At 63.3% G+C, this 225392-nt stretch carries 199 protein-coding genes, 5 tRNA genes, 1 pseudogene and 1 riboswitch (2 of these 206 only partly in view); of the genes and pseudogenes, 118 read left to right on the plus strand and 87 right to left on the minus strand.

Going from position 1 to position 225392, the window contains the following annotated elements; translation table 11 throughout:
- From rfaP to WMW70_RS02025, 11 genes are all read left to right on the plus strand, one after another.
- Positions 1-185: the 3' end of a lipopolysaccharide core heptose(I) kinase RfaP gene (gene rfaP / locus WMW70_RS01975; protein ID WP_341435840.1), read on the plus strand. 646 nt of this gene lie to the left of the window's left edge; only the last 185 of its 831 coding nucleotides appear in the window; its start codon lies beyond the left edge, outside the window; its stop codon occupies positions 183-185.
- The gene (locus tag WMW70_RS01980; protein WP_341435841.1) at positions 182-919 is read left to right on the plus strand and encodes a lipopolysaccharide kinase InaA family protein; all 738 of its coding nucleotides are present in this window, start codon (positions 182-184) and stop codon (positions 917-919) included. The genes rfaP and WMW70_RS01980 overlap by 4 nt, the downstream gene beginning before the upstream one ends.
- Positions 916-1659, plus strand: coding sequence for a lipopolysaccharide kinase InaA family protein (locus WMW70_RS01985; protein ID WP_341435842.1), 744 nt, complete (start codon positions 916-918; stop codon positions 1657-1659). Before WMW70_RS01980 ends, WMW70_RS01985 begins: the two co-directional genes overlap by 4 nt.
- Entirely contained in the window at positions 1659-3125 is a 1467-nt protein-coding gene (locus tag WMW70_RS01990; RefSeq protein ID WP_341435843.1) for a lipopolysaccharide kinase InaA family protein, read from the plus strand. Before WMW70_RS01985 ends, WMW70_RS01990 begins: the two co-directional genes overlap by 1 nt.
- 14 nt (positions 3126-3139) lie before the next feature.
- Positions 3140-4894 carry a carbamoyltransferase family protein gene (locus WMW70_RS01995; RefSeq protein ID WP_341435844.1) on the plus strand — a complete coding sequence of 585 codons (1755 nt, stop codon included), beginning with the start codon at positions 3140-3142 and terminating at the stop codon, positions 4892-4894.
- Positions 4881-6041: a glycosyltransferase gene (locus WMW70_RS02000; RefSeq protein ID WP_341435845.1), complete on the plus strand. Its 1161-nt coding sequence runs from the start codon at positions 4881-4883 to the stop codon at positions 6039-6041. Before WMW70_RS01995 ends, WMW70_RS02000 begins: the two co-directional genes overlap by 14 nt.
- Positions 6028-7314: a capsule biosynthesis protein gene (locus WMW70_RS02005; protein WP_341435846.1), complete on the plus strand. Its 1287-nt coding sequence runs from the start codon at positions 6028-6030 to the stop codon at positions 7312-7314. The genes WMW70_RS02000 and WMW70_RS02005 overlap by 14 nt, the downstream gene beginning before the upstream one ends.
- Positions 7314-8372 (plus strand): polysaccharide pyruvyl transferase family protein, encoded by a 1059-nt coding sequence (locus tag WMW70_RS02010; RefSeq protein WP_341435847.1) that lies wholly within the window; start codon positions 7314-7316, stop codon positions 8370-8372. The genes WMW70_RS02005 and WMW70_RS02010 overlap by 1 nt, the downstream gene beginning before the upstream one ends.
- Before the next feature lie 117 nt (positions 8373-8489).
- On the plus strand, positions 8490-9236 hold the full coding sequence (locus tag WMW70_RS02015) for a glycosyltransferase family 25 protein (RefSeq protein ID WP_341435848.1): 747 nt from the start codon (positions 8490-8492) through the stop codon (positions 9234-9236).
- A 16-nt stretch (positions 9237-9252) separates the two neighbouring features.
- Complete coding sequence (locus WMW70_RS02020) at positions 9253-10431, plus strand: O-antigen ligase family protein (protein ID WP_341435849.1); 1179 nt, start codon at positions 9253-9255, stop codon at positions 10429-10431.
- The gene (locus WMW70_RS02025) at positions 10424-11272 is read left to right on the plus strand and encodes a lipopolysaccharide core biosynthesis protein (protein WP_341435850.1); all 849 of its coding nucleotides are present in this window, start codon (positions 10424-10426) and stop codon (positions 11270-11272) included. The genes WMW70_RS02020 and WMW70_RS02025 overlap by 8 nt, the downstream gene beginning before the upstream one ends.
- Here the strand turns inward: WMW70_RS02025 and WMW70_RS02030 are convergent.
- The gene (locus WMW70_RS02030) at positions 11242-11856 is read right to left on the minus strand and encodes a lipopolysaccharide kinase InaA family protein (RefSeq protein ID WP_341435851.1); all 615 of its coding nucleotides are present in this window, start codon (positions 11854-11856) and stop codon (positions 11242-11244) included. The genes WMW70_RS02025 and WMW70_RS02030 overlap by 31 nt on opposite strands.
- A 36-nt stretch (positions 11857-11892) precedes the next feature.
- On the opposite strand from WMW70_RS02030, the gene msbA reads away from it, so the two are divergent.
- The 4 genes from msbA (at position 11893) to WMW70_RS02050 (ending at position 17851) form a co-directional block, all read left to right on the plus strand.
- Positions 11893-13716 carry a lipid A export permease/ATP-binding protein MsbA gene (gene msbA, locus WMW70_RS02035; RefSeq protein ID WP_341435852.1) on the plus strand — a complete coding sequence of 608 codons (1824 nt, stop codon included), beginning with the start codon at positions 11893-11895 and terminating at the stop codon, positions 13714-13716.
- A gap of 97 nt (positions 13717-13813) precedes the next feature.
- Positions 13814-15235 (plus strand): bifunctional D-glycero-beta-D-manno-heptose-7-phosphate kinase/D-glycero-beta-D-manno-heptose 1-phosphate adenylyltransferase HldE, encoded by a 1422-nt coding sequence (gene hldE / locus WMW70_RS02040; RefSeq protein ID WP_341435853.1) that lies wholly within the window; start codon positions 13814-13816, stop codon positions 15233-15235.
- Between the two features lie 110 nt (positions 15236-15345).
- A complete protein-coding gene (locus WMW70_RS02045) occupies positions 15346-16629 on the plus strand; it encodes an acyl-CoA dehydrogenase family protein (protein ID WP_341435854.1) in 1284 nt (427 codons plus the stop codon).
- Positions 16630-16642: 13 nt separating this feature from the next.
- Entirely contained in the window at positions 16643-17851 is a 1209-nt protein-coding gene (locus WMW70_RS02050; RefSeq protein ID WP_341435855.1) for an acyl-CoA dehydrogenase family protein, read from the plus strand.
- A 219-nt stretch (positions 17852-18070) separates the two neighbouring features.
- On the opposite strand, the gene WMW70_RS02055 is transcribed toward WMW70_RS02050, so the two are convergent.
- The 4 genes from WMW70_RS02055 to WMW70_RS02070 form a co-directional block, all read right to left on the minus strand.
- Positions 18071-18973 (minus strand): metal ABC transporter ATPase, encoded by a 903-nt coding sequence (locus WMW70_RS02055; protein WP_341435856.1) that lies wholly within the window; start codon positions 18971-18973, stop codon positions 18071-18073.
- Positions 18974-19036: 63 nt separating this feature from the next.
- Positions 19037-19852: an aldo/keto reductase gene (locus WMW70_RS02060; protein ID WP_341435857.1), complete on the minus strand. Its 816-nt coding sequence runs from the start codon at positions 19850-19852 to the stop codon at positions 19037-19039.
- The gene (locus tag WMW70_RS02065; RefSeq protein WP_341435858.1) at positions 19852-21024 is read right to left on the minus strand and encodes an FAD-dependent oxidoreductase; all 1173 of its coding nucleotides are present in this window, start codon (positions 21022-21024) and stop codon (positions 19852-19854) included. The genes WMW70_RS02060 and WMW70_RS02065 overlap by 1 nt, the downstream gene beginning before the upstream one ends.
- A 120-nt stretch (positions 21025-21144) precedes the next feature.
- The gene (locus tag WMW70_RS02070; protein WP_325505828.1) at positions 21145-21477 is read right to left on the minus strand and encodes a DMT family transporter; all 333 of its coding nucleotides are present in this window, start codon (positions 21475-21477) and stop codon (positions 21145-21147) included.
- An 87-nt stretch (positions 21478-21564) separates the two neighbouring features.
- On the opposite strand from WMW70_RS02070, the gene WMW70_RS02075 reads away from it, so the two are divergent.
- Positions 21565-22440, plus strand: a complete 876-nt coding sequence (locus WMW70_RS02075; protein WP_341435859.1) for a LysR family transcriptional regulator — start codon at positions 21565-21567, stop codon at positions 22438-22440.
- Positions 22441-22494: 54 nt separating this feature from the next.
- Positions 22495-23787: a lipid IV(A) 3-deoxy-D-manno-octulosonic acid transferase gene (gene waaA, locus WMW70_RS02080; protein ID WP_341435860.1), complete on the plus strand. Its 1293-nt coding sequence runs from the start codon at positions 22495-22497 to the stop codon at positions 23785-23787.
- 156 nt (positions 23788-23943) lie between these two features.
- Here waaA and WMW70_RS02085 read toward each other — a convergent pair whose 3' ends face one another.
- Complete coding sequence (locus tag WMW70_RS02085; RefSeq protein ID WP_341435861.1) at positions 23944-25386, minus strand: TolC family outer membrane protein; 1443 nt, start codon at positions 25384-25386, stop codon at positions 23944-23946.
- A 219-nt stretch (positions 25387-25605) separates the two neighbouring features.
- Positions 25606-25712, plus strand: a riboswitch (TPP riboswitch).
- Between the two features lie 96 nt (positions 25713-25808).
- On the opposite strand from WMW70_RS02085, the gene thiC reads away from it, so the two are divergent.
- The 10 genes from thiC to WMW70_RS02135 all read left to right on the plus strand — a co-directional run bounded on the left by thiC (position 25809) and on the right by WMW70_RS02135 (position 37189).
- Positions 25809-27701: a phosphomethylpyrimidine synthase ThiC gene (gene thiC, locus WMW70_RS02090; RefSeq protein ID WP_341435862.1), complete on the plus strand. Its 1893-nt coding sequence runs from the start codon at positions 25809-25811 to the stop codon at positions 27699-27701.
- A gap of 225 nt (positions 27702-27926) precedes the next feature.
- A complete protein-coding gene (locus WMW70_RS02095) occupies positions 27927-28526 on the plus strand; it encodes an NUDIX domain-containing protein (protein ID WP_341435863.1) in 600 nt (199 codons plus the stop codon).
- Positions 28517-28969 (plus strand): DUF1249 domain-containing protein, encoded by a 453-nt coding sequence (locus WMW70_RS02100; RefSeq protein ID WP_341435864.1) that lies wholly within the window; start codon positions 28517-28519, stop codon positions 28967-28969. Before WMW70_RS02095 ends, WMW70_RS02100 begins: the two co-directional genes overlap by 10 nt.
- 178 nt (positions 28970-29147) lie before the next feature.
- Complete coding sequence (gene cpdA, locus WMW70_RS02105; RefSeq protein ID WP_341435865.1) at positions 29148-29951, plus strand: 3',5'-cyclic-AMP phosphodiesterase; 804 nt, start codon at positions 29148-29150, stop codon at positions 29949-29951.
- A gap of 55 nt (positions 29952-30006) precedes the next feature.
- Positions 30007-30618 carry a YqiA/YcfP family alpha/beta fold hydrolase gene (locus WMW70_RS02110; protein ID WP_341435866.1) on the plus strand — a complete coding sequence of 204 codons (612 nt, stop codon included), beginning with the start codon at positions 30007-30009 and terminating at the stop codon, positions 30616-30618.
- Positions 30619-30633: 15 nt separating this feature from the next.
- Positions 30634-32538, plus strand: coding sequence for a DNA topoisomerase IV subunit B (gene parE / locus WMW70_RS02115; protein WP_341435867.1), 1905 nt, complete (start codon positions 30634-30636; stop codon positions 32536-32538).
- A complete protein-coding gene (locus WMW70_RS02120) occupies positions 32538-33524 on the plus strand; it encodes an esterase-like activity of phytase family protein (RefSeq protein ID WP_341435868.1) in 987 nt (328 codons plus the stop codon). Before parE ends, WMW70_RS02120 begins: the two co-directional genes overlap by 1 nt.
- Positions 33521-34045, plus strand: a complete 525-nt coding sequence (locus WMW70_RS02125) for a retropepsin-like aspartic protease family protein (RefSeq protein WP_341435869.1) — start codon at positions 33521-33523, stop codon at positions 34043-34045. The genes WMW70_RS02120 and WMW70_RS02125 overlap by 4 nt, the downstream gene beginning before the upstream one ends.
- Positions 34046-34052: 7 nt before the next feature.
- Complete coding sequence (parC, locus tag WMW70_RS02130; protein WP_341435870.1) at positions 34053-36311, plus strand: DNA topoisomerase IV subunit A; 2259 nt, start codon at positions 34053-34055, stop codon at positions 36309-36311.
- 170 nt (positions 36312-36481) lie between these two features.
- Positions 36482-37189 (plus strand): PqiC family protein, encoded by a 708-nt coding sequence (locus WMW70_RS02135; RefSeq protein WP_341435871.1) that lies wholly within the window; start codon positions 36482-36484, stop codon positions 37187-37189.
- 44 nt (positions 37190-37233) lie between these two features.
- On the opposite strand, the gene WMW70_RS02140 is transcribed toward WMW70_RS02135, so the two are convergent.
- Entirely contained in the window at positions 37234-38763 is a 1530-nt protein-coding gene (locus WMW70_RS02140; protein WP_341435872.1) for an AhpA/YtjB family protein, read from the minus strand.
- Positions 38764-38938: 175 nt separating this feature from the next.
- On the opposite strand from WMW70_RS02140, the gene serB reads away from it, so the two are divergent.
- Positions 38939-40153, plus strand: a complete 1215-nt coding sequence (gene serB / locus WMW70_RS02145) for a phosphoserine phosphatase SerB (RefSeq protein WP_341435873.1) — start codon at positions 38939-38941, stop codon at positions 40151-40153.
- Positions 40154-40222: 69 nt separating this feature from the next.
- Here the strand turns inward: serB and WMW70_RS02150 are convergent, their stop codons facing one another.
- The 5 genes from WMW70_RS02150 to WMW70_RS02170 form a co-directional block, all read right to left on the minus strand.
- Positions 40223-42292 (minus strand): EAL domain-containing response regulator, encoded by a 2070-nt coding sequence (locus WMW70_RS02150; protein WP_341435874.1) that lies wholly within the window; start codon positions 42290-42292, stop codon positions 40223-40225.
- A gap of 63 nt (positions 42293-42355) precedes the next feature.
- Entirely contained in the window at positions 42356-44161 is a 1806-nt protein-coding gene (locus WMW70_RS02155) for a molecular chaperone (RefSeq protein WP_341435875.1), read from the minus strand.
- A gap of 197 nt (positions 44162-44358) precedes the next feature.
- A complete protein-coding gene (asd, locus tag WMW70_RS02160; RefSeq protein ID WP_341435876.1) occupies positions 44359-45222 on the minus strand; it encodes an archaetidylserine decarboxylase in 864 nt (287 codons plus the stop codon).
- A gap of 34 nt (positions 45223-45256) precedes the next feature.
- Positions 45257-46072, minus strand: coding sequence for a rhodanese-like domain-containing protein (locus tag WMW70_RS02165; RefSeq protein WP_341435877.1), 816 nt, complete (start codon positions 46070-46072; stop codon positions 45257-45259).
- Positions 46073-46117: 45 nt separating this feature from the next.
- Positions 46118-47632, minus strand: coding sequence for an HDOD domain-containing protein (locus WMW70_RS02170; protein WP_341435878.1), 1515 nt, complete (start codon positions 47630-47632; stop codon positions 46118-46120).
- Between the two features lie 120 nt (positions 47633-47752).
- On the opposite strand from WMW70_RS02170, the gene motA reads away from it, so the two are divergent.
- Positions 47753-48604, plus strand: a complete 852-nt coding sequence (gene motA / locus WMW70_RS02175; RefSeq protein ID WP_341435879.1) for a flagellar motor stator protein MotA — start codon at positions 47753-47755, stop codon at positions 48602-48604.
- A gap of 8 nt (positions 48605-48612) precedes the next feature.
- Positions 48613-49611 carry a flagellar motor protein MotB gene (gene motB, locus WMW70_RS02180; protein ID WP_341435880.1) on the plus strand — a complete coding sequence of 333 codons (999 nt, stop codon included), beginning with the start codon at positions 48613-48615 and terminating at the stop codon, positions 49609-49611.
- 127 nt (positions 49612-49738) lie between these two features.
- Here motB and rsgA read toward each other — a convergent pair whose 3' ends face one another.
- A complete protein-coding gene (rsgA, locus tag WMW70_RS02185) occupies positions 49739-50770 on the minus strand; it encodes a small ribosomal subunit biogenesis GTPase RsgA (protein WP_341435881.1) in 1032 nt (343 codons plus the stop codon).
- 129 nt (positions 50771-50899) lie between these two features.
- On the opposite strand from rsgA, the gene WMW70_RS02190 reads away from it, so the two are divergent.
- Both WMW70_RS02190 and orn read left to right on the plus strand, forming a co-directional pair.
- Positions 50900-51679 carry a class I SAM-dependent methyltransferase gene (locus tag WMW70_RS02190; RefSeq protein ID WP_341435882.1) on the plus strand — a complete coding sequence of 260 codons (780 nt, stop codon included), beginning with the start codon at positions 50900-50902 and terminating at the stop codon, positions 51677-51679.
- A 28-nt stretch (positions 51680-51707) separates the two neighbouring features.
- Entirely contained in the window at positions 51708-52250 is a 543-nt protein-coding gene (gene orn / locus WMW70_RS02195) for an oligoribonuclease (RefSeq protein ID WP_341435883.1), read from the plus strand.
- Between the two features lie 124 nt (positions 52251-52374).
- Here orn and queG read toward each other — a convergent pair whose 3' ends face one another.
- On the minus strand, positions 52375-53436 hold the full coding sequence (queG, locus tag WMW70_RS02200) for a tRNA epoxyqueuosine(34) reductase QueG (protein WP_341435884.1): 1062 nt from the start codon (positions 53434-53436) through the stop codon (positions 52375-52377).
- Between the two features lie 59 nt (positions 53437-53495).
- Here queG and WMW70_RS02205 point away from each other — a divergent pair, with 59 nt between their 5' ends.
- The 14 genes and pseudogenes from WMW70_RS02205 (at position 53496) to WMW70_RS22010 (ending at position 68514) form a co-directional block, all read left to right on the plus strand.
- Positions 53496-54995: an NAD(P)H-hydrate dehydratase gene (locus WMW70_RS02205; protein ID WP_341435885.1), complete on the plus strand. Its 1500-nt coding sequence runs from the start codon at positions 53496-53498 to the stop codon at positions 54993-54995.
- A complete protein-coding gene (gene tsaE / locus WMW70_RS02210; protein WP_341435886.1) occupies positions 54983-55450 on the plus strand; it encodes a tRNA (adenosine(37)-N6)-threonylcarbamoyltransferase complex ATPase subunit type 1 TsaE in 468 nt (155 codons plus the stop codon). The genes WMW70_RS02205 and tsaE overlap by 13 nt, the downstream gene beginning before the upstream one ends.
- A gap of 19 nt (positions 55451-55469) precedes the next feature.
- Positions 55470-56888: an N-acetylmuramoyl-L-alanine amidase gene (locus tag WMW70_RS02215; RefSeq protein WP_341435887.1), complete on the plus strand. Its 1419-nt coding sequence runs from the start codon at positions 55470-55472 to the stop codon at positions 56886-56888.
- Positions 56885-58765, plus strand: coding sequence for a DNA mismatch repair endonuclease MutL (gene mutL / locus WMW70_RS02220; RefSeq protein WP_341435888.1), 1881 nt, complete (start codon positions 56885-56887; stop codon positions 58763-58765). The genes WMW70_RS02215 and mutL overlap by 4 nt, the downstream gene beginning before the upstream one ends.
- Positions 58766-58798: 33 nt before the next feature.
- A complete protein-coding gene (gene miaA / locus WMW70_RS02225; RefSeq protein ID WP_341436535.1) occupies positions 58799-59740 on the plus strand; it encodes a tRNA (adenosine(37)-N6)-dimethylallyltransferase MiaA in 942 nt (313 codons plus the stop codon).
- A 102-nt stretch (positions 59741-59842) separates the two neighbouring features.
- On the plus strand, positions 59843-60103 hold the full coding sequence (gene hfq / locus WMW70_RS02230) for an RNA chaperone Hfq (RefSeq protein ID WP_339458998.1): 261 nt from the start codon (positions 59843-59845) through the stop codon (positions 60101-60103).
- 14 nt (positions 60104-60117) lie between these two features.
- Positions 60118-61419: a ribosome rescue GTPase HflX gene (hflX, locus tag WMW70_RS02235; protein WP_341435889.1), complete on the plus strand. Its 1302-nt coding sequence runs from the start codon at positions 60118-60120 to the stop codon at positions 61417-61419.
- 96 nt (positions 61420-61515) lie between these two features.
- Positions 61516-62670 carry an FtsH protease activity modulator HflK gene (gene hflK / locus WMW70_RS02240; RefSeq protein ID WP_341435890.1) on the plus strand — a complete coding sequence of 385 codons (1155 nt, stop codon included), beginning with the start codon at positions 61516-61518 and terminating at the stop codon, positions 62668-62670.
- Positions 62670-63539 carry a protease modulator HflC gene (gene hflC, locus WMW70_RS02245; protein WP_341435891.1) on the plus strand — a complete coding sequence of 290 codons (870 nt, stop codon included), beginning with the start codon at positions 62670-62672 and terminating at the stop codon, positions 63537-63539. The genes hflK and hflC overlap by 1 nt, the downstream gene beginning before the upstream one ends.
- A 141-nt stretch (positions 63540-63680) precedes the next feature.
- A complete protein-coding gene (locus WMW70_RS02250; RefSeq protein ID WP_325505895.1) occupies positions 63681-63866 on the plus strand; it encodes a DUF2065 domain-containing protein in 186 nt (61 codons plus the stop codon).
- Between the two features lie 37 nt (positions 63867-63903).
- Entirely contained in the window at positions 63904-65091 is a 1188-nt protein-coding gene (locus tag WMW70_RS02255) for an ATP phosphoribosyltransferase regulatory subunit (protein ID WP_341435892.1), read from the plus strand.
- A gap of 79 nt (positions 65092-65170) precedes the next feature.
- Complete coding sequence (locus WMW70_RS02260) at positions 65171-66466, plus strand: adenylosuccinate synthase (RefSeq protein ID WP_341435893.1); 1296 nt, start codon at positions 65171-65173, stop codon at positions 66464-66466.
- Positions 66467-67395: 929 nt separating this feature from the next.
- Positions 67396-67656, plus strand: a pseudogene (locus WMW70_RS22005) (HAMP domain-containing protein); the annotation flags it as partial.
- Positions 67630-68514, plus strand: coding sequence for a methyl-accepting chemotaxis protein (locus tag WMW70_RS22010; RefSeq protein WP_445942103.1), 885 nt, complete (start codon positions 67630-67632; stop codon positions 68512-68514). The pseudogene WMW70_RS22005 and the gene WMW70_RS22010, both read left to right, overlap by 27 nt.
- 164 nt (positions 68515-68678) lie before the next feature.
- Here the strand turns inward: WMW70_RS22010 and WMW70_RS02270 are convergent.
- Together WMW70_RS02270 and WMW70_RS02275 are read right to left on the minus strand one after the other, a co-directional pair.
- Positions 68679-68765: transfer RNA gene (locus WMW70_RS02270), tRNA-Leu, on the minus strand.
- Between the two features lie 84 nt (positions 68766-68849).
- Positions 68850-68936, minus strand: a tRNA-Leu gene (locus tag WMW70_RS02275).
- Positions 68937-69142: 206 nt separating this feature from the next.
- On the opposite strand from WMW70_RS02275, the gene rnr reads away from it, so the two are divergent.
- From rnr to dnaB, 7 genes are all read left to right on the plus strand, one after another.
- Positions 69143-71656 (plus strand): ribonuclease R, encoded by a 2514-nt coding sequence (rnr, locus tag WMW70_RS02280; RefSeq protein ID WP_341435895.1) that lies wholly within the window; start codon positions 69143-69145, stop codon positions 71654-71656.
- On the plus strand, positions 71653-72405 hold the full coding sequence (gene rlmB / locus WMW70_RS02285; protein WP_341435896.1) for a 23S rRNA (guanosine(2251)-2'-O)-methyltransferase RlmB: 753 nt from the start codon (positions 71653-71655) through the stop codon (positions 72403-72405). Before rnr ends, rlmB begins: the two co-directional genes overlap by 4 nt.
- A gap of 254 nt (positions 72406-72659) precedes the next feature.
- Positions 72660-73082 (plus strand): 30S ribosomal protein S6, encoded by a 423-nt coding sequence (rpsF, locus tag WMW70_RS02290; protein ID WP_069519638.1) that lies wholly within the window; start codon positions 72660-72662, stop codon positions 73080-73082.
- Between the two features lie 28 nt (positions 73083-73110).
- The gene (rpsR, locus tag WMW70_RS02295) at positions 73111-73341 is read left to right on the plus strand and encodes a 30S ribosomal protein S18 (RefSeq protein WP_069519637.1); all 231 of its coding nucleotides are present in this window, start codon (positions 73111-73113) and stop codon (positions 73339-73341) included.
- A 36-nt stretch (positions 73342-73377) separates the two neighbouring features.
- Entirely contained in the window at positions 73378-74271 is an 894-nt protein-coding gene (locus WMW70_RS02300) for a hypothetical protein (RefSeq protein WP_341435897.1), read from the plus strand.
- Positions 74272-74292: 21 nt separating this feature from the next.
- Entirely contained in the window at positions 74293-74739 is a 447-nt protein-coding gene (gene rplI / locus WMW70_RS02305) for a 50S ribosomal protein L9 (protein ID WP_325505910.1), read from the plus strand.
- Between the two features lie 115 nt (positions 74740-74854).
- Positions 74855-76249 (plus strand): replicative DNA helicase, encoded by a 1395-nt coding sequence (dnaB, locus tag WMW70_RS02310; protein ID WP_341435898.1) that lies wholly within the window; start codon positions 74855-74857, stop codon positions 76247-76249.
- A gap of 33 nt (positions 76250-76282) precedes the next feature.
- On the opposite strand, the gene WMW70_RS02315 is transcribed toward dnaB, so the two are convergent.
- Together WMW70_RS02315 and WMW70_RS02320 are read right to left on the minus strand one after the other, a co-directional pair.
- Entirely contained in the window at positions 76283-76984 is a 702-nt protein-coding gene (locus WMW70_RS02315; RefSeq protein ID WP_341435899.1) for a helix-turn-helix transcriptional regulator, read from the minus strand.
- A gap of 63 nt (positions 76985-77047) precedes the next feature.
- Entirely contained in the window at positions 77048-77413 is a 366-nt protein-coding gene (locus tag WMW70_RS02320) for a VOC family protein (RefSeq protein ID WP_341435900.1), read from the minus strand.
- A 235-nt stretch (positions 77414-77648) separates the two neighbouring features.
- On the opposite strand from WMW70_RS02320, the gene alr reads away from it, so the two are divergent.
- Positions 77649-78725: an alanine racemase gene (alr, locus tag WMW70_RS02325; protein WP_341435901.1), complete on the plus strand. Its 1077-nt coding sequence runs from the start codon at positions 77649-77651 to the stop codon at positions 78723-78725.
- Between the two features lies 1 nt (position 78726).
- On the opposite strand, the gene WMW70_RS02330 is transcribed toward alr, so the two are convergent.
- The 6 genes from WMW70_RS02330 to WMW70_RS02355 form a co-directional block, all read right to left on the minus strand.
- Complete coding sequence (locus tag WMW70_RS02330) at positions 78727-80628, minus strand: diguanylate cyclase domain-containing protein (protein ID WP_445942089.1); 1902 nt, start codon at positions 80626-80628, stop codon at positions 78727-78729.
- Positions 80629-80781: 153 nt separating this feature from the next.
- Positions 80782-82326: a DHA2 family efflux MFS transporter permease subunit gene (locus tag WMW70_RS02335; protein ID WP_341435903.1), complete on the minus strand. Its 1545-nt coding sequence runs from the start codon at positions 82324-82326 to the stop codon at positions 80782-80784.
- Positions 82319-83449: an HlyD family secretion protein gene (locus WMW70_RS02340; RefSeq protein ID WP_341435904.1), complete on the minus strand. Its 1131-nt coding sequence runs from the start codon at positions 83447-83449 to the stop codon at positions 82319-82321. Before WMW70_RS02340 ends, WMW70_RS02335 begins: the two co-directional genes overlap by 8 nt.
- Positions 83427-84533 (minus strand): hypothetical protein, encoded by a 1107-nt coding sequence (locus WMW70_RS02345; protein ID WP_341435905.1) that lies wholly within the window; start codon positions 84531-84533, stop codon positions 83427-83429. Before WMW70_RS02345 ends, WMW70_RS02340 begins: the two co-directional genes overlap by 23 nt.
- Positions 84533-86164 carry a GH3 family domain-containing protein gene (locus WMW70_RS02350; RefSeq protein WP_341435906.1) on the minus strand — a complete coding sequence of 544 codons (1632 nt, stop codon included), beginning with the start codon at positions 86162-86164 and terminating at the stop codon, positions 84533-84535. Before WMW70_RS02350 ends, WMW70_RS02345 begins: the two co-directional genes overlap by 1 nt.
- A complete protein-coding gene (locus WMW70_RS02355) occupies positions 86161-86985 on the minus strand; it encodes a hypothetical protein (RefSeq protein WP_341435907.1) in 825 nt (274 codons plus the stop codon). The genes WMW70_RS02350 and WMW70_RS02355 overlap by 4 nt, the downstream gene beginning before the upstream one ends.
- A gap of 419 nt (positions 86986-87404) precedes the next feature.
- On the opposite strand from WMW70_RS02355, the gene WMW70_RS02360 reads away from it, so the two are divergent.
- Complete coding sequence (locus WMW70_RS02360; protein ID WP_341435908.1) at positions 87405-89738, plus strand: YgiQ family radical SAM protein; 2334 nt, start codon at positions 87405-87407, stop codon at positions 89736-89738.
- 106 nt (positions 89739-89844) lie between these two features.
- Here WMW70_RS02360 and WMW70_RS02365 read toward each other — a convergent pair whose 3' ends face one another.
- The 3 genes from WMW70_RS02365 to WMW70_RS02375 form a co-directional block, all read right to left on the minus strand.
- Positions 89845-91110 (minus strand): Hsp70 family protein, encoded by a 1266-nt coding sequence (locus tag WMW70_RS02365; RefSeq protein ID WP_341435909.1) that lies wholly within the window; start codon positions 91108-91110, stop codon positions 89845-89847.
- Positions 91111-91257: 147 nt separating this feature from the next.
- On the minus strand, positions 91258-91710 hold the full coding sequence (locus tag WMW70_RS02370; RefSeq protein WP_341435910.1) for a YqaA family protein: 453 nt from the start codon (positions 91708-91710) through the stop codon (positions 91258-91260).
- A 24-nt stretch (positions 91711-91734) separates the two neighbouring features.
- Positions 91735-92463 (minus strand): VC0807 family protein, encoded by a 729-nt coding sequence (locus WMW70_RS02375; RefSeq protein ID WP_341435911.1) that lies wholly within the window; start codon positions 92461-92463, stop codon positions 91735-91737.
- Between the two features lie 314 nt (positions 92464-92777).
- On the opposite strand from WMW70_RS02375, the gene WMW70_RS02380 reads away from it, so the two are divergent.
- From WMW70_RS02380 to WMW70_RS02395, 4 genes are all read left to right on the plus strand, one after another.
- Positions 92778-93689, plus strand: coding sequence for a substrate-binding domain-containing protein (locus tag WMW70_RS02380; protein WP_341435912.1), 912 nt, complete (start codon positions 92778-92780; stop codon positions 93687-93689).
- Positions 93690-93795: 106 nt separating this feature from the next.
- Positions 93796-94560, plus strand: coding sequence for a substrate-binding periplasmic protein (locus WMW70_RS02385; RefSeq protein ID WP_341435913.1), 765 nt, complete (start codon positions 93796-93798; stop codon positions 94558-94560).
- 237 nt (positions 94561-94797) lie between these two features.
- Positions 94798-95661 (plus strand): isocitrate lyase/PEP mutase family protein, encoded by an 864-nt coding sequence (locus WMW70_RS02390; protein WP_341436536.1) that lies wholly within the window; start codon positions 94798-94800, stop codon positions 95659-95661.
- Between the two features lie 82 nt (positions 95662-95743).
- Positions 95744-96010: a DksA/TraR family C4-type zinc finger protein gene (locus WMW70_RS02395; protein WP_341435914.1), complete on the plus strand. Its 267-nt coding sequence runs from the start codon at positions 95744-95746 to the stop codon at positions 96008-96010.
- A gap of 13 nt (positions 96011-96023) precedes the next feature.
- Here WMW70_RS02395 and WMW70_RS02400 read toward each other — a convergent pair whose 3' ends face one another.
- Positions 96024-96776, minus strand: coding sequence for a transporter substrate-binding domain-containing protein (locus WMW70_RS02400; protein ID WP_341435915.1), 753 nt, complete (start codon positions 96774-96776; stop codon positions 96024-96026).
- A gap of 185 nt (positions 96777-96961) precedes the next feature.
- On the opposite strand from WMW70_RS02400, the gene WMW70_RS02405 reads away from it, so the two are divergent.
- A complete protein-coding gene (locus WMW70_RS02405) occupies positions 96962-97795 on the plus strand; it encodes a substrate-binding periplasmic protein (RefSeq protein WP_341435916.1) in 834 nt (277 codons plus the stop codon).
- Position 97796: 1 nt separating this feature from the next.
- Here WMW70_RS02405 and ureC read toward each other — a convergent pair whose 3' ends face one another.
- From ureC to WMW70_RS02530, 25 genes are all read right to left on the minus strand, one after another.
- Complete coding sequence (gene ureC, locus WMW70_RS02410; RefSeq protein ID WP_341435917.1) at positions 97797-99497, minus strand: urease subunit alpha; 1701 nt, start codon at positions 99495-99497, stop codon at positions 97797-97799.
- Positions 99498-99600: 103 nt separating this feature from the next.
- Entirely contained in the window at positions 99601-99906 is a 306-nt protein-coding gene (locus tag WMW70_RS02415; protein ID WP_341435918.1) for an urease subunit beta, read from the minus strand.
- A 7-nt stretch (positions 99907-99913) separates the two neighbouring features.
- A complete protein-coding gene (locus WMW70_RS02420) occupies positions 99914-100414 on the minus strand; it encodes a GNAT family N-acetyltransferase (RefSeq protein ID WP_341435919.1) in 501 nt (166 codons plus the stop codon).
- A 4-nt stretch (positions 100415-100418) separates the two neighbouring features.
- Positions 100419-100721, minus strand: a complete 303-nt coding sequence (ureA, locus tag WMW70_RS02425; protein WP_341435920.1) for an urease subunit gamma — start codon at positions 100719-100721, stop codon at positions 100419-100421.
- A gap of 3 nt (positions 100722-100724) precedes the next feature.
- Positions 100725-101558, minus strand: a complete 834-nt coding sequence (locus WMW70_RS02430) for an urease accessory protein UreD (RefSeq protein ID WP_341435921.1) — start codon at positions 101556-101558, stop codon at positions 100725-100727.
- Positions 101555-101971, minus strand: coding sequence for a hypothetical protein (locus WMW70_RS02435; RefSeq protein WP_341435922.1), 417 nt, complete (start codon positions 101969-101971; stop codon positions 101555-101557). Before WMW70_RS02435 ends, WMW70_RS02430 begins: the two co-directional genes overlap by 4 nt.
- Before the next feature lie 63 nt (positions 101972-102034).
- On the minus strand, positions 102035-102733 hold the full coding sequence (urtE, locus tag WMW70_RS02440; protein WP_341435923.1) for an urea ABC transporter ATP-binding subunit UrtE: 699 nt from the start codon (positions 102731-102733) through the stop codon (positions 102035-102037).
- 88 nt (positions 102734-102821) lie between these two features.
- Positions 102822-103673 (minus strand): urea ABC transporter ATP-binding protein UrtD, encoded by an 852-nt coding sequence (gene urtD, locus WMW70_RS02445; protein ID WP_341435924.1) that lies wholly within the window; start codon positions 103671-103673, stop codon positions 102822-102824.
- The gene (urtC, locus tag WMW70_RS02450; protein WP_341435925.1) at positions 103673-104764 is read right to left on the minus strand and encodes an urea ABC transporter permease subunit UrtC; all 1092 of its coding nucleotides are present in this window, start codon (positions 104762-104764) and stop codon (positions 103673-103675) included. Before urtC ends, urtD begins: the two co-directional genes overlap by 1 nt.
- A complete protein-coding gene (gene urtB, locus WMW70_RS02455; protein ID WP_341435926.1) occupies positions 104764-106335 on the minus strand; it encodes an urea ABC transporter permease subunit UrtB in 1572 nt (523 codons plus the stop codon). The genes urtC and urtB overlap by 1 nt, the downstream gene beginning before the upstream one ends.
- 145 nt (positions 106336-106480) lie before the next feature.
- Complete coding sequence (urtA, locus tag WMW70_RS02460; RefSeq protein ID WP_341435927.1) at positions 106481-107749, minus strand: urea ABC transporter substrate-binding protein; 1269 nt, start codon at positions 107747-107749, stop codon at positions 106481-106483.
- A 198-nt stretch (positions 107750-107947) separates the two neighbouring features.
- The gene (locus WMW70_RS02465) at positions 107948-108544 is read right to left on the minus strand and encodes a MarC family protein (RefSeq protein ID WP_341435928.1); all 597 of its coding nucleotides are present in this window, start codon (positions 108542-108544) and stop codon (positions 107948-107950) included.
- A gap of 56 nt (positions 108545-108600) precedes the next feature.
- On the minus strand, positions 108601-111384 hold the full coding sequence (locus WMW70_RS02470; RefSeq protein WP_445942090.1) for a response regulator: 2784 nt from the start codon (positions 111382-111384) through the stop codon (positions 108601-108603).
- 114 nt (positions 111385-111498) lie between these two features.
- Positions 111499-112788, minus strand: a complete 1290-nt coding sequence (gene purD / locus WMW70_RS02475; protein ID WP_341435929.1) for a phosphoribosylamine--glycine ligase — start codon at positions 112786-112788, stop codon at positions 111499-111501.
- Positions 112789-113044: 256 nt separating this feature from the next.
- Positions 113045-114652, minus strand: a complete 1608-nt coding sequence (gene purH / locus WMW70_RS02480) for a bifunctional phosphoribosylaminoimidazolecarboxamide formyltransferase/IMP cyclohydrolase (protein WP_341435930.1) — start codon at positions 114650-114652, stop codon at positions 113045-113047.
- 74 nt (positions 114653-114726) lie between these two features.
- Positions 114727-115047, minus strand: a complete 321-nt coding sequence (gene fis, locus WMW70_RS02485) for a DNA-binding transcriptional regulator Fis (RefSeq protein ID WP_325505981.1) — start codon at positions 115045-115047, stop codon at positions 114727-114729.
- Complete coding sequence (dusB, locus tag WMW70_RS02490; protein WP_325505983.1) at positions 115044-116042, minus strand: tRNA dihydrouridine synthase DusB; 999 nt, start codon at positions 116040-116042, stop codon at positions 115044-115046. Before dusB ends, fis begins: the two co-directional genes overlap by 4 nt.
- A gap of 193 nt (positions 116043-116235) precedes the next feature.
- Positions 116236-117504, minus strand: coding sequence for a DUF3426 domain-containing protein (locus WMW70_RS02495; protein ID WP_341435931.1), 1269 nt, complete (start codon positions 117502-117504; stop codon positions 116236-116238).
- Between the two features lie 58 nt (positions 117505-117562).
- Positions 117563-118441 carry a 50S ribosomal protein L11 methyltransferase gene (gene prmA / locus WMW70_RS02500; protein ID WP_341435932.1) on the minus strand — a complete coding sequence of 293 codons (879 nt, stop codon included), beginning with the start codon at positions 118439-118441 and terminating at the stop codon, positions 117563-117565.
- Between the two features lie 262 nt (positions 118442-118703).
- Positions 118704-120053, minus strand: coding sequence for an acetyl-CoA carboxylase biotin carboxylase subunit (gene accC / locus WMW70_RS02505; RefSeq protein ID WP_341435933.1), 1350 nt, complete (start codon positions 120051-120053; stop codon positions 118704-118706).
- Between the two features lie 17 nt (positions 120054-120070).
- Positions 120071-120532 (minus strand): acetyl-CoA carboxylase biotin carboxyl carrier protein, encoded by a 462-nt coding sequence (gene accB, locus WMW70_RS02510; protein ID WP_341435934.1) that lies wholly within the window; start codon positions 120530-120532, stop codon positions 120071-120073.
- 22 nt (positions 120533-120554) lie between these two features.
- Positions 120555-121004, minus strand: a complete 450-nt coding sequence (aroQ, locus tag WMW70_RS02515; RefSeq protein WP_325505993.1) for a type II 3-dehydroquinate dehydratase — start codon at positions 121002-121004, stop codon at positions 120555-120557.
- A 120-nt stretch (positions 121005-121124) separates the two neighbouring features.
- The gene (locus WMW70_RS02520; RefSeq protein WP_341435935.1) at positions 121125-122891 is read right to left on the minus strand and encodes a protein-disulfide reductase DsbD; all 1767 of its coding nucleotides are present in this window, start codon (positions 122889-122891) and stop codon (positions 121125-121127) included.
- A gap of 147 nt (positions 122892-123038) precedes the next feature.
- Positions 123039-125003 carry a methyl-accepting chemotaxis protein gene (locus tag WMW70_RS02525; RefSeq protein ID WP_341435936.1) on the minus strand — a complete coding sequence of 655 codons (1965 nt, stop codon included), beginning with the start codon at positions 125001-125003 and terminating at the stop codon, positions 123039-123041.
- Between the two features lie 145 nt (positions 125004-125148).
- Positions 125149-126768, minus strand: a complete 1620-nt coding sequence (locus tag WMW70_RS02530; protein ID WP_341435937.1) for a PleD family two-component system response regulator — start codon at positions 126766-126768, stop codon at positions 125149-125151.
- A gap of 309 nt (positions 126769-127077) precedes the next feature.
- On the opposite strand from WMW70_RS02530, the gene WMW70_RS02535 reads away from it, so the two are divergent.
- From WMW70_RS02535 to speA, 5 genes are all read left to right on the plus strand, one after another.
- Entirely contained in the window at positions 127078-128151 is a 1074-nt protein-coding gene (locus tag WMW70_RS02535; RefSeq protein WP_341435938.1) for a DUF2333 family protein, read from the plus strand.
- 3 nt (positions 128152-128154) lie between these two features.
- Complete coding sequence (locus WMW70_RS02540; RefSeq protein ID WP_341435939.1) at positions 128155-128691, plus strand: NUDIX hydrolase; 537 nt, start codon at positions 128155-128157, stop codon at positions 128689-128691.
- Positions 128692-128752: 61 nt separating this feature from the next.
- On the plus strand, positions 128753-129082 hold the full coding sequence (locus WMW70_RS02545; protein ID WP_341435940.1) for a hypothetical protein: 330 nt from the start codon (positions 128753-128755) through the stop codon (positions 129080-129082).
- A gap of 19 nt (positions 129083-129101) precedes the next feature.
- A complete protein-coding gene (locus WMW70_RS02550; RefSeq protein ID WP_341435941.1) occupies positions 129102-129473 on the plus strand; it encodes a translation initiation factor Sui1 in 372 nt (123 codons plus the stop codon).
- A gap of 125 nt (positions 129474-129598) precedes the next feature.
- A complete protein-coding gene (gene speA / locus WMW70_RS02555) occupies positions 129599-131512 on the plus strand; it encodes an arginine decarboxylase (RefSeq protein WP_341435942.1) in 1914 nt (637 codons plus the stop codon).
- Between the two features lie 285 nt (positions 131513-131797).
- Here speA and WMW70_RS02560 read toward each other — a convergent pair whose 3' ends face one another.
- Positions 131798-133153, minus strand: coding sequence for a 3-oxoacyl-ACP reductase (locus WMW70_RS02560; protein ID WP_341435943.1), 1356 nt, complete (start codon positions 133151-133153; stop codon positions 131798-131800).
- 167 nt (positions 133154-133320) lie between these two features.
- On the opposite strand from WMW70_RS02560, the gene WMW70_RS02565 reads away from it, so the two are divergent.
- Complete coding sequence (locus tag WMW70_RS02565) at positions 133321-134598, plus strand: acetyl-CoA C-acetyltransferase (protein ID WP_341435944.1); 1278 nt, start codon at positions 133321-133323, stop codon at positions 134596-134598.
- A 248-nt stretch (positions 134599-134846) separates the two neighbouring features.
- On the opposite strand, the gene ada is transcribed toward WMW70_RS02565, so the two are convergent.
- The 3 genes from ada to WMW70_RS02580 form a co-directional block, all read right to left on the minus strand.
- Positions 134847-135881, minus strand: a complete 1035-nt coding sequence (ada, locus tag WMW70_RS02570; RefSeq protein ID WP_341435945.1) for a bifunctional DNA-binding transcriptional regulator/O6-methylguanine-DNA methyltransferase Ada — start codon at positions 135879-135881, stop codon at positions 134847-134849.
- Between the two features lie 88 nt (positions 135882-135969).
- Positions 135970-136251 (minus strand): DUF2218 domain-containing protein, encoded by a 282-nt coding sequence (locus WMW70_RS02575; protein WP_341435946.1) that lies wholly within the window; start codon positions 136249-136251, stop codon positions 135970-135972.
- Positions 136252-136276: 25 nt separating this feature from the next.
- A complete protein-coding gene (locus WMW70_RS02580; protein WP_341435947.1) occupies positions 136277-136918 on the minus strand; it encodes an NAD(P)-dependent oxidoreductase in 642 nt (213 codons plus the stop codon).
- Positions 136919-137017: 99 nt separating this feature from the next.
- Between WMW70_RS02580 and WMW70_RS02585 the strand changes: the two genes are divergently transcribed.
- Positions 137018-137905, plus strand: coding sequence for a LysR family transcriptional regulator (locus WMW70_RS02585; protein WP_341435948.1), 888 nt, complete (start codon positions 137018-137020; stop codon positions 137903-137905).
- A gap of 14 nt (positions 137906-137919) precedes the next feature.
- Here the strand turns inward: WMW70_RS02585 and WMW70_RS02590 are convergent, their stop codons facing one another.
- The gene (locus WMW70_RS02590; protein ID WP_341435949.1) at positions 137920-138333 is read right to left on the minus strand and encodes a DUF2218 domain-containing protein; all 414 of its coding nucleotides are present in this window, start codon (positions 138331-138333) and stop codon (positions 137920-137922) included.
- Between the two features lie 356 nt (positions 138334-138689).
- Between WMW70_RS02590 and WMW70_RS02595 the strand changes: the two genes are divergently transcribed.
- Entirely contained in the window at positions 138690-139577 is an 888-nt protein-coding gene (locus WMW70_RS02595) for a PA4780 family RIO1-like protein kinase (RefSeq protein WP_341435950.1), read from the plus strand.
- Positions 139578-139749: 172 nt separating this feature from the next.
- Here the strand turns inward: WMW70_RS02595 and ypfJ are convergent, their stop codons facing one another.
- The gene (gene ypfJ / locus WMW70_RS02600; protein WP_341435951.1) at positions 139750-140619 is read right to left on the minus strand and encodes a KPN_02809 family neutral zinc metallopeptidase; all 870 of its coding nucleotides are present in this window, start codon (positions 140617-140619) and stop codon (positions 139750-139752) included.
- Positions 140620-140673: 54 nt separating this feature from the next.
- On the minus strand, positions 140674-141108 hold the full coding sequence (locus tag WMW70_RS02605; RefSeq protein WP_341435952.1) for a DUF411 domain-containing protein: 435 nt from the start codon (positions 141106-141108) through the stop codon (positions 140674-140676).
- A 121-nt stretch (positions 141109-141229) separates the two neighbouring features.
- Between WMW70_RS02605 and WMW70_RS02610 the strand changes: the two genes are divergently transcribed.
- Positions 141230-141616 (plus strand): DUF4345 domain-containing protein, encoded by a 387-nt coding sequence (locus WMW70_RS02610; protein ID WP_341435953.1) that lies wholly within the window; start codon positions 141230-141232, stop codon positions 141614-141616.
- Between the two features lie 42 nt (positions 141617-141658).
- On the opposite strand, the gene trmA is transcribed toward WMW70_RS02610, so the two are convergent.
- Positions 141659-142747 carry a tRNA (uridine(54)-C5)-methyltransferase TrmA gene (trmA, locus tag WMW70_RS02615; protein WP_341435954.1) on the minus strand — a complete coding sequence of 363 codons (1089 nt, stop codon included), beginning with the start codon at positions 142745-142747 and terminating at the stop codon, positions 141659-141661.
- Positions 142748-142863: 116 nt separating this feature from the next.
- The gene (locus tag WMW70_RS02620; RefSeq protein ID WP_341435955.1) at positions 142864-144156 is read right to left on the minus strand and encodes an NCS2 family permease; all 1293 of its coding nucleotides are present in this window, start codon (positions 144154-144156) and stop codon (positions 142864-142866) included.
- A gap of 176 nt (positions 144157-144332) precedes the next feature.
- On the opposite strand from WMW70_RS02620, the gene WMW70_RS02625 reads away from it, so the two are divergent.
- Complete coding sequence (locus WMW70_RS02625) at positions 144333-144887, plus strand: DJ-1 family glyoxalase III (protein ID WP_341435956.1); 555 nt, start codon at positions 144333-144335, stop codon at positions 144885-144887.
- Positions 144888-144894: 7 nt separating this feature from the next.
- On the opposite strand, the gene WMW70_RS02630 is transcribed toward WMW70_RS02625, so the two are convergent.
- A complete protein-coding gene (locus WMW70_RS02630) occupies positions 144895-146130 on the minus strand; it encodes an MFS transporter (protein WP_341435957.1) in 1236 nt (411 codons plus the stop codon).
- A gap of 455 nt (positions 146131-146585) precedes the next feature.
- Here WMW70_RS02630 and WMW70_RS02635 point away from each other — a divergent pair, with 455 nt between their 5' ends.
- The 3 genes from WMW70_RS02635 to WMW70_RS02645 are packed head-to-tail and all read left to right on the plus strand — an operon-like array spanning position 146586 to position 149195.
- Positions 146586-148025, plus strand: coding sequence for a cytochrome ubiquinol oxidase subunit I (locus WMW70_RS02635; protein ID WP_341435958.1), 1440 nt, complete (start codon positions 146586-146588; stop codon positions 148023-148025).
- Between the two features lie 2 nt (positions 148026-148027).
- Complete coding sequence (cydB, locus tag WMW70_RS02640) at positions 148028-149035, plus strand: cytochrome d ubiquinol oxidase subunit II (RefSeq protein WP_341435959.1); 1008 nt, start codon at positions 148028-148030, stop codon at positions 149033-149035.
- Positions 149036-149045: 10 nt separating this feature from the next.
- Entirely contained in the window at positions 149046-149195 is a 150-nt protein-coding gene (locus WMW70_RS02645) for a DUF2474 domain-containing protein (protein ID WP_341435960.1), read from the plus strand.
- Between the two features lie 211 nt (positions 149196-149406).
- Here the strand turns inward: WMW70_RS02645 and WMW70_RS02650 are convergent, their stop codons facing one another.
- Entirely contained in the window at positions 149407-150531 is a 1125-nt protein-coding gene (locus WMW70_RS02650) for a class I SAM-dependent methyltransferase (protein ID WP_341435961.1), read from the minus strand.
- Between the two features lie 124 nt (positions 150532-150655).
- On the opposite strand from WMW70_RS02650, the gene WMW70_RS02655 reads away from it, so the two are divergent.
- A complete protein-coding gene (locus tag WMW70_RS02655) occupies positions 150656-151432 on the plus strand; it encodes a ferredoxin--NADP reductase (RefSeq protein ID WP_341435962.1) in 777 nt (258 codons plus the stop codon).
- A 9-nt stretch (positions 151433-151441) separates the two neighbouring features.
- Here the strand turns inward: WMW70_RS02655 and WMW70_RS02660 are convergent, their stop codons facing one another.
- From WMW70_RS02660 to WMW70_RS02680, 5 genes are all read right to left on the minus strand, one after another.
- Positions 151442-153841, minus strand: a complete 2400-nt coding sequence (locus tag WMW70_RS02660; protein WP_341435963.1) for an ATP-binding protein — start codon at positions 153839-153841, stop codon at positions 151442-151444.
- On the minus strand, positions 153816-154958 hold the full coding sequence (locus tag WMW70_RS02665; RefSeq protein ID WP_341435964.1) for an ABC transporter substrate-binding protein: 1143 nt from the start codon (positions 154956-154958) through the stop codon (positions 153816-153818). Before WMW70_RS02665 ends, WMW70_RS02660 begins: the two co-directional genes overlap by 26 nt.
- A 130-nt stretch (positions 154959-155088) precedes the next feature.
- Positions 155089-157308: a GGDEF/EAL domain-containing response regulator gene (locus WMW70_RS02670; RefSeq protein ID WP_341435965.1), complete on the minus strand. Its 2220-nt coding sequence runs from the start codon at positions 157306-157308 to the stop codon at positions 155089-155091.
- A gap of 199 nt (positions 157309-157507) precedes the next feature.
- A complete protein-coding gene (mscL, locus tag WMW70_RS02675; RefSeq protein WP_341435966.1) occupies positions 157508-157921 on the minus strand; it encodes a large-conductance mechanosensitive channel protein MscL in 414 nt (137 codons plus the stop codon).
- Between the two features lie 67 nt (positions 157922-157988).
- Positions 157989-158735: an EAL domain-containing protein gene (locus tag WMW70_RS02680; protein WP_341435967.1), complete on the minus strand. Its 747-nt coding sequence runs from the start codon at positions 158733-158735 to the stop codon at positions 157989-157991.
- A 139-nt stretch (positions 158736-158874) separates the two neighbouring features.
- Here WMW70_RS02680 and WMW70_RS02685 point away from each other — a divergent pair, with 139 nt between their 5' ends.
- The 3 genes from WMW70_RS02685 to radA all read left to right on the plus strand — a co-directional run bounded on the left by WMW70_RS02685 (position 158875) and on the right by radA (position 160935).
- Positions 158875-159117: a YdcH family protein gene (locus WMW70_RS02685; RefSeq protein WP_341435968.1), complete on the plus strand. Its 243-nt coding sequence runs from the start codon at positions 158875-158877 to the stop codon at positions 159115-159117.
- 86 nt (positions 159118-159203) lie between these two features.
- Positions 159204-159473, plus strand: a complete 270-nt coding sequence (locus WMW70_RS02690; RefSeq protein WP_341435969.1) for a YdcH family protein — start codon at positions 159204-159206, stop codon at positions 159471-159473.
- A gap of 97 nt (positions 159474-159570) precedes the next feature.
- Positions 159571-160935, plus strand: a complete 1365-nt coding sequence (gene radA, locus WMW70_RS02695) for a DNA repair protein RadA (RefSeq protein ID WP_341435970.1) — start codon at positions 159571-159573, stop codon at positions 160933-160935.
- Positions 160936-161049: 114 nt separating this feature from the next.
- On the opposite strand, the gene WMW70_RS02700 is transcribed toward radA, so the two are convergent.
- The 3 genes from WMW70_RS02700 to WMW70_RS02710 form a co-directional block, all read right to left on the minus strand.
- On the minus strand, positions 161050-161421 hold the full coding sequence (locus WMW70_RS02700) for a PilZ domain-containing protein (protein ID WP_341435971.1): 372 nt from the start codon (positions 161419-161421) through the stop codon (positions 161050-161052).
- A gap of 128 nt (positions 161422-161549) precedes the next feature.
- Positions 161550-162803, minus strand: coding sequence for a serine hydroxymethyltransferase (gene glyA / locus WMW70_RS02705; protein WP_341435972.1), 1254 nt, complete (start codon positions 162801-162803; stop codon positions 161550-161552).
- Positions 162804-163136: 333 nt separating this feature from the next.
- The gene (locus WMW70_RS02710; RefSeq protein WP_445942091.1) at positions 163137-167426 is read right to left on the minus strand and encodes a sensor domain-containing protein; all 4290 of its coding nucleotides are present in this window, start codon (positions 167424-167426) and stop codon (positions 163137-163139) included.
- Positions 167427-167828: 402 nt separating this feature from the next.
- Here WMW70_RS02710 and ettA point away from each other — a divergent pair, with 402 nt between their 5' ends.
- The 3 genes from ettA (at position 167829) to WMW70_RS02725 (ending at position 171556) form a co-directional block, all read left to right on the plus strand.
- Positions 167829-169496: an energy-dependent translational throttle protein EttA gene (ettA, locus tag WMW70_RS02715; RefSeq protein ID WP_341435973.1), complete on the plus strand. Its 1668-nt coding sequence runs from the start codon at positions 167829-167831 to the stop codon at positions 169494-169496.
- 238 nt (positions 169497-169734) lie between these two features.
- Positions 169735-171072: an NADP-specific glutamate dehydrogenase gene (gene gdhA, locus WMW70_RS02720; protein WP_341435974.1), complete on the plus strand. Its 1338-nt coding sequence runs from the start codon at positions 169735-169737 to the stop codon at positions 171070-171072.
- A 154-nt stretch (positions 171073-171226) separates the two neighbouring features.
- Complete coding sequence (locus WMW70_RS02725) at positions 171227-171556, plus strand: TraR/DksA family transcriptional regulator (protein ID WP_341435975.1); 330 nt, start codon at positions 171227-171229, stop codon at positions 171554-171556.
- A 72-nt stretch (positions 171557-171628) separates the two neighbouring features.
- Here the strand turns inward: WMW70_RS02725 and WMW70_RS02730 are convergent, their stop codons facing one another.
- Together WMW70_RS02730 and WMW70_RS02735 are read right to left on the minus strand one after the other, a co-directional pair.
- Positions 171629-173263, minus strand: coding sequence for a cation:proton antiporter (locus WMW70_RS02730; protein WP_341435976.1), 1635 nt, complete (start codon positions 173261-173263; stop codon positions 171629-171631).
- A gap of 72 nt (positions 173264-173335) precedes the next feature.
- Positions 173336-173557 carry a hypothetical protein gene (locus WMW70_RS02735; protein WP_341435977.1) on the minus strand — a complete coding sequence of 74 codons (222 nt, stop codon included), beginning with the start codon at positions 173555-173557 and terminating at the stop codon, positions 173336-173338.
- A 105-nt stretch (positions 173558-173662) separates the two neighbouring features.
- Between WMW70_RS02735 and WMW70_RS02740 the strand changes: the two genes are divergently transcribed.
- The 7 genes from WMW70_RS02740 to WMW70_RS02770 all read left to right on the plus strand — a co-directional run bounded on the left by WMW70_RS02740 (position 173663) and on the right by WMW70_RS02770 (position 180165).
- Complete coding sequence (locus tag WMW70_RS02740) at positions 173663-176110, plus strand: Lon protease family protein (RefSeq protein WP_341435978.1); 2448 nt, start codon at positions 173663-173665, stop codon at positions 176108-176110.
- Between the two features lie 198 nt (positions 176111-176308).
- The gene (locus WMW70_RS02745) at positions 176309-176650 is read left to right on the plus strand and encodes a PA4575 family protein (RefSeq protein ID WP_341435979.1); all 342 of its coding nucleotides are present in this window, start codon (positions 176309-176311) and stop codon (positions 176648-176650) included.
- A gap of 202 nt (positions 176651-176852) precedes the next feature.
- Positions 176853-177350 (plus strand): TIGR00645 family protein, encoded by a 498-nt coding sequence (locus tag WMW70_RS02750; RefSeq protein WP_341435980.1) that lies wholly within the window; start codon positions 176853-176855, stop codon positions 177348-177350.
- Between the two features lie 140 nt (positions 177351-177490).
- Entirely contained in the window at positions 177491-177796 is a 306-nt protein-coding gene (locus tag WMW70_RS02755; protein WP_341435981.1) for a DUF6482 family protein, read from the plus strand.
- Positions 177797-177807: 11 nt separating this feature from the next.
- Positions 177808-179343: a cryptochrome/photolyase family protein gene (locus tag WMW70_RS02760; protein ID WP_341435982.1), complete on the plus strand. Its 1536-nt coding sequence runs from the start codon at positions 177808-177810 to the stop codon at positions 179341-179343.
- Complete coding sequence (locus WMW70_RS02765) at positions 179340-179486, plus strand: DUF2256 domain-containing protein (RefSeq protein WP_341435983.1); 147 nt, start codon at positions 179340-179342, stop codon at positions 179484-179486. The genes WMW70_RS02760 and WMW70_RS02765 overlap by 4 nt, the downstream gene beginning before the upstream one ends.
- Before the next feature lie 61 nt (positions 179487-179547).
- Entirely contained in the window at positions 179548-180165 is a 618-nt protein-coding gene (locus tag WMW70_RS02770) for an FKBP-type peptidyl-prolyl cis-trans isomerase (protein ID WP_341435984.1), read from the plus strand.
- A gap of 89 nt (positions 180166-180254) precedes the next feature.
- On the opposite strand, the gene WMW70_RS02775 is transcribed toward WMW70_RS02770, so the two are convergent.
- Positions 180255-180482, minus strand: coding sequence for a PA4570 family protein (locus tag WMW70_RS02775; RefSeq protein WP_339459176.1), 228 nt, complete (start codon positions 180480-180482; stop codon positions 180255-180257).
- A 503-nt stretch (positions 180483-180985) separates the two neighbouring features.
- Positions 180986-181954 (minus strand): polyprenyl synthetase family protein, encoded by a 969-nt coding sequence (locus WMW70_RS02780; RefSeq protein ID WP_341435985.1) that lies wholly within the window; start codon positions 181952-181954, stop codon positions 180986-180988.
- A 245-nt stretch (positions 181955-182199) separates the two neighbouring features.
- Here WMW70_RS02780 and rplU point away from each other — a divergent pair, with 245 nt between their 5' ends.
- The 5 genes from rplU (at position 182200) to WMW70_RS02805 (ending at position 185861) form a co-directional block, all read left to right on the plus strand.
- Positions 182200-182511, plus strand: coding sequence for a 50S ribosomal protein L21 (gene rplU, locus WMW70_RS02785; protein WP_304866209.1), 312 nt, complete (start codon positions 182200-182202; stop codon positions 182509-182511).
- A 39-nt stretch (positions 182512-182550) separates the two neighbouring features.
- Positions 182551-182808 (plus strand): 50S ribosomal protein L27, encoded by a 258-nt coding sequence (gene rpmA / locus WMW70_RS02790; RefSeq protein ID WP_085584170.1) that lies wholly within the window; start codon positions 182551-182553, stop codon positions 182806-182808.
- Between the two features lie 167 nt (positions 182809-182975).
- Positions 182976-184199: an Obg family GTPase CgtA gene (gene cgtA / locus WMW70_RS02795; RefSeq protein ID WP_341435986.1), complete on the plus strand. Its 1224-nt coding sequence runs from the start codon at positions 182976-182978 to the stop codon at positions 184197-184199.
- A 68-nt stretch (positions 184200-184267) separates the two neighbouring features.
- Positions 184268-185386: a glutamate 5-kinase gene (gene proB / locus WMW70_RS02800; protein WP_341435987.1), complete on the plus strand. Its 1119-nt coding sequence runs from the start codon at positions 184268-184270 to the stop codon at positions 185384-185386.
- Positions 185387-185396: 10 nt separating this feature from the next.
- Entirely contained in the window at positions 185397-185861 is a 465-nt protein-coding gene (locus WMW70_RS02805; protein WP_341435988.1) for a CreA family protein, read from the plus strand.
- A 111-nt stretch (positions 185862-185972) separates the two neighbouring features.
- On the opposite strand, the gene rpsT is transcribed toward WMW70_RS02805, so the two are convergent.
- Complete coding sequence (gene rpsT, locus WMW70_RS02810; RefSeq protein ID WP_341436539.1) at positions 185973-186251, minus strand: 30S ribosomal protein S20; 279 nt, start codon at positions 186249-186251, stop codon at positions 185973-185975.
- Positions 186252-186428: 177 nt separating this feature from the next.
- Between rpsT and murJ the strand changes: the two genes are divergently transcribed.
- The 6 genes from murJ (at position 186429) to ispH (ending at position 193902) form a co-directional block, all read left to right on the plus strand.
- Positions 186429-187973: a murein biosynthesis integral membrane protein MurJ gene (gene murJ / locus WMW70_RS02815; protein WP_341435989.1), complete on the plus strand. Its 1545-nt coding sequence runs from the start codon at positions 186429-186431 to the stop codon at positions 187971-187973.
- A gap of 76 nt (positions 187974-188049) precedes the next feature.
- Positions 188050-188976: a bifunctional riboflavin kinase/FAD synthetase gene (ribF, locus tag WMW70_RS02820; protein ID WP_341435990.1), complete on the plus strand. Its 927-nt coding sequence runs from the start codon at positions 188050-188052 to the stop codon at positions 188974-188976.
- 48 nt (positions 188977-189024) lie between these two features.
- Entirely contained in the window at positions 189025-191856 is a 2832-nt protein-coding gene (ileS, locus tag WMW70_RS02825) for an isoleucine--tRNA ligase (RefSeq protein ID WP_341435991.1), read from the plus strand.
- 36 nt (positions 191857-191892) lie between these two features.
- Positions 191893-192396, plus strand: a complete 504-nt coding sequence (lspA, locus tag WMW70_RS02830) for a signal peptidase II (RefSeq protein WP_341435992.1) — start codon at positions 191893-191895, stop codon at positions 192394-192396.
- Complete coding sequence (fkpB, locus tag WMW70_RS02835) at positions 192389-192826, plus strand: FKBP-type peptidyl-prolyl cis-trans isomerase (RefSeq protein ID WP_341435993.1); 438 nt, start codon at positions 192389-192391, stop codon at positions 192824-192826. Before lspA ends, fkpB begins: the two co-directional genes overlap by 8 nt.
- Positions 192827-192957: 131 nt before the next feature.
- Positions 192958-193902, plus strand: coding sequence for a 4-hydroxy-3-methylbut-2-enyl diphosphate reductase (gene ispH / locus WMW70_RS02840; RefSeq protein ID WP_341435994.1), 945 nt, complete (start codon positions 192958-192960; stop codon positions 193900-193902).
- Positions 193903-193915: 13 nt separating this feature from the next.
- On the opposite strand, the gene WMW70_RS02845 is transcribed toward ispH, so the two are convergent.
- Positions 193916-194674: a GspH/FimT family pseudopilin gene (locus WMW70_RS02845; RefSeq protein WP_341435995.1), complete on the minus strand. Its 759-nt coding sequence runs from the start codon at positions 194672-194674 to the stop codon at positions 193916-193918.
- A gap of 68 nt (positions 194675-194742) precedes the next feature.
- Between WMW70_RS02845 and WMW70_RS02850 the strand changes: the two genes are divergently transcribed.
- The 13 genes from WMW70_RS02850 (at position 194743) to thiO (ending at position 209006) form a co-directional block, all read left to right on the plus strand.
- Positions 194743-195099, plus strand: a complete 357-nt coding sequence (locus WMW70_RS02850) for a type IV pilin protein (RefSeq protein ID WP_445942092.1) — start codon at positions 194743-194745, stop codon at positions 195097-195099.
- The gene (locus WMW70_RS02855) at positions 195099-195560 is read left to right on the plus strand and encodes a GspH/FimT family pseudopilin (protein WP_341436540.1); all 462 of its coding nucleotides are present in this window, start codon (positions 195099-195101) and stop codon (positions 195558-195560) included. Before WMW70_RS02850 ends, WMW70_RS02855 begins: the two co-directional genes overlap by 1 nt.
- Positions 195561-196127 (plus strand): type IV pilus modification protein PilV, encoded by a 567-nt coding sequence (gene pilV / locus WMW70_RS02860; RefSeq protein WP_341435997.1) that lies wholly within the window; start codon positions 195561-195563, stop codon positions 196125-196127. It abuts the gene before it with no gap.
- A gap of 5 nt (positions 196128-196132) precedes the next feature.
- Positions 196133-197104: a PilW family protein gene (locus tag WMW70_RS02865; protein ID WP_341435998.1), complete on the plus strand. Its 972-nt coding sequence runs from the start codon at positions 196133-196135 to the stop codon at positions 197102-197104.
- Entirely contained in the window at positions 197101-197766 is a 666-nt protein-coding gene (locus WMW70_RS02870; RefSeq protein ID WP_341435999.1) for a pilus assembly PilX family protein, read from the plus strand. Before WMW70_RS02865 ends, WMW70_RS02870 begins: the two co-directional genes overlap by 4 nt.
- Before the next feature lie 15 nt (positions 197767-197781).
- Entirely contained in the window at positions 197782-201210 is a 3429-nt protein-coding gene (locus WMW70_RS02875; protein ID WP_341436000.1) for a pilus assembly protein, read from the plus strand.
- 387 nt (positions 201211-201597) lie between these two features.
- Positions 201598-202062, plus strand: a complete 465-nt coding sequence (locus WMW70_RS02880; RefSeq protein WP_325507544.1) for a GspH/FimT family pseudopilin — start codon at positions 201598-201600, stop codon at positions 202060-202062.
- A complete protein-coding gene (gene pilV / locus WMW70_RS02885; RefSeq protein ID WP_341436001.1) occupies positions 202062-202499 on the plus strand; it encodes a type IV pilus modification protein PilV in 438 nt (145 codons plus the stop codon). The genes WMW70_RS02880 and pilV (WMW70_RS02885) overlap by 1 nt, the downstream gene beginning before the upstream one ends.
- Before the next feature lie 10 nt (positions 202500-202509).
- Complete coding sequence (locus tag WMW70_RS02890) at positions 202510-203541, plus strand: PilW family protein (RefSeq protein ID WP_341436002.1); 1032 nt, start codon at positions 202510-202512, stop codon at positions 203539-203541.
- Between the two features lie 11 nt (positions 203542-203552).
- The gene (locus tag WMW70_RS02895; protein ID WP_341436003.1) at positions 203553-204071 is read left to right on the plus strand and encodes a pilus assembly PilX family protein; all 519 of its coding nucleotides are present in this window, start codon (positions 203553-203555) and stop codon (positions 204069-204071) included.
- Between the two features lie 16 nt (positions 204072-204087).
- On the plus strand, positions 204088-207429 hold the full coding sequence (locus WMW70_RS02900; RefSeq protein WP_341436004.1) for a pilus assembly protein: 3342 nt from the start codon (positions 204088-204090) through the stop codon (positions 207427-207429).
- A complete protein-coding gene (locus WMW70_RS02905; RefSeq protein WP_341436005.1) occupies positions 207426-207842 on the plus strand; it encodes a type IV pilin protein in 417 nt (138 codons plus the stop codon). The genes WMW70_RS02900 and WMW70_RS02905 overlap by 4 nt, the downstream gene beginning before the upstream one ends.
- 63 nt (positions 207843-207905) lie before the next feature.
- A complete protein-coding gene (gene thiO, locus WMW70_RS02910; RefSeq protein WP_341436006.1) occupies positions 207906-209006 on the plus strand; it encodes a glycine oxidase ThiO in 1101 nt (366 codons plus the stop codon).
- An 88-nt stretch (positions 209007-209094) separates the two neighbouring features.
- Here the strand turns inward: thiO and WMW70_RS02915 are convergent, their stop codons facing one another.
- The 3 genes from WMW70_RS02915 to WMW70_RS02925 are packed head-to-tail and all read right to left on the minus strand — an operon-like array spanning position 209095 to position 212256.
- The gene (locus WMW70_RS02915) at positions 209095-210432 is read right to left on the minus strand and encodes a sigma-54-dependent transcriptional regulator (protein ID WP_341436007.1); all 1338 of its coding nucleotides are present in this window, start codon (positions 210430-210432) and stop codon (positions 209095-209097) included.
- Positions 210433-210434: 2 nt separating this feature from the next.
- Positions 210435-212027: a sensor histidine kinase gene (locus tag WMW70_RS02920; RefSeq protein ID WP_341436008.1), complete on the minus strand. Its 1593-nt coding sequence runs from the start codon at positions 212025-212027 to the stop codon at positions 210435-210437.
- Positions 212017-212256: a PP0621 family protein gene (locus WMW70_RS02925; RefSeq protein ID WP_341436009.1), complete on the minus strand. Its 240-nt coding sequence runs from the start codon at positions 212254-212256 to the stop codon at positions 212017-212019. The genes WMW70_RS02920 and WMW70_RS02925 overlap by 11 nt, the downstream gene beginning before the upstream one ends.
- Before the next feature lie 176 nt (positions 212257-212432).
- Here WMW70_RS02925 and WMW70_RS02930 point away from each other — a divergent pair, with 176 nt between their 5' ends.
- Positions 212433-214064 (plus strand): NAD+ synthase, encoded by a 1632-nt coding sequence (locus tag WMW70_RS02930; protein ID WP_341436010.1) that lies wholly within the window; start codon positions 212433-212435, stop codon positions 214062-214064.
- Positions 214065-214320: 256 nt separating this feature from the next.
- Here WMW70_RS02930 and WMW70_RS02935 read toward each other — a convergent pair whose 3' ends face one another.
- Positions 214321-215304 (minus strand): outer membrane protein assembly factor BamD, encoded by a 984-nt coding sequence (locus WMW70_RS02935; RefSeq protein WP_341436011.1) that lies wholly within the window; start codon positions 215302-215304, stop codon positions 214321-214323.
- Between the two features lie 147 nt (positions 215305-215451).
- Between WMW70_RS02935 and rluD the strand changes: the two genes are divergently transcribed.
- From rluD to clpB, 3 genes are all read left to right on the plus strand, one after another.
- Positions 215452-216426 carry a 23S rRNA pseudouridine(1911/1915/1917) synthase RluD gene (gene rluD / locus WMW70_RS02940; RefSeq protein WP_341436012.1) on the plus strand — a complete coding sequence of 325 codons (975 nt, stop codon included), beginning with the start codon at positions 215452-215454 and terminating at the stop codon, positions 216424-216426.
- 8 nt (positions 216427-216434) lie between these two features.
- Positions 216435-217163, plus strand: coding sequence for a peptidoglycan editing factor PgeF (pgeF, locus tag WMW70_RS02945; protein WP_341436013.1), 729 nt, complete (start codon positions 216435-216437; stop codon positions 217161-217163).
- A 232-nt stretch (positions 217164-217395) separates the two neighbouring features.
- Entirely contained in the window at positions 217396-219960 is a 2565-nt protein-coding gene (gene clpB / locus WMW70_RS02950) for an ATP-dependent chaperone ClpB (protein WP_341436014.1), read from the plus strand.
- Between the two features lie 309 nt (positions 219961-220269).
- Here the strand turns inward: clpB and WMW70_RS02955 are convergent, their stop codons facing one another.
- Together WMW70_RS02955 and WMW70_RS02960 are read right to left on the minus strand one after the other, a co-directional pair.
- Positions 220270-220605: a PilZ domain-containing protein gene (locus WMW70_RS02955; RefSeq protein ID WP_341436015.1), complete on the minus strand. Its 336-nt coding sequence runs from the start codon at positions 220603-220605 to the stop codon at positions 220270-220272.
- Positions 220606-220614: 9 nt separating this feature from the next.
- Entirely contained in the window at positions 220615-222954 is a 2340-nt protein-coding gene (locus tag WMW70_RS02960) for a DUF1631 domain-containing protein (protein ID WP_341436016.1), read from the minus strand.
- 211 nt (positions 222955-223165) lie between these two features.
- Here WMW70_RS02960 and WMW70_RS02965 point away from each other — a divergent pair.
- The 3 genes from WMW70_RS02965 to WMW70_RS02975 all read left to right on the plus strand — a co-directional run bounded on the left by WMW70_RS02965 (position 223166) and on the right by WMW70_RS02975 (position 223408).
- A tRNA-Asn gene (locus tag WMW70_RS02965) sits at positions 223166-223241 on the plus strand.
- Between the two features lie 9 nt (positions 223242-223250).
- Positions 223251-223327: transfer RNA gene (locus WMW70_RS02970), tRNA-Pro, on the plus strand.
- A 5-nt stretch (positions 223328-223332) separates the two neighbouring features.
- Positions 223333-223408 (plus strand) — tRNA-Lys (locus WMW70_RS02975).
- A 336-nt stretch (positions 223409-223744) separates the two neighbouring features.
- Here the strand turns inward: WMW70_RS02975 and WMW70_RS02980 are convergent.
- The 3 genes from WMW70_RS02980 to WMW70_RS02990 all read right to left on the minus strand — a co-directional run.
- Entirely contained in the window at positions 223745-225046 is a 1302-nt protein-coding gene (locus WMW70_RS02980; protein ID WP_341436017.1) for an NAD(P)/FAD-dependent oxidoreductase, read from the minus strand.
- A 63-nt stretch (positions 225047-225109) separates the two neighbouring features.
- Positions 225110-225283 carry a DUF3094 family protein gene (locus WMW70_RS02985; RefSeq protein ID WP_325507511.1) on the minus strand — a complete coding sequence of 58 codons (174 nt, stop codon included), beginning with the start codon at positions 225281-225283 and terminating at the stop codon, positions 225110-225112.
- A gap of 70 nt (positions 225284-225353) precedes the next feature.
- A protein-coding gene (locus tag WMW70_RS02990; RefSeq protein WP_341436018.1) for an MOSC domain-containing protein crosses the window boundary here: on the minus strand, positions 225354-225392 show its final stretch. Its footprint extends 456 nt past the window's final position; the window shows 39 of its 495 coding nt (coding positions 457-495); its start codon lies beyond the right edge, outside the window; the stop codon is at positions 225354-225356.

Raw genomic sequence — 225392 nt, forward strand, 5'->3', positions numbered from 1 at the left:
ATATCGGCCTGACCCGGCGCGACCGGCTGCGTTTTCTGCATGGCTATTTCGCCGCGCTCAAGGGCCGGCAGCCGTTGCGTCAGATCCTGAGTGAAGAGGCGCAGCTGCTGGCCTGGCTGGAGCGCAAGGCGCAGCGCCTGCTAGAGCGCTACGCCCGCAAATATGCGCCGGGTGCCGGGCAATGAGTGAGTGGCGGGTTACCGATATCTGTCCCCCTGAACTGGTCGATGAGCTGGCGGATCTGCAGCGGGTGTTTGCCCTCGAGGGGCAGCGCCTGACCCGCGACCCGCTGTCGGAGGTGGTGCGTATTGAGCGCAATGGCGTGTGCTATTACGTCAAGCGCTACTGGGGTGCGGGCAAGGGGCTGCGCCGCTATATCGGCCGGCCACGGGTCAAGGCTGAGTGGCAGAACCTCAAGCATTTTGCCAAGTGGGGGATTCCCACCGCACCCATCGTCGCCTACGGCCTGGAGCGCAAGGGCGGGGCCTTTGTGCGTGGTGCGCTGATCACCCGCGAGCTGCCGCGTACCGAAGACATGGCCCTGCTGGCGCGGCGCAAGGACGAGCGTCTGGCCGACCGCAGCTGGGTCGCGCGGGTCAGTGTGCAGTTGGCCCACGCCACCCGCACCCTGCATGACCACCACTTCACCCACAACGATTTGAAGTGGCGCAATCTGCTGGTCAACGACCAGGCCGAGCTTTTTCTGATCGATTGCCCGACCGGGGCATTCTGGTGGGGGCCATTGCTGCGTTACCGCATGGTCAAGGACCTGGCCTGTCTGGACAAGGTGGCCAAGTACCACCTGAGCCGTACCCAGCGCCTGCGTTTCTACCTGCAGTACCGTGGTCGCGAGCGCCTGAGTGCGGCGGATAAGCGCCGGGTGCGCGGCATCGTCAAATTCTTCGAGGGGCGGGAATGAGTGATTTTGTCGCGGCCGCGGATCGGGCCGTTCTCGAAAGCCAGGGGCTGGCCAGCTTCGAGGCGCTATGGGCCTTGCAGCTGGAGGCGGTCGACGAACCCAATACCGAACGCGGCGGCTGGAGCAGTGTGTATCGTCTGGAGCTGGGCGGGGCGGCCTTCTACCTCAAGCGCCAGAGCAACCACCTGACCCGCAGCCTGCTGCACCCTTGGGGCGAGCCGACCTTTGCCCGCGAATTTCGTAATATCCAGGTCTATCGTCGGCTGGGCATTCCCGCCCTGCAGGCGGCCTTTTTCGCCGAGCGCCGCGTGCCCGGCGAGCGCCGCGCCATTCTGCTGACCCGCGCCCTGGACGGCTGGCGCGACCTCGAATACTGGCTGCAGGGCTGGAGTGCTACCCCCGCAGCGACTCGTCAGGCCATCCTGCGCGCCTGCGGCGAGCTGGCGCGGCAGCTGCACGGTGCCGGGCAGATGCACGGCTGTTTCTACCCCAAGCATATTTTCCTCAAGGCCGACGGCGCGGGTTTTGCCGCCCAGCTGATCGACCTGGAAAAAACCCGCCCTCTGCTGTTCGGGCGGCGCGACCGGATCAAGGATCTGGAGCCGTTGCTGCGCCGGGCCAGCATCTGGAGTGAGGCCGACGTGCGTGAGCTGCTGCTGGCCTACCTGGGCGCTACGGGTGATCTGGAAGGCTGGTGGCAGCAGCTGGGCGCGCGCCGGCGGCACAAGGAGACGCGCTGATGGAGCTTGTCCAACTGGCCCAGGCCGGCCGCGCGCCGACGCTGCCGCTGCGCCTCGAACTGGTGGGCGAGGTGCTGGAGTTGCAGCGCCTGCTGCGGGTGCTGCCGGGACAGCGCTACGTTGCCCTGGCGCAGTGGCGCGGTCGTCCGGTGCTGGCCAAGCTGCTGGTCGGCGACAAGGCCGAGCGGCATTTCCAGCGTGAATTGCAGGGTGCGCACCTGCTCGCCGAGCAAGGCCTGCCGACCCCGGCGCTGCTGGCGCAGGGCTGGCAGGCGGGGCAGGGCGGCTGGTTGCTGTTCGACTATCTTGACGGTGCGCAAAGTCTGTGGGATGCCTGGCAGGCGGTGGCCAAACGGCCACTTCTGGATGCGGCGCAGGAGGCAGTGCTCGGCGAGGCCCTGAGCGCGATTGCACAGATGCACGCCAGGGGCCTGTGGCAGGCCGACCTGCATCTGGACAACCTGCTGCGCCATGCCGGCGGGGTGTCGATTATCGATGGCGGCGCGGTGTGCGTCGAAGTCGCCGGCAAGCCGCTGTCACGGGCGCGGGTGCTGGAAAACCTCGGCATGTTCTTCGCCCAGCTGCCTGCCGAGGTACAGCCCTTTATCGAAGAGCTGCTGGTGCACTACCTGCTGGCCAATGGCGAGCACGCATTGCCGCTGGAAGCGCTGCTGGCCGAGGTGGCCAAGGTGCGGCGCTGGCGTCTGCGCGACTATATGCGCAAGATCGCCCGCGATTGCAGCCTGTTCAGCGCAAGGATCGGTGCATTCGGCTTGCGCGTGATACGCCGCGACTGTCTCGATGAACTCGCGCCGCTGCTGAACCAGCCCGATGCGCTGCTGGCCCAGGGGCGGGCCCTGAAGCTGGGCGGCTCTGCCACGGTGGCCCAGGTTCGCCAGGGCGAGCGTGAGCTGGTGGTCAAGCGCTACAACGTGAAAAACCTCGGCCACTGGCTGAAACGCTTCTGGCGGCCCAGTCGTGCCTGGCACAGCTGGGTCGAGGGCAACCGCCTGCAATTGCTGGGGATCGCCACCCCGCAGCCGCTGGCCGTGCTGGAGCGGCGCTGGTGCTGGCTGCGCGGGCGCGCCTACCTGATTACCGAATACTGCGGCGGGCAGGATATAATCGCGCGTTTTCAGCCCTATCTGGATAAAGATGGGGACGGATCGCCCCCCGAAGCCGACCTGTTGGCGCTGGATCGCCTGTTCGCCGCCTTGCTGCGCGAACGCATCAGCCACGGTGATTTCAAGGGGAGCAACCTGCTTTGGATTAACGCGCAGGACGAAGGCCGTTGGTCGTTGATCGACCTCGACGCCATGCAGCAGCACCGCAGCGCACGAAGTTTCGCCCGGGCCTATGCCCGCGACCGTGCTCGTTTTTTGCGCAACTGGCCGGCTGATTCACAGCTGTTCAAGCTGCTTGACCAACGTATACCGCTGACGCCCGCCGTCGGCTCAGCAGACTAAAAGAGGCAAAACCAGTGGCACTGACGATTCTTGGCCTTTCCGGCGCCCTCAGTCATGATCCATCCGCCGCCCTGTATATCGACGGCAAGCTGATCGCGGCCGTCGAAGAAGAGCGCTTCGTGCGCGACAAGCACGCGAAGAACCGCATGCCCTACGAGTCGGCCAAGTTCTGCCTGGAGCAGGCCGGGATCAAACCCTCCGACGTCGACGTGGTGGCCATTCCGTTTGCGCCCATCAGCATCTTCGAGAAGGCCCGCTGGCAGTACGCCAAGCGCTACTGGTATGCGCCGGACCGTGCGCTCGACGCGATCCTGATGGGCAATCGCCGCTACAAACGCTACTACAAGCACATCCAGTGGTGCCTGCAGCAGCTCGGTTTCGACCTGAAGAAGATCAAGATCGAACCGGTCGAGCACCACCTGGCCCACGCAGCCAGCGCCTACCACTGCTCGGGCTTTACCGAGAAGACCGCGATCCTCGGCATCGACGGGAAGGGTGAGTACGCCACCACCTTCTTCGGCTACGGCGAGAACGGCAAGATCCACAAGATCAAGGAATTCTTCGATCCGGATTCCCTCGGCGGCCTGTACGGTGCGATCACCGAATTCCTCGGCTTCGAGATGCTCGACGGCGAGTTCAAGGTGATGGGCATGGCCCCCTACGGCGATGCCAGCAAGTACGATTTCTCCCGTTTGGCCAAGTTCGAGAACGGTGAGCTGATCATCAACACCGACTACGCCAACGTGATTGGCCTGCGCCGCTACAAGGAAAACGGCAAGGGTTTCTACTTCTCCAAGAAGCTGATCGAGTGGCTGGGGCCCAAGCGTCAGGGCGATATCGCCGATGACCCCTATATCCATTACGCCGCCAGCATGCAGGCGCTGTTCGAGAAGCTGGCGCTGCAGATGATGGAACACTATCTGGGCGACATCATCCGCGAAACCGGCAAGATCGCCTTCGCCGGCGGCTGCGCGCTGAACGTCAAACTGAACCAGAAGATCATCGCCCGCGACGATGTGAAGGAGCTGTTCGTTCAGCCCGCTTCCGGTGACGCCGGCACTGCAGTTGGCGCTGCCGCTTATATCTCGCACCAGCGCGGCGTGCCGGTGGAGAAGATGGAGCACGTCTACCTCGGCCCGTCCTACTCCAACGAAGATGTCATCGCCGCCTGCGTTCGTCACCCGAGCAAGCCGGTATTCAAGCGCATCGACAACATGCCACAGCGCATCGCCAAGATCATGGTCGACGCCAACCCGGTGGCCTGGTTCCAGGGCCGCATGGAGTTCGGCCCGCGCGCCCTCGGCGGTCGCTCGATCATCGGCTGCCCGAGCGTGCCGGGTGTGGCTGACCGGATCAACGAGCAGATCAAGTTCCGCGAGCGCTGGCGCCCCTTCTGCCCGTCGATGCTCGATACCGTCGGCCCGCAGATGCTCAAGGTCGATCATCCGAGCCCATTCATGACCTTCACCTTCGAAGTCAACGAAGAGTGGAAGACCCGCGTTGGCGAAGTGGTGCACGAAGACGGCACCTCGCGTGCCCAGGTGCTCAAGCGCGAGTACAACCCGCGCTACTACGACATGATGCTGGAGCTGGAGAAACTCACCGGCAACGGCGTGTCGCTCAACACCTCCCTCAACCGTCGCGGTGAGCCGATGATCTGCTCGCCCACCGACGCGCTGAACATGTTCTACGGCTCCGATCTGCAGTACCTGATCATGGAAGACATCCTCGTGGTTAAGGACGGCAAGGACTGGTATGACAACATCTGAGACCGGTAACGCTCAGCCCCAGTGGGTGCTGCAGTTTTGCCATGGCTATGATGGGCCGTTTCTGGACTGTGCCCGGCAGTACGCCAGTCTGTTTGCCGGGACGCGTTACAAGGTGTGCACGGTGTTTCTCACCGGCGCGCCGGACCCTGCGGTCGTGGCGGGCTGCGCCTCCGATGAGGTGCTGTTTCTCGATTACAGCTCCAAGGCCGTGCGTGGTCTCAAGTTGCGCGCGATGCAGGACCTGCGTGCGCTCGTGCGCACCCGGGATTTCCGTCTGTGCATCGCCCACCGCTTCAAGCCGGCCTATATCGTCTGTCTGGCAACGGGCTTGCCGGTTATCGGGGTAAACCACGCCTTCGGCGTGTATCAGCGCTGGCCGCGGCGGTTGTTCGCCCAGGTCTTTCGTCGCCGCTTGAGCCTTCTGGCGGTATCCGAGTCGGTGCGCGACGATATTCGCCGCTGCTTGCCGGCCTGGCCGGCGGCGCGCATCGAGGCCCTCTACAACCGCATCGACGTCGAGCAGCTGCAGGCGCAGCAGCTGGACCGCGCACAGGCGCGCGAGGCGCTGGGTTTGCCCGCGCAGGCCTGGGTGGTGGGTAATGTCGGGCGCCTGCATCCGGACAAGGATCAGGCCACGCTGATTCGTGGTTTCGCCCGCGCGCTGCCGCAGCTGCCAGCCGGCAGCCTGCTGGCGATACTCGGCAGCGGCCGCCTGGAAGATGCCCTCAAGGGGTTGGCCAGAGAGCTTGGCGTGGCGGGTCAGGTCGTGTTTCTCGGTCAGGTCGCAGAGGCCAAGCGCTACTTCAAGGCCTTTGATGTATTTGCCCTGAGCTCCGACCACGAGCCGTTTGGCATGGTGCTGCTGGAGGCCATGGCCGCTGGTGTACCCTTGCTCGCCACCGCCTGTGGCGGGGCCCGTGAAGTGGTTGAGGGCTTGGGCATTCTGTTCCCCCTGGCGGACGCGGATGCGTTGGCCCAGGGCATGTGCCATCTGGCGCAGCTCGATGAAGCCCAGCGCCTGGCGTGCGAGGCGGCGATGCAGCAGGCGCTGCTCGAACGCTTCTCCGACGCGGCGATAACGCGCCGGTTCTGGAGCCTGCCGCTGGTCACTGCTGCCCTCGGGGAGGGCGTGTATGGGCGAGAGTAAACCAGCCGTGCCAGGCCCGGGAGCCTGGGCCGCCAAGGCGCGAGCGCTGGATCGCTACCGCTGGCTGCTACTGCGCGAACAGCATGGTCGTCTCGGTGCTGCCGTGCGCTATGGCCGCGATGCGCTGCTGGATCTGCTCTTTGGTATCCGTGCCCGGCTGGTCCTGCCCGCAGGCGATGTGGTGGCCGAACCCTGCGATTTCCTGCTGCTGCAAGGCGCGCCCAAGGTCATTGCGCTGCAGCGGAAAAAACGCCTGATCGAGACCCTGCGCAGCCAGGGCTACCACCTGGTCGAAGTCGGCCAGGAGGACCCGCGCCATGTCATCGCCGGGCGCATGCTGGCACGCCCGGTACAGCCCGTGCCGCTGCGTTACTTCGGTTATGCGGCCTATGCCGAATGGCTGGTGCAGCGCCATGATCCGCAGCTGCTGATAAATGATCGCAACGGCAGTATCTGTTCACCCTTCTTGCGTCTGGCCCTCAATACCCGTGGGCGTCTGCTGGTGCATCTGGCCCATGCCAGCACGGTAGAAAGCTCGCGGCGGCTGGGGATGAACGACTACGACTATTACCTTCTGTTCGGTCAGAGTTCGCTGCAGGCCCTGCAGGCCCGGGCACTGCGTTTTGGCTCCTCGCGGGTGATTCTGGCCGGCTCGCATATGATCGACCGTACCTTCGAGCTGCCCCCGGCCGCGGTCGAGCAGCGCAGCGTGCTGCTGCTCGGCGTGGGGCCGGACAAGGAAAAACAGGCAGACTACCTGGCCACCTATGCCCTGCTGGTGAGCTGGGCCAGGCAGAATCCGAGCTATCGCGTGCTGGTCAAGCGTCACCCACGCAGCCGCGCGCAGTTCTGGCAGGAGGCGGTCGAGGCCAGCCCCAATATTGTCCTGCTGCCCGGCGACTGCTCTCTGGCGGCGGCACTGGAACAGGCGTCGATAGTCGTCAACATCATGTCCAATGCGGTTATCGAAGCCGGTCTGGCGGCGCGCCCGGTGATTTATATGAATTGCACCAATGACCAGGATGTCCTGGCCCAGGCGCGCTACTTCGGCCCCGCCGTGCGTAGCGTCGACGAGCTGGCACGGCGGCTGGCCGAGGTCGAGGGCGCTTACGCGGCGTCCATTGCCCGAGCGCAGGACTTCTCGAGATTTCATCTGGAAAATGCCTTTTCCGGCCTCGAGGCGAGTGCCCAGATCCTCTGTGCCCTGCATGGGCAACGTGTGGATGGGCTTGCCTGGGAGCCCCTGGGTACGACGATTACGGAGTGCGGGTAGTGATCAATGCCTTGCTGTTCAACGATACTTCCTATGAAAAGCATCATGGCTCGCAGCTGGTGGTGCGGCAGATCTACGCGCTGGCCAAGGAGGCCGGCATCGCCATCAGTCGCGCCTGCCCGATGCGTCATGACTGGCGCAAGAACGAACAACTGAAAGAGGACATCCGTCGTGCCGATCTGTGCCTGATCAATGGCGAAGGCACCCTGCATGACGATGCTCCGCAGGCCCTGATGCTTGGCGAGCTGGCCAGCTACTGCCGGCAGCATGGCGTGCCCTGTTTTCTGATCAACAGTGTCTGGCAGCGCAATGAGCAGTTGCTGGCCCATGCGGGTGACTTTGCGGGCATCTATCTGCGCGATGAGTTCAGTCAGCACGAGCTGGCGGCCCATGGTGTAGCGTGCAAGGTGGTACCGGATCTGACACTGAGCTATAGCCATCAGCCTGCCGCCCGCGAGCAGCGGGCGGGCTATCTGGTCAGTGACAGTGTATTCAGCACGCGCACGCTCGAGGCCTGGGCCGAGGTCTGCCGGGCCAATCGCGCCGATATAAGCTTCCTGAGTATCAAGAACCTGCCGATTATCCAGGCCGGCAAGGGCTTTCCCGATTACTGTATCAAGAGTGTCGCCAAGCTTTTGCAAGCCGGCCGGGCGCTGCTGCAGAGTTACTTCATGCGTTACCCCGCGGCCTTGCCATCCGAGCAGATTGGTATGCTCCGGTGGCGCTATAGTGCACTGGGACTGACGCGCTTCCTGAGGCGGTTATCGACCTCCAGTGGTGTGGTTACAGGGCGCTTTCACTGCGTGACCCTGTGTTTTGTCACGCGTACGCCCTTTTATGCGATCGGCTCGAACACCCACAAAATTCAGGCGCTGTTGCTGGAGGCCGGGTTGCCCGGGCGGATTCAGGAGTCCTATGGTGCGGCGCTGGCTGCCCGCGAAGAGATGGCCTTTTCTGCTGCCGATCGACAGCATCTGGAGGCCTTTCTACTGGATTGCCAGCGGCGGGCGAAGGATATGTTCGCTGAAATTGTCGAGCGGGCCAGGGCATTCAAATGATGCAGACGGCTGTGCGCTTGCCTGGATTTGTGGCGCTTGTGAGCGCTGATATTTATCTTGCCTGCGGCCTTTGGGGATCTATTGGTTCGAGTATCGAGAAGAGTGAGGGAGTGCTTGGTGGACGATAGGCTGGAGAGTTGGCCCTTCTTCGAGCATGTCCGTGTGATCAACCTGGACAAGCGCACCGATCGCTGGGATGCCATGCAGCGGCAGTTTAGGCGTCTGGGCATCCAGGGTGTGCAGCGGTTTGCGGCAATAAGCCCGGGGACTGAGGTCGTCGAGCAGGCGGCGTTGCAACCGCTGCGCGAGTTCCTGACGCGGGTCGACGGCGACAGTGAGCGACTGGAGAGCAAGCTGCGCGCGACCTGGGGCTGTATGCGCAGTCATCTCGGCATTATTCGTGAGGCCAGGGCGCAGGGCTGGCCCTATGTGCTGATTCTCGAGGACGATTGCGAGCTCGAACCCTATGCCTTGCCGGTATTGCGCCGGGCAGCCGAGCAGTTGGCGGCGCAGCCCTGGGACATGCTGTACCTGGGGGGCACCTTCAAGAAGGGCGGCAAGCGCTGTCGTTATTCCGCGAACCTGGAGCGCGCCAGCCGTATCCGTCTGGGGCATGCCTATGTGGTTAACGCCCGGCTCTACGATCGCATTCTCCGCGAGTGCGAGGAGTCCGGCCTGCCGATCGATTGGTACTATTCCGAGATTCTGCAGCCCCAAGTCGAGTGCTTTCTGCTGCGTCCCGTGGTGGCCTATCAGCGCTTGCTCGATATGAGTGATATCGAATTGGTGGAGCGCAGGCCGGAATTCAAGACGCGCAAGACCTTGCGCCGGTTGTGGAGCCGCCTCCGCTATGGTGCGTGCTGAGCCTGCGGGTGCGTCCGTGACAGAAGCTTGGACGCGCGCCGTGCTGGAGAAGTGGTTGGCCGCAGGGCTGATCTGGTGGCTGGTCGGCATGCTGCTTATGGGCAGCAGCAAGTTCTACCATCAGGCCCTGATGGCCCTGTTCTGGCTGCCCGGTCTACTGGCGTTGCTCGTCCATGCCGAGGTGCGTCGCCAGTGGCGGCAGCCGATGGCGCTGGCGCTGCTGGTGCTGATGGCATGGTCGGCAACTTCTGCGCTCTGGGCACCGGAGTTCGAGAGCAAAGAGCTGAAGATATTCTTCTATGTATTCCTGGCGGCCAATGCGCTTATTGCCCTGGCCAGCCTTGACTCCGCGCTGCTGAGCAGGAGCCTTGCCCTGAGCGGCCTTGCGGTCGGCCTGCTGGCGTGGGGCAGCGCGCTCTGGTTCTACGGCTGGGCGGGCAATGCCTGGGGCGCTCGGCTGGTCGGTACGGGCATCGTCGATCATCCGATTCTGGCCAGCCAGCTGTTCGGGGCCATGGGGGTTGTCCTGCTGTACCTGCGTCGGGAGCTGCCCGCCACCCTGCAGGGCGCTGCCTGGCTGTTCGGCTGTTGCGGTTTCGTGGTGTTTCTCGCGCTCAGCCAGTCCAAGGGCCCGTGGCTGGCGGCATTGCTGACCCTGTTTCTGGCTCCGCTGTGGCAGCGCAGCACTCGGCTGTTATGCGTCTCTGCCGGTGCTGCCAGCCTGGCGGTTGTGGCGGCGCTGGTCTGGCCGGAACTGCTGCTGCAAAGGGGCCTGTCATACCGGCCCGAGCTGTTTGTGCAGGCCGTTGGCCTGATCGGGCAGCAGCCGCTGCAGGGCCTGGGGCTGACCGCTGATTACCTGTTGCGGGTCCCCTCATCGGGCAGGTCCCTGGAACACGCGCACAATGTCTATCTGCATATTGCCGTGACCCTGGGGCTGGTCGGACTTGCCTGCTGGCTGGCGCTGCAGGCCCTGGCGTTGAGCGCTGCCTGGCGGCTACGCGAGCGCGTCGAGGGGCGCATGTTGTGCGCGCTGCTGTGTTTCGCGGGTATTGCATTGTTTACCGACGGTATCGGGCCCTGGGTCAAACCCCGCGAGGAGTGGTTCTGCCTCTGGCTGCCGATTTTTCTGGTGATGGGTTTGGCCGCACAAGGGCGCGCAGGGACGATTCGGGTGGAAGCAAAGTATGACTAGAGTCGATCAGCAGCTGACGCTGGAGCAGCAACTGCAGGGGTATTGGGATGACGGGCAGGCCTTCGCCGCTTGCCGTGGCAGCTGCTCCGGGGCGGTCTTCGTGGTGGCATCCGGGCCTTCGGCCGCGGACTTCCCGGTGGAGCGTTATCGGCATATTCCGATGATTGCCATGAATGGCTCGATCATGCGCTTTGTCGAGGCGGACCTCAGCCCCTTGTTCTATATCTGCGACGACCGCGGGTTTGTCCGTCTGCGCCAGTCGCTGGTGAGCCAGGGTATTGCCCGCTCCCGACACGCGGCCCTGGGCTACGGTGCGCTGGAGGTGTTGTTGCAGGAGGCTCCCGAGGCGGTCGACGGCCACTCCGTGTACCTGATGCAGCGCAGCAATCGCCCGGTGAATGGGCTGGCGCTGTCGGACCGTCGCTATGCCTGGAGCGTGCGCAATGATCCGGATATCGCCTGCCGCTTTTCCCTGTTCAGGCAGAAGCCGAACCGCGTGGGCTTCAGTCGCAATATGAGCAAGGGCTATTTTGGCGGCAGGACCATCCCCTTCGCGGCCCTGCAGTTGGCCTATCACCTGGGGTTTTCGCAGGTGTTTCTGGTCGGGGTGGATATGAACGCGCAGCCGGGGCGCTTTTATGAGCAGGGAGAAGCCGCCTTGCCGACCCGGCTCGATGAAGATTATGAGGATTACATCTTGCCCAGCTTCCAGTTACTGGCTGAGCAGGTCGTCAGCCCGGCGTTTCAGGTGTACAACCTTTCGCAAACCAGCCGGCTGCCGGGCGATCTGGTCCCGGTCATCAATTTGAATCAGCTGGATGCCTTGCTGGCTTCGTCATAGCAGCGCATCAGCTCGTCCCAGGGGAAGTTCTGCACGCTGCGACGCAGCAGATAACCACGCAGGTGTTCGAAATTGCGCCGAATCAGGGTGGGGCGCAGGGGGCGACTCTTGAAGCGGATATCGAGAAAGTCGATCAGGCCGAAATCGCCGTCCGGGGTATAAAGAATGTTGCCCAGATGCAGGGAGCGGAAATAGATGCCGCGCTGGTGCAGCCGGTAGATATAGAGGCCCAGTTGCGGCAACAACACATCGAACCTGGCGCGTGAATTATGGAACAGCTTGTCCAGCGGCGTGCCTTCCAGGGGGCGATAGAGGCAGGCGCTCACGGCCTGGTCGCGGTCGATCCAGCAACTCTCGTGGATACTGGGGGTCTTGATACCGAGGCGCTGCAGGTGCTCCGCACGTTCGGCGAAGCGGCGCGAGTCGGGGCGTAGGCGGGCGATTAGCGGAAGACGTCGGCTGCGGAAGATTTTGACGATGTCACCTTCGGGCAGCCGGATCACCTTGGGGCCTTTACTGTCTTTTTCCAGAACATCGCCGGCACTCAGCCAGCCTTGCAATTCGTTCGCTGTTACAATCCGCATCTTTGTCTCTCTAGCCAGTCGTATGAGGCTTGCCGAATGGCCAATTCTACCCAGCAATCCAGTCTGAAAGTGTACTTACGGTTGCTGCGCTATGTGCTGCCGTACTGGGGGCTGTTCGCCATCAGTATTCTCGGCTTCCTGATTTTCGCCTCCACTCAGCCGATGCTGGGCTATATCCTCAAGTTCTTTGTGGATGGCTTGAACAACCCGGAGGCGAGCTTCTTCGCCACTGTGCCGTACTTGCGTGACATTGCGTGGTTGAGCCAGCTGAAGCTGTTGCAGGCCGTGCCGATGCTGATCGTGCTGATCGCGCTGCTGCAGGGTATCGGGTCCTTTCTCGGCAACTATTTTCTCGCCAAGGTTTCATTGGGCTTGGTGCATGACATGCGGGTGGCGCTGTTCAATAACCTGCTGACCCTGCCCAATCGCTACTTTGACAACCATAACTCCGGGCATCTGATTTCCCGCATTACCTACAACGTGACCATGGTCACAGGCGCGGCCACCGATGCGATCAAGGTGGTGGTGCGCGAAGGCATGACCGTCATCTTCCTGTTTGCCACGCTGCTGTGGATGAACTGGCAGCTGACCCTGGTGATGGTCGCGATTCTGCCCATCATCGGCCTGATGGTCGTCAGCGCGAGCAAGAAATTTCGCAAGCAGAGCAAGAAGATTCAGCTGGCGATGGGCGACGTGACCCATGTCGCCTCCGAAACCATTCACGGTTACCGGGTGGTGCGCAGCTTTGGCGGCGAAGACTACGAGCAGCAGCGTTTCTGCAGTGCCAGCACCGAGAACCGGCAAAAGCAGCTGAAAATGGTAAAGACCAACGCGGTCTATACCCCGAGTCTTCAGCTGGTCATCTACAGCGCCATGGCGGTGTTGATGTTCCTGGTATTGCTGCTGCGCGGGGATGCCTCGGCCGGCGATCTGGTGGCCTATATCACCCTGGCGGGGCTGTTGCCCAAGCCGATTCGGCAGCTGTCCGAGGTCAGTTCCACGGTGCAGAAGGGGATTGCCGGTGCCGAAAGCATTTTCGAGCAGCTCGACGAAGCCCCGGAGATCGATCACGGCACCCAGGAGCGCGGGCGTGTCAGCGGGCGGCTGGAAGTGGTCAACCTGAGCTTCCAGTACGAGGGCACCGACAAACCGGTACTGGATAACATCAGTTTCGTTGCCGAACCCGGGCAGATGGTGGCGCTGGTCGGCCGTTCCGGCAGCGGCAAGTCGACCCTGGCCAACCTGATTCCGCGTTTCTACCACCATGATCAGGGGCAGATCCTGCTCGACGGGGTGGATGTCGAAGACTACACATTGCGCGATCTACGGCGGCATATCGCCCTGGTCACCCAGCATGTGACCCTGTTCAACGATACCGTGGCCAACAATATCGCCTACGGCGACCTGGCTGGCGCGCCGCTTGATGATGTGCGCAAGGCCTCCGAACTGGCCTACGCCGCCGAGTTTATCGAGCAAATGCCGCAGGGCTACGCCACCCTGGTGGGCGAAAACGGTGTGCTGTTGTCCGGCGGCCAGCGCCAGCGCCTGGCGATTGCACGGGCCCTGCTCAAGGATGCGCCGTTATTGATTCTGGACGAGGCCACCTCGGCCCTCGATACCGAGTCCGAACGGCATATCCAGGGCGCACTGGACGAAGTAATGAAAGGGCGTACCACCCTGGTGATCGCCCACCGCCTCAGCACCATCGAGAAGTCCGACCTGATTCTGGTGATGGACAAGGGACGGATCGTCGAGCGTGGCACCCATGCCGAGCTGCTTGCGCTCAATGGCTATTACGCGCGTCTGCACGAGAAGGATTTTGTCGATGCGCTGCAGCCGCTCCCAGAGTCGGCGATCTGAATGTCGGCGGGCGTGTGTGGCCGGTGGCGGGCACGGGCTTGGCTGGCGTGACCAATGTTATGATCCGCGCAGATTTTCTGCTGCTTTCGGGGTGTTTATGAAATTGTCCATGCCGCGTTTCGACCAGGCCAGCGTGCTGGTGGTGGGCGATGTCATGCTTGATCGTTACTGGCATGGCGGTACTTCGCGGATTTCCCCGGAAGCGCCGGTGCCGGTGGTCAAGGTCGAGCAGATCGAGGACCGTCCGGGCGGTGCCGCCAACGTCGCGCTGAACATTGCTGCCCTGGGCGCGCCGGCCGTGCTGGTGGGCGTGACCGGTCGCGACGAGGCAGCGACGAGCCTGAGCAACAGCCTGCAGGCCGTGGGGGTCAAGACCCATTTCCAGTGCATCGAGGATCAGCCGACCATCGTCAAGCTGCGGGTCATGAGCCGCCATCAGCAGCTGCTGCGCATGGATTTCGAAGAACCCTTCAATACCGACAGCGCGGCCATGGCCGTCAGTGTCGAGGCGCTGCTGGAGGGTATCAAGGTGCTGGTGCTGTCCGATTACGGCAAGGGTGCGCTGCAGAACCACCAGGCTCTGGTGCAGCTGGCGCGGCGCAAGGGTATTGCGGTGCTGGCCGACCCCAAGGGCAAGGATTTTTCCATCTACCGCGGCGCTAGCCTGATTACCCCCAACCTGCACGAGTTTGAAACCATAGTCGGCCCGTGCCGCGATGAGGCCGAGCTGGTGGCCAAGGGCGCGGCGCTGATGACCGAGCTGGAACTCGGCGCGCTGCTGGTGACCCGCGGCGAACACGGCATGACCCTGCTGCGCCCGCAACAGCCGCCGCTGCATCTGCCGGCCCGGGCCCGCGAAGTGTTCGACGTCACCGGTGCCGGCGACACGGTGATTTCCACCCTGGCCGCCAGCCTGGCGGCGGGCGAGGAGCTGCCCCATGCCGTGGCCCTGGCCAACCTGGCGGCCGGCATCGTGGTCGGCAAGCTCGGCACCGCGGCCATCAGCGCGCCGGAGTTGCGCCGCGCGATTCAGCGCGAAGCCGGTTCCGAGCGCGGCGTGCTGGGCCTGGAGCAACTGCTGCTGGCCATCGAGGATGCCCGCGCCCATGGCGAGAAGATCGTTTTCACCAATGGCTGCTTCGACATTCTGCATGCCGGTCACGTGACCTATCTGGAGCAGGCGCGGGCCCAGGGCGACCGTCTGGTGCTGGCGGTCAACGACGACGCCTCGGTCAGCCGGCTGAAGGGGCCGGGTCGACCGATCAACTCGGTCGACCGACGCATGGCGGTGCTGGCCGGCCTCGGCGCGGTGGACTGGGTGGTGAGTTTCAGCGAAGACACCCCGGAAAACCTGCTGCGCGCGGTCAAGCCGGATGTGCTGGTCAAGGGCGGCGACTACGGCCTGGAGCAGGTGGTCGGGGCCGAGATCGTCACCGCCTACGGCGGCGAAGTGCGGGTGCTGGGGCTGGTTGAAAACAGCTCGACCACGGCCATAGTCGAGAAAATTCGCCAGCAGTGAGCTGCGGGCGGTGACTGGCTGTTATGCCAGTCACCGCTGGCTGTGCGGTCATAGCCGCTCGCCAGGCTGGCGCGCATTATCGTGGCATCCCCCGTATGGAGCGAGATGTCATGACTGCCGATATCCAGGGCCGTGCCCTGGCCATGTTGAATCGATTCGCCCAGGCCGACTGGCCGGATCGTCTGAAACTGCGCAAGCCCGTCGAGAAACTTATCTACAACGGTAGCCGCGCGAGTTTTCGCGCCGCCGCGCAACGTACCGGTAAAGCGGGCAGTACGCCGCGGCCGGTTGCTCCGGATAGCTTGTTCGATCTGTCGCTGTCCGACGAGCAGCAGATGCTGGTGGAGATGCTCGAAGCCTTCGCCAGCGAAATACTGCGGCCCCTGGCCCATGATGCCGATGCACAGGCCGCGCTGCCCGCCGCGTTGCTTAATCAGGCCCATGAGCTGGGGCTGACCCATTACGCGGTGAGCGAGGCTCAGGGCGGCATGGCCGGGGAGCGCACCACCCTGAGCAATGCCCTGATCGCCGAAGCCCTGGGCAAGGGCGATCTGTCCCTGGCCGCGGCGCTGCTGGTACCGCTGTCGGCGGCCAACTGCATCCGCCGGTGGGGCAATGCCGCGCAGCAGGCGCTTTGGCTGCCGGCCTTTGTCGCCGATGAGCCGGCCCCAGTGATGGCCATTGCGGTCAATGAACCCACGCCGTTATTCGACCCTCAGAAGCTGCAGACCCGCGCGCACAAGCGCGGCAAACACTACCTGCTCAGTGGCGAGAAGTGCCTGGTGCTGCGCGGCCTGGATGCCAGTCAGTTGATCGTCGCGGCCCAGGCCGCCGATGGCCCCGGGCTGTTTGTCGTCGAGGCTGGTGCCAAGGGGCTGCAACGCAGCCCGCAACCGGCCATGGGCCTGAAGGCCGGCAGCACCGCGCGTATCCGCCTGAACAAGGTCAAGGTGGCGCAGGAGGCGCGCCTGTCGGGCGAGGGCTTCGACTACCAGAGCTTTGTCGATCATGCCTCTCTGGCTTGGTGTGCCCTGGCCATCGGTACGGCTCAGGCGGCTCTGGACTACGTGATTCCCTATTGCAACGAGCGAGTGGCCTTCGGCGAGCCAATCAGTCATCGCCAGGGCGTGGCCTTTATGGTCGCGGACATGGCGGTGGAAGTGGACGCCATGCGTGTGATGGTCTGGCGTGCCTGTGCCCGTGCCGAACAGGGCCTGTCGTTCCAGCGCGAGGCCTATCTGGCGCGCCTGTTGTGCAGCGAAAAGGCGATGAAGATTGGCACCGATGCCGTGCAGCTGCTTGGCGGCCACGGCTTCACCAAAGAACATCCAGTCGAGCGCTGGTACCGCGATCTGAGAGCGCTGGCAGTCATGGCCGGCGGCTTGCAACTTTGAAGGGGCACAACGCATGAATCTGGAAACCCCAAAGAAATTCCAGGGTCTGGTCAACCAGGCCCATCAGGTGGCGGAGAATTATTTCCGACCGATTTCGCGCAAGTACGACAAGGCCGAGCATGCCTACCCCAAGGAGTTGGATCTGCTCGCGGCCCTGCTCGACGGCATGAACGCCGGCTCCCCGGACGCCATCGGTGCCACCTCGGCAAGCAAGCGTGGCGCTGCCCGCGAGCAGCAGGAGGGGGTGAAGAACGGCGGCAATATGTCCGCACTGCTGGGGGTGATGGAGCTGTGCTGGGGCGATGTCGGTCTGCTTCTGGCCATGCCGCGCCAGGGCCTGGGCAATGCGGCCATCGCCGCGGTGGCCAATGACGAACAGCTGGCGCGCTTCAGCGGCACCTGGGCGGCCATGGCGATTACCGAACCGGGCTGCGGCTCGGACTCGGCGGCGATTCGTACCACGGCGATCAAGGATGGCGATCACTACGTGCTTAACGGCGAGAAGATCTTCGTCACCTCTGGCGAGCGTGCCGATTCCGTGGTGGTCTGGGCCACCCTGGACAAGGGCCTGGGCCGAGCGGCGATCAAGTCCTTTGTGGTCGAGCACGGCACCCCGGGCATGAGCGTAACGCGGCTGGAGAAGAAGCTCGGAATCAAGGCCTCGGATACCGCCTCGATCAGCTTCAGTGACTGTCGCGTACCGGCGGCCAACCTGCTGGGCAACCCCGAAATCGATGTGCAGAAGGGCTTTGCCGGAGTCATGGAGACCTTCGACAACACCCGTCCACTGGTCGCCGGTATGGCGGTCGGCGTGGCCAAGGCCTCGCTGGACCGCACCCGCGAGCTGCTGAAGAAGGTCTGCAAACTGGATTACCGCAAACCGCTGCTCAGCGTCAGTCATGCCGAGGCGACCCTGTATCGGCTGGAGGCCGAATGGGAAGCCGCGCGTCTGCTGACCCTGAAAGCCGCCTGGATGGCCGACAACAAACTGCCCAATTCCAAGGAGGCCTCAATCGCCAAGGCCAAGGCCGGGCGGGTGGCCAACGAGGTCACCCTCAAGTGTGTAGAGCTGGCCGGAGCCCTGGGCTACGGCGAGGATGAGCTGCTGGAGAAGTGGGCGCGCGACTCGAAGATTCTCGACATCTTCGAGGGCACCCAGCAGATCCAGTTACTGATCGTGGCGCGGCGGCTGCTGGGCAAGAGTTCCAGCGAGTTGAAATAGCCGGCGCGCCCGGCAGGTTTTTAAGCCGTCCCTGTTTGCCCATGTTGACGGTTATGCCGTTCACTCAAGCGAGTGAGCGGCTTTTTTTTAGCCGCCGTGCTTATGCTCAAGCTCCCGGACTGCGCTGCGCTTGTCCGGGCTACCGGCCCCAGCCGGATAAGCCCTGGCGCAAGCCGGGGTGGCATTGGCAGGCGCGCGACAAACGGGGCCGGCCGGTTCCTAGGCCTTGGCGGTGCGTTTGGCTTGCTGCAGGTTTTGTTGGCCAAGCCAGTCCTTCCAGCTTATCCGTTCGTCGCGTACCAGCCAGCCGTCCTGAGGGGCGAAGCTTTCCGCCAGCCACAGGCCGCGGGTACTGGCCGAGCGTAGCTGGCCTTGGTTGAGGGTGAAGAGTTCGGCGCTCGGCTGACCCTGCACCAGCGGCAGCAGAAACAGGTCAGGGCGCGCGCGGTCGAGGCGGGCGATCAGCTGGCCATCCTCCAAATGCTCATCGACATGCAGCAGGCTCAGCTGTTTGATTTCCCTCGGCAGTTGCAGGTGCAGGTCGTACACCAGCTGCAGCGAGGCGGTCGGCAGGTGCACATAGGCCCGCGGCCGTTCAAGCAGCTTGAGGTTGCCGCATTGCACCGGCCGCGCCGCGCCGGACAGCGGGCTCAGGCTGAAGTGCGCGGTTTCCCGGTAACGCAGGCTGGCCTGATAAGGGGTTGGCAGCCAGGTGCTGCCAAAGCGGCCGCTCAGCCAGCCTTCCGGGGTTTCCAGCAGGCACTCTTCGGCCACCTCCTGGATGGCGGTGAGCAGCGGCAGGTTGAGCTCGTGGGCCGGCACATAGCCGGATATCAGCTTGAGCACCACATCGCCGCGATCGGCGCGGCGCTGGCGCACCAGTAGCCAGTAGTCGCGACCCTGCCAGCTCAGGGTCAGGCGCACCGAGACGCCCAGGTTGGCCAGCTCCACGGCAAAGCGCTGGCTGTCCGTGACTGTCACCGGCTGACGTTTTTCCAGCATCTCGCTGAAATTCAGCGGTCTGCCCAGGCCTTGGTAGCATAGGCCCTCGGGCGTGGCCTCGACGAACAGCTGCAGGGTCTTGAAGCTGCTGGGGTCCTTGCGGATCAGGTCGCGCGGCATGGCAACTCCTTGCTGGCGTGGCTGTGGCCGGACAGCTTGGCATAGTTGGGCTGGCGTGAACGTTTAGGCAATATCCTGTAGCACAGCCGCCGCGGTGGCGACGTTATGGGTCAGGTGCTCGGGGTTGATGGTGCCGATAATCGCGCTGTTGACCGCCGGGTGGGCGAAGATCAGCTCGAAGCTGGCGCGCACCGGGTCTTCCCCGGTCTGCAGGGCATGCCCGCTGGCCAGGGCTTTCTTGATCAGGATGCCTTTGCCGTGGGCCTCGGCGTAGTCGAGTACCGGCAGCTCGCTCTGCTCGCTCAGGTTGTAGGTAACCATGGCGCAATCGCCCTGTTCCAGGGCCAGCAGGCCGCCTTCCACGGTCTTGCCGGAAAGGCCGAAGGCGCGAATCTTGCCCTCGCGCTTGAGCTCGGCCAGGGTTTGGTACACCCCGCTGTCGCGCAGGATGGCGATATCGTTGCCATCCGAGTGCACCAGCATCAGGTCGATAAAGTCGGTCTGCAGGCGTTTGAGGCTGCGTTCCACGGAGAAGCGTGTGTGTTCGGGGCTGAAGTCGAAGCGCGACTGGCCGTTTTCGAACTCTTCGCCAACCTTGCTGACGATCACCCACTGCTGGCGTTGGCCGCGCAGCAGGGGGCCGAGGCGGGTTTCGCTGGTGCCATAGGCCGGGGCGGTATCAATCAGGTTGATGCCCAGGTCATGGGCCAGGGCCAGCAGCTGCCGCGCCGCGGCATCGTCGGGAATGCTGAAGCCGTTGGGGTATTTCACTCCCTGGTCGCGGCCGAGCTTGACCGTGCCCAGGCCCAGTGGCGAAACCAGCAGTTCGGTGGCACCCAGCGGGCGATGCAGGTTGTGCAGGCTATGCAGTGCATGCATTAGAACAGTTCCTCCCAGGCGGCAGGGGCGACAGCCGGACGCGGCAGTGCGGGCAGCGGCTGGTGGCTGGCGGGCTGGATGGCATCGCGGGCCAGGGCAGCGAGCACGCGGTCGGCAAAGTCCGGGGCTAAGGCCAGTTTAGTCGGCCAGCCGACCAGCAGCTTGCCCTGTTCGTCGAGAAAGGCATTGTCCGGCCGGACCAGGCCCGATTGCGCCGGCTCGGCGCGCTCGACCCGCAGGGTGGCCCAGCGTGCGGCGGACAGGTCGACCCAGGGCAGCAGCTCGCTCAGCTCACGTTGCGCCGCCTTGATCTGCGCCGCTTCGTCACGGGCCACGCCCTCGGCTTCGGCCAAATCGCCGCCCAGGTACCAGACCCATTCGCCGTCGGCGGCCGGATGAGTGGTGACGGTGACCCGCGGCTTCGGCCCGCCGCCCAGGCAATGGGCGTACAGCGGTTTCAGGGTCGGGCCCTTGACCAGCACCATATGCAGCGGTCGCAGCTGCTGCGCGGGCTGGCTCAGACCCAAGGCCGTGAGCAGCTCGGCATTGCCGCGGCCGGCACTGAGGACGATGCGCTGGGCGCGGATCTCCCGGCCATCGACCATCAGCCCGGCCAGTTCGCCATTGTCCCGCAGCGGTTCGATGCGTTCGGCGGCCAGCAGGCCATCGCCGGCGAGTTCGCTCAGACGGCTGATCAGGCTGGGCACATCCAGCACCAGCTCGGCCAGACGATAGACCTTGCCCTTGAATTTTGGATGTTGCAGGGCCGGCGGCAGTTGCTCGCCCTTGACCTGATCGACCCGGCCGCGCACCGCCTTGCTGGCGAAGAAACTGGTGATATTGCCGGCCAGGCTGCCGGGGGACCAGAGATAGTGGGCGTCGGAGAGCAGGCGCACGCCGGCAAGATCCAGCTCGCCGCTGCCCTGCAGGGCTTCGCGCCAGCGCCGCGGCATATCGGCAATGGCCTCCGAGGCTCCGGTCAGTGCGCCATGCAGGGCGTATTTGGCCCCGCCGTGGATGATGCCCTGGGATTTCACGCTCTGCCCGCCGCCGAGCCGGGCGTTTTCCACCAGCAGGGTGGCAAAGCCCTGGCGGCGCAGGCGCGCATTTAGCCAGAGGCCGGCGATACCGCCGCCAACGATCAAGACATCAGTGCTCAGGGCCTGGGACATGCGCGAATCTCGCTGGGAAAACAGGCGCGCAGTATAACGGCAAGCGGTCAGGGGTAAGCCATACGTGGCAAGTTCGACGGCGCAGTGGGGTTAGGGGCCGCTGGCCACTTCAACGCGCCGTCAGTGGCCCACGTTGTGCGAGAACAGCTGAATGACCACCACGCCAGCGACTATCAGGGCCATGCCGAGCATGGCCGGCAGGTCCAGGCGCTGCTGGTAGAGAAATACCGCGGCGATGCTCACCAGCACGATCCCCAGGCCTGCCCAGACCGCATAGGCGACGCCGACCGGGATGGTTTTCACCACCAGGCTAAGCATCCAGAACGAGATGACGTAGCCGACCACCACCAGCAGCAGGGGCAGGGGCTTGTTGAAACCATCCAGCGCCTTCATCGAGGTGGTGGCGATGACTTCGGCGGTGATGGCGATGGCGAGATAGAGATAGCCGCTCATGGTGGGCCTCCTTGGGTAATCTGCCGACTATTCTAGTGGTACGGCTGATGGGATAAAGTGATTACCTATCTGTAAAGGAGATGGCTTGTGCAGTGGAATCTGGAGCAGATCCGTCTGTTTGTCGGCGTGGCCGAAGGTCAGTCGTTTTCCGCTGTGGCGCGGCGCATCAACCGCGCTCAGTCGGCTGTGAGCAGCGCCATCGCCATGCTGGAAACCGACCTCGGCGTGCTGTTGTTCGAGCGCAGCAGCGGCCGCCAGCCGCGCCTGACCGCCGCCGGCGCGGCCTTGCTGGAGGAGGCCCGCGAGGTGCTGCGCCAGTGCCAGCGTCTGGACGGACGGGCGCTGGGCCTGGCGCGCGGCGAGGAAGTTCGCCTGCGCCTGGCCCAGGACGAGGCCATGCCCTATCAGCCGGTGCTCGACAGCCTAGAGGCGCTGGCCCAGGCCTTTCCGTTGCTGGAGGTGCAGTTGGCCAGCGGTGCCCAGGGCGATGTGGCGCGCAAGCTGCTGGAGCGCCGCGCCGACCTGGGGCTCTTGTTCCATCATGAACAGATGCCCGAAGCCCTGGAGCGCCAGCGCCTGGGCACCATCGAAATGGTCACGGTGTGCGGTGCCGGGCATGCCCTGGCGACGGCCGGGCATGTCGGCCGGCGCGAACTGGCCCGTTATCGTCAGCTATTGATGGCCCCGCAGTACCCTGGCGGTGAGCAGATCAGTCCATCGGTATGGCGCACCGACAGCTTCTATGCCATGGCCGAACTGCTGATGCGTAACCTCGGTTGGGCCTGGCTGCCGCGCCATGTGGTGCAGTATCCGACCTACCAGAGCCAGCTGGTGGAGCTGAGCAGTGACTGGACCCCGCCGCCGCTGGTGGTGGAGCTGGTCTGTCGTCGCGACGAGGCCCTGGGCCCGGCCGCGCTTTGGCTGGCGGAGTGTTTTGCCCAGCATCTGCAGGCGATTGGCTGATGCGGCCTGCTCCTGACTCGACGATATTGGCCAAAGTGCATAAGCTGCGCCCCCATGAATAGAAGCCTCTACACCTTGCTGTTTCATCTCGGTCTGCCGCTGGTGGCCGGGCGTCTGGCCTGGCGTGCCTGGCAGGCCCCGGCCTATGCCAAACGTATCGGCGAACGCTTTGCCCTCGGCCTGCCAACCCTCAAGCCGGGCGGGATCTGGCTGCATGCGGTGTCGGTGGGCGAGAGCATCGCCGCCGCGCCGCTGGTGCGCGAGTTGCTGGCGCGTTATCCGCAGTTGCCGATCACCATCAGCTGCATGACGCCGACCGGCTCGGAGCGTATCCAGGCGCTGTTCGGTGGGCCCGAGTACGCCGGGCGGGTGCAGCATTGCTACCTGCCGTATGACCTGCCCTGGGCGGCGGCGCGTTTTCTCGACCGGGTACAGCCACGGCTGGCGGTGATTATGGAAACCGAGCTGTGGCCCAACCATATCCACCAGTGCGCTAAGCGCGGTATTCCCGTGGCGCTGGCCAACGGGCGGCTGTCCGAGCGTTCGGCGCGCGGTTATGCGCGCTTCGCCAAGCTGACCGCACCCATGCTCGCCGAGCTGGATTTGCTTGCCGTGCAAACGACGCCGGAAGCCGAACGCTTTCGCAGCCTGGGCGCGCGCGCCGAGTGCGTCGAGGTCACTGGATCTATCAAGTTTGACCTGAGCATTGATCCCGAGCTGCTAAGCCGCGCCGCGCTGTTGCGCGGGCAGTGGCAGGCCGAGTCGCGTCCGGTGTGGATTGCCGCCAGCACCCATGCCGGCGAGGATGAGATCGTCCTCGCCGCTCATCGCCAGCTGCTCAAACTTAACCCCGACGCGCTGTTGATCCTGGTGCCGCGCCATCCCGAGCGCTTCGGCTCGGTGTTCGAACTGTGCCAGCGCCAGGGTCTTAGTACGCGTCGCCGTTCCAGCGGCGAGCCGGTGGCGGCGGGCGATCAGGTGCTGCTGGGCGACACCATGGGCGAGCTGCTGTTTCTCTATGCCCTGGCCGATACCGCCTTCGTCGGCGGCAGCCTGGTGGCCAATGGCGGGCATAACCTGCTGGAGCCGGCGGCCCTGGGCAAGCCGGTACTCAGCGGCCCGCACCTGTTCAACTTCCTGGAGATTGCCGCGCAGCTGCGTGAGGCCGGGGCGTTGCGCGAAGTGGCAGATGCCGACGACCTGGCGCAGCAGATCGAGCAGCTGTGGCGTGCGCCTGAGGCGGCGCAGGCCATGCGTGCAGCCGGGCTGGCGGTGATGCAAGCCAATCAGGGCGCGCTGGCGCGTTTGCTGGCGGGTCTGGAGCGTTTGCTCAAGGATAAGCGGTAGAGAGCGGGAGATGCCCGCGAAACCGCTGAACCTCCGCACCCAGGCGGGATGCAATCCGCGGATTGCGCCAAGGCTTATTGGCTGCGGCCGAAGTATCGCCGAGCATTGATCACACATAAAAAAACCGGCCTTGGCCGGTTTTTTTATGTGGGTAACTCAGTAGTCCATATTGCCGCGCAGCTGGGCTTCGGCAGCCTTGGCCAGGTCCGGCGGGAGGAAGTCGCGGTCCGGGTCGTAATCGGATTTCAGGTACTGCTCCAGGGCTTCCAGGTCGGCCGGGCTAAGGGTGCCGGCGGCTTGCTTGAGGCGCAGGTTGTTGATGATGTAGTCGTAGCGGGCGTTGTTGTAGATGCGCACTGAGCTGTACAGCTGGCGCTGGGCATCCAGTACGTCGACGATATTGCGGGTGCCGACCTGATAGCCGATTTCGGTCGCTTCCAGGGCACTCTGACTGGAGATGATCGACTGCTTGCGTGCCTGCACGGTTTCCACGTCGGTGTTGATCGCGCGGTGCAGGTTGCGGGTGTCCTGCACCACCTGGCGGCGCAGGCTTTCGCGCAGCTGCTCGCTCTGGTTGACCCGCTGGTAGGCCTCGCGCACCTGGGAGCTGGTCAGGCCGCCGCTGTACAGCGGGATATTCAGTTGCAGGCCAATTGAGCGTTGCTCGACATCGTCGCTAAAGCGCGGCGGGGTGCCCGAGTTGCTGAAGCCGAGGCTGTCGTTGTCGCCTTTCTGGAAGCTGGCCACCGCATCCAGGGTCGGTGCGTGACCGGCTTTGCGCTGGCGCAGGGTCTCTTCGGCGGCCTCTACCGCGTAGTTGCTGGCCTGCAGATTGAGGTTCTGCGCCGCGGCGGTGTCGACCCAGGCCTTGGCGTCGTTGGGCGTCGGCGCGAGGATCGGCAGGCTGTGCTCGATACCCTCCAGGGCCGCGAAGTCGCGGTTGGTCAGGGTGATCAGGGCCTGGAAGGCATCTTCCACCTGCTGCTGGGCGATGATCCGGTTGGCGCGGGCGGTGTCGAAGCCAGCCTGGGCTTCGAGCACGTCGGTTTTATCCGACAGGCCGACATCGAAACGCTCATTGGCCTGGTCCAGCTGGCGCTTGAACGCCGCTTCCTCGGCCTTGGTCGAGGCCAGATTGTCCTGGGCGCGCAGCACCGCGAAGTAGGTTTCGGCGCTCTGCAGAATCAGGCTCTGCTCGGTGGCCGAGAGTTCCAGGGCGGCCTGCTCATCGGTGGCCTCGGCGGCCTGCAGCTGGAACCAGCGGTCGGCGCGGAACAGCGGCTGGCTGAGGTTGGCCTGATACACCGTGCCGCTGCGCGAGATGGACTGCGAGCCGAGCGAGGTGTCCACATCGGTGCGGGTATCGCTCAGGTTGGCCCCGGCGGACAGGTTCGGCAGCAGGCCGGCACGGGCCTGGGGTACCACTTCGCTGCGCGCTGCATAATCGGCGCGGGCGGCGGCCAGGTCGGCGTTGTTGGCGGCGGCTTCCTGGTAAACCGTGACCAGGTCGGTTTTGCTCGATGCGGGGGCTTGTTCGGCCCAGGCAAAGCCGCTGGAGGCGGCGGCCACGGCTAAAGCCAGAGAGAGTCTGCGCAACATTAGGGAGATCCTGAATTTGGCGGTAATCGGCAAGGCTAAGGGGCGCTGCCTGGAGGGTCAAGATTTGTCTGGAGCCGAATGAGTGTAGATTGCAACAAGCCATGGCGTTTTGGGCTGTCGGGTCATTTGTTGTGGGTGCTCGCGTCACTTTCCGACGCGTGGGTCATGCGAAATTGACTCGCGGGTTGGTTTTATTGGCTGGGGTTGATTAGACTGGCCGGGTTCTTGTCGGGGTGCCCCAATTGCGGGGCTGAGATTGGCAGCTGCCGGATCCCGTTGAACCTGATCAGGTTAAGGCCTGCGTAGGGAACAAGATGTGCTCGCCTTCCCTCCTGGCGAGCCTCTGGCACCGCCCCTGGTGCGCCTCGCGCCGCTCATTTATCTCCAGGTTCGCTCCGACATATAGCCCTGGAGAGCCGCCGATGAGCACACAAGAAAAAAACCTCAATCCGATCCTGAGTGAGTCCGCCCAGGTCGACCAGCAGTCGATCCAACCCTTCCCGCGTTCGCAGAAAGTCTATGTGCAGGGTTCGCGCCCGGACATTCTGGTGCCGATGCGCGAAATCAGCCTGGACGTCACCCCCACCGACTTCGGCGGCGAGATCAACGCCCCCGTGGTGGTCTACGACACCTCCGGCCCCTACACCGATCCCAATGTGATCATCGATGTGCGCAAGGGCCTGGCCGATGTGCGTTCGCCGTGGATCGAGGCTCGTGGCGACACCGAGCGCCTGCCCGGCCTGAGCTCCAACTTCGGCCAGCAGCGCCTGGCCGATGCCGAGCTGACCAAGCTGCGTTTCGCTCACGTCAACAACCCGCGCCGTGCCAAGGCCGGGGCCAACGTCAGCCAGATGCATTACGCGCGCAAAGGCATCATCACCGCCGAGATGGAATACGTCGCCATCCGCGAAAACATGAAGCTGGAAGTGGCGCGTTCCGCTGGCCTGCTCGATCAGCAGCACCCCGGGCACAGCTTCGGTGCCAGCGTACCGAAAATCATCACCCCGGAATTCGTTCGTGAAGAGATCGCCCGCGGCCGCGCGATCATCCCGGCCAACATCAACCACACCGAGCTGGAGCCGATGATCATTGGCCGTAACTTCCTGGTGAAGATCAACGGCAATATCGGCAACTCGGCGCTGGGTTCTTCGATTGAAGAAGAAGTGGCCAAGCTGACCTGGGGCATTCGCTGGGGTTCGGACACGGTCATGGACCTGTCGACCGGCAAGCATATTCACGAAACCCGTGAGTGGATCATCCGCAATTCGCCGGTGCCGATCGGTACCGTACCGATCTACCAGGCCCTGGAAAAAGTCGGTGGCGCGGCCGAAGAACTGACCTGGGAACTGTTCCGCGACACCCTGATCGAGCAGGCCGAGCAGGGCGTGGACTACTTCACCATTCACGCCGGCGTATTGCTGCGTTATGTGCCGATGACCGCCAAGCGCGTCACCGGCATCGTCTCTCGCGGTGGCTCGATCATGGCCAAGTGGTGCCTGGCGCACCATAAAGAGAACTTCCTCTACACCCATTTCGAAGACATCTGCGAAATCATGAAGGCCTACGACGTCAGCTTCTCGCTGGGCGATGGTCTGCGTCCGGGCTCTATTGCCGACGCCAACGACGAAGCGCAGTTCGGCGAGCTGGAAACCCTCGGCGAGCTGACCAAGATCGCCTGGAAGCACGACGTGCAGACCATGATCGAAGGCCCGGGCCATGTGCCGATGCAGCTGATCAAGGAGAATATGGACAAGCAGCTGGAATGCTGCGACGAGGCCCCGTTCTACACCCTCGGCCCACTGACTACCGATATCGCGCCGGGTTACGACCACATCACCTCGGGTATCGGTGCGGCGATGATCGGCTGGTTCGGTTGTGCCATGCTCTGCTACGTTACACCCAAGGAGCACCTCGGCCTGCCGAACAAGGACGACGTCAAGACCGGGATCATTACCTACAAGATCGCCGCCCACGCCGCCGACCTTGCCAAAGGCCATCCGGGCGCGCAGATTCGTGACAACGCATTGAGCAAGGCGCGTTTCGAGTTCCGCTGGGAAGACCAGTTCAACCTCGGCCTGGACCCGGACACCGCGCGCAGCTACCACGACGAGACCCTGCCCAAGGACTCGGCCAAGGTGGCGCATTTCTGCTCCATGTGCGGGCCGAAGTTCTGCTCGATGAAGATTACCCAGGAAGTTCGGGTCTATGCTGAGGAACAACGCATCGCCGCACTCGATCTGGACGTCGAGCAGGGCATGCAGGCCAAGGCCGAAGAGTTCAAGGCGCAAGGTGCGCAGCTCTATCACAAGGTGTGATGAGAGTCAGATTACGATGTGCTGCGCGTCGGCCCTGCGGCGTTGAAAACATGCTCGGAATGCTCATGTACAAAAGTACACTCCGCTTCCTCGCTTGTTTTCGCCTTGCAGGGCTCTAGCTCGCGAGCTCGTAATCGGACTCTGGAGCTTCTGCTAGGCGATTTTGCGTAGCAGTATAAGAGTAACCAGGACGGGCCTTCGGGCCCGTTCGTTTTAGGGGGTCATATGCAGCGGGATGACGTTGAAATAAGCGAGCGTGAAGTCTGCTTTAGTGGCTTCTATCAGCTTGATCGCCTGCAGCTGCGCCATCGCCAGTTTGCCGGGGGCATGGGGCCGGTGCTCAGCCGTGAGCTGTTCGTGCGCCGTGATGCGGTCTGTGTGTTGCCCTACGATCCGCAGCGCGATTGCGTGGTGCTGATCGAGCAGTTCCGCATCGGTGCGCTGGACAAGAGCAACAACCCCTGGCTGCTGGAGCTGGTCGCCGGGCTGATCGATGACGGCGAGCAGCCGGAGCAGGTGGCGTTGCGCGAGGCGATCGAGGAGGCCGATCTGGCCCTGACTTCCCTGTGGCCGATCACCCAGTACTACCCTTCGCCGGGCGGTTCCGACGAGCGCGTGCACCTGTTTGTCGGCCGTTGCGACAGTGAGGGCGCGGGCGGGGTGCATGGCCTGGCGGAAGAGGGCGAGGATATCCGCGTGCACGTCTGGCCCCTGGAAGATGCCCTGGATGCGGTCAAGGATGGTCGTATCGACAATGCCGCGAGCATTATCGCCCTGCAGTGGCTGGCGCTGAACCGCGCCGAAGTGCGGGGGTTATGGTCATGAACCTGCTGCGCGAGCGCTATCGGGTCGACCTGGTCGAGCTGCAGGCGGCTTGCGAGCTCAACTATGCGCGCCTGATGCAGCTGTTGCCGGCCATGCGCGAACAACCGCAGGCGCGTCGCGTGGCCCTCAGTCAGGGCGAACACCTGCTGGGCGTGCTGGCCCTGGAGGTGGTGGAAAGCTGTCCCTACACCTCGACCATCAGGGTGCGCCAAGAGCACAGCCTGGCCTGGCTGCCGGTACCGCAGCTGGAGGTGCGGGTCTACCACGATGCGCGCATGGCCGAAGTCGTCGGTGCGCAGAGCGCCCGGCGTTTTCGCGGCATCTACCCCTATCCCAATGCGGACATGCACCAGCCCGACGAGAAGACCCAGCTCAACCTGTTTCTCGGCGAGTGGCTAAGCCATTGCCTGGCCTGTGGCCATGAGCTGGAGCCGGTACGCTAGACTCCCTGAGTTGCTCCAGCGCGGATGCGCCGCACGGACTAGCCTTTAGGCGGGCGCTTGAGTTGCGCGGGCGTTCTGTGAACTATTCCCATTTCCCAGGTTTACCGCCGGTGGGGCTAGCCAGCATAATCCATGCATTGCGCAAAAGGAGACGGTCTTGCCCAGCAAGCCTGCCGTTATGACTACCCCTGTTGATTCGTCGGTGCTGCTGGTGCAGCTGTCGGATAGCCATCTGTTTGCCGAGGCGGCCGGTAGATTGCTGGGCCTGGATACCCAGGACAGCCTGCAGCGGGTGATCGAACGGGTGTTGCAGGAGCAGCCGCAGATCGACCTGATGCTGGCCAGCGGCGACCTGTCGCAGGACGGCAGCCAGGCTTCCTACCAGCGCTTTCGCGACATGACCGCGGCCATCCCCGCGCCGGCGCGCTGGTTTCCCGGCAACCATGACGATGTCCCGGCGATGCAGGCCGTGTGCGCCGACTGCGATCTGTTGGAATCTGTGGTCGATCTGGGCAACTGGCGGATCATCCTGCTCGACTCCTCGATCCCGGGGGCCGTGCCCGGTTACCTCAGCGATCAGCAGCTGGGCCTGCTCGAGCGCGCCCTGAGCGAGGCCCCGGAGCGTTACCATCTGGTCTGCCTGCATCACCACCCGGTGTCCATCGGCTGCAAATGGATGGAGCCCATTGGTCTGCGCAATCCCGACGCCCTGTTTGCCGTGCTGGCGCGCTTCGATCAGGTGCGTGCAGTGCTGTGGGGGCATATCCATCAGGAACTCGACCAGCAGCGTGGCCCCATCCGTCTGCTCGCCTCGCCGTCCACCTGCGTGCAGTTCGCCCCGGGTAGCGAGGAATTTCAGGTCGATAAAACCGCGCCGGGCTATCGCTGGCTGCGCCTGCATGACGACGGCCGCCTGGAAACCGGTGTGTCGCGGGTGACCGGGATCAAGTTCGAAATCGATTACACCATCAAGGGCTATTGAGCTGCCTGGTTAACCGGTTGCAGCCGGTCGCCGCAACCGGTTAGCCTCCCGCCTTATGACCGCATCCATTCTCTATATTCACGGGCTTAACAGCTCGCCGGCATCGCTCAAGGCCAGCCATTTGTCGCGCGCCATGGCGCAACTGGGGCTGGCTGAGCAGCTGCGCGTGCCGGCCCTGCATCACCATCCGCGCCAGGCGCTGGCCCAACTCGAAGCCCTGATAGGCGAGCTGGGTCGCCCCGTGCTGGTTGGCAGCTCTCTGGGCGGCTACTATGCGACCTTTCTGGCCGAGCGCCATGGCCTGCCAGCGCTGCTGATCAACCCTGCCGTGCGCCCGCACCTGCGTTTCGATGGCTACCTGGGCCCGCAGAAGAACTATTACAGCGACGAGACCTGGGAGCTGACGGCCGACCATGTAACGGCGTTGGCCGAGCTGGATGTGCCGGCGCTGCAGGATCCGGCGCGTTATCAGGTATGGCTGCAGACCGCCGACGAAACCCTCGATTACCGCGATGCCCAGGCGTATTACCGGGCCTGCGCGCTGCGTATCCAGGCCGGCGGCGACCATGGCTTCCAGGGTTTTGCCGAACGCCTGCCGATGCTCTTCGCTTTCGCCGGTATTTCCCGCCAGCTGTGGCAGGATATCGACTTTTCCGCTCTCAATTGACGAACAAGAGACCCCATGGCCCAGCAAGGTTCTAGCTCTTACAACGCCGATGCCATCGAAGTCCTTTCCGGCCTCGACCCGGTGCGCAAACGCCCGGGCATGTACACCGACACCAGCCGCCCCAACCACCTGGCCCAGGAAGTCATCGACAACAGCGTCGACGAAGCCCTGGCCGGCCACGCCAAATCGATCCAGGTGATCCTGCATGAGGACAACTCCCTGGAGGTGCTCGACGATGGGCGCGGCATGCCGGTGGACATTCACCCGGAAGAGGGCGTGCCCGGGGTCGAGCTGATCCTCACCAAACTGCACGCCGGCGGCAAGTTCAGCAACAAGAACTACCAGTTCTCCGGCGGCTTGCATGGCGTGGGCATTTCCGTGGTCAACGCGCTGTCGACCAGCGTGATCGTCAAGGTCAAGCGCGACGGCAACGAGTACCAGATGAGCTTCGCCGATGGCCACAAGGCCAGCGACCTGGCAGTGGTCGGCACGGTGGGCAAGCGCAATACCGGCACCAGCGTGCATTTCTGGCCGGACGGCAAGTATTTCGACTCGCACAAGTTCTCGGTCAGCCGCCTTAAGCATGTGCTGAAAGCCAAGGCCGTGCTCTGCCCAGGGCTCGCGGTCAGCTTCGAGGACAAGGCCAGCGGCGAGCGGGTCGAGTGGCTGTATGAAGACGGCCTGCGCTCCTACCTGATGGATGCAGTCAGCGAATTCGAACGCCTGCCCAACGAGGCCTTTGTCGGCAGTTTCAGCGGCAACAAGGAGGCGGTGGACTGGGCCCTGCTGTGGTTGCCGGAAGGCGGCGACAGCGTGCAGGAAAGCTACGTCAACCTGATTCCCACGGCCCAGGGCGGCACCCACGTCAATGGGCTGCGCCAGGGGCTGCTGGACGCCATGCGCGAGTTCTGCGAGTTCCGCAGCCTGCTGCCGCGCGGGGTCAAGCTGGCACCGGAAGATATCTGGGAGCGCATTGCCTTCGTCCTCTCGATGAAGATGCAGGACGCGCAGTTCTCCGGGCAGACCAAGGAGCGCCTGTCTTCCCGCGAGGCAGCCGCCTTTGTCTCCGGTGTGGTGAAAGATGCCTTTAGCCTGTGGCTCAACGCCCACCCGGAACTGGGGCAGCAGCTCGCCGAGCTGGCGATCAGCAACGCCAACCGCCGCCTCAAGGCCGGCAAGAAGGTCGAGCGCAAGCGCATCACCCAGGGTCCGGCGCTGCCCGGCAAGCTGGCTGACTGCGCCGGGCAGGACCCGATGCGCTCCGAACTGTTTCTGGTCGAGGGCGACTCCGCCGGCGGCAGCGCCAAGCAGGCGCGGGACAAAGAGTTCCAGGCGATCCTGCCGCTGCGCGGCAAGATCCTCAACACCTGGGAAGTGGATGTCGGCGAAGTGCTGGCCAGCCAGGAGGTGCATAACATCGCCGTGGCCATAGGTATCGACCCCGGCTCCAACGACCTGGCGCAGCTGCGTTACGGCAAGATCTGCATCCTCGCCGACGCCGACTCCGACGGCCTGCATATCGCCACCTTGCTCTGCGCGCTGTTCGTCCAGCATTTCCGCCCGCTGGTGGATGCCGGGCATGTCTATGTGGCCATGCCGCCGCTGTATCGCATCGACCTGGGCAAGGAGATTTTCTATGCCCTGGATGAGGCCGAACGCGACGGTATCCTCGATCGCCTGGTGGCCGAGAAGCGTCGCGGCAAGCCCCAGGTCACCCGCTTCAAGGGTCTCGGCGAGATGAACCCGCCGCAGCTGCGCGAAACCACCATGGACCCCAACACCCGGCGTCTGGTGCAGCTGACCCTGGAGGATTACCCCGGCACCCAGGAAATCATGGACATGCTGCTGGCGAAGAAACGCGCCGGTGACCGTAAATCCTGGCTGGAGTCCAAGGGCAACCTGGCCGAGGTGCTGCTCTGATGCGGCGACTATTTGCCGCCCTGTTGCTTTGCGGTTCCTCGGCCCTGGCCGCGGAACCAGAGCTGGAGGAGCTGCAACTGCTCGACGAGTACCCGGTCGCAGGCATTGCCGGCGGCAACCTCTCCGGGCTGGCCTGGTGCGGCGATGGACTCTGGGCCGTATCGGACCGCGAGGACGACCGCCTGTACCGGCTGCAGCCCGAGGCGGGACTTATGCGCGCCGAAGCCGAGTCGTTTATCGCCCCGCCAGCGCCCGAGGCGCGCATGCCCTGGGGACTGCGCATGCGCGGCTGGGTAGCCGGCATGCTGCGCGGCGGCAAGCTGGATTTCGAAGGGCTGAGTTGCGACGCCGCGGGTAATCGCTACCTGGTCAGCGAAACCCGCTCCGAGGTGTTGCAGCTGCCCCTGGTGGGCGAGCCGCAATGGCTGGCCTTGCCCAGCGGCATGCTGCGCCAGGCGCGGGCCAGCGGCATGATGTTGCATTACAACTCGCTGCTCGAAGGGGTCGCCGTTGATCCGGCCGGCGAGCGCCTGTACCTGGCGGCCGAGCGCATGCGTCGCGGCGTGCTGGTGGTGCATCGGCAGAGCGCAGGTTGGCGCTGCACCGGCGGTTGCGTGCTGTTCAGCGAGGCGGGCAACGAGGCCGGGCCGGCGCAGCTGGGCGCGCAGGGCGAGGAGCCGCGGGATTTCTCGGGGCTGGCCTTTCACAACGAAAAACTCTTTACCCTTGAACGTCAGGCTCACCGCATCTGTCGACGCAAGCTGAGCGATGGCGAGGTCGAACATTGCTGGTCGTTCGCCGCCGAGGCGCTGACCGACGAGCGCCGCTATCCGCCGTCCTATGGCTTGGCGGAGGCCCTGTGGGTCGACGCAGAAGGGGCCTGGATCGGGGTCGATAATGGCCGTTTCAGCCGTGCCGACGGTGAGTCGCGGCCGATTGTCTGGCGCTTTGCCGCACCCAAAGGCGGCTGGGGCGGCAAGCCGTGAGCGAGCAGCCGGCGGGCAAGCGGGCCGGGCGCGTGATGCTGGTGCTGGCCTGGGGCGCAGCCTTGTTGCTGGCGACCAAGTTCTTCGGCGACTGGGAAGAGAGTCGGCGCAACCCCAATGCCAACCCTGAGTCGCTGCATGGCAGCGGCTATGTCGAAGTGCACCTGGCCAGCAGTCGCCAGGGCCACTATATGGCAGGCGGCAAGATCAATGGCGAGGCGGTGAGCTTCCTTCTCGATACCGGTGCGACCCAGGTCGCGGTGCCGACTGAAGTTGCGCAGCGCCTGGGTTTGCAGGCTGGCGCGGCGATCGTCATCAGCACCGCCAATGGCCGCGCCACTGCCCATCGCACCCGGCTTGAGCGCCTGCAACTGGGCGATATCGTCCTGACCGATGTAGAGGCTTTGATTGCCCCCGGTATGGGCGGCGATGACGTATTACTGGGCATGAGTGCCCTGAAACAACTCGAATTTACCCAGCGCGGCGGCACCCTGATGCTGCGCCAATCCACCTTGCAATGAGGCACGCATGAGCGAATCCCTCGATTTGAGCCTGGACGGCGTCGAACGCCGTTCCCTTGCCGACTTTACCGAGCAGGCTTACCTCAACTACTCCATGTACGTGATCATGGATCGCGCGCTGCCGCATATCGGCGACGGCCTGAAACCCGTGCAGCGGCGCATCGTCTACGCCATGAGCGAGCTGGGCCTGGACGCCGACTCCAAGCACAAGAAGTCGGCGCGTACCGTCGGTGACGTGCTCGGCAAGTTCCACCCCCACGGCGACAGCGCCTGCTACGAAGCCATGGTGCTGATGGCCCAGCCGTTCAGCTACCGCTACACCCTGGTCGACGGTCAGGGCAACTGGGGTGCGCCGGATGATCCCAAGTCCTTTGCCGCCATGCGTTACACCGAGGCGCGCCTGTCGCGCTACTCGGAAGTGCTGCTCACCGAACTGGGTCAGGGCACCGTGGACTGGGTGCCGAACTTCGACGGCACCCTCAACGAGCCAGCGACCCTGCCGGCGCGCCTGCCCAATATCCTCTTGAACGGCACCACCGGTATCGCCGTGGGCATGGCCACCGACGTGCCGCCGCACAATCTGCGCGAAGTCGCCGCAGCCTGCGTGCGCCTGCTCGATCAGCCGAGTGCCACGGTCGAGCAGCTGTGCGAGCACGTGCTGGGCCCGGATTATCCAACCGAGGCGGAAATCATCACGCCCCGCGCCGATCTGCTGAAGATCTACCAGACCGGAAAGGGCTCGGTGCGTATGCGCGCCGTGTACCGCGTCGAGGACGGCGATATCGTGGTCACCGCGCTGCCGCATCAGGTCTCCGGGGCCAAGGTGCTGGAGCAGATTGCCGCGCAGATGCAGGCCAAGAAGCTGCCGATGGTCGCCGACCTGCGCGACGAGTCGGACCACGAGCACCCGTGCCGCATTGTGATCATTCCGCGCTCCAACCGGGTGGATGCCGATGAGCTGATGCAGCACCTGTTTGCCACCACAGAGCTGGAGTCCAGCTACCGGGTCAACACCAACGTCATCGGCCTGGACGGCAAGCCCTCGGTCAAGGACCTGCGCACCCTGCTCACCGAGTGGCTGCAGTACCGGGTCAATACCGTGCGCCGCCGCCTGCAGTTCCGCCTGGACAAGGTCGAGAAGCGCCTGCACCTGTTGGAAGGCTTGCTGGTGGCCTTCCTCAATCTGGATGAAGTGATCCATATCATCCGCACCGAGGATCAGCCCAAGCCGGTGCTGATGGAACGCTTCGGTCTGACCGATATCCAGGCCGACTACATCCTCGACACCCGCCTGCGTCAGCTTGCCCGCCTCGAGGAAATGAAGATCCGCGGCGAGCAGGACGAACTGGCCAAGGAGCGCGCCAAGCTGCTGGCCCTGCTCGGCAGCGAAGCCAAGCTGAAGAAGCTGGTGCGCGACGAGATCATCAAGGACGCCGAAACCTATGGCGATGATCGCCGTTCGCCCATCGTCGCCCGCGCCGAAGCCAAGGCCCTCAGCGAAACCGAGCTGATGCCCACCGAGCCGGTCACCGTGGTGATCTCGGAAAAGGGCTGGGTGCGCTGCGCCAAGGGCCACGATATCGACGCCACCGGCCTGTCCTACAAGGCCGGCGACGGCTTCAAGACTTCGGCACCGGGACGCTCCAACCAGTACGCGGTATTTATCGACTCCACCGGACGCAGCTACTCGCTGGCGGCCCATTCGCTGCCCTCGGCGCGTGGTCAGGGCGAGCCGTTGACCGGCCGCCTGCAGCCGCCGCCGGGGGCGACCTTCGAGTGTGTGCTGCTGCCGGACGACAGCGCGCTCTATGTGATTGCCTCGGACGCCGGCTACGGCTTCGTGGTCAAGGGCGAAGACCTGCAGGCCAAGAACAAGGCCGGCAAGGCGCTGTTGAGCCTGCCCGCGGGGGCGCTGGTGGTGCCGCCGAAACCGCTGGGCAATCGTGAAGAAGATTGGCTGGCCGCGGTGACCACCGAAGGCCGTCTGCTGCTGTTCCCGGTGCGCGATCTGCCGCAGCTGGGCAAGGGCAAGGGCAACAAGATCATCGGCATTCCGGGCGAGCGTGTGGCATCCCGCGAGGAATACCTGACCGACCTGGCCGTGCTGCCCCTGGGCGCGACCCTGGTGCTGCAGGCCGGCAAGCGCACCCTGTCGCTCAAGGCCGATGATCTGGAGCACTACAAGGGCGAGCGCGGCCGCCGCGGCAACAAGCTGCCGCGCGGCTTCCAGCGTGTCGACAGCCTGCTGGTCGAGGTGTCTGCCTGATTGTCGGGCAAGCGGCGCAGTAAGGGCGCGGCTGGTCTGGCGTTGATGTGCTGCGCTGGAGTCGCGCGCCGCTTTGGCGGATGATAGGCGGCCTTGTGGTGCGTCGCTCCGTTTATGCGCATCTGCCATTTATTTAGACACGCCGGCGCGTTTGCCGGCTGGGTGTGGTCATGACTGTAATGCGATTTCCTGTTGTCCTGCTGCTGGCGGGGGTGCTTGGCCTGACGGGCTGCGCGCGCTACCAGCAGACGGCACTGTACCAGCTCGATGGCGGCAACCTGAGTGTGCCGACGGCCAGCCAAGGGCTGGCAGTGCTGCTCGGGCCGGTTTCGATCGCCGATTATCTGCAGCGCGAGGCCCTGCTGCAGCGTCAGCTGGATGGCAGCCTGACTTCGGCCGAGAGTGCCCGCTGGGCCGGTAATCTGGCCGCCGAACTGGATCAGCAGTTGCTCCGCCAGCTGGCTTCGCGGCTCAACAGTCAGCGCCTGGTCGCGGCTCCTGCCGCTCCGGGGTTCACCCCTCAGGTGAAGGTTGCCCTGTCGATTACCCGGCTCGACTCGGGGCCGTTGCGCCCCGCGGTGCTGGAGGCGCAATGGCGTCTTTCGGCGGCCGACGGCAAGCTGCTCGATGGTCGTCTGGTACGCCTGGAGGAAGCCCATCAGGGGTCCATCGCCGATCAGGTGCGGGCGCAGAGTCTGGTGGTGCAGCAGTTGGTCGAGCAGTTGGCCGTGGCCGTCGAGGAATATGCCGCGCCGGCTCCGGTGGCGGTGCAGCCGGCACCCAAGCGTGCGCCGAGCAAGCCCGCGCCGCAGCCGTCGGAACCGCAGATTCCGGTGGCTGAACCGCAGCGTATCGAAGGCGAAGTCTTTCGTTTCTGAGTAAAGGCTTTTGAGCCGGGCCGCCGCCAGGCAGGCCCGTGGCCTCAGTGGCTCTCGTGCATACGCGCCAGTTGCCGTTCCAGCAGCGCCGGGTAAGGGTCCAGCAGACGTTCCACGCAGCATGCCCCTTGCGGGCTGGCAATGGCGCGAATGCGCGCGCACTGGCGCACCAGCGGGTCGTCGGCGACGCTGCGCTCGACCAGCAGCAGGTTACGGCTGTGCTGCGACAGGGCCAGGGCATTCTGGGCGGTTTCGCTAAGCAGCAGGTCGCCCTGGCTCAGGTCGAGCAGGTCTTCGCCGAGGGTCAGGCCCAGCTGCAACTGCAGGGTGATGCCACTGTCGGCCACTTCAATCTGCAGGGCGTGGCCCAGGGCGCGCATCAGCTCGCCGCAGCAGAGAGCGTGGGTCAGGTAGTCTTCGCCGCTGTCCTGGCGATGGAACAGCATCAGGCTGCTGCCGTCGCTCAGGGTGTGCAGTTCGGCCTGATAGAGTGCCGCGGCCTGATCCAGGCAGTCGCGGTAGTGCTGCAGCAGCTCCAGCAGGCGCGTCCGGGGTAGGCGGCGCAGTTGCTCCTGGGCACCCAGCTGGATGGCCAGGACGGCACTGGGCTGCGGCTCGCTGCTGGCAACGGGGGCGCTGACAGGGGCGGGAGCCTGGTCGAGATCGTCCTGATCCTCGTCCTCATCACGCAGCTCGGCAAAGGGGTCTTCCTCAAATGCGTTGTCCGCATTCAGGCCGGCAGGTGCTGACTGCTGCTCATCGAGGTCGGCGAAATCCGGTTCGTGCAGGTTGGGTACCTGGAAATCGGGCTCCTCGTCGAACTGCTCGTCCAGGTAGTCGTCGCTGTCCGGTTCCTCGTCGAGGGGCTGGACTTCTGGCTTTTCCGGCACCAGGCGGGCTTGCAGCTGGCGCGCCAGGTCGCCGATTTCATCCTGGCGCCCGGCACCGGGGGCGGGGTCGTCCGGGTCACGCAGCCAGACCCGCAGCTGCAGCAGCGGGGTGGAGATATGCCGGCCCAGGCGCATGCTCAAGGATAGGGTCAGGGCCAGCAGGATCACGCTGAGAATGCCCATGCTCTGCAGGCTGATGGTCATCGGCTGCTGGAACTGTTGCATATCCAGGCTGATGCGCAGTTGCCCGGCGATCACCTCCTGGAAGGTGATGGGGGTCGAATACAGCCCCTCGGTCTCCCCCAGCATGCTTTTGCTCGGTCGTGCGCCGGCTTCGGCGAGGATGCGGTTGTCCACGCTGTAGATGGCGGCGTGGGCCACCAGCGGGTTTTTCACCAGATTATTGAGCAGCACGTTGAGGCTGAGGATATCGTTGGATACCAGCAGCTCGGTGGCCGAGGTCGCCGTCTGGGTGATCAGGCTGGTGCCCAGGGCTTCGGCCTGCTGCTGCATGGCGTGCTTGAACTGCATGCCGATCACCCAGCCGTAGATCACTAGGGCCAGGGCCACCAGCAGCAGGCTATGGCTGACGATGCGCAGCGCCAGGGGAATGCGCCGCTGGCGCAGGGCCTGGAACAGCAACAGGAAGAAATTATCGGGTTTAACGGGGGCGGGCCGGTTCACGGGGCTCGGCTCTTGTCGACTGGAGTTGGCGCGCAGTATAGCGGCCACCCCGCGGCGGGCAAAGCGCCGTGCGTGGTGGTATGGCCGTGATATTGGGTAGAATGTGCGCCTTTTGTGCGGCTTGTTGAGTGTTTGCCAGGTCGCCTGCAATTCATACTGTCTCGGAGAGTGCGCCTTGCGCGAAATCGTCCTGATCAATATCACCGGTGAAGACCGTCCCGGCCTGACCGCCGCCATCACCGGAGTGCTGGCCCAAGGCGGGGTGAATATCCTCGACATTGGCCAGGCCGTTATCCACGACACCCTGTCCTTCGGCATTCTGGTGGAGATCCCCAGCAGCGGCGCTGCTTCGGCCGTGCTCAAGGACATCCTGTTCACTGCCTACAAGCTCGATCAGCAGGTGCGCTTCACCCCGGTCTCCGAGGCGGATTATCAGCAGTGGGTGAGCGGCCAGGGCAAGGCTCGGCATATCGTCACCCTGCTGACGCGCAAGGTCACCGCCGAGCAGTTGCAGCGGGTCAGTGCGATCACCGCGCGCTATGACCTGAATATCGACCATATCGACCGCCTCTCCGGGCGCATGCCGCTGGATATGCCGGCCGAGCAGGGCAAGGGTTGCATCGAGTTTTCGGTGCGCGGCGAGCCCGCCGACCCAGCCGCCTTGCGTGCTGAGTTTCTCAGCGTGGCTCAGGAGCTGAACGTCGATATCGCCTTCCAGCGCGATTCGCTGTTCCGTCGTAACCGCCGTCTGGCGGTGTTCGACATGGACTCGACGCTGATCGAGGCCGAGGTGATCGACGAACTGGCCAAGGCCGCCGGCGTCGGTGAGCAGGTTTCCGAGATCACCGAGCGGGCCATGCGTGGCGAACTGGATTTTGCCGCCAGCTTCCGCGATCGCCTGGCGCTGCTCAAGGGCCTGCCGGAAAGCGTGCTGGCCGATATCGGTGCCTCGCTGCGCCTGACCGAGGGGGCGGAAACCCTGTTCAGCGAGCTGCGTCGCCTGGGCTACAAGACCGCGATCCTCTCCGGCGGCTTCACCTACTTCGCCAGGCAGCTGCAGGCAAAGCTGGGTATCGACTATGTGTTCGCCAACGAGCTGCAGATAGTCGACGGCCTGGTCACAGGTGTGGCGGTGGAGCCGATTGTCGATGCCCAGCGCAAGGCCGATCTGCTGCGCGAGCTGGCGCTCAAGGAAGGGCTGCGTCTGGAACAGACCATCGCCGTGGGCGATGGGGCCAACGATCTGCCGATGCTGGCGATTGCCGGCCTGGGTGTGGCGTTCCGCGCCAAGCCGCTGGTCAAACAGTCGGCCAAGCAGGCGATTTCGACCCTGGGGCTGGATGGCATTCTGTACCTGCTCGGCTTTCGCGATCGCGACGGCCTGGAGTAAGACAGGCAAGTAAACAAAAAGCCGCCCGAGGGCGGCTTTTTTGTGGCCATTTTTCGTACCTGAGTGGCTCTACTCGTCGCCTGCCGAGAAGTCGTAGTCCATCGACTGGCTCGGGCCCTGCAGGTAATGGCCCTGGATATAGTTGACCCCGGCCTGCCAGAGGGTGGCCAGCACGCTGGCGGTCTCGACGAAGGGCACGATGGTCAGTTTGGCCTGGGAATGCAGGCTGGCCAGCAGGGTTTTCAGTGCCTCCTGATTTTCCGCATTGCCCAGGTCCTGGGAGAAGGAGCTGTCTATCTTGACGAAATCGATATGCAGATGCTTCAGGGTGTTGAACGGGTTGAGCGAGCAGCCGAACTGGCTCAGGGCGACCTTGCAGTGCAGTTCGTTGAGGCCCTGGGTCAGGCTCTTGGCCTGTTTCAGGTAGGCGATTGCATCCGGTTCGCTGAACTGGAAGACCAGCGAATCGGAAGGCAGGCGCGCGGCTTTCAGGGCGACGCTGAGCCAGGGCAGCAGGGTCTGGTCCTGCAGGCTGGCACTCGACAGATGGACGAACAGGCGGGTGTTGTGGCCTTTGCTGCGGTGGTCGGCAAGCAGCTTGATCGAGTTGAGGATGACCCAGCGATCGATCTTTTCCGCCATGCCGGCCCCCATGGCCGCGGTGAACAGTTCGAGGGGCGGGATATCTTCGCCTTGCGGGCTGACCAGGCGCAGCAGCGCTTCGTAGTGCTCGAAATTGTCGCCGCGCAGGCTGATGATCGGCTGGAACAGCAGGCGGAAACTGTTGTTTTCCAGGGCCTGCTGAATCATCGCGATGATATTGCCGCGGCTGGCGGCGGCGGCCAGTTCGTCGGCCGGGTTGAATACCTTAAGCGCGTTGCCTTCTTTCAGCTCGTCGGCGCAGCGGTGGGCGCGGTCGACGACTTCCTGGGCCTTGGCGGTCTTCTCGTTGAGGCCGGCGACGCCAATCGACAGGCTGGTCTGCACGGTGCGGCCGCTGACATCGAACAGATGGCCTTCGACCTTCTTCAGCAGTGCAGCGAGATGCTCCTGGCACTTTTCCGGCACCTGGCCCGGTTGCAGCACGGCAAACACATCGTCGCCGAAGCGGGCGATCTGGGCTTCGCCGTTGAAGTGCGCGCGCAGCAGGTTGGCCAGGTCGGTGAGCAGCAGATCGATGCCCGCCAGGCCGACATCGGCGAGCAGCGCGGCATAGCGGTCGACGCGGATGTAGGCCAGGCAGGCGGGCTGACCGGCGTTGACCGCACGCTCTGCCGCCGAGTCCATCAGTTCGAGGAAATGGGTGCGGTTGAACAGGCCGGTGACCAGGTCCTGGCTGCTGATTTCGCGCAGTTTCTCTTCCAGCTCGGCGTTGCCGCTTTGCGCGCGGATCACCACCTGGATGCACGGCTCACCATCGTAGGTGGCCGGGGAGAAGCTCATCTGCGCCGGGAAGCCCTGGCCGTTGGCCTTGATCCCGGTACAGGCCAGCTCGGCGTGGCCTTCCACGCTCTGGTAGTTTTTCAGAAAGTCCTTGAAGCTGGCCTGGTCGCTGCCATCGATCAGGTCGATCATCGGCATGCCTTCGAGCTCGTCGGCATCTTCGTAGGCGAAGAGTTCGAGGTAGGCGCGGTTGGCGTAGATATGCATGCCGTCGTGCACATAGGTGATGGCATCGACGGAGCTGTCGAGCAGCAGCTGGCAGCGCTTCTCCGCTTCGCGCAGGGCCACTTCGGAGGCGCGGCGGGCACGGCGTTCCTCCAGATTGGCCAGCTCGCGCTTGGCCACCAGCACCAGGCGTTCATCCTCGCCTTGCGGCAGGGCGTCCTGGGCACCGAGCATCAGGGCTTCGGTGACGCTGTCGGAATCGTTGTCGGCCAGCAGCTGGATAACCGGGATGTCCTTGGCCAGGCGGCGAATGCAGCCGATGGCCTCGGTGGGCGGCAGCTGTTCGCTACTTGGCGCGCAGATCAGCAGGTCCCAGGTTTGCTGCAGGACGTCGAGCAGGTCCTCGCTGGAGCTCAGGCGATGCACACGGGTTGCCCGGCCCGCGTTGCGGAACAGGCTGACCAGGCGCTCGGCCTCGTTTTGCGAGTCTTCGAGAATCAGTAGCCGAATAGTTTTTTTTTCGATGGCCATGGCTTCGATCAAGTCTGCGCCAAACGGGCGCGAAAAGGCGACAAAAGGGGATGCGGGGGCAATCTACAGCGACTTCCAGAGTGAGTCAAAGTCTTCCTCCCCACCTGCGCCGTGGCTTTTCGCCGCTGTGACGGGCTTCCCGTGGTCGCCGGGCGGTTGTTCGACGCTGCGGTATTCGAACTGGTTGAAACTGCCGGTGCTGGTCTGCCGATGGCTGAGTATGGCGCGCTTCTCGTGACCGTTGCTGTTGATCAGCACCTTGTTGCCTTCCTGGAACGGCAGGCGGGCAGTAATCAGGCTGGCCGGGCGCGAGATGGCGCTGATTTCTGGCAACAGCAAGGCGCGCAGGTACTGGCTGTTCTGTTCGGCCTTGCGCATCAGTTGCAGGCCGCAGGGCTGCGCGTGCGGGGCGATCAGTTCGATCCCCATTTGCGTGCCGCCACCGCGTACCTGGCGGATCCAGCGCACCACCGCGATGCTCCAGCCCTGCTGCGGCAGGCCCTGGACGCCGAGCAGTTCGCCGGCCTGGAGCTGGTTGGGAACGTCCTTGGGCCAGGACAGGCAGTAGCCTCCGGGGCTGATATTGACGATCGACAGCGGATAGACCGGGTAGCTTTCCGGGTCGTTGCTACCGCCGGGCTCCAGGGCTTGCTGTGGCTTGCTGTACTGGATTTCCTCCATGGGCAGGCGCTGATCCCACTCGCTGACCTTGCGCACATCGAAGGCATTCGACCAGATGTCCGGTGCCCCGCTATCGACTTTGAATACCGGGGTGGTTTTCTGGTTCGGCAGTTGCAGCACTTCGTGGAAGGGGCGCTCCCCGGCGAGGAAGAAATGCAGCGCGCTCATGCCGATACAGATCGTCAGCTGGCCGCTGGCCTGGCTGCGCTGAAAGGTGCGCTCAGCGATATCGCCCCAGGCGGCAGCCAGGTGTTGCAGCATGTCCTGGCTAAAGCCTTCGGGGGCGACTAGGCGGGACTTGTCCAGGTCTTCCGCTGGCAGCAGCAGGTGTTCCTTGATCGCGTCGACCAGGTTGCCGGGGTCTATGCCGAGGGTGCTGGGCAGTTCCTTGGCTTGAAACAGGGAGGTGTAGCGGGGTGGTCCGTCTTGCTGGGGGGCGATGGCGAACAGGCTGGATGGGGTCTCGCCGGCTTGCAGGGTGACCAGGGTGCTCCAGGGTTCGAGGACTTCGGCAAGGCGGGCAATGGCGTTCTGGCGCATCTGGTTGCAGCGCGCACAGCCCAGGAGCAGGGCGACCAGATAGCTCTGCTCGACGCTCAGGCCCTGGGCATGGGAGGCCAGCGGGTCGCGGATCAGGGTTTTCTGCAGGCCCCGCTGACGGGCGATCTGGTAGAGCTGGTGCAGTTCCAGCCACAGGCCTTCGGGGACCGGGCAGTACAGTTGGCTGGCGCGAATCAGCGGGCCGCACAGGCTGTGGGTGGCGCGTTGCAGGGCAATATTGAGCAGCTGGTTGCGCTCGCGGCCGGTCTGGCTGACGAGGCGGGTGACGATCAGCTTGTAGCCGATGGCCAGGTGGTTTTGCAGGGCCTGGCACAGGTTGGCGACCTTGCGCGGACGCTCGTCGAGGACGATGGCCTGGTTGAGAAAGTGACGTTCCAGTTGCTTGCAGACGAAATAGACCTCGGGGCGCAGGATCTCCAGGAGTTGCAGGCGGTTGTCCGAGGGGGTCAGCAGCTGGTTGATCTCTACCAGCGCCTGGTACAGCTGGCGGGCAGTTTCGCCGATATTGGCCTTGGGCAGGCCGGCGATCCAGGTTTTCAGGTCGCGCGGGCTGGCATTGCAGAATGACAGACTCTGTTTATCCGGTGTGGTGACACGGAGCATCAGGTGAGAATTCTGTTTATCCATCTAGCTCGGCTACTCCGACGCGCCGCCAGTGCGGGCGATTTTATGCGTTGTATTCCGACTCTAGCAGCATCTCGCCGTGGTCGCAGCCGGCAGAAGGTCGGGGGTGTGGAGCTGACCACAGGATTGCCCTGGGTTCTGTGGTCATGTCGGTTAAACGTTGGACCTGCGGATGCTGGCAGGGGTTCAGCGTCAGCGCATCAGCTGGCGGCGGCGTCGCCCAGGCGCTGGCCCATCTGTACGGCGCTGTTGGCTGCCAGTTGTTCGGCCCATTGCACCTGCTGCGGGCCGAACAGGACGATGGCGGTGGAGCCGAGTTTGAAGCGACCCAGTTCGGCCCCCTTGTCCAGGACGATGGGCGCGCGGGCGGTCTCGTCGTAGCTGAAGCTCTTCAGGGCGCGCTTGGGCGGGGTGACCAGGCCGGCCCAGACGGTTTCGATCGAGGCGACGATCATCGCGCCGACCAGCACCACGGCCATGGGGCCACGTTCGGTATCGAACAGGCAGACCACGCGCTCGTTGCGGGCGAAGAGTTCGGGGACGTTTTCCGCGGTGGTCTGGTTGACCGAGAACAGGCGGCCCGGCACATAGACCATCTCGCGCAGGGTGCCGGCCAGCGGCATATGCACGCGGTGGTAATCCTTGGGCGACAGGTAGATGGTGGCGAACTCACCGCCCATAAAGGGCGCAGCGCGCGGGCTGTCGCCGCCGAGCAGTTCAACCAGGCTGAAGCTGTGGCCCTTGGCCTGGAAGATCCGCCCGTGCTCGATTTTACCCAGCTGGCTGACCGCGCCGTCGGCCGGGCACAGCACCGCGCCGGGGCTCGGGTCCAGGGGGCGTGCGCCGTCTTTGAGGGCGCGGGTAAAGAAGTCATTGAAGTGGGCAAAAGTCGTCAGGTCTTCGATCTGCGCTTCGCTCATGTTTACCTGGTAGTGCTTGGCGAACCAGCCGATCAGGCGATTCTTGAACCAGCCGGCCTGGCATTCGGCCGCGCAGCCGATCAGGCGCGACAGCAGGTGGTGGGGCAGCAGGTACTGGCTGAGGATAAACAGACGGTCTTTCATCGGTGTTCCTTCAAAGTGGAAAGCGGGTAGCGCTTTATTGCTCGATCGGCGTGTCCGGGCTATTACCCCACTCGCCCCAGGAGCCGGCATAGGCCTTGACCCGCGGATAACCCAGCGCTTTGGCGATCAGGTAGGTGAGGCCTGAGCGGTGGTGGGTCTGGCAGTGGGTGATCAGTTCCTTGTCGGGGCTGATGCCCAGGGCGTCGAGAATTTCGGGCATGTCCTGGCGGATGCGCAGGGCGCGGGCCTGGTCCATGGCGGCGGTCCATTCGTAATTGACTGCGCCGGGGATATGTCCGCCTCTCTGCGCCAGGACCTTTTCGCCGCGGTATTCGGCTGGCGAGCGGGCATCCCAGATGGCCAGGTCGGGAGCGCCGAGACGGCTCTGCAGGTACTCGCGGCTGGCCGTGGGCTCCTGGTGCAGGGTCAGGCTGAGCGCCTGCTTAACGGCGGCGGGTTGTTCCGTGCTGAGGGCCAGGTCTTCCGCCAGCCAGGCATGCAGGCCGCCGTCCAGATAGTGGTAGTGCGTGTGGCCGATCACATCCAGCAGCCAGATAAAGCGCCCGGCCCAGCCGCCGCCTTCATCGTCGTACACCACGTAGACGGCGTCGGGGCGGTGGCCCAGCTCAGCGAACAGCTGCTCAAGCTGCGCCTGTTCGGGCAGCATGCCGGGTGCCGGTGGCTGGCCCAGCTGGGTGCGTTTGGGGTCGACAAAACGTGCGCCCGGGATATGCCCGGCGGCGTAGCGTGCGCCGCTGGTCAAATCGACCAGGATCAGCTCGGGTGCATCCAGGCGGCTGGCCAGTTGGGCGGGTTCGATCAGCAGGGGCAACTCAGCGAAGGCGGTCATGCCGGGCCTCTTTGGACGGGAAAGGGACAGATTGTAGCGGAAAGCCTAGCGTGCGCGGTTGGCAAAGCTGGTCAGGGCGCGCTCAATGCATTGCACGGTTTTGCCGAAGCCCTGTACCAGGCCGTCGCTGAGGGGGCGGCCATTCTGGTCGGCGAACACCAGCATGACCACGCGGTTATTGCTGGCGATCGAGCGGATCAGCAGGTGTTCGCTGGGGAACAGGCTTTTCAGCGAGCCGGGCAGCAGTGCCGAGAACTGCGCGACGTTGGCGGGGCTCAGGCGCAGCTGTGCCGGAGCGCTGAGCAGGCGACGCAGGACCTGGCTCTGTTGCGGGTCGAGGCTCAGCGCTCCGGCCGCCGGGTCCAGGCCGCTGTGTTGTTGCACCATCAGACGGCTGTGGTTGCGGTCGCTCAGGAGTATTAACAGGCGTTGCATGCCGCAGGCCTGCAGCGCCTGGTTGGCGCAGGCAGTGAGCTGCAGCACGTTGCTGAATGGGCTGGGCTGGGCCAGCAGCTGGGCACAATGTTGACGCCAGGCGCTGGGCGGCGGAGTCTTGGCCGGCTCGACGATGGCCTGCAGATGGCGCGCCTGCCAGGGCCAGAGTAGCGCCTCGGCCGGGTGCCACAGGCCGCTGTGCGAGTGCTGGCGTGCGCTGTTTACGGCCTGCTGGTGCAGGGCCTGCTGCACATCGGCCAGGGGCAGCTGGAGAAACAGGCCGGCGAGGCGTTGCCAGCGCAGGCTGTGCTGGCCGTTCCAGGCGTAATGGGCTGAGAGGGCCATGCCGTTGGCCAGCAGAATGCTGTTGGCGGGGTGGGACAGCCAGCGCTGCAGGTTATTGTCCGCGTCCAGGCATTGCTGCTGTTGCAGCGGATGTTCGTTGTTACGGGCGATATGCAGGGCCTTGACCAGCAGGCGGCGGTCGTTGAGCAGCAGGTGGTAGCCCTGGATGATCCACTCGGGCAAGCGCCAGCGCTCGCTCAGGGCCAGGCAGAGTTGCAGCAGGGGCATTCCGAGGACGTCTTGTTCGACTCGCGCCGCCGGCTCGCCCTTGACCAGCACGCGTTGTTCCCAGACTTCGAACAGCTCGGGGTGAGCCGCCAGCAGTGCCCAGATCGGGGCCAGGAACAGCAGGCTACCCCAGTGTACTTCTTGCCACAGGCGGGCCAGGCGACCGGCAAACAGGCCATTGGCCTGCTGGCTCGCATGCAGGCTGATCAGCTGGATTTGCCGCAGGGCCTTGGGCAGCTCCTGCTCGGCCAGGGCCGGTTGCTGCTCCAGGAGTGTTTCCGTGCGTTTCAGGCCCAGGCGGCTGATCGCCCCTTCCAGGCTTTCCGTAGGCTCCTTGCGGGTCGCGCCCGGGCGGTTGGCCTCGCGCAACACGCTGAGCGCCAGTGCCGGGCAATGCTGCATCAGTTCGGCAATCTCGCGTATCGAACTGTTGCTGTCGGCCAGGCCACGGCGCAAGCGTTGCTGGCTTTCGCTGGACACGGGCAACAACTGCCCGTCCAGCAGCTTTAGCCAGTTCGGGAGGGTGCGCGGGGGCGGTAATGGTGTGGGCATTCGGGTTGAGCCAGGCTGGCTTTTGACCTTAACTGGCTATAGTCTCGCGCAAATCTTCCGATAAATAGAAGGGTTGTTTTTTCCGACCCCGTCTCCCCTTGGCTTTGGCATGTTTTCTCTATGGTAAAAATCATCGGCATCATCGTTGTGCTCGCCAGTGTGCTGGGCGGCTTTATGCTCTCCGGCGGCCAGTTTATGGCCCTGGTGCACCCCTTCGAAGTCTTGATCATCGGCGGTGCGGCGCTGGGGGCCTTTCTCCAGGCCAACCCGGGCAGCGCCTTTGTGCATGTGGCCAAGAAGTCGCTGAGCATGTTCAGCTCGCGCTTTACCCATGCCTACTACCTCGATGTGCTGAAGCTGATCTACGAGATCCTCAACAAGAGTCGCCGCGAAGGCATGATGGCCATCGAGGCGGATGTCGAAGACCCTGCGGCCAGTCCGATTTTCAGCAAGTACCCGGGCATCCTCAAGGACGAGCGGATGACCGCTTTTATCTGCGATTACCTGCGCATCATGTCGTCCGGCAATATGGCTCCCCATGAGCTGGAGGGTCTGTTCGACATGGAAATCGCCAGCCTCAAGGAAGACCTCGAACACCCTTCGCATGCTGTGGCCAAGGTGGCCGACGGCATGCCGGCCATGGGTATCGTTGCTGCGGTGCTGGGCATCGTGATCACCATGTCGATTCTCGCCGAGGCGGCCAACGCCGAAATCGGCGAGAAGGTCGGCACTGCTCTGGTCGGTACCTTCCTCGGGATTCTGGCCTCCTACGGTTTCTTCGGTCCCCTCTCGGCCGCTCTGGAGCACGATGCCAAGGAAGAGCTGAACGTCTACGAGGCGATCAAGGCTGGTCTGGTGGCTTCGGCTTCCGGCATGCCGCCTTCGCTGGCGGTGGAATTCGCGCGTAAGGTGCTGTACCCGGCGCACCGCCCAAGCTTTATCGAGCTTGAACAGGCCATGCGCGGGAGCTAAAGCCAAGCATGGAAAACAATCAGCCGATTATCGTCAAGCGGGTCAAGAAGGTTGCCGGTGGCCATCATGGCGGTGCCTGGAAGATCGCTTTTGCCGACTTCGCCACGGCGATGATGGCGTTCTTTCTTGTGATGTGGCTGATGTCGGTGGCCACGCCGGAGCAGAAGAAGCTGATCTCGGGCTATTTCAAGGACCCTATCGGCTTTTCCGAAAGCGCCAGCCCCTATGTGATCGACCTCGGCGGCTCGCCGACGCCGGCCCCCGACCGTACCCTCAATCAGCAAGAGCAGGACGCGGCAGAGGAGGCTGATGCGGAAGTCGACCTGGAGCAGGCTGAGTCGATAGCCGAAGAAGTCGAGCGCGAGCGCCTCGAACTGCTGCTGCAGGAGTTGCAGAACAAGGTCGACGAGAACCCGCAGTTGCAGCGCTTCAAGGACCAGATACTGTTCGAAATCACCCAGGACGGTCTGCGCATCCAGATCATGGATGCCGAGAATCGGCCGATGTTCGCCTCCGGCAGTGCGAGCCTGCAACCCTATTTCGAGGACATCCTGCTGGCCCTTACCGACACCATCGCCGAGGTGCCGAACAAGATCAGTGTCAGTGGTCATACCGATGCACAGCCCTTTGTCGGGCGCGGCGGTTATGGCAACTGGGAGCTGTCCGCCGATCGCGCCAATGCGGCGCGGCGCGTCCTGATTGCCGGTGGCTACAGCGAAACCCAGGTGGCGCGGGTGGTGGGCTATGCGTCTTCGGCGTTATTTGATCGGGAGGATCCGCTCAACCCGGTCAACCGGCGTATCGATATCGTGGTGCTGACTAAAAAGGCCCAGCGGGCCATCGAGGGTGAGCAGAGTGATGCGGCTGGGGACGCGGCCGATACGCCTGCCACGCCCGACACCGCGCCGCCGCCCGCGGTGGACGAGCCGGTCCAGCCGGAGCAGTTGCGCGAGCGTCTGAATATCTTCGAGGACGGCGTGCTGCGCCTCGACCAGCAGGGCGAATAGCCTGCTCGAAACACACATAAGGCCGCGAACGATCGCGGCCTTTTTATGTTGATGGCCTGCCATCCCTGGCGGCCACCCTGCGGGCCGTCGCAGTGCGACGTTAAAAATCGCTCCCGGCGATTTTTTCTCAGTACTCGGCTTCCGGCAGGCTGGCCAGAATATGCCGGTAGCTGGCCATGCGCTGGGGATGCACGCGGCCTTCTTCCAGAGCCTTGAGCAGGGCGCAGCCGGGTTCGCGATCATGTTTGCAGTCGCGGAAGCGGCATTGGCCGATCAGGTCGTGAAACTCGATAAAGCCGGCTTCGACATCATCACGGCTGACATGCACCAGGCCGAATTCGCGAATCCCGGGGGAGTCGATCAGCTCGCCGCCGCGGGGGAAGTGGAACAGCCGTGCGGTGGTGGTGGTGTGGGTGCCTTTGCCGGTCAGCTCGGAGAGCGGCCCGACGCGGGTATCCACCTCAGGCAGCAGACTGTTGACCAGCGAGGACTTGCCCACCCCGGACTGACCGACGAATACGCTGACGTGGCCATCAAGTTGCCGTTGCAGCTGCTCCATGCCATCGCCGCCGTGAGCGGACACTTCCAGCAGCGGATAACCGAGTTCGCGGTAAACGCCGAGCATGCGGTTGAGTGCCACGGCGTTCTGCTCATCCAGCAGGTCGGTCTTGTTCAGCAGCAGCAGCGGGCGGATGCCGGCGTGTTCGGCGGCCACCAGGTAGCGGTCGATCAGGTTGGCGTGGGGCTCGGGCAGTGGGGCGAAGACGATCACGATCAGGTCGACGTTGGCCGCCACCGGCTTGAGCTGGCCACGGGTGTCCGGGCGGCACAGTTCGGTGCTGCGCGGCAGCTGCGCGACGATAACGCCGATGCCCTGGTTGCCGGCTCGCCACACCACCTGGTCGCCGGTGACCATGGTCGGCAGGTTGGCGCGCAGGTGGCAGCGGAACACCTGGCCGGCCAGTTCGCCATCCAGCGCCTCGACTTCGACCTGTACGCCGAAGTGGGCGATAACCAGGCCGGTCTGCTCGGGGCCCAGGTCGCCGCCTTCCAGAATCTGCACGGCCTGGGATTCGCGCTTGGCGGCGCGGGCGGCGCGCTCGCCCTGGATTTTTTCGATACGCCAGTTTTGCCGGCGGTTGAGTTGGCGTTTGGCCATGGGGCTTCCGAGAGAGTGTTTCGAGGGTGAAGTGCGTTCAAGGCGCTGGCGAGTTTAGCACGGGCGACCCGTTCGGCTCGCAGTGGGGCTAAACTGCGGCCCATCATGGCGCAGTGACGGGAGAGGTGGATGGTGCGGCACTTGGCCGGGCGGTATCCGCTATTGCTGGCGCTGGTGGCGCAACTGGGGGCATGCCTGGGCGTCGCGGTGCTGTTGTATCTGGGCGCGCAGCTGTCGGCCTGGCGACCCAGTGCCCTGGCGGCCGCGCTGTTGCAGGGGCTGTTGGCCGCGGGGCTGGCCCGCGGTCTGGGGCTGTCGCGCTGGTGGGGGTGGCTGAACCTGGGCTTTGTTCCGGGGCTGGTGCTGGTCAGTGGCGCGGCCCTGCCGTCCTGGGTGTTTCTGCTGGGTTTTGCCCTGCTGGTGCTGCTCAACTGGAACAGCATCGGCGAGCGGGTGCCGCTTTACCTGACCGGCGCGCAAACCCGTAGGGAATTGATGGCCTTGCTGGCGCAGCAAGCGCCGGATTTTCGTTTTGTCGACCTTGGCTGCGGCCCCGCCGGCAGCCTGCTCAGCCTGGCGCGGCAGTTTCCCCGGGCGCAGTTCGTCGGCGTGGAAACCGCACCGCTGTCCTTCGTCATCGCCTGGTTGCGGGCGCTGCCCCGCAGCAACTGCCGGATTCGCTACGAGAATCTCTGGCGCACCGACCTGGCGCAGTTCGATGTGGTCTATTGCTTTCTCTCGCCCGCGCCCATGGCCCGGCTGTGGGCCAAGGCCCAGGCACAGATGCCGGCCGGCAGCCACTTGGTCAGCAATACCTTCGAGGTGCCGGGGGTGCCGGCCGATCGGCAGGTCGAACTGCACGATTGGCGCAATTCACGATTACTCTTGTGGCAGATGCCAGGCTGCTAAACTGGCCGCCTTAGTCGAGGAGCCACCCATGCAAAATCCGCAGAATCTGATCTGGATTGATCTGGAAATGACCGGTCTGGAGCCCGAGAGGGACGTCATCATCGAGATGGCCACCATAGTCACCGACAGCGATCTCAATATCCTCGCCGAAGGCCCGGTGATTGCCGTGCACCAGAGCGATGAGCTGCTCGCCGGCATGGATGAATGGAACACCCGCACCCACGGCCAGAGCGGCCTGACCCAGCGCGTACGGGAAAGCAAGATCGGCCCGGCCGAGGCGGAGGCCATGACCATCGCCTTTCTCGAGCAGTGGGTGCCGAAGGGCAAATCGCCGATCTGCGGCAACAGCATCGGCCAGGATCGGCGCTTCCTCTATAAGTACATGCAGAACCTGGAAGCCTATTTCCACTACCGCTACCTGGACGTTTCGACCCTGAAGATCCTCGCCGGCATGTGGGCACCGCAGGTCAAGGAATCGTTCCAGAAGCAGGGCACGCACCAGGCGCTGGACGATATCCGCGAGTCCATTGCCGAACTGAAGCACTACCGCCAGCACTTCCTTAAAGTCTGACGCATAAAAAGCCCGCTAATGCGGGAGTGCTGTTCACTTAGTCCGGGCCCGGTGCGGCCAGTCCCCTCGCCCCTTTGGGGAGAGGGGGAGGGTACGCAGGCAAACCCGTTGATGGGGGCCTGGATTACAGCCCGTGACGGGCCAGTGCCCATTCGACATGCTCACGCACCAGCTCGGATGGGTGCTCGCGCCGCGCCTTGAGTGCTTCCAGCACCGGAATGCTGGAAGGCGCGTTGCCTAGGCCCACCGCCAGATTACGCAGCCAGCGCTCGTAGCCGGCGCGGCGTAGCGGCGAGCCTTCGGTGCGGCTGAGAAACTCCTCTTCGCTCCATCTAAACAGTTCGGCCAGCTCGGCATTGTCCAGGCTGTGGCGCGGCTGGAAGTCGCCCTGCTCGGTGGCTTTGGCAAAGCGGTTCCAGGGGCAGACCATCTGGCAGTCGTCACAGCCGAACACCCGGTTGCCGATCGGCGCACGCAGCTCTACCGGGATCGCGCCCTTGAGCTCGATGGTCAGGTAGGAGATACAGCGCCGCGCATCCAGCACATAGGGTCCGACAAAGGCGGCAGTGGGGCAGATATCCATACAGGCTGTACAGCGCCCACAGTGTTCGCTGGCGTGGGGTGGGTCCACCGGCAGCGGCAGGTCGACGAACAGTTCGCCGAGAAAGAAGTAGCTGCCCGCCTTGCGGTTGAGCACCAGGGTGTTCTTGCCGATCCAGCCCAGGCCCGCCTGTTCGGCGATGGCCTTCTCCAGCACCGGCGCGCTGTCGACGAAGGCGCGGTAGCCGAACGGCCCGATCTGCTGCTGGATACGCTCGGCCAGCTGTTGCAGGCGTTTGCGGATCAGCTTGTGGTAGTCGCGGCCCAGGGCGTAGCGCGATACGTAGGCCTTCTCCGGCTGGGCGAGGCGCTGGGCCATCTGGGTGTCGCCGGGTAGGTAGTCCATACGCAGCGAAACGACCCGCAGGGTGCCGGGCACCAGCTCATCCGGGTGCGCGCGCTTGCTGCCGTGGGCGGCCATATAGTCCATCTCGCCCTGGTAACCGGCGTCCAGCCAGCGCTGCAGATGCGTCTCGTGCTCGCCCAGTTGCACATCGGCAATCCCGACCTGCTGGAAGCCCAGCTCGCGGCCCCAGTCCTTGATCGACTGGGCGAGGGCGGCAAGATCGAGTGAGGTGCTGGACATACTGGGCGGGCAACCTGGGCTGGGGTGCGTATAATTCTGCCAGACAACGGAGCTCACGCATGCCGCATTCTCCCGACAATCTTCCCCTGGCCCTGTACAGCGCGGCGCAAGTGCGCGCGCTGGATGCCCGCCTGATCGCCGCCGGCACCCCCGGTTTCGAGCTGATGACCCGCGCCGCCCATGCCATCTGGCGCGCCTTGCGTCAGCGCTGGCCGGCTGCGGGGGCGATTACGGTGTTGGCCGGGCGCGGCAATAACGCCGGCGACGGCTACCTGGTCGCGGCGCTGGCCTTGCGTGCCGGCTGGCAGGTGCAGGTGCTGGCGGTGGGCGACCCGGCGCAGCTGCAGGGCGATGCGGCCCAGGCGCGCGACGAGGCGCTGGCCGCCGGCGTGTGTGTTCAGTCCTGGAGTGAATGCGCTGCGCTGAGCGGGGTGGTGGTCGATGCGTTGCTGGGCACTGGGCTCAGCGGTGCGGTGCGCGAACCCTATGCCCAGGCCATTGCCCTGCTCAACGCCAGCGGTCTGCCGGTGCTGGCGGTGGATATCCCTTCGGGGCTGTGTGCGGACAGCGGCCAGGTGCTGGGCGTGGCGGTGCGGGCGCAGCTGACGGTGACCTTGATCGGCCTGAAACTGGGGCTGTTCACCGGGCTTGCCGTCGACTGGGTGGGCGAGCTGCAGTTCGCTGACCTGCAGGCCGATGCGCAGCTGGTGGCCGCGCAGCCCTTTACCGCCCAGCGTCTGGCCGGACGCAATGTGCCGCAGTTGCCGCCACGCCCGCGTAGCGTGCACAAGGGCCAACTGGGCCATGTGCTGGTGGTGGCCGGTGATCGCGGGTTTGCCGGGGCCGGCCTGCTGGCGGCGCAGAGCGCGCTGCGAGCCGGTGCCGGGCTGGTGACCCTGGCCACCCGCAGCGAGCACCTGGCGGCGGCTCAGGCCAGGGTGCCCGAAGTGATGGCTGCTGGCGTAGCCTCGGCCAACCAACTGCGTGCCCTGTGCGCGCAGGCCAGTGTCTGGGTGGTCGGGCCGGGGCTGGGGCAGGCGGCCTGGGGCCGCAGCCTGCTGTCGGCAGCGCTTTGCAGCCAGGCGCTGCAGGTGTGGGATGCCGATGCGTTGAACCTGTTGGCCCAGGGCGGCATCAGTATGCCGTGCGCTGCGGTGATTACCCCGCATCCGGGCGAGGCCGCGCGTTTGCTGGGGCTCGACAGCGCCGCGGTGCAGGCGGATCGTCCCGCCGCCGCTCGGGCTCTGGCTCAGCGTTACCAGGCAGTGTGCGTGCTGAAGGGCGCGGGTACCCTGGTTGCCGAGCCCGGTGGGAGCTTGCTGCTCTGCGAGTACGGTCATCCGGTGATGGCCGGTGCCGGGCTGGGGGATGTGCTGGCGGGGCTGATCGGGGCGCTGCTGGCCCAGGGGTTGCCCGCCTTTGCCGCCGCCGGCCTGGCGGTCTACCTGCATGCCCGTGCGGGCGAGGTACTGGCCGAAGGGGGCCGTGGCCTGGCGGCCAGTGACTTGTGTGCGGTTATTCGTCAGTTATTGCAGGAGCAGTCCGAGTGTCTGAGTTAGAACTGTTTGTTGCCGATGAAGAGGCGATGCTGGTGCTGGGTGCGGCACTGGCCAAGGCGACGGCCGGGGTTGGGGTGATTTATCTGCATGGCGACCTGGGGGCCGGCAAAACCACCTTGTCGCGCGGCATCATCCGTGGCCTGGGGCATGTCGGGGCTGTGAAAAGCCCGACCTTTACCCTGGTCGAGCCCTACGAGATCGACAGCGTGCGGGCCTTCCACTTCGACCTCTATCGCCTGGTGGATGCCGAGGAGCTGGAGTTTCTCGGTATTCGCGACTACTTCGACGGCGACGCCCTGTGCCTGGTCGAGTGGCCTGAGCGCGGTGCCGGCGTTTTGCCAAAGGCGGACATGGACATTACCATTAGCCCGCAGGCAGCCGGCCGTGCGCTGCGTTTGCAGGCACACAGCGTGCGCGGTGAAGCCTGGTGTGCCATTTTGGCCTCCGGGGCATGATCAAAATATGGGGTTGGCTATGCGCATAGGCGCGCGTTTCATCGTACTTGGAGTGGCATTGGCCGGTTTGGCCGCCGATGTACTGGCCGCTTCGGATGTGCGCAGCGTCAGGCTGTGGCGGGCACCGGACAACACTCGCCTGGTATTCGACCTGTCCGGCCCGGTGCAGCACAGCGTGTTCCTGCTGTCGGCCCCTGATCGTATCGTTATTGATGTCGGCGGGGCCAAGCTGGCCACCGGCTTCGACCAGCTGGCCCTGAGCAACACCCCGATCACCGGGGTGCGCTCGGCCCAGCGCACTGCCGAAGACCTGCGGGTGGTGATCGATCTGTCGGCTCCGGTGACGCCGAAGAGCTTTACTCTGGCCCCCAATCAGCAGTACGGCCATCGCCTGGTGGTTGACCTGTTCGACCAGGCCTCGGGCGCTGTGCCGGAGCCGCCGAGCACCGCGGTCGCGACTGCGCCGCCAGTGCCGGTCACGCCGACCCAGGCCCCCGTCAAGCTGACCCCGGTGCCGAACGGCAAGCGCGATATTGTCGTCGCCATCGACGCCGGCCATGGCGGCGAAGACCCGGGTGCCCTGTCTCCGGTCAAGGGGCAGTACGAGAAGCACGTGACCCTGGCGATAGCCAAGGAGCTGCAGCGGCAGATCAATGCCGAGAAGGGCTTTCGCGCCGAGCTGGTGCGTACCGGCGACTACTTTATCCCGCTGCGCCGGCGCACCGAGATCGCCCGCAAGAAGGGTGCCGATCTGTTTGTTTCCATCCATGCCGACGCCGCACCGCGAGCCGCGGCCTTTGGCGCTTCGGTGTACGCGCTGTCGGACCGTGGGGCCACCTCGGAAACCGCACGCTGGCTGGCCGACTCGGAAAACCAGTCCGACCTGATCGGCGGTGCCGGCAATGTCAGCCTGGACGACAAGGACCGCATGCTGGCCGGGGTGCTGCTCGACCTGTCGATGACCGCCTCGCTGTCCTCCAGCCTGAATGTCGGCAACAAGGTGCTGGGCAATATGGGTCGGGTTACCCCGCTGCATAAGCGCAGGGTCGAGCAGGCCGGCTTTATGGTGCTGAAGTCGCCGGATATCCCGTCGATCCTGGTCGAGACCGGGTTTATCTCCAATCCCAATGAGGCGCGCAAACTGGCCAGCGCCAGCCATCAGCAGGCATTGGCGCGCTCGATTGTCAGCGGCGTGCGGCAGTTCTTCCATGAAAATCCGCCGCCGGGCAGCTATGTGGCCTGGTTGCGCGATAACGGCAAGATCGCCCTCGGTCCGCGCGAGCACGTGGTCAGCTCCGGCGAAAGCCTTGCGCTGATCGCCCAGCGTTACCAGATCAGCCTGGCGGCCTTGCGCGGAGCCAATGGACTGAAAAGCGATGTGATCAAGGTCGGCCAAAGGCTGCAGGTGCCGGCGACGGCTCTGGCGGCGCAGCCATGAGTCAAACCGGTCGTATCCAGCTGCTGAGTCCGCGGCTGGCTAACCAGATTGCCGCCGGGGAAGTGGTCGAGCGACCCGCCTCGGTGATCAAGGAGTTGCTGGAGAACAGCCTGGATTCCGGGGCCAAACGCATCGAGGTGGATGTCGAGCAGGGCGGGGTCAAGCTGCTCAAGGTCCGCGACAATGGCAGCGGCATCTCCCCGGATGACCTGCCCCTGGCCCTGGCCCGGCATGCCACCAGCAAGATTCGCGAACTGGAAGACCTCGAACAGGTGATGAGCCTGGGTTTTCGTGGCGAGGCCCTGGCCTCGATCAGCTCGGTGGCGCGCCTGACCCTGACCTCCCGTACGGAAGATGCCGAGCAGGCCTGGCAGGTGGAAACCGAAGGCCGCGACATGCAGCCGCGGGTGCAGCCGGCGGCCCACCCGGTGGGCACCTCGGTGGAGGTGCGCGACCTGTTCTTCAACACCCCCGCGCGGCGCAAGTTCCTCAAGACCGAGAAGACCGAATTCGATCACCTGCAGGAAGTGATCAAGCGCCTGGCCCTGGCCCGTTTCGATGTGGCCTTCCATCTGCGCCATAACGGCAAGACCGTGCTCGGCCTGCACGAGGCCCCCGATGAGCTCAGCCGTGCGCGGCGGGTGGCCTCGGTCTGTGGCCCGGCCTTCCTGGAGCAGGCCCTGCCCATCGATATCGAACGCAACGGCCTGCACCTGTGGGGGTGGGTCGGTTTGCCGACCTTCTCCCGCAGTCAGGCGGACTTGCAGTACTTCTATGTCAACGGGCGCATGGTGCGCGACAAGCTGGTCGCCCACGCGGTGCGCCAGGCCTATCGCGACGTGCTGTTCAACGGTCGTCATCCGACCTTTGTACTGTTTCTCGAGATCGACCCCTCGGTGGTCGATGTCAATGTGCACCCGACCAAGCACGAAGTGCGCTTCCGTGACGGGCGCATGGTTCATGATTTCCTCTACGGCACCCTGCACCGCGCCCTCGGCGAGGTACGCCCGGAAGATCAGCTGGCGGCCCCGGCCGGCATCAGCGAGATGGTGCGACCTTCAGGGCAGGCGGCCGGCGAGTTCGGCCCTCAGGGTGAAATCGGCCTGGCGGCCAGTCTGCTCGAAGCTGCGCGGGCTGCCTCGGTGTGGCGCTCTCCGGGTGCCGGCTATCAGGGCGTGCGTCCCGAGCCAGCCTTGCCCGCGGCGGAGGCTCAGGGGGCCTACCGCGAATACTTCGCGCCGCTGCCAACGGGCGGTGCTGCAGCGGCCGCGCTGCCGGAAGCGCAGGGCGATATTCCGCCGCTGGGCTATGCCATCGCCCAGCTGAAAGGTATCTATATCCTCGCCGAGAACGTTCAGGGCCTGGTGGTGGTGGATATGCACGCCGCCCATGAGCGCATCACCTATGAGCGGCTGAAGGTGGCCATGGCCAGCGAGGGCCTGCGCGGTCAGCCGCTGCTGGTGCCGGAGTCGATCGCGGTCAGTCAGCGCGAGGCCGATTGCGCCGAGGAGCATGCCGAGTGGTTTCAGCGCCTGGGCTTCGAATTGCAGCGCCTGGGCCCGGAAAGTCTGGCCATCCGGCAGATTCCCGCCTTGCTCAAGCAGGCCGAGGCGACCCGCCTGGTCCACGATGTGCTGGCCGATCTGCTCGAATACGGCACCACCGACCGCATCCAGGCCCACCTCAACGAGTTGCTTGGCACCATGGCCTGTCATGGCGCGGTGCGGGCCAATCGCCGCCTGACCCTGCCGGAAATGAACGCGCTGCTGCGCGACATGGAACACACCGAGCGCAGCGGCCAGTGCAATCATGGCCGCCCGACCTGGACCCAGCTGGGTATGGATGATCTCGATAAGCTGTTCTTGCGGGGGCGTTAAGTGAGCCATTTATTGCCGCCGGCCATCTTTCTGATGGGTCCGACGGCCGCCGGCAAGACCGATCTGGCCCTGGCCCTGGCGCGGGTGCTGCCCTGCGAGTTGATCAGCGTCGACTCGGCGCTGGTCTACCGCGGCATGGATATCGGCACGGCCAAGCCGGACAAGGCCACCCTGGCCGAGTTTCCTCATCGCCTGGTGGATATCCGCGATCCGGCCGAGAGCTATTCGGCGGCCGAGTTTCGCAGTGACGCCCTGGCGGCCATGGCCGAGGCCACGGCGCGCGGGCGCATTCCGCTGCTGGTGGGCGGTACCATGTTGTATTACAAGGCGTTGCTGGAAGGTCTGGCGGATATGCCCGGGGCCGATCCGCTGCTGCGCGCGGAGCTGGAGGCGCGGGCCGAGCGTGAAGGCTGGCAGGCGCTGCATGACGAACTGCGTGGGGTCGACCCCGAGTCCGCGGCGCGGATTCACCCCAACGACCCGCAACGCCTGATCCGCGCCCTGGAGGTCTACCGCCTCAGCGGCCTGAGCATGAGCGCGCACCGTCAGCGCCAGGCCGCAGAAAATACCGCAACCGGCGCATCGGCAGCGGGGCAATTCCCCTATACTGTCGCGCAATTGGTTATCGCGCCGGCCCAGCGTTCGATCCTGCACGAGCGTATCGCCCAGCGATTCCGCCTGATGCTGGAACAGGGCTTGCTCGAAGAGGTCGAAGGCCTGCGCCAACGAAGTGACTTGCACCCCGGCTTGCCGTCTATACGAGCTGTAGGTTATCGCCAGGTGTGGGATTACCTCGACGGCAACCTGAGCAGAGCACAGATGGAAGAGCAGGGCATTATTGCCACGCGCCAACTGGCCAAACGGCAGTTCACCTGGTTGCGCGGCTGGGGCGATGCGCATTGGCTGGACAGTCTGGACTGTGACAATCTGCCGCGTGCCTTGAAATACCTGGCAGCGGTCTCCATATTGACCTGAGACCTTGCCGTTAGCCGTCTACTCTGTGAAGTGGGGCGGTATGAACCGTTTACTGGTTTTACTAAAAATTATTGAAAATTGATCCTTAAAGGAGTGCGGCACATGTCAAAAGGGCATTCGCTACAAGACCCTTACCTGAATACCTTGCGTAAGGAACGCGTCCCGGTTTCCATCTATCTGGTCAACGGCATCAAGCTGCAGGGTCAGATCGAGTCTTTCGACCAGTTCGTGATTTTGCTGAAGAACACTGTCAGCCAGATGGTCTACAAGCACGCCATCTCCACCGTAGTGCCGAGCCGTCCGGTGCGTCTGCCGAGTGCAGCCGAGACCGAGCAGGCAGAAGCAGAGCCGGGTAACGCCTGATCTAGGAGGTTGTATTGTTCTTCGAGCGCCATGAAGGTGGGGAACGGGCTCTCCTGGTTCATCTGGACGGTCAGGATTCCGCGGCGCGGGAAGATCCGCAAGAATTCCAGGAGCTGGCCATTTCGGCAGGTGCCGATACGGTGGCCTTCTTCAATGTGCCGAGCAATCGGCTGACCGCCAAATACCTGATTGGTAGCGGCAAGGTTGAAGAATTGCGCGATCAGGTCAAGGCCACCGAGGCCGACCTGGTGATCTTCAATCACGTGCTGACGCCCAGTCAGGAGCGTAACCTGGAGCGGGTGTTCGAGTGTCGGGTGTTGGACCGTACCGGTCTGATCCTCGATATCTTCGCCCAGCGCGCGCGCACCCATGAGGGCAAGCTGCAGGTCGAGCTTGCCCAGCTGGATCATCTGAGTACGCGCCTGGTGCGCGGCTGGACTCACCTTGAGCGCCAGAAGGGCGGTATCGGTCTGCGCGGTCCCGGGGAAACCCAGCTGGAGACTGACCGTCGGCTGTTGCGTGTGCGTATCCGCCAAATCAAGCAGAAGCTCGAGAAGGTGCGCAGCCAGCGCGAGCAGGCACGGCGCGGGCGTCAGCGTGCCGATATTCCCTCGGTGTCCCTGGTCGGCTATACCAACGCCGGCAAATCGACCCTGTTCAATGCCCTGACCGAATCGGATGTGTACGCCGCCGATCAGCTGTTCGCCACCCTGGATCCAACCCTGCGCCGCCTGGAGCTGGATGATCTGGGGCCGATAGTGCTGGCCGATACGGTGGGTTTTATCCGTCATCTGCCGCACAAACTGGTTGAGGCCTTCCGCGCCACCCTCGAAGAATCGAGCAACTCCGACCTGTTGTTGCACGTGATCGACGCCCATGAGCCCGAGCGCGATCAGCAGATCGAGCAGGTGATGGCGGTGCTGGGCGAGATTGGTGCCCATGAGCTGCCGATGCTTGAGGTATACAACAAGCTGGATTTGCTGGAAGGTGTCGAGCCGCAGATCCAGCGCGATGCCGACGGCAAACCGCAGCGGGTGTGGTTATCGGCCCGTGACGGGCGCGGCCTGCCGTTGCTGAAGCAGGCCATCGCCGAGTTGCTGGGCGATGACCTGTTTGTCGCGACATTGCAGTTGCCGCAGGACCTGGCGCGTTTGCGCGCACAGTTTTTCGCCCTTGGGGCGGTGCAGAGCGAGGCCCATGCCGAGGATGGCAGCAGCCTGTTGGCGGTTCGGCTGCCGCGCATCGAGCTGAATCGGCTGGTTACCCGGGCGGGCTTGAAGCCGTCGGAATTTATCGAGCAACACACTTTGCAATAAAGCCTGCGTCAGTGGTTCTGCCGCTGGCTGCATGCATTCGGTAGCATTGGCGGGCGCGCCGTGGGCGCGTCTTTGCTTTATCAGATGGAGAGCGCTATGGCTTGGAATGAGCCGGGTGGCAACTCGAATAATCAGGATCCATGGGGTGGCCGCAAAGGCGGTGATCGCAAGGGGCCACCAGATCTCGATGAGGCCTTCCGCAAGCTGCAGGAAAGCCTCAACGGGCTGTTCGGTGGCGGTAAGAAACGTGGCAGCGATACCGGCTCAGGCAGCGGCGGCGGCTTTGGCCTGCTGTTGGTGGGCCTGGCAGTGCTGGCTGCGGTCTGGCTGTACAGCGCCATTTATGTGGTCGACGAACAGGAGCAGGCGGTGGTGCTGCGTTTCGGTAAGTACTACGAAACCGTAGGTCCGGGTCTGAATATCTATTTCCCGCCGATCGATCGCAAGTTCCAGGAAAACGTCACCCGCGAGCGTGCCTACAGCAAGCAGGGGCAGATGTTGACCGAGGACGAGAACATCATCGAAGTGCCGCTGACCGTGCAGTACAAGATCAGCAATCTGCAGGATTTCGTGCTCAACGTTGATCAGCCGGAAGTCAGCCTGCAGCACGCCACCGACAGTGCCGTGCGCCATGTCGTGGGTTCCACCGAGATGGATCAGGTGCTGACCGAAGGTCGTGAGCTGATGGCCAGCGAGGTCAAGGATCGTTTGCAGCGTTTCCTTGACAACTACCGCACCGGGATCAATGTCACCCAGGTCAACCTGCAGAGTGCGGCCGCGCCGCGCGAAGTGCAGGAAGCCTTCGATGACGTGATCCGTGCCCGTGAAGACGAGCAGCGCGAGAAGAACCAGGCAGAAACCTACGCCAATGGCGTGGTGCCGGAAGCTCGTGGTCAGGCTCAGCGCCTGATCGAAGATGCCAGCGGTTATCGCGAGGAAGTGGTATCCCGTGCCCAGGGTGAGGCGGATCGCTTCACGGCCCTGGTGACCGAGTACCGCAAGGCACCGGAAGTCACCCGCGAGCGTCTGTATCTGGACACCATGCAGGAGCTGATGAGCAATACCAGCAAGGTCCTGGTGACCGGTGACAAGGGGCAGAACAACCTGCTCTATCTGCCGCTGGACAAGATGATTGATGGCCGTAGTTCGCCTGCGCCGTCTGCGGTATCGACTGCTGGCGCCAGTGATGCGAGTTCGCGAGTGAATATGGACCCGCGTCAGGTTGAGCTGCGCACAAGGGAGAGCCGCTGATGAGCAATAAATCGCTGATCGCCCTGATTGTTGGCGTGGTCGTGGCGCTGGTGGCCTGGAACAGCTTCTATATCGTGGCGCAAACCGAGCGGGCGGTGCTGTTGCAGTTCGGTCGTATCGTCCAGCCGGATGTACAGCCTGGCCTGCATGTGAAGGTTCCTTACGTCAACCAGGTGCGCAAGTTCGATGCGCGCCTGCTGACTCTGGATTCCACCAGCTCGCGTTTCCTCACCCTGGAAAAGAAGGCCTTGATGGTCGATGCGTTCGCCAAGTGGCGCGTGCTGGATGCCGAGCGCTACTACACCGCAACGTCTGGCATGAAGCAGATTGCCGACGAGCGTCTGGCCCGTCGTCTCGAAGCTTCGCTGCGTGACCAGTTTGGTAAGCGCACCCTGCACGAGTCGGTATCCGGCGAGCGCGATGCGCTGATGGCGGACGTGACTGCATCGCTCAACCGTGCTGCGCAGCGTGAGCTGGGTATCGAGGTGGTGGATGTACGGGTCAAGGCCATCGACCTGCCGAAGGAAGTGAACCGCAGCGTGTTCGATCGGATGAGTTCCGAACGTGAGCGTGAAGCGCGCGAGCACCGCGCCAAGGGTAGGGAGCTGGCCGAAGGTATTCGTGCCGACGCCGATCGTCAGCGCCGTGTGCTGCTGGCCGATGCCTATCGTCAGGCTGAAGAGCTGCGCGGTGATGGTGATGCTCAGGCCGCTGCGATCTACTCCAAGGCCTACGGTATGGACCAGGAGTTCTACTCCTTCTATCGCAGCCTTAGGGCCTATCGCGAAAGTTTCGCTGATAAGCGCGATGTGCTGGTGCTGGATCCGAGCAGCGACTTCTTCCGTTATCTGGAGAAATCCAAGCCGTAACGGCAGCTGCACGCCACAAGCTACAAGCCGCAGGTCAGCGTCTGACGCTCACTTGTTGCTTGGAGCTTGTGGCCTGAAGCTTTTAGCGTGGTATCATGCGGCAGCCGGGAAAATCCCGGCTTTTTTGCGTCTGTGGGAACCATGTGGCAGGAACTCGGCATCGCATTGTGTCTATTGCTGGTGCTGGAAGGCATCCTGCCCTTTCTCGGTCCGCGTGTTTGGCGCGGGGCGCTCGTACAGTTGGCGCAGCTGTCTGATCGACAGCTACGTCTGATGGGGTTGGCCAGCATGCTGCTGGGCACAACCTTCCTTTATTGGCTTCACTGAAGGCTTGTGCCGCCCGGTTCAAGAGGGGAATGGCGAAATGGCAACGGTAGACCGCTGGCTCCTGCCAGATGGCATCGAAGAAGTACTGCCGCCGCATGCGGCGCGTATCGAAGTGGCGCGTCGTCAGGTGCTGGATCTGTTCCAGCGCTGGGGCTATGAGTTCGTGGTAACGCCGCATATCGAATACCTGGAGTCGCTGTTGACCGGCGCGGGCCAGGATCTCGACTTGCGTACCTTTAAGGTGACCGATCCGCTGTCCGGTCGGCAGATGGGCTTTCGTGCCGACATCACGCCGCAGGTGGCGCGCATCGATGCGCACACCCTGCGCCGCGAAGGGCCGAGCCGTCTGTGCTATGCCGGCAGCGTGGTGCATGCGCAGCCGCGGGCGCTGACAACTTCGCGCAGCCCGATCCAGCTGGGTGCCGAGCTGTATGGCGACGCCAGCCCGGCCAGCGATGTCGAGGTGATCAGCCTGCTGGTCAATACCCTGGAGCTGGCGGCGGTACCGGATGTGCACATGGACCTTGGCCATGTCGGTATTTACCGCGGCCTGGCCCGTGCCGCGGAATTGTCCGGCGAAGTCGAGCAGAAGCTGTTCGATGCGTTGCAGCGCAAGGCCGTGGACGAAGTGGCCGAGCTGACTGCGGCGCTGCCGGAAGAGTTGCGCAAGATGCTGCGCGCGCTCAGTGAACTGTGCGGCGGCCGTGAAGTGCTGGATCTGGCTCAGGCCTGTCTGGTCGAGGCACCGGATGATGTGCATGCGGCGCTGGACGATCTGATGGCGATTGCCGATGCCCTGAGCCTGCGTTACCCGGAGCTGCCGCTGTATTTCGACCTGGGCGAGCTGCGCGGTTATCACTATCACACCGGTGTGGTGTTCGCCGCCTTTGTCCCCGGGGTTGGCTATGCCATCGCCCAGGGTGGCCGCTATGACGATATCGGTGCCGACTTCGGTCGCGCCCGCCCGGCTACCGGCTTTTCCACCGATCTGAAAACCCTGGTTGGCCTGGGGCAGATGCAGCTGGACGAGATGCCGGCGAGTGTCTGGGCTCCGGATAACCATGATGTGTTCTTGTGGCAGGCGATTCAGCGCTTGCGTCTGGATGGTCAGCGCGTGGTCCAGGCATTGCCTGGGCAGACGGTTGCCGATGCCGGCGCGGCGGGTTGTGATCGCCAGCTGCTGTTGCGTGACGGCCGTTGGCAGTTGGCGGCGCTGGCGTCCTGAGGGATTGCCGGGCTGCTCGTCCTGAAATGTTTCCGTCGGCTGCGGCCGGCATCAAGTTTGCGCGAAGAGGGTTAGTGTTATGGGTAAGAATGTCGTAGTCCTGGGCACCCAGTGGGGCGATGAAGGCAAGGGCAAGATCGTCGACCTGCTGACCGAACAGGCTGCAGCCGTAGTGCGTTATCAGGGCGGCCATAACGCCGGTCATACCCTGGTGATCGACGGTGAAAAAACCGTTCTGCACCTGATCCCCTCGGGCATTCTGCGCGAGAACGTGCAGTGCCTGATCGGCAACGGCGTGGTGGTCGCCCCCGACGCCCTGATGCGCGAGATCGTCAAGCTGGAAGCCAAGGGTGTGCCGGTGCGCGAGCGTCTGCGTATCAGCCCGTCTTGCCCGCTGATCCTGGCTTATCATGTGGCCCTGGATCAGGCCCGCGAGAAGGCTCGTGGCGACCTGAAGATCGGCACCACCGGTCGCGGCATCGGCCCGGCCTACGAAGACAAGGTGGCGCGTCGCGGTCTGCGCATTGGCGACCTGTTCCATCGCGAGCGTTTCGCCGCCAAGCTCGGTGAGCTGCTCGACTACCACAACTTCGTGCTGGTCAATTACTACAAAGAGCCGGCCATCGACTTCCAGAAGACTCTGGATGAGTGCATGGAATACGCCGAGCTGCTCAAGCCGATGATGGCCGACGTCACCGCGGTGCTGCACGAGATGCGTCGCGAATCCAAGGACATCATGTTCGAGGGGGCTCAGGGTTCATTGCTGGATATCGACCACGGCACCTACCCCTACGTCACCAGTTCCAACACCACGGCGGGCGGCATCGCCACCGGTTCCGGTTTCGGCCCCATGTACCTGGATTACATCCTGGGTATCACCAAGGCCTACACCACCCGCGTCGGTTCCGGTCCTTTCCCTACCGAGCTGTTCGATGAGACCGGTGCCTTCCTCGCCAAGCGTGGCCATGAGTTCGGCTCCACCACCGGTCGCGCGCGCCGTTGCGGCTGGTTTGATGCGGTGATCCTGCGTCGCGCCATCGAGATCAACAGCATCTCCGGTCTGTGCCTGACCAAGCTCGACGTGCTCGATGGTCTGGAAACCATCCGCATCTGCGTCGGCTACAAGGATGAGCATGGCGAAGTGCTGGTCGACGCACCGACCGATGCCGACAGCTACCTGGGTCTGCAGCCGGTCTACGAAGACCTGCCGGGCTGGAGCGAGTCGACCCTCGGGGCCAAGACCCTGGAAGAGCTGCCGGCCAATGCCCGTGCCTATATCCTGCGCGTGCAGGAGCTGGTGGGGGCACCGATCGACATCATTTCCACTGGCCCGGACCGTAACGAGACCATCGTGCTGCGTCATCCGTTTGCCTGATTGCCATCGGTTGTGCAACAAAGGGTCGCCATAGGCGGCCCTTTGTCGTTCTGGCGATTACAGTTTCGCCTGTTGCGGTCGATTCATGAGTATCGGTCGTCTGATTCTGAAGGGGTGGTGCCTTGTTCTCTCTACTGCATAGTCGCTTGTTGCGTCCGGTGTTTATCGCCCTGGGTATCGCCATGTTGTTGCAGGTGTTGCTGGCGGTCTGGCTGACCCGCACCACGGTGGACGACCTGGTGAGCGATCTGGCGGCGCGCATGCAGGACGACAGCCAACGTCTGGGGGCTGAGCTTGCCGCGGCTGAGCGCGAAGTGGGGCAGGGGTTGGAAGCGCTGTCGACGAAGACTCGTGAGAGTCTCGGGGCTGCCCTGTCCGGGCGTTTGCAGGCCGAGCGCGAGCAGTTGCGCGGCGTGCTGGAGGCTAATCTCAAGCAGTCCGGCACGGCCATGGCGCAGCTGCTGGCGGGTGTCGCGCCCAAGGCCATCTGGGACGACGATGTGCCGGCCCTGACCGCCTTTGCGCGGATTGCCCAGCGCGACCCGGCGGTGCTTTTTGCGATTTACTACGATGCGACGGGGCAGCGTCTGACCCGGCACTTCAATCGCAGCGATGCGCGGATCAGGGCTCTGGTTGCGGCGGGGCAGGGCGGCACGCCATTGGACAAGCTGGTCGATGCGGCGTCGCGCGATCCGCAGGTGTATATGCTCGAGCAGGACATCAATCCCATGGGGGCGCAGATCGGCAAGGTCCAGCTGGGCTTGTCCAGGGCGGCCATCGAGCAGGAGCTGGAGGCGCTGGATCAGCGTTTTGCTGGTCTGGTCGGCGATGCCGGCGAGTTGGTCGACAGCAGTCTGGCCGGTGCGTCGCGCGACAGTGCCCAGGCGCTGCAGCGGCGGCTGCTGGAGGCGCAGCAGGCCGCCGAGGGCATGGCGCAGAGCAGTCTGGGCTCGGTGCAGGTGGCGGCGGACAATCTGCGCTGGCGCATCGCCGTCGGCCTGCTGGTGGTGGGCGTGCTGACCTTGCTGGCGGTGGCGCTGGTGCTCGGTTGGCGGGTGCTCAGTCGCCTGCAGTTGCTGGTGGCGGCGCTGCATGACCTGGCGGCGGGTGAGGGCGATCTGACCCGGCGAGTCGAACTGGTGAGCGGCGATGAGGTCGGCGACATGGCGGCGGCGGTCAATCAGTTCCTGGCCAAGCTGCAGCCCATTGTGCGTGAGGCCGGTGAGGTGGCGGTGCGCACTGGTCAGGAGATCGCCAGCCTGGCCTCGCGCAGCGCGGCGGCCGAGTCGGCAGCCGGGCGTCAGCGCGATGAGGTGGCGGGCAGCCTGCAGGCTCTGGCACAGATGGCGGGCGAGGCACAGGCGGAAAGCCAGGCCATGCAGGAGGCCTTGCGCCGGGTTGCGGCGATTCGTCAGGCGACTCAGGATAATGCGGCCATCGCGACGCGGGTCGGTGGCGCGATCGAAGAGCTGGTGCTGCGGGTCGGCACCGGCGCGGCGGTGATCGAGCGGTTGGCCAAGCAGAGTGAGCAGATCGAAGTGGTGCTGACGGTGATCCATGGCATTGCCGAGCAGACCAATCTGCTGGCCTTGAATGCGGCCATCGAGGCGGCGCGTGCCGGCGAGAGCGGTCGCGGCTTTGCCGTGGTGGCTGACGAGGTACGGGCCCTGGCGAGCAAGACCCAGCAGTCCACCGGCGATATTCAGGCGCATATCGGAGCCTTGCAGAAGGGGGCGCATGAGGCGGTCGGGGCCATTGCCCAGGCCGGGCAGCAGGCGGATCTTGGCTTGGCGGCATTGCGCGAAAGCGCCAAGGTGCAGCACTCGGTGCAGGCAGCGGTGGAAGAGGTGCATGGCGCGATCAATGCGGCGACTGCGGCGGCGGCCCATCAGGCTGAGGGTGCCGATGCGGTGCGCGGGCGGGTCGAGGTGATTCATGCCGAAGCCCAGCGCGCGGCCGAGGCGGTGGCGGCCACGGCGGACAGTGGGCGGGTGCTGGATGGTCTGGCCCGGCAGTTGAAGGCCAGTCTGGGGCAGTTCCGCGTTTAGCGCTGTGGTCCAGTAACTGCCGGGCGTGGTCCCGGCGGGGCCCTCATCCGGCGCTTTGCGCCACCTTCTCCCGCAGGGAGAAGGGCATCAGAGGGCGTTGCTGCGCGACTTACATGCTAATCGCAGGCAATAAAAAACCGAGCGCTTGGCTCGGTTTTTTGAATTGGTGCCCAGGAGAAGACTCGAACTTCCACGACCGTAAGGTCACCAGCACCTGAAGCTGGCGTGTCTACCAATTTCACCACCTGGGCATTGCAGCAGGCTTCGTCGTTGCCGACACGGAGCGTTGCGTCCGTTTATCGCAGGAACCCAGTCATTGACTCGATTCTTGAATATGGTGCCCAGGAGAAGACTCGAACTTCCACGATCTTGCGATCACTGATACCTGAAACCAGCGCGTCTACCAATTCCGCCACCTGGGCACTGAAACGATGATTACTCATCAGTTCCGTGTTACAACGTCTGTTCGACGCTGTGGGCGCGAACTATACGGGCGACCTTTTGCCTTGTAAAGCCCTGCTGCTGAAAAAAATATTGTCGCTGGAAAAGCTGACCGAGAAGCCTTTTTCGCGCTTCAATAGGCATATGACTCACCTATATATACATAAGCAAAGGTAGCCCCAACTCAATGGCCGATTGGCAATCCCTCGATCCCGAGGCCGCACGTGAAGCGGAAAAATACGAAAACCCTATCCCAAGCCGTGAGCTGATCCTGCAGCATCTGGACGAGCGCGGCTCCCCTGCCGCCCGCGAAGAGCTGGCCCAGGAGTTCGGCCTCAGCACGGATGAGCAGCTGGAAGCCTTGCGCCGCCGCCTGCGGGCCATGGAGCGCGACGGTCAGCTGATCTATACCCGGCGCGGCACCTATGCCCCGGTGGACAAGCTCGATCTGATCCTCGGGCGGGTCAGCGGCCATCGCGATGGCTTCGGCTTCCTGATCCCCGATGACGGCAGCGACGACCTGTTCCTCAGCCCGGCGCAAATGCGTCTGGTGTTCGATGGCGACCGCGCCCTGGCCCGTGTCACCGGGCTCGACCGTCGCGGTCGGCGCGAGGGTGGTGTGGTCGAGGTGATCTCCCGCGCCCATGAGTCCATCGTCGGCCGCTACTACGAAGAAAGCGGCATCGGCTTCGTGGTTGCCGACAACCCGAAGATCCAGCAGGAAGTGCTGGTCACCCCAGGGCGTAATGCCGGGGCCAAGCAGGGTCAGTTCGTTGAGGTGAAAATCACCCATTGGCCGACGCCGCGCTTCCAGCCCCAGGGCGATGTGGTCGAAGTGGTCGGCAACTATATGGCACCGGGCATGGAGATCGATGTCGCCCTGCGCAGCTATGACATTCCCCATGTCTGGCCCGAGGCGGTGATCAAGGAGGCGCGCAAGCTCAAGCCGGAAGTCGAGGAGAAGGACAAGGAGAAGCGCGTCGATCTGCGCCATCTGCCGTTCGTCACCATCGATGGCGAAGACGCCCGTGACTTCGACGATGCGGTGTACTGCGAGAAGAATGGCAGCAACTGGCGGCTGTTCTCCGGCGGCTGGAAGCTCTATGTGGCCATCGCCGACGTCTCCCACTACGTCAAGGTCGATTCGGCGCTGGATGCCGAGGCCCAGGTGCGCGGCAACTCGGTGTATTTCCCCGAGCGGGTAATCCCGATGCTGCCGGAGGAGCTGTCCAACGGCCTGTGTTCGCTCAATCCTCAGGTCGATCGTCTGGCCATGGTCTGCGAGATCAGCATCTCCAAGACCGGCAAGATGACCGACTACCAGTTCTATGAAGCCGTGATCCACTCCCATGCGCGCCTGACCTACAACAAGGTCAGCGCCATGCTCGAAGACCCCAAGGGTGGCGAGGGCAAGGCCCTGCGCAGTGAGTACAAGCAGGTGCTGCCGCACCTCAAACAGCTCTACTCGCTGTATCAGGTGCTGCTGGCGGCGCGTCACGAGCGCGGTGCCATCGACTTCGAAACCCAGGAAACCCGCATCATCTTCGGTGCCGGGCGCAAGATCGCGGAGATCCGCCCGACCCAGCGCAACGATGCGCACAAGCTGATCGAAGAGTGCATGCTGGCGGCCAACGTGGCCACCGCGGCCTTTATGCAGAAGCATGAGATCCCGGCGCTGTATCGCGTGCATGACGGCCCGCCGCCGGAGCGAGTGGAGAAGCTCAAGGCCTTCCTCACCGAGCTGGGTCTGTCCCTGCATCGCGGCAAGTCCAAGGACGGCCCTAGCCCTAAGGACTATCAGCTGCTGCTGGAAAGCATTCGCGAGCGTCCCGACTACCACCTGATCCAGACCGTGATGCTGCGCTCGCTGAGTCAGGCGGTGTACAGCGCCGACAATCAGGGCCACTTCGGCCTGAATTACGAGGCCTATGCTCACTTCACCTCGCCGATTCGTCGCTATCCGGATCTGTTGATTCATCGGGCGATCCGCAGTGTGATCCGCTCCAAGCAGGACACCCCGCACGTCAAGCGCGCCGGTGCGCAGAGCATGCCCAGGGCACGCATCTACCCCTACGACGAACCGACCCTGGAGCAGCTCGGCGAGCAGTGCTCGATGTCCGAGCGGCGCGCCGACGAGGCCACCCGCGATGTGGTGAACTGGCTCAAGTGCGAGTTTATGAAGGACCGCGTCGGCGAAACCTTCCCCGGGGTGATTACCGCGGTGACCGGTTTTGGTCTGTTCGTCGAGTTGAAGGACATCTACGTCGAAGGCCTGGTGCATGTCACCGCGCTGCCGGGTGACTACTACCATTTCGACCCGGTGCACCATCGTCTGGCCGGCGAGCGTAGCGGTCGCAGCTTCCGTCTGGGCGACAGCGTCGAGGTCAAGGTCATGCGCGTCGATCTGGATGAGCGCAAGATCGACTTCGAGCTGGCCGAAGGCAAGGCGCTCGCGCCGGATGGTCCGCGGCGTGGCGGCTTCGAGTCGGCCGGTAAGGGCGGACGGCGCAGTGAGCGTGCTGCCGGCAATACCGATGTGGCCAAGAGCCGTGAAGTGAAAAAGGCCCTGCTGTCCGAATCCAAGGGTAAGGGCAGCAAGGCGCGCACCGGCAAGGCCGAGGTGGCCAAGCCCGCTGCCAAGGCCGGCAGTCATCGCAAGGGTGGCGCGGGTGCAGCGCGCAAACCTAAGGCGAAATCATGAGTCAGCTGGAGAAAATCTACGGCGTGCATGCCGTGGAAGCCCTGTTGCGTCATCACCCGAAGCGGGTCAAGCAGGTCTGGCTGGCTGAGGGGCGTAACGATCCGCGGGTACAGGTCTTGTTGGGTCTGGCGGCAGAAGCCCGGGTAAGCGTCGGCCAGTGTGAGCGACGCGAGATGGATGCCTGGGTCGAGGGTGTGCACCAGGGCGTGGTGGCTGATGTCAGCCCCAGCCAGGTGTGGGGTGAGGCCATGCTCGAAGAGCTGCTCGACCGTGCCGAGGGCCCGCCGCTGTTGCTGGTGCTCGATGGCGTCACCGATCCGCACAACCTCGGTGCCTGTTTGCGTACCGCCGATGCCGCCGGCGCGCTGGCGGTGATCGTGCCGAAGGACAAGTCAGCCACCCTCAACGCCACGGTGCGTAAAGTGGCCTGCGGGGCCGCCGAGGTGATCCCGCTGGTGGCTGTGACCAACCTGGCGCGCAGTCTGGAGAAACTCCAGCAACGCGGCCTGTGGGTGGTCGGCACCGCCGGCGAGGCGGAAATGGAGCTGTACGATCATGACCTGACCGGGCCCACCGTGCTGATCATGGGGGCCGAAGGCAAGGGCATGCGCCGTCTGACCCGCGAGCACTGCGATTACCTGGTCAAGCTGCCGATGGCCGGCAGCGTCAGCAGCCTGAACGTCTCGGTGGCCACCGGGGTCTGTCTGTTCGAGGCATTGCGTCAGCGCAAGGTTGGCGGCAAGAAGTAACTCTGTAGCGGGCACCCGGTGGGTGCCTGCTGCTGTTGCTCCCTGAGCAGCGTCCTCTCTTTCCGCGCATTCGTTGCGGGTTGCTCAAATAATCACCAGTTCACCTTGCTTGTGTCCGGGGGCTTCACTAGAATGTCGCCCCTTGCCGCTCCGGCAGGCGCAATTGCGCCCTTCTGATCGAGCAAGACAAACAGTGTCATTCACTCCTTGCCTGACCGCATTTGGCGGCAGGCTACAACCCGTAAGGAGCATTTATGCGTCATTACGAAATCATCTTTCTGGTTCACCCGGACCAGAGCGAGCAAGTCGGCGGCATGGTTGAGCGTTACACCAAGCTGATCGAAGAAGACGGCGGCAAGATTCACCGCCTGGAAGATTGGGGCCGTCGTCAGCTGGCCTATGCAATCAACAATGTTCACAAGGCTCACTACGTGATGCTGAACGTTGAGTGCACCGGCAAGGCCCTGGCCGAGCTGGAAGACAACTTCCGTTACAACGATGCCGTGATCCGTAACCTGGTCATCCGTCGCGACGAAGCTGTTACCGATCAGTCCGAGATGCTTAAGGCTGAGGAAAATCGTAGCGAGCGCCGCGAGCGTCGTGATCGTCCTGAAAGCGCCGACTCCGCCGATGGCGATGACAGCGACAACAGCGACAGCGATAACGCTGACGAGTAATCCACGGATCTATTGAGGAGCCAATCTCATGGCACGTTTCTTCCGTCGTCGTAAATTCTGCCGTTTCACCGCAGAAGAAGTGAAAGAGATCGATTTCAAGGATCTCAACACGCTGAAGGCTTACATCTCGGAAACCGGCAAGATCGTTCCTAGCCGTATCACCGGTACTAAGGCTCGTTATCAGCGTCAGCTGGCTACCGCTATCAAGCGCGCCCGCTTCCTGGCCCTGCTGCCTTACACCGACAGCCACGGCCGCTGAGACCAGATGTTCGACAAGAAGTAAGGGATAAATTGCATGCGCGCCTTAGCTGAATTCATTATGCGCGGCCGTATGCAGGCCACCCTGGTGGTGGTCGTTTCTGCGGCATTGCCGCTGCTGTTCTGGTTAAGTGCTGCCGCCGGATGCCTGGTGCTCCTGCGGCGCGGTTTGAGTGATGCCCTGGGCATCCTCGTCTGGGCCCTGCTGCCGGCCATAGGCTGGTGGTACTTTGGTGAGCCGCGCACCCTGTTGGTGTTGCTCGGTGCGCTGGGGTTGGCGTTGGTGTTGCGCGCCAACCCGTCCTGGAATCGCGTGCTGCTATGCAGTGTGGCCTTGGGCCTGGTGTACGGGTTGGTCTTGGGTGCGGTGTTCCGCGAACCCATCGAAGCAATGGCGCTTGAGCTGCAGAAGCTGATGCCGCAAATGCTCGATGGGGTTCACCAGCAGATGTCGGTGGACGAGCGAGCGCGCCTGGATAGCCTGATTGCACCGGTGCTGACCGGTTTGATAGCGGCGTTGCTGCAGATAGTCAGCCTGCTGAGCCTGATGCTTGGGCGTTTCTGGCAGGCGCAGTTGTATAACCCGGGTGGTTTCGGGCGCGAGTTTCGCGCGTTGCGACTGCCGATACCGCTGGCGATGGTGCTGCTGGGGTGCATGCTGTTGGGGCCCAATCTGGGGCCGCAAATGGCCATGCTGACCCCGCTGAGCAGCGTACCGCTGGTGTTTGCTGGCATCGCCCTGTTGCATGGGCTGGTGGCGCAAGGTCGGCTAGGCAAGTTCTGGCTGGTTGGGTTGTACATCACGCTGCTGCTGTTTATGCAGCTGACTTATCCGTTACTGGTGGTTTTGGCCATTGTCGACAGTCTGTTTGATTTTCGTGGTCGCTTCGAGCGCAAGCAAGGCTCGGGTCCCGCGAACGGTGAAGGTTAAAAGTTAAGAGGTTATTACCAAATGGAACTGATCCTGCTGGAAAAAATCGCCAACCTGGGCAACCTGGGCGATAAAGTGAATGTTAAGTCCGGTTACGGTCGTAACTTCCTGCTGCCGCAAGGCAAAGCCACTGCCGCTACCCCGGCCAACGTTGCGGCTTTCGAAGCCCGCCGCGCTGAGCTGGAAAAGCTGGCTGCCGAGAAGAAGGCTTACGCCGAATCCCGCGCTGCCCAGCTGGCTGAACTGGAAGTCACCATCACCGCTACCGCGGGCGATGAGGGCAAACTGTTCGGCTCTATCGGTACTCACGACATCGCTGAAGCCCTGACCGCCTCCGGCGTTGAAGTGGCCAAAGCTGAAGTGCGTCTGCCGAACGGCACCATTCGTCAAATCGGCGAATACGACGTAGCCGTGCACCTGCACAGCGACGTTGAAGCAACCGTACGGGTTGTTGTAGTAGCAGCCTAACTGGCCGCTAAACGGTCTTGCACTTAGGTGCAGGCCCGCTAACATCGGGCACGGCATTGCGAAAGCGATGCCGTGCCCTTTGTTTTTCAAACACAGATTTTATTTCCCGAGCCTTATGAACGACATCAGCCTGCCCGAACAGTACGACCTGCAAACCTCCGCCCTGAAGGTGCCGCCGCACTCGATCGAGGCCGAGCAAGCCGTACTGGGCGGTTTGATGCTCGACAACAACGCCTGGGAGCGGGTGCTCGATGCGGTGTCCGATGGCGACTTCTATCGGCATGACCACCGCCTGATCTTCCGCGCCATCTTCAAGCTGGCCGAGCGTAATCACCCCTTTGACGTGGTCACCGTGTCCGAGCAGCTGGACCAGGAAGGGCAGCTGTCGCAGGTCGGCGGCCTGGCCTACCTCGGTGAACTGGCGAAGAACATTCCGTCGGTGGCCAACATCAAGGCCTATGCGCAGATCATTCGCGAGCGCGCCACGCTGCGCCAGTTGATCGGCATCAGCGGCGAAATCGCCGACAGTGCGTACATGCCGCAAGGCCGCACAGGGGCCGAGATTCTCGACGAGGCCGAGCGGTTGATCTTCCAGATCGCCGAGGCGCGGCCGAAGACCGGCGGCCCGGTGGGGATCAACGATATTCTGGTCAAGGCCATCGACCGCATCGACACCCTGTTCAATGCCGGCGACGCGATCACCGGCCTGTCTACCGGCTTTACCGACCTGGACAACCTGACCAGCGGCCTGCAGCCGGCCGACCTGATCATCGTCGCCGGCCGTCCCTCGATGGGTAAGACCACCTTCGCCATGAACCTGGTGGAAAACGCGCTGATGCGCAGCGACAAGGTGGTGATGGTGTACTCCCTGGAGATGCCGTCCGACTCCATCGTGATGCGTATGCTCGCCTCGCTCGGCCGCATCGACCAGACCAAGGTACGTGCCGGTCGCCTGGATGACGACGATTGGCCGCGCCTGACCAGCGCGGTCAACCTGCTCAATGACCGCAAACTGTTTATCGACGATACCGCCGGTATCTCGCCCTCTGAGATGCGCGCGCGCACCCGCCGCCTGGCCCGTGAGCACGGCGAGATCGGCCTGATCATGGTCGACTACCTGCAGTTGATGCAGATCCCTGGTTCCAGCGGCGACAGTCGAGTGAACGAGATTTCCGAAATCTCCCGCTCGCTCAAGGCCCTGGCCAAGGAATTCAACTGCCCGGTGATTGCCCTGTCGCAGCTTAACCGTGGCCTGGAACAGCGGCCGAACAAGCGGCCGATCAACTCCGACTTGCGTGAATCGGGTGCGATCGAGCAGGACGCCGACATCATCATGTTCGTCTACCGCGACGAGGTGTATCACCCCGAGACCGAGTACAAGGGCGTGGCCGAGATCATCATCGGCAAGCAGCGTAACGGTCCGCTGGGTACGGCGCGGCTGGCGTTTCTCGGTAAGTTCTCGCGCTTCGAGAACCTCGCACCGGGTAGCTATCAGTTCGACGACGAGTGATCGAGCCTGCTCTAGATCCTGCCGTTCAGGCGTTTAGCTCCGGTACAGCGGTGCGGTAGCCTGCTCGCCTAGATAGGGTTTGAGGTAGTCCTCCAGGCGTTGGCCCTCCACCGGTTCAAAGGTCTCCGCGCGATCCTGAAGTTGCTCCACGCGGTCGATGCGGAAGTTGCGAAAGTCGTTGCGCAACTCACACCAGCCGCACAGGGTCCAGGTTTGCCCCCAGAAGAACAGCCCGAGCGGCCAGACGCAGCGTTGGCTGGTTTCGCCGCGTTCATCGCGATAGCTGATCAGCAGTTTGTGGCGCTGGCGTATGGCCTGGCGCAGCTGGCCGAGCCAATGCACAGGGTAAGGATTGGTTTCGGGGGCAAACAGCTGGTTGCGATTGAGCTCGTCGCGCAGCTCGTTGGGCAACACGCTGTGGATCTTCGCCAGTGCCGCTTCGGCCGCCCGTTGCAGTTGTGGGTCGGCCCAGGCTTTGACCATGCGCGCGCCCACGAGCAAGGCTTCTATCTCCTCGCGTTCGAACATCAGGGGTGGCAGATCCATCGGTTGGCGCAGCACGTAGCCGACGCCCGCTTCACCTTCCAGGGGGACTCCGGACAGGGAGAGGTCCTGGATATCGCGATAAATCGTGCGTACCGATACTTGCAGGCGCTCGGCCAGCCACTGGGCGGTGGTCAGGCGACGACTGCGCAGGAACTGCACGATTTGAAACAGACGGTCGGCGCGCCTCATGTTGTCTCAGCTGTTCTCGCTCTGGATTACCGGGCGCACTGACGCACGCCCGGAATGCTGGGTTCAGGACATGCTGTGCAGGCCCACTTCATTGCCTTCGCTGTCTTTTATCACAGCGATAAAGCCATGGGGGGCGATGGACATCTTGCTCTGGATGATCACGCCGCCAGCGGAGGGCACCCGGTTCACCACGGCATCCAGTTGGCCTTCGACGTTCAGGTAGATGCGGGTACCGCCAATGCCGCTCTGTTGCTCGGCCGACTCGCTCAGGCAGCCACCGACACCGCTTTCCAGTGCATGGGGGAACAGGGCCATGCGCCCGCCCATGCCTTGCATTACCTCCAGCGGCGTCGCCAGGGCGCGTTCATAGAAGCCGCGGGCACGCTCGAAGTTGCTGACAAATAGTTCGAACCAGTTGATCGCATTCATGTTCTCTCTCCTTGAAGGTTATGGGCGACAGGCAACGGCAGTATCTGACGGCGCGTTTTAGCCTGTGGAGCCCACTCTAGGGCAGTGCTACTGACAGCTTATTGTCAGTAGCTTTCGCCGCGGTGCGATTAAATTTAAGCCGCCAGCGGCGCTGCCGCGGATATATGGGGTGTGGTGGGCAGCCCGGCGACTGAGGTTTAAGATGCTCGGCTTTAGTCTGCCGTGGAGCCCCGTCATGCGCCCTCTTGTTGCCAGCATCGATCTGACCGCCATTCGCCACAATCACGCCCTGGCCAAACGCTGTGCGCCGGGGCGGCAGGCGTTTGCGGTGGTCAAGGCCAATGCCTACGGGCATGGCGTGCGCGAGGTGGTGACGGCCCTGCACGATGAGGCCGAGGGGTTTGCCGTGGCCAGCCTGGAGGAGGCCGCCGAGGTGCGTGCGTTGCACGGTACGGCGCGGATTCTGCTGCTTGAGGGCTGCTTCGAGGCGGACGAGTACCAGTTTGCCGCGCAGCTGGGCCTGGATGTGGTGCTGCACAGCGAGCAGCAGGCGCAACTGCTGCTCGCCGCCGGCCTGACGCGGCCGCTGAATGTCTGGCTGAAGCTGGACAGCGGCATGCACCGCCTGGGCTTCAGCGCTGCCGCTGTGCGTGAGTGGCACGGCCGTCTGCAAGGCGCAGCGCATGTGGCCGAGCTCAACCTGCTCAGCCACTTTGCCTGCGCCGATGAGCGCGGTAGCGAAACCACCGAACTGCAGCTCGAGCAGTTTCTCGAGCTGCTGGATCTGGATTTTGCCCAGCGCTCGCTGGCCAACTCGGCGGCGATCCTGACCATTCCCGCTGCGCATATGGATTGGCTGCGCCCAGGCATCATGCTCTACGGCGCGACGCCCTTTGCCGACTTGGGCGCGACCGAACTGGGCCTGCGCCCGGCCATGAGCCTGACAGCCCAGCTGATAGCCTGCCGTGATGTCGAGGTGGGTGAAGCGGTTGGCTATGGTGGCAGCTGGCGCGCCGAGCGACCGTCGCGTATCGGCACGGTGAGTTGTGGCTATGCTGATGGCTATCCGCGCCATGCGCCGGCCGGCACCCCGGTGGTCATCCAGGGCCAGCGGGTGGCGCTGGTCGGGCGGGTTTCCATGGATATGCTGACGGTCGACCTGAGCGATCTGCCCGAGGCCGCCGTGGGCGATGCCGTCGAGCTGTGGGGCGCGCAGTTGCCGGTGGATGAAGTGGCACAGGCCGCCGGCACCATTGGTTACGAGCTGCTCAGCAAGGTCACCGCGCGGGTGCCGCGGCGTTATCGCAACTGAGCTAGCTCAGGCCGCTGGAGACATTCAGCACGTCCACCTGCAGGCGGGCGCTGCTGCTCAGTTCGCCGTCTTCGCCGCATACCGCCGAGCCAGAGCGGCCGCGGGCCTTGACCTTGTAGAGCATCTCATCGGCGGCCTTGTACAGGCTGGTGAAGGTGTGGGCATGTTGCGGATAGAGCGCGGCCCCGATGCTGATGGTCACGGTCAGGCGTTCGGCCCCGTAGTGGACTGGTTGCGCCAGCTCGGCGAGCAGCCGGCCGGCGATATCACGGGCTTGGTCCTCGGCATCCGCACCGCAGATCAATACGGCAAATTCGTCGCCACCCAGGCGCGCCACGGCATCGCCTGCACGCACATGCTCGCGCAGGCGCTGGGCGATGGCCTGAAGCATCTGGTCGCCGGCGTCGTGGCCATGCTGGTCGTTGATTGGCTTGAAGTGGTCGAGGTCGATCAACAGCAGGGCGACCGCCTGGTTGTGACGTTTCGCCTCGGCCAGGCCGGCTTCGCAGCGCTCGACCAGGTAGCGGCGGTTGGGCAGTTCGGTCAGCGGATCGTGGAAGGCGGCGTGTTGCAACTCGCGTTCGCGCTCGCGCAGGCGTTCGTTGGTGGCGGCCAGCTCGGCGGTGCGTAACTCCACCGAGTGCTGCAGTTCGGCGGCATTGGCCTGGGCCTGGGCCAGGCGCGCGGTTTTCTCCCGGTCGACCTGCTGCAGGGCCTGGGCCTTCTCCTGTTTGAGCATCTGGATGCGGTAAGCCAGGGCGAAGGAGAACAGGATGGTTTCGGCGGCCACCGAGAGTGGGAACAGGTAGGCGGTGAAGTTGCTCGGTTCGATCAGGCCGGCCGCGCGCATCACCAGCACTATGGTGCTACTCAGCACCGCGCCGTAACCGAGCAGGTAGAAGCGCGCCGGGAAGAAGCCCTGATAGCAGCGCACGCCGGCGCTGAACAACGCGGTGGGCACGGTGGCGAACGGGGTCAGGGCGATCAGCAAGGCACCCTCGGCGCGGTAGCCGAAGGCGTTGATCAGGATGGCGATGACATACAATACGCAGCCGGCATTCAGCAGGCGATGCGGCCAGATCAGGCCGCGCCTGGTGTAGAGCAGCTCTTGGGTGAAGCGCATGACGAAAATGCCCCAGAGCGAGGGCAGGGTGATGCGGTCCAGCCAGAAGGGCACGGCGCTGTCGGGCCACAGGTACTGAAACCCGTGACCGGTCATGCTGAGGATAAACACCAGCACGCAAGCGGTGGCCAGCACGTACCAGAGATAGGCCTTGTCGCGCAGGGCGATCAGAATAAACAGGTTGTACAGCAGCAGGGCCAGAATCACCCCGTAGATCAGGCCGAAGCCGATATTCTCGTTGCTGGCCAGTTGTTCAAGGTCGGACAGCTGCCAGATTTTCAGGGGGAAGGAGTTGCCCGCTGGGTCGAGGCTGCGGAAATACAGGGTAAGGGGCTCCTCGCCCAGTTCCGGCAACTTGAACAGCATGCGCCGGTAGGGGTAGTCGCGCCCCTCGGCATAGGGCACCGCGGTGCCGGTTGCACGCTCGTGCCAGCCGCCCTGGCCATCGGGCAGATAGAGGTGCAGGCTGAAGATGGTGATGCCGGCATTTTCCAGCCACCACTGGCTGGGTGCGCCGGCCGCGCGCCGCAGGCTGACCTTGACCCACCAGGGGTTGCGGCTCTGGCCGACGGTGGCGCGCCCGTTGGCAGGTGTGAAGCGGCTCTGCACCGCCGGATCGGCCATGTCGGCAATGGTGAGCTGGCCGCCGACGTCTTCCAGCAGTTCGATCTGGTCGTTCAGCGAGCTGCCGCTGCTGTCACTTTCCAGCAGGGCGGGAGCTGCGCACACACCGGCTGCCAGGCCGAGCAGCAGGATGATCGAGGAGACAAATCGCTGCACTACACGCACTCCGTGAACCCGGCTATCGATGCCGATACTTTGATCGAGTCGAGTATAGCTGCAAGCATGGCTGTGATCACAAGCTCAGCAGCCGGTGTACCCCACCCGGATAGCTGCAATTGACGTGCTTATACGCTCCACGAACGCTTTGCCTCAGTGCACCTCTCCAGGTTTCAGGCCGGGCGGCAGGCGGCGGGTGAACAGCATCGCCAGTACGCTGATCACCAGCGCGCAGCCCATGATATGGAAGGCCTCGTTGTAGGCAAGGATCGAGGCCTGTTCGCGGGTTTCCTGGCTGAGCACGGCGAGGGCGCGCTGGCTGCTGCCGAGCTTCTCCGTGAGCCACTCGAGCCGGGCCAGGGCCTGGGGGTTGAGGTTGCTGACCGACTCACTGAGGTAATGGTAATTACGGCTGGTGTCGTTCTGCAGCATGGTCATCAGCAGGGCGATAAAGATCGCTCCGCTGAGATTGCGCAGGATATTGAACAGCGCCGAGGCGGCCCCGGCATCCTTGTGTTCGATGTAGCTGGTGGCGATCAGCGACGAGGTGATCAGGATCAGCGGCTGGCCGACAGCGCGGATCAGCTGGATATGCAGCAGCTGTGGCCCCGACAGGTCGGGGTTGAGCGAGCCGCTGATAAAGCTGGCATAGCCGAACAGCATAAAACCGATGGCGCACAACAGGCGTGGGTCGATAACCCGCATCAGCAGCGGTACGAAGGGGATCAGCGCCAATTGCGGCAGGCCCATCCACATGATCAGCTCGCCGATCTGCAGCGGGCTGTAATGCTGGATCTGCGACAGATAGAGCGGCAGTGCGTAGATCGAGCCATACAGGCCGATGCCCAGGCCCGCGGCGGCGATGCAGCTGAGGGCGAAGTTGCGGTTCTTGAGAATGCGCAGGTTGAGCAGCGGATGCTGGCGCGAGAGCTGGATGATGACAAAGCAGCCAAGGCTGACGAAGGCGATCAGGGCCAACACCACGATCAACCGCGAGCTGAACCAGTCGCTGCGGTAACCCTCCTCGAGAAACACCTGCAGGCAGCCCAGGCCGATGGCCATGCTGCAGATCCCGGCGTAGTCGGCGCGGCGTATCTGCCGCCAGTCGATGGCGCGTTTCTCCAGGCCGTAGAGCAGCCCGCAGATCATCAGCAGGCCCGGCGGCAGGTTGATGTAGAACAGGTATTGCCAGCCCAGGTGTTCCGTCAGCCAACCGCCGATGGACGGGCCGATGGCCGGGGCGAAGGTGGCGGTGACGGCGAACAGCGCCATGCCGATGGGGCGGCGATGGGGCGGCAGACGCGTCAGCACCATGCTGAAGGCCAGCGGAATGAAGGCCCCGCCGCACAGCCCTTGCAGGGCGCGAAAGGTGATCATGCTGTGCAGCGACCAGGCCAGCGAGCAGAGCAGCGAGGAGCCGATAAAGCCGATCGACAGCCAGACGGTCAGCCGGCGCACGCCAAGCAGGTCGATGAGCCAGACGGTCAGCGGGATGATGATGATCTCGGCGACCAGATAAGAGGTGGAGATCCACGAGCCTTCGCTGAGGGTGGCTCCGAGGGCGGCCTGGATCTCCTTGAGCGAGGCGTTGGTGATCAGGATGTCGATGACCGCCATAAAGGCCCCGAGCATCGCACTGAGGACCGCTATCCAGTCGCGCAGGCTGGGCTCACGTAGCGCTGGCGGCTGCTCAGTCACGGCTGTCCACCGTCGCCACTACCGACATGCCGGGACGAAGGCGCTCCAGTTCGGGGGTGTTCTCCGGCAGGCGGATTTTTACCGGCACGCGCTGGATCACCTTGGTGAAGTTGCCGGTGGCGTTGTCCGGCGGCAGCAGGCTGAATTCGGCACCGGTGGCGGGATACAGGCTGTCGAGGGTGCCTTGCAGGCGCAGCTCGGGGAGAGCATCGAAGCGCAGTTCGACCTTCTGCTGCGGATGCATGCGCGCGACCTGGGTTTCCTTGAAGTTGGCCTGCACCCAGACGCTGCGCGGCACCAGGGCGAGCAGCGCCTCGCCCGGGCGCACGTATTGCCCTTCGCGTAGCGAGCGATTGCCGACGCGCCCGGCTATCGGCGCGACTATTTGCGTGCGGGCCAGGTTCAGGCGTGCCTGGGCCAGGTCGTTGCGGGCACCCTCAAGCTGGTTCTGCAGTTGCTGGCGGCGGTTATCCAGCTGGCTGAGTTCCAGGCGGTGGCCCTTCAGCCCGGCCTTGGCCTTGTCGACGCTGGCGCGGGCCACCGCGACATTGGCACCGAGGCTGGAGAACTGCTGCTCCGAGGCGAAGCCGCCCCGGCGCAGGGTGCGGATGCGTTTGAGGTTGCCCTGCTGGCGGCCGAGCTCGGCACTGCTGGCCTGGACCTCGGCGGTCTGCGCCTCGATCCGCGCCTGCTGCTGCGCGTGCTGATTGGTCAGATTGTGCAGCTGAACCCGCAGGTCGTCGATCTGGGTCTGGATGCGTTGCGCCTGATAGACGAAGTCGGCGTCGTCGAGGCTGGCCAGGATGTCGCCGGCCTCGACCCATTGATTGTCCTGCGCTTCTACACGGGTGATACGCCCTGCGAGCTGGCTGGAGACCTCCACGATATCGGCGCGCACATAGGCGTTGTCGGTACTTTCGAGAAAGCGTGCGTGGAGCATCCAGTAGGTCCCGAAAGCCAGGGCGACGCAGAGCAGCACGGCGGCGAAGAGAGACAGGCGGCGTAGGGTCTTGGCATCCATGGCGTAGTCTGGGGCCAGGTCGACCGGTGTGGTTGCGAGGGGGCGGGCAGGTTCTGCGTGGGTCATGGTCGGGCGAGTCTCACAGGCGGGCGATTTCGACATGGCGAGGACCGCGCGCCTGTGCCGGGCGCGGATCATGGTCGTAGCTGAGCAGGAAGTGACGGCTGTGCAGGGTCTGACGCCGGTAAGGGCGTAGGACTTGCGCAAGTGGATCGTCGTCGAAGAAGCCGCACACCAGGCTTTGTTGGGGCTGTACCTGGTGGACCAGAACATGCTCGAGCAGCGCCTGGAAAATCAGCGGGTCGTCGTTCAGCACGCTCAACCCGTGCAGGTTCAGGTAGCTGAAGGTGTTGCCGACGGCGGGCAGGTGCAAGCCGCCGAACAACTGGCTGTAGAGGTTGTAGGGCCTGCGCAGGGCGGCCAGCCAGGGGCTGTAGCGGGCCACGCGGGTCTGCTTGAAGGCCTTCTGGTCCCACACCCCGACCACGCCGACCGCACGCTGGCCGATGCAGGCCAGCCAGTAGTCCTCGATCCGCAGCCCCTGATAGTACGGGCTGCCCTCCAGCAGGTCGCGGACCTGATAGACGGGGAAGCCCTGACGGCTGCTAGCCTGCTGCCACAGTTGTTGCAACTGCTGCGCATCCGCGGCGGTCGCGGCGCGGATCTGCAGGCCGCTGTCGGCCCGGCTGCGGGACTGGCGGCCGGGCAGCAAGCTGGTGGTGATGCGCCCGTTCGGATAGAAGTTGGGCAGGCCACTGCGGCCGCGGCCGACGATACCCAGGGGCACCAGGTTGTCTTCGAGAATCACCGCCTCCATCCAGCTACCGGTGGCCTGCATGGCCGTGGCGATGGCGCGAAACAGCGCGGCCAGCACGCGGCCGCCGCGCCCTTCGGCGGCGATGCGCAGGTCATGCAGGTATTTGACCGTGCAGGGCTGGCCGTTGAGGTACTGCTGGCGTTGGCCGATATCCACCATGCCGAGCAATCGGCCTGGGTGCTCGCGCCGCTCGGCGACCAGTACCTGCGGCACTTCGCAGGCCACCCGCGCGCCGCTGAAAAAATCCGTCTCGCGCTCGAAGGTCAGGGTAACGCTGCCCATCTGCGGCGTGCGCCGCAGCAGGTCGAGCAGGGCCGAATTGTCCTCGGGGCAGGCCGGGCGCACCAGAATTTCGGAAGTGTCCGGCATCAGCTCACCTGCAACAGGTGGCGCAGGCTGGCGGGCAGCTCGCCGGGCCAGTGGCGCAGGGCTTCGAGCTTGATATTGCCCTCCAGCATGCCGCGCCCCCGTGCCTGCTCCAGGTACAGCTGGCGCATCTGCGGCTGGGCGATACAACGCGCGGGGGCGAGCTGACCGAGGTCACGGGCCAGGCGATAGTGGAAGTTGTCCAGTAAAGCGTTTTCCAGCTGCTGGGCCAGGCTCTGCAGGGCGGGCAAGCTCTGCTCGGCGCTGCTTTCCAGCAGCAACACATAGCCGGGGCGGCCGCCGCTACTGTCGTCCAGGCCCAGCAGGGTAATCGGCAGGCGGCCGGCATAGTCGAGGCGGTCGAGCACGGCTTGCGCCAGGGTTGCGCTGATCTTCTCGCCGACCAGGTCGACGCCATCGTTGCGCCCGAGAAAGCGGAAGCAGGGCAGCGTGCGCCAGTGGCTGCTGACCTCGAGGACGTCGTTCATCCGGTAGCGGGCGAAACCGCTGCCGGTGGTCAGCAGCGGCATCACCTGCTGGCCCTGGCGCAGGGCCCAGGGCGGCAGAATCCTGCCGCTGTCGAGGTCTTCGAATTCGTAGACATGGCTGCGGTAGGCCAGTGGGTAGCGCCCGCGAAACGGCACGGTAACCACGCCTTCGGTGGCCCACAGGCCCTTGCCTTGAAAGCCTGCCTGCGGCAGTAGCTGTTGCAGGCGTTGTGCCCAGGGCGCGGCGGCGGCAGTGTCCCAGGCGCTGACCAGTGCCAGTTGCGGCCAGAGTTCGGCAAAGAATGCCGGGTCCGCGTTGCCATTCCAGGCGCGCAGGCGCTGGGCGGCGGCCCTTGAGCGCGGACAACGTAGCGCGGCCATGGCATCGCTACGCTGCCCCCAATGGCCACGGCTGAGCACTTCGGCCAGCTCTTCGCGGCAATGGGCCAGTTGCTCCAGCAGGCCGAGGCCGAAGGTCGGGCTCCAGATCGACATCACGCTCAGGCGGGCATCCGCGGCGAGGAAGGCCAGCGTGGCGAATAGCGAGGCGTCGGCGCTGCCGGCCAGGGCGATGCCTGGCGGAGCGGTCTGGGTCAGACCGGCGATCAGGCGTTTGCCCAGCGACATCAATTGCATGTCGTCGTTGAGGTCGGCGCTGCTGCTGTCGCGCAGTGCGCTGGGAATCCATGACAGCGACCAGTAGTGGCTGCCTTGGGCGATCTGCGGGTACTGCCGATAGAGGTCGCCGATCCAGGGGCTGATCGCCCGGTCGAGTTCGGCGAGAAAGGTTCGGGTGTAGGGAATCCACTTGATCGCCGAGGTCGAGCCGCTGGTCGGCTGGTAGCGGCTGACCGGGCTGTCGATCAGGCGTTGGCTGTTCTCCTGGCGTTGCCGTTCGAGGTCGTCCTGATAGTCGCCGTAGTGGCTGCACGGCAGGCGTGCGGTCACCTGCTCCCAGCTGTCTGCGGGGTGAATACCGCTGTTGCGGCCGCGCGGGGAACGTACGAAGCGTTGGCTCCAGTCGCGCAGCAAGCGGCGCTGCACGGCTTCGAGGTCGTGGGCCTGACGTTCGAAACGCTGCAGCCCACTGTGCATAAATGCTTTGAGCAGGCGGTGGCCGCCGCGGCTGGCGATCGCTGCGGTCATCGGCTCAGCTCGGTCGCGCCGTCCGTTGTGGCGTTGGCCTGTGCCTGGTGCTGCGCGGCAGTCGCGGCCGCTCGCCAATTCAGATTGCGGCGCAACAGCTTGAGGCTCAGGCGGTAGCAATAGCGCAGCAGGGTGGAGTAGGACACTTCGCCAACGCAGGGCAGTTCGGTGCCACGCCGCCAGGATGGGTTGCACTGCTCGAAATAGGCGATATCGGCGTCCTCTGCGCACATCTCGGGGGTAATGCCGGCGACTTCTTCCTTCAGGTGCTGTGCGCCTTCGCCGAAGTCCAGGAGCATGCGCTGCGGGTCGAAGGCCTCGGGAAAGAGCTGCTTGCTGTAGGCCGAAACGACCTGCTGCAGGGGGCTGTTGGGCGTGTTGCGGTCGGGGTAGTAGGCGTCGAAATTGCGGGTCAGCAGCAGATAAGTCTTATAGCCCTTGGAAATCAACAACCAGTAGAGCGGCGTCAGTGGATGACGCAGGCGTACGCGCATCAGTTGCAGGTAGAAGGCTACGTGCAGGCAGCGAGCCCCCCAGTAGGCCGGCTCGACTATGGTGTCACCGCTGAACAGGCCCCTGGCGCGTTTGCCGTCGACACTGATGTCGAAGTCGGTGAGGGTCGAGAAACCGACGATGCGTTTGCTCTTGCGGGTACGCGCGAGGATTACGCCGCTCTTGCGTGACAGGTCGTTGAGGAAGGTCTGTTGCGTGGTGTTCTGGTAGTACTGCGAGAAGATGGCGTACATCTGCTGGGTATCGGCAGGGGTCAAGCGTTGCAAGGGTACATAGCGGCTGCTCAGTTTTTCCGCAGGTTCAAGCATGAAGGATGCCCTCAATGGCCTTGTTGTTCTTATTGTCTAGGGCAGGTGCCGCCGCAAATTGCTGGGGGCCTGCATACCGCGACGGGTCGCCAAACACGAGTCGTCGGGGGGCACCGGTCTTGTCGAAATGTGCACGATGGGGAGTGTTCAATTGGCGGCCGGGCGGGGCCATTGATCCAAAGTTTGGCGGCGGCGAACTTGTGCGCTGCGCTGTTTCCCGCCTTGGACGGTGTGCTGCCAAACGACCCAATAACTGCAGTGCCTGGCCGCGCCCGCCCATTTTTGGATAGGGGCGCAGGCGGGTGAATGAGGGATGAAGGGCGGTAAAAGTCCGAGTGAACGGGTCGGGTTTGGTTAAAAATTGTGCTATATTCCGCGCCCGCGATTTTTCGTTCCTGTAGCCAGCGCCGGTCATCCCCATGCAAGCAGCCAAGCCGTTATTCGATTATCCAAAATACTGGGCCGAGTGCTTCGGGCCGGCCCCTTTCCTGCCCATGAGCCGGGAAGAGATGGATCAGCTTGGCTGGGACAGCTGCGACATCATCATCGTCACCGGCGATGCCTACGTCGATCATCCGTCGTTCGGCATGGCGATTATCGGCCGGCTGCTCGAATCTCAGGGGTTTCGCGTGGGCATCATTGCCCAGCCGGACTGGACCAGCAAAGACGACTTCATGAAGCTCGGCGAGCCGAACCTGTTCTTCGGTGTCGCCGCCGGCAACATGGACTCGATGATCAACCGCTACACCGCGGACAAGAAGATCCGCAGCGACGACGCCTATACCCCGGGCGGCCTGGCCGGCAAGCGTCCGGATCGCGCCAGCCTGGTGTATAGCCAGCGCTGCAAGGAAGCCTACAAGCATGTGCCGATCGTCCTCGGCGGCATCGAAGCATCGCTGCGCCGCATCGCTCACTACGACTACTGGCAGGACAAGGTCCGCCATTCGATCCTGATCGACGCCTGCGCCGATATCCTGCTGTACGGCAACGCCGAGCGGGCCATAGTCGAAGTGGCTCAGCGCCTGTCCTATGGCCACAAGATCGAAGACATCACCGATGTGCGCGGCACCGCCTTTATCCGCCGCGACACCCCCGCCGGCTGGCTGGAGATCGACTCCAGCCGTATCGACCGGCCGGGCAAGATCGACAAGATCATCAACCCCTATGTGAACACCCAGGACACCGCCGCCTGCGCCATCGAGCAGGAAAAGGGACCTGTAGACGACCCCAATGAAGCCAAGGTGGTGCAGCTGCTGCCGCACCCGCGTCTGGAGCGTGACAAGACGGTGATCCGCCTGCCCTCGTTCGAGAAGGTGCGCGCCGACTCGGTACTCTACGCCCACGCCAACCGCGTGCTGCACCTGGAAACCAACCCGGGCAACGCCCGCGCCCTGGTGCAGAAGCATGGCGAGGTGGATGTGTGGTTCAACCCGCCACCCATCCCCATGACCACCGAGGAAATGGATTACGTGTTCGGCATGCCCTACGCGCGGGTGCCGCACCCGGCCTATGGCAAGGAGAAAATCCCGGCCTACGAGATGATCCGCTTCTCGGTCAATATCATGCGCGGCTGCTTCGGCGGCTGCACCTTCTGCTCGATCACCGAGCACGAAGGGCGGATCATCCAGAACCGTTCGGAAGAGTCGATCATCCGCGAGATCGAAGAGATTCGCGACAAGGTACCGGGTTTTACCGGGGTGATTTCCGACCTTGGCGGGCCGACTGCCAATATGTACCGCATCGCCTGCAAGAGCCCGGAGATCGAATCCGCCTGCCGCAAGCCGTCCTGCGTATTCCCCGGTATCTGCGAAAACCTCAACACCGATCACTCGGCGCTGATCCAGTTGTATCGCTCGGCCCGCGCGCTGCCGGGGGTGAAGAAGATCCTGATCGCCTCGGGGCTGCGTTATGACCTCGCCGTCGAGTCGCCGGAGTACGTGAAGGAACTGGTCACCCACCATGTCGGTGGCTACCTGAAGATCGCTCCGGAGCACACCGAGGAAGGCCCGCTCAATCAGATGATGAAGCCGGGCATTGGCAGCTATGACAAGTTCAAGCGCATGTTCGAGAAGTACTCGAAAGAGGCGGGCAAAGAGCAGTACCTGATCCCCTACTTTATCGCCGCGCACCCAGGCACCACCGACGAAGACATGATGAACCTGGCCCTGTGGCTCAAGGGCAACGGCTTCCGTGCCGACCAGGTGCAGGCCTTCTACCCGTCGCCGATGGCCACCGCCACCGCCATGTACCACTCGGGCAAGAACCCGCTGCGCAAGGTCACCTACAAGTCGGATGGCGTGACCATCGTCAAGAGCGAAGAGCAGCGCCGCCTGCACAAGGCCTTCCTGCGCTATCACGATCCCAAGGGCTGGCCGATGCTGCGCGAGGCGCTGGAGCGCATGGGTCGCAGCGATCTGATCGGGCCGGGCAAGCACCAGCTGATCCCGCTGCATCAGCCAGCGACCGACAGCTACCAGAGCGCGCGCCGCAAGAACTCCACCCCGGCCGGCAGCAAGAAGGTCGGCGGTGCTGCTGCGGCTCGCGGCGCGGGTGACAAGACCCGGCCGCTGCTGACCCAGCACACCGGCCTGCCGCCACGCGATACCGGTGCCGCGGGCGGTAATCCCTGGGACAAGCGCGAACAGGCCAAGGCCGCCGCTCAGGCGCGCAACCAGCAGGCGGCCAAAGAGCGTTCGGATGCCGCCAAAGGCAAAGGCAAGAAACCGCCGAAGAAGCCGGTCGCGCCGCGCTGAACCAGTCTGGCGTTCTTATAGGATGGGTTAGCCGCGCAGCGGCGTAACCCATCGATCAGCCTGGCGTTGTTGATGGGTATCGCTGCGCTCAACCCATCCTACGGCCTCAGCCGTAACGCTTCTGCGCTTCGATGGCCAGGCCGCTGCCGATGCTGCCGAAGGTATTGCCTTCCACATGGCGGGCGTTGGGCAGCATGGCCGCGACGCTCTGGCGCAGCGCCGGGATGCCGCTGGAACCGCCGGTAAAGAACACCGTATCGACCTGCGCCACACTCACGCCCGCATCGCTTAGCAGTTGGGTGACGCTGGCGCGTACGCGTTCGAGCAGCGGCTCGATGGCCCCTTCGAACAGCTCGCGGGTCAGCTCGGCGACCAGGCCCTCTTCCAGGCGGCTGAGGTCGATGGGCCGTGCAGCCTGTTCGGTCAGGGCGATCTTGCTTTCTTCCACCTGCATGGCCAGCCAGTGGCCATCGCGCCGTTCGATCAGCTGGAACAGACGGTCGATGCCGGTCGGGTCGACGATGTCGTAGCGCATGCTCTGCAGCTGGCGCTGGGACTGCGCCGAATACACCGCGTTGATGGTGTGCCAGGTGGCCAGGTTGAGGTGAGTGCTAGTGGGCATCGGCGCATCGCTTTTCATCCGGCTGCCGTAGCCGAACAGTGGCATTACTCCGGCCAGGGAGAGCTGCTTGTCGAAGTCGGTGCCGCCGATATGCACGCCGCCGGTGGCGAGGATATCGCTATGGCGGTCGGCGATGGCGCGGCGCTCCGGGGCCAGGCGTACCAGGGAGAAGTCCGAGGTGCCGCCGCCGATATCGACGATCAGCACCAGCTCTTCACGGCTGATGCCGGACTCGTAGTCGAAGGCCGCGGCAATCGGCTCGTACTGGAACGACACGTCCTTGAAGCCGAGCTTGTGCGCCACCGCCACCAGGGTGTTCTGCGCTTCCAGGTCGGCCACTGGGTCATCGTCGACGAAGAACACCGGGCGGCCCAGCACCACTTCCTCGAATGGTCGGCCGGCCACGGCTTCGGCGCGGGTTTTCAGCTCGCCGATAAAGAAACCGAGCAGATCCTTGAACGGCAGTGCGCTGCCCAGCACGGTGGTTTCGCTTTTCAGCAACTTGCTGCCCAGCAGGCTCTTCAGCGAGCGCATCAGGCGGCCTTCGTAGCCTTCCAGGTATTCCTGCAGGGCCAGGCGGCCATACACCGGGCGGCGCTCTTCGAGATTGAAGAACACCACCGAGGGCAGGGTGATCTTGCCGTCTTCCAGTTCGATCAGGGTTTCGGCGTCCGGTCGGAGCCAGCCGACGGTGGAGTTGGAGGTGCCGAAGTCGATGCCGCAGGCGCGGGCGGGGGTGGAGAAAGTCATGCGGCGCGCTGTTCCTGAAAAAATGACCGGGAGATTTTTTTGACCTCGCCCAGCGACGGCCCGGAGGCTGGCCGCCATGGCGGGCATGGTCGCAAAAAGGGCCGCGCATTCTATGCGAGTCGCCGGGCGAATGCTGCGCTTAATGGCCTATGGCGCGACGAACGTTGCCCAGCCCAGGGTCAGCCCTACAAGCACGGCATAGCGGGCGGTTTTCGCCAGGCTGACGATCAGCAGGAAAACCCACAGGCGCTCGCGCATCACCCCGGCCACCAGGGTCAGTGGGTCGCCGATGATCGGCACCCAGCTCAGCAGCAGTGACCAGCGGCCATAACGCGCATAGCCGCGCTGCGCTTGTTGCAGACGTGCGTCGCTGACCGGGAACCAGGGTTTGTGGCGAAAGTGTTCGAGGTAGCGGCCGAGCAGCCAGTTGAGCAGCGAACCGAGGATATTGCCGGCGCTGGCCACCGCCAGCAGGCCCCAGGGCGAATAGGCACCGCTGAGCAGCAGCGCCACCAGCACGCTTTCCGATTGTAGCGGCAGCAGGGTGGCCGCGCCCAGGGCGGAAAGGAACAGGCCCAGGTAGGCGGAGAGCGTCAGCACCCGTGGCGCGCCAGGCAGACTCGCTTAGGGCTGCTCTTCCTGCTCGGCATTGGCCATCACTTCTTCCAGCTTCAGGCCGGTCAGACCATGGATGGTGCGCCACAGGTAGTAGAAGATCGCCATCAGCATGATCATCGAAGGAATCGCGATCATCGGGTAGCTGAGCAGGTTCATCCGCCCCAGTTCGGCGTTGAAGGCTTCGCTGCCGGATGGGCTGATCACGATCCACTTGGCCAGCACGTAGTTCATCGCCGAGGAGAAGAAGAAGGTGCCGCTCAGCCAGTAGGTGGCCCTGAGCAGGCGGGCCTCGAACTGGGCGGTATTGCCGCCTTGTTCCAGGCGCGCATGGATCTTGTCGACGTTGAGCACGGTCTTGTTGAACAGCAGGGTGCGGATCAGCGGGTAGCGGGTGTGGGTCGAGACCAGCACGGCAATACCGATCAGCCCGGGAATGGCCGCTTCCTTGATCGCCAGCCACTGATTGTCCAGCTTGAGCAGGCCGATGCCGCCGGTAAGCAGCACGCTGACCAGGCCGAGCAGGGCGATAAAGTTGAATTTGCGGTACTTGATCAGCTCGAAGCTGCCCCAGCCGAGGGGGAAGGCCAGCGCCAGCACCAGCGCACCATCGGCCCCGAGCCTGGCTTCGCCGCTAAGCTTCATCAGAATCAGCGAGGGAATCAGGATGCTGATCAGCAAATCGATCAGCGGGCGCGGCTTGTGTGTGGCGTGGGCGGTCTGTGTGGTATCGGTCATGTCATTCAGCGTGCAGGAAAGAAACCCGATCATCGCCTGCCTGGGCCGCGGCTGCTAGCCCGGTGGTCGCCTGGAATGTGAAAAAGTATGAGTGCTGCGGCTGTGGGGCGATTGTCGAGCCGGGGTGGCGCTTTTCTGGCAGCGTCTCGACGGGCAATCCGTCAGCGCCGCTAAAGGGTTGATGCTAAATTGATATTTCAGGGTGTTTGACCGAGGAAGGAGCTTGTTGGCGGTGCCAGTTGGCCTGGTGCCCGATTCGTGCACTGTCTGGGAGTCGTACCTTGATGTGCAGCCGTGATCCGTGGTGGCGAGCAATGCAGGGGCTCGCACTGCTTCTGTGCCTGAATGCGCCAGCCTGGGCCCGGGAGTGCATTGGCGTGGTTCCTGCGGGGGCCTCGGCCTTCTGGTCGCAGCTGGAGCTGGGTACGCAGCAGGCGGCCCGGGAGCTTGACATCGATGTGCTCTATCGCGGGCCGAGTCGTGAGGGCGGCGTGGAGAGCCAGTTGCAGCTGATCGAGCGCTTTGTCGCCCGCGGTTGCAAGGCTCTGGTCGTTGCCCCCAGTGGCGAGGCGGTGGGGGCGTTGGCGGCGGAACTGCTGGTGCAGGGCATTCCCACTATTTACATTGACCGCGCCCTGGCGACCGGACCGCTGCTGGGGCTGGTGGCGACCGATAACTTTGCCGCCGGCCTGCGCGCCGGCCAGCATATGGCCGAGCAGCTCCAGGGGCGGGGGCGGGTTGCCTTGTTACGCCTGCGTCCGGGCTTGCAGTCGACCGGCGATCGCGAGCGAGGTTTCCGCCAGGGGGCCGAGGCGGGCGGCTTGCAGGTTGTGCTGGATGCCTATGTGGGGGATGACAGTCAGCTGGTGCAGCGCACCCTGAACCCACAGATGGCGGGCCTCGACGGACTGTTCACCCCCAACAGCAGCGGTACCCGCGCAACGCTGGCGGCCCTGCGTCGCCTGGGCAAATCCGGGCAGTTGCTGCATATAGGTTTTGATGGCGATGAGGTGCTGCTCGAGGCGCTGCGCCTGGGCGATATCCACGCTTTGCTGGTGCAGCAGGCGCGTCTGATCGGTTACCGGGCCGTCATACTGGCCCGGCAGATGCGCCGCACTGGCATGCCCCAGGCTCCGGTTTACACTCACCTCGAGGCGCGCCTGATTACCCGCGCCAATTTAAGCGAGTTATATGAGCAACTGCAGGATCTACCCGCGCCGCCCTGACGGCGCGGGAGCCACCTGCGATAGCAGCGGCCGGCCTGGTAATGGGGCTGCTGGCGATCCACTGGCGAGCTGCACTGCCGCTTTATACAGGTGTCGAGTGATGGCTATGGGGTTGAAGATTGCAACCTTGTTACTGGCGAGCTGCTGGGCAGCCTGTGCCGGTGCGCAGTTGCGTCTGTACACCGAGGACTATCGGCCGCTGAGCTATATGGACAATGGCAAGCTGACCGGCATGGTGGTCGAGGTGGTCGAAGCGCTTATTCAGCGCACCGGGCAGCCGGCGACCATCGAACTGGTGCCCTGGACGCGGGGTTATCAGCAGGCCCAGCGTGAAGCCGAGACGGCGGTGTTCCCCACCGTGCGCACCGCCCAGCGTGAGGACAAGTTCCACTGGGTCGGGCCTGTCGCCGCCGGCAATACCAGCTTCTACAGTCACCGCGGTTCAGGGGTGCGGGTGCGCAGCCTGGCGGATGTCGAGCAGCTTGGCACCCTGGCTGTGCCCAAGCTCTGGTATTCCTATGAGGTGTTGAAGGAGCAAGGCCTGAAGACGCTCTACGGCGTACCCACCCCGCAGCATATGCTGAAGATGTTCAAGCACGGGCGAACCCGGCTGATGCTAGCCAACAGTCTGGTTCTGGATGAAATGCTCGCCAGCCAGGGCATGAGCCGTGAGCAGGTCGAATGGCAATACGCCCTGATGAGCAATACCACCTATATCGCCTTTTCCCGCAAGACCGACGGCAAGCTGATTGCAAGCTGGCAGCAGGCCCTGGATGCCATGCGCCGCGACGGCAGCCTGGAGCGTATCCATCGCCGCTGGTTCGTCCATGCCAGTGAGGCCGAGCTGGCGGAGATCCTCGGCGAGCCCTAGGGGGCTGTGAGCGCATCCGTCTTGGCGGAAATACGCCAGACGAGCCGCCATGCGGCGATTTTCCGCCGCGGGCTGACGGGGCTGTCGCCCCATGGCCGAGCAGGTGCGGTGTGCCCAGCCGTCGCCGGCCGGGGTCATAGGTTGGCGGGCAAATTGCATTTTCCGGTTGTCTGACGATCTGCCGCTGCCCGGTCTCGAACCCCGATTGACTGCTGCCCTGGAACCCCTATGCCGATTCTGCAACGAGCTTCCCATCACGACCTGCGTCTTGCCTTTCGCGCCCTGCTGGCCACCGATGCCTGCTACCACACCGCCTCGGTATTCGATCCGATGTCGGCGCGCATCGCCGCCGACCTGGGCTTCGAGGTCGGCATCCTCGGCGGCTCGGTGGCCTCGCTGCAGGTGCTGGCCGCCCCGGATTTCGCCCTGATCACCCTGAGCGAGTTTGTCGAACAGGCCACCCGTATTGGCCGGGTCAGCCGCCTGCCGGTGATCGCCGATGCCGACCACGGCTATGGCAATGCGCTCAATGTGATGCGCACCGTGGTCGAGCTGGAACGCGCCGGGATTGCTGCCCTGACCCTTGAAGACACCCTGCTGCCGGCCCAGTTTGGACGCAAATCCACCGACCTGATCGGCATCGACGAGGGCGTCGGCAAGATTCGCGCGGCCCTGCAGGCACGGGTCGACCCGGAGCTGGCGATCATCGCCCGCACCCATGCCGGCCTGCTGGATGTCAGCGAGGTGATTCGCCGGACCCTGGCCTACCAGGCCGCCGGGGCCGACGCCATCTGCATTGTCGGTATCGAGGACTTCGCCCACCTGGAACAGATTGCCGAGCCACTGAGCGTGCCGCTGATGCTGGTTACCTACGGCAACCCCAAGCTGCGCGACAACGCCCGTCTGGCCAGCCTCGGTGTGCGTATCGTGGTCAACGGCCACGGGGCCTACTTCGCCGCAATCAAGGCCACTTACGACTGCCTGCGCGAGCAGCGCGGTGTCGATGCCAGCGACCTCAGCGCTTCCGAGCTGGCGCTGAAATACACCCTGCCCGAGGAGTATTTCGTCTGGGCTGAAACCTTTATGGATGTGAAGGAATAGCCGCCGCTGGTCGGCCGCACTTGTAAACCCGGCGCGAGCGGCTCATACCTGCGCCAAGCATAAATAACCTGCGGAGGTTGCCATGGCCGGTGGCTGGGCAAATGACGGTGCGGTACAGGAGCAGATCGACAGCAGCATCGAGGACGCCATCCAGCGTGCCCGCAGCCAGCTGCCCAGTGGCGAGAGCCTGAGCCACTGCGAAGAATGCGCCGCAGCCATTCCCGAGGCGCGGCGCAAGGCCATCCCCGGCGTGCACCTGTGTGTGGCCTGCCAGGCCGAGCACGACAAGGAACAGGCCAGATTCAGCGGCTATAACCGCCGGGGCAGTAAAGACAGCCAGTTGCGCTGAGTGCTTTGACCACTCAGTGGTGTTGCCACTCGTTATTCTGTTTCGAGACCGTAGCTGTAATGGCGTGGTTAATCCGCGCCATAGTGGCTGCGGTGACATCGTTGCTGCAGACAATGAACCGCTTCAAGCCTGCAGGCATATCGCTGACGTGATATTCCGCGATCTGGCTTAGGCCGTCATCCTGTTCGCGCAGGTGCTGCCAGTCAGCCTGATCGACCAGCATGTAGTGGAATCGATTGGCCGCGAGCATATGCACCATGCTCGCGGGCGATATGGTCATGCGTTTTATTTGATTGGCGCTGTGGGCGATTTGCCCGTCCAGATCAGCTCCATAAGACACTCCGTCGATTAAGCCGAGAGTAACGCTTGGATCTGCCAGCAGGCTGGTAAGAGTTTTATGGGTCTGAATAAGCGCTAATGCAGAGGCGTTGACCAGAAGCATGTGCGGAGGGTCAACATGAAAGGGCTGGCTGAATTGGGCAATTTGTTCACGCTCCGGCAGCCGATACCAGCCGATTGAGCAGTAATTCGCTTTGCCATTCTGGAAGTCGAGCCAGATACGTTTAGACGGGCGCTCGACAAATGTCGCTGGAACCTTGGCCAAGGCAAATATGTGCTTGGCACGTAGCAGCAAAAAGCCAAGCTCGTGGCCATTTTCTCGGTAGTGATAAGGCGCTTTGTCGCGCCACGCTACGGTAATCGTCTCGGCTATTGCCTGTCCTGCCGTCAGGTAACCCATCAGGCCGAGAATCAATAAGGCCCTCATGCGAAGGTTCCTTGCAGTGAGTGATATCAACCTGTCTCTCAGCGCATCTTGGGGGCTGGAGTACGCAGTATTGCTTTGGCAGGTAGACGAGCGCAAACACCAGCACATCGGCGGCGTCGTCCTTGAGCATTGCTCATCTATAATCCTTAGCACTTGATGACCGACCCAAGCCAAGAGGGCTTTGAATGACGGCAGTACTTTGCAGTGGAGTGGGGGGCGATTCGCTGCGCGTTATATGGGGTATGCGCGCCGTGCTGACTCGTCGGTATGCCTTGGTTTTTGCATTGTGGCTGGCCGCGATGCCCTTGGTTTTTGCCGCGGAGCTTCAGCTCTATACAGAAGAAAGCCCGCCGCTTAACTTCACGCGTGATGGGCAGCTCACAGGGTTTTCTACCGATATTGTTCATCAATTGGCTGCCCGTACTGGGGATGTCACACATATCAAGTTGGCACCTTGGACACGTGGCTATGCCATGGCACAGGTCACGCCGGATGTTGGTATTTTCACCATGGCGCGGATTCCCGAACGCGAACAGTCGTTCCAGTGGGTGGGCCCCATCTCCCTTTCGCTGAACCGTTTTTATACCCGTAAAGGCTCAGGTATTCGGATTGAGAGTATTGCTGCGGCGCAAACGCGGCAGTTGGTTTTGCCGCGGGCGTGGTACAGCTATCAATACTTAGTGGATAAAGGCTTCAGCAATATTTATACGGTGACCTCTGCTGAGCGGATGATGCAGATGTTCCGCAGTGGCCGTGGCGATATGCTGGCCGTTAGCGATATTGCGTTGCCTGCTCTTTTGGAGCTCGCCGATATGACGGCTGATCAGCTCGAGCCGCAGCTGGTTTTTCTCCAGCACGAGTCCTATTTGGCATTCTCTCCGGCCACTGATCCTGCTGTGATTAGCCGTTGGCAAGTGGCGCTGGATGAGATGAAGCGCGATGGCAGCTTCGTCCGGATATTTCAGCACTGGTTCCCCAGCCGGGACTTGCCGTCCCGGCTTATGGAGGTCGGGCCCTAGTTCAGAACAGAAAGTAGCGCTGCGCCATCGGCAGCACATCGGCTGGTTCGCACCACAGCAGCTGGCCATCGGCCTTGACCTGATAGTTCTGCGCATCCACCTCGATGTTCGGCAGGTAGTCGTTGTGGATCAGGTCCGTCTTCTGCACCTCGCGGCAACCTTTGACCACGCCAATCTTTTTCTTCAACCCGAGTTGCTCAGGCACACCGGCATCGAACGCTGCCTGACTGATAAAGGTGAAGCTGGTGGCGTGGCGGCTGCCGCCGTAGCTGGCGAACATCGGTCGGTAGTGCACCGGCTGCGGTGTCGGGATCGAGGCGTTGGCGTCGCCCATCAGGCTCGCGGCAATCGCGCCGCCCTTCAAAATCAGCGTCGGTTTGACGCCGAAGAAGGCCGGACGCCAGAGCACCAGATCCGCCCATTTGCCCACTTCAATCGATCCCACTTCATGGCTGATGCCGTGGGTGATGGCCGGGTTGATGGTGTATTTGGCGATATAGCGTTTGACCCGGAAGTTGCTGTTGCCGGGGCCGTCACCGTCAAGCGGGCCGCGCTGTTTATGCATCTTGTCGGCGGTCTGCCAGGTGCGGGTGATCACCTCGCCGACGCGGCCCATGGCCTGGCTGTCGGAGCTGATCATCGAGAACGCGCCGAGGTCATGCAGGATGTCTTCGGCGGCGATGGTTTCGCGGCGGATGCGGCTTTCCGCAAACGCCACGTCCTCGGCGATGCTCGGGTCGAGGTGATGGCAAACCATCAGCATGTCCAGGTGTTCGTCGATGGTGTTGCGGGTAAACGGCCGGGTCGGGTTGGTCGAGCTGGGTAGCACATTGGGGAAACCGCAGGCTTTGATGATGTCCGGTGCGTGGCCGCCACCCGCACCTTCAGTGTGATAGGTGTGGATGGTGCGGCCCTTGAACGCGGCCAGAGTGGTTTCGACAAAACCGGATTCATTCAGCGTGTCGGTGTGGATCGCCACCTGCACATCGAACTGGTCCGCCACGCTCAGGCAGTTGTCGATGGCCGCCGGGGTGGTGCCCCAGTCTTCATGCAGTTTCAGGCCGATTGCGCCGGCCTTGACCTGCTCGATCAATGGCTCGGGCAGCGATGCGTTGCCTTTACCGGTAAAGCCCAGGTTCATCGGGAAGGCGTCGGCGGCCTGGAGCATGCGCGCCATATGCCAAGGGCCTGAGGTACAGGTGGTGGCGTTGGTGCCGGTGGCCGGCCCGGTGCCGCCGCCGATCATGGTGGTCACGCCGCTCATCAGCGCCTCTTCGATCTGCTGCGGGCAGATAAAGTGAATATGGCTGTCGATACCGCCTGCAGTGAGGATCATGCCTTCACCGGCGATCACCTCGGTGCCCGCGCCGATGGCGATGGTCACGTCTGGCTGGATGTCCGGGTTGCCGGCCTTGCCGATGGCGGCGATGCGCCCGTCTTTGAGGCCCACGTCGGCTTTGACGATGCCCCAGTGATCAATGATCAGCGCGTTAGTAATCAGCGTGTCGACCACATCGGCGGCGCAGAGTTGGCCTTGCCCCATACCATCGCGAATGACCTTGCCGCCGCCGAATTTCACTTCTTCGCCGTAGGTGGTGAAGTCCTTCTCAACCTCAATCCACAGCTCGGTGTCGGCCAGGCGCACCTTGTCGCCGACTGTGGGGCCGAACATATCGGCATAGGCTTGTCTGCTGATCTTCATTGGTCATCTTCCCGTAGGGTGCGCCTTGCGCACCGCGGCTATCTGCATGGTTTCTGGTGCGCGCAGCCTAGGCGGCCCCGCGACACCCTACGCACCGGCTGAACTAGAGGTCGCCCATCACCCGTCCGGCAAAGCCGAACACCCGGCGATGGCCTGCCAGGTCGACCAGTTCGACTTCGCGGCTCTGCCCCGGCTCGAAGCGCACGGCGGTGCCGGCCGGGATATTCAGGCGCATACCGCATGTGCTCGCACGGTCGAAGGTCAGCGCATCATTGGTTTCGAAGAAGTGGTAGTGCGAGCCGACCTGAATTGGCCGGTCGCCGCTATTGGCCACAGTAAGGGTCAGGGTGCGGCGGCCGGCGTTGAGTTCGATCTCGCCGTCCTGGATCTGGTATTCGCCGGGGATCATCGCTGCTTCACTCCAGGGTCAATTGCATAAAGGTGAGGTCCAGCCAGCGGCCGAACTTGCGGCCCACTTGCGGCATCTGTCCGCTGGTAACGAAACCGAGGCGTTCGTGCAGGCGGATCGAGGCGGCGTTCTCGCTCTCGATGGCGGCGACCATTACATGCAGCTCTGCCGACTTTGCCCGCTCGATCAATGCCTTCAGCAAGGCCAGGCCGAGGCCACGGCCGCGCTGATCGGCACGCACGTATAGCGAGTGCTCGACGGTATGGCGAAAGCCTTCGTTGCTGCGCCAACTGCCGTAACTGGCATAGCCCAGCACCTCGCCTGCTTCATCCAGGGCCACCAGTACCGGGAAGCCGGCGGCATTGCGTTCGCTTAGCCAGGCCTGGCGGTTGGCCAGATCGGCCAGGGTTTCGATCCACAGCGCCGTGCTGTGTAGCACCGCATCGTTATAGATGGCCAGGATGCCGGGCAGATCGTCGTCGCGGGCATCGCGAATCGAAATACTCATGGCGTCACACTATCGGCTGATGGACGGTGACCAGCTTGGTGCCGTCGGGGAAGGTGGCCTCGACCTGGATTTCCGGGATCATTTCCGGGATGCCTTCCATCACCTGGTCGCGGCTCAGCAGGGTGGTGCCGAAGTGCATCAGCTCGGCCACGGTCTGGCCGTCGCGCGCACCTTCGAGCAGGGCTGCCGAGATATAGGCCATGGCTTCCGGGTAGTTGAGTTTCACGCCACGGGCCAGGCGGCGTTCGGCCACCAGGCCGGCGGTGAAGATCAGCAGTTTGTCTTTTTCGCGGGGTGTCAGGTCCATCGGTCAGGTGCTCCAGATTCTTGGGGGGACGGCAGTGCGGCCGAGCAGGGCCGGGCGCAGCAGCTGCCAGAGTGCTATCAGCCAGGCGCGGGCATGCAGCGCCTCGTCGGCCAGGCAGCGGGCCACCAGCAGGCCGGGTAATTGGGTCAGGTCGCCGCGCACCGGGGTGCTCAGGTTGCGGCAGTGTTCCAGTAGTTCGCTGTCGACTTCACCAGTGATCAGCAGGGTGGCGAACACCGGTTTGCCAGCCAGGCCGATGGGCGAGTCGAGCAGACCATCGCCGCCGACTACGTGCTGGCGTTCATGCCAGAGCAGTTGGCCGTCGCGGCGGATATTCAGCTGGGCCTGGAAGTGCCCGGCATCGAAGCGCTCGCCACTGGCCGGACGGCCAAGGGCGACGATGTCCCAATAGAGCAGCTTGGCATCGCCGAACAGCTCGATATCGGTGGTCAGTTCAGCCTGGGCGGCGGCGTAGACGATGGTTTCCTGCGGCAGCCATTCCAGGGTCGCACCGGCTTCGACGCGCAGCGTGAGGCTTTGGTAAGCCGGGCCAGCGGCGCGGTACCACTTGGCCGCGCCCGGGCTGGTCAGCTGCGCCCAGGCACCCGCGCCAACAGTGGCCGAAATATCCAGGCGATCACCGCCGGCGATGCCGCCAGGTGGATGCACGATGATGTGCTGACACACCTCGGGCCCTTCGGCATACAGGTGCTTCTGCACCCGCAGCGGGCCTTTATGCCGGCGCATAGTTGGCCGCGTGCAGTCGCCATCGCGGCCATAGCCCAGCTCCAGTTCGGCATGCCAGCTGGGGGTAAATACGGCGGCTGGGGCATTCATGCCGCCACCTTGTTGCGGCGCTGCCGCCAGGCCTGAACTGCCGAGTAAGCAGTCAGCAGCACCAGGCCCAGGCTGACTACCAGCCACCATTGCAGATGCATGCCGTAGTAGGGCGGGGCATGCAGCGCACCTTGCAGCCAGAGCAGTGCCAAACCCAGGGCCAGCAGGCAGGCGCACAGCGCGCGGCCCCAGGAGCGGCAATAGGAGCGCGGACGTAGCAGGGCCAGCAGCAGGCCGCATTCGGCCAGGACGATGGCGCAGAAAATCAGCACGGGTTTCAGCGGGTAGGGCACTTCGCTGCCGGCTGGCAGGGCGCGCAGCATCCAGTAGTCCGGCTGGCTGCCGGCCCATATCACCAGGGCGATGCCCGTCAGTGCCGTGAGCGGGAGCAGGGAGTGGCGCAGGGAAAACATCGGGGCCTCGAGTCTGTGGGCGAAAGCCTGATTATGCGCAAAGTGCAGCGCCGGCGTCGCCATTCAGATGGCCACCAGTCCGCGCACGCCATCCGCTTCCATACTTTCGCCGCGGCCCTGCTGGACGATTTCGCCACGGCTCATCACCAGGTACTGATCGGCCAGCTCGGCGGCAAAGTCATAGAACTGTTCGACCAGCAGGATGGCCATATCGCCGCGCTCGGCGAGCGTCTTGATCACCACGCCGATCTCCTTGATCACCGAGGGCTGAATGCCTTCGGTGGGTTCATCGAGAATCAGCAGGCGCGGCTTGCTCGCCAGCGCGCGACCGATGGCCAGCTGTTGCTGCTGGCCGCCGGAGAGGTCGCCACCGCGGCGTTGCTTCATCTCGCGCAGCACCGGGAACAGCTCGTAGATAAACTCCGGCACGACCTTGGCTTCGCTGCCGGGGAAGCGCGAAAGCCCCATCAGCAGGTTCTCTTCCACAGTCAGGCGGCCGAAGATTTCCCGACCCTGGGGCACGTAGGCGATGCCGGCGTGTACGCGCTGGTGCGGCTTGAAGGCGGTAATCGGCTGACCTTCCCAGTTCACCGCGCCTTGCTTGGCCGGAATCAGGCCCATCAGGCATTTCAGCAATGTGGTCTTGCCCACGCCGTTACGCCCGAGCAGGCAGGTGACTTCGCCGACCTTGGCTTCGAAGGACAGGCCACGGAGGATATGGCTGCCGCCGTAGTACTGGTGGAGTTGTTGGACTTGCAGCATGGATGCCTCACATTCCGTAGGGTGCGCCGTGCGCACCAATGGCCAGGGAGGGTGCGCACAGCCTAGGCGGCCCCGCGCACCCGACGTCCTAGCGGCCCAGATAAACCTCGATCACCCGCTCATCGTTCTGCACCTGCTCTAGCGAACCCTCGGCCAGCACGCTGCCCTGGTGCAACACGGTGACGTGGTCGGCGATGGAGCCGACAAAGCCCATATCGTGCTCCACCACCATCAGCGAGTGCTTGCGTGCCAGGGACTTGAACAGCTCGGCGGTGAACTCGGTTTCGGCGTCGGTCATGCCCGCCACCGGTTCATCGAGCAGCAACAGTTGCGGGTCCTGCACCAGCAGCATGCCGATCTCGAGAAACTGCTTCTGGCCGTGGGACAACAGCCCGGCCGGGCGATTGCGCGAGGCGTCGAGCTTGATGGTCTGCAGCACTTCATCGATGCGGTCTTTCTGCTCGCCGCTAAGTGTGGCGCGCAGGCTGGCCCACACCGACTTGTTGGTTTTCTGCGCCAGTTCGAGGTTTTCGAACACGCTCAGCGCCTCGAACACCGTCGGCTTCTGGAACTTGCGACCGATGCCGGACTGGGCGATTTCCACCTCGCTCATCTGGGTCAGGTCGAGGGTTTCGCCGAAGTAGGCGACGCCATTGTCCGGGCGGGTCTTGCCGGTGATCACGTCCATCATGGTGGTCTTGCCGGCACCGTTGGGGCCGATGATGCAGCGCAGTTCACCGACGCCGATATACAGCGTCAGGTCGGTCAGGGCCTTGAAGCCATCGAAGCTGACGTTGATGTCTTCCAGGGTCAGGATGGTGCCGTGACGAACGTTCAGGCCCTTGCTGGCCAAGGTGCTTGCACCTATCGCATCGCGGCCGCTGCCGGCCGGGTCAAAGGCAGGTTCGAGCATAAATTCGGGGACCGGAGTGGCGCGCATCATTGCTCTCCTTTTTTACGAAGAAGGCCAATCACGCCTTTCGGTAAGAACAGGGTTACGACAATGAATAAGAAGCCCAGGGCGAACAGCCAGTACTCGGGGAAGGCCACGGTAAACCAGCTCTTCATGCCGTTGACCAGGCCGGCACCGAGCAGCGGGCCGATCAGTGTGCCGCGCCCGCCAAGGGCGACCCACACGGCGGCTTCGATGGAGTTGGTCGGCGACATTTCGCTGGGGTTGATGATGCCCACCTGCGGCACATAGAGCGCGCCGGCCAGGCCGCAGAGCACCGCACTGAGCACCCAGATAAACAGCTTGTAGCCGCGCGGGTCGTAACCGCAGAACATCAGGCGGTTTTCCGCGTCACGTAGTGCGGTGAGTACGCGGCCAAACTTGCTGCGCGCAAGCCGCCAGCCCAGGTACAGGCTGGCAACCAGCAGCACCACAGTGGTGAGAAACAACACCGCGCGGGTGTGCGCCGAGGTGATATCGAAGCCCAGAATCGTCCTGAAATTGGTAAAGCCGTTATTGCCGCCAAAGCCGGTTTCGTTGCGGAAGAACAGCAGCATGCCGGCGAAGGTCAGCGCCTGGGTCATGATCGAGAAGTACACGCCCTTGATCCGCGAGCGGAAGGCAAAGAAGCCGAACACCAGGGCCAGCAAGCCGGGGGCCAGTACCACCAGGCACAGCGCCCAGAGGAAGTTGCTGGTGCCGTACCAGTACCAGGGCAGCTCGGTCCAGGCCAGGAAGCTCATAAAGGCCGGCAGGCCGTCACCGGCGGCTTCGCGCGACAGATACATGCCCATGGCGTAACCGCCGAGGGCGAAGAACAGGCCATGCCCCAGCGACAGCAGACCGGCGTAGCCCCAGACCAGATCGAGCGCCAAGGCGACGATGCAGTAGCAGAGGATCTTGCCGACCAAGGTGAGGGTATAAGCCGACACATGCAGGGCGTTGTCCGCCGGCAGCAGGTGCAGCAGCGGCATGGTGATCAGCAGGGCGAGAACCAGCAGGCCAATGGCGACGGATACCTGCGGGCCGAGCTTGGCGCTGGCGCGCGCCAATAGCGTTTGGTTGAGTGGCATAGTCATCAGTCGATCACCCGTCCTTTCAAAGCAAACAGACCTTGCGGGCGTTTCTGAATAAACAGAATGATCAGCGCGAGGATAAGGATCTTGCCGAGCACGGCACCGATCTGCGGTTCGAGAATCTTGTTAGCGATGCCCAGGCCAAAGGCGGCCATCACGCTACCGGCGAGTTGGCCGACGCCACCGAGCACCACCACCAGGAACGAGTCGATGATGTAGCTCTGCCCCAGATCCGGGCCGACGTTGCCGATCTGGCTCAGGGCCACGCCGCCAAGGCCAGCGATGCCGGAGCCGAGGCCGAAGGCGAGCATGTCCACCCGGCCGGTCGGCACGCCGCAGCAGGCGGCCATATTGCGGTTCTGGGTGACGGCGCGGACGTTGAGACCGAGGCGGGTCTTGTTCAGCAGCAGCCAGGTCAGCACCACCACAAACAGGGCGAAGCCGATGATCACGATGCGGTTGTACGGCAGCACCAGATTCGGCAGCACCTGAATGCCGCCGGACAGCCAGTAGGGGTTGGCCACTTCGACGTTCTGCGCGCCGAAGATCACCCGCACCAGCTGGATCAGAATCAGGCTGATACCCCAGGTGGCCAGCAGGGTTTCCAGCGGGCGACCGTAGAGGTGGCGAATTACCGTGCGCTCCAGGGCCATGCCGATGGCCGCAGTGACGAAGAAGGCCACCGGCAGCGCCACCAGCGGGTAGAGCGCCAGGGCTTCCGGGGCGAAACGCTGGAACAGCACCTGCACCATATAGGTGGAGTAGGCCCCGAGCATCAGCATCTCGCCGTGGGCCATATTGATCACCCCGAGCAGGCCGAAGGTGATGGCCAGACCCAGCGCCGCCAGCAGCAGGATCGAACCCAGCGACAGGCCGCTAAAGGCCTGGCCGAGCAGTTCACCAACCAGCAGTTTGCGTTTGACCTGGGCCAGGCTGGTTTCGGCGGCGGTGCGCACCGTCGGGTCGCTTTCCACGGCCGGGTCGAGCAGGGTTTCCAGGCGGGTGCGGGCCAGCGGGTCGCCGGTTTCACCGAGCAGGCGCACGGCGGCCAGGCGAATGGCCGGGTCGTTGTCGACCAGTTGCAGGTTGGCCAGGGCCAGGGTCAGGGCATCGCGTACGCCATCATTGGTTTCGCTGGTGACGCGGGCGTTAAGCAATTGCAGTTGCGCCGGTTTGGCGCTCTTCTGCAATTGCCGGGCGGCGGCCAGGCGCAGCGCCGGGTCTTCGGCCAGCAGCTGGTGGCTGGCCATGGCGGTGGCGATCAGGCCGCGCAGGCGATTATTTAGGCGCATTTTGCGCGGTGTTTCAGTGGGCACAGCTTCGCCTTCGGCTGGCTGATAAGTGCCATTCACTTCGATAAAGGCGTTTTTTTCGCTGTCGCTGGCGACGCGGCCTTGTTGCAGGGCTTCGAGCAGCGGCAGGCGCGCGGCATCCGGCGCGGCGGACCAGCTTTCCAGCAGGCTGGCCTGCTTGGCCGGGCTGGCGGCGACAAAGTCCTGGGCATCACCGGCGTGCGCGGCCATGGGCAGCAGCAACAGCAGGCTCAGCAGCATTCGGGTAAAGGCAGTGGGCATAAGTGCGTCCTGGAAGAGGGACTCTGTAGGAGCGAGCTCGCTCGCGATCGCGGTTTACCAGGACAACCGCGTCGCTTCGATCGCCGGTGTGCCGGACCACAGCAAGCTGGCTCCTACAGGTGGAATGGGGCCAGGCCCCGGGGCATCAGTTGCTCTTCACCGCGTAATCCGGCTTCTTGTCGTTGCCTTCGATATACGGGCTCCACGGCTGGGCGCGGATCGGGCTGCTGGTTTCCCAGACCACGGAGAACTGCCCGTCTTCCTGGATTTCACCGATCATCACCGGCTTGTGCAGGTGGTGGTTGGTGGCGTCCATGGTTAGGGTGTAGCCGCTCGGCGCGGCGAAGGTCTGGCCAGCCAGGGCGTCGCGCACCTTGTCGACGTTGGTGGTGCCGGCTTTCTCGACCGCCTGGGCCCACATATGAATGCCCACATAGGTGGCTTCCATCGGGTCGTTGGTCACCGCCTTGTCCGCGCCGGGCAGGTTCTTGGCCTTGGCATAGGCCTTCCACTTGTTGACGAACTCGGTGTTGACCGGGTTCTCCACCGACTGGAAGTAGTTCCACGCCGCCAGGTGGCCGACCAGTGGCTTGGTGTCGATACCGCGCAGTTCTTCTTCACCCACGGAGAAGGCCACGACGGGGACGTCTGTGGCTTCCAGGCCCTGGTTGGCCAGTTCCTTGTAGAACGGCACGTTGGAGTCGCCGTTGACGGTGGAGATCACTGCGGTCTTGCCGCCGGCGGAGAACTTCTTGATGTTGGCGACGATGGTTTGATAGTCGCTATGACCGAAGGGGGTGTAGACCTCTTCGATGTCCTTCTCGGCGACGCCCTTGGAGACCAGGAAGGCGCGTAGGATCTTGTTGGTGGTGCGCGGGTAGACGTAGTCGGTGCCGAGCAGGAAGTAGCGCTTGGCCGCGCCGCCGTCTTCGCTCATCAGGTACTCGACTGCCGGGATGGCCTGCTGGTTGGGTGCGGCACCGGTGTAGAAGACGTTCGGCGACAGTTCTTCGCCTTCGTACTGCACGGGGTAGAACAGCAGGCCATTCAGCTCTTCATAGACCGGCAATACGGATTTGCGCGACACCGAGGTCCAGCAGCCGAAGGTGACGTCGACCTTGTCCTGGGTCAGCAGCTGGCGACCGCGTTCGGCGAACAGCGGCCAGTTGGAGGCCGGATCGACCACTACGGGTTCGAGTTGCTTGCCGAGTACGCCGCCCTTGGCGTTGATCTCGTCGATGGTCATCAGTGCCATGTCTTTCAACGAGGTTTCGGAAATAGCCATGGTGCCGGACAGCGAGTGGAGGATGCCGACCTTGATGGTCTCGGCGGCCTGCACGGTGAACGGGAACAGACCGCTGAGCAGCAAAGCGCTGGCGGCGAAGGTGGATTTCAGAAAGGGACGACGTTTCATTGTTATGGCTCCGTGCGCAACGATTGGGAGAGACCAGGAAAGGGTCGTCAGTCCAATGGCAGCATCCGTGCCAAGCGCCGCAAAGCCCTGTTTTAGAAGGCGTCGGCGCGATCAGGAGGTAATCGCCGGGTTGGCCGATGCGCCCCTTTGGTGCGCCCGACCGGCCGAAACGGCGCTCTACGGTGGAGGTGCACCGAGTTAGAGCGCCAGGTAATTCTTCACCCCGGTAAAGATAATCTGCGCAGCCAGGGCGCAGACAAACAGGCCCATCAGGCGGCTGACGATCTGCAGGCCCTGGTCGCCCAGCAGGCGTTCGAACTGGTTGGACAGGTACAGCACCACGCCGACCGTGAGGCTGGCCAGGAAGATGGCCAATACCGCCACCAGCTTGTCGTCCCAGTGCGGCTGGCTGGCCCCCATCAGCAGCAGGGCACCGATGGTGCCGGGGCCGACGGTGAGGGGGATGGTCAGCGGCACTATGGTCACGTCCTGCTGCACGTTGTCGCTCTGCACCGCCGATTTGCCCTGGGCCATGCCCAGAGCGGAGATAAACAGCACGCTGCCGGCACCGATGCGGAAGGCGTCGATGGTGATGCCGAACAGGGTGAAGATGTGTTTGCCGAACAGGTACAGCAGCACGCTGGCGATCAATACGCCCAGGGCGACTTTCCAGGCCAGACGCTTGCGCTCCTTGACCGTATAGCCGCGGCTCAGGCCGATAAAACACGACAGCACGAAGAAGGGGCTATAGAGCACCAGCAGTTTCAAATACAGGCTGAACAGCGCGGACGCCATGGAAGGGACTCGTCTCTTGGAATGGGTGGGTGCGAGCCTAGCGGCAGGCTCGGGGCTTATGACGGCAGGGCATTGCGCTGGCGGCGAATTTCCCGCTCGGCGACCCAGTGTTCGATCAGTTCGCGCAGCTGCGACAACTCCACCGGCTTGGACATATGGCCGTCCATGCCGACCTGGCGTGCGCGCTCCTTGTGCTCGTTGAGGATATGCGCGGTCAGGGCCACCACCGGAGTGCGGTTGCGGTGTTCGGCGGCTTCCCAGGCGCGCAACTGCTCGGTGGCGGAGAAGCCGTCGAGCACCGGCATTTCACAGTCCATCAGCACCAGGTCGTACTGTTGGGCTTTCATCGCGCTGAGGGCTTCCTCGCCGTTGCTGGCGGTGTCGGGCTGCAGGTTGAGCTTGCCGAGCATGCCGCGGATCACCTTGGTGGAGATGCTGTTGTCCTCGGCCACCAGGATGCGGAAGTCGCTGGGCACATTCAGCGGCGGGCTGGCCTGGGCTGGGGTAAACATCGGCGAGTCGCCCTTGCCGCGCTGGGCCAGTTCGTCGGCCAGAGTGGTGCGCAATGTATAGCCGGCCACCGGTTTGGCCAGGATGCGCTTGATCCCGGCGTTGCGCGCGATGATCTTGCTCGGCGCATTGCTGATGCCGGTGAGCATGATCACCAGGATGTCGTGGTTGAGGTTGGGGTCTTCCTTGATCCGCGCGGCCAGCTGCATGCCGCTCATGCCGGGCATGTCCTGGTCGAGCAGCACGGCATCGAAATACTCGTGCAGGTGCGCCTTGGTGCGCAGCAGGGCCATGGCCTCCTTGCCTGACGGCACGGCGCTGACCTGCAGGCCCCAGGCGCTGCACTGCTGCACCAGGACCTTGCGGCAGGTGTCGTTGTCGTCGACCACCAGCAGCCGCGCACCCTGCAGCGAGGCATCGAGGTCGGCGGGCGGTTGCTCCAGGCGGGTGCTGTCCAGCGGCAAGCTGACCCACAGGGTCGAGCCCTGGTTGCCGCCGCTCTGGATGCCGAACTCGCCACCCATCAGGCGCACCAGCTGGCGGGCAATGATCAGGCCCAGGCGGCCGCCGAGCTTGGTCGCGGCAAGGAAGTCCTTGCTGTGCAGTTCGGCGTTGAGCAGGGCATCGCGCTCGCTGGCATCCAGCGGCTTGCCGCTGTCCTGCACGGCGATGCGCAGGCGCGGCTGCTCGCTGGTGGTGTCGAGGGCCACCACCAGAAGGATTTCACCTTCGTCGGTCTGCTTGAAGGCGTTGTCCAGCAGGCTCAGCAGGGTCTGGCGCAGGCGCGTGGGGTCGCCGCTGATCACCCGCGGCACCTGCGGCTGCATAAAGCTGATCAGTTCGACCTTCTGCTGCTCGGCCTTGGCGCGGAAGATATCCAGGCTGTCTTCGATCAGGGCATTGAGGTCGAACTGCACGTCGTCCAGCTCGATCTGGCCGGATTCGAGCTTGGAGATATCGAGAATTTCGTTGATCAGGGTGAGCAGCTCGTTGCCCGAGCTGTGGATGGTCTGCACATAATCGCGCTGCTTGGCCGACAGTGGCGTGCCGAGCAGCAGTTCGGTCATTCCCAGTACGCCGTTCATCGGGGTGCGGATTTCGTGGCTGATCTTGGCAAGGAATTCGGCTTTGGCTTTCAACTCCGCCGAACTGGCGGCCAGGGCGCGGCTGGTACTGAACTGGTCCTGCATGATGCGTCGCTGTCGCTCGCTCAGGGCCATGCTGAGGATAAAGCCGCTGACCACGGTCACGGCCAGCAGGCCGTAGACCAGCCAGTCGGTCTGCACCGCCCAGTAGCCGAACAGAATCGGCAGTGAGCCGATAAAAGCCACGCAGAACAGTATCAGGGCCAGGCTGAACAGGCGGGCCGGGCGGTAGCCATGGTGCCAGTGTGTCAGCGCAACCAGCAGGATGCTCAGCCCGGAGAGCGCGGCCAGCAGGTAGACCAACTGGTTGAACTGCAGGCTGGTGGCCACCAGCAGGGCCACGCAGAGCAGGCTGATCAGCCCCACTTCGATGCCCAGCAGGTAGTTCAGCGGCGTGCGCGGGCAGACCTGGCGGAAGAAACTGGCGGTGAACGTCAGCGCGCAGAGCATGGCCGCGAGCATCGACAGATTGGCGATCTGCGGCTGCAGGCTCTGCATCTCGCCGAGCCAGCGAGTGCTGATGCCCAGCAGGCTGATGGCGCTGAGCAGCACGCAGGCCTGGGTCGCGGCCAGCCACAGGCTGCTGGTAGCGCGGGTATAGACGAAGCGCACGAGGTTGTAGAGCACCAGCATGGCCATGGCCCCGAGCAGCAGGCCGAAGAGTATGCCGCGGCTGTCGTCGGCGGCCATGCTCTGCGCGTTGTACAGGCCGATGGTCGGGCGCAGGGCATGTTCCGAGGCCAGGCGCAGATAGATATCCACGGGCACGTCGAGCTGCGGCAGCGGCAGGAGGAAATCGCGGCTGGCCAGCGGGCGGCTGGAGAAGGGCAGGTGGCTGCCGGTATGGGTCTGGGCGATCAGCTGGTCGCCGTGCAGCACATAGAGATCGAGGTAGGCCAGGTAGGGGGCGAAGACCCTGAGCATCTGCGCGTCGGGGCTGGCCGGCAGGCGGTGATGCAGCCATAGCGCGGCATTGTTGCCTGGGGTGTATACGGCGGCCAGATCGGTGCGGGCGAAGCGCGCCATATGCCGTGGTGAGCGCACGTCATCCAGCTGCAGTTCGGCAGCAGGGTCGGCCAGTTGCGACCAGATAGCCTGTGGCTCCGCCTGGGCGGGGGCTACCGCGAGCGCCATCAGCAGCAGACTGCTGAACAACAGGTGTGTGGCATTCCTCAGCCGGCGCACGGTGAATTCCCTTCGAAAGTAAGTGGTCGGATTATAGCCAAGCTGTTACGCGGCGAAATATGAAAAAGGTGGCCATTTGGCCACCTTTGCAGGGTTTTAGCGCTGATTCGGCCTTCAGCCTTCGCCGCGCTCGCGGGCAATGGCACGGTAACCTATGTCATGCCGATAAAAACAGCCATTCCAGCTGATCTGCTGCGCCAGGCGATAGGCCTGCTGCTGGGCTTCCTCAACCGTACGGCCGATGGCGGTGGCGCAGAGTACGCGGCCACCGGCGGTGACCACCTGGCCATCCTGCAGGGCAGTGCCAGCGTGGAATACCTTGCCGTCGATCTGCGCGGCGGCGTCCAGGCCTGCGATCACCTCGCCCTTGGCGTAGTCGCCCGGGTAACCGCCGGCAGCCAGGACCACGCCAACGGTCGGGCGTGGGTCCCACTTGGCTTCGACCTTGTCCAGGGCCTTGGCCAGGGCGGCTTCGACCAGCAACACCAGGGAAGACTCCAGGCGACACATGATCGGCTGGGTTTCCGGGTCGCCGAAGCGGCAGTTGAACTCGATAACTTTCGGCTTGCCGGCCTTGTCGATCATCAGCCCTGCGTAGAGGAAGCCGGTGTAGACGTTGCCTTCGCTGGCCATGCCGCGCACTGTGGGGTAGATCACCTCGTCCATCACCCGCTGGTGCACCTCGGCGGTGACCACCGGGGCCGGCGAGTAGGCACCCATGCCGCCGGTGTTCGGGCCGCTGTCGCCGTCGCCGACGCGCTTGTGGTCCTGGCTGGTGGCCATAGGCAGCACGTTCTCGCCGTCGACCATGACGATAAAGCTGGCTTCTTCGCCGTCGAGGAACTCCTCGATCACCACCCGCGAACCGGCTTCGCCAAAGGCATTGCCGGCAAGCATATCGCGCACCGCGTCCTCGGCTTCGCCCAGGGTCATGGCGACTATCACGCCTTTACCGGCGGCCAGGCCGTCGGCCTTGATCACGATCGGCGCGCCGACCTTTTGCAGATAGGCCAGGGCCGGCTCGACTTCGGTGAAGTTCTGGTAATCGGCGGTGGGGATCGCGTGGCGGGCGAGGAAGTCCTTGGTAAAGGCTTTCGAACCTTCCAGCTGGGCGGCGGCGGCGGTCGGGCCGAAGATATCCAGCTTGCGTGTGCGGAACAGATCGACCACGCCCTTCACCAGCGGCGCTTCCGGGCCGACGATGGTCAGCTGCACGTTCTGCTCGGCGAAATCGGCCAGCTGCTCGATGGCCAGCACGTCGATGGCGACGTTTTCACATTTGGCTTCAGTGGCGGTGCCGGCGTTGCCGGGGGCGACGAAAACCTTCTGCACGCGCGGGTCTTGCGCGACTTTCCAGGCCAGGGCGTGCTCACGACCGCCGCTGCCGATAATCAGTACGTTCATATCTGTCTCCTTCAGGAGGCGGGCCTGCGGCCCGTTTGGTGGATAGAAAAAGCGTTATCCACCCTACAAAAACGGTGTTGGGTATCGCTGCGCTCAACCCAACCTACGGTTCAAAACTGGCGACGATTATCGAGGTTGCGATCAAGCGGGTGGATGCAAGGCGTGGCTGGCTTCGATAAGCGGAGTTGCCTAGTGGCAATGAGCATTATCGGAGCCAGCCGCAACGCAGCAGACGCCTGTCCGATCGCGGCCGATTTTAGTGCCTGAAGTGACGCATGCCGGTGAACACCATGGCAATACCGGCTTCGTCGGCGGCGGCGATGACTTCTGCATCGCGCATCGAGCCACCGGGTTGAATCACCGCGGTGATGCCATTGGCCGCAGCGTTGTCCAGGCCGTCGCGGAACGGGAAGAAGGCGTCACTGGCCATTACCGAACCGGCGACTTGCAGGCCGGCGTGTTCGGCCTTGATCGCGGCGATACGGGCGGAGTTGACGCGGCTCATCTGGCCGGCACCGACGCCGATGGTCTGGCGGCCCTTGGCATAGACGATGGCGTTGGATTTAACGAACTTGGCCACTTTCCAGGCGAAGATCAGGTCATGGATTTCCTGCTCGCTGGGCGCGCGCTGGGTGACGATCTTCAGGTCGGACGCAGCAATCATGCCGATATCGCGGCTCTGTACCAGCAGGCCGCCGTTGACCCGCTTGAAGTCCCAGCCGGGGCTGCGCTCGGCCGGCCATTCGCCGCACTCGAGCAGGCGTACATTGGCTTTTGCGGCGACTACGGCGCGGGCTTCGGCACTGATTTTTGGCGCGATAATCACTTCGACAAACTGACGCTCGACGATGGCCTGGGCGGTCGCACCGTCCAGCTCGCGGTTGAAGGCGATGATGCCGCCGAAGGCCGATTCGGTGTCGGTTGCGTAGGCCAGCTCATAGGCCTGGCGGATACCGCCTTCGCTGTCCAGGGCCACGGCCACGCCGCAGGGGTTGGCGTGCTTGACGATCACGCAGGCCGGCTTGACGAAGCTCTTCACGCATTCCAGGGCGGCGTCGGTGTCGGCGACGTTGTTGAACGACAGTTCCTTGCCTTGCAGCTGGATGGCGCTGGCCACGCTGGCTTCGCCCTTCTCTGCTTCCACGTAGAACGCCGCGCTCTGGTGCGGGTTCTCGCCGTAGCGCATTTCCTGGGCCTTGATGAACTGGCTGTTGAAGGTGCGCGGGAACGCGCCGCGCTCTTCGGTGGAGAGGGTGTCGCGGCTCTGGTCGATGGTGCCCAGGTAGTTGGCGATCATGCCGTCGTAGGCAGCGGTGTGCTCGAAGGCCTTCAGGGCCAGGTCGAAGCGCTGGGCGTAGCTCAGGCCGCCAGCTTTCAGCGATTCAACGATACCGGCGTAGTCGCCAACGTTGACCACTATGGCCACGTCTTTGTGGTTCTTCGCCGCGGAACGGACCATGGTCGGGCCGCCGATGTCGATGTTCTCGATGGCGTCGGCGAGATCACAGCCGGGCTTGGCTACGGTGGCGGCGAAGGGGTAGAGGTTGACCGCGACCAGGTCGATCGGCTTGATGCCGTGCTGTTCCATTACCGCGCCGTCGAGTGCGCGACGGCCGAGGATGCCGCCATGGATCTTCGGGTGCAGGGTCTTGACCCGGCCGTCCATCATTTCCGGGAAGCCGGTGTAGTCGGCGACTTCCACTGCGGCTACGCCGTTGTCCTTGAGCAGCTTGTAGGTGCCGCCGGTGGAGAGGATTTCCACGCCAAGGGCGGACAGCTCGCGAGCGAATTCGAGGATGCCGGTCTTGTCGGAAACACTGATCAAGGCACGGCGAACGGGGAGGCGGGTGGTCTGGTCGGTCATTTCAGAGTCCATCAGGGCGGAAGTATCAGCAAAAAAGGCGGCTGTTGTGGGCCGCCCTTTTCGGGAGTTCGGGGTCAGAGCAGGTCGTACTGCTTGAGTTTCTTGCGCAGGGTGCCGCGATTCAGGCCGAGCAGTTCGGAGGCCTTGGTCTGGTTGCCCTTGACGTAATTCATCACGGTTTCCAGCAAGGGGGCCTCGACTTCGGTGAGGACCAGGTTGTAGACGTCGGTGACGTCCGCGCCTTCGAGGTGGGCGAAGTAGTTGTGCAGGGCTTTTTCGACACTGCCGCGCAGGGTTTGTCCTTCTTCGCTCGGCGTGTTGAGGTGCTGTTTCAAACTGCTGTTGTCACTCACAGGAGCCATTCCACTCTCTAAGGTCTCGGTCAACATCGTCATGCGGCCACCCCTTCTCCATTGTTATGACGTTCGCCGAAAAACTCGCGAACGTTGGCGCACTGCGCGTCCGTACTGTCCAGACGATTGAAGTGGGCGCGGAATTCCCTGGCGCCCGGCAGGGTTGCGAGATACCAACTGACATGCTTGCGGGCGATACGTACGCCCATTACATCGCCGTAGAAGGCGTGCAGTGCAGTCAGGTGCTCAAGCAGAATACGTTCCACCTCGAACAGGCCGGGTGCCGGGAGCTGCTCACCGGTACGCAGGTAGTGTTCGATCTCTCGGAATATCCATGGCCGGCCCTGGGCCGCGCGGCCGATCAGCAGGCCGTCGACGCCGGTGGCGGCCAATACGGCCTTGGCCTTCTGTGGCGAGTCGATATCGCCATTGGCCAGCACCGGTATCGACAGCGCCTGCTTGATCGCGGCGATGGTGTCGTACTCGGCCTCGCCGGTGTACAGGTCGGCGCGGGTCCGGCCGTGTACGGCCAGGGCCACGATGCCGGCGTCTTCGGCGATCTTCGCCACCTCGACGCCGTTCTTGTTCTGTCGGTCCCAGCCGGTGCGGATCTTTAGGGTCACCGGCACGTCTACCGCGGCAACTACAGCCTGAAGAATCTCGCGAACCAGGGCCTGGTCTTTCAGCAGGGCGGAACCGGCGGCCTTGTTGCAGACCTTCTTGGCCGGGCAGCCCATATTGATATCGATGATCTGCGCGCCCAGTTCGACATTGCGCCTGGCCGCTTCGGCGAGCATCTGTGCGTCACCGCCGGCGATCTGCACCGAGCGTGGCTCGGGATCGCCCTCATGGACCATGCGCAGGCTCGACTTGCGGGTGTTCCACAGGCGCATATCGCTGGTAACCATCTCCGACACCACCATGCCCGCACCCAGCCGCCGGCACAGCTGGCGAAACGGCTGGTCGGTGACGCCCGCCATGGGGGCGAGGATCAGCTGGTTGGGCAATGTATAGGGGCCGATGCGTAGCGCCGACATAGGGCTTCCCTGCTCAAGAGACCTGCGAAGAGATCTGCTGTTGAGGCCGATAGGAGAGTGCGAAAAAGGGTGGGCATGATACCCGCTCTGGATGACCGGAGAAAGGCTGTTTTGAACAAATTCTGAACAGCTCTCGGCTTATCGCGAAGGGTTTGGTTGAAGGCGGATTTCCAGCCAATTTGTCAGGTGCGCCTTATTCCGGCGAGTGGAAGCTCAGGCTGTAGTTCACAGCTCGGGTGCCTGGATCGAGGATATCCAGGGCAATATGGATGGGGGTTTGCGGCGGCATTTCGGCCTTGCCGGCAAGCTCGCCTGCCAGATATTCGCTAGGCTTGAAGCGGCGACTGGCCAGGAGCTGGCCGTTGATATCGGCGAAGCGCATCTCCAGCAGCGGGAAAGGCTGGGAGAAGGGCGCGCGGTTGTAGAGGATGGCGTCGACCACCAGGGCACCGCTGAACTCGGGGTGGCTGCGCACCACCAGGTTGCTGCTCTTGACCTGGGAGATATCGACCTTGGACGGCAGCTGGCAGCCGAGCAGCGGGCAGAGTTGTTCGAACCAGGGGCGGTACTGGTCCTGGCGGGCCAGTTCATTGAAGTTGTAGGCCAGATACTGGCCGCCCAGGGCGCTGGCCGCGAGCAGGTTCAGCAGGCCCCAGCCGAGCCAGCGGCCCCAGGGCTTTTTCGCCGGCTGCCAGTCCAGTTGCAAGGGTTCTTCGTCGAGGTCGAAGCGGTAGCTGTCGCGCAGTTCGGGTTCGCTGCGTGCCGCCGGGTTGGTTGACGCCTTGGTCGACGCCTTGGGCGGTGCGGCTGGTGCGGTGTCGGCTGGCTCCTGGTCTTCGTCCTGCTCTGCTAGCGGCTCTTCGCGCTCGGCGCGCAAGTTGAAGTGTGGCTCGGCGAGGTCTTCGTCATCCGCGAGCGTGGCGGACAGCTTGACCTCGGGCGGGCCGGCTGCGGGGGCGGCAGCGGGCGGTGTCGGTGCTGCGGGCTTGACGGCGGCGGGCTTGCCCGCATCCTCGCGCAGCAGTGCTTCGGCCCAGCGCTCGTCATGGGCGTCGGCTTCGTCCGGCTCGGCTGCGGGGAAGCTCTCGCTGCGGCTGGGGGCCTGGTCGATGGCGAGAAACTGCCGGGACAGTTGCTGTTCCTGTTCGTCCAGCTTGGCCAGCTCTTCATCCAGATCGAGGCTGTCGAGATCCAGATCGTCGTGGATCCACAGGGTTTCGTTGGCTTTACCGCTCGGCGCGGGGGCTGGAGCTGCTGCGGCTACGGGCGCTGGCACCGGCTTGCTCGGTGGCGGTGCGGCGGCCGCTAGTTGCTCTCCCTGTTCGCGCAATTGCTGCGCCGCATTGAACACGTGCAGGCAGGCCCCGCAGCGCACGGCACCATGGGCGGCACCCAGCTGCGCGAGATTGACGCGAAAGCTGGTGCGGCAATGGGGGCACTGGGTGACGAAACTCTGGGTCATGCGGCGATCCGGCTAAACAAGGCGGCTAGTCTAACGTAAGTGCTCGGCAATGCAGCACTTAGCGGCGTACGCCGCTAATACGCACCCAGCCGTCTTTGTCGGCGGTCGGGTCGAGGTCAAAGGCGTCGGCATAGGCGGCGCGCACCTCGTCGGCCTGTTCGGCGAGGATGCCCGACAGCGCCAGGCGGCCGCCCGGTTTGACCAGGCGGGTGATCTGCGGGGCCAGCGCCACCAGCGGGCCGGCGAGGATATTGGCAACCACCACGTCGGCCGGTTGTTGCGGCATATCGTCCGGCAGGTAGAGCGGGAAGCGCGCTGGGTCGATGTTGTTGCGTCCGGCGTTGTCGCGGGAGGCTTCGATGGCCTGGATATCGATGTCAGTGCCTACTGCCTGGGGCGCGCCGAGCAGCAGGGCGGCAATCGCCAGGATGCCCGAGCCGCAACCGAAGTCGATCACGCTGCAATCCTGCAGGTCCTGGCCGTCCAGCCATTCCAGGCACAGCGCGGTGGTCGGGTGGGTGCCGGTGCCGAAGGCCAGGCCCGGATCGAGCAGCAGATTGACCGCGTCCGGCTCTGGCGCGGCGTGCCAGCTGGGCACTATCCACAGGCGCTGGCCGAAACGCATCGGCTGGAAACCGTCCATCCAGCTGCGCTCCCAATCCTGGTCGGCAATCACTTCGGCCTGGTGCTCGGGCAATTCGGTACCGGTCAGCAGTTGCAGGTGAGCGAACACTGTATTGGCGTCGGTATCGGCTTCGAACAGGGCGAGCAGGTGGGTGTGCGACCACAGCGGCGTGGTGCCCAGGTCCGGCTCGAAAATCGGTTGGTCTTCGGCGTCCATAAAAGTCACCGAAACGGCACCCACTTCCAGCAGCGCATCTTCATAGGTTTCGGCCTGATCCGGAGTGATGGCGAGACGGACTTGTAACCAGGGCATGGCAAACCTCATGAGCGCTGTGGCGTGATGGTGCGAATTGGCGCGCAGCTTACTTGAAGCGGTGGGGCGGCTGCCACCGTAGGCAGGCCGGAAACGACAAGGGCCGCCCAATGGCAGCCCTTGTCTAGCATTTCAGTCATGACCTCGCGAGCTAGAGCGGGACAAGGCAAAAATGGCCGAGGAAGCGGAGTTTACGTCTGTAAATGAGCATTCCTCGGGCATTTTTAACGCAGTACCGCCGACGCGCAGCAGGTCATGGGGCTTAGTGCTTGTCCATACCCAGTTTTTTCTCCAGGTAATGGATATTCACGCCGCCTTTGCAGAAGCCCTTGTCGCGGACCAGATCGCGGTGCAATGGCACGTTGGTCTTGATGCCGTCGACCACGATTTCATCCAGGGCATTGCGCATGCGCGCCATGGCTTCTTCGCGGGTTGCGCCGTAGGTGATCAGCTTGCCGATCAGCGAGTCGTAGTGCGGCGGTACGGTGTAGCCGCTGTACAGGTGCGAGTCGACCCGCACGCCATTGCCGCCTGGCGCATGGAAGTGCTTGACCTTGCCGGGGCAGGGCATGAAGTTGTCCGGGTCTTCGGCGTTGATCCGGCATTCCAGGGAATGGCCGCGGATCACTACGTCTTCCTGGGTAAACGACAGCTTGTTGCCGGCGGCGATGCTGAGCATCTCCTTGACGATATCGATACCGGTGACCATTTCCGAGACCGGGTGCTCGACCTGGACGCGGGTGTTCATCTCGATAAAGTAGAAGTGGCCGTCTTCGTAGAGGAACTCGAAGGTGCCGGCACCGCGGTAGCCGATCTCGATACAGGCGTCGACGCAGCGCTTGAGCACTTCGGCACGGGACTGTTCGTTGATAAAGGGCGCTGGCGCTTCTTCCAGAACCTTCTGGTGGCGGCGCTGCAGCGAGCAGTCGCGGTCACCCAGGTGAATGGCGTTACCCTGGCCGTCGGACAGCACCTGGACTTCCACGTGACGCGGATTGCCGAGGAACTTCTCCAGATAGACCATCGGGTTGCCGAACACCGAACCGGCTTCGCTGCGGGTCAGCTTGGCCGATTTGATCAGGTCTTCTTCCTTGTACACCACGCGCATGCCGCGACCACCGCCGCCGCCAGCGGCCTTGATGATCACCGGGTAACCGACGTCGCGAGCAATCTGCAGGGCCGTTTCCTCGTCTTCCGGCAGCGGGCCGTCGGAGCCGGGTACTACCGGTACGCCGGCCTTGATCATGGCGTGCTTGGCCGACACCTTGTCGCCCATCAGGCGAATGGTCTCGGCCTTAGGGCCGATAAAGGCGAAGCCGGAGTTTTCCACCTGCTCGGCGAAATCGGCGTTTTCCGCAAGGAAGCCGTAGCCGGGGTGGATGGCGGTGGCACCGGTGACTTCAGCCGCGCTGATGATCGCCGGAATATTCAAATAAGACAGCGCGCCAGAGGCAGGGCCGATGCATACGGACTCGTCGGCCAGGCCCAGGTGCATCAGTTCGCTGTCGGCGGTGGAATGCACCGCGACGGTCTTGATGCCCAGCTCTTTACAGGCGCGCAAGACGCGCAGGGCGATCTCGCCGCGGTTGGCGATCAGAACTTTTTCCAACATCGCAGGCTCTCCGCGGTTCAAACGATGGTGAACAGAGGCTGATCGTATTCCACCGGCTGGCCGTTCTCGCCCAGGATGGATTCGATAGTGCCGCTGGCTTCTGCCTCGATGTGGTTCATCATCTTCATCGCTTCGACGATGCAGAGAATGTCGCCTTTCTTCACGCTCGAACCGACTTCGACGAAGTTGCTCGAGTCAGGGCCGGAGGCGCGATAGAAGGTGCCAACCATCGGCGAGCGCACCACGGTGCCGTTGAGCTTGGCAGCAGCCGGAGCGGCAGCTTCAGCAGCGACCGGAGCCGCGGCAGCCGGAGCGGCTGCTGGCGCAGGTGCCGGAGCGTAAATCGGCTGTTGCATAAAGGTCGGCTGCTTGCTGTGACGACTGATGCGTACCGACTCTTCGCCTTCGCGAATTTCCAGCTCGTCGATGCCGGACTCTTCCAGCAGCTCGATCAGTTTTTTGACTTTACGAATATCCATAGTTTTTCAACTCCCGGTGAGGTCAGGGGCGCTTAAGATCAAGTTGTTCGAGTGCAGCCTCCAGGGCCAGTCGGTAACCGCTGGCGCCAAGGCCGCAGATCACACCTACCGCTACATCGGAAAAGTAGGAGTGATGGCGGAAAGCTTCGCGTTTGTGCACGTTGGACAGGTGCACTTCGATGAATGGGATGCTCACCGCCAGCAATGCGTCACGTAATGCGACGCTTGTGTGGGTAAAAGCGGCGGGATTGATCAGAATAAAGTCGACACCTTCGCCCTGTGCGGCGTGAATGCGCTCGATCAGCTCGTACTCGGCATTGCTCTGCAAGTAGAGCAGGTGATGGCCGGCTTCACGGGCGCGGCGCTCCAGATCCAGGTTGATCTGCTCCAGGGTGGTGGAGCCATAGGTGCCCGGTTCACGGGTGCCGAGCAGATTGAGATTGGGGCCGTGGAGCACCAAGAGGGTAGCCATGATCCTGAGTCCTTGTTTTTACACTCGCCGGACTATGCCGGAGTCGCCTTGCGACTGTCCAGTTCTGTGCAATAGCCTGCACGATGACCGTAGTTTGCGCCATTAATGTGACCGCTTGGCTTAAAAGCGTTCGCGGGCCTGGCTCAGGCGGGCGGCAAAACCGCTGGCGTCGATCTCGCCGACGACGCGCAAATCCCGCCATTCGTTACCCTTGGCGTCGAACAGCAGAATCGCCGGTGGCCCGAACAGCTGATAACGGTCGAGCAGGGCGCGTTGCTCGGCGTTGCTTTCGGTGATGTCGAAGCGTACCAGCTGATAGTCGCCCAGCTGGCTGCCGACCTGCGGGGCGCTGAGCACTTCGCGCTCAATCACCTTGCAGCTGATGCACCAGTCGGCGTACCAGTCGAGCAGCAGCGGGCGGCCGCTGTTCTGCGCGGCGCTGAGGGCCGCTTGCAGTTGCGCCGGGGTGCTGATGGTTTGCCACTGGCCCGATTGCACCTGGATGGCCTCGGCGCTGCTGACTATCCGCCCGAGTGGGCGCAGCGGGTCATCCTGGCCCTGCAGCGCGCCCACCCAGGCCACCAGGGCATAGATCAGCAGCGGCAGACCGAGCAGCTGGGCGAGCTTCTGGTGGTGAGTCTTGGGGGTCAGCTCCAGCGCGCCGAGCCAGAGGGCCACGCCGCCCGCCAGCAGGCCCCACAGGGCCAGGCTGACTGGCCCCGGTACGACGCGTTCGAGCAGCCAGATGGCCACGGCCAGCAGCAGGGCACCGAACAGGTTGCGTACGGTGAGCATCCAGGGGCCGGATTTCGGCAGCAGCGCGCCGCCGCCGACGGCGAACAGCACCAGCGGTGCCCCCATGCCCAGGCCCAGGGCCAGCAACTTGAGGCCGCCGCCCAGGGCGTCGCCGCTGGCGCTGATATACAGCAGGGCACCGGCCAGTGGCGCGGATACGCAGGGCGATACCAGCACGCTGGAGAGCACGCCGAGGGCCGCTGCGCTGAAAATGGTGCCGCCGTGCAGGCGCTGGCTCAGACGCTGCAGGCGACCGTCGAGGGCTGCCGGCAGGCGCAGTTCGAGAAAGCCCAGGCTGGCCGCGCCGAACAGGGCGAAGAAGATCGCAAAGGGCACCAGCACCCAGGGTGACTGTAGCCGCGCCTGCAGATTGAGTTCGGCCCCGAACAGGCCCATCAGCGCGCCGAGGATGGCAAAACTCAGGGCCATCGGCAGCACGTAGGCCAGCGACAGCACCAGGCTGCGCAGGCCGCCTGGTTGGCCGCGCAGCACCACGCCGGTGAGGATCGGCAGCATCGGCAGCACGCAGGGGGTGAAGGTCAGGGCCAGGCCGCCGAGGAAGAACAGCGCCAGATCGGTCCAGCTCCAGGACGTCGCTGCATCCGCGCTGGTGTTGGCGGACGCAGCACCGCCGCCGATGGCCAGCACCGTGGTTTCCGGCGGGTAGCACAGACCCTTGTCGGCGCAGCCCTGGTAGTTGACGCTGAGGTTGAACGGCAGATTGTCCGGGTTCTCCACCGGCACCTCGATATCCAGCACCTCGTAGTACACCTCGACCTCGCCGAAGTACTCGTCGGTCTTGGCCTGGCCGGCCGGCAGAACGGCCTCGCCCAGGCGCACGCTCGCCGGTTCGGCACTGAAGCTGAAGCGATGGCGGTAGAGGTAGTAGCCCTCGGCGGCGACGAAACGCAGTTTGATCGACTCGTTCGAACTGTCGATCAGGTTGAGCTTGAAGGCCTCGCTGACCGGCAGAAAATCCGCGCTGTTGTTCAGTGCCGCACCCAGTTGCGCAGGTACGGGGCGCTGGTCGAACAGGCCGGCGCTGGCGGGCAGGACGAACAGAAGCAGAAGCAGGCTGAGTAGACGGTGCATGGCAGGCTCGTGATGCGGGAATCGCCGCATCATAACGGAGGCGCAAGGCTGCGCGCATGCCTCAGCCTGTAAGCGGTCTTGTCTGCAGGCCGGATGGTACGCGACAGATTGCCGCGATGGCAACGCAGGTAGTTTTTCAGCAGCCTGTTAAACCCTGAAGGCCTGCACCGCGGTATGCAGCTGACCGCCCAGGTGCAACAGCTGCTCGCCCTGGTTGCGCCCCTCGCCGATGCGCAACAGGTTGTCGCCGCCCAGCTTGTGGATGCGCTCGCTGTGGCTGCGGATCTCGCTGACTGCGCCGCTCTGCTGGGCGGTGGCGTCGGCGATGCGTTCGGCCATGCTGGCGATGGTGCGGATCGCGGCGACTATCTCGTCCAGCGCGCCATCGGCCGCCTCTGCCTGGCTGGCGGTATGTTCGGCATGCTCGACCTGGGCGCGCATGGCCTGTACCGACTGCAGGGCAGCCTGTTGCAGGCGGCCGATCAGCGCCTGAATCTCTGCGGTCGCGCCGCTGGTGCGTTGCGACAGCGAGCGCACCTCGTCGGCCACCACGGCAAAGCCGCGGCCCAGTTCGCCGGCCCGCGCCGCTTCGATGGCGGCATTCAGGGCCAGCAGGTTGGTCTGTTCGGCGATGCCGCGAATCACCGTCAACACCTTGTCGATGGTGGCGGTTTCCTCGGCCAGACGTTCGATGGCCTGGGCATTGCCCTGCACCTCGCCGACCAGTGAGTGCAGGCCGCTCAGGCTCTGGTCAATCACCTGTTGGCCCTGGCCCAGGGCGCGGTTGGCATCGCGGCTGGCATCGGCGGCCTGGCTGGCGTCGCCGGCCACCTGCTGGATAGTGGCCTGCAGTTCGCCGAGGGCGTCGTGAATCTGTGCGGTATCGCCGGCCTGGCGCTCTGCCCCACCATGCAGGCCGCCGCTGAGCTCGGCCAGGGTGCGACTGGAGCCCACCACCTGTTCGGCGTGCTGGCGGATGGTGCCGACCAGATCGACCAGGTAGGCGCGCAGGCGATTGAGCGAGGCCTCGATATCCGTCAGTTCGCGGATCTGCGAGCCCAGGCGGATATCCGTGGCGAAGTCGCCCTGTGCCCAGGCGGAGAGTGACGGCACCAGGTGGGTGAGGATCTTTGTCAGGCGGCGCTGGATGCGGTCGATGATCAGGGCGATCAGCAGAATCAGGCCGATCATCAGGCCCAGAATCAGCTGCACTTCGCCCTGGATGCGCCCGTGTTCGGCACGCACCAGCGGCTCCAGCGCGGCCAGGGCCTGCTGCACCTGATCGATCTGGGTGCGGGTGCTGCTGGCCAGCACGCCGCGTTGCTCGATCAGCTCGCGGGTGCGCTGCAGCTCGGCCGGGTAGCGCTTGATCAGGTTGGCCAGGTCGCGCTTGAGGGCAATGCCGCGGTCTTCTGCCTGGCTGCTTTCGCTGCTTTCGTCCAGGCCCAGCAGGCCGGCAAAGCTGTTGCTGGCGGACTGCTCGGTCTCGGCCACGCCGAGCAGCGGTAAATCGCTGAGTGCCTGCGCCTGCTTTTGCAGTGCGGCCAGTTCCCGCTCGACCTCGCTGACCAGTTCGCCGCGGCCGCTGCTCACCAGCTTGGCCCGGGCATGGCCCAGGCGCGTGAGATGGCGGGCGGCGCTGAACAGCGGGCGGCGATAGCCAGCGGCGGTGGCGGGTTCGCCGCTGTCGGCGTAGTTGGACAGCTGTTCCAGCGCTGCTTCCATTTCCCGTTCGGCTTGCAGCAGCAGGCCCTGGGGGTCGCCGGACAGTTTGCCAGCGGCCAGCAGCTGGTTGGCGCTGAAACGTTGCAGTTCGCTCAGGCTGGGGCGCAGATTCTCCGCCAGCTGTGTCGGCAGCTCGGCGAGCGCCAATTCCAGGGCGGCCAGCGATTGCAGGGCGGCGCTATGGCGCAGGGCATCGCCGCTCTCCAGGTAGGCGGCGATGTTCTGTGCGCTCTCGCCTTGAAACTGTTGCGACAGGCTCAGGTAGCGCTCCATCAGCTGGTAGGGGCGCTCCAGGGCGCGCTGCGACCACCAGAGCGTCGCCGCCAGGGCCACGCAGACGGCTACCAGCAACAGGGTATTGAGGTTGGTAAGGGATTTCAGGCGCATAGGGCTCGACCGATGGGGGACGGTACGGGCCACCGCCGGTTTTCCGGGGTGGCCGCTAAGCCTTGGAATTTATTGCTTTTTCATGACCGTAATATGACGGTGCGGGCTGCATCACAGTTTTCTGCCGGTTGCTCGGCGGTCTGCTCTAGTCGCCCTGATAAATCTCCACCCGGTTGCGTCCGCCATGTTTGGCCACATAGAGCGCCTGGTCGGCCTGCTGCGAGAGCAGTTTGCCATCCAGTTCGGGGGCGAGCTGAGCGATGCCGCAACTGAAGGTGCAGGACAGTTCGTGGGGCTGCGCCGAGTACTGGATTTCGGCGAAGCGCTGGCGGATCTCGTCGAGTACCCGCTTGGCCGATTGGGCATCGGTGTCGGGCATCACCACCGCAAACTCCTCACCGCCGTAGCGGCCGATATGGTCGCTCTTGCGCAGGCGCTGTTTGAGGAATAGGGCCAGGCTCTTGATTACTCGGTCGCCCATGGGGTGGCCGTAGGTGTCGTTGACCTTCTTGAAGAAGTCGATATCGATCATGGCGAAGCTCAGCGGCTGGCTGTCGCGCTCGGCACGAAAGCGCGCATCTTCGAGCAGTTGCAGGGTGTGGGTGTGGTTGAACAGGCCGGTCAGGCTGTCGCGCACCATGCGTGCCTTGAGGTTGCGCGCGCGGGCGGCGCGGTTGCGTACCGTGGCGATCAGGTGGCGCGGTTTGATCGGCTTGGTCAGGAAGTCATCGCCGCCTTCGCTCATGGCGTCGAGTTGCTTGTCCAGATCGTCTTCGGCCGACAGGTAGATGATCGGCACGCTGACATAGCGGTCGTTGTGACGGATCACCTTGGCCAGTTCCGGGCCGTTGCACTCGGGCATATACATGTCGAGGATGATCAGGTCCGGCTGGAATTCGGCGAGCTGGGTCATCGCCGCGATCGGCTCGATCAGAGTGCGGGTGATGATGCCGGCACTGTTGAGCACCCGTTCGGTGTGGGTGGCCTGGGCCCGCGAGTCATCAATGATCAGCACCTTGTAGGGCTCGTACTGCGCCACATGGGTCAGCACTTCGATGCGCTCGAACAGGTTCGAGGCATCCAGATTGCCGGTGAAGAACTCCTGGCCGCCGGCCCTTACTGCCGCCAGGCGGGTGGGGGTGTCGGTATCCTGGCGGCTGAAAAACAGCAGGGGAATCTTGTGCTCCAGGCCTTCCTGCACCGCCTGGGCCAGTTGCAGGCCGCAGCCAGGGCCGGAGAAGTCGACGTCCATCAGGATGGCGGCCGGATGGCGCCCCAGCACCGCGTCGCGAAACCCGTTGGCACTGTCGAAGGGCAGGGCGGTCATGCCGAAGAATTCCAGGCGCTGGGCCAGCTGCTCGGCCTGGTCGATATACTGCAGGGCCAGGTAAACCGGCTTGCGCAGAGGCGGCAGCACGGTCTGCTCGAAGCGGTCGCCGTGGCGCAGGCCGGTGCGCGACAGGCGCTGCATCAGCAGGTTGAGCTGGCTGATCAGCTCGCTGTTGAGGCGACCGCGATTGCCCGCGACCTGTTCCAGGCAATGACCGATTTCCCCGGCCAGCTGGCTGTGCTCGGCCTGCTCGAAGCGTTCGGCGTAGCGCTGCAGCAACTGGTTGGCCAGGTCCAGTTCACGCATGCCGCTGTCATTCCACTCGCTGCGTTGCAGGCGTTGCCAAACCTCGAGCAGCTGGCGTGCCTGGTTGATCACGCGCTGGGCGAAGTGCTGTTTGAGGCGGTCGCTGCTGGGGTCTTCGTGTTCGGTCATGGCCTTTGGTCTAATTAGGCGGCCTTGCGGTCGCGGGTGGTGGCGCATTGCCAGTAATGCTACCACTGGCAATCACCTCTGCGGGTGCCGTCGATCTATTGACGGCGGCCTTCTGTCTAGAGCGTCACAGTCTGTGACAGCGGCAACCGGCAGTAAGTTTGCCGCGTGACGCTGCGCAGCACGTCGCGCTTCCCTTATAGTGCTAGGTGCGCGTTCGTGATGGCGCGGCAATAAACCTTAGGATCTGTTCGCAACCCTGCGCAGGGCTTGCGGTCGAATCATCGAGTTGAGTAAACAAAGGATAAGGCCATGCTGGATTGGAAGAACCGAACTGCCGGCGCACGCAATGGTGCTGCGGACTCCGTCGATAACGTACGCAGCTATTTCGCGGGTGGCTGGGCCGTACGGGTGGTGGGCGGTCTGCTGGGGCTCTACCTGCTGCTGGCCGTGATCGTGGGCTGGTACTGGAGCCAGGAGCCGGCGCAGTTCTCCGTGCAGCAACGTGCCGAAGCCGCCTCCCAGGCCCGTGGGCACAAGCTGGTCAATGGTTACACCACGGCTGAAACCCTCAAGCAGGTGGCCAACACCTTGCTCGACAAGCCGGGTGGCTACCTGTCCAACGACCTCGCCCCGCCAGGCCTGTGGCTCGATAACATGCCGAGCTGGGAGTTTGGCGTGCTGGTACAGGTGCGCGACATGTCCCGCGCCCTGCGCAAGGACTTCACCCGCTCGCAGTCGCAGTCCACCGAAGATCCGGACCTGGCCAAGGCCGAACCGCGCTTCCACTTCGACAACAAGAGCTGGGCGCTGCCGGCCTCCGAGGCCGAATACGCCGAAGGCATCAAGTCCCTGGACCGCTACCTGGCGCGTCTGGCCGATCCGAGCCAGTCCAATGCGCAGTTCTATACCCGCGCCGACAACCTCAATAACTGGCTGGGCGATGCCGCCACCCGTCTGGGCTCGCTGTCGCAGCGCCTGTCGGCCAGCGTCGGCCAGGTACGTCTGAATACCTCGGTGGTCGACCCTAGCCAGCTGGGTGGGGATGCGCCGGCCGATTTTGTCGAAGGCGTGAATTACGAGACGCCGTGGCTGCAGATCGACAACGTGTTCTACGAAGCCCGCGGTCAGGCCTGGGCTCTGGCCCATCTGCTGCGCGCCATCGAAGTCGACTTTGCCGATGTGCTGGCGAAGAAGAACGCCACCGTCAGCGTGCGCCAGATCATCCGTGAGCTGGAGGCCGCCCAGGAAACCCTGTGGAGCCCGATGATTCTCAACGGCAGCGGTTACGGCCTGCTGGCCAACCACTCGCTGGTGATGGCCAACTACATCTCGCGGGCCAATGCCGGCCTGATTGATCTGCGCCAGCTGTTGTCGCAGGGCTGAGTCATGGCCTGGTCCGAGGCCGAGGTGGCGCACCGCGCCGCCTCCGACGCCGAGCTGATCGCCTGGGTCGATGAGCAGGACCGCCCCCTGGGCGGCGTGTTGCGCGGCGAGTTGCGCGAGCGCCGGCTGATCGGTCGGGGCAGCTATATCCTGCTGTTCAACAGTGCCGGCCTGCTCTGCGTGCACCGGCGCACTCTGAGCAAGGCGCTGTACCCCGGTTACTGGGATGTGGCGGCGGGCGGCATGGTGCTCGAAGGCGAAAGCTACGCCGAGTCGGCCGCCCGCGAGCTGGCCGAAGAACTGGGTATCGAGGATGCGCCGCTGGTCGAACACGCGCACTTTTTCTACGACGCCCCGGAAAGCCGCCTGTGGTGCATGGCCTATTCGGCGGTGTCCGATGCGCCGCTGCGCTTGCAGCCGGAGGAAGTGCTGGAGGCGCGGTTTATCTCCATCGACCAGGCTCTGGCCGAGACGCAGCACCTGCCCTATTGCCCCGACTCGCTGGCCGCCTTGCAGCGTTATCTGGCGGCTATTGCGTAGGATGGGTTGGCCGTAGACGTCACCCATCGCATTGCCGGCATGGGTATCATGAGGAACATCCATGTCCCTCACCCTGTTGGCAGCTAAAGCTGTGCAACACGGCATCCTGCCGTTTTGTCGCTGCGCTCAATCCATCCTGCGACTGAATACCTGTTTAGAGCCGCGCCATTCCTGGCTTTGTGCAGGATATGCAGGCGTTTTGTTCGGCATCGCGAACAGCGTCGCCAATCCGCCGATTAATGGCGCATTTTTACACTTAGCAGTCGTGGCTTTTGCCGTTACACTGCGCGGCCTTCAAGCCCCGGCCGTGTATCGCCAGGGTGCGCTGCCCCTGCCAGAGTGGGGCTTCGCGGTCGACTCAGAACACTCAGTCGACCAGTCGCTATCCTGACCCCTTCGAGGACAATACGGTGGTCAAGAAAGCTTCCTCATTTGCCGCCCTCAGCGGCCTGGTGTATTCCACCGACAGCGGCCGGCATTGCCCGGACTGCAGTCAGCCGGTGGACGCCTGCATCTGCAAACAGACCCTGATCCCCGACGGTGACGGCATCGCCCGCGTGCGCCGCGAAAGCAAAGGTCGCGGCGGCAAGACGGTGACCACCATCAGCGGTGTGCCCCTGGCCATCGATGCGCTGCAGGAGCTGAGCAGCGCGCTGAAGAAGCGCTGTGGCTGCGGCGGCTCGCTCAAGGACGGGGTGATCGAGATTCAGGGCGATCACGTCGAATTGCTGATCGCCGAGCTGATCAATCGTGGCTTTAAAGCCAAGAAATCCGGCGGCTGATCCAGTCTTTTCTAAACTTTCCCGGCACATGGCCAGTCCATCGCTGGGTAATCGTCATTTCCAGACTTTAATCTGTACGCGTCTTGGCTGTGCCAAGGCCACTATCGCCAGCAAGGGAGACTTCGATGTCTGTACGACGCACACGCAAAGATGACGGCAGCCAATGGACAGTGGCGGACAGTCGCAGCGTCTATGGCATTCGCCATTGGGGCGCGGGTTATTTCGCGATCAATGACCAGGGCCGCGTCGAGGTGCGTCCGAACGGGCCCGAGAGCACGCCCATCGACCTGTTCAAGCAGGTCGAAGAGCTGCGCTCCAGTGGTCTCAGTCTGCCGTTACTGGTGCGCTTCCCGGACATCCTGCAGGACCGCGTGCGCCAGCTCACCGGGGCCTTCGATGCCAATATCGCCCGTCTGGAATACCAGAGCCCCTATACCGCGCTGTACCCGATCAAGGTCAACCAGCAGGAAGCGGTGGTGGAGAACATCATCGCCACGCAGAACGTCTCCATTGGCCTTGAAGCCGGCTCCAAGCCGGAGCTGATGGCAGTGCTGGCGCTCGCGCCGAAGGGCGGCACCATCGTCTGCAACGGCTACAAGGACCGCGAATTCATCAAGCTGGCGCTGATGGGGCAGAAGCTCGGCCACAACGTGTTTATCGTGATCGAGAAGGAATCCGAGGTGCAGCTGGTGATCGAGGAGGCGGCCGAACTCAAGGTCGCTCCGCAGATCGGTCTGCGCGTGCGTCTGTCGTCGCTGGCCTCAAGCAAATGGGCCGACACCGGCGGCGAGAAATCCAAGTTCGGCCTGTCGGCGGCGCAGTTGCTGTCTGTGGTCGAGCGCTTCCGCGCGGCCAAGCTGGACCAGGGCATTCGCCTGCTGCACTTCCATATGGGCTCGCAGATCGCCAACCTGTCCGACTACCAGCACGGCTTCAAGGAAGCCATCCGTTATTACGGCGAGCTGCGTGGCCTGGGTCTGCCGGTCGACCATATCGACGTCGGCGGCGGCCTGGGGGTCGACTACGACGGAACCCATTCGCGCAACGCCAGCTCGATCAACTACGACATGGACGACTACGCCGGTGTGGTGGTGGGCATGCTCAAGGAGTTCTGCGACGCCCAGGAGCTGCCGCACCCGCATATCTTCTCGGAAAGCGGCCGCTCGCTGACCGCGCACCACGCCATGCTGGTGGTGCAGGTCACCGATGTGGAAAAACACAACGACGAGATCCCCAAGATCGAGGACGTCACCAGCCTGCCGGAAACCGTGCGTTACCTGGTCGAGCTGCTCGGTCCGACCGATATCGAGATGGTCACCGAGACCTACTGGCGCGCCACCCACTACATGAGCGACGTGGCCAGCCAGTACGCCGACGGTAAGCTCAGCCTGACCGAAAAGGCCCTGGCCGAGCAGTGCTACTTCGCCGTATGCCGGCGTTTGCACAATTCGCTCAAAGCCCGTCAGCGCTCGCACCGTCAGGTGCTCGACGAGCTCAACGACAAGCTGGCGGACAAATACATCTGCAACTTCTCGGTGTTCCAGAGCCTGCCGGACACCTGGGCCATCGGTCAGGTGCTGCCGATTCTGCCGCTCAACCGTCTCGACGAAGAGCCCATTCGCCGCGCCGTGCTGCAGGACCTGACCTGCGACTCCGACGGCAAGATCCGCCAGTACGTCGACGAGCAGAGCATCGAAACCAGCCTGCCTGTGCACGAAGTGCGCGAGGGCGAGGACTACCTGCTGGGGATCTTCCTGGTCGGTGCCTATCAGGAAATTCTCGGCGATATGCACAATCTGTTCGGTGATACCGACTCGGTGAATATCTACCAGAACAATGACGGCAGCGTGTACCACGCCGGGATCGAGACTCACGACACCATCGAGGACATGCTGCGCTACGTGCACCTGTCGCCCGAGGAGTTGATGACCCACTACCGCGACAAGGTGGCCAGCGCCAAGATCAGCCCGCGCGAACGCACCCAGTTCCTCGACGCGCTGCGTCTGGGGTTGACCCGTTCGTCCTATCTGTCGTCCTGATCGCGGGCAAGCCCGCTCCTACAAAAGACAAGGCCCCGCATTGCGGGGCCTTGTCTTTTAAAGCCTGATTTTACGATCTCGCGAGCTAGAGTCCTGCAAGGCGCTACGTTAGTAACAGCCTTCGGCTGGTCAAAAACGGCGAGGAACGGTCGGAGTCGCGGGCGACTGTACTTTTGTACATGAGCATTACTCGTTTCACTCGCCCTTCGGGCCGCGCTAAAGCGCGTTAGCCGCAAGCGGCTTTTAACGCAGCGGGGCCGACGCGCAGCAGATCGTGCGCGTGCCTCAGGCCCCGATCAGGCTCTGTCCGCAGACACGCATCACCTGCGCGGTGGCCGCGCCTGCGCCAGGCTGAGCGAACCAGGCCACGGCTTCGGCGACGTCCTGGGGCTGGCCGCCTTGGCCCATGGAGTTCATCCGCCGGCCGGCTTCGCGGATGGTCAGCGGGATGGCGGCAGTCATCTGGGTTTCGATAAAGCCGGGGGCAACGGCGTTGATGCTGATGCCGCGTTTGGCCAGCATCGGTGCCCAGGCCTGGGCCAGGCCGATTACTCCGGCCTTGCTCACTGCATAGTTGGTCTGGCCCATATTGCCGGCGATGCCGCTGATCGAGGCGATCAGTACCACGCGGCCGTTGTCGTGCAGCTTGCCGGCGTCCAGCAGGGCCTGGGTCAGCACCTGAGGGGCATTCAGGTTGACGTTGATCACCGAGTTCCAGAACTCGTCGCTCATCTTCGCCAGGGTCTTGTCGCGGGTGATGCCGGCGTTGTGCACGAGGATATCGATACCGTCCGGCAGTGCGTCAATCAGCTGCGCAGCGGCATCGCTGGCGCAGATATCCAGGGCCAAGCCGCGGCCGCCGAGGCGTGCGGCGAGGGCGTCCAGCGCTTGCTTGGCGGGCGGCACGTCCAGCAGCACCACTTCGGCACCGTCGCGGGCCAACGTCTCGGCGATTGCCGCACCTATGCCGCGGGAGGCCCCGGTGACCAGGGCCTTCTTGCCGGCGAGCGGGCGGGTCCAGTCCTTGACCTGCTCGCTGCAGGCATTCAGGCGCAATACCTGGCCGGACACATAGGCGCTTTTCGGCGATAGGAAGAAGCGCAGCGCGCCTTCCAGCTGCGTCTCGCCGCCCTTGCCGACGTAGATCAGCTGCACGTTGCCGCCGCGGCGGATTTCCTTGCCCAGGGAGCGGGTAAAGCCTTCCAGCGAGCGCTGTACGCTAGCGGCAATCGGGTCTTTCAGGGATTCCGGTGGGCGGCCCAGCACCACTACCCGCGGGCACCTGCCCAGGCCCTTGAAGGCCGGTTGGAAGAAGTCGCGCAGCTCGATCAGCTGCTCGAAACGGGTCAGCCCGCTTGCGTCAAAAACCAGCGCCTTGAGCTTGGGGCCGTGCTCGGCGGTCCAGCGCGGCAGTTCGAACTGGCCTTCGCGAGGGGCGAACAACGCGTCGGTCAGCTTGTTGGCAAATGGCAGCACGGCGCTGGCCAGGCTGCCGTCGCCACCTATCAGCAGGGCACCGTCCACCGGCCGGCTGCGGCCCGCCATCCAGCGCTCCAGCAGCAGCGGAGCGGGCAGGCCGAGCGCGCCGACCAGGCGGCGACCGGCGTTGGTGTTGGCGAAGGCGAGATAACGGTCGGACATGGAATGGCTCCTGCGCATGGATCGAAAGTGCGCCCACTCTACGCAGGCCACGGCAATGCGCAATTGACCGCACCGCCTGCCGCGCTGGCAAGGCGGCCAATGCGGGCGGCCCGGTATAGGCTAGCCTTGGCCCCCATTCATCTGCCTCACTAGCCAAGGACCTCTCCATGACCCAGCCGCGCCGCGTCGCCATTGTTGGCGGTAACCGCATTCCGTTCGCCCGTTCCAACACCGTCTATGCCACCACGAGCAATCAGGAAATGCTGATCAGCGCGCTGGATGGTCTGGTGGAGCGCTTCAATCTGCACGGCGAGCGCCTCGGCGAGGTAGTGGCTGGTGCGGTGCTCAAGCATTCTCGCGACTTCAACCTGACTCGTGAATGCGTGCTGGGCTCGCGCCTGGCTCCGGAAACCCCCGCCTATGACCTGCAGCAGGCCTGCGGCACTGGCCTGGAGGCGGCGCTGCTGGTGGCCAACAAGATCGCCCTGGGGCAGATCGAGTGCGGCATTGCCGGCGGCGTCGACACCACCTCCGACGCGCCGATCGGGGTCAACGAAGGGCTGCGCAAGATTCTCCTGCAGGCCAACCGCGGCAAGAGCAACGGCGACAAGATCAAGAGCCTGCTGCAGATTCGCCCACGCCATCTGGCCCCGGCCGTTCCGCGCAACGGCGAGCCGCGCACCGGACTGTCGATGGGCGAGCATTGCGAGCAGATGGCGCAGGCCTGGGCCATCCCGCGTGACGAGCAGGACCTGCTGACCGTGGCCAGCCACCAGAAACTCGCCGCGTCCTATGCCGAAGGCTGGCATGACGACCTGCTCACCCCCTTCCGTGGCCTGACCCGCGACCAGAATATGCGCGCAGATATCAGCCTGGAGAAACTCGCCACCCTCAAACCCTGCTTCGAGCGCAGCCCGCGCGGCACCATGACCGCCGCCAACTCGACGCCGCTGACCGATGGCGCGTCCCTGGTGCTGCTGGCCAGCGAAGACTGGGCCAAGGCCCGTGGCCTGCCGATCCTGGCTTACTGGAAGGATGGCGAAGCGGCGGCGGTGGACTTTGTCGGCGGTAAGGAAGGCCTGCTGATGGCCCCGGCCTATGCGGTGCCGCGCATGCTGGCGCGGAATAAACTGACCCTGCAGGACTTCGACTACTACGAAATCCACGAAGCCTTCGCCGCCCAGGTGCTGTGCACCCTCAAGGCCTGGGAAGACGCCGACTACTGCAAGACTCGCCTGGGTCTGGACGCGCCGCTGGGCTCCATTGACCGCAGCAAGATGAACGTCAAGGGCAGCTCCCTGGCCGCCGGCCATCCCTTCGCCGCCACCGGCGGGCGCATTGTCGCCAACCTGGCCAAGCTGCTCTCGGTGGCACAGGAAGGCCGCGGGCTGATCTCGATCTGCGCCGCTGGCGGTCAGGGTGTGACTGCGATTCTGGAAAAGTAATCAAACAGACGCTGCTACGCCTCTGCGTGGCAGCGTGATGTATGCAACTCCTTGATTTAGAGCGGCCCACGTAGGTGGTGCCGCTCTTTTTTATGGCGCGTCATTTGATGGCCGCGCGTCCTCCGTGGGAGGGGTTAGGCGGCACTCCGCTTTAGCCGCGACAGATCTTGGCAGCGCTACAAGTCGCGGCTAAAGCCCCACCCACCAAAGCCCTGCATCCAACCGACAGTTCAGTCTGCGGCGGGCTATTACGCCTGGGTATCGGCTTCGCTCTTCAGCAGCGCCGCCTTGCGTTCCAGGCCCCAGCGGTAGCCGCTGAGGCCGCCATTGCTGGCGATCACCCGGTGGCAGGGCACCAGCAGGCCCAGCGGGTTGCTGGCGCAGGCGCGGGCCACGGCGCGTGGGTGGCTGCCCAGTTGCGCGGCCAGCTCGGCGTAGTTGCGCGTCTGCCCGATCGGGATCTGTTGCAGGGAGCGCCATACCTGCTGCTGAAACGCCGTACCGCGAATATCCAGTGGCAGCTGGGCGGCGCGCTGCGGTTCGCTGATTTGCGCCAATACCTGGCGCAGGCTGTCGCCCTGGCCCGCATCATCCTCCTGCAATTCGGCGGCGGCAAAGCGCTGCTGCAGTTCATCCAGCAGGGCGGCCGGGTCGTCGCCAAACAGCAGGGCGCAGATGCCCTTGGCGCTGCTGGCCAGCAGCAGGTGGCCGAGCGGGCAGGGCGCGATGCTGTAACGCAGTCGCTCACCCGCACCCTGTTTACGCCGCTGCGCCGGGCTCAGGGCGGTCGCTTGCTGATACAGCGCGCGGGTGCCGGAGTAACCGACGCTCAGGGCGGCATCCAGCACGCTGCCAGCCGCGGGCAACTGCCGCTCCAGGCGCGCGCGGCGTTGCGCCTCGCTCCAGGCCTTGGGCGTCAGCCCGGTGCGGACCTTGAAGGCGCGGGCCAGGTGCGAGGAGGACAGGCCGATACGGGCGGCCAATTGAGTCAGGGTTAGTGGCTTGTCGCTGTTATCGAGCAGGCGGCAGGCGGCGCTCACCAGTTGGTCGAGCTGTTCGGCGGGGCTCAGGCCCTGGGGTGAGCAGCGCCGGCAGGGGCGAAAGCCGGCCTGCTCGGCCTCGGCCGGGCTGCGCTGGAAGCTGACATTGCGCCGTAGCGGCCTGCGCGCCGGGCAGCTCGGCCGGCAGTAGATGCCGGTGGAGTGCACGGCGAAGACGAACTGGCCGTCGAACTGACCATCGCGGTTGCAGACGGCTTGCCAGCAGCTATCAGGGTCGAGCATCGCTTGGCTCCCGTGGGGGTATGGGTCGATTGTCGACCTTTGCCGGCGCTGCGCCAATCCGAATCAGACTTTCAAAGACCCGTCGCCCTCACTGCCAGTCGAGGCTCAGTTCGGCCTGCCAGGCGAAACGCTCGAAATGACGGGTCACCACCTCCTTCAGGCTTTCCAGGCCTTCGCTGCTGGCGCTTTGCACGCTCAGGCGCAGGCCATCCGCCTCGGCCTGCAGCAGGGCCAGGCCGCTGCCGAACTCGATACGGCCCTGCTGCTCATCGAAACTCACCGGGATCTTGTGGGCGAAGTGTTTGCACAGCCGGCTGATATAGCGGGCCGGTGTATCCGTGGCGACATAGGCGCTGGCGTTCAGTTGCATGGGTTTCTCCTGAGTTGGGGGCGGCCTAATAACCGACGGTAAAGCGCTGGCGCAGGTGTTGCGGGCGCTCCAGCTCATCGAGGATGGCCACGGCCAGGTCGGCTACCGAGATCTCTGCCGGGACATCGCCATTCATCAGCAGCTGGTCGCCGCCGAGACGGAACTGGCCGCTGCGCGCGCCGGGCTGCAGCAGCGCCGGTGGCGAGATAAAGCTCCAGTCCAGCGCGGTTTCAGTCTGGAGCAGGTTGAGGGTCTGCCGCGCGCCTTCGGCTCCTTCCTTGTATTCGGCGGGGAAGTCCGGGGTGTCGATCAGCTGCAAGCCCGGGGCGACATACAGGCTGCCCGCGCCGCCGACCACCAGCAGGCGTTGCACCCCGGCCTGTTTGCTGGCGGCGATGATCGCCTGGCTGCCCTGGATAAAGCGTTCGCGGATATCCGCCGTGCCCCAGCCCGGGTTGAAGGCGTGGATCACCGCGTCGTGGCCCCTGAGCTGCGCGGCCAGTGCGTCGGCGTTGTAGGCATCGCCGGCCACTGCGCTCAGCGCCGGGTGCTGCGGCAGTTTTGCCAGATCACGGACGATGCCGGTGACCTGATGGCCACGGTCCAGGGCTTCTTGCAGAACAGCTGCGCCAACAAAGCCGCTGGCACCGATCAGAGCGAGTTTCATGGGTATCTCCAGGTGGATTAAGTGAGACAGATAATCGCAGCTGGATAACGCCCGGAAAAATAGGCTAAAAAGGCTTTAACTATTAAGCAGGGCTTACGAATGGAGCAGTTAAAGCGCATGGCGGTGTTCGCCACGGTGGTCGACCGCGGCTCCATGGTGGCGGCGGCCGAGGTGCTGGGCATGACGGCCTCGGCGGTCAGCCAGCAGATTCGCAAGCTCGAAGAGAGCACCCAGGTCAGCCTGCTGCACCGCACCACGCGCAAGCTGACCCTGACCGAGGCGGGCGCGACCTTCTACCAGAGCTGCGCCCAGGTGCTGGCGCTGGCCCAGCAGGCCGAACAGCGTCTGGCCGAGCTGCGCGATGCGCCGGTGGGGGAATTGCGCATCGCCGCGCCGGTGGGATTGCCCGGCAAGTTGCTTAGCGCGGCGCTGGCACCGCTGCTGGGTGCCCATCCGGGGTTGAGCCTGCGGCTGTTTTTCCACGACGAGAAGATCGATCTGGTCGAGCAACGTATCGATCTGGCCATCCGTGTCGGCCATCAGGAGGATTCCAGCCTGGTGGCCCGCTATGTGGTCGACTGGCCCATGCTGCTGTGCGTGGCACCGGCCTACCTGGCGCGTTGCGGCTGGATCACGACACCGCAGCAGCTGCTCGGCCTTGACTGGATCGGCCTCAACACCGAGCGCGCCCAGTATCTGCTGCTGCGTGGGCCGTCCGCCAGCGAGGAGCGCCTGCGTCTGGAGAGTCGGATCGCCTGCAACAATATTCTGGCGACCCGGCAGTTCACCCTGGCCGGCATGGGCGTGTCGCTGCAGCCAGAACCGGAAATTCGCGAGCTGCTGGCCCGCGGCGAGCTGCTCAATCTGCTGCCGGAGTGGCGGCCCGAGCCCATCGGCCTGTATATCGTCACGCCGCGCCGCGATGCGCAACCGGCCAAGGTGCGCTATGCCATCGAGGCGCTGCGTCAGCATCTGCAGGCGTTCTGATAGATGGTAGGGGGCTATTGCCAGTCGAGGCTTAGCTCGGCCTGCCAGGCGAAACGCTCGAAGAGGGCGGCGATCAGCTGCTTGAGCTTTTCCAGGTCCCGCGGGTTATGGCTCAGGGCAGTGATGCACAGGCCTGTGCTGTCCGCATGCAGATGGGATAGACCAAAGGTGAATTCGATGCGGCCCTGCTGCTCATCGAAGCTGACCGGCAGTTTGTGGGCGAACTGGGCGCACAGGCGGCTGATATAGCGCGCCGGCGTCGCGGTAGCGACATGGCTGGACGCGATGCACGGCGCGCTGATGCCATTGCAGCGGCTCAGGTGGGCATGGCGCTGGGCTGCCAGGTTGTCGCGTACGGGCGGCCTGTTGTGCGGGTAGAGGGCGGGCCTCTGAGTCAGGGTGCGGCTGCCGGATTGGGCATATTTCATGATTTTTTCCCCAATCACTGCAGGCCAAGGCCAAGATGCCTTCGCGGGGTCAGGATAAAGTCCAGCACGTGTTGTACGCCTTCGGGCCACTGGCCGTTGATATGTAGCTATCGGACTGTACTTAATCCCTTTTGGTTGCATCGAAGATCTGCTTGTAACGATTGGTTTGCTTCGCCTGGCCGCCACTGGTGTGCTGCCAGGTGCCGTGGTTGAGCGGTTCCCGCCGCGCCGCAGGTGCCTGGGTCGGTCCTCCGTAAAGCGGGTCTTGCCGACAGGAGGGTGGGCGCTGCACAAAGATTGCCGTATAACGGGCGGCAGATGCGCATTGGGCAACACAGGACCCCTGATTAAAGCTGATGAAGACGCCAAAACGTATTGAGCCCCTGGTCGAAGCGGGTCTGGTCGACGAAGTGATACGCCCGCTGATGAGCGGTAAAGAGGCCGCGGTTTATGTGGTGCGCTGTGGCGAAGAGCTGCGTTGCGCCAAGGTCTACAAGGAAGCCAATAAACGCAGCTTCCGCCAGGCCGCGCAGTATCAGGAAGGCCGCAAGGTGCGCAATAGCCGCGACACCCGGGCCATGGCCAAAGGCTCCAAGTACGGCCGCAAGGGCCAGGAAGATGCCTGGCAGAACGCCGAGGTCGCGGCCCTGTTTCACCTGGCCGGTGCCGGGGTGCGGGTGCCCAAGCCCTATGACTTCCTCGAAGGCGTGCTGCTGATGGAACTGGTCACCGACGAGGACGGCGCGGTGGCTCCGCGCCTCAACGATGTCGACCTGCACCCGGACGATGCCCGCGAGTTCCACGCCTTTATGATCCACGAGGTGGTGAAGATGCTCTGCGCCGGGCTGGTGCATGGCGACCTGTCGGAGTTCAACGTGCTGCTGGGCCCCGAAGGCCCGGTAATCATCGATCTGCCCCAGGCGGTGGATGCGGCGGCCAACAACCATGCATTCAGCATGCTGGAGCGCGATGTCGGCAATATGGCCGATTATTTTGGCCAGTTCGCCCCGGAGTTGAAGTTCACCAAATATGCCAAGGAAATGTGGGCGCTCTACGAAGAAGGCAAGCTGACCCCAGACACGCCGCTGACCGGCGAATTCGACGACCCGGAAGAGTCGGCCGATATCGATGCGGTGATGCGTGAAATCAAGGCGGCACTGGCCGATGAGGAGCGTCGCCAGGCGCTGCTCAATGCCGATGACGAGCCCCAGGGCGCAGAACCGCCGCCGCCCTGGGCGCAATAGGCTGAGATCGTTGCCGACAAAAATGCCGCTCACCCGATCAGGTAAGCGGCATTTTTTATGTCAGTGATCCATGGCAGCCCGTGTTCATTCTGTAGGGTGGATGGCCCTTTTTCATCCACCATCCGGATGCGAGGTGCTGGATGGGGGGCGCGACATCCACCCTACGGTAAGGCTATAGCCGCGCGGCTTTGAACGTATCGCAACGGCCGACATCACCGCCGGCGAAACCGGTCTTGAACCAGCGCACGCGTTGCTCCGAGGTGCCGTGGGTGAAGGAGTCCGGCACCACCTGGCCGCGCGCCTGCTTCTGCAAGCGGTCATCGCCGATGGCGTTGGCGGCGTTCAGCGCTTCTTCGATATCCCCCGGCTCCAGCCAGTCGTGCCGGCGCTGGCCATGGAAGGCCCATACGCCCGCCAGGCAGTCGGCCTGCAGTTCCTGGCGGACCAGCAGGCCGGTGGCACCTTCCACCCGCTCGCCGCGCTGGCGGGCGGCATTGACCTTGGCCGAAACGCCGAGCAGGGTCTGCACATGGTGGCCGACCTCATGGGCAATCACATAGGCCTGGGCAAAGTCGCCCGCCGCGCCAAAGCGCTGTTCCAGCTCGCGGAAGAACGCCAGGTCGATATACACCCGCTGATCGCCCGGGCAATAGAACGGCCCGACCGCCGAGTTGGCGAAGCCGCAGGCGGAATTGACCCCGTCACGGAACAGCACCAGGGTCGGGTCCTTGTACTGCCGACTGGCTCCCTGGAAGATTTCCCGCCAGGTGTCTTCGGTGTCGCCGAGTACGGCGCGGACGAACTCCGACTGCTCGTCATTGGCGGCCGGCGCGGAGCTTTGCGGCGCGCTGACCGAACCGCCCTGCATGGCCTGGCCGGCCAGCTGGCCGAGAATCTGCATCGGGTCCTGGCCGCTGAGCAGGCCAACGATCACCACGATGGCAACGCCGCCCAGGGTCAGCCCCTTGCCGCCGCGCATACCGCCGCTCTTGCCCCGTGCATCCACCACGTTGTCACTGCGTCTTCCGCGTTTCCAGCGCATCTGTTTATCCCTGTCCGTGTGTCGCTAGTCGAGTATTGCTCTGGCCTCGCGGCATCAGTTGCCCGGGTACTGGCTCAGCACCTGATCCTGTCCCTGCTTGTCCAGGCCTATCACCTCGTAGGCCTGGCGCACATCGCCGTATTCCATGCCCGGCGAGCCGGTCGGCATGCCCGGTACGGCTGCGCCGAGCAGGTCCGGGCGCTGGCGCAGTTTGAGGATGTCCGCGGCGGGCACATGGCCCTCGATAAACTGGCCGTCGATCACCGCGGTATGACAGGAGGCCAGGCGCGGCGGTACGCCCAGGCGTTGTTTGAGCGCACTCATGTCGCTTTCGACATGGTCGTTGACCTGGAAGCCGTTGTCTTCCAGGTGGCTGATCCAGGCCTTGCAGCAGCCGCAGTTGGGGTCGCGGTGCACGTCGATGCTGAGCACCTCGGCAGCCTGGGTCAGGCCGGCGAAGCAACAGAGAAGCAGGGCGGAAAGACGCATGGTAAGGATCCTCTTGAGAGCGGGTTTGAGCATAGCGCGCTTGCCGGGTGCGCCGTAACTGCTGGTTGTCGCTGCGGATGACGTATGCTGCGCTGACAATCGATGGCAAAGGAAACTGGCAATGCTGTTTGCGCGCGTGGTTCTACTGCTTCAAGTGCTGGCTCTGGCGGGTTTGGGCCTGACGTATTTTATTCTGCCCCATGAAATGGCCAACCTCAGCGGCATGCTGCTGATGGCTCCGGCGGCGGCGACCGATGTACGCGCCTATTACGGCGGCTTGCAACTGGGGTTGGCGGCCTTTATCGGCCTGTCTCTGGTGCGCCACGACCTGATCCGCGCCGCCCTGACCCTGCTGGTGCTGGTTTACAGCGCCCTGGCCCTGGCGCGTATCGGCGGCCTGTGGCTGGATGGCGGTGCCCAGCAGACCTTCAACCTTTACGCGCTGCTGCTGGAAGTGGTGTCGGTGGGGCTGTGTTTCTGGGCCTTGCGCGGTTTAAACAAGGCCTAGTTCTGCTGTGCTTAGGTGCCCTACCCATGCTTGGGCGGTAGGTTAGCGCCGCTCCAGCAGCACCCCCGACTCCATATGGTGGGTGTAGGGGAACTGGTCGAACAGCGCGCAGCGCGTCACCTTGTGGGTGTCATTCAGCTGGGCGATATTGGCGGCCAGGGTCTCCGGGTTGCAGGAGATATACAGGATGCGTTCGAAGCGCCGGGTCAGTTCGCAGGTGTCCGGGTCCATGCCGGCGCGCGGCGGGTCGACGAACACGCTGCCGAACTCATAGCTTTTCAGGTCGATGCCGGCCAGGCGGCGGAACGGCCGCACCTCATTGAGCGCTTCGGTCAGCTCCTCGGCGGACAGGCGCACCAGGCTGACGTTGTCCACGCCGTTGTCGGCGAGGTTGGCCAGGGCGGCGTTGACCGAGGATTTGCTGATCTCGGTGGCCAGTACCTTGCGCACCCGGGTGGCCAGCGGCAGGGTGAAGTTGCCGTTGCCGCAATACAGCTCCAGCAGGTCGTCCTGGCGTTCGCCCAGCACATCGAAGGCCCAGCCGAGCATCTTCTGGTTCACTTCGCCATTGGGCTGGGTGAAGGCCCCCTCCGGCTGTCGATAGCTGAAGGTGCGACCGGCCACCTGCAGCTTTTCCTCGACGAAATCCCGCCCGATCACGATGCGCTTGCCCTTGGAGCGGCCGACGATACTCACCTGCAGATCCGCAGCGAGCTTCTCCGCCTCGGCCTGCCAGGCGGCGTCCAGTGGGCGGTGGTAGCACAGGGTGATCAGCCCGTCGCCGCTCAGGGTGGTGAGGAATTCGACCTGGAACAGCTTGAAGCCCAGGGCCTTGGAGGCCTGCCAGGCGGCTTTCAGGCGCGGCATCAGGGCGTTGATCTGTGCGCTGGCGATGGGGAAGTCGTCGAAGAAGATCGGCGTGTGCTTATCGCCGGCCTCGAACATGGCGTAGTGACGGTCTTCGCCTTCGCGCCACAGACGGAACTCGGCGCGCAGGCGGTAATGCTCGCGGGGCGATTCGAATACTTCTGGCTCAGGCGCGGCGAAGGGGGCCAGCAGCTCGATCAGGCGCTGCTTCTTTTCGGCGAGTTGGCTGGCGTAGCTGGCGGGATCGAACTGGGAACGGCTCATGGGTTACTCGGAACTCTATGAAAACGACACTTGTAGGAACGGCGGGGGCACCTAGCCCATGCCCGCGAACCATGGTCGCGGGCATGGCCCGCTCCTACGGTAAATAGGTGGCGGTATCAGGCAAACCAACCCAGCTTGACCACGAACAGCAGCGACAAGACCACCAGCGCCGGGTTGAGCTCGCGCCAGCGCCCGGCCAGCAGCTTGACCAGGGTCCAGGCGATAAATCCGAAGGCGATGCCGTTGGCGATGGAGAAGGTCAGCGGCATGGCCAGGGCGGCGACCACCACGGGGGCAGCGACGGTCAGGTCGTCCCAGTCTATCTGGGCCAGGCTGCTCATCATCAGCACCGCGACGAACAGCAGCGCCGGCGCGGTGGCGAAGGCCGGCACGGCACCGGCCAGGGGCGCGAAGAACAGGCTGAGGAGGAACAGCAGGGCGACCACGCAGGCGGTCAGGCCGGTGCGCCCACCGGCGCTGATGCCGGCGGCGGATTCGATATAGCTGGTGGTGGTGCTGGTGCCCAGCGCGGCACCGGCCATGGTGGCCGTGCTGTCGGCCATCAGTGCGCGGCCCAGGCGCGGCATCTTGCCGTCCTTGTCGAGCAGATCGGCCTTCTGCGCGACGCCCACCAGGGTGCCTGAGGTATCGAACAAGTCGACGAAGAGGAAGGCGAAGATCACGCTGATCAGGCCGATATCCAGCGCGCCGATGATGTCCAGTTGCAGCAGGGTCGGCAGCAGCGACGGCGGCATCGACACCACGCTGGTCAGTTGCGACAGGCCGAACAGGATCGACAGAGCGGTGACCAGCAGAATGCCGATCATCACCGCGCCGGTGACCTTGCGGTAGGCCAGGGCAGCGATGACGAAGAAGCCCAGGCAGGCCAGCAGCGTGCCGCCCTGGCTCAAGTCGCCGAGGGTCACCAGGGTGGCCGGGTGGTCGACCACGATCCCTGCGTTCTTCAGTGCGATGATCGCCAGGAACAGGCCGATACCGGCGGCGATGCCTGCACGCAGGGCCATGGGGATGCTGTTGATGATCCACTCGCGGATCTTGAAGATCGACAGCAGGAAGAAGATCACCCCGGAGAGAAACACCGCGCCCAGTGCCACCTGCCAGGTATGGCCCATGGTCATGACCACGGTGTAGGTGAAGAAGGCGTTGAGGCCCATGCCCGGTGCCAGGGCGATCGGGTAGTTGGCGACCAGGCCCATGATGGCCGAGCCGATGGCGGCGGCCAGGCAGGTGGCGACGAACACCGCGCCATGGTCCATGCCGGTCTTGGCCAGCATCTCCGGGTTGACGAAGAGGATATAGGCCATGGTCAGGAAGGTGGTCAGGCCGGCGAGTACCTCGGTGCGCACCGTGGTGTTATGGGCCTTGAGTTGGAACAGTCTTTCCAGCATGCGGAACTCTCCGTAACGGCGGCGGTGCCGTGTTTATGCAAAAAGAAAGCAAAGCACATCCATGCGCAGGTGCAGGATTTTGCTGGCGATCCGGGAAAAGGCGCGCATCATATCAGCTCACCCGAGAGGGGTGAATTCATGACCGAACAGACAGTTTTGAGTCCAAGGAGAGCACTATGACCGCACGGGCCCTTATCAGTGTTGCCGACGGTGTCGAAGACCTTGAGTGCGTGACCTTGATCGATGTGCTGCGGCGCGCCGAGATCGAGGTGGTGGTGGCCAGCATCGAAGGCCGGCGCATGATCACCTGCGCCCGCGGCACCCGGCTGACCGCCGACACCATGCTGGTGGATGTGCTGGCTCAGGCTTTTGACCTGATCGTGCTGCCCGGCGGCATGCCCGGTGCCCAGCACCTGGCTGAGCACGAGCCGCTGGCCGAACGCGTGCGCGAGCAGGCCAAGGCCGGCAAGCTGTTCGCCGCCATCTGCGCTGCCCCGGCCGTGGCCCTGCAGCATTATGGCGTGCTCAAACAGCGGCGCATGACCTGCTACCCGGCCTTCAGCGACCGTCTGAGTGGCTGCGTGTTTGTCGATCAGCCTGTGGTGGTCGACGGCAACTGCATCACCAGCCAGGGGCCGGGCACTGCCCTGGAGTTCGCCCTGACTCTGGTCGAGCAGCTGCTCGGCAAGGCCGCCCGCAAGCAGGTGGCCGAGGCCATGCTGGTGCCCTGAGCGCGACTCAGTCGGCGCGGTGCGGCTCTTGCGGGTGCAGGTGGTCGCGCCGCGCCAGCGCCGGAAACAGGCGAATCCACAAACCGCAGACCAGAATGGCCCCGACGCCGCCGATCAGCACCGCCGGCACGCTGCCGAACCAGGCGGCGCTGACCCCGGCGCGGAAGTCTCCGAGTTGATTGGACGCGCCGATGAACAGGCCGTTGACCGCGCCGACCCGGCCGCGCATCTCGTCCGGGGTCTGCAGTTGCACGAAGGCCGCGCGGATCACCATGCTGACCATGTCCGCCGCGCCCAGCAGGACCAGGGTGGCCAGGCTGAACCATAGCGAGGTGGACAGGCCGAAGCCTATGGTCGCCACCCCGAAGATCGCCACCGCGCTGAACATCACCGGGCCGACCCGGCGCTCGATGGGAAAGCGCGCCAGCCACAGCGACATCAGCAGTGCGCCCACCGCCGGGGCCGAGCGCAGCAGGCCGAGGCCCCAGGGGCCGGTAAGCAGGATGTCCTTGGCAAACACCGGCAGCAGCGCCGTAGCCCCGCCGAGCAGCACCGCGACCATGTCCATCGACACCGCGCCGAAGACCTCGGGGCGGCTGCGGATAAAGCGGAAGCCGGCCAGCAGCGAGGTCAGGGATACTTTCTGCTTGAGCGGCAACTGTCGCCCCGGCAGGCTCAGCATCAGGGTCAGCGCCACGAGATAGAGCACCAGCGCCGGCCCATAGACCCAGCCGGTGTCGATTGCGTAGAGCAGGCCGCCGAGCGCCGGGGCGACTATGGTGGCGGTCTGCATCGCCGAGGCGGAGGCGGCCACGGCGGCGGGAAACAGCCCCGGCGGCACGATATTGGGCAGCAGCGCCTGGGTGGTGGGCATCTCGAAGGCGCGGGCAGTGCCCAGGGCGAAGGCGATCAGAAAGATCATTTCCCGGGTCAGACTGCCCTGGCTGCTGGCCAGCAACAGACTCAGCGCGACCAGGCCCTGGCCCGCCTGACACAGGGCCGCGACCTTGCGCCGGTCGAAGCGGTCGGCGACATGCCCGGTCAGCAGGATAAACAGCACCCGCGGCAGAAACTCCACCAGGCCGACCAGGCCCAGGTCGAGCACGTTGCCGGTCAGGGCGTACATCTGCCAGCCGATGGCCACGGCGAGCATCTGGAAGCCGCTGGCGGTCAGCACCCGCGCGCACCAGAAGGCGATAAAGGGACGCTGGTGGCGCAGAAGCAACTTGCCGTGGACTGACATGGGGAATGTATAGGGAGCTAATTAAAGGTGCGCCAGCCTAGCATGACTGCCGCTCCAAGCCTGATATGTCGGTTCTCTGAGTGGCGCGAACCCACCAAGCACCTCGCCATGAAACTGGATCGTATCGCGCCAATGGTGGGTTACGGCGCAACTGACCACGCAGCAGCAGATAGCCCCGCGGTCATGCGCCTAACCCACCCTACATAGGTCGTTTAACCGCAGGTTGATCTCAGCTGTGCGCGACAAATAACCACAGCGGCAAGGCCCGGGTGAGGGGGTAGTCTTTTACCCATGCTTGATCCAGGTCAAAGCCCGCGTTGGGTTTTTATGTGGGCCACCTTGGCCCCCGACCTCTGGCTGTCCTGCCCATGACAAGAACAATCGCTTCTTTCAGTGCGCCTATTAGCAACGGCGCGCACAGGGCTGTGCCCCGAATAACCTGATGAGGATGCCCCATGTTCGGCATAGAGGCGCTCGACCTGGCTCGAGTCCAGTTCGCCTTCACCATTTCCTTCCATATCATCTTCCCGGCCATCACCATCGGCCTGGCCAGCTACCTGGCCGTGCTCGAAGGCCTGTGGCTGAAGACCGGCGAGATGGTGTACCGCGACCTGTATCACTTCTGGGCGAAAATCTTCGCGGTCAACTTCGGCATGGGCGTGGTCTCGGGTCTGGTCATGGCCTACCAGTTCGGCACCAACTGGAGCGCCTTCTCGGATTTTGCCGGGGCGGTCACCGGGCCACTGCTGACCTATGAGGTGCTCACCGCCTTCTTCCTCGAGGCGGGCTTTCTCGGGGTCATGCTGTTCGGCTGGCACCGTGTCGGACCCGGCCTGCACTTCTTCTCCACGCTGATGGTGGCGATCGGCACGCTGATCTCGACCTTCTGGATTCTCGCCTCCAACAGCTGGATGCACACCCCCCAGGGCTTCGAGATCATCGACGGGCGGGTGATCCCGGTGGACTGGTTCGCCGTGGTGTTCAACCCTTCGTTCCCTTATCGCCTGGCCCATATGGCCACGGCGGCATTCCTCGCCACCGCCTTCTTCGTCGGCGCGTCGGCGGCCTGGCACCTGTTGCGCGGCCGCGACAACCCGGCGCTGCGCAAGATGCTGTCGATGGCCATGTGGATGGCACTGCTGGTGGCACCGATCCAGGCCATGATCGGCGACTTCCACGGTTTGAATACCCTCAAGTACCAGCCGGCGAAGATCGCCGCCATCGAGGGCCACTGGGAAAACCATGGCGACGAGCCGACCCCGCTGATCCTGTTCGGCTGGCCGGACATGGACGCCGAAGAAACCCGCTTCAAGCTGGAGATTCCGGCGCTCGGCAGCCTGATCCTGACCCACAGCCTGGATAAGCAGGTGCCGGCGCTGAAAGAGTTCGCCAAGGAAGACCGGCCCAATTCGACCGTGGTGTTCTGGACCTTCAGGGTCATGGTCGGGATCGGCATGCTGATGATCCTCACCGGCCTCTGGGGCCTGTGGCTGCGCGCGCGCGGCCGGCTGTTCCAGTCGCGGGCGTTTCTGCATCTGGCGGTGTGGATGGGGCCTTCGGGCATCATCGCCATCCTCGCTGGCTGGTACACCACCGAGATCGGCCGTCAGCCATGGGTCATCCAGGGCCTGATGCGCACCGCCGATGCCTCCTCCGGGCACAGTTTCGCGCAGATGAGCCTGACCCTGATCCTGTTCGTGGTGGTGTATTTCGCCCTGTTCGGCGTCGGTATCGGTTACATGATGCGCCTGGTGCGCAAAGGCCCGATCACCGGTGAAGGCAAGGAAGTTGCCGAGGGTGGCCCAGGCCAGAAACGCACACCATCGCGGCCATTGTCAGCGGCCGAGGAAGATCTCGACGACGGCGAGACTGATCTGCCGGCAGGGAGGAATTGAACATGGGTATTGATCTCTCGCTGATCTGGGCCGTGATCATCGCCTTCGGGGTGATGATGTATGTGGCCATGGACGGCTTTGACCTGGGCATCGGCATCCTCTTCCCCTTCGTCAAAAGCGAAGGCGAACGCGATGTGATGATGAACACTGTCGCCCCGGTCTGGGACGGCAACGAAACCTGGCTGGTACTCGGCGGCGCGGCGCTGTTCGGGGCCTTTCCGCTGGCCTATGCGGTGGTGCTCAGCGCGCTGTACCTGCCGCTGATCTTTATGCTGCTGGGGCTGATCTTTCGCGGTGTGGCGTTCGAGTTTCGCTTCAAGGCCAAGGCTGCCAAACGGCATATCTGGGACAAGGCGTTTATCGGCGGCTCGCTGACCGCGACCTTCTTCCAGGGCGTGGCGCTGGGGGCCTATATCGATGGCTTCGAGGTGGTCGACCGGGTCTATGTCGGCGGTTCGCTGGACTGGCTGACGCCGTTCTCGCTGTTCTGCGGCCTGGCGCTGATCGCCGCCTACGCCTTGCTCGGCTGCACCTGGCTGATCATGAAGACCGCAGGCCGTCTGCAGCAGCAGATGCACGATATGGCGCGACCGCTGGTGTTCGTGCTGCTCGGCGTGACCGGCATCGTCAGCCTGTGGACGCCGCTGGCTCATGCGGAAATCGCCGAGCGCTGGTTCAGCCTGCCAAATATCTTCTGGTTTATGCCGGTGCCGTTGCTGGTACTGCTGTGCACCTGGGCGTTGCTGCGGGCGGTGGCGCGCAATGCCAACTATGCGCCGTTCCTGCTGACCCTGACACTGATCTTCCTCGGCTACAGCGGCCTGGGCATCAGCCTGTGGCCGAATATCATCCCCCCGTCGATCAGCATCTGGGAAGCCGCCGCACCGCCGCAGAGCCAGGGCTTTATCCTGGTCGGGGCGCTGTTCATCATCCCCTTTATCCTGATGTACACCGCCTGGAGCTATTACGTGTTTCGCGGCAAGGTCACTGAAGAAGATGGCTACCACTGAGATGCCCGCCATGCGCAAGCAACAGGAACTAGAGAAAAAGCCGCTGTGGCAACGCCTCGGTTGGCTGGTGGCGATCTGGACGGGCAGCGTGCTGGCCCTGGGAGCGGTGTCCTATCTGCTGCGTCTGTTTATGCAGGCGGCGGGGATGGGGACGCCTTGATCGGCTGGTGATAGGTGAGGTTTGCGTAGGGTGGGTTAGGCGCATGGCGTGATGGTCCCGCGTTGCGCCTGTATTTGTTGCGCCGTAACCCATCAGCGGTTGTCGCCGTGAGGCCGCTTGGTGGGTTACGCGGCAGCCGAATAGCGCTGTTGCTTGTGCATAAGGTGTTCCGTGCCGCTAACCCACCCTACGGATCGGCGGCGGGGCGGGTTTATTTGATCGCTTTGAGCACCACAAACTTCGGCGTGGCCGCCACCTGCTCGACGCCGCGGAACAGACGCTTGAGCTTGGCGTGGTAGCCGAGGTGGCGGTTGCCGACTATCCATAGTTCGCCACCGGTGACCAGCGCCGCGCGGGCCTGCTGGAACATGCGCCAGGCGAGGAAGTCGCCGACCACCTGCTGCTGGTGGAAGGGCGGGTTGCACAGCACCAGGTCCAGTGAGTCCGCCGCCTGTTCGGCCAGGCCATCGCCGGCGCGAATCTCTACCGGGCGCTCGCCCAGGGCCGCGCGCCAGTTTTCCGCGGCCGATTGCACCGCCATATAGGACTCGTCCACCAGGCACAGTTCGGCCTGTGGGCTGCCCAGGGCGTAGGCGATGCCGAGCACGCCGTTGCCACAGCCGAGATCCGCCACGCGCATGCGGCTGAGATGTTTAGGCAGATGGGGCAGGAAGGCGCGGGTGCCGATATCCAGGTCTTCGCGACAGAACACATTGGCATGGTTGCGCAGCTCGATGGCCGGTTTGTCCAGGCGATAGCGCGTGGGGTAGGGCGAAACCACGGCGGGTTTGGCTTCAGGCGTGGCCAGCAACAGGCGGGCCTTTTTCACCGCCAGCGAGGCCTGCACCGGGCCGATATATTTTTCCAGCAGGTCGCCGGCGGCCCGTGGCAGGTGCTTGACCATGGCCGCGGCAATCACTTGTGCACCTGGCGCGAGCTGGCCGTGCAGACGGATCAGCTGTTCCTCCAGCAGGGCCAGGGTCTTGGGCACGCGGATCAGCACCCGGTCGAACGGCCCTTGGGCCGTTGCGCTGGCCGGCACGAAGCGCACCGCCTCTGCCGGCAAGTGATTGCGCGCCAGGTTGGCTTGCAGGCCCAGATGGCCCAGGTGCGAGTCGCCGCTGCTGGTGACCTGGGCGTGCCCGGCCAGGCTGGCGGCCAGGGCTCCGAAGTTGTCGTTGAGCACCAGCACTCGGGCGTCTGCGGGTAAGCCCTGCTCATGCAGATGGTTGAGCAGGTACTCGTCGGCGGCATCGAAGGCTTGCAGGGGCTCGGCCTGCTGCTCGGGCTGGCGGATCAGGTCGAGCTGGGCAAAGGGCGTAACGAATATAGGCATATGGACTACTGGTGTTTGTGGACGGCGCTTTGCGGGACACTGTGACAGGCCGTTGAAAAACCACTGCGTTCGCTACGTTGGTCAACGGCCTGGCAGATAGTCGGCGCAGCAGAGGGAGTGAAGTATGACCGTCAGCGAAGACAAGTTCACCCGGCAGATTCTCAGCGATGTGCAGGTCTGGTCACCCAGCCTGTTCAGCCTGCGTTGTTCTCGCGATCCGGGGTTTCGTTTCCGTGCCGGGCAGTTCGCCCGCCTGGGCGTGCAAAAGGCCGATGGCAGTGTGGTCTGGCGCGCCTATTCGATGGTTTCGGCCCCCCATGACGAGTTTCTCGAGTTCTTCTCCATCGTCGTGCCGGGCGGCGAGTTCACCAGTGAGCTGAGCCGCCTCAAGGCCGGCGACAGCCTGCTGGTCGACAAACAGGCCTTTGGCTTTCTCACCCTCGACCGTTTCGTCGATGGCCGCGACCTCTGGCTGCTGGCCAGCGGCACCGGTCTGGCCCCCTTTCTTTCGATCCTGCAGGACTTCGAGGTGTGGCAGCGCTTCGAACGCATCGTCCTGGTCTACAGCGCGCGCACCGCCAGCGAGCTGGCCTATCAGCCGCTGATTCACGGCCTGAAAAGTCTGCCGCACCTGGCCGAATACGCCGACAAGCTGGTCTACCTGCCGCTGGTCACCCGCGAGCAGGCACCCGGTTGCCTGCACGGGCGCATCACCAGCCTGCTGACCAGCGGCGAACTGGAGCGCGCCGCCGGCCTGAAGCTGAGTCCCGAGCACTCGCGCCTGATGCTTTGCGGCAACCCGCAGATGATCAATGACACCCGCGCCCTGCTGAAACAGCGTGATTTGCAGCTCAGCCTGAGCCGTCGGCCGGGCCAGGTGGCGGTGGAGAACTACTGGTAGGCCAGCCGTTTACTGCGTGGGCGCTGTCGAGCTGGAGGGGGGCGGCTCGGCGCTGTCGGCGCGGGGCGCGCAGAGCGGCAGACGGATCGCGAAGCGCACGCCCCAGCCAGGCTGGCTGGCCACCTCCAGCTTGCCGCCGAGTACCCCGGTGACCAGGTTGTGCACGATATTCAGGCCCAGGCCGCTGCCGCCCTGACCCAGGCGGGTGGTGAAGAAGGGGTCGAAAATCCGCGACAGATGTTCCGGGGCGATGCCGTGACCGTTGTCGGACACGGCCAACTCGATCCAGCCCGGCTCGTAGGGGAAGGCATACAGGCCGATCTTGCCGTGCTCCAGCCCCTGCAGGCCATGGGTCAGGGCATTGTTGATCAGGTTGACCAGCACCTGGCCGAGGGCACCGGGGTAGCTGTCCAGTTCGATCTCGTCGTCGATATTGCTGTCGATGACGAAGGGCGTCTTCTTCAGCGTCGGGCCCAGGGTGATAAGGATTTCCTTGACCACCTCGCTGAGCTGGAAGGTGCGGCGCTGAGCGCTGGCCTGGTCGACCGCGACCTGCTTGAAGCTGGTGATCAGCTCGCTGGCACGGCGCAGGTTACGCACCAGGATGTCGGTGGCGGTCTTGTTGTCCTGCAGAAACTGGTCGAGCACCGAGCGCTTGAGCGCCCCGGCGCTGACCGCCGCGGCGATCTCCCGGCTGTGATCTTCCAGGGTGCTGGCGGCCATCAGGCTGTTGCCCACCGGGGTGTTCAGCTCATGGGCGATGCCGGCGACCAGGGAGCCAAGGGCGGCGAGCTTTTCGCTCTGAACCAGGTCGATCTGCGCCCGCTGCAGGGTCGCCATGGCGGCGCTCAGTTCCTTGTTGCTCTGGCTCAGGGCCTCGGTGCGCTCGGTCACGCGCTGCTCCAGGGTGGCATTGAGTTCCCGGTAGGCTTGTTCGGCACGCTTCTGGTCGGTGACGTCGATGTTCATGCTGACGAACTGCAGGCTGCCATTGGCCGCGGGGATGCTGAAGATGGTGGTCAGCACACACAGGCTGCGCTGCGGGCTGAGCTGCAGCTCGCTCAGGTAGGGGCCCACCGGCGTGCCCTTGGCCGCCTGGGCGAGGCTGGCGAGAAACATCGCCTGCTGCGCCGGGGTATGGAACAGCTGGTCGAGGGTTTTGCCCAGGGCGACTTCCCGGGGGATCTCGTAGATCCGCTCGCTGGCATGGTTCCACAGCAGGATGCGGCCGTTGCCATCGAACCACTGCACGGCGACGTTGGGCGTGTATTCCAGGGTGGCGAGCAGGCGTTCCTCGCTTTCGCGCAGGCTCTGGGCGGTGTCCAGCAGCGCCTGCTCGCGTTCGAGGATGGCCCCGACCATGCGCTGCAGGCTGGCACCCAGGGTATTGAGCTCGCGAATGCGGCTGGACTCCATGGGCAGGTCATAGTGACCGTTGGCGATTTCCCCGATATGCCGGGTGAACTGCGAAATACGCCGCGCCAGGGTCCAGCTGGTCCTGCCGGCGATCAGCAGGGCGATGGCCAGGGCCAGGCCGAGGGCGCTGAGGATGCGCCGCCAGGTGGCCTCGATCAGGGCATAGGCCTGTTGCTGCGGCTGGGTCACCAGTACCTGCCAGCCTGGGCCCTTGACCTTGCGCGCCAGGCCGAGCAGCTGCTGGCCATCGAGGCTGAAGCTGCGCACCGACGGGTCGTGCAACACCTGGAGGTGGCCGAGGTTGAGCTGTTGCCCGGCCTCGGCGCTATGCGAATCGGCAATCAGCTGGTGCTGGCGATCGAGCATGCGGATTTGCAGGTTGCTGTCCTGGCTGAGCTGGCGGACCAGCTCGGGGAGCGGGCTGATGGCCACTTCGCCGACCAGGATGCGCGCGCCCAGGGGCTGCGCCAGGGCCACCGCCAGGCGCGAGCTGACGGTGGAAAGAAAGCTGTTGGACCAGACGCCCTGACGGCTCAGATGCGCTTGGCGGACGAAGTCGCGGGCGGAGATATCCAGGCCGAACAGGTTCTGCCGCAGCGTGCGGCGGTCGGCGGGCAGGCCGATGGCATTGATCTGCCCGGTTGCGTCAGTCAGGTAGATGGCCTCGTAGAAATCCGAACTGTCGGCATAGGCATCCAGCAGGGTCTGGATCTGCCGGTTATCCAGGGTCTGGTTGCCGTGGAACAGTTCGGCCAGGGCCCCGAGCTCGCGGTTGGCGATACTGAAATGGCGTTCCAGCTGGTGGGTGATGGCTTCGGCGGCGAAGCCCTGGCGGTTTTCCACCTCTTCGATCATCAGCGGTTCGTAATACAGGCGAAACAGCAGGCCGACCGCCAGCACCGGGATGCAGGCCACCAGAACAAAGCGGCTGACCAGGGTCAGCAGCAGGGGGTGGGCCGCGCCCAGTTTATTCAGGACTGCTGAAGCGGCCATCGCGCACCACCATGGGGTAGAGAAGGCTGTCGCTGTCGCCGAACTCATCGAAGAAGATCAGGCGCTGTACGCCCTGGAACCGCCGAATGCGCAGCAGCGCCTGTTTGGGGTGTTCGCCGGGCAGGCGCTGTTGCAGGGCCGTGAGCAGGACCCAGGTGGCGTTGTAACTGGTCAGCGCGGCGGTATCTATGGGCTGGGCAAAACGTGCCTGGTAGCGCTGCTTGAAGGCTAAAAAGGAGGCGGAAGTGTCGTTCAGGTCGAAGGCCAGGGCGGTGATCATGCCCTCGACCGCGCGGCCGCCCATTTCGATCAGGGCGTCGGCCGCAGCCCAGGCTGGGGTCGCGAGAATCAACTGCGGGGCTTGCTGGCGCAGCTGAGTGGCCAGCAGGGCGGTGTCCAGGGCGCTGCTGATCAGCACCACGGCGGCGGGGCTGTCTGCCAGGGCGCGGCGCGCCAGGGCGGCGAAGTCGGTCTGCTGATCGCGGCTGAATTCAACGGTCAGGCCGACCTCGGCTCCGGTGGCCTGCAGGTAGCGGCTGAAGTCGGCGAGCCAGGGGCGGGTGTAGCTGCTGTTGCTCAGCTCGATGATCACATTGACCCGCTGCAGGCCGCGGTACTGGCCCAGGTGGTTGGCGATATCGCGGGCGTCCGGGTTGGTGTGGCTGAGGGTGCGGAAAAACTGGTCGTCGCGCCCGGCCAGTAGCGGGCTGAGTGGCGTGCCGCCCATGAGCAGGATGCCGGCCTCGGTAAATTGCGGAGCCAGTTGCTCGGCGATCAGGCTGGTCATGGGGCCGAGCGCGGCCTCGACGGGGATCGCGATCAGTTCGGCTGCCGCCTGTCGGGCCCTTTGCGGGTCGAAGCCGTCGTCGCGGTACAGCAGCTCGACGGGCCGGCCCTGAATGCCGCCGGCGGCATTGGCTTCCTCGACGGCCAGCTGCATGCCGTTGCGCCCGGCCAGGCCGAGGCTGGCGCTGGGGCCGGAGACATCGACTATCACCCCCAGACGAATGGGCGGCGGGGCACTGGCCTGCTCCTCGCAGGCGGCCAGCAGCAGGGCGGTGCAGACTACCAGCAGCCCGTGCAGGCTTGTCCTGGCGGGCATCGTCATACGGGCCATTGCGGATAACCCTCGGGTCGGTCACGCCTCGGGGCCAAGGCCGCGAAGTGGGGCGGGCCGCGGCGGCCGGCATGTTCGCGCAGGCGCAGCGGGTTGTCGCGGCGCTGGGCGGCGAGTGCCTGCCGCCCCGTCACGGCTGCGGTGCCGAGATAAAGCTCAGCAGCGCTGCCAGTTCGAGCGGCTTGGCAAACAGGTAGCCCTGGCCTTCGTGGCAGCCCATCTGGGTCAGTGAGGCGGCCTGGCTTTCCTGCTCGATGCCTTCGGCGATCAGTTCCAGCTGCAGGCTGCGGCCCAGCTGGATAATGGTTTCCACGATGCGTTTGCTGCCATCGCTCTGTTCCATCTGCCGGACAAAGCTGAGGTCGATCTTCAAACGGTCGACATTCAGGCGTTCGAGGTAGCTGAGCGAGGAGAAACCGGTGCCGAAATCGTCCACCGCGAGGCTTACGCCCAGCCCCTTGATGCGGTTGAGCAGGTCGATCATAAAGCTGGCGTCGAGCATGGCCACCGACTCGGTGATTTCCAGCTCCAGCAGGCCTGGGTCTATGCCGCTTTCCTCGAGCGCGTGCTCCAGGGTGGCGAGGAAGTCGGTCTGGCGGAACTGCGCCACCGAGACGTTGACCGCCATGCGCAGCGGCTGGCCGCTGTGCTCGATGATCCGCTGCAGATCCCGGCAGGCGCTGCGCAGCACCCACTCGCCGAGGCTGACAATCAGCCCGGAGCTTTCCGCCAGGGGGATAAACTGCGCCGGGGCGACGAACTGGCCGTCATCGGTGCGCCAGCGCAGCAGGGCTTCGACGCCGATCAGCTGGCGGCTGCCCAGGGCTATCTGCGGCTGGTAGACCACGAACAGCCGCTCGCGCTCGAAGGCGCTGCGCAGCTCCTGGAGCAACTGCACGCGGGCGCGGGTGTCCTGCTCCATGGCGCGGGTAAAGTGGCTGATACTGCCGCGTTGCTGGCGCTTGCCGTGCTTGAGGGCAATATTGGCCGCCTTCAGGGCCTCGCTGCCGTTGCCGTCGATCTGGTCCAGGCAGGTCAGGCCGATGGTGGCGGTGATGCGTCGGCTCAGCCCGGCAAAATACAGCGGTTGCTGGAACAGGCCGCGCAGGCTGTCGGCGCAGACCACCTGGTTGTCCGCCAGGATGGCGAATACATCCCCGGCGGCCCGCGCCAGTAGAGCGGAGGGCGGTAGTGCCTGTTGCAGGCGTGCGGCGACCGCCAGCAGCAGGGCATCGCCGTGCTGCTGGCCGAGGGTGTCGTTGAGTTCGGAAAAACCGTCGATATCGATCAGCGCGAGGGTGGTCTCGCCCGGTGTCGGGCCGGTCAGCGCCTGGTCGAGGGCCTGGACCAGGGCCAGGCGGTTGGGCAGGTGCAGCAGCTGGTCGTTGTAGGCATGGTCCTTGAGCAGGCTGAGCAGCAGCACATTGTCCAGGGTGATGACGATATTGCTGCAGAACACCTCAAGCAGTTGCCGGTCCAGCTCGCTCAGCGGGCGTCCGGTCTCCAGGTAGGCGGCCATATGGTTATGGCTCTGGCCAGCGAAGAACAGGGTGGTCGAGTGGCTGCCGTAGTGGTTGCGCCGCTGGGCCAGGGCCTGATTGAGCGCCCTGGCGATATGCTGGTCGGGCAGCTCCTCCAGCTGCTTGTCGATGCAGCCCATCAGGCTGCCGGCGGCGGCGATGATCAGGGCATGGGCCGGCGAGGCGTGGTGGTCGTAGGCGCACACCACGCCTTCGGGCGGCAGGCCGAGCAGGCCGCAGATCTGGGTGATGATCCCGGCGGCGAACTCGCTGACGCCCTGGCGTGCCAGTAACTGGCTGCTGGCGCGGATCACCATGCCCAGGCCGTGGCGGCTGGCATTGATGGCATGGATCTGATCGTAACAGCGGATGGCCGTGGTCAGTGCGGTGTATAGACGGTTGCGGGTCAGCTCGGACTTGGTCTTGTAGTCGTTGATGTCGTAGTCGCGGATCGCCTCCATTTCCGGCGCATAGCCTGGCTGGCCAGTGCGCAGGATGATGCGGATCTCGCTGTTATGCAGGTCTTCGCGGATCAGGCGGACCAGATCCAGGCCGGCATGCTCCGACTCCATCACCACATCCAGCAGAATCACTGCGACCTGCGGTTGCTCGGTCAGTACGCTGACCGCCTGAGCAGCCGAATAGGCATGCAGGAATTCGAGGGGGCGACCGAGGATCTCGGTATTGGCCAGGGCGAAGCAGGTCGACTGATGCACGTCGAGGTCGTCGTCAACAATCAGGATGCGCCAGCATGGTTGCGCTGGATTGCGATCACTGGGGTGGGTCTCGTCGTCGAAAGCGAACAGATCGTCTTCTACTACATCGCTCATCTTCAGGCCTTGTTAAGGTAGGGCGGACGCTTCGCTGGCGTCTTGGCTGGGCCTCTGCGGGCTCTGGGCGACCAGCTGCGGGCTGGGTTACCAAGCAGGTCACTAATAGTCTAGGCGAAAAAAAACTGCACACGGCCTGGCGGGTGCAGTTCCTGGGGGCGTTGCAGGGCGGCCGCGACACTGCGCTGCCGCGTGGGCGTCAGCGGTTTTCCTGCTGGCTCTTGAGCAGGTCGCGGATCTCGCTCAGCAGCTCCTGCTCCTTGCTCGGGGCAGGTGGCGCGCTAGGAGCCGCTTCCTCTTCACGCTTGAGGCGGTTGATCACCTTGACCCCCATAAAGATGGCGAAGGCGACGATCAGGAAGTCGATGATGCTCTGGATAAACTTGCCATAGGACAGGGTCACGGCGGCGACATCGCCTTCAGCGGCCTTGAGCACTATGGCCAGATCGGAGAAGTCCACCCCACCGATCAGCACGCCCAGGGGCGGCATCACCACATCGCCGACGAAGGACGAGACGATCTTGCCGAAGGCAGCACCGATGATGATGCCCACGGCCATGTCGACCACATTACCCTTGACGGCGAAGGCCTTGAATTCGCTGATAATGCTCATGTTTCTTTCCCTGATAGGTGGTTTGCGCTGAAGTGTAATCCAGCTCGCGGCGCTTGCCAGCCAGTTGTCAGGTAGGAAAGTGCACTTCGGGCAGCGACTCGAAGCCGGGCTTGGCCAGCAGATAGCCCTGAAACAGCTCGACGCCCATGTCACGCAGGGCGTGCAGTTCGCCCAGGGTTTCGATGCCTTCGGCGATTACCCGGATCTGCAGTTTGCGGCACATCTGCAGGGTGGCTTCGACCAGAATCTGGCGCACGCTGTCCTGGTCGATATTGCGGGTCAGCTGCATGTCCAGCTTGATCAGGTCGGGCTGGAAATCGGCCAGCAGGTTAAGGCCTGCATAGCCTGCGCCGAAGTCGTCGATGGCGGTCATAAAACCCTGTTTGCGGTACGCGCGCAGGATAGTGGTGAGGTGGTCGATATCCAGCACCTGCTCCTGCTCGGTGACTTCGAAGATGATCCGCTCGAGGGGGAAGTTGTAACGCTTGGCCGCCTCCAGGGTGGCGCGGATGCAGGTTTCCGCTTTGTACACGGCATTGGGCATAAAGTTGATGGAGACCATCGCCGGCACCTGCAGCCTGGCAGCCCATTCCAGGGCCTTGATCCGGCAGCTCTGGTCGAAGGGGTAGAGGTTTTCCGCGGTCAGGCGACCCAGCACGCTGCCGGCGGACTCGCCGGCGCTGCCGCGCACCAAGGCTTCGTGGGCGAAGATTTCGCGGGTGGCGAGGTTGACGATTGGCTGAAAAGCCATGCTGATCGGGAAATCCAGGCCTTTGCCGTCGCGGCATGCCGTGCAGCCGGGGTTCTTATCCATGGAGCGCTCTCATCGTGATTACTGCCTATACCCGGCAAACGATAGCAGGTATCGCTGGCGAGTACGCGCTGCGGCCTGCTTCGGCAGAGGCGGCCGCGCTGGTCTAGTCTGAACACAGACCCGCCATGAGGATGCCGCTATGCCACTGGAACATCATCCGCTCAGCCGTGAATTTCCCGAACTCAAGCCGCAGCTGGGGGCCCTGTTGGCGGCTGACGGCCACTTCGCACGTATGGCCGAGGAGTATGAAGAACTCGACAAACGCATCTATGAGGTGGAAAGCGGGCGTATCGCCATGGATGAGATGCTGTTGCTGGGCCTGAAGATGCAGCGGGTCAGCCTCAAGGACGAACTCGGTCAGTTGTTGCGTGGCGGCGCTTGAGCGGCTGCTGTTGATCCCGGTCAAGGGGTGGCGGTCGCGCAGGGGATAGGCTGGTTGCCAATCTATATCCCCCAAGGAGCACCACCATGCACGTTGAACACCACCCCTTGAACAAAGACTTCCCTGAACTGCACGCGGCTTTGCATGAGCTGCGGGTTAACGATGCCCATTTCGCCCGCCTGGCCGACGAGTATGAAGCCCTGGACAAGCGCATTTGTCGCGTCGAGGACGGGGTAGAAGTACTGGCCGACGACGCCCTGGCGTCCCTCAAGGTGGCTCGCGTCGATCTCAAGGATGAAGTGGCGCGTCGTCTCAATAGTGTTGCCAAGCCCTGCTGTGGCCGCTGCAAAGGGTAGGGCAGTGTGAGCCTCAGGTGGATTAACAACGGCCTATAGCTGTAAATATATCCAGCTATTTCGTATCATCCGGGCTCAGCTTTCCGAGGAGTCCGGCATGGCCAAGGCCAAACGTATGTACGGCTGCACCGAGTGCGGCTCGACCTTTCCCAAATGGGCCGGCCAGTGCGGCGAGTGCGGGGCCTGGAACACCCTGGTGGAAACCCTGCTCGAAGCCAATGCCGCCACCCCCAGCGGGCGCGCGGGGTGGGCCGGCGAGCAGGCGCAGATCAAGACCCTGGCCGAGGTCAGCGTCGAAGAAGTACCGCGCTTTTCCACCGCCTCCGGCGAACTCGACCGGGTGCTCGGCGGTGGGCTGGTGGACGGCTCGGTGGTGCTGATCGGCGGTGACCCCGGCATCGGCAAATCGACCATCCTGCTGCAGACCCTGTGCAATATCGCCACGCGCTTTCCCGCGCTCTATGTCACCGGCGAGGAATCCCAGCAGCAGGTGGCCATGCGTGCGCGCCGCCTGGGCCTGCCGGAAGACAAGCTCAAGGTCATGACCGAAACCTGCATCGAAAGCATCATCGCCACCGCGCGTCTGGAGAAACCCAAGGTGATGGTGATCGACTCGATCCAGACCATCTTCACCGAACAGTTGTCCTCGGCCCCCGGCGGCGTATCCCAGGTGCGCGAGAGCGCGGCGTTGCTGGTGCGCTTCGCCAAGCAGAGCGGCACGGCGATCTTCCTGGTCGGCCATGTGACCAAGGAGGGTGCGCTGGCCGGGCCGCGGGTGCTCGAACATATGGTCGACACCGTGCTGTATTTCGAGGGCGAGTCCGATGGCCGTCTGCGTCTGCTGCGGGCGGTAAAGAATCGCTTCGGCGCGATCAACGAACTGGGCGTGTTCGGCATGACCGACAAGGGCCTGAAAGAGGTCACCAACCCTTCGGCGATCTTCCTCACCCGCGCCCAGGAGGAAGTCCCCGGCAGCGTGGTGATGGCCACTTGGGAAGGCACCCGGCCGATGCTGGTGGAAGTGCAGGCGCTGGTCGACACCAGCCATATGGCCAATCCGCGCCGCGTTACCCTGGGCCTGGATCAGAACCGCCTGGCCATGCTCCTGGCCGTGCTGCACCGGCATGGCGGTATCCCGACCTACGATCAGGATGTGTTTCTCAACGTGGTCGGCGGGGTCAAGGTGCTGGAAACCGCATCGGATCTGGCGCTGATGGCGGCAGTGATTTCCAGCCTGCGCAACAAGCCGCTACCCCATGATCTGCTGGTGTTTGGTGAGGTTGGGCTGTCGGGCGAAATCCGTCCGGTACCGAGCGGTCAGGAGCGTTTGAAAGAGGCGGCCAAGCACGGCTTCAAACGCGCCATCGTGCCCAAGGGCAATGCGCCGAAAGATCCGCCGCCAGGGTTGCAGGTGGTTGCGGTGACGCGTCTGGAGCAGGCGCTGGATGCATTATTTGAGTAGCGAAGAGCTTTCATAGCCCGAATAAGCGCCAGCGCAATCCGGGGGCGGTCTAATGCCGAACGCCGCAGTCCCGGATTGCGCCAAGGCTTATCCGGGCTACCTGTTTGTCCAGCCTCAGTCCGCTTCACCGAGGGCGGCGAGTTCCCGTTCCAGCAGGCTTTCGTCGCCGAGGTTGAGTTCCACCAGGCGGCGCAGGTGGCTGATCGAGTCAAGGTCGATATGCCGGCAAACGAAGCCGAGCAGATTGTCCTGAGTGCGGGTCAGCACCACTTCCATCTGCACGCAGGTATCGTCGGCCAGCCGGATGCTGGCTTCGAAGGGCTGGTGCGGGTCGCCAGTCCAGCCGCCGGGGCGCTTGATCAGCAAGCCTTTCAGTGACACGTCATGCAGCTCGACGGCCCAGCTCCGTTGACCCTGACGGATCTCGGTGGGGGCATCGAAAGCGATGCGATGAAAGCGCCGCCGCTCGTTGGCTGTATTGCTCATGCAAAAAACTCCTGCGGGGTTTAGTCCACTATAGCCAAGGTGGGTGTCGAGGGTACGGTTTGTTTGCCTGGCGCGCGGCACAAAAAAGCCCGCCGGGGTGGGCGGGCTTTTCGGCTGCGGAGTGCGGCTTAGTTGCCGTAAACCGGGAACTTGGCGCAGACCGCTTTGACCTGCTCGCGGACGCGCGCTTCAACGGCTTCATCGCCCAGGTTGGCGAGGATTTCGCAGATCCAGCCAGCCAGTGCGCGGCACTCGTCTTCCTTGAAGCCGCGAGTGGTCACCGCCGGGGTGCCGATGCGCAGGCCCGAGGTAACGAACGGCGAGCGTGGGTCGTTCGGCACGCTGTTCTTGTTCACGGTGATAAAGGCGCGACCCAGGGCGGCGTCGGCGTCCTTACCGGTGATCTCCTGCTTGATCAGGCTGAGCAGGAACAGGTGGTTCTCGGTGCCGCCGGAGACCACGTCGTAGCCGTTGTCGATAAACACGCTGGCCATGGCCTGGGCGTTCTTGATCACTTGCTGCTGGTACGCCTTGAACTCAGGCTGCAGGGCTTCCTTGAAGCACACCGCCTTGGCCGCGATCACGTGCTCCAGCGGGCCACCCTGGCCACCCGGGAATACCGCGGAGTTGAATTTCTTCTCCAGGGCTTCGTTGGCGCGTGCCAGGATCAGGCCGCCGCGCGGGCCGCGCAGAGTTTTGTGGGTGGTGGTGGTAACCACGTCGGCGAACGGCACCGGGTTCGGGTACACACCCGCAGCAACCAGACCGGCGACGTGAGCCATGTCGACGAACAGGTAGGCACCGACCTTGTCGGCGATGGCGCGGAAGCGTGGGAAGTCCAGTACCTGGGAGTAGGCGCTGAAGCCGGCGATGATCATCTTCGGCTTGTGCTCGACAGCCAGACGCTCGACTTCGTCATAGTCGATCAGGCCGGCATCGGTGATGCCGTACTGCACGGCGTTGTACAGTTTGCCGGAGAAGCTGACGCTGGCCCCGTGGGTCAGGTGGCCGCCGTGGGCCAGGCTCATGCCCAGTACGGTGTCGCCAGCTTCCAGCAGGGCCATATACACGGCCGAGTTGGCCTGGCTACCGGAGTGCGGCTGGACGTTGGCGTAGTCTGCACCGAACAGCTCCTTGGCGCGGTCGATGGCCAGCTGCTCGACGATATCGACGTATTCGCAACCGCCGTAGTAACGCTTGCCCGGATAGCCTTCGGCATACTTGTTGGTCAGTACCGAACCCTGGGCTTCCATTACCGCCGGGCTGGTGTAGTTCTCCGAGGCGATCAGTTCGATGTGATGTTCCTGGCGCTGGGCTTCCTGCTCCATCGCGGCAAACAATTCGGCGTCATAACGGGCAAGAGTCAAATCACGGCTGAACATGGCATTCCCCTGAGAAAAAGCAGCTGGGCGGTAGAAAGAGGGGGCGAATTCTACCCCATCTCGGTCGAGCAAGGGTATGCAGCGCAGTCATGTGGCGGATAAGTGGGGCTCATGGACAAGGCAGTCCCAAGCTGCATGTTTGCAGTTTTGTAGCCCAGATAAGCGCCCGCGCAATCCGGGAGCTTCGCTCGCAAGGGCATCCCGGATTGCATCCGGGCTACGGGGCGGCAGCCCGATCCAGCCGCTTGAGCACTCCGCGCGTGCCCAGGGTGTCCCTCGCCGCAGGCCGTGCAGCAGGGGTCGCCGGCGCGACGAGAATCGGGCGGGCTGTCGCTAGCTGAGCATAAACAGCGCAGTGCCGCTAAACAGCGCGGTGAATTGCTTGGCCGGCATCGGCCGGCCGAGCAGGAAGCCCTGTACTTCGTCGCAGTCATGGCCACGCAGGAAGTCCAGCTGGGCCAGGGTTTCCACGCCCTCGGCGATCACCGTGAGGTTGAGGCTATGGGCCATGGCGATAATGGCGCGGGCGATCTGACCGTCCTGTTCGCCGTGGGGCAGGCCGTCGACGAAGCTGCGGTCGATCTTCAGCACGTCGATGGGGAACTGCTTGAGGTAGTTAAGCGACGAGTAGCCGGTGCCGAAATCGTCGATGGCCAGGCACACCCCCAGGCGCTTGAGGCTGGTCATGGTCTGCATGGCGTTGGTCACGTCGTCCATCAGGATGCTTTCGGTCAGCTCCAGTTCCAGGCAGGCCGACGGGATACCGCTGTCCTTGAGGATGCTGGCGATGCGCGAGCCCAGATCGCCTTCGGCAAACTGCCGGGCCGACAGGTTGACCGAGATCTTCGGCACCCGCACCTTGGCCTGATGCCACTGGCTGAGCTGGCGGCAGGCTTCGCGCAACACCCACTCGCCGACCTGGACCACCAGGCCCAGCTCTTCGAGCACCGGGATAAAGTCGTTCGGCGGTACCAGGCCGCGTCTCGGGTGCTGCCAGCGCAGCAGCGCCTCGGCCCCGGTCAGGCGCTTGCCGTCACCGGAGAACTGCGGCTGGTAATAGAGCCTGAATTCGCCCTGCTCCAGGGCGTGGCGCAGGTCGCTTTCCAGCTCCAGACGCTCCAGAGCGCTGGCGTTCATATCGGCCTGGTAGAACTGGAAGTTGTTCTTGCCGCGCTCCTTGGCGTGGTACATGGCGGTGTCGGCGTTCTTCATCAGCTGGCTCAGTTCGCTGCCATCCTGGGGGCTGAGGGCGATGCCGATACTGGCGCTGACGAAGAACTCGCGACCTTCGAGAATAAACGGCTGGGCCAGGCTGGCGAGGATCTGTTCGCCGACATGAATGGCCCGCTTCAATGCGCCATCGCGGCTGGCATCGGACTGCAGCAGCAGGGTGAACTCGTCGCCGCCCATGCGCGCCACGGTGTCGTCGCCGTCGACGCAGGCGGCCAGGCGCACGGCCACTTCCTTGAGCATGCGGTCGCCGGCGGCGTGGCCGAGGGAGTCGTTGATCGGCTTGAAACGGTCGAGGTCGAGGAACATCAGCGCCACCCACTCCTGGTGCCGCTCGCCGTGCTGCAGGGCATTGTGCAGGCGGTCCTGGAACAGGGTGCGGTTGGGCAGCTGGGTCAGGGCGTCGTAGTAGGCCAGGCGGTGAATGCGCTGTTCGCTGGCCTTGCGCTCGCTGATATCGCTGAAGAAGCACACGTAGCTGACCAGATCGCCTTCGTCATCCTTGACCGCGGTGATGCCGACCCAGGCCGGGAATTTCTCGCCGTTGCGCCGCTTCAGCCATACCTCGCCCTCCCAGCTGCCCTGCTGGTTGAGCTGGCGGATGACGAAACTGAGGTGGCTGGCCTGTTGGGTATCGGCAGTGAGCATGCTCGGCAGTTGGTCGAGGATCTGCCTGGAGCTGTAGCCACTGACCCTGCTGAAGGCGTTATTGACCTGGACGATATAGCCGGCCGGGTCGGTGACCAGGATCGCCGCAGTGGAGTGCTCGAACACCGTGGCGGCCATGCGCAGGTCCTTCTCCGCACGGCGTTGCTGGCTGATGTCGCGACCGACGCCGAGCAGGCCCTCGAAGCGTCCGCTGTCGTCCCACATGGGCACCAGGCGCAGTTCCACCGGGATTTTCTGGCCGTCGGCGCGCAGGCAGTCGAAGACGAACAGCTGTGGCAGGAACTGCGCGCGCAGCTCGGCCAGGCGCTGCGGATCGCCCAGGGCGTTGCGCACCCGCTCCAGCAGAGTGTAGAAACCGGTCAGTTGACGCGGGTTGGTGGCCAGGCCATGGAAGCCGTTGTTCAGCGCCCACTCGCTGTCGTAACCGAGCACCTGCATGACCGAGGGGCTGACATAGTTGAGCTGCAGCGTGTCGTCGGTGGAGAAGATCACGTCGCTGATGCTTTCGGCTAGCATCCGGTAACGCTGCTCGCTGGTACGCAGGGATTCGCTGCGCACGATCTGTTCGGTGATGTCCTTGGCCACGCCGATCAGCCGGCTGACCCGGCCACGCTCATCGTAGGCCAGGGCCTGCTCGCGGATATCGAACCAGTGCCAGCTGCCATCGCGGTGCCGCCAGCGCAGCTCGAACTGCATCAGCCGGCCCTTGCCCAGCACCTGCTGGATATTGCGCATGCGCAGGTAGAGTTCGACGTCGTCGGGATGGAGAATCGTCTCCCACAGGCGCTCGCCCATTTCGCGCAGCTCGGCCTTGTTGTAGCCCAGCTGCGGGCCCAGGTGGTTGTTGCTGTACATCACCCGCTTGGCGGCAATGTCGTGCACATAGATGGTGTCTGGTACGGCGCTGACCACATCGGACCAGAAGCGCTCGCGCTCGATCAGTGAGTTTTCGACGCGCTTGCGGCTGGTGATGTCGCTGATGCTCAGGGTTACCGAATTGAGTTCCTGGGGGTTCTCCGGCAGGCGCAGGAGCAGCCACAGGTGACGTTCGTGGCCCTGAGGCGTGTTGATCTGGCGCTCCATCTCCAGCAGGCCGTTGCCCGTGAGCAGGGTGTTGATCAGCTGCAGGCGGAAGCCCTCGGGGTGCAGCGGGCCACTGTTGAACAGGTGCTGCCAGGCCTGCTCGGTGGAGTCGACGCCGAGCAGGCGCAGGGCCACCTGGTTGGTTTCGGTCAGACGCAGGCGCTGGCAGAGCGCCAGGTGTCGCTGCGGGTCGGCCGCCAGCCAGCGCTGCAGGTCGGCTACATCGCGGATCTGCTGGTGCTGCAGGTAGGCGTGCAGGTCGGCCAGGTCGAGCACGCACAGGGCGGTACCTGTGCCTTCGAAAATATCCTGATAGCGCCTGCGGGTTTCGCGCAGTACCTGATTGGCATGCTGCTCTTCGGTGACGTCGCGCAGCACCCAGACGAAGCCGCCAGGCGTGGATTCCTCACCCAGGTCGCTGCGGCTGATGTCGTACAGCCGCGGTTCCCCGTTCTGGCGGATTTCCACCAGGTCCGGGCCCAGTTCATGGGCCGCGCCGTTGCCGTGCAGCAGCATGGGGTCGAGGCGCGGCAGCAGTTGCAGCAGGTGCCAGTTGTGCACCTCGGCGTTGCTCAGGCCGAACAGGCTTTCGGCCTGGGGGTTGAGGTACTGCAGCTGGCCGTTGCCGTCGGTCACCAGCACCCGTTCCTCGATGGCCCCCAGCACCGTCGCGGCCTGTTGCAGGGAACGCCGCGAGGCGGTGTTGAGGGCGTGCAGGTTGCGCTGCTCGTGCAGCAGGCGATACAGGGCGAACAGGGTGAGCAGGGCGCAGAGGATAAACAGCAGCAGCTTGCTGGCCAGTTGCGGCAGTTGCTGGGCGCGCACCTTGCGTTCGTTGAACAGCGCGCGTAGCTGCCAGTCGCTGCCCGGCAGCGGGCTGAGCAGGATGCTCTGGGCCAGGTTCTCGGCGGTGACGGGCGGCGCAATCGGGTTGTCCGGCGACAGGTTGGTGCCCTGGCTGGCGATGACCCGCTGCGAGTAGCGGTCTTCCAGCAGCCACTGCTGGGGGCTTTTATGGTGTTTGCTAAGCCAGCTGCGCAGCGCCTGGTTGGTCAGCTGCAGGACCCAGAAACCCTCGCCCTGCGTCTGGCTCAGCATCAGGTAGATTTCGCCGCCATCCTGGGCGCTGAAGGCATAGAAGTAGTTGTGTGGCTGGCCGCGCTGGAACAGTTCGCCGAGGTACAGCACGTTCGGCGGCGGGGCCCCCGCGCTGGCCAGCATCTGTCCTTGGGCGTTCAGCCAGATCAGCCCGCGCAGTGTCGGAAACACGCCGCGCAGCGAGCCGAGCAGGGCCTCGCTGGCTGCGCCCGATGCGGGCGGGCGGCTGTGGGGCTGCAGCAGGGCCTGGCCGGCGCTGGCCTTGAGCTCCATGTTCAGGCTCAGGTGGTTGGCCAGCTGGTTGCTGTAGGCATGGCTGAGCTGGCGCTGATTGTCCTGCAGCTGGTGCGATTCAAGTTGCAGTTGCCAGAGCAGTAAACCCAGCATCAGCATGACCAGCGCCACCAGTGTGCCCCTGGCCGGGCCGCTCATGGGCGCAAGCAGGGCTTCGCTGGAGAGGCGTGAAGCGGGTGGGGGCGTGACTCTAGGCAATGACCTAAATCCTGGGATGAGCGGTATCTGGAGATTATTCGGCTTCGTCATCCGTAGCGAAGGCTGCCTGGCTCTCAGTGCGGATAACGCAATGCGGGCATGCCAGGCGAGTTAACCAATTCGAGTAAAAAATAACCACTGGTTAGAGTGTCGCAGTCGTCATCCGGGCTCGCCTGAGCGTGCCAGGCAAAGCCTGTGCCAGCCGGGGACGCGACAGCCGGTTAGCATGCCATAAATATGGCAAAGTGCCAGCGTGGCCGACGAGCGTCGTTTGCCCTGCATCGCGCATTCCGGTAGCTTTGCCGCACGCGCGTGGCGGTGCGGATCAGTGCCCTAGCTGCCATTCGGGGCAGCCTGCTGGCCGATTAAAGCGCAGGTTGCGCCTGCTCGGCTGCGGTCCGTCACAACCTGCAGCCTTATATCTCGTTTTTCTGTCCAGAACCCAGGTTATCCATGGCCCAATACGTCTACACCATGCATCGGCTGAGCAAAGTAGTGCCGCCGAAGCGGGAAATCCTCAAGAACATCTCCCTGTCCTTCTTCCCCGGTGCCAAGATCGGCGTGCTCGGCCTCAACGGCTCGGGCAAGTCTACCCTGTTGAAAATCATGGCCGGGGTCGATACCGAGTTCGACGGCGAGGCCCGGCCGATGCCCGAGCTGAATGTCGGCTACCTGCCCCAGGAGCCGCAGCTCGATCCGAACAAGACCGTGCGCGAAGTGGTGGAAGAGGCCGTCAGCCAGATCAAGGACGCCCAGGCGCGTCTGGATCAGGTCTACGCCGCCTACGCCGAGCCGGATGCCGACTTCGACAAGCTGGCCGCCGAACAGGCCAAGCTCGAAGCCATCCTGCAGACCAGCGACGGCCACAACCTCGAGCGTCAGCTGGAAGTCGCCGCCGACGCCCTGCGTCTGCCAGCCTGGGACGCCAAGGTCGCCGTACTCTCCGGTGGCGAGAAGCGCCGCGTGGCGCTGTGCCGCCTGCTGCTGTCGGCCCCGGACATGCTGCTGCTCGACGAGCCGACCAACCACCTGGACGCCGACTCGGTGGCCTGGCTGGAGCACTTCCTTCACGACTTCCCCGGCACCGTGGTCGCCATTACCCACGACCGTTACTTCCTGGACAACGTCGCCGGTTGGATTCTCGAACTCGACCGCGGCGCGGGCATTCCCTACGAGGGCAACTATTCCGGCTGGCTGGAAGCCAAGTCGGATCGTCTGGCTCAGGAATCCAAGCAGCAGTCGGCCCATGAAAAGGCCATGAAGGAAGAGCTGGAGTGGGTGCGCAAAGGTGCCAAGGCCCGCCAGTCGAAGTCCAAGGCGCGCCTGCAGCGCTTCGAGGAAATGCAGTCGCAGGAATTCCAGAAGCGCAGCGAAACCAACGAGATCTATATCCCGGCCGGCCCGCGTCTGGGCGACAAGGTCATCGACTTCGTCGGCGTTAGTAAGGGTTACGGCGACCGCGCGCTGATCGACAACCTGTCGTTCAGCATGCCCAAGGGTGCCATCGTCGGCGTGATCGGCGGTAACGGTGCCGGTAAGTCGACCCTGTTCCGCATGCTGATGGGCAAGGAACAGCCAGACTCGGGCAGCATCGAGATCGGCGAGACCGTGCAGCTGGCCTGCGTCGACCAGAGCCGCGAAGACCTGGACGGCAGCAAGACCGTGTGGGAAGCCGTTTCCGGCGGTTCCGACATGATCAAGATCGGCAACTATGAGGTGCCGTCGCGCACCTACGTCGGTCGCTTCAACTTCAAGGGCGGCGACCAGCAGAAGTTCGTCAAGGACCTCTCCGGTGGTGAGCGTGGCCGTCTGCACCTGGCGTTGACCCTGAAAGAGGGGGCCAACGTATTGCTGCTCGACGAACCGTCCAACGACCTCGACGTGGAAACCCTGCGTTCCCTGGAAGAGGCGCTGCTCGACTTCCCAGGTGCCGCCATTGTGATCTCTCACGATCGCTGGTTCCTGGATCGCGTGGCCACCCACATCCTGGCGTACGAGGACGACTCGCATATCGAGTTCTTCGAAGGCAACTACACCGAGTACGAAGCCGACCGCAAGAAGCGCCTCGGCGACGCCGCCTCGCAGCCGCACCGCGTGCGGCACAAGAAGCTGGCGCAGTAAGTTCGCGCTTTGCGGTTGTAAGCAAACGGGGCCTGCGGGCCCCGTTTGTGTTTCTGGATTTTCTTCTGCCGAGAGTGGCACTGGCTTTCAGTGCCGGCACGGCGTGGTAATTTATACTTTTGCACCAAAATGATTCATCAAGGCGACATTTCGCCCTGTTATGGGGCGCACCCTGCTGCTAGAGTGCCGGCCACTTTCCACGCCCCGTGGCGTTACCTGTCGTTGAGGCCCTCCATTCATGTCCCAATCCGTCGACCAGTTCCTGGCTGCGCTGAAGCAGCGCGACCCCGATCAGCCCGAATTCCACCAGGCGGTGGAAGAGGTGGTGCGCAGCCTGTGGCCCTTCCTGCAGGCCAACCCGCGTTACCTGCAGGCGGGCATTCTGGAGCGCATGGTCGAGCCGGAGCGGGCCATCCTGTTTCGCGTGCCCTGGGTCGATGATGCGGGTCAGGTGCGGGTCAATCGCGGCTACCGGATCCAGATGAGCAGCGCCATCGGCCCCTACAAGGGCGGCTTGCGTTTCCATCCTTCGGTGAACCTGGGCGTGCTCAAGTTCCTCGCCTTCGAGCAGGTGTTCAAGAACGCCCTGACCTCGCTGCCCATGGGCGGCGGCAAGGGCGGTTCGGACTTCGACCCCAAGGGCAAGAGCGAAGGCGAAGTGATGCGCTTCTGTCAGTCCTTTATGGCCGAACTGTATCGCCATATCGGTGCCGACCTGGACGTGCCGGCCGGCGATATCGGCGTCGGTGGCCGCGAAATCGGCTACCTGTTCGGCCAGTACAAGCGCCTGTCCAACCAGTTCACCTCGGTGCTGACCGGCAAGGGCTTGAGCTACGGCGGCAGCCTGGTGCGCCCGGAAGCCACCGGCTACGGCTGCGTGTACTTTGCCGAGGAAATGCTCAAGCGTATCGGCCAGGGCTTCGAGGGCAAGCGCGTGGCCATTTCCGGCTCTGGCAACGTGGCCCAGTACGCGGCGCAGAAGGTCATGGAGCTGGGCGGTGCGGTGATTTCCCTGTCCGACTCCGCAGGCACCCTGTATGCCGAGGCCGGCCTGAGCGAAGAGCAGTGGCAGCACCTGATGGAGCTGAAGAACGTCCGTCGTGGCCGTCTCAGCGAAATGGCCGCCCACTTTGGCCTGCAGTTCCTGCCTGGGCAGCGGCCGTGGAATCTGCCCTGCGATATCGCCCTGCCTTGCGCGACGCAGAACGAGCTGGATGGCGAGGACGCCCGCAGCCTGCTGAAGAACGGCTGCATCTGCGTCGCCGAAGGGGCCAACATGCCCTCGACCCTGAAAGCAGTGGATCTGTTTGTCGAGGCGGGCATCTGCTACGCCCCGGGCAAGGCGTCCAACGCCGGCGGCGTGGCGACCTCCGGGCTGGAAATGAGTCAGAACGCGATGCGTCTGCACTGGACCGCCGGCGAAGTGGACGAGCGTTTGCACGGCATTATGCAGAACATCCACCACGCCTGCGTGCACTATGGCGAGGAGAATGGCCGCATCAACTATGTGAAGGGGGCCAATATCGCCGGCTTCGTCAAGGTCGCCGAGGCCATGCTGGCCCAGGGCGTGGTCTAGCCGGTTCGGCGGTCGTTGCACATGCCAGTCCCAGGGCTGGCATTTTTTTAAGCGCTCGCCTTGGCGAAGAATAGTTACAGAATTCCTGATCGGCATCAGTGTCAAAAGCCATACACGCGCCACACTGGAAACAGTATTCCTGAGGACTGCCCGCATGCTCGCTTTCGATCCCCACACCGCGCTCTATACCCTGCTTAACGAATACAGCGCCCGTGCCAACGCGATTCGCCAGGACCTGGCGCGCAGTCACTCGCCCGATTTCGCCGAGCAGGCCTTGCAGCGGCAGAACGACGAAGTGCTCGAAGCCCTGTTGGCGGAGGCCGAGGCAGGCATGCGCCAGGTCGGGCTGGCTAAGCTGCGTCTGGCCGAGGGCCGCTACGGGCTCTGTCTGCGCTGCGGCGAAGCGATCAACCCGGCGCGTCTGGCGGCCATGCCAGCCACCGAATACTGCCTGACCTGCGCCGATCAGGCCGAGCAGGGCTGATAAGCCCATTCCCGGTATGCGTAGCCGCGAATCAGTCTGTTGGCGCAGCGCGGCCCTAAGGTCAAACCCTGGTCAGCGCTCGCCTATCTCGCTTAGCAGACGGCGCGCAGCGGTTTCCGCTGCGTCGCTATAGGGCCGCAGCACGCTGGCGGCACCCGCCCGTTCCAGAGCCTCGGCATCGCCGTTACGAAAGGCGCTGAGGGTGATTTTGCCCTTGAAGGAGCTGGCCCGGAGCGCCCGCAGGAGGATGGCGTTGACCTCGCGCTGGGGGATGGTGCTAATCATCGCCTGGGCATAATTGAGTGGCAGGTGTTCGAGAAAATCGTTGTCTTCGGCATCGCCATAGCAGGCGCTGATGCCTTCGTTGCGCGCCTCGGCCAGTGCTCCCGGGTCGAAATCCACACCCAGTACGCGCAGCCCGCCGGCCTCAAGCTGGTGAGCTAGTTGGCGGCCATAGCGGCCCATGCCATAGATGATGATGGCCGCATGGGTATTTTGCGGGTTGCTGTCGTTGGCGTTCTCGCGGTGCGGGATATGCCGCTCGAAGATCCCCAGCCAGGGAGCCAGGCGGTCGAACAGGGCCTGGGAGTAGAGAATCATATAGGTCGACAGGGTGATGGTGATCAGTCCCACCAGGGTGGTCAGGCCCAGGGCGTCCGCGCCGACATGGCCCAGGCCGATGCCCATGGCGACGAAGATGATGGAGAACTCGCTGATCTGCGCCACGGTCAGCCCGGCCATAAAACCGGTGCGTTTGCGGTAGCCCATCCAGCCCATGATGGCCATGACGATCAGCGGGTTGCCGATCAGCACGAAGGCCGACAACAGTAGCGCGCTGCCGATCTGCCCGTGGATATGGGCGAAGTCCAGCTGCAGGCCCAGGTGCAGAAAGAAGAACAGCAGGAGGAAGTCGCGCAGGCTGGTCAGACGGCTGGCCACCGCCTCGCGCAGGGGCGTCGAGGCCAGGGAGAAACCGGCGAGAAAGGCCCCGATTTCCTTGGACAGGCCCAGGGTGTCCGCGCCAGCGGCCAGCAGGATGCCCCAGGCAGTGGCGATCAGCATCAGCAGTTCCGGCGAGCTGGCCATGCTGTCCAGCAGCCGTGGCAGGGCATAGCGCATCAGCAGAAAGAGCATCGCCAGGCTGCCGAGCAGGATGGCCAACAGGGCCAGTGGATGCATGCCTTGCTGCTCGCCGTTGCCCGGCTGGTAGAGGTTGAGGCCGAGCATGGCCAGCACCACGGCGATGTCCTGGACGATCAGAAAACCCATGGCGATGCGCCCATGCAGCGAGTCGATTTCGCCTTTGTCGGAGAGCAGCTTGACGATGATGATGGTACTGGAGAAGGTCAGTGCCACCGCCACATACAGGGCGGTCATCAGTTCCAGCCCCATCAGGTAGCAGAGGATAAAGCCGAAGATGATGGTAAAGCTCAACTGGCCCAACCCCGTGGCCAGGGCCACCGGGCCGAGGGTGCGGACCAGGCGCATATCCAGCTTGAGGCCGACCACGAACAGCAGCACGGTGATGCCGATTTCGGCGAGCAGTTCCAGGGGCTCGTTTTCGCTGCTCAGGCCCAGCACCGCCGGGCCGGCGAGAATGCCGACGAGGATATAGGCGATGATCAGGGGCTGGCGCAGCTTGACCGCCATAGCGCCGACCAGTGCCGACAGGGCCAGCAGTACGGCGACTTCCTGGAAAAGACTCATGGACAGACTTCCTGTTAAGACTGATGGCACTGTAGTGCAAGGGCGCAGGGTTTCGATTGCTCGGGATCATCCTTATGGCTTGTGGATGCGGGCCGATGCGGCCATGATTTCCAATAGGGTCTGTTGCCGTTTCAGCGCGAACCGCGTTGCTGCGCAAAATCTCGCCAGGCTAGGCGTGGGACGCAGGGAATGGTGTTCCCTTGCCAAGTCCCACAACACCGCATGGCGATATTTTTCGCGCAACCCGAAGGGCCGGGCCTGTTTTAGCGCGATACTGCGTTTCTCGACACTCATTTGGAACACCAAACTTCGCGTCTCGTGCCTTGCCTCGCGCTATAACAGGCTCCGGCGCAGTCGTGATGAAATGGCAACAGACCCTACCCCGTCCAAGGATTTCCAATGCCAGACTCCGTTGCAGCCCATTTGCGGCTGGCACCTGAAGCGCTTACCCGTCCCTTCACTCCCGAGCAGTTCAACTTCACCAGCACCGAAGACCTGGAGCCCTTCCGCGGCGTACTCGGCCAGGAACGTGCGGTAGAAGCCTTGCAGTTCGGCGTGGCCATGCCGCGCCCCGGTTACAACGTATTCGTCATGGGCGAGCCGGGCACCGGCCGCTTCTCCTTCGTCAAACGCTACCTCAAGGCCGAAGCCAAGCGCCTGGAAACCCCGGCCGACAGGCTGTACGTCAACCATTTCGACGAACCTCGCGAGCCGCGCGCGCTGGAGTTGGCATCGGGCACTGCTGGTGCCTTTCTCGACGATATCAATCAGCTGATCGACAACCTGCTGGCGACCTTTCCGGCGGTGTTCGAGCACCCCTCGTTCCAGCAGAAGAAAAATGCCATCGACCGCGCCTTCAACAAGCGCTACGACCAGGCCCTGGATGTGATCGAGCGGCTGTCGCTGGAAAAGAACGTCGCCCTGTACCGCGACAGCAGCAATATCGCCTTCACCCCCATGCTCGACGGCAAGGCCCTGGATGAGGCCGAGTTCGCCCAGCTGCCGGAAGCCGAGCGCGAGCGTTTCCACGCCGATATCGCCACCCTGGAAGAGCGCCTCAACGAGGAGTTGGCCAGCCTGCCGCAGTGGAAGCGCGAGTCGAGCAACCTGCTGCGCCAGCTCAACGAAGAAACCATTACCGTGGCACTGCAGCCGCTGCTGGCTCCCCTGTCGCAGAAATATGCGGAAAACGCCGGGGTCTGTGCCTACCTGCAGGCCATGCAGGTCAACCTGCTGAAGACCGTGGTCGACCAGCTGGTCGAGGTGGAGCGCATCGACGCCCAGACTCGCAAGCTGCTCGAAGAGCAGTACTGCCCCAGCCTGGTGGTTGGCCATCATGCCCAGGGCGGTGCGCCCGTGGTGTTCGAGCCGCATCCGACCTACGACAACCTGTTCGGCCGCATCGAATACAACACCGATCAGGGCGCGCTCTACACCAGCTACCGCCAGCTGCGTCCCGGCGCGCTGCACCGGGCCAACGGTGGCTTCCTGATCCTCGAAGCGGAGAAGATGCTCGGCGAACCCTTCGTCTGGGATGCGCTCAAGCGCGCCTTGCATTCGCGCCAGCTGAAGATGGAGTCGCCCTTGGGCGACCTCGGCCGCATCGCCACCGTGACCCTCAACCCGCAGGTCATCCCACTGCAGCTCAAGGTGGTGATCATCGGCTCGCGCCAGCTCTACTACGCGCTGCAGGATCACGATCCGGACTTCCAGGAAATGTTCCGTGTGCTGGTGGACTTCGACGAGGACATTCCTCTGGGCGATGACAGCCTGGAGCAGTTCGCCCAGCTGATGAAGACCCGCACCTCGGAGGAGGGCATGGCCCCCATGACGGCGGCCGCGGTGGCGCGGGTGGCCACCTACAGCGCCCGCCTGGCCGAGCATCAGGGGCGTTTGTCGGCGCGTATCGGCGACCTGTTCCAGCTGGTCAGCGAGGCTGACTTTATCCGTCAGCTGGCCAGCGAGCCGTTGACTGATGTGGGCCATATCGAGCGCGCCCTGAAAGCCAAGGCCACTCGCACCGGGCGAGTTTCGGCGCGGATCATCGATGACATGCTGGCCGGCATCATCCTGATCGATACTGCCGGCGCGGCCGTGGGCAAGTGCAACGGCCTGACGGTGCTGGAAGTCGGCGACTCGGCCTTCGGTGTGCCGGCGCGGATTTCCGCCACGGTTTACCCCGGCGGCAGCGGCATCGTCGACATCGAACGCGAGGTCAATCTCGGTCAGCCGATTCACTCCAAGGGGGTGATGATCCTCACCGGTTACCTGGGCAGCCGTTATGCCCAGGAATTTCCCCTGGAGATTTCCGCGAGCATCGCCCTGGAGCAGTCCTACGGCTATGTCGATGGCGACAGCGCCTCGCTGGGTGAGGTCTGCACGCTGATCTCGGCCCTGTCGCGTACGCCGCTCAAGCAGTGCTTCGCTATTACCGGTTCGATCAACCAGTTCGGCGAGGTGCAGGCGGTCGGCGGGGTCAACGAGAAGATCGAGGGCTTCTTCCGCCTGTGCGAGGCCCGCGGCCTGACCGGCGAGCAGGGCGCGATCATCCCCCATTCCAACGTCACTACCCTGATGCTCGATGAGCGGGTGCTGCAGGCGGTGCGCGCCGGCCAGTTCCATATCTATGCGGTACGCCAGGTCGACGAGGCGCTGAGCCTGCTGGTCGGTGAGGATGTCGGCTCGCCCAATGAGCAGGGGCAATTCCCTGCGGGCAGCGTCAATGCGCGGGTGGTCGAACGTCTGCGCGATATCGCTGCCATGGGCATGGAAGACGACGACAAGGAGGAACCGGCCGCTGCAGTCAAGGAGAAGAAGCCGCGGGTCAAGAAGGTGGCGGCCGAGTGACTGATCGGGGGTGGGGGTTCGGGTGGTGGCTGGTCAGTCATTGAACGAATTCCCTGGCCCTTTACAGGACGCAGTTCGCGGCGGCTTTTCCTCGCTTCATCCACAGAGTTATCCACAGTGAGAGGGGATAACTGGCGACTTCCCTCGGGCGCGTGCTCGGGTGTAGGCTGAAGACCTGCTCCCGAGAGGATCGCCGCCATGTCGCGCAGCCTCAATCTCACTCGCCATTGTCTGGGCCTGGACACCCGCATCGAATGCGTGGTGTTGCCGCTGGCGGGCAATGCGGGCCTCTGGACACTGATCTGTGCCGCCGGTATCGCCGGCAACCAACCCTCTACCATCAAGGCGCAAGGCCCATTCCAAGGGGCTTTCGTCGCCGAAGCCGTGCTCAGCGGGATAGCCGAGAGCCTGTTCGACATGGGCTACGATTCATGCGACGAGCTGCCGATCTGGCGCTTGCATATCCAGGCCGAACTGCGCCGCCTGAACAATGAACGGGGCCATCATCTGGGCAACTACATGTTCCGTCCGGAAACCTGAGCGGCCATTGCACAGCATTTGACCAGTCGGCGCAAAGGCCCCTGCCAGGTCGCTTGTGTCGATCAATCCTGAGCCTGTCCACAGTTTTATCCACAGAAGCCGGGGATAACCTGGGCATCGGTTTTGCGCTTGCGCCACGCCTTTGTCTGGCGGGCCACGCTGGGTATACTCGCCGCCAGTCTTGAACCCTGAGTGAGCCCTTATGGAACGCTTTATTGAAAATGCCATGTATGCCTCTCGCTGGCTGCTGGCACCTATCTACTTTGGGCTGTCGCTGGCCCTGCTGGCACTGGCGCTGAAGTTCTTTCAGGAAGTCTTCCACATCCTGCCCAATGTGTTTGCCCTGGCCGAAGCAGATCTGATTCTGGTGCTGCTGTCGCTGATCGATATGGCGCTGGTGGGCGGCCTATTGGTGATGGTGATGATTTCCGGTTACGAGAACTTCGTTTCCCAGCTGGATATCAAAGAGGGCACCGAGAAGCTCAGTTGGCTGGGCAAGATGGACTCCAGCTCGCTGAAGATGAAAGTGGCGGCTTCCATCGTGGCGATTTCCTCGATCCATCTGCTCAAAGTATTTATGAATGCGCAGAACATCCCCGACAGCAAGTTGATGTGGTACGTGATCATTCATATGGCCTTCGTCCTCTCAGCCTTCGCCATGGGCTATCTGGATAAGCTGACCAAGCACGAACCGAGCTGAGCCTCTCTCAAGCGTCTCCGCCGCCCGGCCGTTGCAAAACGGACGGGCGGTTTGCTTTCTGCCTTGTGTTTTTATGGTGTTGTACAAGAATTGTATTTGTATAGATTTTTGTATAGCTTTGCTTGCCCGAGGACATCGCCATGAATCTGCAAGAGCTTTCGCTGCATGCCCATGCCGGGCATATCGACGCACTCAACCTGATCTCTATTGAGGGTGGCATCTACCTGCTGGAGGCGCATATGGATGGTCGTGCCCACCCGCTCAATGATGGCTATGGCAAAACCCTGCACCTGCGCTCGGTCGAGCATGCCCGCGACCTGCTGCATGACCTGCCGCGCGTGCCCTTCCATCTGGTGCATGCGGTGGTGCATGACGAAATGTGCGGTATGCAGGACGGTACCCAGGACACCTTGCGGGTGCCGATTTCCTTCAACTCTTCCTGGTAACGACTTCATCTATGTCTATTCGCCGGCTTGGCCTGGTACTGGGTGATCAGCTGTCTTTCGACCTGCCCAGTCTGCAGGCGCTGGACCCGCAGCAGGATGCCGTGCTGCTCGCCGAGGTGGCAGCTGAAACCGACTATGTGCCGCACCACCCGCAGAAGATCGCGTTGATCTTCAGTGCCATGCGCCACTTTGCCGAGGCCCTGCGTGAGCGCGGCTGGCGCGTGCATTACGTCAAGCTGGACGATGCACAAAACAGTGGCTCGCTGCCGGGTGAGTTGCAGCGCTGGGCTACGCAGTTGCAGGCCACCGAGGTGCATATCAGCGAATGTGGTGAGTGGCGGCTGGAAGATGAGTTGAAGCGCAGCGGCGTACCGATTACCTGGCATGCCGACAGTCGCTTTATCTGCAGCCGTGACGAATTCGCCCGCTGGGCCGAAGGGCGCAAGCAGCTGCGCATGGAGTTCTTCTACCGAGAGATGCGGCGCAAGACCGGTTTATTGATCAATGGTGACGGTACGCCAGTGGGCGGTGCCTGGAACTTTGATGCGGAAAACCGCAAGGCGCTGCCCAAGCAGATCAAAGCACCGATGACGGCGCGCTTTCCGGCGGATGGCATTACCCAGGAGGTATTGGCGCTGGTGGCCGAGCGTTTCAGCCATCACTACGGCAGCCTGGCGTCCTTCGATTACCCGGTGACCCACGCCGAGGCCGAGGCGCTGTGGCAGCATTTTCTCGATTTCGCCCTGCCGGCCTTTGGCGATTATCAGGACGCCATGGCGGTGGGCGAGCCGTTTCTGTTCCATGCGCGGATCAGTGCGGCGCTGAACATCGGCCTGCTGGATGTCCGTCGTTTGTGTGCGGATGTGGAGGCGGCCTACTGGCGCGGCCAGGTGCCGCTGAACGCCGCCGAGGGCTTTATTCGTCAGCTGATCGGTTGGCGCGAATACGTGCGCGGCATCTACTGGATGCACATGCCCGAGTACGCCGAGCGCAATGCCTTCGGCAATACCCGGCCGCTACCCGAGTTCTACTGGACCGGCAAAACCCGTATGAAGTGCATGAGCCAGGCCATTGGCCAGACGCTGGAGCATGCCTATGCCCACCATATCCAGCGGCTGATGGTCACCGGCAACTTCGCCCTGCTGGCTGGCATCCAGCCCAGCCAGGTCTGCGATTGGTATCTGGCGGTGTATATGGATGCCTTCGATTGGGTCGAGCTGCCCAACACCCTGGGCATGGTTATGCACGCCGATGGCGGCTATCTGGGCTCCAAGCCCTACTGCGCCAGTGGTCAGTACATCAAGCGCATGTCCAACTACTGCGGCGACTGCAGCTACAAGGTCAGCGAGAGCGTGGGCGAGCAGGCCTGCCCATTCAATGCGCTGTATTGGCACTTTCTGATGCGCCACCGTCAGCAGCTGTCCGGTAACCACCGGCTGGGCATGATCTACCGTGGCCTGGACAAGATGAGCGAGGCTAAGCAGCAAGGCCTGTGGGCGCGCGGCGAGCAGCTATTGGCGCGGCTGGATGCCGGCGAGGCGTTGTGAAAAAGGCCGAGCTGCCAGTCAAGAGTTGCTCGGTTTGCGGGTTGTCCTTTACCTGGCGCAAGAAGTGGGCGCGTTGCTGGGATGAGGTGAAGTACTGCTCCGAGCGTTGTCGGCGTAATCGCCCCGGCTTGGCTGGCGGGTAGGGCGGGCCGGCGGTTTGTGCTAGGCTGACCGACCTTTTTTAGCCTCCAGCGGAGCAGTGCTATGTCCGATATCAATCTCTCGACTGACGAAACCCGCGTCAGCTACGGCATCGGCCGTCAACTGGGTGGTCAGCTGCGCGACAACCCGCCGCCGGGTGTGAGCCTGGACGCCATCCTGGCCGGCCTGACTGACGCCTTCAACGGCCAGCCAAGCCGCGTTAGCGAAGCCGATCTGTCGGCCAGCTTCAAGGTAATCCGCGACATCATGCAAGCCGAAGCCGCCGCCAAGGCTGAGGCCGCTGCCGGCGCTGGCCTGGCCTTCCTGGCGGAGAACGCCAAGCGTGACGGCATCACCGTGCTGGCTTCCGGTCTGCAGTACGAAGTGCTGACCGCTGGCGAAGGTGCAAAACCTTCCCGTGAAGACAGCGTGCGCACTCACTACCACGGCACCCTGATTGACGGCACTGTATTCGACAGCTCCTACGAGCGTGGCCAGCCGGCCGAGTTTCCGGTTGGCGGCGTGATCGCCGGCTGGACCGAAGCCCTGCAGCTGATGAACGCCGGCAGCAAATGGCGCCTGTATGTGCCGAGCGAGCTGGCCTACGGCGAGCAAGGCGTGGGCAGCATCCCGCCGCACAGCGTGCTGGTGTTTGACGTGGAGCTGCTGGACGTTCTCTAACGCTCAGGCGCTTTCCTTCGCGGGCATGGCCCGCTCCTACGAAGTTCCAGCCAGTCTGGGGTAGGAGCGGGTCATGCCCGCGATGCGTTTCAGGGGCGCAACGCCCGTGCATAGCAATAAAGAAACAGATTGCGCACCAACTCCTTGAGCACCAGCGGCTCGCAGGAGTTCAGCTCGTGCAGGTCCAGATCGCCCTGATCGCGCAATTCGTCCAGGGCATCGTCCTCCAATACCGCGCAGACCTCGCCGGTGTTGCGATTGAGAATGCGCAGGTACGGTTGCGGCCGGTCCAGCCAGGCATCGATCAGATAGGTCATGACTCATCTCCCTTTCAAGTGGTTAGATGAGAATAATTCTTATTATATTTATAGCAAGGATTAATCGCTGCCTTTCGTCGCGCAGCAGAAATCGGCAAGAGTGATTTTTAACGCCGCACAGCGATCGCCTGTGGGGGCTATGGGCGTGTAGGTCATAAAAAATTGCCTGGAGCAATTTTCAACGTCGCGCAGCGATCGCCGGTGGGGTGGTGGCTATCGGCGGGCAGGCCATAAAAAATTGTCTGGAACAATTTTTAACGTCGCGAAGCGATCGCCGGTGGGGTGGTGGCTATGGGCGGGCAGGCCATAAAAAATTGTCTGGAACATTTTTTAACGTCGCGCAGCGATCGCCGGTGGGGTGGTGGCTATGGGCGGGCAGGCCATAAAAAATTGTCTGGAACAATTTTTAACGTCGCGAAGCGACGGCCCGTAGGGTGGCCGCCATGGATGGCAGGCCATAAAAAGCCCGTCACAAGGATGGGCTTCTGTTGTCGCGGCAGGCCTTAGTGCGTGCGGGCTACGGCGAAACGGCTGAGCTCGATCAGGGCGTCGCGGTACTCGCTGGCGGGCAGGGCGTCCAGGCTGGCGATGGCGCGTTCGGCGTAGTCACGGGCCTGCTGGGCGGTGTAATCCAGCGCGCCGGCGGCTTCTACGGCGTTACGGATGCTTTCCAAATCCTCGATACCGCCTTTCTGGATTGCCTGGCGCACCAGTGCAGCTTGTTCGGCAGTACCTTCGCGCATGGTATAGATCAGTGGCAGGGTCGGCTTGCCTTCGGCCAGGTCGTCGCCGACGTTCTTGCCCAGGGTGGTGGCATCACCGCGGTAGTCGAGCAGATCGTCGACCAGCTGAAAGGCCACACCCAGATGGTCGCCAAAGGTGCGCAGGGCTTCGGTCTGTTCGGCCGGGGCACCGGCCAGGGCGGCGGCGCTGTGGGTCGAGGCCTCGAACAGCATCGCGGTCTTGCCGCGGATGACTTCCATATAGGTTTCTTCGGTGGTGCTGGCGTCGCGGATTTTCGACAGCTGCAGCACTTCGCCTTCGGCAATCACCCGGGTGGCCTTGGACAGGATCTTCATCACCGGCATGGAGCCCAGTTCGACCATCATTTCGAAGGAGCGCGAATAAAGGAAGTCGCCGACCAGCACGCTCGGGGCATTGCCCCACTGGGCATTGGCGGTGCTGCGGCCGCGGCGCATGTCGGACATGTCGACCACGTCGTCGTGCAGCAGGGTGGCGGTATGCAGAAATTCGATGGTAGCGGCGAGCAGGCGCAGGTTATCGCCTTCAATGCCCAAGGCCTTGCCGCTGAGCAGAACCAGCAATGGGCGCAGGCGTTTGCCGCCCGCGGAGATAATATAGTCGCCGATCTTCTCGACCAGAGGTACGCGCGACACCAGTTGCGCGCGGATGATGCCGTCGACGGCGGTAAAGTCATCCGCCACCACGCGGTAGAAAGCCTGGGGTTGCATCGCTTGCACCTGCTACTCATGGGTTGCGCGGCATGCTAGGGGGCAGGGTGGGGGCTGTCAAGGCAAGCGCTCGGCGCACTTGCATGGCGTCGATTGCTTGCGTACAATCGCGCACCCTGAACTTCCCCCTGGGTATTTCCCTGCCTTACGCAATTGCAAGGGTGTCCTTCCGGCCCCAAGCAGCCATGCCAGCCGACACTTATTCCTATAAAGCGCTGGGTGAGCAGGATCAACGGAGATTTACCATGTACGCAGTAATTGTTACTGGTGGCAAGCAATACAAAGTCACCGAAGGCGAATTCCTCAAGGTCGAAAAACTCGAGCTGGCCACTGGCGAAGCTGTGACTTTTGACCGTGTTCTGCTGATCGGCAATGGCGACGACGTTCAAATCGGCGCGCCGGTTGTTGAAGGTGCCAAGGTTGTTGCTGAAGTGATCGCTCAAGGTCGTCACGACAAGGTCACCATCATCAAGTTCCGTCGTCGTAAGCACCACATGAAGCGTCAGGGCCACCGTCAGTGGTACACCGAGATCAAAATCACCGGTATTCAGGCCTGATTCGTTTCGGCCTAATCCCTTAATAGGAGTATTGAACTCATGGCACACAAAAAAGCTGGCGGTAGTACCCGCAACGGTCGCGACTCAGAAGCCAAACGCCTTGGCGTGAAGATGTATGGCGGCCAGGCTATCAAAGCAGGCAACATCATCGTGCGTCAGCGCGGCACCCAGTTCCATGCCGGTTACGGCGTTGGCATGGGTAAGGATCACACCCTCTTCGCGAAAATCGAAGGCGTGATCAAGTTCGAAGTAAAAGGCGCGTTCAACCGCCGTTACGTGAGCGTCGTAGCGGCTTAATTGCGCGACTGCTGGGAAAGCCCCGTCCATGCGACGGGGCTTTTTTGTTTCTTGGGGTTCTTGCCAAACTGTCCTGGGTGTAGCGTTCGATTTGAATGCAGGTCAATTTTGCAAGAACCTAGTGTTTCTAGTTTTGGATAACCCGCCTTGCTGCGGGAGGCGTAAAAATGAAATTCGTCGATGAAGTATCGATTTTTGTAAAGGCCGGCGACGGCGGCAACGGCATGATGGCTTTTCGTCGCGAAAAGTTTATCGAGAAGGGCGGCCCCAACGGTGGTGATGGCGGCGACGGTGGTTCGGTTTATATCGAAGCCCAGGAGAACCTCAACACCCTGGTGGACTACCGTTATACCCGCCGCTTCCAGGCGCAGAATGGCGAGAAGGGTGGCAGCACCGACTGTACTGGTGCCAAAGGCGAGGACCTGATCCTGCCGGTGCCGATTGGTACCACGGTGATCGACGCCGGTACTCAGGAAGTGATTGGTGACCTGACCCGTGCCGGCCAGCGTTTGCTGGTGGCGCAGGGCGGTTGGCACGGTCTGGGTAACACCCGCTTCAAGTCCAGCACCAACCGTGCGCCGCGGCAGACCACGCCGGGCAAGCCGGGCGATGCGCGCGACCTCAAGCTGGAGTTGAAGGTGTTGGCCGATGTTGGCCTGCTGGGCCTGCCGAATGCCGGCAAGAGCACCTTCATTCGTTCCGTTTCTGCCGCCAAGCCGAAAGTCGCCGACTATCCATTCACCACTCTGGTGCCAAACCTGGGTGTGGTCAGTGTCGATCGCTACAAGAGCTTCGTGGTTGCCGATATTCCGGGGCTGATCGAGGGTGCTTCTCATGGTGCTGGCCTGGGTATTCGCTTCCTCAAGCACTTGTCGCGTACCCGTCTGCTGCTGCACCTGGTGGATATGGCACCGCTGGATCTGACCGATCCGGCCGAGTCGGCAGCCACCATCATTGATGAGCTGACCAAGTTCAGCCCGTCGCTGGCTGAGCGCGAGCGCTGGCTGGTGCTGAACAAGGCTGACCAGATCCTCGATGAGGAGCAGGAAGCCCGTATCGCTGAAATCGTCGCGCGGATCGAGTGGGAAGGTCCGGTGTATGTGATTTCTGCCCTGGCGCGCCAGGGTACCGAGAAGCTCTGTTATGACATCATGGACTTCCTTGAAGCGCGCGCTGAGCGCATTCAGGAAAACCCAGAGTACGCGGCCGAACTGGCGGAGCTGGATACGCGCATCGAAGACGAAGCGCGTGCCCAGCTGCAGGCGCTGGACGACAAGCGTGCGCTGCGTCGTTCCGGGGTCAAAGCGGTCGGTGATGTCGATGAAGACGACAGCTTCTGGGATGAGGAAGACGAAGAGGATGGCCCGGAAATCATTTACGTCCGGGATTAAGCAACTACAAAACGCCGCTTAATTGCGGCGTTTTTGTAATCACAGGTCGCCGCTAGGGTTGGAAGATCATGCGTGACAAGGTAACCGGTGCGCAGCGCTGGGTAGTGAAGATTGGCAGTGCGCTGCTGACCGCCGATGGTCGTGGTCTGGATCGCGCCGCCATGGCGGTGTGGGTCAAGCAGATGGTCGCGCTGCGTGAGCAGGGCGTGGAACTGGTGCTGGTGTCCTCCGGTGCGGTGGCGGCGGGCATGAGCAAGCTGGGCTGGGTCGCGCGACCGAGTGCCATGCATGAGTTGCAGGCGGCGGCAGCGATTGGCCAGATGGTGCTGATTCAGGCCTGGGAGTCGAGCTTTGCCGAGCACAGCCGACGCACGGCGCAGATTCTGCTGACCCATGACGATCTGTCCGATCGCAAGCGCTACCTGAATGCGCGCAGCACGCTGCGCACGCTGGTGGATCTGGATGTGGTGCCGGTGATCAACGAGAACGACACCGTGGTGACCGATGAGATCCGCTTTGGTGACAACGACACCCTGGCGGCGCTGGTGGCCAACCTGGTCGAGGCAGATCTGTTGGTGATCCTCACGGACCGCGACGGTATGTATAACGCCGATCCGCGGCATAACCCCGATGCCGAGCTGATTTTCGAGGCGCGTGCCGATGATCCGGCGCTGGATGCTGTGGCGGGTGGTGTTGGTGGTGCGCTTGGGCGTGGCGGCATGCAGACCAAGCTGCGGGCGGCGCGTCTGGCGGCGCGTTCCGGGGCTCATACGGTGATTGTCGGTGGTGCCATCGAGCAGGTGCTGGCGCGGCTCAAGGCGGGCGAGCGCCTGGGCACCCTGCTGGCACCCGAGCGCGGCATGCTGGCGGCGCGCAAGCAGTGGCTGGCCGGGCATCTGCAGACCCGTGGCACCCTGGTGCTGGATGATGGTGCGGTCAAGGCGCTGGCGACCGGTACCAAGAGCTTGCTGCCGGTTGGCGTGAAGGCGGTGCAGGGCAGCTTTCGTCGCGGTGAAATGGTCGTCTGTGTGGCGGCGGACGGTCGCGAGATTGCTCGTGGGCTGGCCAACTACAGTGCGCTTGAGGCGCAAAAGATCATCGGTCAGTCGTCGGATGCCATCGAGAGGTTGCTGGGTTATGTTGATGAGCCCGAGTTGGTGCATCGGGATAATTTGATTCTGGTCTAAGGGAAAACTGATGCGAATCGTAAAGGGATTGCTGGGCGCGCTGGTGCTGCTGCCTGGATTGGCGGCGGCCGAGCAGATTGGTGAGGTGTCGACGGTGTTCAAGATCATGGGCCCGAACGACAAGATCGTCGTCGAGGCCTTTGATGATCCTAAGGTGGCGGGGGTGACCTGTTACCTGTCACGGGCCAAGACTGGCGGCGTCAAAGGTGGTCTGGGTTTGGCCGAGGATCGTGCCGAGGCGTCGATTGCCTGTCGCCAGGTTGGCCCGATCAGCTTTCTGGAGAAGCTCAAGGAGGGTGAGGAAGTCTTCCGTGAGCGCACCTCGCTGGTGTTCAAGACCATGCAGGTGGTGCGCTTCTTCGATCAGAAGCGTAATACCCTGGTCTATCTGGTCTACAGCGACCGGGTAATCGAAGGCAGTCCGCAGAATGCGGTGACGGCCATCCCGATTCTGCCCTGGCCGCAAAAGCCCTGAGCCAAAAAGCCCGAAGTGATTCGGGCTTTTTTCTGGCTTGTCATTTTCCGGGCAATAAAAAACCGGCGATTAAGCCGGTTTCTTAAGAACAATCAGCGTGTCGCTAGCAGCTTAGGCAGCTGCAGCTTCGCCCAGGGCCTTGATATGGCCATTCAGGCGGCTTTTATGACGAGCGGCTTTGTTCTTGTGGATGATGCCTTTGTCGGCCATACGGTCGATTACCGGCACAGCCAGGGTGTAAGCGGTCTTGGCAAGGTCGACGTCTTTGGCTTCGATAGCCTTGACGACGTTCTTGATGTAAGTACGAACCATCGAGCGCTGGCTGGCGTTATGGCTACGACGCTTCTCAGCCTGTTTTGCGCGTTTTTTGGCAGAAGGTGTATTGGCCACCGTCAAGCTCCTCGAAAAAATTCTGGGGGTTACAAACAAATAAGGCCGCGAATCATGCCGATATGAGGGAGTGCTGTCAAGCCTATCGGCTTTTCCCTGTGCTGGCCTGACCAGTGGCAGACCGCTACACTCGTCGCCTTTGCGCGCCAGTGCTTGTTTGCGGAGCCGGGATACTACATGAATTTGCTCAAGTCGTTGGCCGCCGTCAGCTCCATGACCATGCTTTCGCGTGTATTGGGCTTCGTGCGTGACACCATTATTGCTCGTGCCTTCGGTGCGGGCGTGGCCTCGGACGCCTTTGTGGTGGCGTTCAAGCTGCCCAATCTGCTGCGTCGAATTTTTGCCGAGGGTGCATTTTCTCAGGCCTTTGTGCCGATTCTGGCCGAGTACAAAACCCAGCAGGGCGATGAGGCGGCGCGCACCTTTGTCGCCTACGTCTCAGGTCTGCTGACTTTGGTGCTGGCCCTGGTGACCTTTATCGGGATTCTCGCTGCGCCCTGGATTGTCTGGGTATCGGCCCCTGGTTTCGCCGATGAGGCGGAGCGCTTTGAGCTGACCACCGATCTGCTGCGGGTGACCTTTCCTTATATCTTGCTGATCTCCCTGTCGTCCCTTGCGGGGGCGGTGCTCAACACCTGGAACAGGTTCTCGGTGCCAGCCTTTGTGCCGACGCTGCTCAACGTCAGCATGATCGTTTTCGCCCTGTTTCTGACGCCCTATTTCGATCCGCCGATCATGGCCCTCGGCTGGGCGGTGCTGGTGGGTGGCCTGGCGCAGTTGCTGTTCCAGCTGCCGCATCTGAAGAAGATCGGGATGCTGGTGCTGCCGCGGCTGAATCTCAAAGACACCGGCGTATGGCGCGTGGTGAAGCAGATGGGGCCGGCGATCTTCGGGGTGTCGGTCAGCCAGATTTCGCTGATCATCAATACGATTTTTGCCTCCTTTCTGGTCGCCGGCTCCGTGTCCTGGATGTATTACGCCGACCGCCTGATGGAGCTGCCGGCCGGTGTGCTTGGCGTGGCGCTGGGCACCATTCTGCTGCCGGCTCTGTCGAAAACCCATTCTGGAGCCAGTAGCGAGGACTACTCCAAGCTGCTCGACTGGGGTTTGCGCCTGTGTCTGGTGCTGGCGCTGCCCAGCGCGGTGGCGTTGGCGATTATCTCCGAGCCGCTGATCGCTTCGCTGTTCCAGTACGGTAAGTTCACTGCCAGCGATACCCTGATGACTCAGCGCGCCTTGATTGCCTATTCCTTGGGCCTGGTCGGCATTATTCTGGTGAAAATTCTCGCGCCGGCCTTCTATGCCCAGCAGAACATCAAGACCCCGGTACGTATCGGCCTGGTGACGCTGCTGGCGACCCAGGCGATGAATGTGCTGTTTATCTTCGTGATTCCCCTGGCCCACGCCGGCCTGGCCTTGGCCATCGGCCTGGCGGCCTGCCTGAATGCCGGGCTGTTGTTCTGGCAGCTACGCAAGCGCGATATGTTCCAGCCGCAGCCGGGCTGGGCACTGTTTCTCGGCAAGCTGCTGCTCGCGTTGCTGGCGATGGCGGCGGTGCTGCTGCTGGCCATGCAGCAGCTGCCGGCTTGGGCGGGCGGCACCATGCTCTGGCGTTTGTTGCGCCTGGGCGGGCTGGTGGGTGTGGGTATGCTGGCCTATTTGGCCGTGCTGGCGCTGCTGGGTTTTCGTTTGCGCGACTTTGCGCGGCGCAGTGCGCTCTGATGACCGCTGATTTGCTGCCTGTTGTCCGCTGCCCTGTGTGCGTATAATCGGCCACTTTATGAGCAAGAAGCGCGCTATGCAGCTGGTTCGAGGCCTACACAATCTGCGGCCCCAGCATCGGGGCTGTGTTGCCACCATCGGTAATTTCGACGGCGTCCATCGTGGTCATCAGGCCATCTTGGCGCGGCTGCGTGAGCGTTCCGCCGAGCTGGGGGTGCCGAGTTGCGTGCTGATTTTCGAGCCGCAACCCCGCGAGTTTTTTGCCCCGGACAGCGCCCCGGCGCGGCTGACGCGCTTGCGCGACAAGCTGGCACTGCTGGCTGCCGAAGGTGTCGACCGCGTGCTGTGCCTGGCCTTCAACCCGCGTCTGCGCGAGCTGAGTGCGGCCGAGTTTGTTCAGCAGGTGCTGCTCGACGGCCTGGCGGTGCAGCATCTGGAAGTCGGCGACGACTTCCGCTTTGGCTGTGATCGCGCCGGGGACTTCGCCTTTCTGGCCGAGGCTGGCGAGCGCGAGGGCTTCAGTGTCGAGGCGGCCAGCACGGTCGAGCTGGACGGCATCCGAGTCAGCAGCACGCGGGTGCGCGAGGCCCTGGCCGCCGGCGACTTCGTTCTGGCCGAGCATCTGTTGGGGCGGCCTTTCCAGATCGCCGGGCGGGTGTTGCACGGACAGAAGCTGGGTCGCCAGCTGGATGCCCCGACCGCCAATGTGCAGCTCAAGCGCAAGCGTGTGCCGCTCAAGGGCGTGTATCTGGTCAGCACCGAAATTGACGGCCAAACCTGGCCCGGTGTGGCCAATATCGGTGTGCGTCCGAGTGTTGCGGGTGATGGCAGTGCCCACCTGGAAGTGCATTTGCTGGACTTTGCCGGTGATCTATATGGCCGGCGTTTGACGGTGGCTTTCCACCACAAGCTGCGCGATGAGCAGCGTTTCGCCTCCCTTGAGGCATTGAAGATGGCAATTGCTGCCGATATTGCTGCCGCCCGTGCCCATTGGCGCGTTTAAGCACCCGGCTTCAACTGCTTGGTGCCAATCGCTTACGAAGAGCCTGAAATGACCGACTACAAAGCCACGCTAAATCTGCCTGACACCCAGTTTCCGATGAAGGCCGGCCTGCCGCAGCGCGAGCCGCAGATTCTGCAGCGCTGGAACGAGATTGGCCTGTATCAGAAGCTGCGCGCGCAAGGCGAAGGCCGGCCCAAGTTCGTCCTGCACGACGGCCCGCCCTACGCCAACGGCAGCATTCATATCGGTCATGCGGTCAACAAGATCCTCAAGGACATCATCACCCGCTCCAAGACCCTGGCCGGCTTCGACGCCCCCTATGTGCCGGGTTGGGACTGCCACGGCCTGCCGATCGAGCACAAGGTGGAGACCACCTTCGGCAAGAATCAGCCGTCCGACCTGACCCGCGAGCGTTGCCGCACCTATGCCGGCGAGCAGATCGAAGGGCAGAAGGCCGATTTTATCCGTCTCGGCGTGCTCGGCGACTGGGACAACCCCTACAAGACCATGGACTTCGCCAACGAGGCCGGGGAGATCCGCGCCCTGGCCGAGATGGTCAAGCAGGGCTTTGTGTTCAAGGGTCTGAAGCCGGTCAACTGGTGCTTCGATTGCGGCTCGGCCCTGGCCGAGGCCGAGGTCGAGTATCAGGACAAGAAGTCAGACGCCATCGACGTGGCCTTCCCTGTGGAAGATGCCGACAAGCTGGCCGCCGCGTTTGGTCTGGCTAGCCTGGCGAAGCCTGCCTCCATCGTGATCTGGACTACCACGCCCTGGACCATCCCGGCCAACCAGGCGCTGAACGTACACCCCGAATTCAACTACGCCCTGGTCGACACCGGTGACAAACTGCTGGTGCTGGCTGAAGAACTGGTCGAGAGCAGCCTGGCGCGCTACGGCCTGCAGGGCGAGGTCATCGCCACGGCTCAAGGTGCCGCTCTGGAGCTGATCCGCTTCCGCCACCCGTTCTACGAGCGTTTCGCCCCGGTGTATCTGGCTGACTACGTCGAGCTGGGTGCCGGTACCGGCATTGTCCACTCGGCCCCGGCCTACGGTGAGGACGACTTCCGTTCCTGCAAGGGCTACGGCATGAGCAACGACGACATCCTCAGTCCGGTGCAGAGCAACGGCGTGTATGTCAGCGACCTGCCGTTCTTCGGCGGCCAGTTTATCTGGAAGGCCAACCCCAATATCGTCGCCAAGCTCGACGAGGTCGGCTGCCTGCTCAAGCACGAACCTATCCAGCACAGCTATATGCACTGCTGGCGGCACAAGACCCCGCTGATCTACCGCGCCACCGCGCAGTGGTTTGTCGGCATGGACAAGCAGCCGAACCAAGGCGACACACTGCGCGAACGCGCGCTGGCCGCTATCGAGAAGACTGCATTCGTCCCGGCCTGGGGCCAGGCGCGTCTGCACAGCATGATCGCCGGCCGTCCGGACTGGTGCATCTCGCGTCAGCGCAACTGGGGCGTGCCGATTCCGTTCTTCTTGCACAAGGCCACGGGCGAGCTGCACCCGCGTAGCGCCGAGCTGATGGAAGCCGTTGCCCAGCGAGTGGAGAAAGAAGGCATCGAGGCCTGGTTCAAGCTGGACGCCGCCGAACTGCTGGGTAATGAAGCCGCTGACTACGACAAGATCAGCGACACCCTGGACGTCTGGTTCGACTCCGGCACCACCCACTGGCACGTGCTGCGCGGCTCGCACCCGCTCGGTCACGCCAGCGGACCGCGCGCCGATCTGTATCTGGAAGGCTCCGACCAGCACCGTGGCTGGTTCCATTCCTCCCTGCTCACTGGTGCGGCCATCGACGGTCACGCGCCGTATAAGGAACTGCTGACCCACGGCTTCGTGGTCGACGAGAACGGCCGCAAGATGTCCAAGTCCCTGGGCAACGTGGTGGCTCCGCAGGAAGTCAACGACAGCCTGGGTGCCGACATCCTGCGCCTGTGGGTGTCGTCTACCGACTACTCCGGCGAGATGGCCGTGTCCAAGGTGATCCTGCAGCGCAGCGCCGACTCTTACCGGCGCATCCGCAACACCGCGCGCTTCCTGCTTTCCAACCTCAGTGGTTTCGACCCGGCGCAGCACCTGCTGCCGGCTGAAGACATGCTGGCGCTGGACCGTTGGGCCGTGGATCGCGCCCTGCTGCTGCAGCGCGAAATCGAGGAAGCCTACGACAGCTACCGCTTCTGGAACGTCTACCAGAAGGTGCACAACTTCTGCGTGCAGGAGCTGGGCGGCTTCTACCTCGACATCATCAAAGACCGCCAATACACCACCGCCGCCGACAGCGTAGCGCGGCGCTCCTGCCAGAGCGCGTTGTTCCATATCGCCGAAGCCTTGGTGCGTTGGATTGCGCCGGTGCTGTCGTTCACCGCCGACGAGCTGTGGCAGTACCTGCCAGGCGAGCGCAACGAGTCTGTGATGCTCAATGGCTGGTATCAGGGCCTGAGCGAACTGCCGCAGGATTTCGAGCTGAGCCGCGAATACTGGGAGCGGGTCATGGCGGTCAAGGTTGCGGTCAACAAGGAAATGGAAGCCCTGCGTGCGGCCAAGGCCATCGGCGGCAACCTGCAGGCCGAAGTCACCCTGTATGCCGAAGACAGCCTGATTGCCGACTTGAACAAGCTCAGCAATGAATTGCGCTTCGTGCTGATTACCTCAACCGCAGCGCTGGCTCCCTTGGCCGATGCCCCGGCCGATGCCGTGGAGACCGAGGTGCCTGGGCTGAAGCTGAAAATCGTCAAGTCGGCCCACCCCAAGTGCGGCCGCTGCTGGCACCACCGCGAAGACGTTGGGGTCAACCCGGCGCACCCGGAAATCTGCGGTCGCTGCGTGGACAATATCGAAGGCGCGGGCGAGGTTCGTCACTATGCGTGATGGTTGCCCTATGCACCTACAGCCCGGGGGCCGGGCATGAGTGCGCGCTTTGGCAAACTCCCCTGGCTCTGGCTAAGCCTGCTGGTGTTCGTCGTCGACCAGGCCAGCAAGTTCTGGTTCGACAACAACCTGAGCATGTATCAGCAGATTGTGATCATTCCCGATTACTTCAGCTGGACCCTGGCCTACAACACCGGCGCAGCCTTCAGCTTCCTGGCCGATGCGGCCGGCTGGCAGCGCTGGTTCTTCGCGGCCATTGCCGTGGCGGTCAGCGTGGTGCTGGTGGTCTGGCTCAAGCGCCTGAATCCAGCGGAGAGCTGGCTGGCCCTGGCCCTGGCCCTGGTTCTGGGCGGTGCGCTCGGCAACCTGGTGGATCGTGTGGTATTCGGCCATGTGGTCGACTTTATTCTGCTGCACTGGCAGCACCGCTGGTATTTCCCGGCGTTCAATGTCGCCGATATGGCGATCACCGGCGGCGCGATTTTGCTGGCGCTGGATATGTTCAAAAGCGAGAAGTCCGGAGAAAAAGCCCATGACTGACCTACGTATTGGCCCGGACAAGGAAGTCACCCTGCACTTCGCCCTCAAGCTGGAAAATGGCGATGTGGTCGACAGTACCTTCGACAAGAAACCGGCCACCTTCAAGGTGGGCGATGGCAACCTGCTGCCGGGGTTCGAGCAGGCCATCTACGGCCTCAAGGCCGGCGACAAGCGCAGCCTGTCGATCGGCCCCGAACAGGGCTTCGGCCAGGGCAACCCGCAGAACGTGCAGGTAATGCCGCGCAGCCAGTTCCAGGATATGGAGCTGTCCGAAGGCCTGCTGGTGATCTTCAACGACGCCGCCAATGCCGAGCTGCCGGGCGTGGTCAAGGCCTTCGACGACAGCCAGGTGACCATCGACTTCAACCACCCCCTGGCCGGTAAGGCGCTGAGCTTCGATGTGGAAATTATCGAGGTCAAGGCGGTCTGATCTGTAGCCCGGATGCAATCCGGGAATGTGCTAACCCCGGATTGCATCCGGGTTATGAACGGCGTGGGGTCATCTAGCGGTCTCGCGTTACATCGGTCAAACCCTGTGCCACGCGCGCCGAGATAACCATCATGCATATCAAACTCGCCAATCCCCGCGGCTTCTGCGCTGGTGTCGACCGCGCCATCGAGATCGTCAACCGCGCCCTGGAAGTCTTCGGCCCGCCGATCTATGTGCGCCATGAAGTGGTGCACAACAAATTCGTGGTCGAAGACCTGCGTGCGCGCGGTGCTGTCTTTGTCGAAGAGCTGGACCAGATCCCCGATGACGTTATCGTGATTTTCAGCGCCCACGGCGTGTCCCAGTCCGTGCGCAACGAAGCCGAGCGGCGCGGGCTGAAGATCTTCGACGCCACCTGCCCACTGGTAACCAAGGTGCATATGGAAGTGGTGCGCTACAGCCGCGAGGGGCGCGAATGCATCCTGATCGGTCACGAAGGCCACCCGGAAGTCGAAGGCACCATGGGCCAGTACGACGCCAGCAACGGCGGTGCCATCTACCTGGTGGAGGACGAGGCTGACGTTGCGCACCTGCAGGTGCGCAACCCCGACGCCCTGGCCTTCGTCACCCAGACCACTCTGTCGATGGACGACACCAGCAAGGTTATCGACGCCCTGCGCAATAAGTTCCCCAGCATCGGCGGGCCGCGCAAGGACGACATCTGCTACGCCACCCAGAACCGCCAGGACGCGGTCAAGCAGCTCGCCGCCGAGTGCGACGTGCTGCTGGTGGTCGGCAGCCCCAATAGCTCCAACTCCAACCGCCTGCGCGAACTGGCCGAACGCATGGGCACCCCCGCCTACCTGATCGACGGTGCCGAAGACCTCAAGCGCGAGTGGTTCGATGGCGTTGCCGGCATCGGCATTACCGCCGGTGCCTCAGCTCCCGAAGTGCTGGTGCGCGGCGTGGTCAGCCAGCTGCAAGCCTGGGGCGCGATAGGGGAGAGCGAGCTGGACGGGCGGCCTGAGAACGTCACCTTCTCCATGCCCAAGGAGTTGCGGGTGACGCAGCTTTGAGTTTGCTCCGTACTCAGCAGCTCTCATTTGTTGCGCGCCGCTCGGTGCGAATTCTGCCAGAGGGGCTCAGAATCAATTTCCTGTTGTCGATGGTCGTGCGCGCATGACACAAGGTTAATGTCCCTGCCTGGAAGGCTCCGCCGAGCAGCTTAGCTCGGCCAGTAGGCGTATAGCGGACATACCATGCGACGGGTGAATTGCCCTTGATAATGACGTCGTCTGGCGTGTCCTGATGGATGATCAGTGGCTCGCCAGTATCAAGATTGGCATTGTTGTTCAGGTCGACGAAAACGTCCCAGCCCTCGCTCCAGTTCTCGTTTCGCGCTCTTAACAATACAGGCCGGTTGCGCTTGGCTGCCTCGCTGCGTGCCAGCGCTGCGCTGGCGAACAGGTTCGTGCTTGCTTGGCGTAGTCGTTGTTCTTGCAGGTTTGAATTGAATGCGGGAATGCCGATAGCAGTAAGTAAAATAGAGATGGAAATCGTGATTAAGAGATCGAGTAGCGTAAATCCGTGCGCATGAGTTTGCATGGCGTTTATGCCTCCTTGCATTGGGGGGGCTGCATCCTGCAGGCCGGTATAACGGGGTTGTTCATGTACTGGTGATTTTATAGCTGTAGCGCGATTGGCGAATTTTGCAAGGCAGGTCACATAAGCATCGACGGCGATTGCCGGTGATGCGGGCAAATGCACCAGTCGTCTGCGAGCGCCATGCATGCAGAAGATGGGGGTGCCATGATGCGCTATCAGTTTTTTCAGCTCGACCGACATCATTCGTTAAGCAAGCCGGGGGTAGCATGGGGGCAAGGTATTCGCAGCGCGGGTTTTCACTGATCGAGTTGATGATTGTAGTCGCGGTGATCGGGATTCTGGCCGCCATTGCCTATCCGTCTTATACGCAGTACCAGATCCGCTCAAACCGCGCTGATGCCCAGGCCTATCTGATGGAACTGGCTCAGCGTCAGCAGCAGGTTCTGATGGACGCTCGGCTTTACAGCAGTATTGAAGGCGCGGGGGGGCTAGGGGCAATCGCGCCCGAGGGCGTGGCTCAAAATTATGCAATCGACATAGTGACGGACGTTGCCCCGCCCAGGTTCACTATTACGGCCAGTCCGCGGGCCAATACTGTTCAAGCAGGTGATGGTGATATCACCATCAATCAGGCAGGTACCAAGACCTGGAACGGAGGAACTTGGTGATGGTTATGGGTTGGCGGGGCAGTCGTGGTTTCACCCTGGTCGAGCTAATGATTGCCATGGTGCTTTTGGCCATTCTGGTCGGCATTGCCTTGCCGTCCTACCAAGACATCATTGCCGATCAGCGTAACCGTACGGCCGCCAATGAATTGCATTCGGCGCTGGTCTTGGCGCGCTCTGAAGCGGTCAAGCGCAACGCCCAGATTACTCTGAGCCCTGTTGGTACCTGGGCGGTGGGATGGCGGATTGCAAGTCCTGTGGCCGGTCAGCCAGATTTACTCAATCACAGCCTTGCTTCTGACGTTGTCGTAACCTCTGCTGCCGTATCTGTCGTTTTCGGGGCCTCCGGTCGCGCAAATGCACCAGTCGAGTTCGAATTGACCTCTGATACTAATGCTAATGCTGTGCGCTGCCTCAGGCTGGGTGTCGATGGGCGCGCGAGTGTGGAGAAGGGAGACTGTTGAATGCGTACTGAGTATTCCAGAGCCCGCACGCAAGCTGGCTTTACTTTGATCGAAGTCATGGTGGCCGTTCTGGTGCTGTCGGTTGGGCTGTTTGGCATGGCAGGCATGCATGCTCGTGTGCTCAATGGCCAGTTCGACGCTTATCAGCGGGCTCAGGCCATGTTGTTGGCTCAGGACATGGTCAATCGTATTCGTGCCAATCCAGGCCCTGCGCGCACTGGTGCCTATGACAATCAGGAGTTGGGCTTGGCGGAAGCAGTCTGCGGTGAATCCACCAGTGCACATACCGCAGCCAATGACCTGGCCTGTTGGAGCGAGGCGTTGCGCGGAGTGAGCGTCAGTGATGCTGACGGGCAGCAGTTTGGCAGCATGATAGGTGCCCGTGGCTGCATTGATCGCCTGGGTGGTTCGGCTACCAGTGAAGTGGTGCTGCGTGTCACGGTTGCCTGGCAGGGCATGACGCCAACGGTCGCACCGAATCAGGCTTGTGGTGCCAATGCTTACGGGGCGGAGAACCTGCGGCGTGCGGTTTCCATCGATGTCGCCTTGGCCTATCTGGGAGAGTGAGCAGCATGATAAGTGCGATCGGCTATACGCCTCGGCAACAGCGCGGTCTTTCCCTGGTGGAGCTGTTGGTTGCCATGGTTATTGGCATCGTTATCCTGCTGGCGGCGTCCGAGGTGATGGTCAGCAACAGTCGTACCCGTGGTGAAGTAGAGCGTACGGGGCGACAAATCGAGAACGGTGTCTTTGCCCTGCAGATGCTGGAAGATGACATCAGTAATGCCGGCTTCTGGGGTGAAAGTACTGTGGCTGCCTCGGGTGGCTTGCCGCCGCTGTGTCCACTCAATGAGGCTGATCTACAGAGTGCAATGGGCTACCCGTTGCAGGCGGCGGTGGTGGGGGGGGCAACATGCGCCGCGTCTATCAAGGCCGATAGTGAATCCATCGCTTTGCGTCGGGCCAGCACCTGTGCATTGGGCACTGCCAACTGCCAGGGTGTTAATCAGAATCTGCCTTATATACAGGTGCCGGCCTGTGTCACTCAGGTCAATATGGGGGTTGTGCAGCTTGATATTGGTACTGCGGGCCATCTAGGGCAGCGCATTAATTGTGTGGCCGGGAACCTTGCGCCCATTTACCGCTATATCAGTCGTGTTTATTACATTACCGATAACGATGAGCTGGCGCGTATGGATCTAAATATTAACGGTGCAGGCGATCTTGGCTATGTGGCTTCAGGGGCGCTGGTAGAAGGCGTTGAGGCCTTGCACTTCAGCTATGGCATCGATAGCACTCGCGACGGTCGAGTGGACGCCTATACCGATACCCCTACTGCGGCTGACCAGCCCGATATTGCGTCCGTACGTCTCTGGTTGGTGGCCCGCAATCTGGCACCTACACCGGGTTATACCGATGAACGTACTTACAGCCTGGGTGGTGTTGAGCATCAGGTGCCGCAAGCCTTTGTTGGGCACAAGCGCCAAGTCTATTCCACCACTATTACCTTACGTAATGTGGCCGGTGCGAGGGAGGTTCAATGAAGCGGCTTGATGGTGTTGCCAGGCAGCGCGGTATCGTTTTGATGGTGGCGCTGATCATGTTGTTGCTGGTGTCCCTGATGGTGATCAGCGGCTTCAATCTGAGTCAGACCAATCTTCAGGTTGTGCATAATCTGGAAAGTCGTGCATTAGCCAAACAGGCGGCTATTCGGGCGCTCGAAGAGGCTGTGAGTTCAAATCTTTTTCTGACCGGTACGGTATTTCCTGTTGCCTGCGAGCAGGCCAACAGGGTGTGTTACGACCTCAATGGTGATGGTGCTAACGATATTGCGGTGCAAGTGACCCTAGGTTGCACCATTGCCAAGACCCTGACGAATGCTGAAGTGCTTACGCGCTCGGCAGCCTACTCGGCGGCCGAGGCGGCAGAAGCGGGAGATGCCGAGGCAGATGGGGGAAGTGGTGCTGAAACAGTAGAAGACCCGAGCGTGGAAACTCTCCCGCAACTACCAGTGGCCAGTCCGTGGCTTACCTGCATCGGCGGTGGCCAGGCCAGCGATATTGGCGGGGGCACGTCTCAGTGTGCGGATGTGGTATGGGACTTTGTCGCTACGGCGACAGATTTGCAGACCGGTGCGCAAGCGCAGGTACGTCAGGGGCTGGCAACGCCGGCTGATATCAATCAAGTAAGTAATGTGTGCGACTGAGCGGAGGAATACGCCATGAGTTTTCTGAATCGGTGGGGCAAGAGCCTTGCCTTGCTCTGCGCCTTGGCGTTGGGTTGCACACAGGCGAATGCTGAAGATATCGATATTTTTATCGGTAATTCCACGGTTGATACCGGACTGCCGAATGTCATTTTTGTGTTGGATAACACTTCCAACTGGGCGCGGCAGAATCAGCAGTGGCCAGGCGGTTTGGCCCAGGGGCAGTCTGAGGTTCGGGCGATCAAAGCTGCTCTGGCAGATCTTGAAGGCAAGGTCAATGTTGGTCTGGTTGAATACACCACTGATGGTAATGCTGGTCAGGACGGTGGCTTTGTCCGTTTTCGTTTGCAGGAGCTGACGGACTCTAGTCGCGGGGCGTTCGGCACAACGCTGGATACGATCTTCAATGACATCAATGGCCCCACCGAAAAGCGGAACTCCAATACGGCTTACGGTAACTTGATGTATGACGTATACAACTACCTGGCAGGCGGAACACAGAGCTATAGCGGCGCAGGGACTAATGCGGATAATGCCGATGAGAGCGCTTATGTCGAGAACTATAGCCAATTTAGTTCGCCACTGAGCGCCGATAGCGCCTGCGGCAAGACCTACCTGATCTTTATCGGCAACCCCAATGCCAGCGGCCCAACCACTGACTCGTCAGCCAATAGCGCCGCGCTCACCGCACTGTATACGGCTGCGGGTGGTACGGCTGATGGGTTGGCTAGTTCATCGGGTAACCCGCTGCCTATCGCACTGCCGGGTTTTTCGGTAACCACCGAAACGGTACCTGCAACCAAGCTCGATTACTCCACAGCCTGCTACAAAACCAGTGAGGTAGCGGCCTGTACCGCAGCTGAAAGCCAGCCAGGTGGGCTTTGCGAGGGCCAGGAAAACTGCGCCTGCGTCGCTTCGGATACCTCAATTGTTGGCGGGACGCCGGCCTGTATAACGAAAGGTAAGCCTGCGGATCAAACCACGCGCTTTGGGGTTTTTGCGGGCGGCAGCAGTACGACGACTGTGACCGAAACAGGTACTGTCGATACGACCAAAGGCCGTCCGTGGAACTTCGATGACTGGGCTAAATTCCTTAATGTTCATGGTGTGCCTATTACCGTAACCAATGAGGAGGGTGAACGTTTTGAGCAGCGGGTGCCGGTTATTACCTACACCATCGATGTGTTCAATGCGCAGCAGAATGCCGATCACTCGGCTCTGATGTTCAGTGGTTCCAAGGCCGGTGGCGGTCGTTATTTTCAGGCCAAGAGCGAGTCAGCAATCGTCGATGCCATCAATACCGCCCTTTCGGACATTCTGTCAGTAAGCTCGACTTTCGCTGCGGTTACTCTGCCGCTCAGTGCCACTAACCGAGCGCAGAGCAAGAACCAGGTGTATATCGGGATGTTCCGTCCGGATCAGACGGCCAAGCCGCGCTGGTTCGGTAATCTCAAGCGCTATCAGGTCGGTATTTTCGATGGGGAGCCAGGTTTGGCAGATGCCCAGGCGAAGCAGGCGGTCAATCCGCTTTCCGGTTTTGCCGCCGAGTGTGCCGAAAGTTTCTGGAGCAGTGACTCGGGGGGCTACTGGCAGACATTGGGGATCACCCCACCTCCGTTAAGCCAGTGTCTGGGCAGTATCTACAGTGGGTGGTCTGATCTGCCCGATGGTCCCTTCGTGGAGAAGGGTGGTACCGCCCAGGTGAGTCGTAAGAGCGATCTTGCGGGGCGTGCATTGTTGACTGTGAGTGGTACGACCTTGGCGAGCATGACTAATGCCGCTGCGGTTGGAGGTGATGCCGTACTCGACTACCTCAAGGGGACGTCGGTTGGTGTGGGTGAAGTCGCTCCCGGGACTGGTGGTCGGCCGAGCATTCATGGCGATGTGGTGCACTCGCGCCCATTGACCATCAACTATGGCGGCACGACTGGCACCTATATCTACTATGGTAGTAACGATGGCCTGTATCGCTCGATTCGTGCCAGTACCGGTGCGGAGCGCTGGTCGCTGATTGCGCCGGAGCACTATGACAATATCCGCCGGCTATACGACAACAACCCACTTGTGGACTTTCCGAATCAGACCGATGCCGGTGCTGAGCCCAAGGATTATTTCTTTGATGGTTCGACTGGGCATGTGATCAGTTATGACGAGAATGATGCCGTAGACCTGGCCTATATCTTCCCGACTATGCGTCGTGGTGGCCGGATGATTTACGGCGTGGATGTGACGGATCCGACAGCCCCTAGCCTGCTGTGGCGTCTTGGTTGTTCGTCGTTGACTAACGACGACGATTGCAGCACGGGTTTCAGTGGCCTGGGGCAGACCTGGTCGACCCCCGTCAGTGCGTTGCTTCCGGGTTACAGCAACAGTGCCGCCGTACTGATCTTCGGTGGCGGTTACGACAATTGCCTGGATACGGATCAAACGGCATACCCCTGTGACAGTTCTGCTAAGGGGCGCGGGGTCTATGTGTTGAATGCTCAGACGGGTGCTCTACTGGCCGGGCCTAGCCAGTTACAAACCGATGGGCCCGTTGTCGGTGATGTTTCACTGGTGGACTTTGACCAGGATGGCAAATCCGATTTCGGTTATGTAGCTGATGCAAAGGGCGGCTTGTGGCGACTCAACTTTTCCTCTGTGGGTGATGGTGGCTTAGTGGCCCTGGTTCCCGCTGAATGGACCATTACCAAAGTTGCAGCGATGTCAGGTAACACCCGTCGCTTCTTTAATACGCCGACCGTGCTTGCCTTGGAAAATGCCGTCTATGTGGCGCTAGGTTCGGGTAATCGAGAGCGCCCGCTGGAGAGCAACTATCCCTACCAGAATGATATCGACGACCGTTTCTATGTGTTCGTGGATTTCCCAGCGGCTAGTGTTGCCACAGTGGATCTGGACAGCAATGCGTTATTGAATGTGACTCCAGGCTCCGGGACAGCCTGTGATGCCCGTGGGGCGCGTGGTTGGTATACCTCCCTGCTTGGACAGGGTGAGCAGGTGGTCAACCCTGCCGCTATCGCGGGAGGCAAGGTATTCTTCAATACCTATCGGCCGGGCGGTGCGAGTGTAGGTATGTGTAGTCGGCCTTTGGGCGTGGCTGCCGGTTGTGCCGTGGATCTGTTTAACCCGTCCGCCTGTGACCTTGAGCGTTGCAGTGAGATTGCCGGCGGCGGTATGCCGATTGCGCCAGTGATCACCACCGTATGTGTGGGTTGTAATGCAGGGAGGCCTGACCCTGACTCTGAAAATGGTGGGTTGATTTACGATGACCCCGATCATGTGGATGGGTCAGTCGTGGCTACAGTCGATAACCCGGACGGCAGTAGTGGGACCAAGGACGTGACCATTTGCATCGGCTGCAAGGGGCTTGAACCATTGCCGATTGAAGCCGCTCCTCCGGCCAGCCGCATACGGACCTACTGGAATAGCGATATCGATCGCTAAGGCAGTCATGTGATGCCCCGCCAGGGGCATTCAGCAGGCGTGGTAAGTGATCTGTGGTGCAGGTCGATCCTTCTGCCCATACTTTAGGTTGGTTTTCAAGCTGGCTTCCTCTGTGGAATCACGAGCGTCTGTTATGGTTCAGGCCCGCCTTCGGCGGGCCTTGTTTTTTCCGCTAAATCCTCAGTCGTTCGCAGTTTTACTGCGGCCGCTGTCGCATTCGGCGAAAAGGTTTTTTGAAACGAACGTTTATTTGTTTAGTATCACTCCTTTCGGCGCAGGGCGTGACGAGTGGTTGCTTTTCATGGATGAAAGGTTGTCTCTGGACTCGCATCTTTAGTCTTGGTGTGAATCCGGTGTGCACGTATTGGTCCATGGGGGCAGAGTGTTATGTCGCAGAAAGGTTTTACCCTAATCGAGCTCATGATCACGATCGTGATCATGGCGGTGCTGCTGGGCTTGGCTGCGCCGAATCTCACCCAACTGCTGCGTGACAACCGGGCCGCAAGCGAAGTCAATACGTTCGCTGGCATGTTTGCCTATGCCCGCCGTGAGGCGGTGCAGCGTGCTCAGACCACGCGGTTACAGGGGCCGCTGGCTGCGGACGGCAGTTGGCAGGTGCTTCGGCACGGCGATGGGCTTGAGCTCCGCATGTTCCCTGCACTTGCATCCTATGACGTGGATCCTGCAGGTATGAAAACCATCCTGTTCGATTCCCGCGGGCAGTTGGTTGGTGCGGCTGCGGTCAGCTTCGATCTGCTGGTCAAAGAGGGCACCAGTAACTGCGCTACCTATAATCGTACGGTTGTAGTCGAGCTGTCCGGCGCGGCGTCCGTCAGAAAGAGGGGCTGCTAATGGATAGGCGATTGCAACAGGGCACTTCGCTGATCGAAGTGCTGGTATCGGTGTTGCTCTTCTCTGTCGGTTTGTTGGGCTTGGCCGCCTTGCAGCTCAACTCGCTCAAGGCCAATCAGACGGCGACCGTACGTTCCCACGCCACCTTCCTGGCCTACGAAATGGGCGACCGCATGCGTGCCGCGCGTGGCGATGCCCAGGCGGGTTATTACGTTATTGCAGTCGGTGCCGAGTTGCCTTGCGATCCGGCGCAAGAGACCTGCCTGCCGTTTCAGCGTGACCTGGCCGAGTGGCGCGCCAACCTTGCTCAGCAGTTGCCCGAGGGCGACGGCGGGGTGGTTCAGAATGGCGATCAATTCACAGTCATTGTGCAGTGGAGCGAAGAACGGGTGCAGGGCAGTGCTGCCCAGCAATTTTCCTTCGTGACCCGGATCTGACGGAGTGTCTATGCGAGCGCAGAGAGGTTTGAGCCTGATCGAGCTTATGGTGGCGATGGTCATTGGGCTCATTATCAGTGGCGTAGTGCTGCAGGTCTTTATCAGTAACAAGAACACTTTCCTGGTACAGAATGCCACGGGCCATCTGCAGGAGAATGGTCGTTTTGCGCTGCAGTATCTGGCCGCCGAGATGCGCCCGGCTGGCGTGGGGATGGGCGTGCGCCTGGCGGAGGAGAGCATCTGCGTAGTCGGCACCAATGGTGCCGCCAGCGAGTGGAATGCGATGAATCGTCCCATCTGGGCGCAGCGTATTACTGCCGAAGGTGCTCTGGGGGCGGTGGGGACTGATCAGATATCGCTGTTCGTCAACGACAATTGTGGTGCTTTTCTGAGCGAAGGCGAACTGCTCAAACCCTCTATTAACGCGAATATCCAGGTCACCAGCTATTGCCCCAGCATGCAGCAAAACCGAGCAGTGATGATCATGGACCTGGAAAAGGCTGTGATCATTCGCGTGACCAACAAGCCCAATGCTACGGGCAGTGGCAATGTGACGCTGACCCATGCCGCTGGTAATAACGATAAGGCGGCTTCTTGCGGTGGCTTCAAATTCTCCGATATTGCTTTCACCGCCCCAGCGCGGGTTGCCGGTTTCAGCAGCAGGATTTTCTATGTGGCCGACACCGGCCGGACCGGGGCGACGGGGCAGTCGATTCGCGCGCTGTATGTGCGCGATGTGTCGACCATCCCCGCGCAGACCATGGAGGTCGTCGAGGGGGTCGAATCCCTGCGCACTCGCTATGGCGTTGCCATGGCGAGCAGCGTTGGCGTGCAGAGTTACCTGACCCCTGCGGAAGTCGAGGCGGCCAACCGCTGGGGCGATGTGCGTACGGTGAAAATCGATTTGCTGATGGTCAGCGACAGTAATGCTCCGGGGGCTCAGGAGCAGGTTGTCGAGTTCGACGGGGCGGCTGTTGCGGCGGACGGTCGCATGCGCCAAGTGTTCAGCACCGTGGTGGCGCTGCGTAACCGAATCGATTAGTGAGGCAACAAATGGATAGGCAAAAACAGAAAGGTGCCGTTTTGTTGTTGTGCCTCGTGATGCTACTGGTGCTGACAATGATCGGTGTTTCGTCAATGTCCAGCAGCACGCTGCAGGAGCGTATGGCCGGCGGTGCGCGCGACTACAACCAGGCCTTCCAGGCGGCAGAGGCTTCACTTCGCGTCGGCGAAGCCTATGTGCGCGAGCAGGTGGCCGCGAGTGCCGATCCGACTCTGCTGTTTCAGGCGGTCACGGCCTGCCCTGATGTCACCGCGGCGCAATGGTCGCCCCCCGCCGATCTGATCGGCAAGCCGAAGCAGCCGATCTGTGAAGTCAGCAACTTCTATGGCAGCTCTGGAAGCTCTACCTCCTATGTCTGCGAGACCGATGGCTCGATAGCTGAGAATCGGGCATTCGACTGCCTGAGCCGAACCTACCTGTTCAATGTCGAGGCCACCGGCTACGGCAGTGGCGATATCGAAGTACGCCTGCGCTCCACCGTTGCGATTGCCATTCGCGGTCAGAATTGATCAGAAGGATGCTGAGATGAATATGTCAAAACGCCTGTTTGCTGCCCGCGCGCTATTTGCCGGCCTGCTGACCTTCGCGGTAAGCCAGAGCGCTGTGGCCGCCTTTGCTCCAGCGCAGGTGCCCTTGAGCCTGGGCGGGCAGGTCGAGCCCAATATCATGTTCCTGCTCGACGACTCCGGCTCCATGGAATGGGCCTATATGCCGGATGAAATCAAGCAGGATATCTCGCGAAGTGACTGCTCGTACCTCTCTCGCTCGGGTAGCGACTATTACTACCAGTGCGCGGAGAGCGGCAAGCGCTACCTGTTTTCCTCTGCGGTGAACAAGGTCTACTTCGACCCGGCGGTCACCTATGCGCCGCCACCGAGCTTTGCTCAGGCCAGTTTTACCGCGGCCAAGGTTGACGGTTATCGCAGCATCAGCGAAGTGGTCAATCTGTCCACGGCGTTTCAGATGATTTTCCACCGTGATGCCTATACCAATGGGCGCAAGGATTACTTCTATGTCGGTAGTCCACGCGCGGCGTTCTATTACCAGCAAAGCGCCGGCTGCACGAATGTGCTGAGCAACACCTGCTATACCCGGGTGACTATCGCCGAGGCGGATAAGCAGAACTTTGCCAACTGGTTTTCCTATTACCGCACGCGCCTTATGGCGGCCAAAGCGGGTACCGGCAGTGCCTTCGATGGCCAGACCGGCGAGATTCGTGTGGGTTATGGCGCAATCAACCAGTCCGGCACTGTAGTCAAGGGCGTCAAGCGTTTCGAAGGCACGGGTCGCACTGATTTCTTCCAGTGGCTCTATGGCGCAAGCGCCGATGGCGGCACTCCCCTGCGCAAGGCGTTGGGTGACGCGGGCAAGTATTACAGCCAGACCAATGATTTTGGCCCATGGAGTTCGACTCCCGGTGAGACCGGGGGGGCGGAGTATGCCTGTCGGCAGAGTTACACCATCCTGACCACTGACGGTTACTGGAATGGTGACTCGGCATCCGACAGCGCTGCCCAGGAGAATGTGGATAACAAGAATGGGCCGACAATCAGTGGACCTGACGGTCAGTCATACAGCTATGCACCTAAGGCACCTTTCAGTGATAGCTATCCCGATACGCTGGCCGATGTCGCCATGTATTACTGGAATCGCGATTTGCATTCGGCACTTGCCAATCTTGTACCCACCGACCCCGCGAACCCTGCTTTCTGGCAGCACATGGTGACATTCGGGGTTGGGCTTGGGGTGTCGGGCGCTGTTAATCCCGATACGGCTTTCGATGCGGTGAAGACAGGTGCGGTGATCAACTGGCTCGATCCACGGCCTGCCGTCAACAGTGCTGCCAAGATCGACGATCTTTTGCATGCCGGTATCAATGGCCGTGGCGGGTTCTTCAATGCCCAGAACCCGCAGCAGTTCGCCACTGCTCTGGGCGACACCCTGTCAGCGGTTGCCGAGCGCACGGGGTCCAATACCGCGGCTGTGCCGACGGCCCGCCGCCTGGACAGCGATACCCTGGTTTATGAGGCGCTGTATTCCACTGCCGACTGGTCGGGCAAGCTCCTGGCCAAGCAGCCTACGCAGACCAGCACGGGGATAGTTTTCAAGCAGATCTGGGAGGCCAGCAGCCTGCTGAGCTATCCGTCGCGTAACCTGTTCTCCCATGATGGCAGTGCCGGCGTAGCGCTGACCTGGAGTAGTCTGTCGGTGCCGATGAAGGCCCATTTCGACAATAGCCAAGCACTTTTCGAATACCTGATGGGCAATCGCGTCAACGAGACGCCGGCCGGCCTCAAGTACCGCAAACGCAGCACCGTGCTCGGCGATATCGTCAACTCCACCCTGGTCATCGCCAACAAGCAGGACTGGGGCTTCAATGGCCGTGTGCCGTTGCCCTCCAGCGGGCAGACCTATGCCGAGTTTGTGGCAGCGAAAGCCAGCAAGGCACCGACCCTGTTCGTCGGAGCTAATGACGGCTTCCTGCATGCATTCAACGCCAATACCGGCAATGAACTCTTCGCTTATATGCCCCAGGGTGTACTACCTAGTATCAAGGAGCTGGCATCTACTGATTACAAGCACCGCTATTACGTTGACGGCAAGCTGCATGTGCGCGACGCCATACTCGATGGGGCCTGGAAGACGGTGCTGCTGGGTAGTCTGGGAGCGGGTGGCAAGAGCGTGTTCGCCCTGGATGTTACCGATAGCAGTGCTGCCGGCGGCTTTACGGCGGGCAAGGTGCTCTGGGAGATCAAGGATGATGCCGATCTTGGCTACAACTTTGGCGAGCCCCTGGTCGGGCGAATGAAGGACGGCACCTGGGCGGCGATCTTCGGCAATGGTCACGGCAGCAGCACGGACGACTCGGTGCTGTTTATCGTCAACCTGGCCACCGGCGCAGTCAACAAGGTCCGAGCAGGTAGCGCAACGGGCGGGTTGTCGAGCCCATCCTTCGTCTATGCAACGGATGGCGATGGCAATATCTACGTCAAGGATGTGTTTGCCGGTGATCTCAATGGCAACCTGTGGAAGTTCGATCTCAAGAGCAATGGCTCTGGGATCGACGACTTCCAGGTCAGCCTGAAATCCGGCGGCGAGCCGCAGCCTCTGTATGTGGCCACCGATGCGTCGGGCAAGCGCCAGGCGATCACGGTCAAACCGGAGATCGCCTACCACCCTGACGGTGCTGTGAATGGGGTGATCGTCTACTTCGGCACGGGGCGTATGTATACCGTGGGCGATGTCAGTGACAAACAGGTGCAAACCTTTTACGGCATCTGGGATAAACCCAGCACTACCGGGGCCTCGATTGCCTTTAGTGGGCGCTCGGCGCTCGAGGGGCGTTCCATTATCTTCGAGGGTACGGCCTTCAACCGTGAGGTGCGTGCGCTGGACGCGCCGACGGATCCTGCCGGTATCGATTGGACCAGCAAGCGTGGCTGGTACCTTGACCTGCAGTCCCCGGTCGTGGGCGCGGAGGGCGAGCGAGTGCTGTTTGCGCCAAGAATTCTGCTCGATCGTCTGGTCTTCGAAACGGCTATTCCTTCGGCCGACCCCTGTCAGGCCGGCGGCTCTGGTTGGACCATGGTGGTCGACCTGGCAACGGGTGGGCGTCTGAACTATGTGCTGTTCGATCTGAACAAGGACGGCAAGTTCAACGAGGCGGACAGCGTCGTCGATAGCAACGGCAACGAACTGCCGGTTTCCGGTATCGGGTCGAGCAATGGTATCCCGACGGGCTCTTTCGACCTGCTTGACGGCAAGAAGTACTGGCTCTGTCGTGGCACCGGTATCGAGGATTGCGTGCCTGCAGCCAATACCTTGAATGTCATGGATGGCCGCCAATCCTGGAATCAGATCCGATGATTAGGGTGAAGGGTTTTACCCTGATCGAGTTGATGATAGTCATTGCGGTGATCGGCATTCTGGCTGCGATCGCCTACCCCAACTACACGGAATATATGAACAGGGCCAAGCGCGCCGAAGCCAAGTCGGCGCTGCTGGAGGGGGCTCAGGCCCTGGAGCGTTATTATTCGCTGCAGGGTACCTACCTGGATGCAGATGGCGACTTGGCCGCGGTATTTGCCACTCAGGCACCTGGGTCAGGCACGGCTAACTACACCATTGCCGCAGAGGGCAACCCCACTGCAACATCCTTTGTGCTGCAGGCTTCGCGGACTAACCGGATGGCGGGCGATACCTGTGGCGATTTCCGCATTTCCCATACCGGGGCGCAAACCCTGGACGATGCAGTGCGTGCCGTGGATGAGTGCTGGTAGCCTTGCGCGGGCGCAATGACGTATAACGGGCCGCCTTTGCGGCCCGTTTTTTATGGAGGATATATGCAGGTCCTGATCGTCGGCGGCGGCGCTATCGGTTTGCTTTCGGCCTATGCTCTGGCCGAAGCGGGGGCGCAGGTCTGTCTGCTGGAGCAAGGTCAGCTGGGGCGAGAGTCTTCCTGGGCTGGCGGCGGTATAGTCTCGCCGCTGTATCCCTGGCGTTATGGTCAGGCTGTTACGGCACTGGCCCATTGGTCGCAGGACTTTTACCCGCACCTTGGCGAGCGGCTGCTGGCGCAGACCGGGGTTGATCCCGAGGTGCATGTCACCGGCCTGTACTGGCTGGATCTCGAGGATGAGGCCGAGGCATTGGCCTGGGCCGCTCGCGAGCAACGGCCGCTGCGCCAGGTCGCGATGACGGCGGTGCAGCAGGCGGTGCCGCCGTTGGCGTCGGGTTTCAGCCATGCCATCCAGATGGCCGATGTGGCCAATGTGCGCAATCCACGGCTGATCAAGGCCCTGCGTGCGGCCTTGCAGCAGTTGCCGAATGTGAGCGTGCATGAGCGGTGCGCGGTGACCGGTTTTGTGCGCGAGCACGGGCGTATCTGTGGGGTGCAAACCGCGCAGGGTGAGATGCGTGCCGATCAGGTGGTGCTGGCGGCGGGAGCCTGGAGCGGCGAGCTGATCAAGACACTGGGCTTGGCCCTGCCGGTGGTGCCGGTAAAGGGGCAGATGATCCTCTACAAGTGCGCCGAGGACTTTCTCCCGGCGATGGTCCTGGCCAAGGGGCGTTATGCGATCCCGCGGCGCGATGGCCATATCCTGGTGGGTAGCACCCTCGAGCATGCCGAGTTCGACAAGACCCCGACCGAGGACGCCCTGGCCAGCCTCAAGGCGTCGGCCGTCGAACTCCTGCCGGCGCTGGCCGGCGCGGAAGTGGTGGGGCATTGGGCCGGGTTGCGCCCGGGCTCGCCCGAGGGCATTCCCTTTATCGGACCGGTGCCGGGGCACGAGGGGCTGTGGTTGAACTGCGGGCATTTCCGCAATGGCCTGGTGCTGGCCCCAGCGTCCTGCCAGTTGCTGGCGGACCTGCTGCTGGGGCGCGAGCCGATTCTCGATCCGATGCCCTATGCGCCGGCGAGGCTCTTACCGGCTCCCGCCTAGCCTCTTGCGCGGTGGTAGGAGCCAGCTTGCTGGCGATCCGGGTGCGTCGATCGCCAGCAAGCTGGCTTCTACATCAGTTGGTGCGTGTTCAATCGATACCGAGTTTCTTTAATCGATAGCGCATCGAGCGGAAGCTCAGACCCAGGCGCTGGGCGGCGGCGGTGCGGTTCCAGCGGGTTTCTTCGAGGGCCTGCATGATCAGTTTGCGTTCGATGTCTTCCAGGTGGTCTTCCAGATTGTCGATCTGGGCCAGGCTGGTTTCGCCGTTCTCGCTGGGGCCACAGGCGTCGGTCAGGCGCAGGTCGCCGGCGCTAATGCGGTCGTCCTCGCACAGGGTGTAGGCGCGCTCGAGCATGTTTTCCAGCTCGCGGACGTTGCCCGGGAAGCGGTAGCTCTTGAGCTTCTCCAGGGCGTCGTCGTCGAGTTTGGCTGGGCTTAGACCTGTGCCTTCGGCCAGGCGCTTGAGCATGATCTCGGCCAGCAGGGCGATGTCCTCGCGGCGCTCGCGCAGAGCCGGCACATGCAACTCGATCACATTGAGGCGGTAGTAGAGATCCTGGCGAAAGCGCTCGGCGCTGACCTCGCCTGCCAGGTCCTTGTGGGTGGCGCAGAGGATGCGCACATCCACCACGGTTTCCTGTTGGCCGCCCACGGCGCGTACGGCCTTTTCCTGGATCGCCCGCAGCAGCTTGACCTGCATCGGCAGAGGCAGATCGGCCACTTCGTCGAGAAATAGGGTGCCGCCATGGGCCGCCTGGAACAGCCCCTGCTTGTCTTCGATGGCACCGGTAAAGCTGCCTTTCTTGTGGCCGAAGAATTCGCTTTCCATCAGCTCGGTGGGAATGGCCCCGCAGTTGACCGGGACAAAGGGCTGCTCGCAGCGCGGGCCCTGCTCGTGGATCAGGCGCGCCACCAGTTCCTTGCCGCTGCCCGACTCGCCGCTGATATACACCGGGGCCTGACTACGAGCCAGTTTGAGAATTTGCTTGCGCAAGGCCTTCATCGGCGGCGAGTCACCGAGCAGGCGGCTGTCCACCGGCCGTTCCTCGCCTGCGCTGCTGCCCAGGCGCAAGGCGGTGGCGACCAGTTCGCGCAGGCGGCCGAGGTCAACCGGCTTGGTCAGAAAGTCAAAAGCCCCAGCCTTGAGCGCATTGATGGCAGTGTCCAGGCTGCCGTAGGCGGTAATCATCGCCACGGGCACTTGCGGGTGGCGCTGCTGGATATGCTGCACCAGCTCCAGGCCGGTGCCGTCGGGCAAGCGCATATCGGTCAGGCACAGGTCGAAGCTTTCTTTGCCCAGCCACTCCCGGGCTTCCTTGACGTTGCGCGCGCTGCGGGTGTCCAGCTTCATCCGCCCCAGGGTGATTTCCAGGAGTTCGCGGATATCCGGTTCGTCGTCGACAATCAGGGCTCTCTGGCGGGTCATGGTCAGCTCAGTTTACGCGGGTGGGCGAAGGTGATGCGCAGGCAGCTACCGCCCGCTTCGCGCAGTTTATAGTCAAGGTGGGCTTGATTGCTTTCGCACAGTTCACGGGAAATATACAGACCCAGGCCGGTGCCCTTGTTTTCCGTGGTGTAGAAGGGCTCGAACAGGTGATGCAATTGCTCTTCGGCGATCCCGGGGCCGTCATCGAGGATTTCCAGTATAGGCAGATCGCTGTCCGGGTCGCGGAACAGCTTCAACCAGACCTGACCCTGGGCGTTCTTTTTCGCGCTGTAGCGCAGCCCGTTTTCCACCAGATTGCTCAGCACCTGGTTGAGCTGGTGGGGGTCCATGCGTGTCTGGATGCTGCCGCTCGCGGTCTCCAGGTGCAGGGTCTGGCCTGGCTTGGCGCTGCTGCGAAATTCGCTGGCGAAGCGGTGCAGCCAGTATTTCAGGTCGAGCAGCTGGGGTTCGGCCTGGCGTCGACGCGACAGTTGCAGCACGTTTTCGATTACCAGGTTCATCCGCCGCGAGTGGTCCTGAATGATCTGCGCCAGGCGCAGGTCTGGGCCGTGCAGCTCTTCCGACTCCTGTAGCAGTTGCGCGGCATGGCTGATGGCCCCCAGTGGGTTGCGAATTTCATGGGCAATGCCGGCGGTCAGGCGGCCGAGTGAGGCAAGCTTGAGTTGCTGGGCCTGTTGGGCGATTTGCGAAATATCGTCGAGAAAAACCAGGGTGTGGCGCTGCTCGCCGCGCTGCAGGGCGATAAAGCTGGGCTGCAATACGCGGCCGTGGGGGGCGGCCTGCAGGCTGCCGGGGCGCAGGCTGGGGTTGTGCGACCAGGCCTGCATGCGCTTGATCAGTTCCGGGCAGTGCGGGTCGAGGATCTTGCCGGTCAGTTCGGTATGCCCGAGCAAGTGGTTGGCCCCCTGATTGGCCAGCAGCACCCGGTGTTGTTCGTCCAGTACCAGAATGCCGGTACGCATACGCTGCAGGATCAGGGCGTTGAGGGCTTCCAGGTTAGCCACGTCGGCGGCGCGCTGTTCGGCCAGGTTTTCGCTGGCCTGAAGGCGGCGGGTCAGGCCCTGGACGAAGAGCGCGGCGGCGAAGCACAGGGTGCCCAGGGCTCCGACCTGCACGTATTGGGCCGAGGCGGCCGGCCGACTCAGGCTGAGGTAGAAAGTCAGGAAAATCATGCCGATGGCGGCGAGGGCGGCGATCAGCAGGCCAATTCGCCCGCGCAGGAGGATATTGGCAATCGCCACCGCCACAATCAGCAGGTTGCCGATACCGCTGGGCGTACCTCCAGCGGCGTAGAACAGGGCGGACAGCAGCGTCACGTCTACCAGCGCCAGGCCGAACACCTGGGCCAGGTGCGTGGGGCGACGCACCAGGATCAGGGTCAGGCAATTGAGGGCCAGATACAGCCAGCTGCCGTTACGGAACAGTTCAGGGTGGGCCAGTTGCAGTAACTGGGCATCCATGTCGCTGAACACCAGCAGCACCAGGGCGGAGCTGATCACCAGGCGATACAGGTGATAGAGCTGCAGAATCCGCCGGCCCTGTTCCCCCCTCAGGGGCAGGGCGTCAGCGCTCACCGGTCTTGGGACCTTGCTGCAGATGCGCCTGGCTGCAATACCAGTGCTGGTCTTTGGGCAATGCGTGGATGCGTGGGATATGCACGCCACAGTGTTCGCAGCGCACCATCGGCTGGGCACTGTCGGCAGGGTCTTTCGGCCGGCGCGGAGCCGGGCGGGTAAAGCGTCGCCAGAGCCAGAAGGCGGCTAGGATGATGGCGATCCAGAACAGCAAGCGGAACAAACCCATGGTGCGCTCTTCTCGGTAATAGAACGGCAGTTTAGCTAACCCGGCGGTGTCAGCACAGCGGCGAAACATTGAGCTGTGCGTTGTTTCCGTGGGGGGCGATGCGGGACAATGACCACCTTATCGCGGCGCGGCCCTGGGCAGTTGTCGCGGCTCGAATTTCTTTGACGGAGGCGGCCATGAGCCAAACCCTGCGGGTCGTGATGGCCCAGTTGAATTTGCGTGTAGGCGACGTACACGGCAATGTCGAGCGGATTATCGAGTCGGCCTGCAGTGCCCGCGATCAGTGGCAGGCCGATGTGATCGTATTTCCCGAGCTGGCCCTGTGCGGCTATCCGCCCGAGGACCTGCTGCTGCGCTCGAGCATGCAGTTGCGTATCGAGCAGGCCCTGCAGCGCCTGCAGGGCGAGGTGCGCGGCATCTATATGGTGGTCGGCTATCCCTGGCTGGAGGATGAGCTGCGCTATAACGCCTGCGCGGTGATCGCCGACGGCCAGCTGTTGGCGCGCTACTACAAGCAGAAACTGCCGAATTACCGGGTATTCGACGAGAAGCGTTATTTCGAGTCCGGCGATCAGCCCTGCGTGCTGGATATCAAGGGCGTGGCCGTGGCCCTGAGCATTTGCGAAGACATCTGGTTTGCCGAACCCATGGCTCAGGCGCGGGCCGCCGGAGCACAGCTGATGCTGAGCATGAATGCCTCGCCCTACCACCTGGAAAAACAGCGTGAACGGGAAGAGGTGCTGGCCGAGCGGGCGGTCGAGGGCGGCATGCCAATCATCTACGTCAACCAGGTCGGCGGTCAGGACGAGCTGGTGTTCGATGGCGGCAGTTGCGTGGTCGATGCCGCAGGGAAGGTGACTCAGCGGGCGGTGGCCTTTACCGAGGGGCTGTATCCGGTCGACCTGCAGCTCGACGACGAGCAGGTTCACCCCCGCGCGGCCAGTTGTGCCGAGCTGCCGGAGCTTGAAGCCAGCGTTTATCAGGCCCTGGTGATGGGCGTGCGCGACTATGTGCAGAAGAACGGTTTCAAGGGCGTGCTGCTGGGGTTGTCGGGCGGTATCGACTCGGCCCTGACCCTGGCGGTGGCCAGCGATGCCCTGGGCGCGGAGAGGGTCGAGGCGGTGATGATGCCCTACCACTACACCGCCCAGATCAGCCTGGAGGATGCCGAAGCCGAAGCCAAAGCGCTGGGTGTGACCTACCGGGTATTGCCTATCGCGCCCATGGTCGAGGCCTTTATGGGCACCCTGGCCCCGGTGTTTGCCGGCCTGGGCCGCGACACCACCGAGGAAAACCTGCAGGCACGCTGCCGCGGCACGCTGCTGATGGCGATTTCCAACAAGAAGGGCTATCTGGTACTGACCACCGGCAACAAGAGCGAGATGGCCGTGGGCTATGCCACCCTCTACGGCGATATGGCCGGCGGCTTCGATGTGCTCAAGGATGTGCCCAAGACCCTGGTGTTCCGTCTCTGCGAATACCGTAACCGTCTGGGCGCGGTGATCCCGCAGCGGGTTATCGACCGTCCGCCATCGGCCGAATTGGCCCCGGACCAGAAAGACGAAGACTCGCTGCCACCCTACCCGGTGCTCGATGAAATCCTCAAGCTGTATGTCGAGTATGACCTGTCGGCCAATGCGATCATCGCCGAAGGTTTCGACGAGGATACGGTCAAGCGCGTGCTGCGCCTGGTCGATCTCAACGAGTACAAGCGGCGGCAAGCAGCGGTGGGCGTGCGGGTGACCCAGCGGGGCTTCGGTCGCGACCGCCGTTACCCCATCACCTCGGGCTGGCGTATCGGCGACTGAGGGGGCTGATCAGCGTACGCCGTGCAATCGCGCAGTGCATCACAGGGCCGGTGTCTTAAACAAAAGCCATGTCCACGCTCTGTGGCGATGCGGCTCTTGAGGGCGGGGTTCGAGCCGGAGATGGTGCGCGCGGCGCACCCTACGCAGTCAGGCCCCTGCGCAATTAAGCGGCTTGGCTTGAAATCAACACGGTGGTGGTACATAGCCAATAAAAAAGGGAGGCCACTGGCCTCCCTTTTTTAGTGCGTTGCGCGGCTTAGTCGAACAGGCCGAAGGTCATATAGCTGAACCAGGAGCGGCCCTTGCTTTCTTCGGCGCTATCGCCTTTCAGGTCTGCTGGAATCTGCTGTTCGGCATCTTCGTACTGGCGGATCACGTCCTGGCTGGCGCGGGTCTCGCCCGGTGGCAGCGGCGTATCGCTCTCGATCAGGCCCAGGGTGGCCTTGGCCAGCCAGGAGCGGGTATCGGCTTCCTCTTCACGCGGCACGAACTGGCCATCGACCAGGCTCGGGTGGTCCGGGTAGTTGAGCTTGAGGGTTTCCAGGCTGGTGGCGGCCAGGTCATCCAGGGTCAGGCGCTGATAGGCTTCGGTCATCACCGCCAGGCCATCGCCGACTGCCGGGGTTTCCTGGAAGTTTTCCACCACATAGCGGCCGCGGTTGGCGGCGGCGACATAGGCGCTGCGGGTCAGGTAGTAGTGCGCCACATGGATTTCGTAGGCGGCCAGCAGGTTGCGCAGGTAGATCATGCGCTGCTTGGCGTCCGCGGCATAACGGCTGGTCGGGTAGCGGCTGGTGAGCTGGGCGAACTCGTTGTAGGAGTCGCGGGCGGCACCGGGGTCGCGCTTGGTCATGTCCAGCGGCACGAAACGGGCCACCAGGCCTCGATCCTGGTCAAACGAGGCCAGGCCCTTGAGGTAGTAGGCATAGTCGACGTTGGCATGCTGCGGGTGCAGGCGGATAAAGCGGTCCGCCGCGGATTTGGCGGCTTCCGGCTCGACGTTCTTGTAGTAGGCGTAGATCAGTTCAAGCTGGGCCTGTTCGGCATAGCGGCCGAAGGGGTAGCGCGACTCCAGGGCCTTGAGCTTGGCAACGGCGCTGTTATAGCTGTTGTTGTCCAGATCGGCCTGTGCCTGCTGGTACAGTTCGGCCTCGCTCAGGTTTTCGTCGACCACCTCTTTGGATGAGCAGGCGGCGGTGAGGGCGAGGATTGCGATCAGCAGCAGGTGTTTCACTTGCATGGCGGCTTGCGTCCCTGTGACGGCGGCTGTCTTGAGCAAAGCCGTCCTGTTATGATGAGCGCCCCCGGTATCCCTGGGGCAAAGACGCCGTATTTAACCACAAGCGTGTAGCCGAAACCAAAAGCTACAGCCCATCTGTTACCGAGCATGCCCTCTATCAATATCCAGACCATAGAACTGAACGCCGAGGTGCCCTATGAAATGGGCGGTCAACGCCTCGATCAAGTCGCCGCACAACTGTTCGCCGAGCACTCGCGTTCGCGTTTGTCTGCCTGGATCAAAGAGGGTCTGCTGACCGTCGATGGTGCCGTGCTGCGCCCGCGCGACATCGTTCACGGTGGCGCGCTGCTGGCGCTCAAGGCCGAGCAGGAAGCCCAGGGCGAGTGGGTGGCCCAGGACATCGCGCTGGATATCGTCTACGAAGACGAGCAGATTCTGGTGATCAACAAGCCCGCCGGCCTGGTGGTGCATCCGGCGGCCGGGCATGCCGATGGCACCTTGCTCAATGCTCTGCTGCATCATGTGCCGGACATTATCAATGTGCCGCGTGCGGGCATCGTCCATCGTCTGGACAAGGACACCACCGGCCTGATGGTGGTGGCCAAGACCATCGAGGCGCAGACCCGCCTGGTCGATCAGTTGCAGAAACGCACGGTCAGCCGCATCTACGAGTGCATCGTGATCGGTGTGATCACCTCCGGCGGCAAGATCAGCGCACCGATCGGCCGTAGCTCCTCGCAGCGCCAGCGCATGGCGGTGAGCGACGGCGGCAAGCCGGCGGTCAGCCATTACCGGGTGTTGGAGCGCTTTCGCTCGCACACCCATACGCGGGTCAAGCTGGAAACCGGCCGCACCCACCAGATTCGCGTGCATATGAGCCATATCGGTTACCCCCTGGTGGGCGACCCGGTCTACGGTGGGCGTTTCCGCATTCCGCCGGCGGCCAACCAGAATATGGTGCAAACCCTCAAGGAGTTTCCGCGCCAGGCCCTGCATGCGCGTTTTCTCGAACTGGATCACCCGATTACCGGTGAGCGGATGAAGTGGCAGTCGCCGCTGCCGGATGATTTCGTCTGGTTGCTGACGCTGCTGCGTCAGGATCGCGAGGCCTTTATCGGGTGAGTGGGCACTTGGCGCACGACTGGCTGACGCCGCAATGGCCGGCCCCAGCACGGGTTAAAAGCTGCGTGACCACTCGCGCCGGTGGCGTCAGCGCGGGCCCCTTTGCCAGTTTCAACCTGGGCGATCATGTCGGCGACGACCCGGTGGCGGTGGCCAAGAACCGTCAGCGTCTGGTCAGCTTGCTTGGCTGCCGGCCGGCCTGGTTGAGTCAGGTGCACGGCACCCAGGTGGTTGAGGCGCTAGCCGAGCGGGATGTCGAAGCCGATGCCAGCTGGTCGGCCACGCCGGGTGTGGCGTGCGCCATCATGACCGCCGATTGCCTGCCCGCACTGTTCTGCGATCGGGCCGGCACTCGGGTCGCCGCGGCCCACGCCGGCTGGCGTGGGCTGGCGGCCGGGGTGCTGGAAGCGACCCTGGATGCCCTGGCGCTGCCGGCGGATCAGGTGCTGGTCTGGCTCGGTCCGGCCATTGGAGTGCAAGCCTTCGAGGTGGGCGCTGAGGTGCGCGAGGCCTTTATCGCGCAACATCCCCAGGCCACCGAAGCGTTCAGCCCCAGCCATAACGCCGGCAAGTTTATGGCCGATATCTACCAGTTGGCGCGTATCCGCCTGGCGGCGCGCGGCGTGACGGCGGTATATGGCGGCGATTTTTGCACCTATAACGACCCGCGCTTCTACTCCTACCGCCGCGCGGCGCAAACCGGGCGTTTCGCCAGCCTGATCTGGCTGGGCGACTGAAGCGGCTCGTAGGATGTCATTCGCCGCAGGCAATGCGCCGTTGTTGATCGGTGTGGCTTAAGACCTGACGGACTTTCGCTGTGCGCCGATGCCGCCCTGCGCATGACCCATATCAATACCTGCCTGCTTGAAACTCGCACAATCGACCTCATCTACTCTTCATCTAGCAGGCTCTCTGCATTAGGCACGATTCAGTGTGCCGGCCTGCCTTCACTCCGAGGGATGACACTCCATGCGTATTGACCGTTTAACCAGCAAGCTGCAACTTGCCCTTTCCGACGCCCAGTCGCTGGCCGTGGGCCTGGACCACGCCGCCATCGAGCCGCTGCACCTGATGCAGGCCCTGCTCGACCAGCAGGGCGGGTCGATCAAACCGCTGCTGATGCAGGTGGGCTTCGACGTCAACAGCCTGCGCAAGGCGTTGACCAAGGAGCTCGATCACCTGGGCAAGATCCAGAGCCCGACCGGCGACATCAATCTGTCCCAGGATCTGGCGCGCCTGCTCAACCAGGCCGACCGTCTGTCGCAGCAGAAGGGTGACCAATTCATTTCCAGTGAGCTGGTGCTGCTCGCCGCCATGGACGAAAACACCAAGCTGGGCAAATTGCTGCTCGGCCAGGGCGTGAGCAAGAAGGCTCTGGAAAACGCCGTGAGCAACCTGCGCGGCGGCGATGCGGTGAATGATCCCAATGTCGAGGAAAACCGCCAGGCTCTGGATAAATACACCATCGACCTGACCAAGCGCGCCGAGGAGGGCAAGCTCGACCCGGTGATCGGTCGCGACGACGAGATCCGCCGTACCATCCAGGTGCTGCAGCGGCGCACCAAGAACAACCCGGTGCTGATTGGCGAACCAGGGGTGGGTAAGACCGCTATCGCCGAGGGCCTTGCCCAGCGCATCGTTAATGGCGAAGTGCCGGATGGCCTCAAGGACAAGCGCCTGCTGTCCCTGGACATGGGCGCGCTGATCGCCGGGGCCAAGTTCCGCGGCGAGTTCGAGGAGCGCCTCAAGGCGGTGCTCAACGAACTGAGCAAACAGGAAGGGCGGATCATCCTGTTTATCGACGAGCTGCACACCATGGTCGGTGCCGGTAAGGCCGAAGGTGCCATGGACGCCGGCAATATGCTCAAGCCGTCCCTGGCCCGCGGCGAGCTGCACTGCGTCGGTGCCACCACGCTCAACGAATACCGCCAGTACATCGAGAAGGACGCGGCCCTGGAGCGGCGCTTCCAGAAGGTGCTGGTCGACGAGCCGAGCGAGGAGGACACCATTGCCATTCTGCGCGGCCTCAAGGAACGCTACGAGGTGCACCACAAGGTGGCCATCACCGACGGCGCGATCATCGCTGCGGCCAAGCTCAGCCACCGCTACATCACCGACCGCCAGCTGCCGGACAAGGCCATCGATCTGATCGACGAGGCGGCCAGCCGCATCCGCATGGAAATCGACTCCAAGCCGGAAGTGCTCGACCGCCTGGAGCGTCGCCTGATCCAGCTCAAGGTCGAGGCCCAGGCGCTGAAAAAGGAAGACGACGAGGCGGCGATCAAACGCCTGGCCAAGCTCAACGAAGACATCGCCCGGCTGGAGCGCGAGTACGCCGACTTGGAAGATATCTGGAAGTCGGAAAAGGCCGAGGTGCAGGGCTCGGCGCAGATCCAGCAGAAGATCGAACAGTCCCGTCAGGAGCTGGAAGCGGCGCGGCGCAAGGGCGACCTCGCGCGCATGGCCGAGCTGCAGTACGGCATCATTCCGGATCTGGAACGCAGCCTGCAGATGGTCGACCAGCATGGCAAGACCGAGAATCAGCTGCTGCGCAGCAAGGTCACCGAGGAAGAGATCGCCGAAGTGGTGTCGAAGTGGACCGGCATCCCGGTGAGCAAGATGCTCGAGGGCGAGCGCGACAAGCTATTGAAGATGGAAGGCCTGCTGCACCAGCGGGTGATAGGCCAGCACGAGGCGGTAGTCGCCGTGGCCAACGCCGTGCGGCGTTCCCGCGCCGGGCTGTCCGACCCCAACCGGCCCAGTGGTTCCTTCCTCTTCCTCGGCCCGACCGGGGTCGGCAAGACCGAGCTGTGCAAGGCGTTGGCCGAATTCCTCTTCGACACCGAAGAGGCGCTGGTACGCATCGACATGTCCGAGTTTATGGAGAAGCACTCGGTGGCTCGCCTGATCGGCGCGCCGCCGGGCTATGTCGGCTACGAGGAGGGCGGTTACCTGACCGAAGCGGTGCGTCGCAAGCCCTACTCGGTGGTGCTGATGGACGAGGTGGAGAAGGCTCATCCGGATGTGTTTAACGTGCTGCTGCAGGTGCTGGAAGACGGTCGCCTGACCGACAGCCACGGGCGCACCGTGGACTTCAAGAACACCGTGATCGTCATGACCTCCAACCTCGGTTCGGCACAGATCCAGGAGTTGGCCGGCGACCGTGAGGCTCAGCGCGCGGCGGTGATGGATGCGGTGAGCAGCCACTTCCGCCCCGAGTTCGTCAACCGCATCGACGAGGTGGTGGTGTTCGACTCGCTGGCCCGCGAGCAGATCGCCGGTATCGCGCAGATCCAGCTGGGCCGCCTGCGCCAGCGTCTGGCCGAGCGCGAGTTGAGCCTGGAGCTGACCGACGAGGCCTTGGACAAGCTGATCGCCGTCGGCTACGACCCGGTCTATGGTGCGCGGCCACTCAAGCGGGCGGTGCAGCGCTGGATCGAAAACCCGCTGGCGCAGCTGATTCTGGCTGGCCAGTTCGCCCCCGGTAGCAGCGTTACCGGTCGGGTCGAGGGCGAGGAGATCGTCTTCAGCTGACCGGTCGCAGCATTTCCGGCAATAAAAACACCCCACCCGGCTTAAGCCGGGTGGGGTGTTTTTTTGTCGCGGCTAAAGCCCCTCCCACGGATGTGCGCTGGCCTGTGGGAGGGGCTTTAGCCGCGAGCGCTGGTTTTGCGTATCTGCGCAGTGGCTCGGGGGAAAAGCTCGCGGGCAAGCCCGCTCCTACACAAGCGCCTACTCCCACACAACCTGTGCTGGTACGGGGGCGGCGCTGACCGGGCTCCGTAGGGTGGCGCGGGGCCGCCCAGGCCGTGCGCACCGCAGCGTCTCGCGATACCTGAATATTCAGAGCTGCCTAAGCAGCAGCTCCAGGGCCGCGGCCTGGTCCTGCGCCAGCTCGATGATATGAAAGCCCGCCCAGCAGTGCTGGCCGTCGGCCCCTGGGCGGCTCCACAGGCAGTCGGCGACGAAGTTGATCTCGCCCACGCCCTCGATCACCTGTTCGCTCAGCAGGCGGCACTCCACTAGTTGGTCGGCGGCCTGTGGCCTATCGCTGAACAGCATAAAACCATCGGCCGAGAGATCGACCACCCGCCCCAGGCGCTGGCCGGTGTGCTGCTCGAAAACTTCCAGCTGCAGTTCGGTGTGCTGTCGATTGTGCTGACGGCGTTCGTCATCCATACGGGTTCCTTATTCCTGCGGCTCGTCGGGGCGTCCGCTAAAGCGCTGCAGTACGCGATAAATGGCATTCAGCGCGCGATCCACCAGGGGCGCGTCGCGTTCTGCGGGGATGATGCGCGCCAGCCCCTGCTCCATTTCCCGGGCCAGTTGCTGCAGGGGTTTGATGGCCGCACGCTGGCCGCTGTGGTCAACGAACATGTAGTTGTCCGTGATCGGGCTGAACCAGGAGAGCTTGAGGGCCTGCAGTTGCTCGCCGCTGCCAAACTCGAACCAGGTGCCGAATTCGAGTTGTTGCAGTTCTCTGACCAGCGCCTGGGCACGTGGCGATAGGTTGGCGTCGCGCGCTGCCGGGATGGCCAGTGGCGCATCCTCGCCGAGCAGGGTGCCGAGCTGGCTTTCCACTGGTAGCGGCTTGAGACGCTCGGCCAGCTGGGGCTGTTTGCCCTGCACCGCATGCTGACAGGCCACCAGGTCCTGCAGCAGGCGGCGGATGCCGTCCTCATGGTAGCCGCCGAGCAGTTCCAGGCCCTTGCGCAGGTCGTCCAGCAGGGCGATGCGCAGGGCCTGCAGGCGTTCACGGCCGGCTTGGTCGAGCGCAGTACCGCTCCAGGCCAACTGCTCGGCGACCTCGCAGGCGCGTCGCCACTCATGGCTGTTTTCGCCATGGCGCAGCCACACGAATACCAGGGCGTCGGCCCAGGTCAGTTCGAGGAAGTTGTGGATGATGCTCGGCAGGCTGCGTTCGTGCAGGCAGGCGGCAATCACCGCCAGCGCGCGCTGGCGTGCGCCGAGAAGCTTGTCGCGACCCTTGGCGGCCTGCACGGCGCGCCGCTCGCGTAGCTCTACCTTGTGCCTGAGGGTGGCGACATAGGCATTGAACTCCTCGAGCAGGCTGTCGAACAGCTGCAGGTCGGTGGCGAAGTCATGGACCACCCGTTCCACCACCCACTGCATTTTCGCCTGCAGGCCGCCTTCCTCGCTTTCGCCGCCATAGAGCACGCCGGCCTGGGCCATGGCGTTGAGCAGGCGGCGCGCCGGGTGGTGATGCTGGGTGAACAGGGCTTTGTCCTGCAGGGCCACTTTTAGATAGGGCGTGTGCAGGTGGGATAGGGTGGTCTTGCAGCTGTCGGGCAGGTTGTCGTCGTCGAGAATAAAGTCGAACAGCATGCCGACCAGGTCGATCACGTCGGCTTCCGGGTCGGCAACCCGATGTTCGGCGGGAAGCAGGCTGTGCGCCTGCAGCTGCTGTTGCAGGGTCTCCTTGAGGCCATCCACCGGCAGCGGCTGGTGCAGGTGCTGTGCAAGCTCCTGGGCCGACTGGCGTTGCATGCGGTTCAGGGCGTCGAGCAGTTCGCGGGCGCTGTAGGTGCGCGTAGCGTTGCGTGGCGTCAGGCTGGCCATGCTGCGCGTACCGTCCGGCAGGCTGGCGTCGCGGTCGCGCTGGCGGAACTCGCCCAGCAGGGCTGCGAGGCTACCCAGCAGCTCCACTGGGTCGCTAGGTGGCACCTCGCCTCGATAGGGTGGCATGGGCGCTGTGGTGCGGGCTGGCGGGCTTGGTTGGGTGCTGGATGGCCGGGGTATTGCGCTGCTCTCTGCTTGGCTGGGCGGTGCAGGGGCGGCCTTGCGCGCGGGACTGGCCTGGCGCTGCGCGTTGTACTTGAGTTCGGGCAGCACGCCGGCTTCGATCAGGCGCTGGCTCAGGGTGGCGTAGAGGCCTTCCAGGCTGTCCATGACCTGGGTGTCGAACAGCGTATAGAGAACGATCTTGATGCGCAGGGGAAAGGGGCAGGGGGCCAGTGCAAGGCGAAAGGCCTGGGCGATCATCTGCGGGCCGAAGGGGTTGTTGTCTTCGTCGAGCTTTTGCCCGTTGCTGAGTTGCGCCAGGCGTTGCTCCAGGGCGAACAGGGGCTGTGCGCAGTGGGCTTTCATCCGGCTGACCATATTGATGATCTGCAGGCTTTCCTCGTAATCCTCGTTCTGCACCAGTACCAGCTGCTCGGCATCCACAGCCTCGGTGCTGGTGGGCGGCTTGAGCTGGCCGCTAAAGAAATCGGAGAAGTTGCGGGCGATCTGCTGGTGATAGCTGCGCTCGATCTGCGGGCGCTGTTTGCGGATTTCGCGCATGTTGTCGAAGAACAGGCTTTGCAGCTGATTGCTCTCGGCCTTGTCCGCGAGGGTGAACAGGGTGTCGTCGATCTGGGTGAAGACGCCGCCCAGGTGTTCGGCGAGGTGGTTCATCATCAGCTTGCGGCAATGCTGCGCCAATTCGCCAAAACGTGGCTGGATGCCACGGCTGGCAAGGCTATGCAGGGTGTTCGGAGGATGTGGTGGTTGGCCCTGGTTGCTCATGCACTGTCCTGTTGTATGCCGGGTGGCCGGTGCGCCCCGCGTTAGGTGCAGGCCAGGTTAGATATAGCAGCCAGCCACTCGACTGCAAATCATTGTAGTAAAAGCATTTTAAGGGGTTGACAGGCGCGCGCGGAAACGTAAAATGGCGCGCCTCAGACACGCGAAACGATTTAACAACCGGTTCAAGTTTCTGAGAAAGGAAGCAAGTAGTTCCGCGATAGCTCAGTCGGTAGAGCAAATGACTGTTAATCATTGGGTCCCAGGTTCGAGTCCTGGTCGCGGAGCCAATCTTTCATCGGGGTATAGCGCAGTCCGGTAGCGCGCCTGCTTTGGGAGCAGGATGTCGGGAGTTCGAATCCCCCTACCCCGACCATTTTTGGGTCGTTAGCTCAGTTGGTAGAGCAGTTGGCTTTTAACCAATTGGTCGTAGGTTCGAATCCCACACGACCCACCATTTCAAGTTCGCTTGAATGATAAAAAACCCGCCTAGTGCGGGTTTTTTATTGCCTGCGATTTATGGCGGTAACCTTTCAGGCGCGTCGCTGCGCGAGGTTAAACCAGTGCTGTCAGCAGCACTGGGTGTAGGAGCGGGGGCGGTCCCATGCCCGCGAAACGCATCGCGGCCAAGGCCGCTCCTACCGGTATCCGCAGCTGATAATCGCAATTGCACCCCAGGCGCAACTCGGGCGATAGCCTGGTGGGTTACGCGGCGCGCCACACTTGCTGTGCCTGGTCGCTCTGCGCTTAGCGCCGCTAATCCACCCTACGGTGAGCCGATAATTCGTGACCGTCAGTGCAGCTTGAGCCGCGGCTCGGTGCTGCGGCCGATGCGGTCGCCCAGCATCATCAGCAGGGTGCGTACGGTGCCGTAGAGGGCGATCTGGTGCATGCGGTACAGCGACACGTAGAACATCCGCGCCAGCCAGCCTTCGAGCATCACGCTGCCGGTCAGGTTGCCCATCAGGTTGCCCACCGCAGAGAAGGTCGACAGCGAGATCAGCGAGCCATAATCGCGGTAGCGATATTCCGGCAGGGCCTTGCCTTCGATGCGCAGCTTCAGCGACTTGGCCAGTAGCGAGGCTTGCTGGTGCGCCGCCTGGGCGCGCGGTGGCACGTTCTTGCCGTCGCTGCCGGGTTGCGGGCAGGCTGCACAGTCGCCGAAAGCGAAGATATTGTCGTCGCGGGTGGTCTGCAGGCTGGGTTTGACCTGGAGTTGGTTGATGCGGTTGCTCTCCAGGCCGTCAAGGTCCTTGAGGAAGCTCGGGGCGCGGATGCCGGCGGCCCAGACCTTGAGGCTGGCGGGAATCTCCTGGCCCCCTGCGGTGTGCAGGGCGTCGCGGGTAACCTGGCTGACCGCGGCACCGGTCAGCACGGTGACCCCGAGTTTCTCCAGGGTCTTGTGTACCGGCTTGCCGATGCGCTCCGGCAGGGCGGGCAGTACCCGTGGGCCGGCTTCGATCACAGTGATGCGCATATTTTCCGGGTGAATGCTGTTCAGGCCATAGGCCGCCAGTTCGTGGGCCGCGTGGTGCAGCTCGGCGGCCAACTCGACGCCGGTGGCCCCTGCGCCGACGATGGCCACGTTGACGATCTCGGTATTGCTGTCCTGGCTGGCATGGGCGCGCAGGTAATGACTGAGGAGCTGGTGGTGAAAGCGTTCGGCCTGCTCGCGGGTATCGAGAAACAGGCAGTGCTCGGCCGCGCCAGGGGTGCCGAAGTCGTTGGTGGTGCTGCCGACGGCGATCACCAGGCTGTCGTAGCTCAGTTCGCGCTCGGGCATCAGCGGGGTGCCGTCATCATCCAGGGTGGCAGCCAGGCGCACCCGCCGTTCGCCGCGATCAAGGCCGGCCATGCGCCCGAGCTGGAACTCGAAGTGGTTCCACTTGGCCTGGGCCACGTAGTTCAGCTCGTCCACCGAGGAGTTCAGCGAGCCAGCGGCGACTTCGTGCAGCAGGGGTTTCCAGATATGGGTGAGGTTGGCGTCGACCAGGGTTATCTGGGCCTGGCCGCGCTTACCCAGGGTTCTACCCAGGCGGGTGGCCAGCTCCAAACCGCCAGCACCACCGCCGACAATTACTATTCGATGAGTCATTTGTGACACTCACAAGGCTTTTAGGAAAACGTGGCGAGTCGACATGGGCGAGCGCAATGCAGCTCATAGCACCAGACGACTCAGAAGACGGCTTAACAGGCCCAGCCCGATCACGACGACAATGATCACCATCAGCAAACGCCAGACCCTGAAGGGTTGACGCTCGATCTGGTGCTGCGGGGCACTCAGATAGTGTTCGACGCGCTTCTGGTCATCAGGGTTCAGGCGGCTGGACATAAAGATCCTCGCTGGCTCGGGGCAAGCGGTGGGGGCTTGCGAGCAATGGTGGGCATTCTAGCGGTGAGCCTTACAGCGGCTCAACGCACAGTAAGTCATTCAGGCGAAT

It is taken from the genome of Pseudomonas sp. XK-1 (assembly GCF_038069885.1).
In the GTDB taxonomy this organism is placed as follows: Bacteria; Pseudomonadota; Gammaproteobacteria; order Pseudomonadales; family Pseudomonadaceae; genus Aquipseudomonas.

What these genes read in the sequence shown, in the direction of transcription:
- WMW70_RS01980 (WP_341435841.1), top strand. Translation starts at nt 182, where the DNA reads ATGAGTGAGTGGCGGGTTACCGATATCTGTCCCCCTGAACTGGTCGAT.
- WMW70_RS01985 (WP_341435842.1), top strand. Translation starts at nt 916, where the DNA reads ATGAGTGATTTTGTCGCGGCCGCGGATCGGGCCGTTCTCGAAAGCCAG.
- WMW70_RS01990 (WP_341435843.1), top strand. Translation starts at nt 1,659, where the DNA reads ATGGAGCTTGTCCAACTGGCCCAGGCCGGCCGCGCGCCGACGCTGCCG.
- WMW70_RS02000 (WP_341435845.1), top strand. Translation starts at nt 4,881, where the DNA reads ATGACAACATCTGAGACCGGTAACGCTCAGCCCCAGTGGGTGCTGCAG.
- WMW70_RS02005 (WP_341435846.1), top strand. Translation starts at nt 6,028, where the DNA reads ATGGGCGAGAGTAAACCAGCCGTGCCAGGCCCGGGAGCCTGGGCCGCC.
- WMW70_RS02025 (WP_341435850.1), top strand. Translation starts at nt 10,424, where the DNA reads ATGACTAGAGTCGATCAGCAGCTGACGCTGGAGCAGCAACTGCAGGGG.
- WMW70_RS02030 (WP_341435851.1), bottom strand. Translation starts at nt 11,856, where the DNA reads ATGCGGATTGTAACAGCGAACGAATTGCAAGGCTGGCTGAGTGCCGGC.
- msbA (WP_341435852.1), top strand. Translation starts at nt 11,893, where the DNA reads ATGGCCAATTCTACCCAGCAATCCAGTCTGAAAGTGTACTTACGGTTG.
- hldE (WP_341435853.1), top strand. Translation starts at nt 13,814, where the DNA reads ATGAAATTGTCCATGCCGCGTTTCGACCAGGCCAGCGTGCTGGTGGTG.
- WMW70_RS02045 (WP_341435854.1), top strand. Translation starts at nt 15,346, where the DNA reads ATGACTGCCGATATCCAGGGCCGTGCCCTGGCCATGTTGAATCGATTC.
- WMW70_RS02050 (WP_341435855.1), top strand. Translation starts at nt 16,643, where the DNA reads ATGAATCTGGAAACCCCAAAGAAATTCCAGGGTCTGGTCAACCAGGCC.
- WMW70_RS02055 (WP_341435856.1), bottom strand. Translation starts at nt 18,973, where the DNA reads ATGCCGCGCGACCTGATCCGCAAGGACCCCAGCAGCTTCAAGACCCTG.
- WMW70_RS02060 (WP_341435857.1), bottom strand. Translation starts at nt 19,852, where the DNA reads ATGCATGCACTGCATAGCCTGCACAACCTGCATCGCCCGCTGGGTGCC.
- WMW70_RS02065 (WP_341435858.1), bottom strand. Translation starts at nt 21,024, where the DNA reads ATGTCCCAGGCCCTGAGCACTGATGTCTTGATCGTTGGCGGCGGTATC.
- WMW70_RS02070 (WP_325505828.1), bottom strand. Translation starts at nt 21,477, where the DNA reads ATGAGCGGCTATCTCTATCTCGCCATCGCCATCACCGCCGAAGTCATC.
- waaA (WP_341435860.1), top strand. Translation starts at nt 22,495, where the DNA reads ATGAATAGAAGCCTCTACACCTTGCTGTTTCATCTCGGTCTGCCGCTG.
- WMW70_RS02085 (WP_341435861.1), bottom strand. Translation starts at nt 25,386, where the DNA reads ATGTTGCGCAGACTCTCTCTGGCTTTAGCCGTGGCCGCCGCCTCCAGC.
- thiC (WP_341435862.1), top strand. Translation starts at nt 25,809, where the DNA reads ATGAGCACACAAGAAAAAAACCTCAATCCGATCCTGAGTGAGTCCGCC.
- WMW70_RS02095 (WP_341435863.1), top strand. Translation starts at nt 27,927, where the DNA reads ATGCAGCGGGATGACGTTGAAATAAGCGAGCGTGAAGTCTGCTTTAGT.
- WMW70_RS02100 (WP_341435864.1), top strand. Translation starts at nt 28,517, where the DNA reads ATGGTCATGAACCTGCTGCGCGAGCGCTATCGGGTCGACCTGGTCGAG.
- cpdA (WP_341435865.1), top strand. Translation starts at nt 29,148, where the DNA reads ATGACTACCCCTGTTGATTCGTCGGTGCTGCTGGTGCAGCTGTCGGAT.
- WMW70_RS02110 (WP_341435866.1), top strand. Translation starts at nt 30,007, where the DNA reads ATGACCGCATCCATTCTCTATATTCACGGGCTTAACAGCTCGCCGGCA.
- parE (WP_341435867.1), top strand. Translation starts at nt 30,634, where the DNA reads ATGGCCCAGCAAGGTTCTAGCTCTTACAACGCCGATGCCATCGAAGTC.
- WMW70_RS02120 (WP_341435868.1), top strand. Translation starts at nt 32,538, where the DNA reads ATGCGGCGACTATTTGCCGCCCTGTTGCTTTGCGGTTCCTCGGCCCTG.
- parC (WP_341435870.1), top strand. Translation starts at nt 34,053, where the DNA reads ATGAGCGAATCCCTCGATTTGAGCCTGGACGGCGTCGAACGCCGTTCC.
- WMW70_RS02135 (WP_341435871.1), top strand. Translation starts at nt 36,482, where the DNA reads ATGACTGTAATGCGATTTCCTGTTGTCCTGCTGCTGGCGGGGGTGCTT.
- WMW70_RS02150 (WP_341435874.1), bottom strand. Translation starts at nt 42,292, where the DNA reads ATGGCCATCGAAAAAAAAACTATTCGGCTACTGATTCTCGAAGACTCG.
- WMW70_RS02155 (WP_341435875.1), bottom strand. Translation starts at nt 44,161, where the DNA reads ATGGATAAACAGAATTCTCACCTGATGCTCCGTGTCACCACACCGGAT.
- asd (WP_341435876.1), bottom strand. Translation starts at nt 45,222, where the DNA reads ATGAAAGACCGTCTGTTTATCCTCAGCCAGTACCTGCTGCCCCACCAC.
- WMW70_RS02165 (WP_341435877.1), bottom strand. Translation starts at nt 46,072, where the DNA reads ATGACCGCCTTCGCTGAGTTGCCCCTGCTGATCGAACCCGCCCAACTG.
- WMW70_RS02170 (WP_341435878.1), bottom strand. Translation starts at nt 47,632, where the DNA reads ATGCCCACACCATTACCGCCCCCGCGCACCCTCCCGAACTGGCTAAAG.
- motA (WP_341435879.1), top strand. Translation starts at nt 47,753, where the DNA reads ATGGTAAAAATCATCGGCATCATCGTTGTGCTCGCCAGTGTGCTGGGC.
- motB (WP_341435880.1), top strand. Translation starts at nt 48,613, where the DNA reads ATGGAAAACAATCAGCCGATTATCGTCAAGCGGGTCAAGAAGGTTGCC.
- rsgA (WP_341435881.1), bottom strand. Translation starts at nt 50,770, where the DNA reads ATGGCCAAACGCCAACTCAACCGCCGGCAAAACTGGCGTATCGAAAAA.
- WMW70_RS02190 (WP_341435882.1), top strand. Translation starts at nt 50,900, where the DNA reads ATGGTGCGGCACTTGGCCGGGCGGTATCCGCTATTGCTGGCGCTGGTG.
- orn (WP_341435883.1), top strand. Translation starts at nt 51,708, where the DNA reads ATGCAAAATCCGCAGAATCTGATCTGGATTGATCTGGAAATGACCGGT.
- queG (WP_341435884.1), bottom strand. Translation starts at nt 53,436, where the DNA reads ATGTCCAGCACCTCACTCGATCTTGCCGCCCTCGCCCAGTCGATCAAG.
- WMW70_RS02205 (WP_341435885.1), top strand. Translation starts at nt 53,496, where the DNA reads ATGCCGCATTCTCCCGACAATCTTCCCCTGGCCCTGTACAGCGCGGCG.
- WMW70_RS02215 (WP_341435887.1), top strand. Translation starts at nt 55,470, where the DNA reads ATGCGCATAGGCGCGCGTTTCATCGTACTTGGAGTGGCATTGGCCGGT.
- mutL (WP_341435888.1), top strand. Translation starts at nt 56,885, where the DNA reads ATGAGTCAAACCGGTCGTATCCAGCTGCTGAGTCCGCGGCTGGCTAAC.
- miaA (WP_341436535.1), top strand. Translation starts at nt 58,799, where the DNA reads ATGGGTCCGACGGCCGCCGGCAAGACCGATCTGGCCCTGGCCCTGGCG.
- hfq (WP_339458998.1), top strand. Translation starts at nt 59,843, where the DNA reads ATGTCAAAAGGGCATTCGCTACAAGACCCTTACCTGAATACCTTGCGT.
- hflK (WP_341435890.1), top strand. Translation starts at nt 61,516, where the DNA reads ATGGCTTGGAATGAGCCGGGTGGCAACTCGAATAATCAGGATCCATGG.
- hflC (WP_341435891.1), top strand. Translation starts at nt 62,670, where the DNA reads ATGAGCAATAAATCGCTGATCGCCCTGATTGTTGGCGTGGTCGTGGCG.
- WMW70_RS02250 (WP_325505895.1), top strand. Translation starts at nt 63,681, where the DNA reads ATGTGGCAGGAACTCGGCATCGCATTGTGTCTATTGCTGGTGCTGGAA.
- WMW70_RS02255 (WP_341435892.1), top strand. Translation starts at nt 63,904, where the DNA reads ATGGCAACGGTAGACCGCTGGCTCCTGCCAGATGGCATCGAAGAAGTA.
- WMW70_RS02260 (WP_341435893.1), top strand. Translation starts at nt 65,171, where the DNA reads ATGGGTAAGAATGTCGTAGTCCTGGGCACCCAGTGGGGCGATGAAGGC.
- WMW70_RS22010 (WP_445942103.1), top strand. Translation starts at nt 67,630, where the DNA reads ATGGCGGCGGCGGTCAATCAGTTCCTGGCCAAGCTGCAGCCCATTGTG.
- rnr (WP_341435895.1), top strand. Translation starts at nt 69,143, where the DNA reads ATGGCCGATTGGCAATCCCTCGATCCCGAGGCCGCACGTGAAGCGGAA.
- rlmB (WP_341435896.1), top strand. Translation starts at nt 71,653, where the DNA reads ATGAGTCAGCTGGAGAAAATCTACGGCGTGCATGCCGTGGAAGCCCTG.
- rpsF (WP_069519638.1), top strand. Translation starts at nt 72,660, where the DNA reads ATGCGTCATTACGAAATCATCTTTCTGGTTCACCCGGACCAGAGCGAG.
- rpsR (WP_069519637.1), top strand. Translation starts at nt 73,111, where the DNA reads ATGGCACGTTTCTTCCGTCGTCGTAAATTCTGCCGTTTCACCGCAGAA.
- WMW70_RS02300 (WP_341435897.1), top strand. Translation starts at nt 73,378, where the DNA reads ATGCGCGCCTTAGCTGAATTCATTATGCGCGGCCGTATGCAGGCCACC.
- rplI (WP_325505910.1), top strand. Translation starts at nt 74,293, where the DNA reads ATGGAACTGATCCTGCTGGAAAAAATCGCCAACCTGGGCAACCTGGGC.
- dnaB (WP_341435898.1), top strand. Translation starts at nt 74,855, where the DNA reads ATGAACGACATCAGCCTGCCCGAACAGTACGACCTGCAAACCTCCGCC.
- WMW70_RS02315 (WP_341435899.1), bottom strand. Translation starts at nt 76,984, where the DNA reads ATGAGGCGCGCCGACCGTCTGTTTCAAATCGTGCAGTTCCTGCGCAGT.
- WMW70_RS02320 (WP_341435900.1), bottom strand. Translation starts at nt 77,413, where the DNA reads ATGAATGCGATCAACTGGTTCGAACTATTTGTCAGCAACTTCGAGCGT.
- alr (WP_341435901.1), top strand. Translation starts at nt 77,649, where the DNA reads ATGCGCCCTCTTGTTGCCAGCATCGATCTGACCGCCATTCGCCACAAT.
- WMW70_RS02340 (WP_341435904.1), bottom strand. Translation starts at nt 83,449, where the DNA reads ATGTCGAAATCGCCCGCCTGTGAGACTCGCCCGACCATGACCCACGCA.
- WMW70_RS02345 (WP_341435905.1), bottom strand. Translation starts at nt 84,533, where the DNA reads ATGCCGGACACTTCCGAAATTCTGGTGCGCCCGGCCTGCCCCGAGGAC.
- WMW70_RS02350 (WP_341435906.1), bottom strand. Translation starts at nt 86,164, where the DNA reads ATGACCGCAGCGATCGCCAGCCGCGGCGGCCACCGCCTGCTCAAAGCA.
- WMW70_RS02355 (WP_341435907.1), bottom strand. Translation starts at nt 86,985, where the DNA reads ATGCTTGAACCTGCGGAAAAACTGAGCAGCCGCTATGTACCCTTGCAA.
- WMW70_RS02360 (WP_341435908.1), top strand. Translation starts at nt 87,405, where the DNA reads ATGCAAGCAGCCAAGCCGTTATTCGATTATCCAAAATACTGGGCCGAG.
- WMW70_RS02365 (WP_341435909.1), bottom strand. Translation starts at nt 91,110, where the DNA reads ATGACTTTCTCCACCCCCGCCCGCGCCTGCGGCATCGACTTCGGCACC.
- WMW70_RS02375 (WP_341435911.1), bottom strand. Translation starts at nt 92,463, where the DNA reads ATGACCGATACCACACAGACCGCCCACGCCACACACAAGCCGCGCCCG.
- WMW70_RS02380 (WP_341435912.1), top strand. Translation starts at nt 92,778, where the DNA reads ATGCAGGGGCTCGCACTGCTTCTGTGCCTGAATGCGCCAGCCTGGGCC.
- WMW70_RS02385 (WP_341435913.1), top strand. Translation starts at nt 93,796, where the DNA reads ATGGGGTTGAAGATTGCAACCTTGTTACTGGCGAGCTGCTGGGCAGCC.
- WMW70_RS02395 (WP_341435914.1), top strand. Translation starts at nt 95,744, where the DNA reads ATGGCCGGTGGCTGGGCAAATGACGGTGCGGTACAGGAGCAGATCGAC.
- WMW70_RS02400 (WP_341435915.1), bottom strand. Translation starts at nt 96,776, where the DNA reads ATGAGGGCCTTATTGATTCTCGGCCTGATGGGTTACCTGACGGCAGGA.
- WMW70_RS02405 (WP_341435916.1), top strand. Translation starts at nt 96,962, where the DNA reads ATGACGGCAGTACTTTGCAGTGGAGTGGGGGGCGATTCGCTGCGCGTT.
- ureC (WP_341435917.1), bottom strand. Translation starts at nt 99,497, where the DNA reads ATGAAGATCAGCAGACAAGCCTATGCCGATATGTTCGGCCCCACAGTC.
- WMW70_RS02415 (WP_341435918.1), bottom strand. Translation starts at nt 99,906, where the DNA reads ATGATCCCCGGCGAATACCAGATCCAGGACGGCGAGATCGAACTCAAC.
- WMW70_RS02420 (WP_341435919.1), bottom strand. Translation starts at nt 100,414, where the DNA reads ATGAGTATTTCGATTCGCGATGCCCGCGACGACGATCTGCCCGGCATC.
- ureA (WP_341435920.1), bottom strand. Translation starts at nt 100,721, where the DNA reads ATGGACCTGACACCCCGCGAAAAAGACAAACTGCTGATCTTCACCGCC.
- WMW70_RS02430 (WP_341435921.1), bottom strand. Translation starts at nt 101,558, where the DNA reads ATGAATGCCCCAGCCGCCGTATTTACCCCCAGCTGGCATGCCGAACTG.
- WMW70_RS02435 (WP_341435922.1), bottom strand. Translation starts at nt 101,971, where the DNA reads ATGTTTTCCCTGCGCCACTCCCTGCTCCCGCTCACGGCACTGACGGGC.
- urtE (WP_341435923.1), bottom strand. Translation starts at nt 102,733, where the DNA reads ATGCTGCAAGTCCAACAACTCCACCAGTACTACGGCGGCAGCCATATC.
- urtD (WP_341435924.1), bottom strand. Translation starts at nt 103,673, where the DNA reads ATGCGCGCCACTCCGGTCCCCGAATTTATGCTCGAACCTGCCTTTGAC.
- urtC (WP_341435925.1), bottom strand. Translation starts at nt 104,764, where the DNA reads ATGACTATGCCACTCAACCAAACGCTATTGGCGCGCGCCAGCGCCAAG.
- urtB (WP_341435926.1), bottom strand. Translation starts at nt 106,335, where the DNA reads ATGCCCACTGCCTTTACCCGAATGCTGCTGAGCCTGCTGTTGCTGCTG.
- urtA (WP_341435927.1), bottom strand. Translation starts at nt 107,749, where the DNA reads ATGAAACGTCGTCCCTTTCTGAAATCCACCTTCGCCGCCAGCGCTTTG.
- WMW70_RS02465 (WP_341435928.1), bottom strand. Translation starts at nt 108,544, where the DNA reads ATGGCGTCCGCGCTGTTCAGCCTGTATTTGAAACTGCTGGTGCTCTAT.
- purD (WP_341435929.1), bottom strand. Translation starts at nt 112,788, where the DNA reads ATGAACGTACTGATTATCGGCAGCGGCGGTCGTGAGCACGCCCTGGCC.
- purH (WP_341435930.1), bottom strand. Translation starts at nt 114,652, where the DNA reads ATGACCGACCAGACCACCCGCCTCCCCGTTCGCCGTGCCTTGATCAGT.
- fis (WP_325505981.1), bottom strand. Translation starts at nt 115,047, where the DNA reads ATGACGATGTTGACCGAGACCTTAGAGAGTGGAATGGCTCCTGTGAGT.
- dusB (WP_325505983.1), bottom strand. Translation starts at nt 116,042, where the DNA reads ATGTCGGCGCTACGCATCGGCCCCTATACATTGCCCAACCAGCTGATC.
- WMW70_RS02495 (WP_341435931.1), bottom strand. Translation starts at nt 117,504, where the DNA reads ATGACCCAGAGTTTCGTCACCCAGTGCCCCCATTGCCGCACCAGCTTT.
- prmA (WP_341435932.1), bottom strand. Translation starts at nt 118,441, where the DNA reads ATGCCCTGGTTACAAGTCCGTCTCGCCATCACTCCGGATCAGGCCGAA.
- accC (WP_341435933.1), bottom strand. Translation starts at nt 120,053, where the DNA reads ATGTTGGAAAAAGTTCTGATCGCCAACCGCGGCGAGATCGCCCTGCGC.
- accB (WP_341435934.1), bottom strand. Translation starts at nt 120,532, where the DNA reads ATGGATATTCGTAAAGTCAAAAAACTGATCGAGCTGCTGGAAGAGTCC.
- aroQ (WP_325505993.1), bottom strand. Translation starts at nt 121,004, where the DNA reads ATGGCTACCCTCTTGGTGCTCCACGGCCCCAATCTCAATCTGCTCGGC.
- WMW70_RS02520 (WP_341435935.1), bottom strand. Translation starts at nt 122,891, where the DNA reads ATGCACCGTCTACTCAGCCTGCTTCTGCTTCTGTTCGTCCTGCCCGCC.
- WMW70_RS02525 (WP_341435936.1), bottom strand. Translation starts at nt 125,003, where the DNA reads ATGCGCCTGAAATCCCTTACCAACCTCAATACCCTGTTGCTGGTAGCC.
- WMW70_RS02530 (WP_341435937.1), bottom strand. Translation starts at nt 126,768, where the DNA reads ATGACCGAACACGAAGACCCCAGCAGCGACCGCCTCAAACAGCACTTC.
- WMW70_RS02535 (WP_341435938.1), top strand. Translation starts at nt 127,078, where the DNA reads ATGCTGGATTGGAAGAACCGAACTGCCGGCGCACGCAATGGTGCTGCG.
- WMW70_RS02540 (WP_341435939.1), top strand. Translation starts at nt 128,155, where the DNA reads ATGGCCTGGTCCGAGGCCGAGGTGGCGCACCGCGCCGCCTCCGACGCC.
- WMW70_RS02545 (WP_341435940.1), top strand. Translation starts at nt 128,753, where the DNA reads ATGTCCCTCACCCTGTTGGCAGCTAAAGCTGTGCAACACGGCATCCTG.
- speA (WP_341435942.1), top strand. Translation starts at nt 129,599, where the DNA reads ATGTCTGTACGACGCACACGCAAAGATGACGGCAGCCAATGGACAGTG.
- WMW70_RS02560 (WP_341435943.1), bottom strand. Translation starts at nt 133,153, where the DNA reads ATGTCCGACCGTTATCTCGCCTTCGCCAACACCAACGCCGGTCGCCGC.
- WMW70_RS02565 (WP_341435944.1), top strand. Translation starts at nt 133,321, where the DNA reads ATGACCCAGCCGCGCCGCGTCGCCATTGTTGGCGGTAACCGCATTCCG.
- ada (WP_341435945.1), bottom strand. Translation starts at nt 135,881, where the DNA reads ATGCTCGACCCTGATAGCTGCTGGCAAGCCGTCTGCAACCGCGATGGT.
- WMW70_RS02575 (WP_341435946.1), bottom strand. Translation starts at nt 136,251, where the DNA reads ATGCAACTGAACGCCAGCGCCTATGTCGCCACGGATACACCGGCCCGC.
- WMW70_RS02580 (WP_341435947.1), bottom strand. Translation starts at nt 136,918, where the DNA reads ATGAAACTCGCTCTGATCGGTGCCAGCGGCTTTGTTGGCGCAGCTGTT.
- WMW70_RS02585 (WP_341435948.1), top strand. Translation starts at nt 137,018, where the DNA reads ATGGAGCAGTTAAAGCGCATGGCGGTGTTCGCCACGGTGGTCGACCGC.
- WMW70_RS02590 (WP_341435949.1), bottom strand. Translation starts at nt 138,333, where the DNA reads ATGAAATATGCCCAATCCGGCAGCCGCACCCTGACTCAGAGGCCCGCC.
- WMW70_RS02595 (WP_341435950.1), top strand. Translation starts at nt 138,690, where the DNA reads ATGAAGACGCCAAAACGTATTGAGCCCCTGGTCGAAGCGGGTCTGGTC.
- ypfJ (WP_341435951.1), bottom strand. Translation starts at nt 140,619, where the DNA reads ATGCGCTGGAAACGCGGAAGACGCAGTGACAACGTGGTGGATGCACGG.
- WMW70_RS02605 (WP_341435952.1), bottom strand. Translation starts at nt 141,108, where the DNA reads ATGCGTCTTTCCGCCCTGCTTCTCTGTTGCTTCGCCGGCCTGACCCAG.
- WMW70_RS02610 (WP_341435953.1), top strand. Translation starts at nt 141,230, where the DNA reads ATGCTGTTTGCGCGCGTGGTTCTACTGCTTCAAGTGCTGGCTCTGGCG.
- trmA (WP_341435954.1), bottom strand. Translation starts at nt 142,747, where the DNA reads ATGAGCCGTTCCCAGTTCGATCCCGCCAGCTACGCCAGCCAACTCGCC.
- WMW70_RS02620 (WP_341435955.1), bottom strand. Translation starts at nt 144,156, where the DNA reads ATGCTGGAAAGACTGTTCCAACTCAAGGCCCATAACACCACGGTGCGC.
- WMW70_RS02625 (WP_341435956.1), top strand. Translation starts at nt 144,333, where the DNA reads ATGACCGCACGGGCCCTTATCAGTGTTGCCGACGGTGTCGAAGACCTT.
- WMW70_RS02630 (WP_341435957.1), bottom strand. Translation starts at nt 146,130, where the DNA reads ATGTCAGTCCACGGCAAGTTGCTTCTGCGCCACCAGCGTCCCTTTATC.
- WMW70_RS02635 (WP_341435958.1), top strand. Translation starts at nt 146,586, where the DNA reads ATGTTCGGCATAGAGGCGCTCGACCTGGCTCGAGTCCAGTTCGCCTTC.
- cydB (WP_341435959.1), top strand. Translation starts at nt 148,028, where the DNA reads ATGGGTATTGATCTCTCGCTGATCTGGGCCGTGATCATCGCCTTCGGG.
- WMW70_RS02645 (WP_341435960.1), top strand. Translation starts at nt 149,046, where the DNA reads ATGCGCAAGCAACAGGAACTAGAGAAAAAGCCGCTGTGGCAACGCCTC.
- WMW70_RS02650 (WP_341435961.1), bottom strand. Translation starts at nt 150,531, where the DNA reads ATGCCTATATTCGTTACGCCCTTTGCCCAGCTCGACCTGATCCGCCAG.
- WMW70_RS02655 (WP_341435962.1), top strand. Translation starts at nt 150,656, where the DNA reads ATGACCGTCAGCGAAGACAAGTTCACCCGGCAGATTCTCAGCGATGTG.
- WMW70_RS02660 (WP_341435963.1), bottom strand. Translation starts at nt 153,841, where the DNA reads ATGGCCGCTTCAGCAGTCCTGAATAAACTGGGCGCGGCCCACCCCCTG.
- WMW70_RS02665 (WP_341435964.1), bottom strand. Translation starts at nt 154,958, where the DNA reads ATGGCCCGTATGACGATGCCCGCCAGGACAAGCCTGCACGGGCTGCTG.
- WMW70_RS02670 (WP_341435965.1), bottom strand. Translation starts at nt 157,308, where the DNA reads ATGAGCGATGTAGTAGAAGACGATCTGTTCGCTTTCGACGACGAGACC.
- mscL (WP_341435966.1), bottom strand. Translation starts at nt 157,921, where the DNA reads ATGAGCATTATCAGCGAATTCAAGGCCTTCGCCGTCAAGGGTAATGTG.
- WMW70_RS02680 (WP_341435967.1), bottom strand. Translation starts at nt 158,735, where the DNA reads ATGGATAAGAACCCCGGCTGCACGGCATGCCGCGACGGCAAAGGCCTG.
- WMW70_RS02685 (WP_341435968.1), top strand. Translation starts at nt 158,875, where the DNA reads ATGCCACTGGAACATCATCCGCTCAGCCGTGAATTTCCCGAACTCAAG.
- WMW70_RS02690 (WP_341435969.1), top strand. Translation starts at nt 159,204, where the DNA reads ATGCACGTTGAACACCACCCCTTGAACAAAGACTTCCCTGAACTGCAC.
- radA (WP_341435970.1), top strand. Translation starts at nt 159,571, where the DNA reads ATGGCCAAGGCCAAACGTATGTACGGCTGCACCGAGTGCGGCTCGACC.
- WMW70_RS02700 (WP_341435971.1), bottom strand. Translation starts at nt 161,421, where the DNA reads ATGAGCAATACAGCCAACGAGCGGCGGCGCTTTCATCGCATCGCTTTC.
- glyA (WP_341435972.1), bottom strand. Translation starts at nt 162,803, where the DNA reads ATGTTCAGCCGTGATTTGACTCTTGCCCGTTATGACGCCGAATTGTTT.
- WMW70_RS02710 (WP_445942091.1), bottom strand. Translation starts at nt 167,426, where the DNA reads ATGACGAAGCCGAATAATCTCCAGATACCGCTCATCCCAGGATTTAGG.
- ettA (WP_341435973.1), top strand. Translation starts at nt 167,829, where the DNA reads ATGGCCCAATACGTCTACACCATGCATCGGCTGAGCAAAGTAGTGCCG.
- gdhA (WP_341435974.1), top strand. Translation starts at nt 169,735, where the DNA reads ATGTCCCAATCCGTCGACCAGTTCCTGGCTGCGCTGAAGCAGCGCGAC.
- WMW70_RS02725 (WP_341435975.1), top strand. Translation starts at nt 171,227, where the DNA reads ATGCTCGCTTTCGATCCCCACACCGCGCTCTATACCCTGCTTAACGAA.
- WMW70_RS02730 (WP_341435976.1), bottom strand. Translation starts at nt 173,263, where the DNA reads ATGAGTCTTTTCCAGGAAGTCGCCGTACTGCTGGCCCTGTCGGCACTG.
- WMW70_RS02735 (WP_341435977.1), bottom strand. Translation starts at nt 173,557, where the DNA reads ATGAGTGTCGAGAAACGCAGTATCGCGCTAAAACAGGCCCGGCCCTTC.
- WMW70_RS02740 (WP_341435978.1), top strand. Translation starts at nt 173,663, where the DNA reads ATGCCAGACTCCGTTGCAGCCCATTTGCGGCTGGCACCTGAAGCGCTT.
- WMW70_RS02745 (WP_341435979.1), top strand. Translation starts at nt 176,309, where the DNA reads ATGTCGCGCAGCCTCAATCTCACTCGCCATTGTCTGGGCCTGGACACC.
- WMW70_RS02750 (WP_341435980.1), top strand. Translation starts at nt 176,853, where the DNA reads ATGGAACGCTTTATTGAAAATGCCATGTATGCCTCTCGCTGGCTGCTG.
- WMW70_RS02755 (WP_341435981.1), top strand. Translation starts at nt 177,491, where the DNA reads ATGAATCTGCAAGAGCTTTCGCTGCATGCCCATGCCGGGCATATCGAC.
- WMW70_RS02760 (WP_341435982.1), top strand. Translation starts at nt 177,808, where the DNA reads ATGTCTATTCGCCGGCTTGGCCTGGTACTGGGTGATCAGCTGTCTTTC.
- WMW70_RS02770 (WP_341435984.1), top strand. Translation starts at nt 179,548, where the DNA reads ATGTCCGATATCAATCTCTCGACTGACGAAACCCGCGTCAGCTACGGC.
- WMW70_RS02775 (WP_339459176.1), bottom strand. Translation starts at nt 180,482, where the DNA reads ATGACCTATCTGATCGATGCCTGGCTGGACCGGCCGCAACCGTACCTG.
- WMW70_RS02780 (WP_341435985.1), bottom strand. Translation starts at nt 181,954, where the DNA reads ATGCAACCCCAGGCTTTCTACCGCGTGGTGGCGGATGACTTTACCGCC.
- rplU (WP_304866209.1), top strand. Translation starts at nt 182,200, where the DNA reads ATGTACGCAGTAATTGTTACTGGTGGCAAGCAATACAAAGTCACCGAA.
- rpmA (WP_085584170.1), top strand. Translation starts at nt 182,551, where the DNA reads ATGGCACACAAAAAAGCTGGCGGTAGTACCCGCAACGGTCGCGACTCA.
- cgtA (WP_341435986.1), top strand. Translation starts at nt 182,976, where the DNA reads ATGAAATTCGTCGATGAAGTATCGATTTTTGTAAAGGCCGGCGACGGC.
- proB (WP_341435987.1), top strand. Translation starts at nt 184,268, where the DNA reads ATGCGTGACAAGGTAACCGGTGCGCAGCGCTGGGTAGTGAAGATTGGC.
- WMW70_RS02805 (WP_341435988.1), top strand. Translation starts at nt 185,397, where the DNA reads ATGCGAATCGTAAAGGGATTGCTGGGCGCGCTGGTGCTGCTGCCTGGA.
- murJ (WP_341435989.1), top strand. Translation starts at nt 186,429, where the DNA reads ATGAATTTGCTCAAGTCGTTGGCCGCCGTCAGCTCCATGACCATGCTT.
- ribF (WP_341435990.1), top strand. Translation starts at nt 188,050, where the DNA reads ATGCAGCTGGTTCGAGGCCTACACAATCTGCGGCCCCAGCATCGGGGC.
- ileS (WP_341435991.1), top strand. Translation starts at nt 189,025, where the DNA reads ATGACCGACTACAAAGCCACGCTAAATCTGCCTGACACCCAGTTTCCG.
- lspA (WP_341435992.1), top strand. Translation starts at nt 191,893, where the DNA reads ATGAGTGCGCGCTTTGGCAAACTCCCCTGGCTCTGGCTAAGCCTGCTG.
- fkpB (WP_341435993.1), top strand. Translation starts at nt 192,389, where the DNA reads ATGACTGACCTACGTATTGGCCCGGACAAGGAAGTCACCCTGCACTTC.
- ispH (WP_341435994.1), top strand. Translation starts at nt 192,958, where the DNA reads ATGCATATCAAACTCGCCAATCCCCGCGGCTTCTGCGCTGGTGTCGAC.
- WMW70_RS02845 (WP_341435995.1), bottom strand. Translation starts at nt 194,674, where the DNA reads ATGATGTCGGTCGAGCTGAAAAAACTGATAGCGCATCATGGCACCCCC.
- WMW70_RS02850 (WP_445942092.1), top strand. Translation starts at nt 194,743, where the DNA reads ATGATTGTAGTCGCGGTGATCGGGATTCTGGCCGCCATTGCCTATCCG.
- WMW70_RS02855 (WP_341436540.1), top strand. Translation starts at nt 195,099, where the DNA reads ATGGTTATGGGTTGGCGGGGCAGTCGTGGTTTCACCCTGGTCGAGCTA.
- pilV (WP_341435997.1), top strand. Translation starts at nt 195,561, where the DNA reads ATGCGTACTGAGTATTCCAGAGCCCGCACGCAAGCTGGCTTTACTTTG.
- WMW70_RS02865 (WP_341435998.1), top strand. Translation starts at nt 196,133, where the DNA reads ATGATAAGTGCGATCGGCTATACGCCTCGGCAACAGCGCGGTCTTTCC.
- WMW70_RS02870 (WP_341435999.1), top strand. Translation starts at nt 197,101, where the DNA reads ATGAAGCGGCTTGATGGTGTTGCCAGGCAGCGCGGTATCGTTTTGATG.
- WMW70_RS02875 (WP_341436000.1), top strand. Translation starts at nt 197,782, where the DNA reads ATGAGTTTTCTGAATCGGTGGGGCAAGAGCCTTGCCTTGCTCTGCGCC.
- WMW70_RS02880 (WP_325507544.1), top strand. Translation starts at nt 201,598, where the DNA reads ATGTCGCAGAAAGGTTTTACCCTAATCGAGCTCATGATCACGATCGTG.
- pilV (WP_341436001.1), top strand. Translation starts at nt 202,062, where the DNA reads ATGGATAGGCGATTGCAACAGGGCACTTCGCTGATCGAAGTGCTGGTA.
- WMW70_RS02890 (WP_341436002.1), top strand. Translation starts at nt 202,510, where the DNA reads ATGCGAGCGCAGAGAGGTTTGAGCCTGATCGAGCTTATGGTGGCGATG.
- WMW70_RS02895 (WP_341436003.1), top strand. Translation starts at nt 203,553, where the DNA reads ATGGATAGGCAAAAACAGAAAGGTGCCGTTTTGTTGTTGTGCCTCGTG.
- WMW70_RS02900 (WP_341436004.1), top strand. Translation starts at nt 204,088, where the DNA reads ATGAATATGTCAAAACGCCTGTTTGCTGCCCGCGCGCTATTTGCCGGC.
- WMW70_RS02905 (WP_341436005.1), top strand. Translation starts at nt 207,426, where the DNA reads ATGATTAGGGTGAAGGGTTTTACCCTGATCGAGTTGATGATAGTCATT.
- thiO (WP_341436006.1), top strand. Translation starts at nt 207,906, where the DNA reads ATGCAGGTCCTGATCGTCGGCGGCGGCGCTATCGGTTTGCTTTCGGCC.
- WMW70_RS02915 (WP_341436007.1), bottom strand. Translation starts at nt 210,432, where the DNA reads ATGACCCGCCAGAGAGCCCTGATTGTCGACGACGAACCGGATATCCGC.
- WMW70_RS02925 (WP_341436009.1), bottom strand. Translation starts at nt 212,256, where the DNA reads ATGGGTTTGTTCCGCTTGCTGTTCTGGATCGCCATCATCCTAGCCGCC.
- WMW70_RS02930 (WP_341436010.1), top strand. Translation starts at nt 212,433, where the DNA reads ATGAGCCAAACCCTGCGGGTCGTGATGGCCCAGTTGAATTTGCGTGTA.
- WMW70_RS02935 (WP_341436011.1), bottom strand. Translation starts at nt 215,304, where the DNA reads ATGCAAGTGAAACACCTGCTGCTGATCGCAATCCTCGCCCTCACCGCC.
- rluD (WP_341436012.1), top strand. Translation starts at nt 215,452, where the DNA reads ATGCCCTCTATCAATATCCAGACCATAGAACTGAACGCCGAGGTGCCC.
- clpB (WP_341436014.1), top strand. Translation starts at nt 217,396, where the DNA reads ATGCGTATTGACCGTTTAACCAGCAAGCTGCAACTTGCCCTTTCCGAC.
- WMW70_RS02955 (WP_341436015.1), bottom strand. Translation starts at nt 220,605, where the DNA reads ATGGATGACGAACGCCGTCAGCACAATCGACAGCACACCGAACTGCAG.
- WMW70_RS02960 (WP_341436016.1), bottom strand. Translation starts at nt 222,954, where the DNA reads ATGAGCAACCAGGGCCAACCACCACATCCTCCGAACACCCTGCATAGC.
- WMW70_RS02980 (WP_341436017.1), bottom strand. Translation starts at nt 225,046, where the DNA reads ATGACTCATCGAATAGTAATTGTCGGCGGTGGTGCTGGCGGTTTGGAG.
- WMW70_RS02985 (WP_325507511.1), bottom strand. Translation starts at nt 225,283, where the DNA reads ATGTCCAGCCGCCTGAACCCTGATGACCAGAAGCGCGTCGAACACTAT.